Source organism: Actinomyces oris, from assembly GCF_001937665.1.
GTDB lineage: Bacteria > Actinomycetota > Actinomycetes > Actinomycetales > Actinomycetaceae > Actinomyces > Actinomyces stomatis.
The window spans coordinates 1-226,810 of the sequence record NZ_MSKL01000006.1 but is presented as its reverse complement, the minus strand read 5'-3'; the positions used below and the strand labels follow the sequence as shown (position 1 = coordinate 226,810).

The window sequence follows — 226,810 nt, the reverse complement described above, 5'->3', positions numbered from 1 at the left end:
GGGGCCGGCCGGCCCCGAGCCGCGGGTGGAGGACTTCTTGGAGGAGGGCTTGCGGGTGGAGATCATGGCTCCTGGGCTCCTACGTGTCGTGAGGTCGAACTGATGAGGCTGTACGGGGCCGGTCGGCGTTGACCGGGGTGCCGGACCGGGTGCAGGCCGAGTCCCGACTTCCGGTGCCGGGGCCCGCTGCGTTCCGTCGCGCTCGCACGGCCCTACTGTGGTGGCGGACACCACTGTCCGTCGTGGGTGGGAGAATGCGCAAGGTGCGTGCACCAATGTGCAGATGGCTTTCGAGGTATCCACAAGAATGTCCGCTTATCCGTGCGGACAGTCCTCCTCGCCAGGACATCCGATGTCGCACGCGGGAGGATCGTGCCCCCGCTGTGTGGAACAGCCCCGTCGTCGACGGGAGGAGAAGGAGGATGACGTGACTGGCAGAACCGCTTCTGACGCGGCCGGGAGCGCGGCGAGCGCCGCCGCCCCCGGCGGCCTCCTGCGTGCCTATGAGGCGGCCTCCATGTACTACGTCCAGGGCGAGACGATGGAGGTGATCGCCCACCACCTGGGGGTGTCGCGCTCGACCGTCTCCCGGCTCCTGGCACGTGCCCGCCAGGAGGGCGTCGTGCGGGTCAGTCTCGTCCAGCCCGGTGGCGCCGGCTCCCTGGAGGGGCGGATGGCGCAGGTCTTCGGGGTTCGCACGCATATCGTCCCGGTGCGTGAGGGCACCACGGAGATCCACCGTCTCCAGCAGGTCGCCTCCGTCGCCGCCGCGCACATGGTCGACCTCATCGAGACCCTGGCCGAGCAGAGCGGGTCCGCTGCGGCCGATGCGGCCGGCCAGGACGTTGGTGCCGGGGGAGTCGTCGTCGGTGTCGCCTGGGGCACCACCATGTCGGAGGTCAGTGCCGCCCTGCCCTCGCGCTCGGTCCCGGGACTGACCGTCGTCCAGCTCAACGGCGCCTCGGATCCCGTGCGTGAGGGGCCCAGCGCCGGTGAGGTGCTCTCCCGGATGCGCCTGTCGCTGGGGGCGCGCACGATCTCCTTCCCGGTGCCGGCCTTCTTCGACCATGTGGCCACCCGTGAGGCCATGTGGTCGGAGCGCTCGGTCAAGCGGGTCCTGTCGGTGGCGCGGCGCGCGAGCCTGGCCGTCTTCGGCGTCGGCGCCCTCGATGCCCTCAATGGGGCACTGCCCTCCCAGGTCTACGAGGGCGGCCACCTCACCTCCCGGGACCAGACCGTCCTGCGCCGCCAGAACGTGGTGGGGGACGTGTGCACCGTCCTGCTGCGCTCCGACGGCTCCTGGCGCGACATCACTCTCAACGCCCGGGCCACCGGACCGACTCCCGCCCAGCTCGCCCGGATACCACGACGCCTGTGCGTGGCCGCAGGGACCGGGAAGGCCCGCGCCCTGCTGGCCGCGCTGCGCGCCCGGACCGCCACCGATCTCATCGTCGACGACGCCACCGCCCGCGCCGTCCTGGAGCTCGCCGAGGCCCGCGGCCAGACCGGGGGCGGTTCTCGATGAGCCGCGAACGTGGCAGGATGTGGGCCCGGATCGCGCTGCGGTCTGCTCACGGCTCCGACGTCGCCGGTGGTGCACCGGCTCGTGGGGCGTAAGACCAGAACTGAGCCCTACTGAATGCGGACGACGATGAACAGCACTGCTGTCATGACAAATGAACACCTGCCCGCCGGCCGGGCGACACACCGGGCCGAGGTCTACGGGGTTGACGGCTCGCACCGCATTCTGCGGCCGGCGCGCCCGGCGGACGTGCGCGCCATCGCCGAGCTGGTGCGCCCCTATGCCGAACGCCGCGTCCTGGTCTCCAAGGACCTCATCTCCTACTTCGAGGACATTCAGGAGTTCATCGTCGCCGAGGAGATCCCCGGCGTCGTCGGGCATGGTGGAGGAGATGACGGAGAGGCCTCGGCCACACCCAGGATCGTGGGCTGTGGGGCGCTGCACGTCATGTGGGACGACCTCGCCGAGGTGCGCACCCTGGCCGTCCACCCCGACGCCGTGGGGACCGGTCTCGGCTCGGCCATTCTGCGCGAGCTCATTGCGCAGGCCCGGGAGATGGGACTCAAGCGGGTGTTCTGCCTGACCTTCGAGGAGCCCTTCTTCGGATCCCACGGTTTCGAGCCGATCGAGGGCACCCCGGTGGGCGCGGACGTCTTCTCCGAGATGCTGTGCTCTCACGACGACGGCCTGGCCGCGTTCCTCGACCTGGCCCGGGTCAAGCCCAACACCCTGGGCAACGCCCGCATGCTCCTGCACCTGTGAGCAGATCAGGCTGAGTGGCCGGGCCGAGCGGGCCGGTTGCGTTGCGACTGGGTGCGCAACGGGCGCGATCCTTCGGACGAGCAACCGACAATCGTGTGACAGCCATGCGACAACCGTGGAGGAGCACCCATGATCCGCAACGTTCACGAACGCGTCATCAACGCCCCACTCGAGCCCCTGGGCGTCCTGCTCGACGGGCTCGGGCAGAAGGATGATCGCCTCTGGCCCTCTCGGTACTGGCCACCGATGGTCCTGGACCGGCCTCTGGCGCTGGGAGCTGATGGAGGGCATGACGACATCTACTACTACGTCAGCGAGTACGAGCCCGGCCGGCGAGTGCGGTTCACCTTCCGTCCCCGCACGGGGATCATCGGTGCCCACGAGCTGAGTCTCGACGCCCTGGACGAAAGGCGCACGCGTATCCGCCACGTCCTCATCGGCCGTACCCGCGGAGCCATGCGTCTCCTGTTCCCGGCCGTGGTCGAGCCTCTGCATGACGCCGTCGTCGAGGACCTCTTCGACAACGCCGAACGTGAGACCACCGGCACGGTCATCCGTCCTGCGACGTGGTCCCCGAGGGTGCGCGTGCTGCGCCGCCTCGCCCGTGGCAGGTAGCCATCACGGACTGTTCAGGGTGATGGGGAGTTCTGCCTGGGGCTGCCGCGGGGTCGAGTCGGTAGCCTGACGAGGCCTTGTCGCGTTCCCGCGCATCCGAAGCCCCCTTGAGGACAGTGCTCATGAGTCAGCCATCGGTCAACGGTCCCTACGGCCGGCCGTTCCAGCCCGACCAACCCGGCCGGTACGGCGTCACCTCCCGACAGAGCCAGTATGGCCGACCCGGTCCTCAGGTCCAGTACGGCCAGGTCGGCGCCGACCAGCCGGCCTATGGCGCTGCGGGCGGTCAGCAGCCGACGGCATCGACCCCGCAGCCCGAGTACCGGCCCTCTCAGCTCGGTCCGATCCCAGTCGAGCAGGACAAGGTCGTGCTCAAACCCACGGCGACGCTCGCCAGCCGCATTCAGCTCCTCGTCGGTGGCGGTTTCGGGCTGGTATGCCTGGCCGGAGCGGTATGGAACCTCATCTACCTCGGTGATGAGGGAACGATCACTGCATTCGTCATCCTGCTGCTGCTCGGGGTGTTCCTGGTACTCGGCGTCCTGCTTCTCATGTCGGTGCACACGGTGCTCGACGCCACTGGCATTCACGTGGGGGCTGGCGGCAGGGGCCGCGACATCCCCTGGCCCCGGTCGCGCACGGGCCTGTTCGTCAAGGTCTCCGGTGCGCCTGCGGCCCTGAGTGCCACCGCCGGCAGACCCCAGATCCGCCATGCCGAGGCCTATGTCGTCGACAATGACGGCAAGGCCATCGCCCTGACCGGCCTGAGCTGGTCCGGGTTCAGCGGCGAGGCGCTGGAGCGCAAGGGGGCCGCCGAGCTGGACCGCATCTGGTCCTGGGCTCTTGCCCGTGGATACGCCCAGGAGACGGGGGAGTACGTCGAGCTGAGCGGCGTCCTCGGCATCCAGCAGGGACTCCGGGCGAGGCAGGAGCGCCGTCAGGGCCTGGGGCGTCCCTGAAGAAGGAGGTTGTCACAATGCCCGAGAGCTCCGGGCGTCGTGGCACCTGACGACACCGGTACGGTGCTGATGTCCGCTGGGCGGACGCCTGCGACCTGCCGTCCGCCCTCATCGGAGCCTCCAAGCCGTTGCCGCTACGGTGTCCCCCGTGCCCGACCGCCCCTCCTCTGATGACACGATTACTGCCGCGTTGTCGGCATCGCCCTTGCCACCCGCTGATCCGGCTGAGCCCTCGGCGCAGGACGTCATGGCCTGGTATGACGCCCACGCCCGCGATCTGCCGTGGCGCCGGCCCGGTACGACGCCGTGGGAGGTCCTGGTCTCGGAGGTCATGAGCCAGCAGACCCCGGTGGCCCGCGTCATCCCCGCCTGGCAGGAGTGGATGACGCGCTGGCCCGGCCCCACCGAGCTCGCCCAGGCCCCCACCGCCGAGGTGCTGCGGGTCTGGGGACGCCTGGGCTACCCACGCCGGGCCCTGCGGCTCATCGAGTGCGCCCGCAGCGTCGTCGAGCAGCACGGCGGCGTCCTGCCCGACGATCTCGACGCCCTCCTGGCCCTGCCCGGGGTGGGGGAGTACACGGCCGGCGCTGTCATGGCCTTCGCCCACGGTCGCCGCGCCCTCGTGCTGGACACGAATGTCAGGCGGGTCCTGGCCCGCGCCGTCGGAGGCCAGGCCCTTCCCGCCCCCAGCCTCAACCGGGCCGAGCGCGAGCGGGCACTGAACCTGCTGCCCGACGACGACCCCACCGCCGCTCACTGGTCGGTGGCCGTCATGGAGCTCGGCGCCCTGGTGTGCACCGCCCGCGAACCGGACTGCGGCGCCTGCCCGTGGCAGGCGGGCTGCGCCTGGCTGGCTGCCGGCCGCCCCGCGGACATCCACGCGGGCCGACGTCGCACCCAGGCCTGGCACGGCACCGACCGCCAGGCCCGGGGGCTGGTCATGGCCCGCCTGCGGGAGGCCGCCGACGGGCGGCCCGTCGACGCCGGTGAGCTCATGGCCTGCGCCGCCAGGGCGGGTGTGCGAGCCTCCGGCGGCGCTCCCGACCCCGATCAGCCCACACGCGCCCTGGCCACGCTCCTGACCGACGGGCTCATCGCCACCGACGACGACGGCGCCAGCTACCGGCTTCCCTAGCCGCCTGCCCAGTCCGCGTATCGATCCGCGCACCGCCGGGGCGGGGCGCTCACGGTCCTGAGGCCGTCACGCCGGTAGAGTCGTGACCATGGCCAAAGGACGCGGACGCAACCATGGGGAAAGCGCAGGACGACGAGGCTCGGCCCGTCGCGGCGCGGGCTCCTCATCAGGGCGCTCGTCCTCGGGCTCCCAGTCCCGGCCCCTCCGGCAGGGCGGATCGGGTGGGCCGCGGTCGGGCGGACAGTCCTCCTCCTCCCGCTCCGGCGGGGCGGCCAGGTCCTCCCAGGCCAAGGGGCGCGGGGGCCGTGCTTCGGGAGTCAAGTCGACCGGACATCCCCTGCACTCGGGTCAGACGGGCAGGCCCGCCGGCGGGCACTCGGGCAAGTCCTCCCAGGCCGGCAAGAACCGCCGCCCCTCCCAGGGCGCCCAGGGATCCTCGACGGCTCGCTCACGGCAGGCCGCTCCGGGAACCGCTCGCTCCGCCCGGACGAGCTCGACTCAGGCCGCTCGCTCCGATCGTCGTCGAAACAGCTGGGGCAAGGGCATTCAGTGGGCCCACATCGGCGGCGGGCGGCTCACCGGCTCCCCCGACTCGGTCCCACAAGGCCCGGACCAGCCCCGCAGCGGACGCCTGCGCAAGCCGATCCCGCCCCAGCCCCGCTACGGTCTGCGCCGTGCCCTGGTGCTGGGCGGAGTCCTGCTGATCCTCCTGATCCTCGTCGTGACCATCGTCGTCGGCTACCTCTGGGTTCGTCACACCATCCGCAGCCAGGATGAGGAGCGGGCCGCCGCTCAGGTGCACACCGTCTACCCCACGCCGGGAACCTGCGACCCCTCGACCCTGTCGAACACGGTGCAGGGGCCCGAGACCGTCGGTGTGGGCGCCGGGGCGACCTTCTCCATCTCCCTGGTCAACAACGGCTCGGTGCCCTGCCTGCTCGACGTCGGAAGCCAGGCGCTGGGGGTACGGGTCTCCTCGGGCTCTCAGCAGGTGTGGGACTCCGTCACATGCCCCGTGGGCCAGACTGAGAAGGCCCTTCTGCTGCCTGCCGGGAAGGCCGCGGAGGTCAGCGTGACCTGGAACGGAAATGCGGCCACCTCCGACTGCGCTGTCGCCAACGCCGCACCGGCCTCCCCGGCCAGCGCGTCGGCCTCCTCCACCCCGAGTGCCACCGGCGGCTCCTCTGCGAGCCCCTCGGCGGACCAGGCGCAGACCGCCCCCGGCAGCACCGCGGGCGCGGGGACCTACCGTTTCCACTTCGTCATGGGGGGCAAGGACCTGACGGAGGACCGGGTCTTCGTCGTCGGCTGACGGCCATCTGCGGCCGGGACGCTCTCCCCGGGGCGGCCGGCGAGCCTCGCAGCGGTGCAGAGGAGCTCAGGAGTAGCGCTCGACGACGGAGATCTCCGCCAGTCGTGACAGCCCGTCGCGCAGGGTCCGGGCCCGCTGTGCGCCAACCCCCTCGACGGCCTCGAGCTCCTCAATGGTGGCGCCGAGGACCCCCTGCAGGGACCCCCACTGCTCGACGACGGCGCGCGCCGTCACCACGGGCAGGCGCGGGATCTTGGACAGGATCCGCAGGCCGCGCGGGGAGACCTGAGCGTCCAGGTCCTGGCCGTCGATGCCGCCCAGGCCCATGGAGCGCGCCACCATCGCCAGGTCCAGGAGGGCGGGGGAGCCCACCCACTTCAGGCGCGCATCCACGGTGGCCGTGTCCAGCCCCTCGGGCAGGTAGTCCTCCAGGAGGAAGCCGTGCTCGGCGAGCAGGCCCCGGGTGAGTTCCTCGACCTGAAGGGCCAGGAGACGCCCGTCGGTGCCGAGCTCCAGGACGTAGGAGTCGATGTCGGCGGAGATGCGGCGAACCATCTCCATGAGCTGGAGTACTGAGGTGACGTCACGGACGGTGACGAGGTCCTCGATCTCCAGGGAGTCCAGGCCGGCGGAGGTCTGGTCGAGGCGGGCCTTGTAGCGCTCGAGGGCCGACAGGGCCTGGTTGGCGCTGGCCAGGATCGACTCGCTGGGCTCCAGGACGTGGCGCTTGCCGTCGACGTACAGGGAGATGATCCGCATCGACTGGCTCACGGAGATGACCGGGTACCCGGTCTGGCGGGCCACGCGCTCAGCGGTGCGGTGACGCATGCCCGTCTCCGAGGTCTGGATCGAGGCGTTGGGCAGCAGCTGGACGTTGGCGCGCCGGATCCGGGCGGTGTCCATGTCGACGACGACGCCGCCGTCCATCTTGGCCAGCTCACGCAGGCGGGCGGCGGAGAGCTCGACGTCCAGGTGGAAGCCGCCTGAGGAGATGGCCTCCACGACCGGGTCGAAGCCCAGCACGATGATCGCTCCGGTACGTCCGCGCAGGATCCGCTCCAGGCCGTCACGAAGGACGGTGCCGGGAGCGACGAGCGCAAGCGTCTCGCGCAGCTGGCCAGCGGCCTCGATCATCATCTCTCCTGATCTCGCGGTGTCCTGGGGAAGGGATCGCACAGTGTGCTTGCCGGGGTGTGGACGGTGCTCCGACCCTTCGGGTTTCACGGCATCTGGTTGAGCCCGCACACCCCGGTGCTCACGGCCCCATGGTATCGGCAGGCGGGCCGACCTTCGGAGAGGGCCTTCCCACACTGGACCACTCGGTCTGTTGGCGGCGCAAGGCGGATCCATGGCGGAAACGTTGCCTGCTCGGCTTCGGCATCCGTCCCTCACCTCTGTGCTGCTGTGCCGTCCTGTCAGCCGCGCGGGAGTGCCGCCCCCATGGCCTCACCCACGTGCGCGACCGGCAGGACCTGCATCCCGGCGACCTCGCGCAGCTCGGCTGAGCCCGCCAGCGGCACGATTGCCCGGTCGAAGCCGAGACGGGAGGCCTCCGCCAGGCGCCGCTGAATACCGACGGTGGCGCGCACCTCACCGGTGAGCCCCACCTCGCCGAAGGCCACGAGGCCTGCGGGCGTGGGCAGGTTGCGCGCGGCCGAGACCACGGAGACGGCCACCGCCAGGTCCGTGGCCGGCTCGACGGCGCGAGCCCCACCCACGGTGGAGACGTAGACGTCCGCGCTGGAGGTGTCCACCCGCAGTCGGGCGCTGAGAACCGCCAGCGCCATAGCCGTGCGCGAATGGTCCACACCGGAGGTGGTGCGCCGTGGGGAGCCGGCGTTCGTGGGGGCCACGAGCGCCTGGATCTCCACCGGCATGGGACGGCGCCCCTCCAGGGTCACGGTGGCGCATGTGCCCGGCACCTCAGAGCGGGCGGAGGACAGGAACAGGCCCGAGGGGTCCGCCAGTCCTACGATGCCCCGCTCGCCCAGGTCGAAGCAGCCGACCTCATCGGTGGGGCCGTAGCGGTTCTTGACGGCCCGCAGCAGCCGCAGGCGCGCGTGGCGGTCTCCCTCGAACTGGGTGACGACGTCGACCAGGTGCTCCAGGACCCGGGGGCCGGCGATCCCGCCGTCCTTGGTCACGTGCCCCACGAGCAGCACCGGGATATTGCGCTCCTTGGCCACCGCGATGAGTGCGCCGGCCACGGCCCGGACCTGGGTGACGCCCCCGGCACTGCCCTCGACCTGAGCCGAGGCGATGGTCTGGACCGAGTCCACCACCAGCAGGGAGGGGCCGGCCGCCTCCACGTGCCCCAGCAGGGCCCCCAGCTCGGTCTCCGCGGCCAGGAGCAGCCCGGGATCCAGGGCGTCGATGCGCTCGGCCCGCAGCCTCACCTGCGAGGCCGACTCCTCCCCGGTGACATAGAGGACCGGCCCGTCCCCGCGCTCGCGAGCCACGGCGGCGGCCTTCGCGGCGACGTCGAGCAGCAGCGTGGACTTGCCGACACCGGGCTCGCCGGCCAGCAGCACGACGGCGCCCGGCACGATCCCGCCACCCAGGACCCGGTCCAGCTCGCCCACCCCGGTGGGGCGGGCCCTGGCCTCCGTGGCGCTGACCTCCCCGATGGGGCGGGCGGCCACCGTCGGCCGCACGGCGCCGGCGGTCAGGGAGCCACCAGCACCCCCACCCGAGGCGCCGAGGGCCTGAGTCTCCTCCAGGGTTCCCCACTCACGGCACTCCCGGCACTGGCCCATCCACTTGGGACTGGACCAACCGCACTCGGTGCAGCAGTAGGAGACCTTGGGGGCCTTGGGACTCTTCGATGCGGGCATGACGGGAGAGTATCGGGCCCCACCGACATCTATTCAGGCATCTGCTGGGCGCCTTCCGGGCCTCAGTATCCGACCGAACCGGTCTGACCCGGCTGCCCGCCGTGACCGTGGGGACGCTGAATCCGGGGATCCTGGTCGGTGGGCGGCACCTGGCCCGGCTGCTGTGGCTGACCGTGCGGGGCCTGCTGCGGAGCGCCCTGAGTCGCCTGCTGACCGGGCACCTGGCCGTAGCCGGTGCTCTGCGGCGCCATCGGCTGGGCGGTCGGCTGCCGGTACTGGGGCTGACCGTCGCTCTGCTGCACAGGGGCCGTACCCGGGTAGGGCTGGTACTGCGGGGCAGCCTGCGCCTGCACCGGGTTCCCGGGCATCTGGGGGTATCCCTGCTGCTGGGATGCCCCAGCGGCCTTCGCCGCCTCGGCGGCCGCCAGCTGTCGGCGCAGTTCCTCGGGAACCAGATTGGGGAAGCGCTTGGCCAGGACATCGTCGACGAAGGAGACGAGGAATACGAGGATCGCGATGGGGATGATGAAGATCCAGAAGGGAGTCCTCGCTCTGCCCGGCACGTAGGTGTTGAGGAGGATGAGGATGAAGACGTCCAGAATGACGCCGATGATCACCGCTATCCCGAACAGCGGGTAGAACAGGCGGGTACGGATCGTGATCTCATCCTCGGCGGACTCGTTGTCGCCGGTGCCTCCGGCGTTCTGGGGGACGTGAGCTGTGCTCATGAGGTAAGTCCTCTCTGAGGTGCTGGAAGGATGTTCCAACGTGAAGTCGGGTGTGTGGGACTGACTGTCGAAGGTCAGCTCGTGTATCCGTTCTGACCGTAGGGCTGCTGGTTCCGGGGATCCTGGTCGGTGGGGGCCTGTCCGTACTGCGGCTGCTGCGGTGCGCTCTGAGTCGCCTGCTGACCGGGCACCTGGCCGTAGCCGGAGTTCTGCGGCGCCATCGGCTGGGCGGCCGGCTGGCCGTACTGCGCCTGGCCGTACTGGCCTTGTTGAGGGGCGTGCCCGCCCTGGAAGTGCGGAGCCACGTAGCCGGGTACCAGGTGGGGAGACTTCCTGGCCAGGGCGGCGTCGGCGAATCGTCCGATTCCCAGGGCCACGACGACTGGGAGAATGAAGACCAGGTAGGGGATGCGTACTGTGCCCTCGGCATTCGTGATGATTCCGATGAAGATCGCGATATCGATAACGATGCCGATCACGACCATGGCGGTCATGATGAGCAGGTAGTAGCGCGTGCGCAGGGGCTGCTCCTCGCCGGAGTCATTGGTGCCGGGGGTCTGGGGAGTGTTCTGGGCGGGTGGCTGTGCGCTCATGAGAGAGGCCTCTTCTGTGTCTGGGATCGTTGTGGCGGGATGCGCCAGGTGGCGCGGCCGGTTCCCAGCGTGCCCAAAATCGGCCGGTAGGTCACTCTCTCGTGATGGGGAGGGGTACCCCCGTGACATTTGTTGCTCTCATGTCGAGCCGGGCATCCCTCGCGTAGCCCTACAGAAAAGTAGGACGACGCGAGAGATGCCCGGCTCGGTGGTGGTGAGTGGGGTGGGCGTCAGCCGCGGGTGCGGGCCAGGGCCTGACGTGCCCGCTCAGCGACGTTCTGCCCGGTGAAGCCGTACTCCTCGAACAGGGTGGTGCCGGCGGCGGAGGTGCCGTAGTGGTCCAGGGAGATGATCTCGCCGGCGTCGCCGACGATCTCTCGCCAGCCCAGGGCGATGCCCGCCTCGACGGCGACCTTGGCGGTGCCGGCCGGCAGCACCTGGTCCCGGTAGGCGGCGTCCTGCTGGGCGAACCACTCCAGGCAGGGGGCGGAGACCACCCGGGTGGGGGTGCCCTGCTCCTGGAGGATGTCTCGGGCGGCCACGGCCACCCCGACCTCGGAGCCGGTGGCGACCAGGACGACCTCTGGGGCCGTGTGCCGGCCATCGGCGTCGGTGGCCTCGGCCAGGATGTAGGCGCCGCGGCGCACGCCCTCGGCGGCGGCGGTGGCTGAGGCGCTCACGGTGAGGTTCTGACGCGACAGGGCGATGCCGGCCGGCTCGTCGTGACGGCGCAGGATCTCGGCCCAGGCCGCGGCGGTCTCGTTGGCGTCCCCGGGGCGCACCACGGCCAGACCCGGGATCGCGCGCAGCGCCGCCAGGTGCTCGACGGGCTGATGGGTGGGACCGTCCTCGCCGACCCCGATGGAGTCGTGGGACCACACGAAGACCGGCCCGATCCCCATGAGCGCCGCCAGGCGCACGGCCGGACGCATGTAGTCGGAGAACACCATGAAGGTGCCCCCGTAGGGCCGGGTGAGCCCGTCCAGGGCGATCCCGTTGAGGATCGAGCCCATGGCGTGCTCGCGCACACCGAAGTGGAGGGTGCGCCCGAAGGGCCCATCGCCCTCGGACTGCGCCAGGGCACTGGGAAGGAAGGAGGGCTCGCCGGCCATGGTCGTGTTGTTCGAGCCGGCCAGGTCCGCCGACCCGCCCCACAGCTCGGGCACCACACCGGCCAAGGCGGAGAGCACCTTGCCCGACGCCGCACGGGTGGCCAGCGACTCACCCACCTCCCAGGTCGGCAGGGCCGCCTCCAGGCCCTCGGGCAGGCGGTGGGCCTCAAGGCGCTCCAGCAGTGCGGCGCCGGCGGGGTTGGCCCGCTGCCAGGCCGAGAAGCGCTCGTCCCAGCCCGCTCGTGCGGCCCGGGCGTTCTCGGCGGCCCGATTGCGGGCGTGGGAGACGACGTCGTCGGGCAGGATGAAGCTCTGCTCGGGGTCCAGGCCCAGGGCCCGCTTGAGCCCGGCGATCTCCTCGGCCCCGAGCTTGGCGCCGTGGGAGGATGCCTGACCCTGCTTGGTCGGGGAAGGCCAGGCGATGATCGTGTGCAGACGGATCAGCGACGGACGCGTGCTCTCGGCGCGGGCCGCCACGATGGCCTCGTGCAGTGCCTCAAGGTCCTCCGCGTAACCGTCGGGACCGGTGCGCCAGTCGACGTCGAGCACCTGCCAGCCGTAGGCCTCGAATCGGGCCGAGACGTCCTCGGTGAAGGCGATGTCCGTGTCGCCCTCGATGGAGATGTCGTTGTCGTCGTAGACGGCGATGAGGTTGCCCAGCTGCTGGGAGCCGGCCAGGGAGGCGGCCTCCGAGGTCACGCCCTCCTGCATGCAGCCGTCGCCGAGGATCGTGTAGACGAAGTGGTCGAAGACCGACTCGCCCAGCGGGGTGGCGGCATCGAGCAGCCCGTGCTCGCGGCGCGCCGCCATCGCCAGGCCCACCGCGTTGGCGAAGCCCGCCCCCAGCGGACCGGTGGTGGTCTCCACCCCGGCGACCTCGCCGAACTCGGGGTGGCCCGGCAGTCCTGCCGGGGAGCGGAAGGCCGTGAAGCCCTCCGGGGCGATGTCGTAGCCGGCCAGGAACAGCTGGATGTACTGCACCAGTGAGGCGTGCCCGATGGACAGGACGAACCGGTCCCGTCCCAGCCAGCCCGGATCCGCCGGGTCGTGGACCATCTCACGCTGGTAGAGCAGCCACGCCACCCCCGCCAGCGAGATCGGCGTACCGGGGTGCCCCGACCCCGCCTTCTCCACGGCGTCGGCGGCCAGGGCCTTGGACACCGCGATGGTCTGACGGTCGAGGTCGGTGAGCAGCGGCTCAGCGCTCATAACTGAGGACTCCTTGTGCATGAGGGTGCATATTGCTCGCGGCCACGGGCGCCGTGACGCTGTGCATCGCGGTGCATCCGTGGGCGGGCATCAGGGATGATCCTTCCCGCTTCCGTGGGGGCGGGCAAGTACACGGATGGACGCGTGTGTCTTTCACCCCGGTGGTTGTTCCCGGGTGCAGCCGCCCTTCACCGTAGATTGGGCCGCATATGGGTACAGCAACGAGACACGCGGCACCGGCAGCGGCTTGCGGGAGCGCTTTGGAGCAGATCGACTCCCGGCCCCTGACGGGTCACCAGCGAAGCGTCATCGCTCTGGCGATCGTCGCCAACGTCTCTGAGTTCTTCGACATGTTCCTCATCGGCTTCGCCGTCGTCCAGCTCCAGAAGGAGTGGAGCCTGGGCGGTTTCGAGACCGGTGTCATCCTGGCCTGCTCCGGGCTCGGGACGGTGCTCGGCTCGGTCCTGTGGGGCCGGGCCGCCGACCGGATGGGCCGACGACGCACCTTCTTCTGGTGCGTCCTGCTCTTCACCGTCTTCACCCTGGCCTCGGTGTTCACCCCCACCGGCTGGTGGATGATGCTGGCCCTCCTGCGGGTGCTGGTCGGTGTGGGCGTCGGGGGCCTCAACATCGTCTCCATTCCTTACGTCCAGGAGTTCGTGCCCACCAGGCAGCGCGGTCTGCTGGCCGGACTGGGATCGGCGTTCATCCCGCTGGGGCTCTTCCTGGGCTCCCTGGCGCAGCGGATCCTGCATGACAACTGGCGCGGTCTCATCGCGCTGGGGGTCCTTCCGATCATCCTGCTGGCCTGGATCCGAGTCGTCCCGGAGTCTCCCCGCTTCCTGCTGTCCCAGGGCCGCGAGCGCGAGGCCCGCGAGTCCATCGCCTGGGCCCTGGAGCTGAGCCCCGACGCCGTCGGTGCCCTGCCGCCTGTGGAGGCCGGGCCGCGTATCGCCTACCTCGAGCTGCTGCGCAAGCACCTCAGGCCCCTGCTCATCGTCTCGGTCGGCTCCTTCTGCTTCATCCTGGGCTCATTCACCGTGCAGTCCTGGGGGCAGACGCTTCTGGAGGTCGGCTTCACCGACATCGGCTCCGACGCCGTGGGGACGCTCTTCATGGGGGTCTCCCTGGTGGATCTGCTCGGGCGCCTGGCCTCGGCCTGGCTCGCCGACCGGATCGGGCGGCGCTGGACGATGTTCTCCTTCGGGATCATCGGTGCGCTGGGTGCGGTCATCGTGGCCATCTCCGCCCACTGGGAGACCTCGTGGATCGTCTTCTTCACCGGTATCTGCATCACGATGGGCTTCGGTGACGGGGCCTTCGGGATCCTCAACGCCTTCGGCGGGGAGCAGTTCCCCAACGATGCCCGGGGGACGGGGCTGGGTCTGGGCTACGGGATCGGCGCGACCGCCAAAATCATCGGCCCCCTGCTCATGGGGGCGATGATCGGTTCCGGCAGCCTTCAGGAGCTGGCGCACCCGCTGGCGGCCGTCTTCCCGGCCTTCCTCTTCTTCGCGGCCATGCTGGCCCTGGGCGGCTGCATCTACCTGCTGGCCCGTGAGACCAAGGGTGAGATTCTCGAGGACATCTGAGTGCCCGAGCGGCCCGAGGGCATGATCGGCCGCGGGCTCAGGACTTCCAGGCGGTGGCCGGGTAGAAGCCGGCCACGTTGCAGAATCCGTAGGGCGTCACCGTCACCATCTCGTGCTGGCCTCCGGTCGGGGACTCCAGGATCACCTTGCCGGTGTCCAGGTTGATGAGGCGCAGACGGCCGCCATTGAGAGCGAGATAGAGGATGGAGCCGTAGATCGCCGCACTCTTGTAGGACTCCTGCTCCGTGGACTTCCGGGTGAGCAGCGCGGTCGCGGAGCCGTTCTTGCGGACCTGGATGTAGTTGGTCATCCTGATGACGTACCCGTTGCTCGCGGTGAGGGTCGCGTGCTTGTCCTCCCCTTCTGCCGGCAGGTCCGTCAGATCGGTGCGTTCACCGGTGGCGAGATTGATGCTGAACTCGGGGTAGGGCGGCTCATGCGTGTGGCTGTCGACGGCGTAGAGGTAGCCCTGGTGCACGAGCCGGGCACTGACGTTCTCGATGGGGTGGGTGACACCGTCGGTGAGGGTGACGATGGCCGTCTGTACCTTCTCGTCGTCACTGAGCAGGGCCACCGCCTCGCCGCCCTCCAGCGCACAAAAGTTCTGGGACGTGGTCGAGGCCAGGTCAAACTGCACGGACAGGTCCTTCGCCGACAGTCGAAGCGCTCGGTGCGGGATGCTGCTGGTGACCAGGAGACCGGTGCCGTCGGAGGTCATCTTGATCGAGGATCCGGCGCGATACGTCGACTCCCGCGTCTTGAGGGCAAGATTCTCCCCGAGCACCGTGCTGGCGACGATGCGGCGGTCGGCCAGACGGATCTTGAGCAGACTGACTCGTCCCCGGTTCTCGGGGCGCTGGTCGGCGACGTCCTCGCGGCCGGTGATGAGGTAGGCGAACTCGTCGTCGCACGTAGCGGCGCTGGTGAACTGCTCGGTGATGAGCGTGCCACGGCTGGGGTCGACGCGGTTTGCTGTGGGCATGCCGCCGACCTGGGGAACGGTCATCGGCTCGATGCGATACCCGTGCTCGGAGTCGTCCGGCACGAGGGTGTAGGTCTTCGGGCCCTTCAGGTCCACGATGATGGGGCGGTCGCCGGACAGGGCAGCGGTGTCGTCGTCGCTGTTCACGTCATAGGCGATGAGGAAGGAGCCGTGGGTGGTCTCGATCATCGCGTTGGTCGGCCACGGATGATTCTGGTTCTCCTTGATGCGCAGGGGCCACACCGCCTCACTGCCGAAGTTGGTCGGGACGGCGGTCGCTTTCGGGGGTGTGGACAGTGACGCGTGAAGGACAGTGGGGGGCTGGGGGATCAACGTGCGTGCGATGCGTTGCCTGATGGTCGCGCAGCCGCTCAAGGACAGGGCACTGGCGCTCATGGTGGCGCCGAGTGCGGCGGTGAGGAAGATGCGACGACGCATGGTGACCTGCCCGGTACTGACTCTGCTGGGTATGACGGGGGACATGCTACGTGACCGGGTGCGGTCGAGTGGAGAAATTCCGCACCCGGCCACGTCGGGGATCCCGATTTGTTGCGGACCGGCCGGATGTCAGTCCGCCGGGTGCTCGACGACGTCGGCCCTGGTCCTGCCGTCGCTGTCATTGTGGTCGACGGAGGCGCCGGAGTCCGGCAGGTGGCCGCCCACCATGTCGGTCAGGCCGGTGCCCACGAGGCTGCGCAGGATGACATCGAGCTGCTCGACGTTGCTGGCCACGGCCTTGGGCAGGGCGGAGGCGCCCTCGGTGGAGATGATCGACAGGTCGCGCACGCTGGCCAGCGGCTCGCTCAGGGCCCGGGCGATCTCGGGGGCCTTGTCCAGCAGCATCTGGCGGGTGGCGGCCTCACCGTACTTGGCCAGGGCATCGGCCTTGTCGCTCATGGCCTTGGCCTCGGCCTCACCGGCGGCGCGGATCGTGTCGGCCTCGGCCTGACCGCGGGCCGCGATGGCCTCGGCCTCGGCGCGGGCCCGGGCTGCGGTGGCCTTGGCCTCGGCCTCGGCGCGGGCCACGGTGGCCTGAGCCTGGGCCTCGGCATCCAGGCGGGTGCGCTCGGCCTCGGCCTGGGCGCGCAGCAGCGCCTCGGTCTTGGATGCCTGAGCCTCCTGCTCACGCTGGTAGCGGGCGGCGTCGGCGGGTTTGCGTACCGTGGAGTCCAGCTCGCGCTCGGTCAGGGCGGCCTTGGCCTCGGCTGCCTCCTGCCCGATGATGGCGATCTCCCGCTCCTTGGCGGCGCGGGCGATCGGGCCGGCGGAGTCGGCGTCGGCCTGGGCCTTGTCCGTCTCGGCCTTGAGCTGGGCCTGACGCAGGGACAGGTCGCGCTCGCGCTCGGCGATCTGCTGACGGGAGGTGACCTCGGCGTCGCGGGCCTCGCGCTCGGCGTTGGCCCGCGCGATGCGGGCGTCCTTCTCGACGCGCTGCTGCTCGGGCACGCCCAGGGACTCGATGTAACCGCCGGCGTCGGTGATCTCGGAGACCTGGAGCATGTCGATCTCCAGGCCCATGTTGGCCATGATGCTCTTGGCGTCGTCGAAGACGTTGCGCTGAAGGGCATCGCGGTCGGAGATGAGGTCGGTGACCGTCATGTGGCCGATGATCGAGCGCAGGGAGCCGATGAGCGCCTCCCGTGCGGAGTCGGCGATGGCCTGGTCCGTGTTGGGCTTGCCCAGGAAGCGCTTGGCGGCTGCACGCACCTGCTCGTCGGAGTCACCCACCTTGACGGCGGCCACGGCGGCGACGTTGACATGGATCTTGTTCTCGTCCTCGGCGGTGACCTTGAAACCGATTGTGGTCTGGGTGAAGGGCAGGTACTGGATGGACTGGATGACCGGCAGGACGAAGTCGCGCCCACCGGGGTGGATGATCTTGACCGTGCCCCGGTTCGACCCGGAGATCAGGCCGGTGAGGTTGGAGGGGACGACGACGATTCGGCTGAACAGGTAGGCGACTGCCGACAGCACGATGATGGCGACGACGGCGATAACGCCGATGACTGGTATACCCATGCGATGTTCCTTTTCTATGTGGGGAGATGGGATGAGGGAGGATGAGGGAAGGAAGCGACGCGAGCAACGGGTGTGAGCCTGGGGTCCGTCATCGGCCCCCAGTGGGCTCAGCCGCCGATCTGCTCCCAGGGGGCGATGGCGAGGGTGGAGTCGACGGCGTCGAGCACCCAGGCGCTCTGGCCCGAGCGCAGCGGTTCCTCGGAGCGCGCCGGCAAGGTGAGCTGATGACCTCGCGTGATGGCGCGGACCTCGCCGCCGCCGTCCTTCCACCACAGGACGGTGACCTTCTCGCCGACCAGCTCCGCGGCGGTGGGCGGAGCCGTGTTCAACGGCATGGAGCGCCTGAGACGGTTCCACAACCAGCGCATGGCCGCGCCGGATGCGAGAGCCGCTGCTGCGGGAACGCCCCACAGCACGGCCGCCGGCACCTGTGCGGCCGCCGATCCCGTCACCGTCACCCCCATGCCGATGGCGCCGAACACGGCCACCGGCAGAGCGAGGATCGGCACGAGCCCATCGGGGAGGAAGGCGTCCAGCAGCCCGTCGAACAGGATGCCGATCACCAGGGTGGTGCAGCCGATGATCGCGCACCAGGCGAAGATGCCCACACCAGTCCCTTTCCGTGGAGGCCCCTTGGTCTCCAACACCTGGATTCTGCCACGCAGGTCGGGGCGTCAAGCCGTGACGGGATGGGGAGAAGTACCCGAGGCCGGGCTCAGGCGCCGCGTGCTCGAGGGATTCGACCGGAGTCCTGCAGGGACGGCGGAGCCGAGGACCAGGACGCCGTCGTCGGGATGGCCGTCGCAGCAGAGGGGGTGGTAGGAACCGTGATGGTCTCCTGCGCATCCGAATCGACCACTTGTGCCGGGCCGGTTGGGGAGGCCGCGCGGGCTGTCGTGGCCATGACTGCTGCCGCCCGGTGGGCTCCGACGGCGTCGGCGGGGACGGCGCCGGCAGCGGCCACAGCGGAGGACTGCTCAGCCTGTTGGGATGTGGAGGGGACGGGTACGGGATGGCTGATGCCCCCCGGCACCTGGGCGGGCGCCTGGGATGCGCCCTGAGGTGGGAGGAAACCGTAGCCGGTCGTCCCCGTCGGACCGGCGGCCGTGATCGGGGAGGGCTGAGGGCCTGTGGGCACGGTGACGGTCTGCGCGGATACTGCCGCAGCCCTCGTGGGTGACACGTCCTGGCGCGTGGACGGTGGGGTCGCGTGGGTGCCGGTGTGCTCGGAGCCCGGCTGCGCCGGCTGGAGCCCCGCCTGCGCAGCGGTGGCGGACGCAGCCGGGGCGGCCAGTGACGCGGGCGCCTCGGGGGCGCCTGGTGCGGCCGAGAAGCGCGAATCGGTGACGTGGCGCCCGGTCGTCGGCGTCCCGGGGAGAGTCGGGGCCAGGACGGGTTCGGTCTCCTCGGTGTTGGCCGACGCCGTCGACGCCCCCGAGGACTGAGTCGCTGAGGATGCCGGGGGCGATGCCGGCGCCGTCCCCGAGACCGTGACCGCATCCGGAACAGCGGCCGCCTGCATGGATGCACCGGTCAGGGCGGCCTGAGTGCGTCGACGGCGGGAGATGCGACTGGGGGTCGGGTCCTCGAAGACGGGCCTGTGAGTCTCGGGCGCCCGGTGACTCGTCGGGCCCGCGGGGGGCTGCTGGGAGTAACCGCTACTCGGTGTGGGCTGCGCGGGCGGTGCCTGCTGGGCCCCGACTGCCTGCGACTCGATGTCGGCCAGTGGGGCGGTGAGCGGTCCGGAGGGCGCGTCGGACGGCAGCGCCTCGGGGGGCACGGCCGCCGCCGTGGGTGACGGCTCCACGCCGCTGGGCCGGTCGCCCAGGGCAGGGGTCGAAGGGGGCGGTCCGGCCGCAGGCTCATGCGAGAGGGGGGCGGCCATCGTTGTCGCAGGCTCCGGCCCCGGTACCGCCGGTCGAGTCGGCTCAGGAACAGTCGTGGAGCCCGCCTGGGGCGTTGCGCGCCCGCCTCGACGTCCGGGGGTGAGTGGAGGCCACACGACATCGGAGTCGGGCAGCGCGGTGGTGGCCGGCCCGGACGTCGCCGCCGAGGCCTCCCGTGCCACTCGGCTCTGCGCCCGCCGCGAGCGCCGTCGGGAGCCGGAGGCGCCGGCGCCTCCCGCAGCGGGTACGGCTCTCGTGGACCCGGCGGTGCCGGTGGAGGCGACGGGACTCGGGTAGTCGGCGAACTTGACGATGTGGTCGAGGTCGTAGTGGGTCGGATCCTGCCCGGCGTTGCGCAGCACGTCCTCCAGGGGACTGAGCAGGGCCAGCCGGAAGGCGGGGTCGACACAGCGGGCGTTGACGGCGCCCCAGATCTGGTCGGCGGTCAAGGACTCCTCGGAGGAGCCCAGGTCGTTGCGGATCGCGGTGACCAGGTCCGACTCCAGGCGCGCGTAGGCCATGGCGTAGGCGCTGGGCCACGGGGCCTCGGGGCGCTGGGAGCGCAGGAGGGCGAAGTTCCGCATGGCGCGCAGCACCTCGTCCGAGCCGCCCACGAGCGCCCCCACCCGCAGGCGGTCCAGCGCCTCGTTCTTCATCGTCCCGGTGCCCTCAGGGCCCAGCAGGTGCTTGGAGTCCTCGACGACCTCACGCAGGAAGACCCGGTAGGCGGCGACGCTGTCCGGTGTCGTGCGCTCCTTGGTCATCGAGCGCAGCCGCTCGGCGGCGTGACGTGCCGCCAGGCGGGCCGAGCTGGCCTCGGACTGGACCTCGTTGATCCGCGAGATGCTCGCCCGGGAGATCCGTGAGGCCTCCTTGAGGGCCAGGTCCGCATGCGCCGTCGAGCGCCGTGCGGCGAAGACGGCGGCAACGGCGACCAGGACGGAGACACCGGCTGCGATAGTGGCCACGACGGCGACAACGGACAGATCCATACCCCTATCCTGCCCGTAATCGACCCGGTGGTGCCGCGAAAAAAGGACCTCCCCAGATAGTCCCCAGAATCTCTGCGGGTGACGCTCAGGCGAGGTGGTGGCTGCGCTCACGTTAAGGGGTGAGGGGTGCGGTGCGTCGGGGCCGCCCCTGGCCGCCCGGGCGCGTACCCGTTCCTGCATGGACACGGTGACCTGCACCGATGTGCACGGGGTGACATCCTCGGAGCCCGAGGCGCCACATGCGGGCTCGTGGCGCGGTAGCGTCAGCGCCATGAAGAAACTCATCAACACCGTTGACAACGTGGTCACGGACGCCCTGCGGGGCATGGCCGCGGCCCACCCCCACGAGCTCGACGTCGACCTCGACCAGCACATCGTCTACCGCCGTCAGCCCAAGGAGAAGGGCAAGGTCGCCATCATCTCCGGGGGAGGCAGCGGGCACGAGCCCCTCCACGGCGGCTTCGTGGGCACCGGCATGCTCGACGCCGCCTGCGCCGGCCAGATCTTCACCTCCCCGGTCCCCGATCAGATGGTGGCCGCCACCAGCACCGTCGACCGCGGTGCCGGCGTGCTGCACATCGTCAAGAACTACACCGGCGACGTCATGAACTTCGAGATGGCAGCCGAGATCGTCGACGCCGAGTCCGGCATCCAGGTCGCCAGCGTCGTCACCAACGACGACGTCGCCGTCGAGGACTCCCTCTACACCGCCGGACGCCGCGGTGTGGGCGTGACCGTCATCGTGGAGAAGATCGCCGGCGCCGCCGCCGAGCAGGGGCGCCCGCTGGATGAGGTCGCCGGCATCGCCGCACGCGTCAACGCTGCCGGGCGCTCCATGGGTATGGCCCTGACCTCCTGCACCGTCCCGGCCAACGGCAAGCCCTCTTTCGACCTGCCCGACGACGAGATGGAGATCGGCATCGGCATCCACGGCGAGCCCGGACGCCACCGCGAGAAGGTCGCCCCCGCCGCCGAGATCGCCGAGCGCCTCGTCAGCCCGCTCCTGGCTGAGCTGCCCGACGCGGCCGGCCCCGACGAGGGCGTCATCGCCATGGTCAACGGCATGGGCGCCACCCCGCTGCTCGAGCTCTACCTCATGTACGGCGAGATCGCCCGTCTCCTCCAAGGATCCGGGATCACCGTGGCCCGCAACCTCGTGGGCAACTACATCACCAGCCTCGACATGGCCGGCTGCTCCCTGACCCTGGTGCGCGCCGACACCGAGCTGCTGAGCCTGTGGGACGCCCCGGTCAACACGCCCGGCCTGCGCTGGGGCGTGTGAGGACCTGACACAATCGGGGTGCCCGGATCACGTGCGGGCACCCTAAGGAGACTGAAGGAGAAGCGACATGACCGCAGACGCGGGAGCCCTGAGCCACTCGCTGAGCGTGACGGATCTGGCGACCTGGGTGCGCCGCAGCGCAGCACTCATCGCCGAGCACGCCGAGGAGCTCACCGACCTGGACGCCGCCATCGGCGACGCCGACCACGGCACCAACATGAAGCGCGGCCTGGCCGCCGCCGCCGAGACGGTGCAGACCGGCAGCTTCGCCAGTGCCGACGCCCTCCTCAAGAAGGTCGGCACGACCCTGGTCTCCACCATCGGGGGCGCCTCCGGGCCCCTGTACGGCACCTTCTTCCTGCGCGCCGGGGGAGCCGTGGTCGGCCTGGAGGCGCTCGACGCCCAGGCGCTCGCGGGCGCCCTGGAGGCGGGGGTCGGTGGTATCGCCGCGCGGGGGCGGGCCACCACGGGGGAGAAGACCATGCTCGACGCCTGGAGCCCGGCCCTGGAGGCCCTGCGCGCCCATCCCGGCGACCTCGCCGCCGGCGTCGCGGCCGCCGTACGGGCCGCCACCGAGGGGCGCGAGGCCACCAAGCCCATGGTGGCCACCAAGGGGCGGGCCTCCTACCTGGGGGAGCGCTCGGTGGGGCACATCGACCCCGGCGCCGCCTCCACCGTCCTGCTGCTGACGGCCCTCGACGACGTCGTGGCCGGAAGGGTGTCGTGAGTCCTGTGAGTCCCGCAAACCCCTCCGAGCCCGCATCGGTCCCTGAGCCGACGCGGTCGAACGGTGCCGCAGTGCGTGTCGGCATCGTCCTGGTCTCCCACTCCCGCGCCCTGGCCGAGGCCGCCCTGGACCTGGCGCGTCGGCTCATCGTGTCCGTCGACGTCCCCGTCGAGCCGGCTGCGGGCCTTGCTGACGGCGGGCTGGGCACCGACCCCGGTGCCGTCGTCGACGCCGTCGAGCGTCTCGCCGACCGCTGCGACGGCGTCCTGGTCCTGGCCGACCTGGGCAGCGGGATCATGAGCGCCGAGATGGCCCTGGAGATGCTCGAGCCGGCCCTCGCCGAGCGGGCGCGCCTGTCGGCGGCGCCCTTCGTCGAAGGTCTGCTCGGTGCCTACGGCGCCGCCGGGATCGGTAAGGATCTTGAGGCCGTGGCCGCTGAGGCCAACGGTGCCGCCGAGGCCAAGCGCTCCCAGGTGGCCGCCTTCTGACGCACTGAGAGGCGCGCGTGAGGGTCGCCTGGCCGGCTCACGCGCGGTTGGCGAAGCGCTCCAGGAGGGCGGCATCCCCGCCGACGACGAGCACGTCCTCGGCTGAGACCAGGGTGTCCGGGGTGGCGTACTCGAAGGGCTCACCCGGGCTCATGAGGCCGAAGACGGTGATCCCGTAGCGGGAGCGCACCTTGGACTGGCCGATGGTGAAGCCGTGCAGCTCCGTGGGTGGGCGCATCTTGACGATGGTGAAGCCGCCCTTCTCCATCTCAATGTAGTCGAGCATGCGGCCCGAGACGAGGTGTGCGGCGCGCTGGCCGGCGTCGAACTCGGGGTAGACGACGTGCTGGGCGCCGATGCGGCGCAGGATGCGGCCGTGGGCGCGTGAGATGGCCTTGGCCCAGATCTGGGGGGTCTCCAGGTCCACGAGGTTACCGGTGATGAGGACGGAGGCCTCCAGGGAGGTCGCCACCCCCACGACCGCGGTACCGAACTCGGTGGCGCCCAACTGCTCCAGGGCCTCCACGTCCGTGGCATCGGCCTCCACCAGGGGGATCCGGCCGGTCCACTGGCGCACGGTCGCGGGATTGGCCTCCACTGCCAGCACCTCGCGCCCCAACCGGTCCAGGGTGGCGGCCACGGCCGAGCCGAAGCGTCCCAGCCCGATGACGAGCGTGGAGTCGGTGCGTGAGAGCGGGGCAGGCATGAGGTCTCCTGAGGTCGGCCGTGAGGCAGTGGCCCCTACGCTACCGCCTGCGACGTCGGCGGAGGCTCAGGCCGATCCCGCAGACCACCAGGATGACAACGGCGCCGGCCAGGAGCCAGGCCATCATCGTGAAGCCACCGGCGTAGGCCTCGATCTGCGCCCGGTCGACGAGCTGGGCCTTGAGGGTCTCGATGATCTGCTTGCCCGCGGGCGACTGCGGCAGGGTCTGAGCCCGCATCATCGCCTCCATGGCGGCCGCCTTGACCTCCTCGGTGTGGTCAGTCACGTAGTCCTCGGCGTGCTGGGTGGCGTAGGAGGTCATGAGCGCCACCCCGAAGGAGCCGCCGATCTGCTGGGCGGCGCTCAGGATCGCTGAGGCCAGCCCGGTCCGCTTCGCGTCCACCCCGCGCGTGCCGGAGTTGAAGGTCACCGGCATCGTCAGCCCCAGACCGATCCCGAAGACGATGAGGCCGGGCAGTGCCACCTGGGAGTAGGTCGAATCCGTCGTCATGCGCGAGAGAATGAGGAAGGAACCGGCCAGTACCGCCACCCCCAGTGGCAGGGTGCCGCGCGCTCCGAGCCTGGGCACGATGATGCGTCCGGCCGGGATCGCGGTCGCGATCAGGGCGAAGACCATCGGGAGGAAGACGACTCCGCTCTTGAAGGGCGAGTAGCCGAGGTGGTTCTGCATGTAGTAGGTCAGGTAGATGATCGCCCCCATCTGGGCGGCGCCGGCGATGAACTGGGTGGCGTAGGAGGCCGCCCGCACGGGCAGTGCCATCATCGACAGGGGCAGCACCGGGCGGCTTGCGAAGTGCTCGCGGACCACGAACAGTATTGCGGCGATACCGCCGAGGGCCAGCCAGCTGACGGTCGACGTCGAGGTCCAGGAGGTCTGCTGGGCCCGGTCGAGCCCGTAGACGGCGCTGAAGCAGGCTCCACAGCCCAGGACCAGGCCGCTCAGGTCATCAGTGATGCGCGAGTCGCGGTCGCGCTGATCGGCCGGCGGAAGGCTGCGCTGCCCGATGAGCAGAGCGGCAGCGGCGATGAGGATGTTGATGTAGAGGGCCCAGCGCCAGCTGAACCAGTCGGTCAGGGCTCCGCCGACGAGTAGTCCGATGGCCGCGCCCAGTCCGGCAGTGGCACCGAAGATGGCGAAGACCCGCTCGCGCTCGGTGCGCTCGGTGAAGGTGACGTTCAGCAGCGCCTGCGAGGTGGGGGCCAGCAGGGCGCCGAAGCAGCCCTGGGCCACGCGGGCCGCCAGCAGGACGGGGAAAGAGGTCGCCATCCCGGCTGCGAGGCTGGCGATCCCGAAGCCGATCAGTCCCACCTGGTAGGAGCGGCGGATGCCCGCCACGGCGCAGAGCCTTCCCCCGAAGAGCACCAGGCCACCGAAGGCCAGGCTGTAGCCGGTGACCGTCCACGGGCTCTGGGATACGGTCATTCCCAGGTCGTCCTGCATCCGAGGCAGGGCGATGGCGATGATCGTCAGGTCCAGGACGATCATCAGCTGGGTGAGGACGGCGCTGACCATGACCGCGCGGCGATTGGGCTGCCGCGTTGTCATGGTGGTCGTCTCCTCCTGTGCCGACTCGGTCCGCTCCTTGAGAGCGGATGTCACTGAGGATGTCATGGCGAACCTCCATATCAAAATAGTCGTTTTCGTTTGTGCTCGAGAGTTTAGAGAGTGTGTTGCAGTCAGTCAACAACGATCGTTTTGATTTGGAGTGTGCTCTGAGTCGCTTATCCTGAACTCATGCCACGAGTGACTGCCGCCTACCGGGAGCGTCAGACCGACCGGATCCTGCGGGCCGCCGAGGAGTGCTTCGCGCGCAGCGGCTTCCAGGCCACCTCCATGGATGAGGTCATCGCAGCGGCCGGGATGTCGTCGTCGACCGTCTACCGCTACTTCCCTGAGGGCAAGGGCTCCCTCATCCGGACGGTCCTGACCAGGCGCATGGGGCCGCTCGTCGAGCGGATCAAGCGGATCGCCGAGTCCGAGGAGCCTCTCGACTTCGAGCGGGACTTCATTGAGGCTCTCACCCTGCTCAACTACCGGCGGCGCGGTGCGGCAACCGGCTCAGGGGCAGGCCGGCAGGATGACTCTTTCGAGGATCCTGACGACGTCGGGCTGAGCTCCTGGGCACCTCTGGCCTACCATGCCTGGGGGGAGCTGACCCGTGATCCCGAGATGAGCGTCCTGGTCCAGGAGAGCTACCGTGATATCCACGGAGGCCTTACCCGCCTGTGTCGCAACGGGCAGAGGGCAGGGACGATCTCTGACCGTCTGAGTCCCGAGCAGCTGGCGTCCCTCATCCAGAGCGTCTCCTTCGGTCTCATCGTCGAGCAGCTCATCACCGATCAGGCCGATGTGGAGGGAGCGGCCAGCACTCTGAGACAGCTGCTAGCCCCGGAAGGGGCTCGGTCCTGACTGCTTCCGAGAGCCTCCGCCGGTTCCCGGGAATCGGGGTTCCGGCACGTGGGTGGGACTGCTGCCCTGGTCAGCCGATCATCGGGCTGGCCTCGGGCATCCGGATGACGCGGCGCCGCTCGCGCAGAGCCAGGGCGCTGGCCGCCGTCATCGTGCCCACACGGCCGATGAACATGAGTGCCACGACGACGTACTTGGCCCCGTCCGGCAGGGAGGGGGTGATGCCCGTGGACAGGCCCACGGTCGCGAAGGCGCTGATAACCTCGAAGAGAATCCGGTCCAGGGGCAGGTTGGTCATCTGCAGGAGCAGAAGCGTGGCCAGTCCGATGACGCTGGAGCCGATGAAGGCCACTGCCACGCTCAGGCGCACCGTCGAGGGGGTGATGCGGCGTCCGAAGGCCTCGATGTCCTGGTCGCCGCGGGCCTCGGCGAGGATTGCCAGCAGCAGGACCGCGAAGGTCGTCACCTTGATGCCGCCGGCCGTCGAGGCCGAGCCGCCTCCGACGAACATGAGGGCGTCCTGGAGGAACCAGGTCGCCTCGTGCATGTGCTCGGGCGGGATCGTGGACAGCCCTGAGGAGCGGGCGTTGACGCCGTTGACGAGCGCGGTCATGATCTTCCCGCTCGTGGGCAGGGAGCCGTAGGTGAGCGGGTTGCTCCACTCGAAGGTGGCGATGGCGAGGGTCGAGGCGGCCGTGAGGGCCAGGTAGGTCGTCAGGGTCAGCTTGGTGTGCAGGCTCCACGTTCGGGGGCGGCGTCGTCGGCCCATGATGTCCAGGATGACGGGGAAGCCGACGGCGCCCATGAAGGTCCCCAGGATGATCGGCAGGCCGATCCACCAGTCGGTGGAGTAGGCCTCCAGGCCCTCGGGCATGATGACGAAGCCGGCGTTGTTGAAGATCGACAGCGCCATGAAGGCCGCGTACCACAGGGCGTGGCCCACATCGAGGCCGTGGCTGAGGAAGGGCGGAAGCAGCATGAGCGTCAGGAGGAGCTCGCAGCCGGTGGCCGTGTAGATGACGGCGCGCAGCAGCCGGCCCACCTCGCCCAGGCGCGACTGGTTCTCCGAGGCCGCCAGCATCCGCTGAGTCAGACCCACGTGCCGGGACACCGCCAGGGACAGCAGTGAGGCCAGGGTCATGACGCCCAGGCCGCCCACGGCCGCGGCCAGAATGATGACGACGTGCCCGAAGGTGGACCAGTAGGTCGCCGTGTCCACCGTGCTCAGACCGGTGACGCACACGGCCGAGGTGGCGGTGAACAGGGCGTCGAGAAAGTTGGCGCGCTCCCCGCTGGTCGTGGCGACGGGAAGACTGAGGAGGGCGGTCACCGCCACGATGATGGCGGCGAAGACGATGACGGCCAGCCGGGCCGGGTAGAAGCGGGCCGCTCGCGCGATCTGGCCGAGTGGCTCGATGTGCCTGAGCAGGCGGCGCACCCCGGTGGGCTCCGTGCCCGGCAGAGGGGGGCGGGCCGGCGGCCCCTCGAGGGTGTCGGCTCCGATGCCGGCGGCCGGGTGCTTCTTGCGCCGCTTCCATGGGTGGCCGACGACGCCCACGAGCGGGGCGTGCCAGTGGGCCTGGCGGCGCCCGCCGGCCTGCGGGGCGCCGCGCCTCCCGGCCGGCGCCTCGCCTCGGGAGCCGCGGTCGGGCTCCGGCTCCTGTGCGGTGTCTGTCTGGGGCACGGTCGCCATTGTGGTCCTGCTGGCATGACTTCGTCACGTTTCCCGGCGTCATGGGCCGGGTGTGTTCGGTGGAGTCGGCGCCCGCGGCTCGATGCGGGCAGCGGTGGGGACCGAGGACGTCGGGCGGATCGCAGAGGATGCGGCAGCGACAGTTGGTGCCCGAGTGTGAGATGCGACGCCTGTGGCGAATGGTGCCCGAGAAATCCTGTGCGAAGGCTGGTGCGGAGATATATTGGCGTTGTTCCTGCCCCGATGGGGCCACCCGCGACGAACGGACCTCAAGCTCATGGCACCGGGCCTTCCCACATCCCCCAGCGCCGCCGGCGCCCCCTCGTTCCTCACCGTGGCTGAGGTGGCGGCAATGCTGCGCGTGTCCAAGATGACCGTCTACCGGATGGTGCACTCCGGCGACCTGCCCGCGATGCAGGTCGGGCGCTCCTTCCGCGTACCCGAGCGCGCCGTTCACGACTACCTGTCCGCGGGGCTGGGTGACTGGGGCCACGACGCGTCAGAGGCATCAGGGTCCTAGGAGCCGCTACACTCAGGCGGTCACCTGCGTGGTCGGCCGCTGAGCCTCACGCGCCGACCAACCGCCCCATGGCATAACCCTCGCCGGCCTGCCTCGGCCCGCAGGGAGGGTCTGCGGGCACTACGAAGCGAACTGCGAGGAGATCTCATGGGATCCGTCATCAAGAAGCGCCGCAAGCGCATGGCCAAGAAGAAGCACCGCAAGCTGCTTCGCAAGACGCGTCACCAGCGTCGCAACAAGAAGTGAGACGAGCGGCCCGTCCGCGTCTCGGGGCTCCGTGCACACTACTGGTGTGAGCGGGGCCCTGCTTGTCTCACGAGGAACCGACCAGGAAGAGCGGAGACCTTCGTTGACCACCACCCCAGATGACCGCGCCCCCGCTGACCCGTCGACCGAGCCGCAGCTGGTGGAAGGCGACTGCACCGTCCCGTTGAGCGTCGACGTCGACTCATCCGCCTGGCCCGCACCCGTCCAGGCCCTGGCGCACACGCCCGGCTCCGGCGTCCGGCCGACCAGCCTGGCCGAGCTGACCACGCTTCGCGTGGGCGGGCCGGTGGGCACCTACGTCGAGGCCACCACTCAGAGCGAGCTGACCGAGGCGATCCGCGAGGCCGACGCCGCAGGGACGCCCGTCCTCGTCATCGGCGGCGGCTCCAACATCATGGCCTCCGATGCCGGCTTCGACGGGCTCGTCATCCGTGATGCCCGCGCTGAGGTCTCACTCGTCTCGGACTCGGTGTGCGGCGGCGTCGAGGTCACCGCCACTGCCGGCACCACCTGGGACGACCTGGTGCGCGAGGCCATCGCCAGCCAGTGGGCCGGGTTCGCGCCCCTGTCCGGGATCCCCGGCACGGTGGGCGCCGCCCCCGTGCAGAACATCGGGGCCTACGGCGCCGAGGTCGCCGAGCTCATCGCCAGCGTGCGCGCCTGGGACCGCCTGCGCAACCGGGTTGTCTGGCTGGCCCTGGGTGAGCTGGGACTGGGCTACCGGGACTCGCGTCTCAAGCAGTCCCTCACCGACACCGAGGCGGGCGGCGGGCGCCTGTGGGGGCCGACCGGACGCTGGGTGGTTCTCGACGCCACCTTCGCCGTGCGGCAGGGGTCCCTGTCCTCCCGGATCGCCTACTCCCAGCTGGCCGGGACGCTCGGCGTCGAACTGGGCGACCGAGTGCCCGAGCGCGAGCTGCGCGAGGCGGTTCTCGAGCTGCGCCGCTCCAAGGGGATGGTGCTGGACGGCGCCGACCACGACACCTGGTCGGCCGGCTCCTTCTTCACCAACCCGATCCTGACCACGGCCGAGGCCGAGCACCTGCCCGAGGACGCGCCCCGCTTCCCAGTCACCGACCACTCGCAGGTGGTGCTCGGTACCAAGGAGGCCCCCGTCATCGAGGGCCTGGTCAAGACCAGCGCCGCCTGGCTCATCGACCACGCGGGCTTCACCAAGGGATTCGCCGTGGAGGCCGGAGCACCGGCCGGGCTGTCCACCAAGCACGTTCTGGCACTGACCAACCGTGGCGGCGCGACCGGGACCGACCTGGCTCGCCTGCGTGACGCGGTCGTGGCCGGGGTGCGCGAGCGCTACGGGGTCACCCTCGTGCCTGAGCCCGTTCAGGTCGGCTTCTAGAGCTTTCCGTTTCCGGCCCCCTGACCGGGTGATGCCAGCCAGGCGTCCACCTCGGCCAGCCATGCCCGCTTAGCCGTTGGTGAGGCCAGGCAGGCGCGGATCGACCCGCGGGCCAGCTCAGCCAGCTCGGCGTCGTCGCAGCCCAGGGCCCGGGCGATCTCGTACTGGTCGACGAGCCGGGACTGGAAGAGCAGAGGGTCATCGGCGCTCAGGGCGATCTGCGCCCCATGACTCATGAGCGTGCGCAGGGGGACGTCGTCCGGGCTGTGATAGACGCCCAGGCTCACGTTGGAGGCGGGGCAGACCTCGAGGCTGATACCGGAGGCGACGATCGCGTCCAACAGTGCCGGATCCTCGCCGGCGCGTACCCCGTGGCCCAGGCGTGTGGGGCCGAGTGCGGAGACGACCTCGCGCAGGTGATCGGGCCCTAAGAGCTCCCCTCCGTGCGGCATGGAGGCCAGGCCGCCCCGGCGGGCGATGGCGAAGGCCCGCTCCCAGGAGGAGGTCTGCCCGGCGCGCTCATCGTTGGACAGGCCGAAGCCGATCACCTCGCCCGGCTGGTCCCCGGCGTAGCGCACCGCCAGGCGCGCGAGCGTGCGGGCGTCCAACGGGTGACGCATCCGGGAGGCCGCAACGATGACCGCCACCTCCACTCCACTCAGGGTCGTGGCCTGCTTGGCGGCGTCGAGGATGATCTCCAGGGCGGGGGTGATCCCACCGACGAAGGGGGCGTAGCTGGTCGGGTCGACCTGGATCTCCAGGCGGCGTGAGCCCTCGGCGGCGTCGTCCAGAGCGGCCTCCAGGACGATGCGGCGCATGACCTCCTCAGTGCGAACCAGGGCCCGGGCCGTGTCGTAGGCGCGTTGGAAGCGGAACCATCCGCGTCGGTCGGCGGGTACGCGCAGAGGGTCGCCGTCCAGGAAGTTCGACGGCAGGCGCGTGCGCGCGGAGGAGGCCAGCTCGATGAGGGTCTCCAGGCGCATCGACCCCGTGAAGTGCAGGTGCAGGTGCGCCTTGGGAAGGGTGGCGAGGTCTCGCATGGGTGGATTCTTCCACGCGTTCGCATCCCACCGGCAGCCCTCCTGCGCGAGGCGGGGAGGCGCCAAGGTGTCACGATTGGCGACTTCTCCAAGTGGCGTCGACAGTCTGTGGCGTGAGGGAAAGGCGCGGACCTGCGCAGACAGGGGACAGGAGTCCGGTGAGCCCTCTCGACTCGATCTAAAAGCCGACCGGAGTGACAGATCGGTGCTCGTGTGCGGAACCCGCCTTCGGCGCCCCTGTCGTTCGTCTCCTGGCGCGGGAGGTGACCGCCGCTTCCGCTGTTGCCGAACACCAGGGGCCGTTTTAGAGGCGAACCACCAGGTGGGTGGGGCACACTAACTGCCATGAACCACTCGTCGGCGTCCCAGGAGCCCGAGGAGGTGGCCCTGCTGACGGGGCCGCGCGCCGCGTCCGTGCTCTCCGCCGCCCTCGCCCCGGCCGGCCAGCGTCTGGCCAGCTGGGAGGTCCACTCAGTCCACCACCGGCCCGGAGCGGGTGTGTCCGTGGGGTACACGGCTGTTGTCGTCGCGCCCAACGGGCGTTCCACCACCGAGTACCTGTGCGCAACGACGGCTCGCCTGTCCAACCCGCATGCGCCGGGACTGACCCGGGTGGCCCCCACCGGTGGGGACGGTCCCGCGGTCCACGTGTGGCGCCACCCGGCCGATCCCGAGCTGCCCGGTCTGGTAGTGGCCTGCACGCCCTCGCTGCTCTCAGCCCGAATCGGCACGCAGGTCAAGGCCACGATGGTGGCCTACCGGCCCACGCGTCGAGCGGTCGTGCGCGCCACCTTCCCGGATGAGACCACCGCCTACGCCAAGGTCCTGCGCCCGAGCCAGGCTCCGTCCTTCGCTCAGCGGCACCGCCTGCTGACCGCCTCAGGCGTGCCCGCGCCCGAGGTTCTGCGAGAGGACCCCGATGGGCTCGTCCTGCTGTCCACCGGTCGAGGGGTGGCCCTGTCCGGTCTGCTGTCCCAGGGCATGAGCGTCTCGCGCAGCGAACGTGTCTTCAACGGTCTCATCTCATTGCTGGACGCCCTGCCGGCCAGTGCCATGCAGCTGCCGGCACACGCCGCATGGTCGGAGCGGGCCCGACACTACGCGCATGCAGCCGCCACGGTCCTGCCCGAGCACGCCGCCCGCGCCCGGGCCGTGGCCGAGGGTGTCGAGCAGCTCATGGCCGCCTCCGACGCAGGCCGGCCGGTCCCGGTCCACGGCGACTTCTATGAGGCCAATGTCCTCATGGAGGGCGAGGCCGTCACCAGCCTGCTCGACGTGGACTCCCTGGGGCCCGGTTACCGGGTTGATGACCTGGCCTGTCTGTTAGGGCACGTCAGCGTGCTGGACCATCTGGCACCCGCCTCCTACCCGAAGCTGCGCCCCATCCTGGAGACCTGGACCCGTATGGCCGAGCGGCAGGTGGACCCGGTCTCCCTGCGTGCTCGCTGCGCCGGCGTGGTCCTGTCCCTAGTGGCCGGTGCTCGCCGCGAGGACGGCGGTCCGTGGCGCCCCGACGCCGAGGGGCGCCTGGCCCGGGCCGAGACCTGGTTGGCTCAAGGCCGTGAGATCCAGGCCCGCCGCGGGGCCCACTGACAGCCCCGCCGGGTGCCCGGCTCGAGGCCGTCAGAAGCGGATGAGTGACTTCCTGGAGATGGTGAATCCTCGTCCGGTGGTCGTGTTCCAGCAGGTCATCCCCCTGGTCTGCGAGGTGCACGCGTAGTCGGAGAAGGTCGTGGTCTGCTCGTACTGGAGTGTGTGGAAGGTGTCCCCCGGCTTTCCCAGGTACTCCTCTCCGCAGCGGACCTCGGTTCGGTTGGCGAGCACCACGATGGAGAACTCTCGGTCGGAGCAGTCCTGCATCCCGGAGGAGGCGTAGTCCCGCTCCAGGATCGAGCAACCGACTCCCTCGTTGGAGAGGACGCAGGAGATGTTCTTCGAAGGGGCTTCCACGTACTGGTAGGAGTACGTCGTTGTGGACGTGGGAAGGGCGGGGTCGCTGGGGAGTACCGGTCCGGCGGTGGGAGGTACGGCCTGCTCTGCCGCAGTACCCGCGCTTGAGGAGGGGGCCGCAGTGGCGGACGAGGCGGATGTCGTATCGGACTGTCGTCCACGGTTCGCCAGCAGCATGCCGCCGAGGACTCCGGCCGCAGCGACCACCAGGATCAGAGCGACAACCAGTGCGGTCATCAGCCTGACAGGAGAGCCGGAACGAGGCGCAGGACGGTCGAGGGACGGTGCCGGTGCCGCCGAGGCTGCTGGGGCAGTGCCGGATGCGGGCGGCGCCGCGGGCAGTGCCATGGTCGCTGGAGCCGGTGCGGTCCCCGGGGCTGAGGCCGTCGCTGGTGCCGCTGACGCGGCTCCCAGCATCATCGCCTGAGGAGCTGTCTCCACGGGGATCGCGGCGTACGTCGAGATGCTGCTGTAGTCCGCGGTCGATGCCGTGGGCAGGCACGCGGTTTCCGCGGTCCTCAGACGGTTCGTGTCCGATGCGGCCGCAGCACTGGTGGGGGACGCGGGTGACACGTGGGGGAGATCGTCCGCGCCCATCTGGAGAACCTGCTCGCGCAGCACCGCGGGGATGGCGGGATTGGCGGCGACAACCGGCCGTAGGTCGGGAAAAGCCCTGGCGAGGTACTCCAGCACCTCAGGCTCGGTACTGGGATCGGCGGCGCGACGTTCATCGTCGGGAGTGTGGGCGGGCACGAATCGCATGATAGGTCCCGCGAGGACGAGGAGGCCCCGCCTGAAACCACATTGGTACGAAGCCTCGAGCCGGGCACCGCGAGGAGTGCCCGGCTCGAGGGGAGTGGCGACCGCGTCTAGTCGACCTCGGCCAGCAGCTTCTGGACCCGGCCCACGCCCTCGACCAGGTCGTCGTCGCCCAGTGCGTAGGACAGCCGCACGAAGCCCGAGGGGCCGAAGGCCTCGCCGGGGACAATGGCGACCTCGGCGTGCTCAAGGACGAGCGCGGCCAGCGTGGCCGAGCTGTCGATCGTGGTGCCGCGCAGCGTGCGCCCGACGAGCCCCTCGATGCTGGGGTAGGCGTAGAAGGCGCCGCGGGGCACGGGCACGGTCAGTCCCTCGATCTGCGAGAGCATCTCCACCATGGTGCGCCGGCGCCGGTCGAAGGCGGTGCGCATCTGCTCGACGGCGGCCAGGTCGCCGCTGACGGCCGCCAGGGCCGCGCGCTGCGAGACGTTGGCGACGTTGGAGGTCAGGTGGGACTGGAAGTTCGTGGCCGCCTTGATGACATCGCTGGGGGCGATCATCCAGCCCACACGCCATCCGGTCATGGCGTAGGTCTTGGCCACCCCGTTGAGGACGATCGTCTGCTCGGCGAGCTCGGGAACCAGCTTGACGACGTGCGCGGTCTGGGCGCCGTCGTAGAGGAGGTGCTCGTAGATCTCGTCGGTGATGACCCAGACCCCGTGCTCCAGGGCCCACTGGCCGATGGCGGTCAGTTCCTCGGGCGTGTAGACCGAGCCGGTCGGGTTCGACGGCGAGCACAGCAGCAGCACCTTGGTGCGCTCGGTGCGGGCGGCCTCGAGCTGGTCGACGCTGACCTTGTAGTCCTGGTCGGCCCCGGCGAAGACCTCGACCGTGGTGCCCCCGGCCAGGGCGATGGCCTCGGGGTAGGTGGTCCAGTACGGCGCGGGCAGCAGGACCTCGTCACCGGGGTCGACGATCGCGGCGAAGGCCTGGAAGACGGCCTGCTTGCCGCCGTTGGTGACCAGGATGTCGTCGGGGGAGACCTCGTAGCCGGAGTCGCGCAGCGTTTTGGCGGCGATGGCCTCGCGCAGGACCGGCAGGCCCTTGGCGGGCGAGTACTTGTGGTTGGCCGGGTCCTTCGCGGCGGCGACGGCGGCCTCAACGATGTAGTCGGGGGTCGGGAAGTCGGGCTCTCCGGCGCCGAAGCCGATGACGGGGCGGCCGGCGGCCTTGAGGGCCTTGGCCTTGGCATCGACGGCCAGGGTGGCGGAGGGGGCGATGGCGGACAGTCGGGCGGAAACGCGGTGCGTGGGTGCAGGTGTCACCCGACTATGGTCCCACGACCTGCGAGGCCCGCACGTCTAAAACACGTCCGATCTGCCGGTGATGACACAGCGACGGCACCTGGGGCGCCTCCTGGGCCGCGGCGAGGCGGATTCTCCTCCGGTCAGCCTCGGCGTGGCGCACCCCACGGCCAGCGGTTACCGCAAAGGCCTGCTCGTATGGCAAACTAGAGCACCGCTGAAGGGCAGTGGCGCAATTGGTAGCGCACCGGTCTCCAAAACCGGCGGTTGTGGGTTCGAGTCCCGCCTGCCCTGCTGAGAACGGCGGATCTGTCGGGAGATCCCGTCGGTTTCGTCTTCTCCCCGCTGTGCGGGAACTGACCTGACCGTCGACCCTGAGGACCCAGATTCATGAGCGAGAGCGCACGCGCCGCGGCAGGCAAGTCGGGCAGGAAGCGCGGCTTCTTCGGGCGCATCGCCCTGTTCATCCGCCAGGTCATTGACGAGCTGCGCAAGGTTGTCTGGCCCACCATGAACGAGCTGTGGACCTACTTCACCGTGGTGGTCGTCTTCATCATCGCCATCATGGCCTTCACCGGGGTGCTGGACTTCGCCTTCAACCGGGCCGTCATGTGGCTCTTCGCCTGACGTCCCGGTTTCTGCGGTCGCGCCCTCATCGGGGGTGCTCGGTTCCGCTCCCGACCATGTCTACTCCCGACGGCGCCGCTGCTCGCGCAGCCCGTCGCATCCGCTCGTCTCACGCCACTGGAAAGCAGGTACACCATGTCTGAGGATGTCTCCTCGCAGACCGCCGCCGACGACCTCGAGGTCCTCGCCTCGCTCGCGGCCGACGACGCCGGTGACGCCGTCGAATCGGTTGAGGTCGCCGAGACCGATGAGACCGCCGAGGTGGCCGAGGCGCAGCCCGACGCCGCCGCTGAGCCGGTTGAGCCGGCTGAGGAGGCGCCCGTCGTCGACCCGCTGGCCGAGTTCCGCCGCCAGATGTCGGCCCTGCCGGGGCAGTGGTACGTGCTGCACACCTACTCCGGCTACGAGCGCCGCGTGGCCGCCGACATCATGGCCCGCGCCGAGAACTTCGAGGTCGAGGACTACATCTTCGACGCCACCGTCCCCATGGAGACGGTCATCGAGATCAAGAACGGCAACAAGAAGAAGGAAGTCTCCCGGGTACGCATCCCCGGCTACGTGTTCGTGCGCATGGACCTCGATGACCCGGAGACCTCGGACAAGGTGTGGCGCACCATCAAGGACACCCCGGCCGTCACCGGCTTCGTGGGGGACCGCTACAACCCGGTGCCGCTGACCTTCGAGGAGGCCGTCGCCCAGCTCGGCCCCACGCCCGAGGAGATCGCCGCCAAGGAGGCCGCCGCGGCGGAGGCCACTGCCCCCGAGTCCGGCTCCGGCACCCAGATCGCCACTGGTGGTCAGGTCTTCGAGGTCGCCTTCGAGGTCGGCGAGTCCGTCATCGTCACCGACGGCCCCTTCGAGTCCCTCCCGGCCACGATCTCCGAGATCCACCCCGACACTCAGAAGCTCCAGGTGCTCATCTCCCTGTTCGGCCGTGACACCCCGGCCGAGCTCTCCTTCACCCAGGTCGCCAAGATCTAAGGCGGACCTGAAGAAAGGCCCCGACATCGGCTGTGGCCCGACGACGCAGAACAGGCGTTGTCGGGCCACAGCCGCCCGGGCCGCGCGAGCGGCCACGGCACGGGAGCCATGAATCACAGGCAGATGTCCTGTGATACCGCGCACCGGGCGCCCTGCTCGGCCCGGCGGCGGGCTACGATGAGCGCTTGTGTGTGCGCATGCACCCACGGCTGCACGGCAGGCGTGCAGCACATCCGGACAAGTAAGAAGGACCCATTCCTATGGCCCCCAAGAAGAAGGTCGCCGGGCTGATCAAGCTCCAGATCCAGGCCGGCCAGGCCAACCCCGCTCCGCCGATCGGCCCCGCCCTGGGTGCCCACGGCGTCAACATCATGGAGTTCTGCAAGGCGTACAACGCGGCGACCGAGTCGCAGCGCGGCAACGTCATCCCCGTGGAGATCACCGTCTACGAGGATCGCTCCTTCACCTTCATCACCAAGACCCCTCCGGCCGCCGAGCTCATCAAGAAGGCCGCGGGCGTCCCCAAGGGATCCGCCACCCCCCACACCGTGAAGGTGGCCTCCCTGACCCAGGCCCAGGTGCGTGAGATCGCCGAGTCCAAGATGCCCGACCTCAACGCCAACGACGTCGAGGCCGCCGCCAAGATCATCGCCGGCACCGCCCGCTCCATGGGCATCACCGTCGAGGCCTGAGGCACTCGCCGGTCCGCCGGTTCTCTCAACTCAACCCCCATACGAAACCGTGGAAGGGCCTCGCGCGGCCCGAACACCACGACTGCAAGGAGAAGCAGATGACCAAGCGCTCCAAGGCCTACCGCGCCGCGGCTGAGAAGATCCAGTCCGGAGTCCTCTACACCCCGGCCGAGGCCGTCCACCTGGCCAAGTCCACCTCCATCACCAAGTTCGACGCCACCGTGGATGTCGTCTTCCGCCTGGGAGTCGACCCCCGTAAGGCGGACCAGATGGTCCGCGGCACCGTGTCCCTGCCGCACGGTACCGGTAAGACCGCCCGCGTCGTCGTCTTCGCCCAGGGTGAGCGTGCCGAGCAGGCCCTCGCCGCCGGCGCGGACGAGGTCGGTGGCGACGAGCTCATCGAGAAGGTCGCCAAGGGCTACACGGACTTCGACGCCGCTGTGGCCACCCCGGACCTCATGGGCAAGGTCGGCCGCCTGGGCCGCGTCCTGGGTCCCCGTGGCCTCATGCCCAACCCCCGCACCGGTACCGTGACGATGGACGTGGCCAAGGCCGTCTCCGACATCAAGGGCGGCCGTATCGAGTTCCGCGTGGACCGCGCCTCCAACCTCCACTTCATCATCGGCAAGGCATCCTTCTCCGAGGAGCAGCTGACGGAGAACTTCCAGGCCGCCCTGGAGGAGGTCCTGCGCCTCAAGCCCTCGACCTCGAAGGGCCGCTACATCCTCAAGGCCACCATGACCACCACCATGGGCCCCGGCATCCCGATGGATGTCACCAAGGCCTGAGGCCCTTTCTCTTCACGACGGCGTCGGCCGCCTCCTCATCCGGGAGGCGGCCGACGCCGTTCTTCGCCTTCCGGGTTGTCCGGGCGGTCCCCGGGTCCTGCCCGGGGACCGCCCGAGTCCTCCACGGGGGCATCTGCCCATGGTCCGAGGGGTGCCGGGCTGGCTACGGTGAAGCCGTCGGTGGAGCACCGGGTGGGGGAGGGGAGTGGAGAAACCGGTTGTCCCCGTCCTTGTCTCTCCCTCTCGCAAGGACGGGGACAACCTCTCCGCCTTGAGGTAGGTCCCGATACGCCTCAGCTGTTCTTGACGGGGATGTCAGTGAGGCGGAAGGCAGTGGTCGAGTAGCTGTCCTCAGATTGGGGATGGTCGAGCGTGACTGTGTCGCCGCCGGGGTCGGGCCAGACAACGCCAACGGTGGTGACAGTTCCACCTTGGAGCTCATCACCGACATACAGCTCGGTCAGCGGGATATGAGCTTTGATGTCGGCCTGCTCGTAGTCGGCGGGGAAGACTCGTTCGGTGCCTGAGATGAGAGTCAGCCCGTCGGTGGCCATGAAGGTTGCGGTACTTCCAGTGTCCTCATCTCGCTGGTTTCCGGATCTGCTCTCCAGGTCGGTGAGTAGCACGGTGAGATTTGCGCTGTGAGAACTGGGCTTGACGGTGCAGGTCAAGGTACCCAGAAGGTAGCCGCCTTGGCGAGTGACATGGTCGAGGACAATGGTGACCTCACCGTTGCTGTTAGCACTCTTAGCCGTCACAGTGACGCCGTCGGAGCCCTTGGCGCTGGGGCCTTCCGAGGCCGGCAGGGTGCCGGGATTGCTTCTGTTGGGGGTGGGGGATGAGCCCTTCTTGGTAGTACCGCTGGTGGGGGTGAGGGTGATCTCGACGCGTCGGTTAGCGGCGCGGGCCTCGTCGGTGGTGTCCTTGATACGGGGTTCGGACTTGCCCTTGCCGGAGACGGATGTCTGCCACTTGTCCAGGCTGGTGATCTGCTCAAGCCTGGTTTTGACGGCGTTGGCGCGCTTCTCGGACAGGGTCTGGTTGTAGGCGTCGTCCTGGACGTCGTCGGTGTGGCCCACGATGGTGAGTGTCCCGCCGTCGGGGTACTGCCCCAGCTGGCCGGCTACGCTCTGGAGCTGCGCCTCGGCACCCGACGCCAAATCAGCTGAGTCGGAGGCGAAGGTGACATCGCTGGCCAGGGTGACGGTGACGTCCTTGCCGCCCGTGTGGGTGCTGGTGGAGTCGTCCAGAGAGCGCGTGTATCGCTCAATGGGTGCCGGGGTGGCGAGCGTAGTATTAGGGTGCGTATCCAGTTCGGTTTGAGCTGCAGATAGGTCGATGTTTGCCTGTTGGGCGGATCCTGCCCCGAGGACCGAGACAGTCACGAACCCGGCCATAGGAACGAAGACAGTCACTTGCTCGGAGTCGACCTTGCCGAAGGCAACGTAGTAGGTGGCCTTTTCTCCCGGTGCGATCCCGGGGTCGGCATTACTTCCATCGATGGAGTTCCATACGCGTCCGGTCTGCAAGTCCATGATTCTGACAGCCGAGGCGACGTTCCCTGGTTGAAGGTTTGCTCGGCTTCTCCAGTAGTCAACAATGGTGAACTTGTTTTCCGGCGTAGAAGACGTTGGCTTGTTTTCTGTGCGGTTTTTGTCATCGGATGCTCGAACTAGCTCCAAGGCCAGAATCGAGGTGGTTTCATCCTTGCGAATAATTGGGGAGACGTTCACGATGATGTGGTGACCGGCGATGTGGCCGTCGAGCTGCTGCCATCCCTGCGGCGCTGCAGGCGCCCTGCCTGCCGAGGTCGAACCGGTCTGATGCTTCGACTGCCAGGGGAGCTTGCAGCCGGCCAGCAGCGGCAAGCCCGCACCGGTCAGGATCGATCCAAAAAGAAATACACGGCGACGCATTTGGGTAGGTCCTTTCAGCTGTTCTTGACGGAGATGTCGGTGAGGCGGAAGGCGAAGTCGGTGATCTGTTTGGTGGGTGCTGCGTGGTCGAGGGTGACGGCGTCGGGCCAGATGACGCAGACGGTGGTGGTGCCGGCCTTGATAGGGGGAGTGAGTTCGAGCTCGGTGAGGGGGACGTGGGTCTTCAAGCCGGTGTCGAGGTAGTCGGCGGGGTAGATGCGCTCGCCTCCCGCCAGGAGGGTCAACCCGTTGGAGGAGTATGCTACGGCGTCGCGGCTGCGGTCCTCGCCTCGGTAGTTGGTGAAGAAGGTTTCTTCGTCATCAAACCAGGCTTCGAAAGTGGGGTTGGTGCTGTTCGTGGTGCTGAGGGTGGTGTGGAGCTGCCCGAGGAGGCATCCGCTGGTGCGGGTGACGTGGTCCAGGGGGATGGTGAGCTGAGCGCCACTGTCATGCTTGCCGGTGACGCCTTCAGAGCCCTTGGCGACGCGGCCCTTCGGGTTGAGCGGCTTGCCACCACTGCTGCTGAGGGTGGGGGTGGTGTTGTTCTTGGGGGCGGTGCCGTTGGTGGGGGTCAGGGTGATCTCGACGCGTCGGTTGACGGCGCGGGCCTCGTCGGTGGTGTCCTTGATACGGGGCTCGGACTCGCCTTTTCTGGAGACGGATATCTGCCACATGTCGAGCTTGGTGAGCTGCTCGAGGCGGGTTTTGACGGCGTTGGCGCGTTTCTCGGACAGGGTCTGGTTGTAGGCGTCGTCCTGGATGTCGTCGATGTGGCCCACGATGGTGAGTGTTCCGCCGTCGGGATACTGGGCCAGCTGGCCGGCGACGGTCCTGAGTTGGGCCTCGGCTCCGGGTGCCAGGTCGGCTGAGTCGGAGGCGAAGGTGACGTCGCTGGCGAGGGTGACGGTGATGTCCTTGCCGCCGGCGTGGGTGCTGGTGGAGTCGTCCAGGCCCCGGGCGTAGCGCTCGATGTCGACGGGGTCGGCGAGGTCCGGGGCGGCGTGGGAGGACTGCTTGAGCGCGGCCTGGGCGATGGACAGGTCGATCTTGGCCTTCTTAGTGGCGTTGGCGTCCAGGACGGAGACGGTGGTGAAGCCAGCCATGGGGACCATGACGGTGACAGTGTCGGTGTCGACCTTGCCGAAGGGCAGGTAGGAGGTCATGTCCTCGCCAGGGGCGAGCTCGAGGAGCAAACCGCTGCCGTCGATGGCGTTCCACGCGCGCCCCGAGGCGGTGCCGAACAGCTCGACCAGGGAGGCTCCGGTACTAGGACGGTAGATTGATGGCACGTCCAGGTAGTTGGAGACGCTGAGCTTGTCGCCCCTGGAGGTGGAGGCATGGGCGTTGACGGCGTCGATGCAGGCGTCGTCGGATGCGCGGGTTAGCTTCAGAGCGATGTACGAGATCTTGTTGTCCTGGCGGACGATGGGGAAGACCTCCACGCTCACCTTGTGGCCTATGACGTGACCGTCGAGCTTCTGCCAGTCGGTGCTACCGGTCTTAGCCGGGCTGGCCGAGGCTGTGGCTGACCCACCGGCCGAGGCAGACCCGCTGGCCATGGAACCCGACGGCGATGCCGCCCCTCCCTTGTCCTTGGAGACTCCCGGCAGGTCACAGCCTGCCAGCACCAGCGACCCCTGCCCCACCAGGGCGGAGAGAGCCACAAAAGATCGACGAGACGTCCCTCGAGCAGAGGCACAGAGTGAACGGGAGGATGCAGAGGACACAACAACTCCTTCATGGGCCCGCCGGAATTTCTCAAAGACAGAGCGTAATCGTAACGTAATCTCCCTAGCAAGCAGGGCTCCCCAGGTACTCCCCATCACTCCCCAGGTACTCCCCATCACTGCACGGAGAGCCCGCGGGTACCCTGGAGTATCCGCGGGCATCATGGGTAATTCACAGTATTTTCCCGTGAGAGTCTCCCCATTTCTCGAATGATGGGTGCTGCATAGAGTCTCGGTATTCCTCAGGTCGATGTGGCCCGATCGAGAGCAATGGAGGTTCCATCATGATGACTGCTTCGAAGCGAATCCTGGCTGCTATGAGCGCCATTGGCATGGTGGCAACCCTGGCGTCCTGCCAACTGCCGGGAGGTTCGGGGGCGAATGGGGAGAGGGCGTCGGCGTCCGCATCGAAATCGGCGCAGGCCGAGGGGGGGGGGAGGTCAGGGTGCGTCCATGTGAGTCACATCCCGCGACCATTGACAGTAAACCCGGGACCGTTTCCCTGAACTCCGTGTCCGGTGCGGGAACCGCGGTCATCGTCATGTTCTTCGTGACGAATAATGACAAAAAGAATGACATGTGGATCTCCAACTTATTCTCCGACGGGGACGACTCGGTGCCTCAGTCCGGTGGAAAGGCGAGCCCGGGAGGGAATATGAACAACGCAGACGGGCTGACGCTCATTGAGCCGTCGTCCTCAAGCATCTACCACGTCTCCTACGACTCCCAGGGCGGCTGCCTGTGCTCCAGTGAGCTCACGGAGTTCGTCTAACCCGGTCTGACGATCGCGCTCCAGACGAACTTCACCGGTGTACCGGCTGAGGTGAAGGACGTCACTATCAGCATCCCGAACGGAGGCACCTTTAGCAACGTGGTGGTGGCCCGATGAGACGGCAGATGAATGGAGGAGGGGCAAGAGGCGCCAAGCCTCGGCCTCGGTCTGGGGTGCTTGCCGCCGCGGCCGTCGTCATGTGGACAACATCGTGGTCAGTGTCCGCCTCGGCTGCCGCCTTACCCGCGGCACCGCAAGCGGGCCATCCGTTGGCAGCTACGAGCAACAACGCCTCAGCCGATCCGACGACGATCACCAAGCAACCTGAGAGCGCAGGGCCGGGCAACCCTCGGGTGGCTCAGACCGTGGACCGCGTCGTCACGCCTGTGTCGCGTTCGAGCAGTTCGGACAGCGCGGTCTCCTACTCCTAGGACGGCCAGGCCACGGTGGCCTCACTGTCCGGAAGTGTCACCTTCGACGTCGACTCCGCGACCCTGACCGACCGGGCTAAACAGGTGCTCGACGAGATCGTCAAGCGCTGGAACGGCAAGCCACCGGCCACGGTCACCGTGGTGGGGCACACGGACTCCGTAGCCGATGACGCTCACAACCAGACGCTCTCCGAGCAGCGGGCGAAGGCGGTCGCGGACTACCTGACCTCCAAGGTCCCATCTCTGAACGTCCAGTCCTCCGGCAAGGGGGAGAGCGAACCTGTGGCCTCCGAGACCAATGCGGACGGCAGTGTCAATGCGGCCGGCAAGGCCGCCAACCGTCACGTCGACGTGCGCTGGGGGTAGGCGAAGGGATGGTGCGTTGTCCCCATATGACCACCACAAAGATTGTGGCATTTTACGAAGGGTCAGTTGAAATCGTGGTCGCTCCGAGGGTGTCCCACGGAGCCCTTCAAAGGGGCGCACGTGGGGCGCTGGCCCCTGGGGCCTTGCCTCGGTTGTCCGTAACCTCCACCGAAGGCGGTGTGCTCATGGAGAGTGTCTCCCAAGGGAATGCCTTGGTACTCCCACGGTCTGGCCGCTGGGAGTGGAAGGTGTGGAAGCAGATGGCTGACGGCTTGCCCCTACGTGTTGGGAACCTTGTCATTATCACGGTAGTTGGGGCGGCCGGCGTCATCGCGGTGCCTCGGTGGCATCCACTGATTGACCGTTCGATCCACCTGGTGTCATCAGTGGACCTCCCCCTGGTCTACGTAGCCGATCTGGTGTGCGGACTCGTGGTCAGCTGTGTAGGCGTCCTGCTGCTTGGACGACTGCACCGAGTGGCCGACCGCGAACTCAAGGCGGCTCACGTCGTGGCCTACGCCGCCCTGATCCCCGCCGGGGCTGCCGGCACCTGCGTCTTCGCAGGTCTTGATGTCGATACCACCCTCCTTCAGAACATGACAGTTGTGAGTCTCGGTGTACTGCTATCCGTGCCCCTGCTTCGACGTCCTGCTACTGCTCGTGGAGGGCGCGCATGGCTGGATCGTGGAGGGCGCCTCGACGACGGTGCTGGATACTGACCGGTAAGCAAGTGTGAGAACCCTCTCGACATCCCAGTCGGCACTCAGATAACGGTTCAGTTACGCTGAGTTCGTTGTCTAGGCAACAAGTAGGCCTTGCGACCTACGCCGTTGGTTCCTCTTCAAACGCACCCTGCAAGGAGAGATCAGATGATTCTAGTCTCGGGCATGGAAGTGGGCGATCCTGCACCGCAGGGCTGCTGGACGGTGTCCTCGCTTGATGAAGCCGTTGAACTGGTGTCCTCTATTAGAGGCGACTCGCTCCTTGTCTGCACAAAAGACGACGCCGCACGCCCCTCAATCATGACCCGGGAAGTGATTGCCCGTGGTGATTTGGCATTGATTGTGAGTCAAGGACCGCGTACAAGACAAGCGCTCGTTCTGAGAGCGTTGAGCATGCTTCCTCCGACGTCATACGGACTAGCTCAACATGTCGCGGAAATAGTTGGTAATCGATGCTGGACACGGGTTGCCTTGTCGTCGGTTTCAAAACTATCACAGGCAAGTCCAGGGCTTGGCCAGCACTTAAGAAGTTTCTTCCCGGGGGCATCGTTTGATGTTGATCTCAACTCGGGTAAAGTCCGGTCGTCGTCATCTATCGTATGGGGCACCAATGGAGCAAGAGCGATCTGTTGGGCATCTGGCACTGAAAAATCGGCAATGAAGGTGACGATAAATGGAGGGCAACCGCATATAATTTTGCCGCCGTCTGAAGCATATCCCTACGGTGCACGTCGATGGGCTGAAATGTCAGTAGTCGAAGATCTTCGTGCATCTGTAGGTTTCGCTTTGAGCTCAGTGCAAGTAGTGACTTGCCGGAGTTGCGGGAGGCTAATTCCTCCAATTGGATGCCCTTTCTGTGGAACGCGTAGTTCGAGCGCATCTACCTCCCATCCGTATTCTATTACTGAAAGGCACGTTTCATGAATCCGAGACAGCGACGCGGCGTTCTCCTGCTTCTAGTCACGATTCTCGGGGCAGCACTAACGTTCGTCGGTGTTGTAACCTATGTGAATTCGGTTTCCTCCCAGGTTGGGCCGATGGTGAAGGTACTGCAGTTGACGGCGAACATCGAGCCAATGCACAAAATCGACGAAAAGGATGTTGAAGTAGTCGAACTTCCCAAACGATGGGCTCCATCCAATGCGGTGTCATCATTCGGACAAATTGAAGGACTTGTCAGTGTCGGATCTTATGGCGCCGGATCTGTTATACAAAAAGGAATGCTTACGAATCCTCCGGGTCTAGCTGAAGGAAATCGAGAAGTGGCAATTATGGTCGATGCAGAAACGGGAGTTGCTGGTCGAGTGTCGGCAGGCGACTACGTAGATATCGTCGCCACAGTAGAAGATGAAAACACCAAAGAAAGAAAGGCGAAGGTCATAGTGCAGAACGCCTTGATTATTAATGTAGGTGTTGAGAAAACAATTGAACAAGAGAACTCTTCTGGTTCATTTTCGGAGGATAAAGCAGTTCCTGTCACCTTCTCGCTTTCAACCGCCGATACCTTGAAGGTTGCATATGCGGAAAGTTTTGCTGTCAAACTTCGTCTCGCACTGAGAGGTACGGGAGACTCACAACCTCTCACTGATGATCAGTCTAACTACAGTGACTCTTCTACAACTGGCTCCTCCGGCCAATCTGATCCGAGTGGCAGCGATCCTAATAATAACAATGGCAACCAGCCCGGCGTTGCACCGAACGACAAGAATGGAGTGCAGCGATGACCAAAGTTCTCCTGTTAACTTCGAACAGAGAGACGTTAAGCTCTGTTTCCGCAGTCCTTTCCGAGTTGAATGGTTTTAATACGCCGCTCGTGCTCACCTCCGCGTCACAGGCACGTGTAGAACTTCAACGTCAAGATATTGATATTATTCTAGTGGATGAAGGCGTGGAAGGCGAACAGGGTCTTACGGTCCTGCGAGAAATTTCTGTACTCGCACCGCTTACCCCAGCATGCCTTTTGTCAGTACGAACCGACAGTGAACTCATGATTCGGGCCATCGATGCTGGAGCTCGTGCGATCCTGCCTCTTCCTCCGTCTGTCGAAAGGTATGCCGAACGCTTACGTTCCCTTACCGCATGGGCGCAGGCTGCAGGAGGGCAAATCGAAAGCGAACGGCAGTCTCTGAATCGACAAGCCGTCGGTCGTACGGTGGCCGTATTTGGTGCAAAAGGTGGCGTAGGCACTTCGATGATTGCACTTGCTGCAGCAAGAAGTGTTTCGCTTAAAAGTGCTACTGCCGTATTGGATTTCGATCTACGTAAAGGTGATTTAGCTTCATACTGTGGTGTTCGTGCACGTCATTCGTTAGTTGATCTAGTTTCGGTTGCTTCGGAACTAGGTAGCCGAGAACTCGCCGAAGTTGCATATCCTGTGCGTTCCGGCATGGATCTGTTCCCTGCTCCTGAGCACACGGAGAACGGTGAAGAAATGACCGAGGCAGAGTCTAATCAGATTCTTCAAGCAATGCGATACAACTACAACCACATCATCGTAGACTGCGGTTCGCGTATCGATGGAGCAACAGCGGCAGTTCTAGATCTTGCTGATGTAATAGTTGTTGTTTCAACACCCGAAGTGCCATCTTTGCGAGCAGTACGCAGATTCAAGGAAACCTTAGTTCGTCTCGAACTAGCGCGTAACACGCCAGTGTACGTGGTCCTTAACCGTATATCTCGCTACAACGAAATTCAGCCGTCTAGCGCATCCAAACTAATAGACAGCGCTTTAATTTCAACAATGCCGGATAGTTCTTCTCGCATAGAGTCGGCCATAAACTCTGGTGATCTCCTTAATCTCGACTTCGCTCCAATGATGAATGTTGGGCGAGATATTGCGGGTCTTCTGGGTTCCGAAGCTGATTTATCGCATCAAGCAGACGATGGATACGCAGAAAAGGATAAACACTCTTCGGAAAACGTACCTGGTCGTCGATGGTTTAGAAGGAAAAGAAAAAAAAGTAAGCGGCCTTCCGAAAGTTTCCCTCCGGCAAGGATGCAAGCGCATCAAACGCAAGCCAAGATGGTAGGGCACCTAGCCGGAAAGTCAATCGATTCGAACTTTGAAACAAACTTTGAAGGGCGTCAATCCGAGCTACAGCAAGGCAAACGTGTCATATTAACTGAAGCAACCAGCCGTTCATCTGGGCCTTCTCTACCGCCCCGTGTACCTCCTTCTTCTCGTCCGCAAGCTCATGACGTGAGAAGCGTCCGCAACGAAGAGTGGCTGCGGGACGGACGCAGCCTTGCTTCGTCGAATGAAGCCCGAAGCGAGCAACGGCGCTCTAAACGACGAGAAGAAGGCGCTACGGCAGTAGAGTTCGCCGGAACCTTTATCATCGCAACTGGACTATTCGTTTTGTTTGTTGAACTTCTCTTGTTTGCCGGTGCCTCATTGATAGCACATAACACGGCGCAAGAAGCCGCACGGGACTATTCCATTGGAATGTCCGATAGGCAAGTAATGAAGTCGGTCTCAAGGAACGTTCCACAATCTCTGGTTTCAGGATTGAAAGTAACTCCGATTAGCGGCGATAAAGTAAAGGTCACCATAGATGCGCCGGCTTTACCTCCCGGAATGAGAACGGCGGAGTCAACTGCTCAAATCCAATGGGAAAGGTAAAATGGCGTGCTGCGCGTAAACCAGGCTCAAGTGAAAAATTTAATAAATAAACACAAAGGCCAGGCGGCGGTGGAGTTGGCTGCGTTAGTTCCTGTAATTATCGCGATAGTTCTGGTGATGCTGCAAGGGATTAGTATCATGTTCGCAGCATCACATGTGCGTGACGCAGCTCGGGATGGAGCGCGTGCCCTAGAAAGGGGAGACTCAGTAGCAAGAGCGGTTAGCACATCATTGCCGGAATCGGTTACGTTGCGTGAAATTGACAGGTGCGGAAAGGAATGCGTTGAAGTGACGGCTCAAGTTCCTATTGGTGTACCTGGTTTCTTCGAATTTGGTCGGTTTACGCTCAAAGATAAAGCAACCTTTCGGCTGAGGAGAGATGCCTGATGTCGTTGAAGGATAGAAAAGCGCAAACTAAAACAACAGATGAAGCGACTGCCCTCATTAAACGTTTTCGCAGTCGACTTCTCGAGGAAATCAATATTGAGGAAGTATCCGATTTAGCGCCGGCTCAAAAACGAGCTCGTCTCGAAAGAGTTCTCGCTCGTATCCTCTCTTTTGAGGGCCCTGTGATGTCAAGCCGAAGCCGTGCACTTCTGATTCAACGAATAGTCGATGACACGGTTGGACTGGGTGTACTTGAGCCGTTAATTGCGGATCAAAGCATTACGGAGATAATGGTAAACGGAGTTAATGACCTATTCGTCGAACGTAAAGGCCGTATTGAAAAAATTCCTTCCGCATTTACTTCTGAGGATGAACTATATCAAACTATTGATCGTATCGTATCGACAGTCAATCGTAGGGTTGATGAGTCGAGTCCCATGGTCGACGCAAGACTTGTGGGTGGAGAACGTGTTAACGTCATCATTCCACCGTTGGCGCTCGATGGTCCAACAATGACCATCCGACGGTTTCCTCAACCCTATCGAATGCATGATCTTGTTGCCAAAGCATCGCTACCGAGTGAAGTTGCAGAATTGCTGGCTGCTATGGTCCAATCGAAGTTCAGTATGCTGGTATCCGGCGGTACTGGTACAGGAAAGACCACTTTTTTGAACGCACTTTCCGGACTGATTCCAGACCACGAACGCATCATCACTATTGAAGATTCTGCCGAACTATCACTACAACAATCGCATGTTGTCCGGTTGGAGTCTCGTCCCGCTAACTCTGAAGGAAAAGGCGAAGTGACCATTCGTGATCTAGTCCGAAATTCTCTGAGAATGAGACCGGATCGCATTGTGGTAGGCGAGGTAAGAGGGGGAGAAACTATGGATATGCTACAAGCGATGAATACAGGGCACGAAGGTTCTCTAACGACAGTGCACGCTAATTCGGCACAAGCCGCATTAGGGCGGCTCGAGACGCTTGCTAGTATGTCAGATCTGGAATTGCCAGTTGATACTATTCGCGATCAAATAAATAGCGCGATCGACGTCGTCATTCAGCTAGAAAGAGATTCCTCTGGTATCCGGCGCGTTAAACAAATTGAAGCCGTAGTTTCAGAGCGGCGGGAGGGATACGTGACTGCGCCAATAATGAGATACGAAAAGGCAACAAAGGGGGATGGAAATTTTCGTCTGTTCGAGCTTCCCCAGGCGGTTTCATCCAAACTTAACTGATTCTGTTAATGTTGTTTGAATAACCTGAACAGATAGGCACACAAAGCATGAATCCTTTTATACGGGTAGTACTTGGAATACTCTTAGTGACGCTAGTATTTGGTGTATGGGCGACGTCGGTGCTTGTCGACGAAGCATCCCGAAGGCGTGCTTTAAAGTCCGAGGCTTTTGGAGGACAACAAACAAACCGTGAATACTTCAGAATGGTTGAATCTCGAATGACATCGCGTGGGCCTCTTGCTAAGCTGAAACGAATGATGAGAGCTGCGGATGTGAACTGGTCTCCGTTAATTACCGTTGCGTCTCTTTCGTGTCTGATGGTGTTTCTCGCGTTTACTACGAGCGCCTTCTTCGGTAAAATCGGTAGTTCTGTGCTCGCATTGTCTCTCCCCTTGGTATTTGGACAGTGGCTTAAGCGAAAAAGCATCAAAAGGACGGAGTACTTTGTTGCACAACTACCTGAACTAGCGCGCGTTGTAGCTAACGGCAACTCAGCCGGCCTATCAATAGCTCGCTGTATAGCCATGGCGGGGCGTGAAATGCCAGATCCGGCAGGTCAGGAAATGCGCCATATGTCTCGACAGCTAAACTTGGGATGGTCGTTAGACAACGTTCTGAATGAACTTACCGACCGAATGCCGTCTAGGGAAATTAATGTTCTTATGCGGACTATAATTATCCAGTCTAAGACTGGAGGAGCATTGAGCGCAGCGCTTAGTGAAATGTCACAGACATTAGAAGATCGGAAAGAACTTCGTCGAGAAGTAAGCACTGTAATTCTTGGTGCAGCAGTGGCAGGGTACGCTGTAATCGGAATAGGCGTAGGTGCGGTAATTCTACTAAATCTATTCAAACCGGGCTTGCTTGATCAGATGGCAACGAGTCTACTTGGCAGAGTGACAATGGGCGCTTCTGCTGTACTGTTCATAGGTGGAACTTTGCTGATGCGGCTTGTTTCTCGAGTGGAGGTATAGCGTTTTATGGTATCCCTCGGTTTTGGTGGGTTAGCGGCGCTGATCGTGCTAGTAGCTGCTCGAGGCGTTCAGTTACTTCGTTCTTCTTCTTTTGAAGATGTTATAGATACGGATTTGATTGACTCGTCGGACCAGACTAAAGTTGGTCCCGTCACACGGATTATTGACTCATTAGGTCGTGCCACTCAACGAATAATAAGTGGTATGTACTCCAAAAACTACCTAAGCCTGCTTTCCAAACAGTTAAGAGCCGCAGGGCAGTCCTCGAACCTGACTACACAAATGTTCATTCAGCGTCAGTCAGGTTTTGTGTGTGTTGGGCTATTGCTTCTAGTCCTTTTTTCAGCAAGTAATCAAATACTTGCTGGAATAGTCGCGTTCGTGTTGATGAGTTCATGGATGCACGCTTGGCTCATGCTTTCGATTAGAACGAGGCAAGAAAGTATCGAAAAAGACCTTCCCGATTTTCTTGATGTACTGGCGGTCACTGTAGCTGCAGGACTCCCATTCAGAACGGCGTTGGATCGTGTATCGGATCAGCATTCTGGTCCACTCGCTGAAGAAATGCGGCTGATGCGCCGCGAAATGCAACTGGGCGTCCCAAGGCGCACGGCTATGGAGGGACTGCGGGAACGTAATGGTTCAGAAAGTGTTGCGACATTTGTTACCGCTATTTTACAGTCTGAAGAACTAGGCACGCCGCTAGAAGATGCCCTTAGACAAATTGCTCAGGAGGTCAGACGACAGCACGGTCAGCAAGTTAGAAGGAACGCTGCAAAGGCACAGCCGAAAGTGTCGCTTGTCGTCACAATGATGATTGTTCCAGGTGCTCTAATTCTTTTGATCGGGGGAATGCTTGTGAGTAACTGGGAGTCTATTATGGGGCTTTTCGATGTTTAGCAGAAGTTTCGCGGAGGCGACCATCACGCCAATGATTAAAATGCTGCGCAATCTTAGGCTGTGCTTCGTTCTCATGCTTACCGTCGAGGGCCTAAACGGCTCGGATGTTTCGAAATTTTTACCAGCTGTGATACTGGGCGTCGTCAGCAACTCTTTGCTGTTCTCTCGTAGGTTCTATCAGAAAATGCCACTTTATGACACGAGTCTTTTGGTATCCATGACCGCCTTTGACGCTATGGCCATTCTTGCGACAGCCAGCCTTGGTATCACGCGAAATCTGTCGTTGCTAGTATTCTGCACGGGATACTTACTGATTTCTGCGTTGCTAATGGGAATACTTCTTAGTATTCGAACTTCGCTAGTCTGGGGAGTGTTCACGGGAACGGGATTCGCGATCTATGTCAGTATGAAATATTATCTCTCCCTTGATCTAGCTACCCTAATTGCAGTCGGCTCGTTTGTCATGATTATATTGGGGCAAAGGCTGAGTGCACAGATGCTTAACATAGAGAAACTAGCATCTGAACTAGTACAAGCGAATTCATTTAAAGCAGCCGCTGAAGAAAGATTGGTGCTCGCTAGAGACATCCACGATACTGTAGCAAAGTCGGCGGCTGGCGCTCGGATGCTTGCTGAGGTGCTCCATGATGGACTCGCAGGTACGCACTACGCTGACGACGCACTTACGCTGTTTCAGGCATTAGATGAGTTGAGCAAAGAGTCACGTGATGTTCTTCATAGTCTGCGTTCTGTACCGAGCCACGATTTAAAAGAACGTTTGTCTAGTGATGTTAAGGAATGGGGCCATAGAACCGGTATTGAAGTACGTGTAGTATGTTCTGGTACTCAAGTTTCGGTCGACGGAAATTGTGCATGGCAAGCTCAGAGGGTGGTCGGTGAAATATTGTCTAACGTTGAAAAGCATGCTAATGCCGACCGCGTTTGTGCGACCTTTTTAGGAACACAGGAATGCCTGTACGTACGTATTGAGGACGACGGCACTGGTATCGACGAAAAATCGTTGGAATTAATGTCACAGTCTAATCTTTCCGGTCACTACGGAATCCAAGGGATGAAGGAGCGTATGCTTTCGATGGGGGGAATCATACGCATTTCGAGCAGTCCGAACGGTGGAACAATCGCACGACTCTCTATTCCGACTTCGACTAGCATTACACTCCCGTCGATTCCGAAAACGAAGAGTCTTTTGAGAAGTAGTTAAGGAGCACTATTGTGATTGTACTAGTTGCTGACGATAACGCAGTGGTAAGGATAGGTCTGGGACGTATACTCAGTCGGATGAATGATGTCGAGCACGTACTCGAGGCCTCTAATGGGAAAGAAGCGATAGCAACTGCACGTGAAACGCAACCTGATGTCGTGCTTTTGGATGTCCGCATGCCGGTAATGGGTGGACTGGAAGCGCTACCGATACTTGCGGAGACTGCTAAGGTCATTATGCTTACGTCGGACGATGACACCGAAACAATCACGTCAGCTATTGGTAACGGCGCGTCGGGTTATTTGGTTCATGGTAGCCTTGACGCTGAGCAGATAACAGGAGCTATCACGACATGTATTCAAGGCGGCTTGGTTCTAGGACCTGAAGCGGCAGGTCAATTGGCATTACAACCGCTAACTACATGCACAACCTCCACAAATCCCCTATTGGAAGTTCTGACTGCGAGGGAAGCCGATGTGTTGGAGGCTGCATCACGCGGACAAAGTAATGCGCAAATAGCCAAAGAACAGTTTCTTTCTCCTCGTACTGTTAAGAACTACTTGAACTCGGCGTACGTTAAGTTAGGTGTTCATAATCGTGCCGAAGCCATTGTTAGGTGGCGGGAGGCGATCGGCCCACAACAACGATGACATCGAGGGCACTTCTAGGGGCGATCGCCCCTAGAGGCAACTAAACCAACTGGCCTAATCTTATTGGTGTCAGCGGAACTGATCCCTGATAACGACACTAGCTGTCTTAACTCTGACAGCACATACAGGAGGATATGTCATGTCGAACAGCATTCTTTCAGCCCAGGTCCGTGCTATCACCTGGACCAGGAGTCTGGTTGAGCGGGTCCGTTCTTCAGAGAAGGGACAGGGCGCTACAGAGTATGCAGGTGTCGTCATTGTCTCGATCATTATCGTTTTCGCGATTATTACCGCCGTGAGGGGGCTCAATATCGGAACAAGCCTGACTGACAAGATTAAGGAGCTTCTGAACGAGAAGACAAAGTAGTTCACCGGACTCGGCATTGAAATGAATTGAGTTGGGGCGCAGAGAATGCTTTCTCTCGCCCCTAACTCAGTTTTATCAATGCGTATAAGAGCGCCGAATGGAATGCGACTTACATTGGCGGCAAAAATGGCTACATTCGCTCATTGAGCGTTGAAGTTAGCGGGCGGCATCCGAATTATTCGGGTTCTCGCTCATTTATAATCAGCATGACAAAAATTAAAAAAGGAGTGACATCAATACGCTATAAGAAATCTCGTAGGCGTACTGACACAGTCGAAATAGTTGCAACGTCGCGAGTGCCTTAGTTGCAGCGATAGTGATTCACTCTCTGGCATGCGATGAGTTATTATTCTCTTCTATTCTATCGTTAACGTGCGGGGATCATGTGCAGCGTTAAACGGGTGCCAACTATATTCTTGTTTGTCGTCCTATCGTGTTGCTATCTTACTATTCTGCCGCTGAATCTAGTTTCACGCAAAAATTTGATTGATAGAAGATTGGCTTTCTTTTGATTCGTGGTGATTACGGTGACTTCTAGTAGTAGTTTTTCCCTTGCTCTGTCTCGACTTCGAATTATTAGAAGGAATGAGCGCGGCTCCATCGCTGTATATTCTGTAGGTATCATAATATTCATCGTCGTCCTGTCGCTTGTTCTGATGTTCCCTTTGGGAGACGCCATCGCGGATCGACGTAACGCGAATACAGCAGCAGATTCGGCTGCTTTGGCGGGGGCAGGTGCTTGTGCTGATCGAATTGAGTCGGTATATAGAAAGGCTCGTTCCCTTCCAGACATGAAAAGCTTCTGGGCGCAGTTTGGTAAGCCCGTGTCGAGTTACTGCCAGGGCGTGTCTCGAGAAGCGTATGAGTATGCTAAAAACAACAATGCTACTTTAGTATCGTTCAAGACTACTGGAAGCCTCCGGTATCGTGCTGCGGTTAGGCTTGATACCTACATAGCTGGTACAGACCAACGCTCGTCATCAGTTGCTACCGCTCAACTCACGTTGTCAAAAGGAGTGTGCGTAAAGAATGGTAGTCTAGGTGTAAAGGTGAGCGGACACTGCATGCTGTCGTCAGATGATTTTCATACTCAGCAAACCGACGGGCATAACGACAAGCCGAATCCAAAGAGCGAAGTCAAGCCAAAGGACCTTGAGGCAGAGGCCATGGTTGAGGTAAGATTAGTCGCATGAACATACTTCGGTCGCACGTTTTAAAACGTGGTAGGCGGCGCGCGGAAGGTGGTCTATATGGGTATCGTTCGATTATAACAGTTATCGTTCTTATCGGGCTTGTCGGAGTTCTTGCATTTACTGGGGTGGTTCGAAAAGGTCTATGTTTTATCGATGCAGCGGCTTGTAGTGACGCTAGTAGAATCAGGTCATCGACGAGTGGTCTCGAACCTGTATCGCTACCTGCGCCCAGTGAAGAACGTATTGTCCGTACAGTCGCAGGAAACAATGTTGTTCCGCCGGGGCGCCCGTCTTTAGTGTACGGAAAAAAGTCTGCAATCTCTCCGGGTGCGCCACCTCAGCTTCAGCGACTTTGGGATGGAAATGAGATTGATTCTAATGACGCTGCGAGTGTTCCAAGTACTACGTGGAAGTCATCTATGTTTTTGCCATTAAGCAGTCTGCCTTGCGGTGTTGAAATTTCTTGCGACGACGCTAGCTTAGCCGGAAAAGTTTCTTCGGATTCAAAGGCAAATCAAACCAAAGGAATATCTAAGTTTTCTTTATTAGGACTTGATCCGCTTGTCGGTAAAGAAGGAATTTCAACTGTCGTAGATCTTAATCTTCCGTTAGAGGGAAAAAGTGGGCAGCCGCACGAACTGCATGACTGGAACGAAAGGTCAGGCCTTCTTTACCGAAATACTCGATATCTTCGAGATGAGACTAGCACGGAAACTTGGACATGGCAGGGTAGGAACGATCACGATGGTGGTCAACAGGTCGTTGTTGTACGCGGACGGGGAGGACAACTTGTTTCGGTAGCTTTTTACAAAATTCACTCGGAATCGAGCGGAGAGTTTAAAAGAAGTTCGGTTCGTTTATCGGTATCGGATAACAACAGAGATGCGGTTGAAGTTTGGCTCGATAAGTTTGGCATCGATGGTCCTGATCTGCCCCAACAAGTTTTTGAGCCACTTAGTCCGATTTCGGCAGATGGCAATATGCTTGTTCGTATTATTCACGAATCCGGAGAGGTTGCTCGCGAAACGGTTAAGTCTGTCAGTGATATGAAGGCGATTACACCAGAAATGATGAGAGACGACCCTGGACTAATGAGGGCAGGTGTGTCTGTCACTAAGGAAACTTTAGGAAGAAGTGACAGCACGGGAGAACGAACTTTCTCCTCGTCTGACAGTTCCTAAGCAAGGCGACCATAGCTACATGGTATCTGGAGGATTCATTGTCAGTTGCGAATCGTGGGATACTTTCAAAGAAGCGGATCCTGCTACTCTCTGTGAGTACAGTAGTCGTGGTGATTGCTACCGTTCTCACTTATATTGTAGTAACGCGTGATTTCGGTCGTGACGTATCAATTACGGCCACGTCTTCGCCACTTGCACTTCGGAGTTATAAACTGAATGGAATCACGCTTAGTATTCCTGCTACTTGGAAGAATAGTGGTGATGCTAGCGAACCCTACACCAACGGATCGCAAAGTTCTGAAAATCAGACCCCAGAATCCAAAAACGGTAATGCAACTTGGCAGTTAGCTATGACTGATTCTAGCGGAGATGGCACCGCTGTTCTGCTTGTTAGCGTTCCGTTATCGGCGGGATCTCCTGATCAAGCTTCAGAAGCGGCTTCAGCTCTTTTGAAATCGTCGTTCTCAGAATATGAAGCTATTGGTGCGTTTTCGTTTCCATCTGCGTCTAGTAACTCAGCCGTGAATCCTAATGCTACAGCTACAGATAGCGAAAATGCAGAAGATGCGCGTAGTTATGTTCTTAGAACAACATTTAACTTCAAGTCAGATGCAGTTATCGAACAGGGAATGTGCTGGATTGTTCCGACTGCTGAAGGCTATGTTCTAGTTGTATTATTGAAGAATGATGATTTTGTGGTACAACAATTGGAGACGTCAATTTTGGAAAGTTCACAATGACTGGCATTAATTGGTCTAGGCGCATGTTTTTTACCGTAGCGACTAGTTCACTTTGTACATATGTGATGTCTGGTTGTGCTGCTGCACGTCCCACTCTGCCAAAAGGGTGGAGTACTGTTCTGGTTTCAGACGCATACGTTCCTGTTCGAGAAGAGTGGAAACACTTCCCTGCACCAAAGGAAATGCCGCTATTTTCAGATATGTGGGTCACTCCGTCAGGCAATTCACATCATCTCGTTATAGGTGTACCTCAAAAGAAATCTGACTTGGCGGCAGCGCTATTGGAAACGGAGACGAGTTTGCGTTCAGTTTTGCCGGGATATCGATCACTGGGCAGTGATATCAAAGAGGAACGGAACGGACTGACGCTGAATTTTAAAGACTTTGAGTCGCATGCCGAATTCGCAAAGTCCGGTCGATTCTGGATATTTCGTAACGATGGTACCACTGTAGTTGGGGCACTTATGGCTGGTAGCCTTAACGAGGAATATCAAAATACAGTGCAAACGGGGATGAGACTGACGTCGTCAAACGGAGTAGATGTTCCCGAGGGATGGGGTAAAGTGGGACGAGACGGAGTGAGTTTTGCGATCCCGAGAAGTTGGGCAATAACAGGCACGCCCGTGGGATCGAAACGGTGGCGGGAGAGCTGGGCTGATTGCGACCCAGATGGTACTGCCCGTATTAGAGTTTTGCTATGTCCGGCTACCGGACATAACTCTACAGATGACGCCCTTGCTCAAATCGAATCTGATTCGATAGCAGGCTCGGTTAATGGATACAAAAGACGGAAAGCACCAATGTCGTTGAAGTACGGAAGTGAGGACACATCTGGCGTTCGTGTTGACTATTCATACGATAAAGGCTCATCACAGGGCGTGTTATGGATAGTTCAGAAAAAGGAGAGTGTCGCCGCAATTCAGATGTCGTTTTCCGGAATCGTAGATGACAACGTAGTAGGCGTCACACAGAGTAGCATACGGATGGAAAAATGATGTAGTACTTTTCGGAGCGTCCGTAATTCCGAAACTGATATGCTGGCTTTCAGAATAGGTACGGTGTATTTACGATAGGAGGGCACTGTCATCTTTTGTCTAGCGCTCGCCAGGCTTTTTGCTTGAGTGCCACGCATTTCGAATGGATAAAATGCATCATGCGTTGCGGAGAAGATTTTGTCATGAACAGTTGCCGAGTTCTGCAGAGACGTCAGATATCACGTCGCGTTTCGTTGACGTTTTCGGCTATGTTGATTTCCTCAATACTGACGTCGTGCTCCAACTACGATGTCCAGACAGGTGGAACAGCTAGCGACGTTCCTTCCACTGCTAGCAGTGTAAGCCCCGATAGGGCTCCTAAAGTTAAAGCAGTGCAACTTAAGGTCTCAGGTGATACTGTTAAACCCATCTCGGGAATTACAGTTTCTCTAGCAGAAGGAACTGTTGGCCTTTCTCCTGAACGTCTGTCTGAAAATCACGTTGCAGTAACGTACGTTTGGCCTAACGAGAAAAACTGGGGATATCTCGCCGTTGAGGGCCCAATGGCGTTCGATTCTTCTCCGGACGAAGCAGTTAAAGCGGCGATAGCTGCTGATCGAGACCTGCTCGCGAAGCAAGGTGTTGCGACAAACGTCGAAGACAGCATTCCATGGAAGGGCTTCTCTCATTGCGGTCAGTTGACTTGGAGGCAACTATCTATTCCTCCCGGCTGGAATGAAAGAACTTTGGTAGATGCGCTTTCTTTGTATGTTATTGACGGACAGAACAGAACGAATATTTTGACTGCGTACGTCCCGCAAAACGGCTTCACTGAAGGCAATCCTGCATTTACGACGCTGTGCTCACTTGCCGCAAGCTAATGTTCTGCGTATAGACAGTATCAAGTACATCATTAATTGGTTTTATAATCCAGTTTTACTACGGAGGATTTTTTGGTAATGAATGGCACTTCAAGACGAGTATTCATTTATGGCGTTTCGTCGGCTCTTGCACTTGGAGGAATCACTTCTTGTAGCCGAAGCAAAGGGAGTTCGATAGAATGGAGTAAATCAACAATGGAGCCACTTAGTATGCCAGTTCCTTCTGGTGGCGCCGTTACAGTTCAAGACTCTGGACAGAATATTCTTTACTGGGATCGCATTTGGTCGACAGTGCCCAATGAACCAGCTAAGTCGACTATTGTAGCGGCTCGTCTTTGGGGAGAAGGCGCGACTAATAGTATTGAGGTGTCGCAATGCATTTCCAGTATCCAGCAAATGACCGGAGTTCATTTCAAATTAGGGGAAGTAAAGAACATTGGCAACGGGTCTTGGCAGCAAATTCTATCTAGTGACTCTATTCAAGGGGCGCTGTGGAGTATTACAAACGGCGTATCGAAGGCGGTGCTGATTCTGACTGGACCAGGTATCGATTCTAGCGCTGTTGCCTCGGCACAGAAGATGATTTCGATTGCTAAGGAAGATCCAAGTGAATCGCTTTTGACCGGTTGGCAGCGACGGCAGGCTAACGGCGTGTATGTTCATGTAGGCGCGACTTGGAACGACGTTGGCGCTCCAGAACAGAATGATGGTAGTAACAAACTTGGATGGGAACGTGCATGGGTGTCGCGAGGAACCGAAGAACCGCCAGCTTCTATCATGGTAGGGGATGATCTATCAGGAAAGTCTCTTGAAGAGGCGTCGCTGTTGTTACAAGATAGTTCTGGGATAACGGAGGTTCGAGAAGAAACTGTCAGCGCGTTTTCAAATCAGCATGTTTCTGGTCATCGTATTGACTTTAAGTGGGGACTTGATGTTGCTAATATTGGTGCCGCATGGTTGTTTCGCAGCAACGACGTAGTTAAGACGATCGCCTATCTCAATTGGTCGCAGGAGTCTTCCATCAGTCAAGAGTCTCGGTCGATCGTAGAGAAGTCCGTTAGACCCGTTAGTGTAAGTTAGGTGCTCATGAAAGCATTTTTTTGGTAACCAGACTTTGAGATTCTATGTTCTGCTGCGTTATGCACGTCCACGTGACATGTCTAATTGCAAAGCAGAATTCTTATTGCAGTTCACCACCTCGTTCGCGACATAAATAGAGATCAACATCAGGCGCTTCGGAACTATCCACCAGAGATTTGTTGGTGACCGGCGGTTATTTGTTGATCTAGTATGTTGGCAATTAAAAGTCGTAGCGCAATAACAAGTGTACTGCCTGCGGTTGTTTAAGTAGCATATGAGTTGAGTCACTACATTCCCGTCTCACCGAAGTGTGAACAACCAATGTGTCGTACTCACGTTTTGTTTTGTAGAAGGTAAAACGCTCCTCATAACTTGACTAGGTTCACAGCAGCGGGAGCGACTGAGCGTTGTTCTACCAGACTCATTTAAGCGCTCTAGATGCAAATCAAGATTGGGGCGTTTGGCCCTACCGTTCTGTCTTGGAAGTCGGATAAGGTTCGTTGCAAGTTCCATACAAGGAGACTCTGTTCGGAGGAGATAATGTCGAATATTGTTTGCAGGCGTGAATCTGAGAAAGGTGCCGGCAGTACGGAGTACGCGGGAGTGGTGCTCGTTAGCATCATTCTTGTATTAGCTATCATAATTTCAGTGTACGCTTTAGGTATCGGTACAAAGCTAACATGTCAAATTAGCAAAATTTTTGGCGGCACCTGCTCAACGGATACATCTAAAGAAAAATCTTGGAAACCTGATGCTAAAGAGAACGTAGTGTCTAATAGGGAAGAAAAGTACTCTGCCAAAGGCGCGGCCCACATTCCAGCACCCGTTAAAGGTGTTGAAGCAAAAGTGAATGTCGGACTAGAAGACGGAGCTGGTGTCACGACTGAAAAGTATCAGGATGGTTCAGGATCCATCAAATTGTCCGACTCTAAAGAGCTGACGGTCGGAGCTAGCGTCGAGGCGGAGGCCGGAAAGGGTGCGGCTGAGGCATCAGCTGAGTTGAACCTTGCTGGCGGCGCCAACTATACGCGTTCAGAAAATCGTAAATGCGACACTAAATCAGGAGAGGGATCGTCGAGGTCATGTTCCGGGTTCAAGGAGAAGTATCAGAAACAACTTGAGAATAGAAAGAAACAAGGAGTTAGTCAGGCATTTGCTGGAGATACTAACATCGATGATCGTCCAGATGAGATTGAGGAAAGCGTAGCTGGTAAAATTGAACTTAAGGGCTCTGCGAAAGGGAAAGCTTCAAAAGGTGATGCAGAGATTAGTTTAGCAGCTGAAGGCAACTTGAGCGGAACTGCCAATAGAACATGGACGCATAATACTAACGACAAAGGAGAGAAGAAGGATCTACAGAAGACAACCACGTCCTTTAAGTACGCCGGCGAAGCATCTGGTAGTGTTGTCGTAGATCTTAGCGAACAGGAGCTGAAAGAGACTGGCTTCAGCCCAAAGCTAGGCGCGTCTGGCGCTCTCGGCTGGGGGCTTGAAATGTCATATGAGGAAGATGCTAAAGGTAACGTCACTAAGATGACTTTTAAAACGAATACATACGAAGAGGGAGGCGGTAAAGCTAAGGCCGGGAATGATAGAGCTAACGGCGATGCAACGTCGAGGGCTGGCCATGAGTACGAGACTACCGTGTCAATTGATCTAAATAGTTTGAGTCCGGCTGATAGAAAGGTCATGGAAGACTACGCCCATTCTGCGAACTCAGCGTCACCTGTGTTTCCAAGTTCGGTTTGGAATCCGTCTAAACCGGTTGATTCCAAGGACCGACTTAATTCAGTCATCCATGATAATGCTCAGGTAACAACTACGTCTTATTCGACGCAACGAACGAGTGCTGAGGGGACACTCGATCTCTGGGTTGCTTCATATACTCAGAGTGCAAGTACTGCCGAACGTAAGATGGAACATCAGTCGTATCTGGGTGCACCTGGGGCTGATGGGACTCGAAAGTACTCCAGGAACGACACATCTAAGTGAACAATCATCTTGCCGGCTTGAGTTCGCTGATTATTCTTAGCAGTTTATGTGTCTCATCAATTGTAGTCATGTAGTGCTCTATATAAGTTTGCGACATTTTGTATGACGGCTCGGGATATTGCTTGTTTCCTGATTGCGGGATGCCTATCGTAAAGATCTAATTCAACGGCTTTGCGGTATGTGGCGTGGCGCTCTTGACTAGCTGGGCCGGGAAGTTATAATCTGCGATGAGAGGTGTTGGCGAACTGAAAGTGAAGGAGCGTGTGAGCAGAATTTGTCGAATTGCGAGGTGTGGCGTTTTGTGTGAACGTTGGCGTCACATGGTGATTGGTGATTTTTTTAAAAGTGGCATCGGTGATGGAGTTAGGTGATATTGTTGGCTGGCTTTGTTGATTTTACGTCCCGGAGGCTTGCGGTGAAGTGTCTCACTGTCGCAGGTGCTGCAGTGGCACTGCAGGCGTGTTCGTCTAGTGAAAAACGTACCTCTTCGTCATCGAAAGGTAGTTTAGCGGCTTCGCATCCACATTCTGAGGCATCTGATTCGGGCAAGTTTCCAGGTCATGCGTTGAAGGTGACACCTAAACCCAAAGAGGCTCAAGGAGCTTCGAGACAGTTAACTGACGGGGTTACAATTACGCTTCCTGGGGAACTGTCAATTGTCAAGACTTACGGCCCTAAGCGACTAAAAGCGTACTATTTTCATTCCCAAGATGATGTTGGGTTGTTGGATGTTAATTGGGCAGATTTCGCGCACGGAGATACTGGAGTAGAAGCCTCGTCTCAGTGGCAAGCATACCGTGACGATACGAACACTACTTCTACGCTGGTTCAGGTCGATTGGCCTAACGCAGAAGAGGCCTGGGCGTGGACGTGGGATCAGGTGGCGGATTTTTCTGAATTGGATTCCAGTCTTGGTAAGGGTGCTTCGAATCTTTCGGCAGTTTCTATGGTTTTGAGGACTGCGCGAGAGCAAGACATCTACATTGCCGCATACTCTCCTGAAGGTTCGTTGGCTGACTCGCCCGCTTTTATGGCTTTGAACTCATTGTCGTTTTCTTAACTTGGCAGGAGTTCGCTTTTCTATGATTGCGCACGCTCATTTTATGAGTTGGTTGCGCAGTGGGTGAGGTTTGCCTCTAAGAGCGGCTGCAAAGTTTGCGTAGCGGTCTGGTTAGATCAGCGGGCTGATGGCTTCTATGCGGTGAGGGCGTGGGATTGTCTTAGATATCGTAGATCTGTCGGATGAGTTTAATAGTTCGGTGATGTAAACTGGCTATGATTCGGGGTCGTTAGCGGTATACGGCTAGCGGTAATCCTTTTGATGAGTATGTCTTGGACGCCGCGGAACTGGTTGTTGGCTCTCTAACCTTATTTATGACGTTTAGTGTGCTGGGGTCGGGTGCTCAGGGCGGTGAGAATTTGTTCGGCCTTGGGGGTTAGTCGTAGGGCGGCGTTGATGTTGATGACGACCTCCTGCAGGCCGTGCAGCTCACGTACGATCCTGGCGATGCTTATCCCGGTGGTGTCGTAGAGGTATTGGGCTACCGTTAGGGCGGCCATCACCATCGTCAGGTGGGCCTCGATGGCATCGCGGGTGTGGTGGAAGACGGTGCGGGCTGGCAGGTCGTGCTTGCTCATCGGCGAATGACTGCTTGACGTGCCATAGTTCGTGTTGGCAGGAGACGACCTCGGCGGCGGCCATCAGGCGGTTAGGCATGTTGATGACGTAGTCCTTGAGCCCAGCCAGGCGCCGGGCCCTGGCCCTCTTCTCCTGGGCGTCCAGTGTGTGGTTGTCCAGGGTCAAGCGCTTGGATGAGTAGACCAAGATGGCCCTCCACGAGCCGGGATGGGTGCCCAGATTCCACACCGGCTTATGACGCTTGCTGACGTCGCGCTCGGTGTTCGAGCCTCTTTTGGGGGTGATGGTGTCGATGACCTGGCCGTCGGTGAAGGCGTCCCCGTGCCAGTGGAAGTGCGTCTCCAGGTGGGTGGTGCGTGAACCGACGATGAAGCCGACTCCGGCCTCATCCAGGGCGTTCAGGTTGGCGGCCAAGAGCATGCCTGCGTCAGTGACTACGACCAGGGGCTCGACTTTGGCGGCCTGGTGGAGATGTTCAACGACACCGACAATCGTGGTGGTCTCAGTCCAGTTGCTCTCCCAGCAACCAATTCTCAGGGGGGACGCCGGCCCGGTCGACCAGCAGCCCGACGATGATCTGGGGGTGGACCCTTCTCTCCTTGGAATAGCCGACCTTGCGCAGCTCGTCCTCCTTCTCGGTCTCGAAGTAGAGCGTGGTGACGCCCGTAGACACAGTGACACGTCGCCGGCGGCTATGGCGTGCTTTAGAGGCTTAGCCACTGATGGCCTAGCGGTAGCCGCGCTCGATGCAGCGGCCCAGGGATCGGGAACAAAGGCCTGTCCAGTTCTCTGTGTAAGCGTTTTACAGGTAGGGGTTGATTCGGTCGGGGTGGGCGGTGGTGAGCTGGGCCAGGGCCCTGTATCTGGTCGGTGGTGATCTGTCCTTCGACGAGTCTGCCCTTGGCCTTGCGCTTGGATGGTGGCAGTCCTTTCTCCTTGTCGCGTTCTCGGGCTCGTTTGTCCACGGGTGTCGCAGATCGCCAGCTTTCGGCAGCTTGATCACCGCCTCATCGAAAGGGGAAATGGCCGCGGTTCATCGGTGATCCTTGCGCAGCTGGTAGTTCAGCGACTCGATACTGTTGGTGGAGGGGGTACCTCCCACAAAGTGGGGGAGAGATGACACGCCTGAGCATCGGAGGCCTGTCCAGGAAGGGAGTGAACCGCTCCCAGGCCCGCTCCCAGGTCGCCACCGTCTCGGGGTGCTTGACCCCCGTGTCGGACTCGGAGAAGTCGGTCAGGGCCTGCCAGGCGGCCTCCTGGTTCGGGGCGGTGCAGATCGGCCTTGAGAGCGGCCGCGACCTTCCGGCGGTCCCCGTAGGAGACGAACCGCATCCAGGGGCGCGGAACCGGGTGGACCACACAGGTGGGGACCGTGGCCTGGGGCCAGGACTGCCTGTGTTCGCCTCGGAAAGGCCGGTGAGCCCGTCACATTCCCCCACGCGCTTCGCTCCCGTGCGGGAGGTGCCCCCTCTACGATCAGCACGTCCTTGACGCCCCTGTTGGCCAGCTCAGCGCACACGAGCCACCCTTCAAGGAGGCTCCCTCCCCGGGTCCGGGGCCCAGATACTTAAGCCACGTGCTTGATACCGTCCATGCCCCGCCCCGACCGCGATGTGGGCCGAGCGGGAGGCGACCCGATGATCAACGCGGACCTTGACCCGAATCGCGTCGAGGTAGACCACCGGGTAGAACTCCTCCAGCGGGCGGCGCTGCTACTCCAGGACAGCATCGGCTACCGCGTCGGTGATCCTCGAAATGGTCCCCGTGCTGAGCGCCCGCGCTGAGCGTGGAGGCCAGGTGGTGCTGGATGCCCCTGACGTCTCAATTCCACCGGCGCATCAGGCCTGGTGATTCACACGCATCGGGGCCGTCCAGACGGCGCTGACCTTTGGCGCTACCCGGGCGCGGGGTGAAGGTTCCGACCCGGTCCCGGGGCACCACAGGTCTCAAAAGGGCCCCACCTCAGAGTCCACCGTCTTGGACGTGGTCCCGTTCCTGGCGTTACCACGCGCCTGGGAGGTCGGCTCGCCCCTGTCGTAACCCAGGTGCTCGCTCAAGCCAAGCGGCCAGGCCCCTCTTCAGGGCCTCCTTGACCAGTGCCGGCAGCAGACCATCAACCCCAGTCATGTTCACCCGCCCGGCACCAGCTCTGCTCAAACAAGCCATCCAGAGCCCCAGCCGAGCGCAACTGGTCGACCACATCCCGACCACCAGCAGGCGCCCTGTTGTCATCATCAGTAGCAGTCATCAGTATCAGTCCTTCCACAAAAGCTTACACAAACCATTGAACAGGCTCCGGAACAAGGCCCGTACGCTGACCGACTCCAGGCCCAGAACTGTCAGGACGCGGGGCACCTGGGCCTTGCAGGTGGTCGGCTCGATCAAGCGTGCCAGAACTATCTGCTCAAAGGCCCGATCATCCCCGCCGCTTCACCCAGTCCCAGGCGGGTATACGCCCCGTGCAGAACGTCCCACAACAGGGCCGAGCGCTTGGAGGCCACCACCGCGCCGACGTTGGCTGGCCCTGAGGAGGCTGGCTGTGCCGTTGGTGACAAAGGGGGACGGGTTCAGGGCCAGCTGGTCCAGAGCATGCGGCACCGGCCGATCTCCATCACGGCCGCCAGCTCTGCCTGGGTGTGGGCTGAGCCTAGGTGCTCGATGATCTTGTCCCGGCGCCCTTCCTTGACCGCGATCTGCTCCGCCATCGCTCCTGAAGCAGTCTTGACCCTACGCAGAAACGGGCTCACCACCCCCCATCTTACCGGCCGCGTTAGTGTGCCAGCGCACCCCCAACATGACGGAATGCCAACGAAAAATCAGCCCCAAACTCCCAAACCCACCAAACTGCCATGAATCAGGTTCAACTCCCCAGTGACGTGAGTTCGGGGCTATGTCGCAGAGAACTAATCGTGTTTTGTTGCTCTGCAGGTGCTTCCCTCACGTATACCGGCCAGTGCTGCGTGACCAGCCTCCATCTCGATCACTGAGTGTGCGCTGAAGCGTGGTGCCCCAAGGCGTCTCCGGGCAGCGGTGGTCACAGCTACTACGAGCCCGCGACGATTGATGTAGACGACGTCAATGTCGTACCGCATGCCGAAGGTGTGGATCCAGTTGCAGCTCTCGATCCACAGGGCGCCATGCAGACCGTCGGTGCCCAGGAGCCCGGTGTTGCGCTCTTTGCGTTTCCGGGCTCGCCACAACGGAACGTCCGTTACCCGACCATCGACAACCAGAACTTCAGGCGGTGCGCCGGTCGGTGCCCAGGTCGGAGTCTTGACCGATGGCGAGCCGCCGTTGCCGGCGCCGTCCTTCTGTGCACTCATGCCACCGCGAGCATCCATGACAGCCAACCCCCCATCGCTAGATAGGGACCGAAGGCGATGAGCGTCTTGCGGCCAGCAAGCCGACTGATCATCAGCACGATCGCGATGACACCGCCGATAAAGAACCCCAGAATGATGCCCATCGCGGCCTCGCCCGCCCCGAAGTAGCCGAGCCACAACCCGAGGACCGCGCAGAGCTTCGCATCCCCCAGCCCCATCCCGGATCCGGGAATCAGAACCATTGCTCCCACAATGACGCCTGCGCACACCGCACACAGAGCGGCCCGGAGGGCAATCCACGCCGCATCGGCCAGTAGCAACCCCGTTGCGACGTTGAGAGCGAGAAGCGCCAATGTCGCCGTGCCGGCCCACAGTGCCGCAGGGCCGAGAATGCGATTGGGGAGCCGGTGGCACACGGCGTCAACGCTGCACGCGGCGCCCAGCAGCGCCACGATCGGAAGCGCCACGATCACCTCGGCCCATGCAGCGCTGCGTGCCCCCCATGCGAGCGTCAGTCCGCACAGGACCACTGCGAGGACGGCCTGTGAGGCGGGTGTCAGCAACCACCGCGCGCGGAAGGTGGTCGGCTCGAAGGCGGTGCCACTGCTGGGGGAGAGCTTCGCGTCTGCTGAAGTCGCTTCGTTCGTGGGCCCCGCTCCCAGCGTGGGCGTGGTAGCTGCCGCGTTATCAGATGAAGTCGCCGCCTCTGCCTCGTCCTGCTCAAGATCGGACACGTACTGTCGCGCGAAGGCGGAGACTCGGCGGGCTACGACCGTGACGGTCGCGCCACCAACGGCAATGGTGGCCAGTAATGCAGGGACGTTCACCGCCACACTCTCGCACGCTTGCCGCATTCTCGGCATGGGGCGAGCGCCCCAATCTGCGGCCCCGACACCCTTATCCCGCAGAGTGCTCACCATCCTTACGTGTCCAGCACCACGCCTCCTCCGTCGGTCCTACCCTGGCGCCCTGATGTGACAGGCGGGTAGCCTGGCCGGCGGTGCCCGCAGACGGGTCACCGCATCTCCATTCCGTTCCCAGCGACGTCGGCTCCGGCTCGGGCCCTCACGGCCTGCCGGCTCCGCTCGACATCGTGACGCGGGTCTGCCGCGGCGGGAACCGACGGGCCCCATACTGCGGGGCTCCGGACGTCGTCATCGGGTCATCCCGATCCCGGCGGGCCGGCCCTCTCCGCGGTGGCGTGCGCCGTCGAGCCACCGATGGGGGAGCGGCCCGGCACGCAGGCAGCAGCCAGATACAGACTCACGTCCCAATGGAGAATCAGTAGTGCCTACCATTCAGCAGCTGGTCCGCAAGGGCCGCTCGACGAAGCGCTCTGCGTCCAAGACGCCGGCGCTCAAGGCCAGTCCGCAGCGCCGTGGCGTGTGCACCCGCGTGTACACCACGACCCCCAAGAAGCCGAACTCCGCCCTCCGTAAGGTCGCCCGTGTGCGCCTGTCCACCGGTATCGAGGTCACGGCCTACATCCCCGGTGAGGGCCACAACCTCCAGGAGCACTCCATCGTGCTCGTGCGCGGTGGTCGTGTGAAGGACCTTCCCGGTGTCCGCTACCACATCGTGCGCGGCGCCCTCGACACCCAGGGTGTCAAGGGCCGCCAGCAGGCACGTTCCAAGTACGGCGCCAAGAAGGAGAAGAAGTAATGCCTCGTAAGGGTCCCGCACCCAAGCGCCCGCTCGTCGTCGACCCCGTCTACGGCTCGCCGGTCGTCACCCAGCTCGTCAACCGTGTCCTGCTGGACGGCAAGAAGTCCACCGCTGAGCGGATCGTCTACGGCGCCCTCGAGGGCGTGCGCTCCAAGACGGACCAGGACCCGGTCTCGGTCCTCAAGCGTGCTCTGGACAACATCCGCCCCGCCCTGGAGGTCCGCTCCCGTCGCGTCGGTGGCGCCACCTACCAGGTGCCCGTCGAGGTCCGCCCGGGCCGCGCCACTACCCTGGCTCTGCGCTGGCTCGTGGACTTCTCCCGCCAGCGCCGCGAGAACACCATGACCGAGCGTCTCATGAACGAGATTCTCGACGCCTCCAACGGCCTGGGCGCCGCGGTCAAGCGCCGCGAGGACATGCACCGCATGGCCGAGTCCAACAAGGCCTTCGCCCACTACCGCTGGTAGTGCCGGTAGCAGCTCCGTACCCCACTCGAACGAAGGACACCACCAGTGGCACTTGACGTGCTGACAGACCTCACCAAGGTCCGCAACATCGGCATCATGGCCCACATCGATGCCGGTAAGACCACCGTGACAGAGCGCATCCTGTTCTACACGGGCATCAACTACAAGATCGGCGAGACGCACGACGGCGCCTCGACGATGGACTGGATGGAGCAGGAGCAGGAGCGCGGTATCACCATCACCTCCGCGGCCACCACCTGCTTCTGGAAGAACAACCAGATCAACATCATCGACACCCCCGGCCACGTGGACTTCACGGTCGAGGTCGAGCGCTCCCTGCGCGTGCTCGACGGCGCCGTCGCGGTCTTCGACGGCAAGGAGGGCGTCGAGCCGCAGTCCGAGACGGTGTGGCGCCAGGCGGACAAGTACAACGTCCCGCGCATCTGCTACATCAACAAGATGGACAAGCTGGGCGCCGACTTCGACTTCTCCGTCCAGACCATCCGTGACCGCCTCCACGCCACCCCGATCGTCCTCAACTTCCCGATCGGCGCCGAGAACGAGTTCTCCGGCCTCGTCGACGTCCTGGAGATGCGGGCCATCCGCTTCCCCGAGAAGGACGCCGACGGCAAGGACACCCGCGGCTCCGTCGTCGAGTACGAGGAGATCCCCTCCGAGCTGGTCGCCAAGGCCGAGGAGCTGCGCGGTCAGCTGGTCGAGACGGTCGCCGAGGCCGACGACACCCTCATGGAGAAGTACCTGGAGGGCGAGGAGCTCAGCGTCGCCGAGCTCAAGGCCGGTATCCGCAAGCTCACCGTGGCCGGTGAGGCCTTCCCGGTCCTGGCCGGGTCCGCCTTCAAGAACAAGGGCATCCAGCCCGTGCTCGACGCCGTCCTCGACTACCTGCCCTCCCCGCTCGATGTCCCCGACGTCGAGGGCCACGCCGTCGGTAACGAGGAGGAGGTGCTCACCCGTCCGGCCGATGAGAAGGCCCCCTTCGCCGCCCTGGCCTCCAAGGTGGCCACCCACCCCTTCTACGGCAAGCTCGTCTACGTGCGCGTCTACTCCGGCAAGGTCTCCCAGGGCGACATGGTCCTCAACGCCACCAAGGGCAAGAAGGAGCGCATCGGGAAGCTCTTCCAGATGCACTCCAACAAGGAGAACCCGGTGGAGGAGGCCCACGCCGGCCACATCTACGCCCTCATCGGCCTCAAGGACGTCACCACCGGCGACACCCTGTGCGCCCAGGACTCCCCGATCATCCTGGAGTCCATGACATTCCCGGACCCGGTCATCCACGTGGCCATCGAGCCCAAGACCAAGGGTGACCAGGAGAAGCTGAGCGTCGCCATCCAGAAGCTCTCCGAGGAGGACCCCACCTTCACCGTCTCCCTCGACGAGGAGACCGGCCAGACCGTCATCGGCGGTATGGGCGAGCTCCACCTGGACGTGTTCGTGGACCGCATGCGCCGCGAGTTCAAGGTCGAGGCCAACGTGGGCGCCCCGCAGGTCGCCTACCGCGAGACCATCCGCAAGAAGGTGGACAAGGTCGAGTACACCCACAAGAAGCAGACGGGTGGTTCCGGCCAGTTCGCCAAGGTGCAGATGAGCTTCGAGCCCCTCGTGGTCGACGAGGCAGCCGAGGCCGCCGACGGCGAGAAGGCGCACTACGAGTTCGCCAACGCCGTCACCGGTGGTCGCGTGCCCCGTGAGTACATCCCCAGCGTGGACGCCGGGGTCCAGGACGCCATGCTCACCGGTGTCCTGGCCGGCTACCCGATGGTGGACATCAAGGCCACCCTCATCGACGGCGCCTACCACGAGGTCGACTCCTCCGAGATGGCCTTCAAGATCGCCGGCTCCATGGCGTTCAAGGAGGGTGCCAAGAAGGCCTCGCCGGTCCTCCTCGAGCCCGTCATGGCCGTCGAGGTCCGTACTCCCGAGGAGTACATGGGCGACGTCATCGGTGACCTCAACTCCCGTCGCGGCATGATCGCCTCGATGGAGGACGCCGTCGGCGTCAAGGTCATCCGCGCCAACGTGCCCCTGTCGGAGATGTTCGGCTACGTCGGTGACCTGCGTTCCAAGACGCAGGGACGTGCCGTGTACTCCATGACCTTCGACTCGTACGCCGAGGTTCCCAAGAACGTCGCCGACGAGATCATCGCCAAGGTCAAGGGCGCCTGACGCCCTCGCACCGGGGTCCGCGGCGGCTGCACGCAACCGTGGCGGGCCCCGGCCCGGCGGTGCCCCTCGGGCGCCGACCGGGACCCAGTTCAGTAAGATTTCCAACATCCACCAGTAGAGACTCTCGACGCCCGGGCGGCTAGCATGTGTGCTAGTCGAATCCCGACGAAGAGAACTACCCGAGTCCCAGGAGGACACCAGTGGCCAAGGCCAAGTTCGAGCGGACCAAGCCGCACGTCAACATCGGAACGATCGGTCACGTCGACCACGGTAAGACGACGCTGACCGCTGCGATCTCCAAGGTTCTGCACGACGAGTACCCCGAGCTGAACCCCTTCACCCCCTTCGACGAGATCGACAAGGCTCCTGAGGAGCGTCAGCGCGGTATCACCATCAACATCGCGCACGTCGAGTACGAGACCGACAAGCGCCACTATGCGCACGTCGACGCCCCCGGGCACGCCGACTACATCAAGAACATGATCACCGGTGCCGCCCAGATGGATGGCGCGATCCTCGTGGTCGCCGCCACCGACGGCCCGATGGCCCAGACCCGCGAGCACGTCCTGCTCGCCCGCCAGGTGGGCGTCCCCGCCCTCCTCGTGGCCCTCAACAAGTCCGACATGGTGGACGACGAGGAGCTCCTCGACCTGGTTGAGATGGAGGTGCGCGAGCTCCTGTCCTCCCAGGACTACGACGGCGACGAGGCTCCCGTCATCCGTGTCTCCGCTCTCAAGGCCCTCGAGGGCGACGCCGAGTGGGCCGCCAAGATCAAGGAGCTCATGGACGCGGTGGATGACTTCATCCCCACCCCCGAGCGTGACATGGACAAGCCCTTCCTCATGCCCATCGAGGACGTCTTCACCATCACCGGTCGCGGCACCGTCGTCACCGGTCGTGTGGAGCGCGGCAAGCTCCCGATCAACTCCGAGGTCGAGATCCTCGGTATCCGCGAGGCCCAGAAGACCACGGTCACCGGTATCGAGATGTTCCACAAGCAGATGGACGAGGCCTGGGCCGGCGAGAACTGCGGTCTGCTCCTGCGCGGCACCCGCCGCGAGGACGTCGAGCGCGGTCAGGTCATCTGCAAGCCCGGCTCCATCACCCCGCACACCGAGTTCGAGGGCCACGTCTACATCCTCACCAAGGACGAGGGCGGCCGCCACAACCCCTTCTACTCGAACTACCGTCCGCAGTTCTACTTCCGGACCACGGACGTCACCGGTGTCATCACCCTGCCCGAGGGCACCGAGATGGTCATGCCCGGTGACACCACCGAGATGAGCGTCCAGCTCATCCAGCCCATCGCCATGGAGGAGGGCCTCGGCTTCGCCATCCGTGAGGGTGGCCGCACCGTCGGCTCCGGCCGCGTCACCAAGGTCATCAAGTGACCCACTGACGCTCCGCGCCTCCGCGTAGCACCAGACCTCCCCGGTCAGAGCAGTTGCTCTGACCGGGGAGGTCTTTTGTGTCCTTGAACCGAGGGGTGACGCCCTACCGACGGCACGAATAGTAGTAATAGTGACATCAATAATGCGTGGGTGTGATGCCGCCGTAATAAAAGGCATCGCAATGCAGTAACGGACGATTTCAGATCTATTACCGGCACGGTTTCTCTCGGTTTCTTGGGCTAGTTTATCGACGGTGCCCAGGTGTGGGTGTCAACGCTTGTGAACAGGCGGTTGCAACGTTGTTCCGTTGGTGCCGTCGGACGAGACGGACGTGTTTGCTGGAGAACACGCTCCCGATTTAACCCTGTCATGCGCAGCCTTCCCCGGCGGCGCACAGTGAAAGGAAATCCCAACCCATGAAGTACAACGCCAGCAAGCTGGGGCGTCGGGCTGCAGCCACAGCCGGTGTCCTCACCCTGGCCGTGCTTGGTCTGGCCCCCATGGCTCAGGCCGAGAACGCCAACCACGGAGACATCAACACCGAGGCGTTAGGCTCCCTCACCATCCACAAGCACCTCACCGGAGACGGCAACCCCATCGGTGCTCCTGACGGCACTGCTTCCAACGACGATGGCAAAGGTGCACCGGTCTCCGGAGTGCAGTTCACGGCCTACGAGATCAATGGGATCGACCTGAAGACCTCAGAGGGATGGACCAAGGTCAACGCCCTGACCAACACCGGAGCGATCCCTGACAACGCCTGCGCCACCCCTGGGCAGCCGACGCTCCCCAACTACACCTTCGGCCCGAGCAGGGTCTCGGGCGACACTGATCGCGACGGACAGGCCAAGATCGAGAGCCTGCCGGTCAAGGCCTATCTCGTGTGCGAGACCAAGACTCCTGGCAACATCGTCCAGAAGGCCAAGCCCTTCGTGGTGACGATTCCTCACCCGAACACTGCCGCGAAGGCGGATGGAACGTGGCTCTACGACGTCCACGTCTACCCCAAGAACGAGAAGATCGAGGTCGCCAAGACCATCGAGAACCAGAGGAACAACGGCTACGTCGTCGGGTCCAAGGTCCGCTTCCCGGTCTCCTCGACGCTGCCGAAGCTGGGTAACAATTCCTACTACAAGTACTACCAGTTCAAGGACACCCTGGACAATCGTCTGAAGCAGGTAACGGCGACAGACGTCACCCTCGGCGAGACGCGGCTGAATGAGGGCACCGACTACGGCCTGGGCACCGCCGGGCAGACCGTGACCGTGACCTTCACCCAGAATGGTCTGAACAAGCTCAAGGGCAATCCGGGTCAGAAGCTTCAGGCGGTCTTTGAGGGAGTCGTCTCCGAAATCGGCGACGGCAGCATCAACAACACGGCCCAGCTCATCTCCGACACGACCTACGACGAGCAGCCCCCGACACCTGAGACGCCTCCCGCCGACCCCGACAACCCTCCGACGACCGAACAGGTGACCTCGAAGTGGGGCGACCTGACGATCAAGAAGGTTGACGGCAACGACCGGTCGGGCGACAAGGAAGGCCTCAAGGGCGCTGAGTTCCAGATCTACAAGGCCAAGGAGGCCTACGCGGACACATGCTCCCCGGAGGCCGATGGGCAGCCCCTCACCATTAACGGTGAGAACACCTTCACGACTGGTGAGGGCGGCACTATCAACTTCAAGGCCCTGTTCGTCTCCGACTCCGTCCAGGATGCCGGTCGTGACAACCAGGTGGATGCGGCCCACCGTTGCTACGTTCTGGTGGAGACCAAGGCTCCTGCCGGCTACGTGCTTCCCGCAAACGCCAGTCGGGCCATCACCGTGGAGCCTGGAGCTGGTGTGACGCAGCAGGTCGTGATCGACAACGTCAAGCAGACGGTTCCGGGTCTGCCCCTGACCGGTGCCAACGGCATGCTCATCCTGACCGCCTCCGGCGCGGCCCTGCTGATGATCGCCGTCGGCTCCGTCCTCGTGGCCCGCTACCGCGAGCGCAAGCGGAACGCGGAGCTCTCCGCCTGATGACAATCGCTGCCTGCTGAGGCTCACGGGCCTCAGCAGGCAGCTGCGACCGCGCAGGCCTCACTTCGACCGCGTCATGACCGTGTTCTGAACATGTCTCGATCGTCAGGTCTCGGCCTGAGCGGAAACGGTGCAGGCACTCGGCGATCCTCGATCCGTCGAGCGCCTGCACCGTCATGTGCAACCCCGCACCATCTCCACCCCGGATACCCGACCCTGGAAGCGCACGAGGCCCCATGATCTCCCGCAACCCACGCAAACCCCGCACCGCCCGGACTCCGCGCACCCGCGCTTCGATCACCCAGAAGCACCGCCGTCCCCGTGCCTGGCGCCTGTCGATCTCAGCCCTGGTCACCTCCATCATGGCGGTCGTGGGCATGGGTCTGCTGACCTATCCGACGGCGGCCTCCTGGGTGGCTCAGTACAACCAGTCGAAGGTGACCGCCGACTACTCGGCTCAGGTCGACGGCGCCCGGCCGGACGCCAAGACCCAGATCGCCCAGGCCCACGCGTACAACGAGGCGCTCTCCGCCGGCGCGGTCCTGGAGGCCAACAACCACGTACCCACCGGTGCCGGCTCCAGCAAGGACAGCTCCCTGAAGTACGCCAATATCCTCAAGGCCAATAACGAGGGCCTCATGGCCCGTCTCAAGATCCCCTCCATCTCCCTGGACCTGCCCGTCTACCACGGCACGGCCGAGGACACTCTGCTCAAGGGCCTGGGGCACCTGGAGGGCACTTCCCTGCCGGTCGGGGGAGAGGGGACCCGGTCGGTCATCACCGGGCACCGCGGCCTGGCTGAGGCCACCATGTTCACCCACCTGGACAAGGTGAAGAGCGGTGACAGTCTCATCGTCGAGGTCTTCGGGGAGGTCCTCACCTATCGGGTCACCAGCACCAAGGTCGTGGAGCCAGAGGAGACCGAGGCCCTGCGCGTTGAGGAGGGTAAGGACCTTCTCACCCTGGTGACCTGCACGCCCCTGGGCATCAACACCCACCGCATCCTGCTGACCGGCGAGCGCGTCTACCCGACCCCATCCAAGGACGTCGCGGCGGCGGGCAAGCGCCCTGACATCCCGCACTTCCCCTGGTGGGCCGTCGCGCTGGTGGCGGGGCTCATCATCGTCGGGCTGTACCTGTGGCGCTCGGGCTACGTGGCGGCGCGGGCCACGGAGCGCGCCCTGGCCAGGACGCGCGACAAGGAGCAGGAGCCGCGTCCGCAGACCTGGGCCGAGCAGATGCAGATCTGGATGGACGAGGATGCCGGTGTCGAGCCTCGGAGGTGGTTCACCGACCTGCCGGTCCCACAGGAGCCCTCCGAGGCGGAGAACCAGGCGCTTCTGGAGGAGATCGCGTCACTGTCGGCGTCCTCTGGCCGATGGGATGATCAGGAGCTCATCGACACCGCGGAAATCCCGGCGCTGGACGCGACACGCCCGAGCGCGGGGGCCAGTGGGCGGACTCACAGCCTCTAGGCCCCATCCTGGGTTCCGCTGCCCGTGCGAGCCCTGATAACGTAATCCGGCCGGCCAAGGGCATGCACGTGCGTGCCCCTGGTTGTGCCGACCCGGGTCTCCCCGGGATTCATTCTGACGGACCCGTTCCTCCTGAACGGGTTTCCGTGTGTCCAGACCGGTTCACCACCTCCCATCACGGGAGTGGCGTGCGTCCCGAAGCGACACGCCCGAGCGCGTGGACCGGCCAGAAGCAAGTACAAGAGAGGTTAGGCGCCATGGCGGGACAGAAGATCCGCATCCGGCTCAAGTCCTACGACCACGAGGTCATCGATTCCTCGGCGCGCAAGATCGTCGACGTCGTGACCCGCGCTGGCGCGACGGTCGTGGGCCCGGTGCCGCTGCCGACCGAGAAGAACGTGTTCTGCGTGATCCGGTCGCCGCACAAGTACAAGGACAGCCGCGAGCACTTCGAGATGCGCACGCACAAGCGGCTGATCGACATCGTCGACCCGACGCCCAAGGCCGTCGACTCGCTCATGCGTCTCGACCTGCCCGCTGACGTCAACATCGAGATCAAGCTCTGAGGACTGCCATGACAACGCTTAACACGCCGGCTGCCGCCGCGCCTGCCAAGGCGCTGCTCGGCACCAAGCTCGGCATGACGCAGATCTGGGACGAGAACGGGGTTCTGCGCCCCGTGACCGTCGTCCGGGTCGACACCAACGTCGTGACCCAGGTCCGCACCATCGAGACCGATGGCTACGAGGCCGTTCAGCTCGCCTTCGGCGACATCGACGCCCGCAAGGTCACCAAGCCGCTCGCCGGCCACTTCGCCAAGGCCGGGGTCGAGCCCCGCCGCCACGTGGCGGAGATCCGCACCTCCCTGGCGCCGGAGTTCACCCCCGGCCAGGAGCTGGCCGCCGACACCTTCGAGGTCGGTCAGCTGGTCGACGTCACCGGGACCTCCAAGGGTAAGGGTTTCGCCGGTGTCATGAAGCGCCACGGCTTCGCCGGTGTGGGCGCCTCCCACGGTGCTCACCGCAACCACCGCAAGCCCGGCTCCATCGGTGCCTGCGCCACCCCCGGACGCATCTTCAAGGGCCTGCGCATGGCCGGCCGTATGGGCCACGCGCGCCGCACCGTCCAGAACCTCAAGATCCGCGGCGTCGACGTTGACAAGGGCGTTCTGCTCGTCAACGGCGCGATCCCCGGCCCCAAGGGCTCGGTCGTCGTCGTCCGCACCGCCGTGAAGGGAGCCTGAGACCATGACTGAGGCACTCACCGTCGACGTCGTCGACTCCGCGGGCAAGAAGACCGGCAGCGTCGAGCTGCCCGCCGAGGTCTTCGACGCCCCCCTCAACATTCCGCTCATGCACCAGGTGGTCGTCGGCCAGCTGGCCGCGGCCCGCCAGGGCACCCACGCCACCAAGACCCGCGGCGACGTCCGCGGTGGTGGCCGCAAGCCCTACCGCCAGAAGGGCACCGGCCGCGCCCGCCAGGGCTCGACCCGCGCCCCGCAGTTCGTCGGCGGTGGCACCGTCCACGGTCCCCAGCCGCGCGACTACACCCAGCGGACCCCCAAGAAGATGAAGGCCGCCGCCCTGCGCAGCGCCCTGTCCGACCGCGCCCGCAACGGCCGCGTCCACGTCATCACCGAGTTCGTCACCACCACGGTGCCCTCCACCAAGAACGCCCTGGTCGCGCTGCGCAACCTCACCGACCGCAAGGCCCTGGTGATCGTGGACCGTCAGGACGACCTGTCCAGGCTCAGCCTGCGCAACGCCCCCGAGGCGCACGTCCTGTGGGCAGACCAGCTCAACACCTACGACGTCCTCAAGTCCGACGACGTCGTCTTCACGGCCTCTGGCCTGGACGCGTTCCTGGGCAAGGGTGAGGAGGAGTCCAAGTGAGCCTCGAGAAGTCCAAGAACCCCCGCGACGTCATCATCGCGCCGGTGGTCTCCGAGAAGTCCTACGCCTGCATGGACCGTGGCCAGTACACGTTCATCGTGGCTCCGGGATCCAACAAGACCGAGATCAAGCAGGCCGTCGAGGCCATCTTCGATGTCAAGGTCTCCTCGGTGAACACCATCAACCGCAAGGGCAAGACGCACCGCACCCGCACCGGGATCGGCAAGTCCAAGGACACCCGCCGTGCGATCGTCACCCTGCGCGAGGGGACCATCGACATCTTCGGTGATGTGGCCTAGTGCGCCACGGAAGGTAAAGGATCGATATGGGAATCCGTAAGTACAAGCCCACGACCCCGGGTCGTCGCGGCTCCTCCGTGGCCGACTTCGTGGAGATCACGCGCAGCACGCCCGAGAAGTCGTTGGTGCGCCCGCTGAGCAAGTCCGGTGGACGTAACTCCTCCGGCCGTATCACCACCCGCCACAAGGGTGGCGGTCACAAGCGCGCCTACCGTCTCATCGACTTCCGTCGTCACGACAAGGACGGCGTGCCCGCCAAGGTCGCTCACATCGAGTACGACCCCAACCGCACCGCGCGCATCGCCCTGCTGCACTACGTGGACGGCGAGAAGCGCTACATCATCGCCCCGAACAAGCTCCGTCAGGGCGACGTCGTCGAGGCCGGCCCCAGCGCCGACATCAAGCCCGGCAACAACCTGCAGCTGCGTCACATCCCCACCGGTACGGTCGTCCACGCGGTCGAGCTGCGTCCCGGTGGCGGGGCCAAGATCGCTCGCAGCGCCGGCACCTCCGTCCAGCTGGTCGCCAAGGAGGGCAAGTACGCGCAGCTGCGCATGCCCTCGGGGGAGATCCGCAACGTGGAGGCCGCCTGCCGCGCCACCATCGGCGAGGTCGGCAACGCCGAGCAGTCCAACATCAACTGGGGCAAGGCCGGCCGTATGCGCTGGAAGGGCGTGCGCCCGACCGTCCGCGGTGTTGTCATGAACCCGGTGGACCACCCGCACGGTGGTGGTGAGGGCAAGACCTCCGGTGGTCGTCACCCCGTCTCGCCGTGGGGCAAGCCCGAGGGCCGCACCCGCCGTCCCAACAAGTCCAGCGACCGCCTCATCGTGCGTCGTCGTCGGACCGGCAAGAAGCGCTGATAGGAGCCTGAATCATGCCGCGTAGTCTGAAGAAGGGTCCCTTCGTCGACGACCACCTCCTCAAGAAGGTGGACGCTCAGAACGAGAAGGGCACTAAGAACGTCATTAAGACCTGGTCCCGCCGTTCGGTCATCACTCCGGACTTCCTGGGGCACACCTTCGCCGTCCACGACGGTCGCAAGCACGTGCCGGTCTTCGTTACCGAGTCCATGGTGGGCCACAAGCTCGGTGAGTTCGCTCCGACCCGCACCTTCCGCGGGCACGTCAAGGACGACCGCAAGTCGCGTCGCTGACGGACGTCGGAAAGTTTGAGAGGCAGAGAACATGGAAGCCAAGGCGCAGGCCAAGTACGTGCGCTGCACGCCGATGAAGGCGCGCCGGGTCGTGGACGTCGTCCGCGGCAAGCGCGCCGTCGAGGCCGTCAACGTGCTCCGATTCGCCCCGCAGGCCGCTGCGGTGCCGGTGCGCAAGGTCCTCGAGTCCGCAATCGCCAACGCCCGGTTCAAGGCTGAGCGTGACGGTGAGCGTTTCGACGAGAACGACCTGTTCATCATCGAGGCGTTCGCCGACGAGGGTCCCACCCTGAAGCGGTTCCGTCCCCGTGCGCAGGGCCGGGCCAGCAGGATCCTCAAGCGGACCAGCCACATCACCGTCATCGTCGGGGACAAGTCCGACGCCGCAACGAAGGAAGGAGCCCGGTAATGGGGCAGAAGGTCAACCCGACCGGGTTCCGCCTGGGCATCACCACGGACCACCGCTCGCGCTGGTTCGCCGACTCCACCAAGCCCGGTCAGCGTTACCGCGACTTCGTGGAGGAGGATGTCAAGATCCGCCGTCTCATGGAGGACGGCATGGAGCGGGCAGGTATCTCCAAGGTCGACATCGAGCGCACCCGTGACCGCGTGCGTGTCGACCTGCACACCGCCCGTCCCGGCATTGTCATCGGTCGCCGCGGAGCCGAGGCCGAGCGCCTGCGCGGTCAGCTCGAGAAGCTGACCGGCAAGCAGGTCCAGCTCAACATCCTCGAGGTCAAGAGCCCCGACCTGGACGCCCAGCTGGTCGCCCAGGGCATCGCCGAGCAGCTCGCCTCCCGCGTGTCCTTCCGTCGCGCCATGCGCAAGGGCATGCAGTCCGCGATGCGAGCCGGCGCCAAGGGCATCCGGGTGCAGTGCTCCGGCCGCCTGGGCGGCGCCGAGATGAGCCGCAGCGAGTTCTACCGCGAGGGGCGCGTGCCGCTGCACACCCTGCGCGCGAACATCGACTACGGCTTCTACGAGGCCAAGACCACCTTCGGCCGCCTCGGCGTCAAGGTGTGGATCTACAAGGGCGACATCACCGAGCGTGAGTTCGCCCGTCAGCAGGCCGAGTCCGGCTCCCGTGGCCGGGGCCGGGGCGAGCGTCGCGGCGGCCGTCGTGGCGACCGCGGTGAGCGCGGTTCGCGTCAGAACACCGAGCAGCAGCAGGCCGCCGAGCAGACGCCGGCCGCCGAGACCGCTGCCGCAGACCAGGGAACGGAGGCCTGAGCCGTGCTCATCCCCCGCCGGACCAAGTTCCGCAAGCAGCACCGCCCGCACCGCACGGGCCTTTCCAAGGGCGGCAACCAGATCGCCTTCGGTGAGTACGGCATTCAGGCCCTCGAGCCCGCCTACATCACCAACCGCCAGATCGAGGCGGCCCGTATCGCCATGACCCGTCACATCAAGCGTGGCGGCAAGGTGTGGATCAACATCTTCCCGGACCGCCCCCTGACCAAGAAGCCCGCCGAGACCCGTATGGGTTCCGGTAAGGGTGCACCCGAGTGGTGGATCGCCAACGTCAAGCCCGGACGCATCCTGTTCGAGCTCGGCGGTGTCGACGAGGCCCTCGCCCGCGAGGCCATGCGCCGCGCACAGCACAAGCTTCCGATGAAGACCCGTTTCGTGACTCGTGAGGGTGGTGACGTCTGATGGCAATCGGTTCCAAGGGCCTGACCCCCGCCGACCTCGACGGCATGGACAACGAGCGCCTCTCCGAGGAGCTCTCCAAGGCCAAGGCCGAGCTGTTCAACCTCCGGTTCGCCTCGGCGACCGGCCAGCTCGAGGACCACGGACGTCTCAAGGCTGTGCGTCGCGACATCGCCCGTATCTACACGATCGTGCGCGAGCGTGAGCTCGGTATTCGCACCGCCCCGAGCACGGAGGAGTCCAAGTGAGCGAGCAGACCAGCACCGAGAACGTCGAGCAGTCCACCGAGCGCCCTCAGCGCAAGGTGCGTCGTGGCTACGTCGTCTCCGACAAGATGGACAAGACGGTTGTCGTCCTCGTCGAGGAGCGCTACAAGCACTCCCTGTACGGCAAGGTCCTCCGTCGCTCCAAGAAGGTCAAGGTCCACGACGAGAACAACGAGGCCGGTGTCGGCGATCTCGTCTCCATCATGGAGACCCGCCCGCTGAGCGCCACCAAGCACTTCCGCCTCCTGGAGATCCTCGAGCGCGCCAAGTGACCCTCGGCTGATCGCCGCCCTCGACGACGTCGAGACGGCCCCCGACGCCGCAGCATCCCACCCGGGAGGCTGCGGCGTCGGCGTCGTTGGACCACGGCTCTTCGCGTGACTGCGAAGACTGCTCACAGAAGACCTTGTGTCAAACCTACGGCTGCGGCCCACAGTGCGTTGCCGGCTGCGCCTCCGAGAGCATTCACGAGGGTGTCTTGCCCGAGTTCCCGTATGCCTCTGGCAGCGCCATGCTTGTCCTTCTGGTCAACAGCTGTACGGATCTGTTCGACGATTGCACGGTCCGCCAACTGACTGACCTTTTCCTCAAGTTGATCAATGAGAACGGCAAGCTGTTCGTTCTGTCCGTCGTTTTGCAGCATAAGATCGCCGTTGACTACTACGATGACTGAAGCGGTTTGAGTGAGAGCGTCCTGTTGCGATTCGGTGTGCTCAGCTCTGACCGCATTGGCGTATGATCTTGCCGCTTTGGACCATCTTTCGCCCGCTCGTAGAGGCTTCTTCTCGACAAGGCCGAGTCGCCGTGCTACTCGCTGTTCGTCATCTGTAGCGATATGAAACCAGCTGTCGTCCAACTGTGCGGCAGCTGCAAGCACCTGGTTGACCAGTCCGGCCTCTTCTGAGGAGTATGAGCGTAACTTGAGACCGATAGGCTGAATCGTGTCCACTTTTCCTTCGCAACTGTAGATCAGTGGGTGGCTACGTCCTGCTAGGACTACTTCTACCTGAGGGGAAGCGTCAAGGATGGTGTTCCTGCTGAGAACTGGGGTGGCTGATGTGAGAAACCCTCCCTCGTTTGGAGGGACCACAAGATCGTTGGGTAAGAGATCCACAACCCGTCTGCGTTCAACCTCAGCCGGTGCGAGCCAGACCTTGATCGCCAGCGCAGCTAGCGGTACGGAGACTGCTGTGACAAGCCATGACAGCCAAGGGGAGGCAGAGCTAGTCCAGTACCGTGCAGTGACGGCCACCAGAAACGGTGCAGTAGCTATTGTGATCCTGAAGAATGTTAGTGGGGTGAACAGTCTGTGTGTTGGTGATGCGAGAGCGATGTCATTGAATGTTGGATGATATTTTTGCATCGGTTACCCCTTTGATGGTGGTCGATCTGATTGTGACCACGGTATGATGCGGCTCTGACATCTATTTGAGGGCCTTAATGAGGTGGTTGTTCCTGTACCGCGGAGTTCCAGGTCTATAACTGCGCCTTGTGAACGTTAGTCATGCAGAGAGGTCCCCCAGGCAGTGGCGCGTCCAAGTGTGTTTGGTGAGTCGGCTGTCAATGCCGTCCTCGCGTATGTCGATTAATGCAGTGGATGTTGGAACCTAGTGGTTTGGGGGTGATCTTCCTTGCCGCGTGCCGTCGATGTCGGACCAGGTGGTACTGCGCGAGGCATGGGCGCTATCGCTACTGGGAGAGGGGCGGGTGTACTCCGGGTGGGTGGGGACTTCGTGCAGTAGGCACAACCCCTGGGCAGTAGATCCCGATCTTCGTGGAATAGCGGACCGGGCTCAGAGCGGGCGGCCCGTCAGGCTAGGAGGCTGCCCGATCGGGCGTCCCAGGTGGCGGTGTCGTCGTGCGCTTACCGCGGGAACCGAGTCTGGTGCAGGTCGCTCCTGGCCAGCGCCGGCTGCGGACCACGGATGACAGTCAGGCGGATCGGGGACTGCGCTTTCCGACGGGGACGTCCTTGACCTCTAAAGGACGACGGTCGCGCCCCCAGTCGTCTGGAGGACAACGCAGTCCTCGGCCGGCAGGTACGTCGTCGAACAGGGGCCGGCGGCGTGCCTCGGGACGTCGGAGCAGGAAGTCCGGGAAAAGCCGGTGAGCAAAGGCACAGGCCCTGGTGGTCATCTCAGGTTCCGCGTGATACGGCGGCTGGACTAGGCTAATGGAGTTGCGCGCGCCCTCGGTGCGCCCGGCAGAGACCTCGTGCAGTCTGCGCCTGTGTCTGTCGGGAGAGCGTATCGCGGGCATCCCCTATCCCTGGGTCGGCCTCGTGCGGCCTGCGGCCGGGGGAGACGTGTGCAAGACCAGAAGAACGTTCGGCCAGGCTCAGGAGCTTCCTGAGAACCGGCTCGACGACAGGAGAACACTCAATGATCCAGCAGGAGTCGCGACTGAAGGTCGCCGACAACACCGGTGCCAAGGAGATCCTTTGCATCCGTGTTCTCGGTGGATCGGGTCGGCGCTATGCGGGTATCGGCGACACGATCGTCGCCACCGTCAAGGACGCCATTCCCGGCGGCAACGTGAAGAAGGGCGAGGTCGTCAAGGCCGTCGTCGTGCGTGCCCGCAAGGAGCGTCGTCGTCCCGACGGCTCATACATCCGCTTCGACGAGAACGCCGCCGTCATCCTCAAGAACGATGGGGAGCCGCGCGGTACGCGCATCTTCGGCCCCGTCGGCCGTGAGCTTCGCGAGAAGAAGTTCATGCGCATCGTCTCGCTCGCCCCGGAGGTGATCTGAACATGGCACGCATTAAGAAGGGCGACCAGGTCATCGTCATCGCCGGTAAGGACAAGGGCAAGACCGGTCGCGTTCTGGAGGTCCTCAAGGGCACTGACCGTGTCATCGTCGAGGGCGTCCAGCGCGTAACCAAGCACACCAAGGTGGGGCAGTCCCAGCAGGGCGCCCGCACCGGCGGCATCGAGACCGTTGAGGCACCCATCCACGCCTCCAACGTCATGCTCGTCGACCCCAAGACCAAGAAGCGCACCCGCGTGGGCTTCCGTGTCGAGGAGGGCGTGCGTCCCGATGGCCGCAAGCGCACCGTTCGCGTGCGTTACGCCAAGAAGAGCGGGGAGGACCTGTGACCATGGCTGAGAAGACCACCCCCCGTCTCAAGACGAAGTACACCGAGGAGGTGCGCCCCGCCCTGCTCAAGGAGTTCCAGCACGGCAACGTGATGGAGGTCGGGCGCGTCGTCAAGGTCGTCGTCAACATGGGTGTGGGCGAGGCCGCCCACGACTCCAAGATGATCGAGGGCGCCGTGCGCGACCTCGCTGCCATCACCGGCCAGAAGCCTCAGGTCACCCGGGCCCGCAAGTCCATCGCGCAGTTCAAGCTGCGCGAGGGCATGCCGATCGGCGCGCACTCCACGCTGCGCGGCGACCGCATGTGGGAGTTCCTGGACCGTCTGGTCTCGATCTCCCTGCCCCGTATCCGCGACTTCCGCGGTCTGAGCCCCAAGCAGTTCGACGGGAACGGCAACTACACCTTCGGTCTGACCGAGCAGGCTGTCTTCCACGAGATCGACCAGGACCAGATCGACCGCGTCCGCGGCATGGACATCACCGTGGTGACCACGGCCAAGACCGACGAGGAGGCCCGTTCGCTGCTCAAGCAGCTCGGCTTCCCCTTCAAGGAGAAGTGAGATGGCGAAGACCGCACTGATTGAGAAGGCGAACCGCAAGCCCAAGTTCGGTGTCCGTGCCTACACGCGCTGCCAGCGCTGCGGCCGCCCGCACTCGGTCTACCGCAAGTTCGGCCTGTGCCGTATCTGCCTGCGTGAGATGGCCCTTCGCGGCGAGCTCCCGGGCGTGAGCAAGTCCAGCTGGTAAGAACTTACGTCGCAGGTCCGCTGAGGAAACCACGACGAGGAAGGGCCAAGGCCCACTCATGACAATGACAGACCCCATCGCAGACATGCTGACCCGTCTGCGCAACGCAAACAGCGCCTACCACGACACCGTGTCGATGCCGTCGAGCAAGCTCAAGGTGAACATCGCTGAGATGCTCAAGTCCGAGGGCTACATCGCCGGCTACGAGGTCACGGACGCCGAGGTCGGCAAGACGCTCACGCTGAGCCTCAAGTACGGAGCCAACCGTCAGCGGGCCATCCAGGGCCTGCGCCGGATCTCCAAGCCCGGCCTGCGCGTCTACGCCAAGTCCACCAACCTGCCCAAGGTCCTCGGCGGCCTGGGAGTGGCGATCCTGTCCACCTCCTCCGGCCTCCTGACCGACAAGCAGGCCGAGTCGCGTGGCGTGGGCGGCGAAGTCCTCGCCTACGTCTGGTAAGAGAAGGAACGGAGGAAAACCATGTCTCGTATTGGACGGCTCCCCGTTCCGGTCCCTGCCGGAGTGGACGTCACTATCGACGGCCAGGACGTGACGGTCAAGGGCCCCAAGGGCACCCTGTCCCGCACGATCAGCGAGCCCCTGAGCGTCACCCGCCAGGAGGACGGCTCCATCCTGGTCACGCGCCCCGACGACGAGCGCCGCTCGCGCTCGCTGCACGGACTGTCGCGCACCCTCATCAACAACATGGTGATCGGCGTCACCGAGGGCTACAGTAAGCAGCTCGAGATCGTCGGCACCGGTTACCGCGTCGCCGCCAAGGGTCAGGGCATCGAGCTCTCCCTCGGCTTCTCCCACACCGTGACCGTCGAGCCCCCCGAGGGCATCACCTTCACGGTCGACGGCAACCTGAAGATCACCGTCTCCGGTATCTCCAAGGAGCAGGTCGGCGAGGTCGCGGCGAACATCCGCAAGATCCGTCCGCCGGAGCCCTACAAGGGCAAGGGCGTGCGCTACGCCGGCGAGAACGTGCGCCGCAAGGTCGGAAAGGCTGGTAAGTGACCATGGCTTACTCGATCAAGAGGGGCAAGGGCAACCCCCGCGCCATCGCCCGCAAGATCCGTCACCAGCGCGTGCGCAAGCACATTTCCGGCACGCCCGAGCGTCCCCGCCTGGTGGTCACCCGCTCCAACCGCCACATGGTGGCTCAGGTCGTGGACGACACCATCGGTCACACCCTGTGCGCCGCCTCCACCCTGGAGGAGGCCGCCAAGGGCGTCGAGGGCCACAAGGTGGGCGCCGCCCACAAGGTCGGCGAGCTCATCGCCGAGCGTGCCAAGGCGCTGGGCATCGAGGCAGTCGTGTTCGACCGCGGCGGCAACAAGTACCACGGCCGTGTCGCGGCCGTCGCCGAGGGCGCCCGCGAGGGCGGCCTGAAGCTGTGAGCACTAAGACGACGAGAAAGCAGAGGAACATCTGATGGCTGCACCGCAGCGAGACAGGTCCGCGTCGTCCGACGGCTCGGCCCAGCGCGAGAACGACGAGCGCCGGGGCGAGGGCCGCGGCCGCCGCGACCGCAACAACGACCGCCGCGACCGTGGTCGCGGCAACGACGACAAGTACATCGAGCGCGTCGTCACCATCAACCGCGTGTCCAAGGTCGTCAAGGGCGGCCGCCGCTTCACCTTCACGGCTCTCGTGGTCGTCGGTGACGGCGAGGGCACCGTCGGCGTGGGCTACGGCAAGGCGAAGGAAGTTCCCGCCGCCATCGCCAAGGCCGTCGAGATCGCGAAGAAGAACTTCTTCCACGTCCCGATGATCCGCCGCACCATCCCGCACCTGGTCCAGGGTGAGGACTCCGCCGGAGTCGTTCTCCTGCGCCCGGCGTCCCCCGGTACCGGTGTTATCGCCGGTGGCCCGGTGCGCGCCGTGCTGGACTGCGCCGGCGTCCACGACATCCTGTCCAAGTCGCTGGGCTCCTCCAACGCGATCAACATCGTGCACGCCACGGTGGACGCCCTCAAGCAGCTTGAGCAGCCCGAGGCCGTCGCGGCCCGCCGTGGCCTGCCCCTGGAGGACGTCGCCCCGCAGTCCATGCTGCGGGCCCGCGCCGAGGGTGAGGCCGACAAGCGCGCTCAGGCCGAGAAGCAGGAGGCCGAGAAGGCCGCTGAAGGAGTGGGTGCGTGATGGCTGAGTCCGCATCGAAGCAGATGACCAAGCAGCTCAAGGTCACTCAGGTCCGCTCTGGCATCGGGGGTACCCACCGCCAGCGCGAGTCCCTCAAGACCCTGGGTCTGCGCAAGATCCGCCAGTCCGTCGTGCGTGAGGACAGCCCCAGCGTGCGCGGCCTGATTGCCACGGTGCACCACCTGGTCACCGTTGAGGAGGTCTGAGATGGCTGACACCGAGAACACGCAGGAGGAGAAGGTGCGCGTCGTCAAGCTGCACCACCTGCGTCCCGCCCCCGGCGCCAAGAAGGCCAAGACCCGCGTGGGTCGTGGTGAGGCGTCCAAGGGTAAGACCGCCGGTCGCGGTACCAAGGGCACCAAGGCTCGTTACCAGGTCCGTCCTGGTTTCGAGGGTGGCCAGATGCCGCTGCACATGCGTCTGCCCAAGCTGCGCGGCTTCCGCAACCCCAACCGGGTCGAGTTCCAGCCCGTGAACGTCGGCCGCATCGCCGAGCTGTTCCCCGAGGGCGGCACGGTGACCGTGGAGGACCTCGTCGCCAAGGGTGCGGTTCGCAAGAACCAGCTCGTCAAGGTTCTCGGCGGCGGCGACGTCACCGTGGCCCTGACGCTCACGGTCGACGCCTGGTCCGGCTCCGCCAAGGAGAAGATCGAGGCCGCCGGCGGCACCATCGCCACGCGCTGAACGCCGGTCAGGCCGTGTCCGGCAGGGGAGTGACTCCCTGACGGGGCGGCCCTGACGAATCGCGAGAACACAGACCCCGGCGGTCCAGGGAAACCTGGGCCGCCGGGGTCTGTCGTGCCCCGACGTCGAACACCGAAACGACCACTGCGCACCGACGGTGAGGTGCCTTGGATCACCCCGCACTACCTCACCGGGACGAGACGTGAGAAAACCCGCACCTCATCGACGTTGCAACCCCGTCTCGGCGCCCAGGTGGCGAGCTGGGCGGGGTAGTCTGGGCCGGGCGCAGTTCCCCTGCGCTCCGCCTTGCTGCCCGCAAGGCCGAACCCACCCCCGAGTCCACAGGAGTTCGAGTGCTCAGCGCGTTCACCCAGGCGTTCAGAACGCCAGACCTCAGGGCGAAGCTGCTCTTCACCCTCGGCATCATGGCCCTGTTCCGGCTCGGGTCGATCCTGCCGGCCCCAGGCGTCAACCTGGCCAACGCCAAGCAATGCATCGCTGCTGCTGAGGATCAGAATCTTCTCAGCCTTGTCAACGTCTTCTCCGGTGGTGCGCTGCTTCAGCTGAGCGTCTTCGCGCTGGGCATCATGCCCTACATCACCGCCTCCATCATCATCCAGCTCCTGAAGGTCGTCATCCCCCGCTTCGAGGAGCTCCACAAGGAGGGGCAGGCGGGCACTGCCAAGCTCACCGAGTACACCCGCTACCTCACCATCGGCCTGGGCCTGCTCCAGTCCAGCACCATCGTGGCCACCGCCAGGAGCGGCGCGCTCTTCCCGACCTGCAACAAGCCGGTCCTGCCCGACGGCTCAGTCATCAACCTGCTGCTCATCATCATCACCATGACCGCCGGCACCGGCCTCATCATGTGGCTGGGCGAGCTCATCACCGAGCGCGGCATCGGCAACGGCATGTCGCTGCTCATCTTCACCTCCATCGTGGCCCAGTTCCCCTCCAACATGTTCTCCATCGCCGGAGGCAACAACGGGGCGGCCAACTTCGCCATCATCGTGGCCGTCGTCCTCCTGGCCACCCTGGCGGTCGTCTACATCGAGCAGGCCCAGCGGCGCATCCCCGTGCAGTACGCCAAGCGGATGATCGGGCGCCGCCAGTACGGCGGATCCACCACCTACATCCCGGTCAAGATCAACACCGCCGGCGTCATCCCGGTCATCTTCGCCTCATCGATCCTGGCCATGCCCCAGCTCGTCGCCGGCTTCGGCAATCAAACGAGCAAGTGGGTGCAGTGGATCATGACGCACCTGCACCAGACGCACCCGATCTACCTGACCGCCTACGGCGTCCTCATCCTGTTCTTCGCCTTCTTCTACACGGCCATCACCTTCGACGCCGAGGAGATCGCGGACAACATGAAGCGCTACGGCGGCTTCATCCCCGGCATCCGCGCCGGCGAGCCCACCGTGCGCTACCTGTCCTACGTCATCAACCGCATCACGACGGCGGGCTCCATCTACCTGGTGGTCCTCGCCCTCATCCCGACGCTCGCGGTCATCTGGCTGGACCTGGCTCAGCACCTGCCCTTCGGTGGAACCACTATCCTCATCATGGTGGGCGTGGGCCTCCAGACCGTCAAGGAAGTCAACTCCCAGCTGCAGCAGCGTCACTACGAAGGGTTCTTGTCATGAGCGCACGCATGGTTCTTCTCGGTCCCCCTGGAGCGGGCAAGGGCACCCAGGCCGCCCGGATCGCCGAGCGCCTGGGCATCCCGGCCATCTCCACCGGAGACATCTTCCGAGCCAACGTCGCCGGCGCCACCGAGCTCGGCACCCAGGCCAAGGCCTACATGGACAAGGGCGAGTACGTGCCCGACTCCATCACCAACGCCATGGTCGCCGACCGCATCGCCCAGGCCGACTGCGAGGCCGGATTCCTCCTGGACGGCTACCCGCGCACCACCGCGCAGGTCGGCGAGCTCGACTCCATGCTGAAGGACTCGGGCCTGGCACTCGACGTCGTTGTCGAGATCACCGCCGACGCCGAGGCCGTCATCGCCCGCCTGCTCAAGCGGGCCGGCGAGCAGGGGCGCGCTGACGACACCGAGCCCGTCATCCGCCGCCGCCTCGAGGTCTACGCCGAGTCCACGGCCCCGCTGGCCGACCTCTACGCCGAGCGCGACCTGCTCGTCCAGGTCGACGGCATGGGCGAGATCGACGTCGTCACCGGCCGCATCATGGAAGCCCTCGCCTCCCGCGGCATCACAGGCTCCTGAAGCCCAACCACACCGGCGGGTCGTCTGCTCACGCGGACGACCCGCCTGCGCATGCTCCGGCCCGTCCCCGTACCTGACGGGGCGCTCGTCGGAACGCCCAGGCCCACCCCGCTCCACACGACCACAGGAGGCACCCGTGCTCTCACGCGAACAGATCCAGATCAAGACGCCTGAGCAGGTCCGTCTCATGCGCCGGGCCGGGCTCGTCGTCGCCGACATCCACGCGGCCCTGCGCAAGGCGGTGCGCGCTGGGATCACCACCGCCGAGCTCGACGCCGTCTCGGCCGGCGTCATCGAGGCCGCCGGTGCCCGCTCGAACTTCCTGGGCTACTACGACTACCCGGCCACCGTGTGCATCTCGGTCAACGATGAGGTCGTCCACGGCATCCCCGGCGAGCGGGTCCTGAAGGACGGGGACCTGGTCACCTTCGACTGCGGCGCCTACATCATCGACGACAACGGCACCCAGTGGCACGGCGACGCCGCCTTCACCGCCGTCGTCGGCGGGACGTACCTGAGTGAGACCGACCGGCTCGTGGACACCACCACCCGGCGGGCCCTGTGGGAGGCCATCGCCGCCGTCGCCCGCGCCGCAGCGGGGGAGGGGAGCGGACGCGAGCTGCGCCTCAACGCGATCGGCGACGCCGTCGAGGCCGTTGTCGCGGACGTGGCCGCGCGGGAGGGCCACGAACTGGGCATCCTCCAGGAGTACGTAGGCCACGGCATCGGCACGAGCATGCACATGGCCCCCGACGTCCTCAACTACTCCGTCAAGCGGCGCGGTCCCCGCCTGCGCCCCGGCATGGTGCTGGCCATCGAGCCCATGCTCACCGCTGGCAGCCCGGCCACACGCGAGCTCGACGACGGCTGGACAGTCGTCACCCAGGACGGCTCCCACGCCGCCCAGTGGGAGCACACCGTGGCCATCGTCCCCGGCGGCGTGTGGGTCCTCACCGCGCCCGACGGCGGAGCCGAGGGCCTGGCCCCGTACGGCATCGAGCCCAAGGCACTGGGCTGAGACGCTGAGCCGGGAGCGGTTGCGAGGGCCCGTCGGGTTCAGGGCGCCCAGAGGTCGAGGACACACCTCAGGCCTCACGGACTGTGACCGGGGCGTGCGCCGTCAAGGGCGTGGGCGCGTCCTCGACGACACACGTGCCTGCGGTGTGTCAGGAAACACCGCGTGATCGCGCCATCTGGCATGGTGGAGCCCAGGCCGTCTGCCGTAAAGTTATCCGCTGGACGCGCGTCCGTCGATGACGCATGCCCTCATGTCGCATTCAAGACCCTGGTCACAGGGGATTGCCTGTGGTAGGGCCTCTGCAACGGCGACCGCGGCTGCCCGGCGGCGACGTCGTCGGGGTGAACTCGAGCGAGAAAGCACCGATGGAGGAACATGGCTAAGAAGGACGGAGTCATCGAGGTCGAGGGATCGGTCGTCGAGGCCCTTCCGAACGCGATGTTCCGGGTGGAGCTGAGCAACGGGCACGTCGTGCTCGCGCACATCTCCGGAAAGATGCGGCAGCACTACATCCGCATCCTCCCCGAGGACCGGGTGGTCGTGGAGCTGAGCCCCTACGACCTGTCCCGCGGCCGAATCGTCTACCGGTACAAGTGACATGTCGGCTCCCAGAGCCGGCGGAGGAACATCATGAAGGTCAAGCCGAGCGTCAAGAAGATCTGTGACAGCTGCAAGGTGATTCGTCGCCACGGCCGCGTCATGGTCATCTGCGAGAACCCGCGGCACAAGCAGCGTCAGGGCTGAGTCCCCGGCGCCGGGCCGCCCAGAGACCTGGACGGCCCTTTCCAGCACCCATCCCAGCGCACCCGCACCGCGGGTCCGCAACCCCCGGTTCTCGGAGGCCGGGGCCACCATGCGAGGTGGGGGAGGTGGGTGACGACCTCCGGGAGCACACAGGAGAACCACACCGTGGCACGCATTTCCGGTGTCGACCTGCCTCGCGAGAAGCGAGTCGAGATCGCACTCACCTACATCTTCGGGATCGGACGCACCCGCGCGGACGAGACCCTGAAGGCGACGGGCGTCAACCCCGACACCCGCGTCAAGGACCTCACCGAGGAGGAGCTGGTCAAGCTCCGCACCCACATCGACGGCAACTACCAGGTTGAGGGTGACCTGCGCCGTGAGGTCCAGGCGGACATCCGCCGCAAGATCGAGATCGGCTGCTATCAGGGCCTGCGCCACCGCCGCCACCTGCCGGTGCACGGTCAGCGCACCAAGACCAACGCGCGTACCCGCAAGGGCCCCAAGCGCACCGTGGCCGGTAAGAAGAAGGCCAAGTAAGCAGCAGCTCGCGCCCCGCCCAGCGGAGAGCGCAGTGACGACCTCATCACGAAGAAGGAAGAATGCCTCCCAAGACCCGCGCCGCCGCGCGCAAGACGCGCCGCAAGGACCGCAAGAACGTTACCCACGGTCACGCCTACATCAAGTCCACCTTCAACAACACCATCGTCTCGCTGACGGACCCGCAGGGCGCCGTCATCGCCTGGTGCTCCTCCGGCCAGGTCGGCTTCAAGGGCTCGCGCAAGTCGACGCCCTACGCCGCCCAGCTCGCCGCCGAGGCCGCCGCCCGGCGCGCCCAGGAGCACGGCATGAAGAAGGTTGACGTCTTCGTCAAGGGTCCCGGCTCCGGCCGCGAGACCGCGATCCGCTCCCTCCAGGCCGCCGGCCTCGAGGTCGGCTCGATCACCGACGTCACCCCCCAGGCCTTCAACGGCTGCCGCCCGCCCAAGCGCCGTCGCGTCTGAGCTTCACGGGACGACGGCGCAGCCGGTGCTGCGTCGTCGTCTCACCACGTTCCGCCCCAACGGCGGGACGCGGAGTAGGGCCGGCCCGGTCGGGCCGGCGGCTCCACCCATGAGGAACGGCGTCATATAGCGGGCGCCGCGACGAAAGGAAACCACGTGCTCATTGCACAGCGACCCACGCTCACCGAGGAGGTCTTGGTCGAGGACCGCCGCTCGCGCTTCGTGCTCGAGCCCCTCGAGCCCGGCTTCGGCTACACGCTCGGCAACTCCCTGCGCCGCACGCTGCTGTCCTCCATCCCGGGGGCGGCCGTGACCAGCGTCCGCATCGACGGGGTGCCCCACGAGTTCCGCACGATCCCCGGGGTCAAGGAGGATGTCGCCCAGATCATCCTCAACATCAAGGAGATCGTCCTGTCCTCGGAGAATGACGAGCCGGTCGTCATGTACCTGCGCAAGTCCGGTCCGAGCGAGGTCACCGCCGGTGACATCACCCCGCCGGCCGGCGTCGAGATCCACAACCCCGAGCTGGTCATCGCCACTCTCAACGAGAAGGGCAAGCTGGAGATCGAGCTGACGGTCGAGCGCGGCCGCGGCTACGTCTCCGCCAACCAGAACAAGGACCCCAACGCGGAGATCTCCCGCATCCCGGTGGACTCGATCTACTCGCCGGTCAAGAAGGTCTCTTACTCCGTCGAGGCCACCCGTGTGGAGCAGCGCACCGACTTCGACCGTCTCATCGTCGACGTTGAGACCAAGTCCTCCATCACCCCGCGTGACGCCCTGGCCTCCGCCGGTAAGACGCTCGTGGAGCTCTTCGGCCTGGCCCGTGAGCTCAACGTCGAGGCCGAGGGCATCGAGGTCGGCCCCTCGCCGATCGACGAGGCCTTCCAGCAGGACCTGGCCCTCATGATCGACGAGCTCGACCTGCAGGCCCGCTCCTCCAACGCTCTCAAGCGCGAGGGCATCCACACCGTCGGTGAGCTCGTCTCGCGCAGCGAGGCCGACCTGCTCGACATCCGTAACTTCGGCGCCAAGTCCATCTCCGAGATCAAGGACAAGCTGGCCGAGCTGGGACTCTCCCTCAAGGGCTCCCCGGTCGACTACGTCTCGGACGACGACTACGCCAACCCCACTTTCAGCGACGAGACCCAGGCCTGAGCCGGCTCGTTATTCACCTAGGAGACAACCATGCCTCGCCCCACTAAGGGTCCCCGTCTGGGCGGCAGCGCCCAGCACGAGCGTCACCTGCTCGCCAACCTGGCCACGCAGCTCATCGTCCACGAGTCGATCAAGACCACGGAGGCTCGCGCCCGTCGCCTGCGTCCCTACGTCGAGAAGCTCATTACCAAGGGCAAGCGCGGCGACCTGCACGCCCGCCGCACCGTGCTGAAGAAGGTGACGGACAAGTACGCCGTCTACCGCCTCTTCGAGGAGCTCGCCCCCAAGTTCGAGGGCCGCGAGGGCGGATACACCCGCATCATCAAGACGACCCCCCGCAAGGGTGACAACGCCCCCATGGCGGTCATCTCCCTGGTGCTGGAGCCGGTTGCCCGCAAGGAGATCGTGGAGGACGCGGTCGCCACCGCCAAGAAGGCCGCCCAGAAGGCCGTCGCCGACGAGGACAAGGCCGAGAAGGCCACGACCGAGAAGGCTGAGGAGAAGGCCGACAAGGCGGAGAAGGCTGACAAGGCCGAGTACGCCGGCGCGGTTCGCCTCGAGGAGGGCGCCACGGACGCTCCCGACGACGATCACCTGGTCAAGGGCAACGAGGACTCCATGAAGTACCACGTTCCCGGCTCGCGCTGGTATGACGCCACGGTCGCCGAGGTCTGGTTCGCCAGCGCCGAGGACGCCGAGGCCGCGGGCTTCGCCCCCGCCGGCGGCGCCGCCGCCCAGAAGGTCGAGAAGTGAGTCAGAGCTGACGCTCTGAGCGAGAACTCCGGGGAGGGCCGGTCACCCAATGGTGGCCGGCCCTCCCCGCGTGTTGTGCAGATGGCGACTGACGGCGTTGTCACTGACCGGATTCTGGAACGCCCCTTCCTCGCGCCAGCACCGCCGGGCCGGCAGCGGCCTTCAGAGGCTTCCGACGGAGGCCTCCAAGGCTCTTTGCTCCGTCATGGTCTCGCTCTCCTGGCGGATGCGGGCGGCGTCGGCCTCCCTGCCCGCCCACTCGAGGACTGACGCATAGGTTCCCAGGGCGTCGGCGAGCCCCTGGCTGAAGGCCTCCGGGTGCCTGCGGGCCAGACTCCGGTAGGCGGCGACCGCCTCCCGCGCAGTCTCCAGGGCCTCGCTGCGGTGACCGGCCTCGGCCAGGCGCTTGGCGAGCCGGTGCAGGCACGGGGCCAGCGCCGGGGCATGAGTCGCCGGGTCGCGCTCGGCCAGCTCCCGGCGGATCACCGCCGTCTCCCGGATCGCAGCCAGGGCGGCGGAACGGTCCCCGACATCCCCCAGGCACGTGGCCAGATTGTGCAGGCAGGCGGCCAGGTCCGGCCTGTAGGCAACCGGATCGATCTGCGTCAGGCTCCGGTAGAACGTCACCGCCTCCTGCACCGCGGCCAGCGCTTCATGCGCACGCCCCGCCCGGCTGAGGTTCAAGGTGAGGATATTGAGCGCCCGAGCCAGATCGGCGGTATGAGGGGCCGGGTCGGCGCGGACCAGCCGCCGGTAGATGTCAATGGCCTCCCAGGCCACCGCGAAGGACTCCTGCAGCTGCCCGGCCGTGTACAGGTCGACGGCGAGCACGTACAGGGACTCGGCCAGAGCCGGGGTGTCAGCGCCGGAGCTGCTGTGCACCAGGGCGCGCCGGATGCTGACCACCTCCCGCGCCGCAGCCAGCGCTCGGTCCAGCTTGTCGGCGTCACGCAGGCAGGCGGCCCGGACCGTGAGGGCGTCGGCCAGGTCGGGCAGGTGGGTCTCGGGGGCGCTGTGGGCCAGAGCGCGAGCGACGCCGACCGCCTCCTCAGTCGCGGCGAGCGCGTCACGGTGCCGACCCGCGTCGCTCAGGCGTCGAGCCAGAGTCCCCAGGGCGTGAGCGACCTTGGGCGAGTAGAGCGCCGGTGTGCGGCGAGACAGCCCTCGGTAGAGCGCGGCGGCCTCCTCGGCCGCCTCCAGGGCCTCGTCCCGGCGCCCGACGGCGGCCCCACAGGCGGCCAGGGCCTCCATGGCACCGGCAAGATCACCGGTGCAGGAACCGATCTCATCCTCATCGAGGCGGCGGAAGAGAGCCACGGCCTCCCGGGCCTGCTCGAGGGCCTCATCGACATAGCCCACCGTGCGTAGCCTGGGTGCCAGACGTACCAGGTCCGCCGCGAGCCGGCGGACCTGTGCATCCGGATCGACCCGGGCCAGACGCCGTCGGACAGTGAGGGACTGCTGGGCGGTGACGAAGGTGCCGCTCGGCCGACCGGACTCGCTCAGACAGCAGGTGAGCGTGGTCAGCGCCTCCGCCAAACCGGTCTCGTCGCCGGAGGGATCACTCCGGTTCAGGCTCCGGTAGAGGTCGACGGACTCCTGCGCGCTGGCCAGGGCGTCACGCAGGTCTCCGGAAGCGCTCAGGTCGATGGCGAGCCGGCACAGAGCCCTAGCCAGGCCGGGGGCATGGGCGTCGTAGTCGTGTCGGGTCAGGCGCCGTCGGAGCCGGGCCGTTTCTCGCGAGACCGCGACCCCCTCACGGATGCGGCGGGCCTCGCGCAGGCGGGCCGCCATGATGGACAGCCCCTCAGCGAGGTCGGCCAGGTAGGTGTCCGGGGCGAGGCGGGCCAGGCCCCGGAGAACCTCGCAGGCCTTCCGTGCGGCATCCAGCGCCTCCCCCCGACGGCCCGACTCGGCCAGGCGCTCACTGAGCTCCAGCAGCCGACCGGCGCGAGCGGCCCCCTCGGGGGTGGTGCAGGGGGAGGTCGACACGTCTGACAAGCCTCAGGAACTGGGGGACCGGTGGTGGGCTCACGCTAAACGGTGCGTGAGAGCCGCCGCGATGGGGAGATGTCACCGGGGACGCGCCCCGCCAGCTGCTCCTTTAGAATCGGCGCAGTGCCGGCGGGGTGCCGGCGGGACAGGCACAGTGATCGCAGGGAAGGGAGTCGGTGTGAACACGCTGTTCAGCCTGAACCACGTGGGGGTTCAGGTCGTCGCGATGCTCGCCACCTTCCTCCTGTGCCTGACCCTGGGCGCTGAGCGCCACCTGCGCCACAAGGACGCCGGCGTCAAGACGCACGTCCTGGTGGGGCTGGGTTCGTGCCTGTTCACCCTTGTGTCCGCCTACGGCTTCGCCCCGATCACCGGCGCGGATGTCGCGGTGGACCCCAGCCGTGTGGCCGCGCAGATCGTCTCCGGTATCGGCTTCCTGGGAGCCGGGGTCATCTTCGTCAACAACGACACCGTCCGGGGCCTGACCACCGCCGCGACCGTCTGGCTCAGCGCCGCCATTGGCATGGCCTGCGGGGCGGGCATGATCCCCCTGGCGGCCACGGCGGTCGCGCTCGACTACATCGTCGTCCTGTTCCTGGGTCCCCTCACCTCGCGCCTGCAGCGCCGCCGCGGCGAGGTGACCGTGCGCATCGACTACGAGATCGGCAGCGCCATCATGCCCGAGATCCTCCAGGTCGCCACCGCATCGGGCTTCACCGCCACCTTGGAGGAGACCGAGGTGACCCGCGGCGAGCACGGTCGCACCATGAACGCCGTCATGCGCTTCCACGGGCAGCGGCCCGCCGCCAACCTCATTGAGGCCCTCTCCGGGCTCGACGGCGTCGACGGCGTCGAGCGCCTCGAGGGAGGCCGGCTCGACTGAGCCCGGCCCCTCCTACTCCAGGGCGCGGATGATGGCCTCGACCGTGTCCTTGGCGTCGCCGAAGAGCATCGAGCTGTTCTCCCGGAAGAAGAGCGGGTTGTTGACCCCGGCGTAGCCGGTCGCCATGGAGCGCTTGAAGACGATGACCCGGCTCGCCTCCCACACGTGCAGCACCGGCATGCCCGCGATCGGGGAGCCCGGCTCCTTGGCGGCCGGGTTCACGGTGTCGTTGGCGCCGATGATGAGGACGACATCGACCTCGTCGAAGGAGTCGTTGACCTCATCCATCTCCAGGACGATGTCGTAGGGGACCTTCGCCTCGGCCAGCAGCACGTTCATGTGCCCGGGCAGGCGCCCCGCCACCGGGTGGATGCCGAAGGTGACCTCCACGCCTTCCGAGCGCAGCATCTCGGTCAGCGTGGCCACCGGGTACTGGGCCTGGGCGACGGCCATCCCGTAGCCGGGGGTGATGACCACGCGCCGGGCGGACTGCAGCAGGTGAGCCACCTCGCCGGCACTGGTCTCATGCACCGTGCCCTCCTGCCCCGAACCACCCGTGGCGGCGCTGGTGGAGTCGGTTCCGTAGCCGCCCAGCAGCACCGAGACGAAGGATCGGTTCATGGCCTGGCACATGAGGTAGGACAGGTAGGCCCCCGAGGAGCCCACCAGCGCCCCGGTGATGATGAGCAGGTCGTTGTCCACCATGAAACCGGTGAAGGCGGAGGCCCACCCCGAGTAGGAGTTCATGATCGAGACGACCACCGGCATGTCGCCGCCACCGATGGCCAGCACCAGGTGCGCACCCAGCGCCAGCGCGATGAGCGTCATCACCGCCAGGAAGGCCCAGCCCGCGCCGGAGCCGGCCGGCGCCATCATGAAACCGACCATGAGAACCAGGGAGCCGATGAGCGCCCCCAGGTTGAGCAGGTTGCGGCCCGGCAGCGTCAGGGGTCTGCCCGGCACACGGCCGGCCAGCTTGAGGGCCGCCAGGACCGACCCGGTGAAGGTCACACCGCCGACGAACACTCCTAGGAAGACCTCGCCCAGGTGGAAGGCCCCCAGCGGGGCGGACAGGGCGTCGGGGGAGACGTAGGAGTTGTAGCCCACCAGGACGGCCGCCAGTCCCACCAGCCCGTTGAGCACGGCGATGAGCTGGGGCATCCCGGTCATGGCCACGCGCTTGGCCACCACCAGCCCGATGACCGAGCCCAGGGCCAGCCCCATGGCGATGAGCAGCAGCGTGGGCAGCACGCCCCGCGCCGGGTGGTTGCTCAGGGCCAGGCCGATCGCGGCGAGCACCGCCACCGCCATGCCGACGGCTCCTGCCACGTTGCCGGCCACGGCCGTCTCATGGCGGGACAGGCCGGCCGCGGCCAGGATGAACAGGATCGCGGCGGCGATGTAGGCCAGGACCACCGGCGAGGGCAGCGACGGCACGGCGGCGATCAACGTGCTCGACGACGTGGCCGGCATCAGGATGTGAGTCATCATCTGCTCCTCACCTCAGTCCTTCGTGAACATGGCGAGCATGCGGTGGGTGACCGCGAAGCCGCCGACGATATTGATCGTGGCCAGGACCACCGCCGCCAGGCTGATGGCGCTGATGAGCGGATGGGGGTGGCCGACCTGCGAGATCGCCCCGACCAGGATGATTCCCGAGATCGCGTTGGTCACCGACATCAGCGGCGTGTGCAGGGCAGGGGTCACGTTGGAGATGACGTGGAATCCCAGGATCACCGAGAGCATGAGAACGATGTAGTGGCTCGTGGCGGCCGACGGCGTCACCAGCACCAGGGCGGCGGCCACGAGGGTCGCGGCGGCCAGCCCCAGCCACTGCCGGGAGCGCGAGCGCGCCTGGGCCGCGCGAGCGGCCTCCTGAGCGGCCGCGTCGTCGGCGGTCGTCTGCTCCGGTTGGCTCGGGGCGGGGGTGGCCGAGACCTGGATCGGGGGAGGGGGCCACAGCAGCTCGCCGTCGTGGGTGACCGTGATGGCCCGGACCACCTCGTCATCCAGGTCCAGGGTGAGGGCCCCGTCCTTGTCGGGGGTGATCAGGCCCAGCAGGTTGACGATGTTGCGCCCGTAGAGCTGGGTCGCCTGCGCGGGCAGCATCCCCGCCAGGTCCGTGTGCCCCACGATCGTGACGCCGCCGTCGGTGGTGACCACCTGCCCGGGCACCGTCAGCTCGGTGTTGCCGCCGGTGGCCGCCGCCATGTCGATGATGACCGTTCCGGGGCGCATGGCCTCGATCGCGGAGCGGTCCAGGAGTACCGGTGCCCGACGCCCCGGGATGCTCGCCGTGGTGATGACGACGTCGGACTCGGCGGCCTGCTGGGCGTAGAGCGCGTTGGCCGCACTCGCCTGATCGGCGCTCAGCTCCTTGGCGTAGCCGTCGGAGGACACCTCCTGGGCGCTGGGCAGCGGCACGAACTGCGCCCCCATGGAGCGCACCTGGTCGGCGACCTCCGGACGCACGTCGGAGCCGCGCACCTGCGCGCCCAAGGAGCAGGCGGTCCCGATCGCGGACAGGCCGGCCACGCCCGCACCGATGACGTAGACGGTGGCGGGCGGGAACTTGCCGGCGGCGGTCACCTGCCCGCTGAACAGCCTGCCCAGGTGGGAGGCCGCCTCGATGACGGCGCGGTAGCCGGCCAGGTTCGCCTGCGAGGAGAGCACGTCCAGCGACTGCGCCCGCGAGATCCTCGGGACCACGTCCAGGGCCAGACCGGTGATGCCGCGTTCCCGCAGCGACTCAAGGATCTCGGGATGGCGCGCCGGGTCCAGCCGGCAGATGAGGACCGCGCCCCGGCTCATGAGCGCCAGGTGCTCCTCACCGGGGGCCGAGGCGCTCACCACGACGTCGCTGCCCCAGACCTGGGCCCCGCCGGCCACCTGGGCCCCGGCGGTCTCGTAGGCCTCGTCGGGGAACTGCGCCCGCGCCCCGGCGCCGCGCTCGACCAGGACCTCGTAGCCCAGACGGATCATCCGCTCCACCGTCTGCGGGCTCGCAGCGGCGCGCGGCTGATCGGCCGGCTCACAGGGGACTCCGATACGCATAGTGCCTCCTTGCACGATCTGGGTGCCGTCGTCGGCATGTCACAACAAACTATCGGCAAGATAGAAGGTGATGAAGCCCTCGGCAAGGGACTGTTGGTGCCGGACCGAGGAGATGGGCGACGGTGCGTGTCGGAGAGGAAGCCAGTGCTCCGTGGGAGAGGGGGCCGGCGACGGACGGAGTAACGAGAATTAGGGACGGGCCATGTCCCAGCAGCGGGCGCCCCCGGTCATACCGGCCTCGTTGGGGACCACGACGACGTCGTCGCCGATCTTGGCCAGCTGGGTCGCCGTGATCCGCCGCGAGTTGCCGCCGCCCAGGTAGAGGCGGTCCCACAGGTACATGGGGCGCAGGGCGTCGACGACGCGGCGCACCCGGCGAGACCAGTGGGCGTCGCCCAGACGCAGACGCTCGTGCTCGCCGATGTAGTCGTCATAGGTCAGCCCCCAGCGCACCGGCCCCTGGGAGACCTCCACGTGCGGGGCCAGGAGGCCGTTGTCGAAGACGGCGTTGCCCAGGCCCGTGCCCAGGGTCACGATCATCTCCAGCCCGTGGCCCGTGACGACGCCGGCCCCGGCGACCTCGGCGTCGTTGAGGACCAGGGAGGGGATCCCCAGGGCCTTCGAGACGCCGGCACCCATGTCGAAGCGGGCCCAGGCCTCCACCAGCTCGGGCAGCACCTTGGAGCGCGGGCCGTCCTTGGTGATGTAGTGAGGTGTGGCGATGACGACCCCGTGGCGGATCATGCCCGGCATCCCCACCGTCACCCGGTCCGCGCCCGGCAGCTGGGAGGCCAGTGAGGCGATGGTCTCCACCAGCTTCGTCGGCGGCAGCGGGTAGGGGGTCGGGGTGCGCACGGCGCGGGAGATGATGTTGCCCTCGGAATCCAGCACCGAGGCCTTGATGCCGCCGCCTCCGCAGTCCACGGACAGGGTCGTTGTGCTCACGGCCGCGAGCCTAGTGGAAGCGCGAGGCCGGTGCGGTTCAATGAGGGCATGCCACGCATCCGCCTCGACCTGGCCTACGACGGCACCTTCTTCTCCGGGTGGGCCGCCCAGCCCGGGCTGCGCACCGTCGAAGGGGTCCTCACCTCCGCCCTGGCCACCGTTGTGCGTGAGCCCGTCAGCCTCACCGTGGCCGGACGCACCGACGCCGGCGTCCACGCCGCCGGCCAGGTGGCCCACCTCGATACAAGCCCCGAGGCCTGGGCCGCGCTGCCCGGACGCTCCGAGCGCCTCCCCGAGGAGGCCCTGCTCACCCGGATGGCGGGCGTCCTGGCCCGCGAGGCCCAGGAGAGCCTGGCGCGCACGCCGCGTGGGGCCGGCGACGTCGTCGTCACCGGGGCGCGTACCGTGCCGGAGGTCTTCGACGCCCGCTTCGGCGCCCTGAGCCGCCGCTACAGCTACCGGATTGCCGACGCCGGCGCCCCGCGTGACCCCGCCCGGCGCACCACCGTCCTGTGGCTGCCCGATGCGCTCGACGTCGAGGCCATGGCCGCTTCCGCCCGCACTCTGCTCGGTGAGCACGACTTCCTGTCCTACTGCAAGCCCCGCGACGGCGCCACGACGATCCGCACCCTGCGCGCACTGGAGTGGCGACGGTCCGAGGCCGGACCGGATGCCGGGCTCGTGACTCTGACCGTCGTCGCCGACGCCTTCTGCCACTCCATGGTCCGATCCCTGGTGGGGGCCGGCCTCGCCGTCGGTCAGGGACGCAAACCCGTCACCTGGCCCGGCGAGCTCCTGGCCGCCCGCACGCGCCAGAGCGCCGCCCCCGTCGCCCCGCCGCACGGGCTGACCCTGGAGGAGGTCACCTACCCGGCCGACGACGAGCTCGCCGCACAGGCCGAGCGCGCCCGCACCACCCGGCGTCTGAGCTGCTGATCCGCGGCCAGGAGCCCACTAAGTCGCGTGGTGCGATTCACGGAACTGGAAAGCCACACCTTTTGACCCCTCCGCAGGCCGCCCGGTACTGTTGGCAATCGTCGTGCAGCACGCGTGTGCGTGTCCGCGGTGCCGTCCCACTCGCCCCGGATCGCCTGTGCTCCGACCACTCACCTGACCATGGTGGTCTCGCCGAACCGCGAACGCTTCACCGCGCTTCGGCGTGCCCACTCGCCAAGAGAAACGAAGGCAACGCCCGTGCGCACGTATACACCGAAGCCCGGCGACGTCGAGAAGAACTGGTACGTCATTGACGCCACCGACGTCATCCTGGGTCGACTCGCGGCCCAGGCCGCCACCCTGCTCCGTGGGAAGCACAAGCCCCAGTTCGCTCCCAATGAGGACTGCGGCGACTACGTCGTCATCATCAACGCCGACAAGGTGGCCCTCACCAACGGCAAGGCCGACAAGAAGTTCGCCTACCGGCACTCCGGCCACCCGGGTGGTCTGACCGCCGTCTCCTACCGAGAGCTGCTGGCCACCCGCCCCGAGCGCGCCGTCGAGAAGGCCATCAAGGGCATGGTTCCCCACACCAAGCTCGGTCGCGCCCAGCTCAAGAAGCTCAAGGTCTACGCGGGTGCCGAGCACCCGCACGCCTCCCAGAGCCCGAAGACGTTCGAGATCACCCAGGTCGCCCAGTAAGCGCTCCAGCGCTCGGCACCCCGCGACAAGCAAAGGACATATCGTGGCTGAGACCACTGTCGACATTGACGCGCTGGACGAGGAGAACGCCCCCTCCAGCTACACCACCGAGACCGAGGAGTCCGCTCCGGGTCGCGGCCAGTCCATCACCGCCCCCGGCTCCGGCCTGGGTCGCCGCAAGGAGGCCGTCGCCCGCGTGCGCCTCGTTCCCGGCACCGGCCAGTGGACGCTGAACGGCCGCTCCCTGGAGGACTACTTCCCCAACAAGCTGCACCAGCAGCTCGTGCGCGCCCCCTTCACCATCCTGGACCTCGAGGGCCGCTTCGACGTCGTCGCCCGCATCAACGGCGGTGGCGTTTCCGGCCAGGCCGGCGCCCTGCGCCTGGGCATCGCCCGCGCGCTCAACGAGATCGACCGTGAGGCCAACCGCGCCACCCTGAAGAAGGCCGGTTTCCTCACTCGCGACTCGCGCATCGTGGAGCGCAAGAAGGCCGGTCTGCACAAGGCCCGCCGCGCCCCCCAGTACTCCAAGCGCTGATTGGGAGAGGCTCCGGCCCAACCGGCCGGACCTCCCTCCGCTCGCTGACGACGGCGGCCGTCCCCTTCCGGGGCGGCCGCCGTCGTCATGTGTCAGGGGCGGCGGAGACTCACTCAGGCCGCACCGGCCGTGTCGATACGCAGCCGATACGCCGACGATATGCTGCGGTGAGGGGCACGATCTCAGGCGGAATCCGCAGTGCCGGGGCCACCGCAGGACATCAGACCTTTTGCGTTGGCCGAAGGTTGGGCCCCGATGCCCGGCGCCCCGTGGCAGGATGGTGCTGTTTCGTCACCCTTTCAGGAGGATTTCCATGGCTCGTCTCTTCGGAACCGACGGCGTACGCGGCCTGGCCAACGACCTGCTCACGCCCACCCTGGCCGTGCAGCTCGGTGAGGCCGCGGCCCGCGTCCTGACCAAGGACACTTCCGCCGCACGGAGTTCACGCAGCGGCCGGCCCCGCGCCATCGTGGGCCGTGACACCCGCGCCTCCGGAGAGTTCCTCGACCACGCCATCAGCGCGGGCCTGGCCTCCTCCGGCATCGACGTCACCCGTGTGGGCGTCCTGCCCACCCCGGCGATCGCCCACCTGACGGCCACCCAGGACATCGAGCTGGGCGTCATGATCTCCGCCTCCCACAATCCCTTCCCGGACAACGGCATCAAGTTCATCGCCCGCGGCGGCTACAAGCTCGCCGACGCCGTCGAGGACGAGATCGAGTCCCTCCTGGGCAAGGTCAACGACCGCCCCACCGGCGCCGACGTCGGCCGCGTCATCAAGGGGGAGACCGTCGCGGATCAGAACTACATCAACCACCTCGTCGACTCCGTCGCCACTGACCTGTCCGGCCTGCGCATCGTCGTCGACGCCTCCAACGGCGCCGCCTCCGTCGTCGGCCCGGCCGCGCTGCGGGCCGCCGGCGCCGAGGTCATCGTCATCAACGCCTCCCCGGACGGCCTCAACATCAACGACAACTGCGGCTCCACCCACCCCGAGCAGCTGCAGAACTACGTCACGGCGGTCGGGGCGGACATGGGTGTGGCCTACGACGGCGACGCCGACCGCTGCCTGGCCGTGGACGCCGACGGCAAGCTCGTCGACGGTGACCAGATCATGGGCATGCTCGCCATCGGCATGAAGGCCGACGGCACTCTCGGCTCCGACACGCTCGTCGTGACCGTCATGAGCAACCTCGGCCTCATCCTGGCCATGCGCGAGCACGGCATCCGCACCGTCCAGACCGGCGTGGGCGACCGCTACGTGCTCGAGCGGATGCTCCAGGGCGGTTACACCCTGGGCGGCGAGCAGTCCGGGCACGTCATCGACACCGTCCACGCCACCACCGGTGACGGCGTGCTCACCTCCCTGCACGTGGCCGCGCGCGTCAAGCGCACCGGCAAGACACTGGCCGAGCTCGCCAGCGTCGTCACCCGCCTGCCCCAGACCCTCATCAACGTCAAGAACGTCGACAAGGGCGCCGCCAGCACCAACAAGGCCGTGCAGGACGCCGTGGCCTCCGCGGAGAAGGAGCTGGGCGAGACCGGCCGGGTCCTGCTGCGCCCCTCGGGCACCGAGCCGCTCGTGCGTGTCATGGTCGAGGCCGCCACCCAGGAGGAGGCCGACCGCGTCGCCCGCTCCCTGGCCGACACCGTCAAGAACAACCTCAGCCTGTGAGCTGACGACGGGTTCCTCCCCGGGGCCGGTCGCGGACGCCGCCACCAGTACGGTGGCGGGCGTCGCGACCGGCCCCGGCCTGTGGAACACCGCCTCACGGCGATGGGGGAGAATAGGCCCGTGACCTCCCCGTACCGCCTGGCTCTCCTGACGGAGCCGCCGACCTGGCAAGGCCGGCCCCTGAGCGGGAGGAGTCTTGACCTGCTCACCGTGCTCGCCGGCAGCCAGGACGCCAGGGTGAGCGACGGCGCCCTCATTGAGGCCCTGTGGCCCGACGACGCCCCGGCCCGCCCCCTGCGGGCGCTGCACGTCGTCGTCTCCCGGGTGCGCGCCGTCGTGGGGGAGGGGGTCGTCGAGCGCAGCGGCGACGGGTACAGGCTGGTGCTGCCGAAGACGGATGTCGACGTCCGAGACCTGTCGGACAGGGCGGAGCGGGCCCGAGCCTGCGCCGTCGCAGGCCAGTGGGAGCAGGTCCTCGACCTCAGCGACTCCCTGCCGCGGGTGCCGGTTCCCGACGAGGCCGATGACGGTGTTGGAGCAGGGGCCGGCTCTCTGACCCTTCTGCGGGAGCGGGCTGCCCGGCTCACCGAGGAGCTCCGCCGCGATCGGGGGCTTGCCCTGGAGGCCACCGGTGAGCACGAGCGGGCCGCGGACCTGCTGCGTGAGGCCGCCCGGCGAGACACCGGCGACGAGACCGTCCTGGCCGCCCTCATGCGCGCCGAGTCCTGGGTGCGTTCGCCCGCTGCGGCCCTGGAGCTCTACGAGCAGTACCGTCGTCGGCTGCGTCAGCGGGGAGCCGTGCCCGGACCGGCCATGCGCGCCGCCCACGAGGCCGTCCTGGCCGCTGAGAGCCCCGTGCGCCACGGCCTGGAGCCCGAGCCCGAGCACTTCCTGGGGCGCGAGGCGGATGTGACCGGTGTTCTCAAGGCCTTGAGCACCCGCCATCTGGTGACGCTCACCGGCCCCGGCGGGGTTGGCAAGACGACCCTGGCCCAGGTGGTGGCGGCCCGCAGCCGCCGCCCCGCCGTCTACGTCGTCGCTCTGGCCGAGGTATCACCCGGAGCCGATCTGGCCAGGGTCCTGCTCGACGCCGTCGCAGTCCCCGGAGCGGTCGACGGCGACCCGCGCCGCGATCTGGCCGCCGCCCTCTCCCAACCCGGAACCATCCTGGTTCTGGATAACTGCGAGCACCTGGCCGACGAGACGGCCGACCTCATCGGGCCGCTCCTGGGCGCCTGCCCCGACCTGCGCGTCCTGGCGACCTCGCGACGCCCCCTCGACCTGGCCGCGGAGCACGTCCACCGTCTGGAACCCCTCGATACCGCATCGTCGGCCGAGCTGTTCCGCGCCCGCGCTCTGGCCGCTCGCCCCGGCCAGGTCATCGACGATGACGACTTAGGCGAGCTCCTGAGCCGGTTGGAGGGCATCCCCCTGGCCATCGAGCTGGCCGCCGCGCGCACCCGCAGCCTGTCGGTCGGCCAGATCGCCGAGCGACTGCCCGGCAGGCCCGATCTGCTCACCGCCACGCGTGACGCCCCGACCCGTCAGCGCACTCTGAGAGCGGTCATCGAGTGGTCCTGGAACCTGCTCGACGCCTCCGAGCGCCGTGCCCTGGCCCGGCTGGCCCTGCTCCCCGACGGCTTCACCCTCCTGCCCGCGGAGGCGCTCATCGGCGCGCAGGCCGCCGACCTCCTCGACGCCCTGGTCTCCCACTCCCTGCTCGTGGTGCGCGACCACGGCCTGCCCCGCTTCCACATGCTCGTCACCGTCCGCGACTTCGCCCTGGAGCAGCTGGCCGCCTCCGGAGACGAGGCCGAGGCCCGCGCGGCCCTGCGCCGCTGGGCGGTGGACCTGTGCTCCCAGATCCGCTTCCCCATCGATGCCGGCGACTTCGGCGACGCCCGTCACCCCGAGGCGCGCCACCACGACCGCCTCTTCCAGCAGGTCTCCCACGATGAAGCCGTCATCCTTCAACAGCTCGACCGGCTCCTGGCACAGGCCGATGACCACGGCTCGGAGCTCCTGCCGACGGGCCTGCGTGACGCGATCTGTCTCATCGGCGCCGCGCTCATGCGCCTGTGGAGCGTCACCTGGAGCTATGAGCGCATCGCTGACTACGGTGCGCGGCTCATCGGTCACGCCGTGCAACCGGCCCAGGACTCGCGTGGAAACGAGGCGGGTCTGAGCGTCCTGGCCCTGTGCGTCACCCTCTTCGGGCTCCTGAGCCACGTGCCCGAACAGGTCCGCTCCCTGCTGCCGGCCTCCTTCGACGGCGAGGGACCGTTCAGCCGGGTCAGGCGCTTCCTGCGTGCGAGCGACGAGCAGTGGCCCGAGCTGACCGGCGACGCCGACCCCTGGGTCGCCTGGGCGGCGACCCGCTGCCTGGCCGCCCAACAGGAGGACGACGGCGATCCCCAGGCCGCACTGAGAACCATCGAGACCCTCCTGGGGAGGCTCCACGGTCACGACCTGGCCGGTATTCACCTGCTCGAGCTGCACCTCCACCGGCTGCAAGTCCTCATGTCCCTGGGACGCTACAGCCAGGTCGTTGACGCCTGCTCGCGCGCCCGGGTGCTCCTGGACCGGGTTCTGCCCAGCTGGGGCGAGTTCTTCCGTACGACACTGCACTTGGAGGGGGCCTACTGCGCCGTCTACCTCGATCCGCGTCCCGAGACGGCGGACAGGCTGTTGGAGAGCCTGGAGCCCGTCGACCTGCCGGGAACCATGCGCTTCATCGCCCGTTCCGTGCGCGGCGAGCTGGAGCTCACCCGCGGCAACGCGCGCACTGCCGCCCTCATCCAGCGCGTGAGCCTGCGCTATGCCGGGAACTGGCGCTCCATCCTGGGATCCGGCTCCCAGTGGGAGCTCTACATCCTGAGCATGTGCCTGATCACCGACGTCGAGCTCAGCCCCGACGACGCCGTCGAGCTCGACGCCGATGCCGTCCGGGTCCGAGCCACCTCGCTGCTGCGTGACATCCTGTCCGACCCCGCCCCACGGCAGCGTGACATTCCCACGATCATGGCCTTCGTCGCGGCCGTCGGCCTGTCCGTCGTGGCTGCCGAGGACGCGGACCCCGACCGGCGGGCAGTGGGTGCCGAGCTGGTCGCCACCGCCCTGGCCGTGGGCACCAACCAGACCTGCCGTCTGCTCTCCCACGACTACCTGCACAGCCGTACCGAGCGGTTCGACGCGCGGGCGCTGGCGCAGGCCGAGGAGAGGATCCGGCCCCTGGACCGCGGCGCGCTCGTGGCTCACGCCGCCGACCTCGCCGGCCGTCTGGCAGGCGAGGTCGGCTGAGTCCCTGAGGTGCGGCTCAGGCGTTGCGCCGCTGGTAGCGCACGACCGTCAGAGGGGCCATGACGGCCAGGATCAGCAGCGAGCCGATGATCGCGGCCCGCACGTCCCCGGCCGAGCCCGCTGTTCCGTCCAGCAGGTACCGGCCGCCGTCGACGATGTGCGAGACCGGGTTGTGGCGCACGAAGGCCTTGAGCCAACTCGGCAGCGTCGAGGTGGGCACCATGGCGTTGGACAGGAAGGTCAGCGGGAACAGGACGATCACCGTGAAGGAGGTGACCGCTTGGGCCGAGGAGAACACCGTCCCCAGGAAGAGGAAGATCCAGGCGATGGCCCAGGCGCAGCCCGCCGCCAGGGCGATGGCGCCAATCGTTCCCGACCAGCCGTTGGCAGGCCGGTAGCCCAGGATGTAGCCGGTGAGTACGGTCAGTGAGGTGCAGATGAGGTAGCGCAGCACGTCGGAGACCATGGGCCCCAGGACCGGCGCGATACGGGACATCGGCATGGTGCGGAAGCGGTCGAAGACGCCCTTGTCCATGTCCTCGCGCAGGTCCACGCCCACGCTCTGGCTCGTGGTCAGGGCGTTCATGATGATGAGCCCCGGGACGATCGTGGGCAGGTAGGCCTTGACGTCGCCGGCGATGGCGCCGCCGAAGAGCTCTCCGAACAGGACAGTGAACATGACCGGCTGGATGAGGATGTCGTAGAACTCCCCGGGGTTGCGCATCATGGTGATGAGTGAGCGCCATGCCATGGTCAGGGTGTCCGGGACGAGCCGGGCCTCGCTGAAACGCCGGACGCCGGGGGAGAGCGCGGTACTGGTCGGTGCGGTCGCGGTGGTGGGGACGGTCATGACTGCTCCTGAGAGTCTGCGGGACGGGCGGACGGGGAGGCGGGCGAGGACGCCGACGGCGCGGCGGCATCGGGCGAGGCATCGTCGTGCTTCGTGGGTTGCCCGGTCAGGGCCATGAAGACCGAGTCCATGCTGGGGCGGTCCACCGAGACGGTTCTGGGCGACAATCCGGCGTCGCGTAGGGCCACGAGCACCTCGGTGGCCACCGAGGCCTCGCTCAGCGGCGCCTGCAGGTGGGTGCCCTGGTCGACGGTCGCCGGGGCGTGACCGGTCACCCGCTCGATGATGGCGGCGGTGGCCGCCTGGTCCTCGGGGGTCGCCGGCGTCAGCACCAGAGAGCTGCTGCCCACCCGGTCCTTGAGCTCATCGGGGGTGCCCTCGGCGATGAGCCGTCCGGCATCGATGATGCCGACCCGGTGAGCCAGACGGTCGGCCTCCTCCAGGTACTGAGTGGTCAGCAGGATCGTCGAGCCGCCCTCCACCAGGGAACGGATGACGTCCCACATCTGCTCACGCGTGCGCGGGTCCAGGCCGGTGGTGGGCTCGTCGAGGAAGATGAGCGGGGGCCGGGAGATGAGCGAGACCGCCAGGTCCAGTCGCCGCCGCATCCCACCGGAATAGCCGCTGACCCGCTTGCCGCCGGCCTCAGTGAGGCTGAAGGCGGCCAGCAGCTCCTCGGCCCGCTCCCGCGCCCGACGCCGGCCAAGGCCCAGAAGACGCCCGAAGAGGCGCAGGTTCTCCGAGCCGGTGAGCGTCTCATCGACGCTGGCGTACTGTCCCGTCACCCCGATGAGGCTGCGTACCGCGTGGCGCTCGCGGACGACGTCGTGCCCCAGGACCATCGCCCGGCCCCGGGTGGGGGCCAACAGGGTGGTGATCATGCGCAGCGCCGTCGACTTGCCGGCTCCGTTGGGGCCGAGCAGGCCGTAGACGATGCCGGTGGGGATCTCCAGGTCGAGGCCGTCAACGGCGGTGAAGGAGCCGAAGGTCCGTGTCAGGCCATCGGTCCGGATGGCTGGTGCCTCGCTCGGTGAGGGCGATTCGGTTGCTGTTCGTGTTGTCATGCCGGCAAGACTGATCCCCGGCGGTTTCACAGCGGCTTCACCGCGACGCTGCCCGGTTTCACGTCGTTTCTTTCCGTTCGTGGCCCATGCCAGGTAGGTGTTGATCGTGGCGAGCGGCCTTGCTGCGGGCCTCCTCGTAGCTCTTGTAGAAGATGGGCGCAGAGATCCCGTTGGTCCGGCCCTGCTCGTAGACGGTCCGGCACACGAACAGCAGGTCAGCGGTGTTGCCGTGCAGCGTCATGATCCGTCGGGTGAGGAGATTCCTGGCGAACATCCGTTTCATGAGGGGCGCGGACACGGCGGTCGGCAGCCGGTAGGCGAGCAGTTCGCCGCGGTAGCGCCTCAGATCAACGCCGCGCGAGGCCACGATCCTCGATGTCTCCCGGATCGCCCTGACCACCTGGGCGAGCATCCTGGAAGATCTCATGAGCTGCTCGGCGGCGCGCGGATCGAGGCGACCTAGTAGGCCCGCCGCACCGGACTCTTCGGGGGAATCGGTCTGTTGGTGTCCAAATCGGTGACAAAGGGACCTCCAGTCCCTAGGCGGCATGAACGAGAACCTTGGAATCGTGCGGTTTTGCTTCGTCTATGTGAGAACGATCCAGGCCTTTGTCACCGATTTGGACATCCTTGGTTCCTCTTCGGACTCCTGGCGGCACTCGCTTGACGCTGGCGTGGGTACGCCCCTCCTCGGGAGTGGTGTACTCCACGAGGGTGGGGATCTACTGGCCAGGGGTTGTGCGCACTGTACGAAGGTCCTACCTACCTGGAGTACACCCAACCCTCCCGCAGTAGCACCGGACCCTCGTGCAGTGCACGCCCAAGGCTGGCAAGGCGGCTACGGGCGACCGCGTCCGCTATGTCCGGTGAACCGGCTGATGACTTCACCCCAGGCAGCTCACCCCACTGGAGTCTCAGCGCGAGGAGGAATCAGGACTTGCGCAGCAGGACCCGGCTCATGCGGTGCTCGGCGTCCTTGGTCAGGACCAGGGTGGCCCGCCCCCGGGTGGGGGCGATGTTCTCGCGCAGGTTGACCAGGTTGACGCTCTCCCAGATCTCGTTTGCTCCAGCTAGGGCCACGTCGTCGGGGATCTCGGCGAAGCGCCGGAAGTAGGAGCCCGGCTGGGTAAAGGCCGTGTGCTTGAGGGTGAGGAACCGGTCCAGGTACCAGCGGCGGATGTCGTCGGGGTCGGCGTCGACGTAGATCGAGAAGTCGATGAAGTCGCTCACCGCGAGGGCCGAGGCCCCCGGCCGAGACCCCCGCGGGGCGGGCTGGAGCACGTTGAGCCCCTCCAGCACGAGGATGTCGGGACGCTCCACCGTCACGTGCCGGTCCGGGACGATGTCGTAGACCGTGTGCGAGTAGACGGGCGCCCGGACGCGTTCGCTGCCGGACTTCACCGCCGCCACGAACTCCAGCAGCGCGCGACGGTCGTAGGACTCGGGGAATCCTTTGCGGGCCATGAGTCCGCGCTCCTCAAGGACCCGGTTGGGCAGGAGGAAGCCGTCGGTGGTCACCAGGTCCACCCGGGGCGTGTCCGGGAAGCGGGCGAGCAGGTGGGCGATGAGGCGCGCCGTCGTCGACTTGCCCACGGCGACCGACCCGGCCACCGCGACGACGAAAGGCGTGGGCGGCTCGCTCACCCCCAGGAAGGCGCCGGTGCGGTGCGCCCGCTCGCGCGAGGTGGCGATGTAGTCCTCCAGCAGAGCGGTCAGGGGCCGGTAGACGGCGTCGACCTCGGCCAGGTCGATGGGGTCGCCCAGTCCCCGCAGCTTCTCGACATCGGCCTGGGTCAGCGGCAGCGGCGCCGAGGACGCCAGGGCGGACCACTGGTCCCGGTCCAGCTCGATGTAGGGCGAGGCGCCCGGAATACCCAGGTCACTCGGGTCGCTCAGCTCGGATGTCACCGACACAGTGTCGCAAATGAAGACGCCCGGCGGACAATCCCCGAGGAACGAATGGGGCCCGTCGGGGTGTCGGTGGGGCGCCGACGGGGAACGGGATCACGCAGAGATCACGCCGAGATCACACCGACGTGTGCCTGCGCTCGTTGTCAACGCCGCGCCGGCATGATTCGATCAGAGTATGTGTGGAATCGTCGGCCACGTCGGCCCTTTGACTGAAACTGGTTCTTCCCGTTCCCTCACTGTTCTCATGGACGGCCTCGGTCGCTTGGAGTACCGCGGCTATGACTCCGCGGGCGTCGCCCTGGTGGGCCCCTCGGGACTGGACGTCGTCAAGGAGGCCGGTAAGCTCTCCGGCCTGCGCGAGCTGCTGGAGGCGACCCCGCCGGCCCCTGCCACCGCAGGTATCGGTCACACCCGTTGGGCCACTCACGGCGGCCCGACGACGGTCAACGCCCACCCGCACCGCGCCGGCCACCTCGCCGTGGTCCACAACGGCATCATCGAGAACTTCCGCCCGCTGCGCGAGGAGGTCGAGGCCGCCGGGCGCGAGCTCCTCTCCGACACCGACACCGAGGTCGTCGCCCACGTCCTGGACATCGACTTCACCGAGCGCCTGCGCCAGGACCCGGCCGCCGCCTCCGACTCGGCCAAGGTCGCCGAGATCCTGGTCGCCTCGATGCGGGCCGTCACTGCTCGCCTCGAAGGAACCTTCGCACTCCTGGCCGTCACCGACCTGGCCCCCGCGGCCATCGTCGCGGCCCGCCGCTCCAGCCCGCTGGTCATCGGGCTGGGCGAGGGCGAGAACTTCCTGGGCAGCGACGTCGCGGCTTTCGTCGCCTTCACCAAGAAGGCCGCCGAGGTCGACGACGACCAGGTCCTTCTCCTGACCGCCGATGCCGTCCACGTCTGGGACAAGGACGGTCACGACGTCGAGCCCAAGACCTGGGAGGTCACCTGGGACGCCTCGGCCGCCGTCAAGGGCGGCTACGACACCTTCATGGACAAGGAGATCCACGAGCAGCCCACCGCCGTGGCCGACACCCTGCGCGGCCGCGTTGACGAGCGCGGTGAGCTCCAGCTCGACGAGATGCGTATCGACCCCGCCGTCCTGCGCAGCGTCGACAAGATCATTGTCATCGCCTGCGGCACCGCCGCCTACGCCGGGCACGTCGCCAAGTACGCCATCGAGCACTGGTGCCGCATCCCCGTGGAGGTCGAACTCGCCCACGAGTTCCGCTACCGCGACCCGGTTGTCAGCGAGAAGACCCTCACCGTCGCCATCTCCCAGTCCGGCGAGACCATGGACACCATCCAGGCCGTGCGCCACGCCCGCGAGCAGGGCAGCAAGGTCCTGGCCATCGTCAACACCTACGGCTCGACGATTGCCCGCGAGGCCGACGCCGTCCTCTACACCCACGCCGGCCCCGAGGTGGCCGTGGCCTCCACCAAGGCCTTCCTCGCCCAGATCACCGCCTGCTACCTGCTGGGCCTCTACCTGGCCCAGCTGCGCGGCAACAAGTGGCCCGACGAGGTCGCCGAGTACCTGGACAACCTGGAGGCCATGCCCGAGCGGATCCAGCACGTCCTGGACAGCCAGGAGGCGCGGGTGCGTGAGCTGGGTACCGAGCTGGCGGACAAGTCCTCCTTCCTGTTCCTGGGCCGCCACGTCGGCTTCCCGGTGGCGCTGGAGGGCGCGCTCAAGCTCAAGGAGCTCGCCTACGTCCACGCCGAGGGCTTCGCCGCCGGCGAGCTCAAGCACGGCCCGATCGCGCTCATCGAGGAGGGGCTGCCGGTCTTCGTCATCGTGCCCACCCCGCGCCGACCCGTCCTGCATGACAAGGTCATCTCCAACATCCAGGAGATCCGGGCCCGTGGTGCGCGCACCATCGTCATCGCCGAGGAGGGGGACGCCGACGTCGAGCCCTTCGCCGACCACATCATCAGGGTGCCCGCCACTCCCACGATCCTGTGGCCGCTGCTCACCGTGGTCCCGCTGCAGGTCTTCGCCGCTGCCCTGGCCGGGGCCAAGGGCCTGGACATCGACCAGCCGCGCAACCTGGCCAAGTCCGTCACCGTCGAGTAGGACCGACGGCGACACGTCGACTCGCCCCTCAACGGCGCCGAGCCCGGATTCCGGGCTCGGCGCCGTCGTCTACAGGGCGGGGCGCAGAGACTTGATCTGCCGCTTCGTGCGGGCCTCCGAGCGTTGGGAGGACAGGGTCAGGTCGTCGTCGTTGTCGACGTGGTCGGCCTGGGCAACGACGAAGGCCTGGGCCATGCCGCCGTCGTGGGCCAAGGAGAGGTGCCAGTGGCCGATGCCGGCCTGGCGCGCGGCCATCGCGGCCGCCCCGGTCAGGCGCAGGCGTGGCGGGGTACCGGGCGTGGAGGTCACCTCGATGTCCTTGTACTCCCACCCCTGGGGTGCGTTCAGCCCGAGCTCGGCGTAGGCCGACCCCAGGGCCTTGAGAACCGCCTCCTTGGCGGCCAGGCGTGCCCCGAGAGAGGCGGCGCGCCCCTGGCAGACGGCCAGCTCGGCGGGGGTGAAGAGGCGTTCGCGCAGGCCGGGTACCCGGTCCATGTAGCCTTCGAGGCGGGGGATGTCGACCAGGTCAGTCCCTACAGCGCGGATCACTTGGCCATTGTGCCGGGTGAGCGGGAGCCGTGAGGGGTGAACGCGCCACCCAATTCTGGAACGGACAACTTCTTGCCGAGTGCCCGAAGGCGGCCGAAACGGACCGGAGGCCACCCTGCGAGTCCCGTTTGGTGAAACGTCCTGTCTCAAAGTTGTGCTGGAGGGGCGAGGAATGGTGAGTGGAGGACAATGGGATGGATGAGTGACCTCAACGACCTCCCGCGTTCCGACGACGTCACCGACCCCACCACCTGTGCTTGGCCCGCCCGGGAGATAGCGGCCGCGGAGGCCCCTGTCACCGCGGGCACCGACCGCTACATGAGAGCCGCCGCCCACGCGGTGGCCCGGGCGGCGCTGCGCGAGCTGCGCCAAGGCCCCAAAGCTCCGGGCTCCGCGGCGGCCCCCGCCAGGCCGGCCCCCAACCCGTTGTCCGTGACGAGCCCCATGGGGGCGGTCGCGACCCCCGTCTCACCGCAGTCCCCGGCGACGCCGATGGCAGGAGCGGGCGATGGGACGGGAGCGCACGCGGGCCCCGGATGGATCTCAGGGGCGCCGGTACTCCTCTTGGTCGGCGGCGGCCACAACGGGGCCGACACCCTCCTGGCGGGAGGTCTGCTCTCACACAGCGGCTGCGCGGTCAGTGCCGTGCTCGTCACCGAGCACCCGCATCCCGTCGCCCTGGAGGAGGCCCGCAGCCATGGCGTCACCGTCTACGGAGCCGGCTACCGCAACGCCGACGGAACCGACCAGGACTCCGTTGAGGCCATGGCCGCCGTCGAGGCATTCCTCGTCCACGGCGGGCTCGTCCTGGATGGGCTCACCGGCATCGGCGCCACCGGACCACTGCGACCCGACGCCGCCGCCCTCATCGCCCCGCTCATCGCCGCCGGAGAACCGGGGCGCCGTCCGCTGCGCGTCATCGCCGTCGATCTGCCCAGCGGAACCGGCGTCGACGACGGCACGGTGAGCGGTCCGGTCCTGGCCGCCGACCGCACCGTCACCTTCACCTGCCTCAAGGGATGCCAGTGCCTCCCCCCGGCCCGGCACCTGTGCGGCGTCGTCGAGGTCGTTCCCCTCGGGCTGCCCGCGCCCACCAGCCGGCCCCTCGCCCGCCGCCCCGTCGACGGCGCGCTGGGCGACTACCTGACGCGAGCCGTTCCCGAGCCGGGCCCCGACGACCACAAGTACACCCGTGGCGTGGTCGGCGTGTGGGCCGGCAGCGAGTCCTATCCCGGAGCCGCCGTTCTGACTGCCAGTGGCGCGGTGCGAGCCGGTGCCGGCATGGTGCGCCTGGCCGCCCCCAGGCGCGTGGAGGACCTCGTCCTGGCGGCCAGACCCGAGGTCGTCCCCACCGCCGGACGCGCTCAGGCGCTCGTCCTGGGGCCGGGCATCGACCCCGCCGACACCACCAGGGCCGATGAGGTGCGGGCCGTCCTGCGCTCCACCCTGGCCCCCTCCGACGGAGGCCGTCAGAGCCCCACCGTCGTCGACGCCGGCGCCCTGAGCGTCCTGGCCGAGCTCCTCACCGAGGAGCTGAGCTGCACACCGCTGCACGTGCTGACCCCGCACGCCGGAGAGGCCGCCGCGCTGCTGACCGCGCTGGAGGGCAAGAAGACGCCGGCGGGGACCGCCCACGGATGGAGCCGTGACCGCGTCGAGGCCCACCCGGGGCTCGCCGCCCGCGAGATCTGTCGCCTCACCGGCGCCACCGTCCTGCTCAAGGGAGCCACCACGCTCATCGCCGCACCGCAGCGCCCCGTGGTCAGTGCGGACGGCGGACCCGGCTGGATGGCGACCGCAGGAAGCGGGGACGTGCTCGCAGGGGTCCTCGGAGCGGTCCTGGCCGGCGCTGCGGCCCACTGGGAGCAGGGGACGGCGCTCGCCGCCTCGGGCCCGGACCCGGTACTGGACTCCCTGGTCGAGTCGGTGGCCGCCGGTGTCAGGCTGCACGCGCTCGCGGGGGCCTACGCCGCTGCGATCCCGCAGGGCGGCGGGAGCACGGGGGCCGGTGGGCACCCGGTCGCCGCACTCGACATCGCCGCGGCCCTCGGCCCGGCCCGCCTCGAGCTCAACTGGCTTCAGGCAGTGCCCCACCACTGAGACGTGTCAGCCACGTGGTGCCCGTCAGGCCTTTCAACCGGAGGCGTGCCTCAGGAAACAGGGGCGGTCCCAGCCGCCCAGTGCGACAATCGCGCCGTGACCACCTCCATGGACTCAGCCGCAATGACCCCGTCCGCCGCTCCGCGATCCGCGGTCGCCCACTCCGCTCCGCCGGCGGCCACCTCGCGGGCCGTCATCGATCTGGAGGCCGTGGCCCACAACGGGCGGCGCCTGGCACAGGTGGCGGGCGTGCCGTGGATGGCCGTGGTCAAGGCCGATGCCTACGGTCACGGGCTGGGGCCGATCGCCGTGACGGCCCTGTCAGCGGGGGCCTCCTGGCTGGGGGTGGCCCAGCTCGCCGAGGCCCTGACCCTGCGCTCCCTTCTGGATGAGGCCGGCGTGAGCCGCCCGACGGGGGAGCCCTCCGCCCAGGCCCCCCGGGTCCTCACCTGGCTCCTGCCCGTCATGGATCCTTCCCGGGCGGCCGCCGAGGACTCGCCCCTGCGCGCCGCCCTGGCGGCCGACCTGGACCTGTCGGTCTCCACCCTGCCCCAGCTCGAGGCCCTGTCGGCGGCGGCCCGGGCGCAGGGGAGGGCGGCGCGTCTCCACCTCAAGGTCGACACCGGCATGTCCCGCGGCGGCGCCGCCCCTGAGGAGCTGCCCGCCCTGGCCGCCGCGCTGAGGCGGGCCGTGGATGAGGGGACGGTCGACGTCGTCGGCCTGTGGTCCCACCTGTCGCGAGCCGACGAGCCCGCCAGCGGATCCACTGAGGAGCACCTGGAGCGATACCAGCAGGCCGAGGAGGTCGTCCGAGCCTCCGGCCTCAACCCGGCCATCCGCCACCTCGCCGCCACCGGAGGGCTCCTGTGGCACCCGCAGGTCCGCATGGACCTGGTGCGCGCCGGGATCGGCCTGTACGGACTGAGCCCCGACCCCTCCGTGGCCACCAGCGCCGAGCTCGGGCTGCGGCCCGCCATGCGTCTGGAGTCCCCTCTGGTGCAGGTCAAGCGCATCGAGGCCGGGCAGGCCGTCTCCTACGGGGGAACCTGGAGCGCCCCCACCGACCGCTGGGTGGGGCTCGTGCCCCTGGGGTACTCCGACGGGATCCCCCGCGCCGCCAGTTCCGCCGGGCCCGTGGGGGTCGGCAGCATCATGACCTCCATCGTGGGGCGGGTGTGCATGGATCAGGCGGTCGTCGACCTCGGCCCGGCCGTGGACGAGACCGGCGCGTCGCTGCCGGCACCGGCCCAGGTCGGAGATATCGCCGTGCTCTGGGGCGCTCCTGAGGTTGCAGACCGGGAGGCCGTCCCCACCGCGGACGAGTGGGCGCAGGTCTGCGGCACCATCAACTACGAGATCGTGACCCGGTTGGGTGCTCGTGTCCCGCGCTGCTACGTCGGGAGCCGCGGCACGGGCGACTACTCTCGACCCTAGACAACAGCAGACGTCGGATATCGCCGGTCCCGCTGGGCCGACCGGTTCCACCAACGGATCCATGCACGGATGAGGAGGGCATATGAGCGCAGCGCCGCACACACCTGAGACGGCCCCCGGGATCACCGTTGCCACCGGCAACGCCGATGAGACCCGGGCACTCGGGGCTCGGCTGGGCCGCCTGCTGCGCGCCGGCGACCTCGTCATGCTCTCCGGTGGGCTGGGGGCCGGTAAGACCACGCTCGCTCAGGGCATCGGCTCGGCCCTGGAGGTGCGTGGCCGGGTCTCCTCGCCCACCTTCATCATCGCCCGTGTGCACCCCTCCTTGTCCGACGGCCCTGACCTCATCCACGTCGACGCCTATCGGATCACCTCCCTGGAGGAGATCGACGCCCTCGACCTGGACTCCTCCCTGGACCGTGCGGTCACCCTGGTCGAGTGGGGTGAGGAGAAGGTAGAGGCCCTGAGCCCCAACCGTCTGGAGATCCAGGTGCTCCGCCCCCACGGAGCCGTCCATGCCGAGCCCCCGCAGGGCGACGATGTCCCCGCCGGTGCCGAGTACGCTGCCGGCTCGGTGACGGGGGAGCCTGTCGTGGACCTCGGCGAGGTCGACGACGGCAACCGGACCATCATCGTGAGCGCCGTCGGTCCGCGCTGGGCCGACGTCGATCTGAGCCCACTGGCCGCAGACGCCTCATCCCAGCCTGGAGTACCGCTGTGAACACTCCCACCACCGTGGCTCCGGTCCGCAACGCCATCCCCATCCGGCCGTCCCGACGCTCCCAGGGCCCCAGAGGCCTCATCCTTCCCGCGCTGGCGGCGACGCTTCTGAGCGTCTGCCTCCTGACCCTGGGGGAGGCCCGGGCCGTTGCCGATACCAGTCCCCACCTCTCGCCGATCACGTCCGCCGGCGGCCTCACGGGTGTCTCAACCGACGCCGAGTCACGTGACGAGGCCAAGGCACTCATGGAGAGCGAGTGCGTCGCGCAGGTGCGTCAGAGCACCGGCGAGCAGGGCGAGATCACGGTGGGTGAGCCGCGGAGCGTCTACACCTGGGCATCCGGATTCCTCAACGGCTCCCAGCCCTCCGCGCAACCCGTCGACACCGGCGACTGGGCCGCGACCGTCTCCGCCGGCGGCAAGCCAGTCGGTCTTCTCGAAGTGGTCCATGACAAGGGGCACGCCACCTGCACCCCAGTGTTCGACGACGACCTGGCCACCGACGTCGACCAGATGGGTGAGGCCCACCTCGTCCACGACCGCAACGCCAACGCCTGGTACTCGCTGCGCGGCACCACGGTGACGGCGATGGGGGAGGCCGCCACCCGGCGCCTGGCCGGCCCCATCGAGCTCCGTGCCTATGGAGAGATCCTGCGTGAACGCGCCGGTTCCAAGCCCAAGACCTCCGCCGGTCAGAGCGAGGAGCGCTCCACCACGGGCGGCTGGGCGATCTGGGGGCCGGTCCTGGCGGTCGTCGTCGTCGGGCTCGTCACCGTCATCATCACGGTCCGTCACGAGCGCAAGGTGACCGCCCCCCTGCGTCAGGCCCGCAACCGCGCCGACATGGCCGAGCGCGCCGACCGGCGCTGCCGGGACGAGTCCGACACTCAGGGCGCCGCAGTGCGGCGGGGCATCCCCCGCGCTGCCATCGACCTGTCCCTTCTCGGGGACGAGGGCGAGGGCGATGCCGATGCGACCGCCGGCGAGACCCTGGGGGACACGATCCCCGAGAGCCGCATCAACTCACCGCGAGACCCGAGGGCATAGGCTGGTCCGGTGCGAATCCTCTCCATCGACTCCTCCCTGGGGACACAGCTCGCGGTCGTCGACGCCGCTCCCACGGCCGCCGGCGCACGCGCCCTGCAGGTACTGAGCCAGGACGAACAGGCCGATACCCGCCGTCACGCCGAGTCCCTGGGACAGATGCTCTCTCAGGCCCTGTCGGCCCCCGAGGTGGCCGAGCGCCCGCTGGACGCCGTGGTCGCCGCCACCGGTCCAGCCCCCTTCACCGGGCTGCGGGCCGGACTGGTGACGGCCGGGGTCATCGGACGCACCCGGGGCGTCCCCGTTCACGGAGTCTCCAGTCTCGACGCCGTCGCCCGCCTCGCCCTCGACGGACTCGGAGCCCCCGAGGGGTGGAAGGAACCTGTCGTCCTGGTCGCCACCGATGCCCGTAGACGCGAGGTCTATGCGGCACTCTTCCGCGCCAACGGGCCCGACGACGTCACCCGCCTGACCGAGATCAGCGTCTGCCCCCCGGCTCAGGTCGCCGAGCAGACACTGGGGCAGGGCGGCGGAGTCGACACCATCGACGTCGTGGCCGGTTCCGGCGCCGCCCTCTACCCCGAGCTGGCGGAGGCGGCCTCCTGCCACGAGGCCCTGGCCCCCGTCTCCGGTGACGCCCTGACCCAGGTGCGCATCGCCCTGGCCCGCCTCGAGCGCGGCGAGGAGCTGAGCACGCAGCCGCTCTACCTGCGCCACGCCGACGTGCAGATGCCCGCCGCGCGCAAGCGCGTGCGCTGACCCCGGGGCTGACCACGAAGGCGACTGAGATGCCTGAGGTAAAGGCAAGGGGCCGGGCCCCCGGATTGCGGGAGATGGCAGCGGGGGACCTGGAGACCATCGCCCGCCTCGAGAGCGAGCTGTTCGGGGCCGAGGCCTGGAGCCGCGACCTGCTGGCAGCCGAGCTGAAGGCCTCCCGCGGGCCTCGGGCGGACCGCCGCTACGTCGTCGTCGAGTCTGATGATGCCGATGACGCCGCGGATCATGACGCCGGAGGCGGACTGAATGGGTCGCGGCTCCTGGGCTACGCCGGTCTCTACCACGCCGGCGGCCTGTCCAGCGCGGACCTGTTGACCATCGCCACCGTCCCGTCCGCGCGCGGACGGGGGATCGCCTCCCTCATGCTCAGCGAGCTCATCTCCACCGCCCGAGGGATGAGCTGCCTTGATGTCCTGCTGGAGGTGCGCCAGTCCAACGAGGCCGCCCAGCGGCTCTACGCCAGGCACGGGTTCGTCCCCATCGGCCGGCGCCGTCGCTACTACCAGGCTCCGCCTGAGGACGCCGTGGTCATGCGGTTGACACTGCGCCCGCGCCCGGGGCCGGTAGGGGCAGAGGTCGGTGAGTCGAGCCCGGTGTGAGCCTGAGGGGCAGCTTTTCCGGGTTCACGCCATGGTGCCCGACTGGCCGGATTGCGCCGGGATCGAAGAAGCAGATAGGTGCCGTATCGGCCGGAAATAAACACGGTCCATGGAGAGGGAGCGGCGAGTGTCGGCGACTTCACAGATTTGTCTGACGCCCCTGTGACGAAAAGGTGGCTTCGGGTGACAGTCTCAACATATTCCGCGGCGTTGAATGAGGAACCGAGATTCGGAGAGAATCCCATGATTCTGCGGATCGCAGCGCTAACTGTACTGGTAGGGGCCCAGATGGGACCTACGGGACCTCGTGCCCGGCTAGCCTTCTGCTGTGGCCAAAACATCTGCTCCTTCCCTGAAGAGGCGGACCGCCTTCTCCACGACCGTCTTCATGAAGCGCATGATGGCGATCTCGGGACTGGTGTTCCTGTTCTTCGTCCTCTTCCACGCCTACGGCAACCTGCACTACTTCGAGGGTGAGGTCGCCTACGATCACTACGCCGTGTTCCTGCGAGCACTGCTGGTGCCGATCCTGCCTTACGGCGGTGTCCTGTGGATCCTCCGCCTGGCTCTCATGGCCTGCCTCCTGGCTCACGCCGGCAGCGCCTTCCACCTGTGGGTGCGCAACAAGCGGGCCCGCGGTAATGACAAGTACGCCGTCAAGAAGCCCGGCGCCGAGTACTTCGCCTCCCGCTACGCCATGCGCACCATGCGCTGGGGCGGTGTCATCCTCCTGCTGTTCATCATCTGGCACATCCTGCAGTACACCACCCTGTCACTGACGCCGGGAGGGAAGTACGTGCACGGACGGGCCTACCTCAACATGTACTACGGCTTCCAGCTGTGGTGGGTGTGGCTCATCTACGCGGTCGCGCTGGCCGCCCTGTGCCTGCACGTGTGGCACGGCGTGTGGTCCGCCCTGCAGACGCTGGGTGCGGTGCGAGGAAACACCATCCCCTTCATCCGACTGATCGCCTTCGTGCTGGCCTTCGCGCTGTTCGCCGCCTTCATGGCTGTTCCGACGGCGATCCTCTTCGGCTATGTCGATGCCCCCATGGCCACTGGCGACTACTACCCGCAGTTCTGTGACGCGATCGGCTCCTCCGCCGAGCACTTCGCCGAGTGTGCTGCGGCGACCCACTGAGAGTGAACGACTATGACTGAACTCATCGACGGCCTGTACTACGAGGGCGAGAAGATCGCCGACACCAAGGCCCCCCACTCCGTCCCGATCGACAGGCGCTGGGAGCAGCGCAAGTTCGAGGCCAAGCTGGTCAACCCCGCCAATCGCCGCAAGCTGGACATCATCGTCGTCGGCTCCGGCCTGGCGGGCGGCGCCGCGGCCGCCTCCCTGGGCGAGCAGGGCTACAACGTCAAGGTCTTCTTCTACCAGGACTCTGCCCGCCGGGCGCACTCCATCGCCGCCCAGGGCGGTATCAACGCCGCGAAGAACTACCGCAACGATGGAGACTCCACCTACCGGCTCTTCTACGACACGGTCAAGGGCGGTGACTACCGCGCCCGTGAGGACAACGTCTACCGCCTGGCGGAGGTCTCGGCCAACATCATCGACCAGTGCGTGGCCCAGGGTGTCCCCTTCGCCCGTGAGTACGGCGGCCTGCTGGACAACCGCTCCTTCGGTGGTGTGCAGGTCTCCCGTACCTTCTACGCCCGCGGCCAGACCGGCCAGCAGCTCCTCATCGGCGCCTACCAGGCCCTCGAGCGCCAGGTACACGCCGGCACGGTCAAGGAGTTCCGCCGCCACGAGATGGTCGAGCTCATCATCGTCGACGGCCGTGCCCGCGGCATCGTCACCCGCGACATGGTCTCCGGGAAGATCGAGACCCACCTGGCCGACGCCGTCGTGCTGGCCAGCGGCGGCTACGGCAACGTGTTCTTCCTGTCCACCAACGCGATGGGATGCAACGCCACCGCCATCTGGCGCGCGCACCGCAAGGGCGCCTACTTCGCCAACCCCTGCTACACGCAGATCCACCCCACCTGCATCCCGCAGTCCGGTGACTTCCAGTCCAAGCTCACCCTCATGAGTGAGTCCCTGCGCAACGACGGACGCATCTGGGTGCCCAAGAAGGCCGAGGACTGCGACAAGGACCCGCGCGACATCCCCGAGGAGGCGCGAGACTACTACCTCGAGCGCATCTACCCGGCCTTCGGGAACCTCGTGCCGCGTGACATCGCCTCCCGCCAGGCCAAGAACATGTGCGACGAGGGGCGCGGCGTGGGACCGGCCATCAAGGAGCGTGACGCCAACGGCAACGAGCGGATGATGCGTCGCGGCGTCTACCTGGACTTCTCCGAGGCCATCGACCGCCTGGGCAAGGATGCCGTCTCCGCCCGTTACGGCAACCTGTTCGAGATGTACCAGCGCATCACCGGGGACGACCCCTACGAGGTCCCCATGCGCATCTACCCCGCCGTGCACTACACGATGGGTGGCCTGTGGGTGGACTACGACCTGGAGTCCAACGTCCCAGGCCTCTACATCGCCGGAGAGGCCAACTTCTCCGACCACGGCGCCAACCGCCTGGGCGCCTCCGCCCTCATGCAGGGGCTGGCCGATGGCTACTTCGTCCTGCCCGACACCATGAACGACTACCTGGCGGACATGCTGCGCCTGGGCAAGGTCGACCCCAACGCCCCGGAGATCGCCGAGGCCCAACGCTCCGTCGAGGAGCGCGTCGCCCGCCTCATGGCCCTGCGCGGCACCCGAAGCGTGGACGACTTCCACATGGCCCTGGGCCGCATCATGTGGGAGTACTGCGGAATGGAACGGCGCGATGCCGGACTGCGCGACGCCATCGAGCAGATCCGGGCACTCAAGGAGGAGTTCTGGCGCGACGCCCGTATCACGGGCCAGGCCGACGAGCTCAACCAGGCCCTGGAGAAGGCCGGCCGACTGCTGGACTTCTTCGAGCTGGCCGAGCTCATGTGCATCGACGCCCTGCACCGGCGTGAGTCCTGCGGTGGCCACTTCCGGGCGGAGTCCCAGACTCCCGAGGGTGAGGCCCTGCGGCACGATGACGAGTTCCTCTACGTCGCCGCCTGGGAGTGGGGCGGGGAGAACCAGCCGCCGATCCTCCACAAGGAGGACCTCGTCTACAAGGACATCGAGCTCAAGCAGCGGAGTTACAAGTGAACATCAAGCTCAAGATCTGGCGCCAGAAGAACAAGGACTCGAAGGGCCACTTCGAGGAGTACGCCATGAGCGGGATCGAGGAGCACATGAGCTTCCTCGAGGTCCTCGACCTGCTCAACGAGCAGCTCTTCGCCGAGGGCAAGGAGCCGGTGGCCTTCGACTCCGACTGCCGCGAGGGCATCTGCGGTCAGTGCGGTGTGGTCATCAACGGGCAGGCCCACGGGCCCATCCGCTCGACCACCTGCCAGCTGCACATGCGCCACCTGGCGGAGGACCCCTCCTTCAAGGACGGCTCCACCATCACGATCGAACCGTGGCGCTCCACCGGCTTCCCGGTGCTGCGTGACCTCATCGTGGACCGCTCCGCCCTGGACCGCATCGTCCAGGCCGGTGGCTACATCTCGGTCAACACCGGTGGGGCCCCGGAGGCCCACTCGGTGCCCGTGCAGAAGGAGAAGGCCGACGCAGCCTTCGAGGCTGCCGCCTGCATCGGCTGCGGCGCCTGCGTGGCGGCCTGCCCCAACGCCTCGGCCATGCTGTTCACCGGTGCGAAGATCTCGCACCTGGGCCTGCTGCCGCAGGGCCAGCCCGAGCGCCTCGCTCGCGTGGTGAGCATGCTCAACCAGCACGACGACGAGGGCTTCGGCGGCTGCACGAACATCGGAGAGTGTGCGGCCGTGTGCCCCAAGTCGGTTCCGCTCGAGGTCATCTCGCGCCTCAACCGGGATCTCGGCCACGCTGTGTGGAAGGGCCAGCACGCCCACTGACCTCCCTGCCTCACTCAATACCGAGCCGGGTACTTCTCGCGGCCCCAACAGTATTTCTGTCGGGCTGCGCGAGAAGTACCCGGCTCGGTGCTAGTGGACGGTGAAGGTGATCCCGGCGAAGTCCGCGATCCGGGGGACATTCGAGTCGGCCTCGGGAACACCGTCGCCCACAAGAAGGACCTGTGCACCGGCGCGCCGGGCGGCGGTGTAGCCGGAGGCGGCATCCTCCAGCACCAGGCAGGAGGAGATCGGTACGTCCAGGAGCTCGGCGGCCTTGAGGTAGGGGGCAGGATCGGGCTTTCCTCGGTCGATGTCGTCGGCGGAGACGACCACAGGGGGAATGGGGACACCGGCCTCCTCCATGCGCGCCCGCATGAGCTCGATCGGCGCGGAGGTCACCAGGGCCAGTGGAATGCCGGCGTCGATCAAGGCAGTCATGAAAGCTGCGGCGCCGAGAATCTCCGTCATCCGTCCAGCGGTGAGCACGATCTCCTCACGAGCGAAGCGCTTGTGGATGGCATCCTGCTCCTCGGCTGTCAGCTCCGGCAGGAACCGACGGATCGTGTCGAGGCCGGTGCGGCCGGGGGAGTAGGCCATGATCTCATCGAAGCGCTCACTCATGCCGTAATCACGGGCGAAGGAGTCCCACATCGACTCCACGACCGCCGAGGAGTCCACCAGGGTGCCATCCACGTGCACATGCCTGCGCCGTCATGTCTAGCTGGAGGCCTCGACGAACTCTCCGTTCTTCAGAGCGTACTCCTTGCAGTGCTGGGCACTGTTCTTGGGGTATTCGGTGCAAAGACTGACTCTGGAGACGCTGGGGTACTTCTTGATCGTTGACAGGAGGGAGTCCGTGGTGTCCTGGCTGGGGCCATCGGGGTTGTCGGGGCCAAGGCCTCCGACGAGCGCCCGGAATCCCTCTTTCTCGTCCGAGATGAGAGTATTGGCAGTGATGACGATCCTGGGTTCCTTCACCTCGGGAATGGGGAGGTTGACGATGTCTGAGATCAACGAGGTGGGTAGCGTCTCCGTTGTTTCCTCTCTGCTCGTGCTGGTGCGGATGGACCAGTCGCCGATCGTAAAACTGTCCTCCGCGCTGAGGTATTGACCATCCTTGGCCTGGATGGGATGAGTGGATATATCAGACGGAATTGAGTTCTGGGTGCCGCGATCGATTGTCAGGGACTCGTATTCCTGGGTGATTTTTTCGGCGGTCCCGCCCGAATGCTCTGCTGCTGTCTCCATGAAGGCGCAGGCTTTTTCCAGGGCTTGTTCCTGGTCGTTGGAGCTAGAAGAATCCTTCTCTTCGCTGAGGTCGATGGGGACTTTTGTGAATGCAAGGACGGTGTTGTGGTACTTCCAGGTGAGCTCAATATATGCCATACCCGCCTTGATCTTGTCATGGCCGGGAAGCTCGGTGGCTACCCGGTTCAGAAAGGCGCAGGCCTGGTCCGGCTCCGTGTCCTCGGAGAGCGTCGTCGTAGCGATGGCGTGACACCCGGTCTCGGCGTACGTCTCGCAGGAGGTCTTGACCTTCTCAACACCGTCCTGCTTCAAGAGCCAGGAGCGGATGACGCTTCCTCCGCCGTCGGAGCACGCAGTCAGCGGGAGAACCGCTAGGGCCGCAGTCGCGACGGCCATGAAGTGCCTGGCCGTCGGCCGCCGGTTCCACGTGCGCAGGGTGCGCCTCGAGTGGCCGTGCTGACGGGGAGGAACGTACTGCCTGAGCCTGTTCATGACAGGAGCGTAAGGGGGGATGCAGATGTCAGACAGGGGTGTTGATCCCCATCGCGGGCTCAGTGGAACCGTGCCGTGGCGGCTCGGTGGGCGTCAGTGAGCATCAGTGGGCAGCTGTTCTGCCTCCATCTCCGTAGGCGATAGGCTGGGCTGGTGAGCGATCCCCTCATTCTCGGTATCGAGTCCACCTGCGACGAGACCGGCGTAGCCATTGTGCGTGGCCGCGAGCTCCTCGCCGACGTCACCGCCACCTCCATGGACCAGTACGCGCGCTTCGGCGGCATCATTCCCGAGATCGCCTCACGCGCCCACCTGGAGTCCTTCCTGCCGACCCTCGACGCCGCGCTGGAGAAGTCCGGTGTCGATCTGGGCGAGGTCGATGCCGTCGCCGTGTGCGCCGGCCCCGGACTCATCGGCTCCCTGACCGTTGGCATCTCCGCCGCCAAGGCGCTGGCCGCGAGCCTGAACCGGCCGATCTACGGCGTCAACCACGTCATCGGCCACCTGGCGGTCGATGAGCTGGTCGACGGCCCCCTGCCGGAGCGCTTCGTCGGACTCATCGTCTCCGGCGGCCACTCGAACCTCCTGAGCATCCGGGACGTCGCCACCGACGTCGTCGAGCTCGGTGGCACTCTCGACGACGCCGCCGGCGAGGCCTTCGACAAGGTCGGCCGGCTCCTCGGCCTGCCTTACCCCGGCGGCCCACACGTGGACCGGCTCTCTCAGGAGGGTGACCGCAGCGCCATCCGCTTCCCTCGAGGTCTGGCCGCGGGCAAGGACAAGGAGCGCCACCGCTACGACTTCTCCTTCTCCGGCCTCAAGACCGCTGTGGCCCGCTACGTCGAGTCCCTGGAGGACTCCGGCCAGGAGGTGCCCACTGCCGACGTCTGCGCCGCGTTCTCGGAGGCCGTCAATGACTCCCTGACGGCCAAGGCGGTCCAGGCCTGCCTGGACACCGGCTGCGACACGCTTGTCGTTGGGGGCGGATACTCGGCCAACTCCCGCCTGCGGTCCCTGGCCGCCGAGCGCTGCGAGGAGGCCGGCATCACCCTGCGCCTGCCGCCACTGCGCTTCTGCACCGACAACGGCGCCCAGATCGCCGCCCTGGGGTCAGCGGCCGTGCGAGCCGGCGTCGCCCCCAGCCCCATGGACTTCGCTCCGGACTCGGGAATGCCGCTGGACGTCAGCGTCGCTCACTGAGGCTTGCTGCCCTCCGGCATCCGTCGCGCTCGGGGCAAGACCCGCGGCCACTCCCCGGATAATGATCTCGATCTTGCGGTCTAGCCCGCCTCGGTCCAGCCAGCTCTCGTTGGGTGTCAGCGCTTCGGGCAGGGCCGGTGCCTTGCTGTCCTTCGCGAACCGACTCGCCTCCTCCAGCCCCGTGGCGCCACCCCTCCCGGCGTCCGAGGCGCTCTGTCCTGGTTCGTGTCCCAGGAATGGCGCAGGCGGCTCGGGGCGACCGGCGGGGGAGCGCATGACCTCGATCTGTGCGTGCGTGGAGATGACGGTGTCGCCGACGAAGTCCAGGACCACCCCGGCCTCCTCGGCCTCCAGGCCGCCGTCGACCAGAACCTGACATGCATGGGCCACCCGAGTGGCGAAGAGCTGATGGGCCCACGGCACGCCCATGATGACTCCGGCCAGTCCGGGATAGCGCTCCAGCATCCCCCAGATGGCCTCGGCGTGCGCCCTGACCGCATCGGGCCAGCGCCTCCCGGCCGCTGGGACATCGACCTCGGCGGCGATCCTCTCCAGGCAGGCGGCCAGCAGGTCCTCGCGCGAGGAGATCGTGCGGTACAGCCCGGAGACCGCCACGCCCAGCCGCTTGGCCACCGCCGTGAGCGTGAAGTCCGCGATGCCGATCCCGAGCGCGGCGTCGACGACGTCATCGCGTGAGAAACCGGGTCTCGGTCCGGTCGGTCGGCCCAGTAGCGCAGGTGGTGTCATGGCAGCACCGTAGTGGTCCTTGAGATCGGTTGCTCGAGGTTCAGCAGCAAGAGTAAGGTGACCCTTATCGAGTTCTGAAAGCCATTCAGAATTAGGTCGACGGAAGGTTGGGACACCGGATGAGCACGCAGACACAACCGTCGGCTCCGGAAGCCTCGCCGCACTCATCGCCGGCGTCCCCACCGGCGGCGCCGCCCTCGGTCGGCGCCGCGGCGCCTGACGAGGCAGGTGAACAGGCCCCGCAGAGCAATGCTCAGCGTTCGCGCGAGGGACAGGCCGCCATCGCCCGGCTCGGTGCCCCCGTGCGCACCCGCCTGCGAATCGGTCAGATCCTCGTGCTGCTCTCCGCGGTCCTGGCGGTGGCGCCCTACGTCGCACTGGTCCAGCTCGGCGACATCCTGCTGCGCGCCCACCGGGCAGGCCTGAGCCCGAACCCCCAGCAGGTATCAGGCGCGGTCATGGTGCTCGTGAGCGCCTACTCCGCCCGCCTGCTGCTGTACTTCCTGGCGCTGCTCATCACCCACCTGGCCGACCTGTCCCTGCGCGACCGCCTGCGCCGCGACATCGTCGAGCGCATCTCTCACGCCCCGCTGTCCTGGTTCACCGCCTCCACCTCCGGGCACCTGCGCAAGGCCGTTCAGGACGACACGACCCTCGTCCACACCGTCATCGCCCACGGCCCCGTCGAGCGACTCAACGCCATCGTCACTCCGCTGGCCCTGCTGGGGTGCGCCTTCTGGATCGACTGGCGCCTGGCCCTGCTGGCCGTCTCCACGCTCGTCCTCTACGTGCTCACCTACTCGGTGTCCATGCGCGGGATGAACGAGAAGACCGTGGAGATGGACCGCAAGCTGGCCGCCATCTCCTCCACCATGGTCGAGTTCGTCTCCGGGATCGGTGTGGTCAAGGCCTTCGGCCGCGTCGGACGCGCCCACTCTGCCTACCTCACCGCCGCGGACGAGTTCTCCGCCTTCTACCGCGCCTGGGCGATGCCCCTGGTCACCGTCACCTGCCTGGCCTTCACCTGGGTCTCCATCCCCGTGCTGCTCCTGGTCAATCTCGGTGGCGGGGCGCTGCTCATCCACGCCGGGGCCGTCACCCTGCCCCAGGTCCTGGCCACGACCCTCGTCGCCCTGGTCCTTCCCGCCGCCCTCATCACCATCGCCTCGATCTCCTGGTCCTACCAGCTGGCCGGAGCGGCGGCCCTGCGGCTGTGCGAGGTCCTCGATACCCCCGTCCTGCCCGCCACTGACCGGCCCGGGCGACCCCAGGCGACGCGCGTTGAGATCGACCATGTCTCCTTCTCCTACGGGGACGTCCTCGCCGTCGACGACGCCTCCCTGACCCTGGAACCGGGAACCGTGACCGCGCTGCTCGGTCCCTCCGGCTCGGGCAAGTCGACACTGGCCACTCTCATCGCCCGCTTCGCCGACCCCGATGCCGGTGCCATACGCATCGGCGGGGTGGACTTGCGGGACATGGATGAGACCACCCTGTACTCCACCGTCTCCTTCGTTCTCCAGGACGCCCAGCTGCTCGCCACCACCGTGCGGGAGAACATAGCCCTCGGGCGCCCCGAGGCCGACCTGCAGCAGGTGCGCGCCGCCGCCCGTGTGGCCCGTATCCACGACGACATCATGGCGCTGCCGGAGGGCTACGACACCGTCCTGGGGCAGGACACGTCACTGTCCGGCGGGCAGGAGCAACGCATCGCCATCGCCCGCGCCATCCTGCTGGACACCCCCGTCATCGTGCTCGACGAGGCCACTGCCATGGCCGACCCCGAGTCCGAGGCCGAGATCCAGCAGGCACTGAGCACCCTGGTCAAGGATCGCACCGTCCTGGTCATCGCCCACCGGCCGGCCGCCGTGCGCGGCGCCGACCGCATCGTCGTCATGGAAGGCGGGCGTGTCGCCGCCGTCGGCACCCACCGGGACCTGGTGGACGAGCCCCACTACCGGGCACTGCTGCGCCAGGTCGGCGAGCTCGAGGACGCCACGGGGGCGGACGGTAACGACGCGACCGGGGCGGGCATCCCCGTACCCGTCGACGACGGAGCCGATAGTGAGGACCTTGCGGCGTCCTGGACCGGCGATCGGGGCGAGCGGTCAGGGCCCGCGCTCCCGGTCCCGTCCTCTCCCACCGGGTCCTCCAGGCCGGTGGGCTCCCTGCTGTCCCGCTTCCGCCGGCTCATGGCCGACTCCTCCTGGAAGCAGACCCGAGGGTGCCTCATCCTGGCGGGAGCCAACGGTTTCCTGGTGGGGCTCGCGCTTCTGGCGCTGCTGCCAGCCTCGGTCGCTCTGGCGACCGGTGCCCCCCGGTGGGGGCTGTCCTTCGGTGGTTGGCTCATCGTGCTAGCCGTTGTCGGCATCGGCGCGGCCGTCTCCGACTTCCTGGGACGGCGCAGGGGCATGTCAGGCGCGCTGGGCTTCATGCACGACGTCCACCACGCGGTGGGCGACCGGATCGCGCGCCTGCCTCTGCGCTGGTTCACCGCCGACTCCGCCGGCACCCTGTCGCGGGCCGTGAGCCAGGAAATGGTAGCACTGGGGGAGTCCGCCGCCCACTTCATGTACACGCTCGCCTCCACGACAGCCGCATGCGTGGTCATCGGGGTCGGCTCCTGGGCCTGGGACTGGCGCCTGGGACTTCTGCTGACGGCGGCCGCACCCCTGTTCGCCGGACTCGTGCGCCTCTCGCGCCGTCTGCTGGACCGGGGCAAGTCCATCTCCGAGCCCGCCGAGCGTGAGCTCGCCGCCCGCATCGTCGAGTTCGCCCGCTGTCAGGGGGCCCTGCGCTCCTGCCGGGCCGCCTCCGGCTACAGCCGCCTCACAGCCGCCTTCGACGCCGGAGCCCGCGCCTTCAGACGCGCCCTGTGGTGGGAGTCCGCCGGCAACCTTGTCAACGGTGCGCTGAGCCAGATCATCGTCGTCACCATGATCGTCCTGGCCTCCGCACTGGCCGCCTCCGGCGCCATGGAGACGCTGGCGTCCATCGCCGTCATCGGCATGTGCCTGCGCTTCACCACTATGCTCGACGACATCGGGGCCTCCGTGATGGGCATGGAGGAGCGGCGCCAGATGATGAACCACCTCGACGCCGTCATGGACGCCGAGCTCATGACCGAGCCGCAGGACCCCCTTGCGTTGCCCGAGCCCGGGACCGTCGAGCTCGACGACGTCGTCTTCGGCTACCGCGCCGATGCTCCCGTCCTGCCCGGAGTATCGATGAGTGTGCCCGCGCGCACCATGTGCGCGATCGTGGGTCCCTCCGGCAGCGGCAAGACGACCATCGCCCGCCTCGTCGCCCGTTTCTGGGACGTGGGCTCGGGAGCCGTGAGAGTCGGCGGCGCCGACGTGCGTGACATGCCGACCGCCCAGCTCATGGAGCAGCTCTCCATGGTCTTCCAGGACGTCTATCTCTTCGACGACACCCTGGCCGCCAACATCCGCATCGGCGACCCCGCGGCCGACGACGCCCAGGTGCGGTGGGCCGCGGGGCTCGCCGGTGTCACGGAGATCGTCGACCGTCTGCCCCACGGTTGGGACACGCGCGTGGGAGAGGGCGGACGGGCCCTGTCCGGCGGTGAGCGCCAGCGCGTCTCCATCGCCCGCGCCCTGCTCAAGCGCGCACCGATCGTCCTGCTCGATGAGGCCACCAGTGCGCTGGACGCTGAGAACGAGGCCAACATCGTCGCCGCGATGCAGGAGCTGCGACGCGCCTCGACCCTCATCGTCATCGCTCACAAGCTCGAGACGATCGCCGCCGCCGACCAGGTCGTCGTCCTCGACGACGCCGGGCACGTCGCCCAGCACGGGCACCACGATGAGCTCGTGTCCCTCGAGGGGCCCTACCGCAGCTTCTGGGAGCAGCGCACCCGGGCGCGCGGTTGGTCCCTCGTCTAGAGGAGAAACACGCGGGAGGGGCGGGTCAGGATTTGGCCGCCAGCGAGAGCACCTCGGTGGGGCGCAGGGGCCTGCCTGCACGGGCCTCTGCCAGCAGCAGCCTGACGGCCGCCTCCCTCTGCCCGTCGTAGGCTCTGACCGCGGCGATCTGACGCTGGTAGGAGGCCCCCGACTCCAACGTGGCGCGCACGGATTCCAGCTCGGCGGCGCAGCCGAGGTCCTCGGCGACGGGAGCGAGCTCGGTGAGCATCCGCTCAACAGTGTCACCCACGAGCTCCTCCTCGCCGTCTGAGTTGACGATGAGGATCGCGTCCATGCCGTAACGGGCCGAGCGCCACTTGTTCTCGGCGACGTACCAGTCCGGCATCGCATCGAGCTCCTCGCCCCGGTCCAGGGTGCGGGAGAAGGACTCCACAAGGCACTGGGTCAGCGCCGCGATCCCGGCCAGCTCGGTCAGGTTCGTGGCGGCATCGCAGGCCCGCACCTCGATAGTCCCCAGTCGAGGGGAGGGGCGCACATCCCAACGGATCTCGGTGAAGTCCTCGATGACGCCGGTGTGGACCAGGTCCCCGGTGTAGCTCTCCAGCTGCTCCCAGGTGCTGAACTGCTCGGGTGCACCGGCGGTGGGCAGCTGCTGGAACATCATGGCCCGGTTGTCCGCATAGCCCGTGTCCGCCCCCGCCCAGAAGGGTGAGGAGGCGCTCAGGCACTGCAGATGGGCGGTGCGCGTGAGCAGGGCCTTGAGGATCGGAAGGACCTTGGCCCGGTCCTCGACGCCGACGTGCACGTGGGTGCCGAAGATGAGCATCTGGTGGCCCCACAGCCGGGTGCGGTCCACCAGGCGGGCGTAGCGCTCGGCGTTGGTCACCTTCTGCACCAACGGGTCCGCGAAGGGATGGGTTCCGGCTGAGGCCAGATCCACGCGCAGCGGGTCGGTGACCGGAAGGACGCGGTCGAAGGCGAGAGCGATGTCCTCCATGCACTCGGCCACGGTCCTGCGTGCCCCGGAGACCAGCTCGATGGTGTTGAGCATCATCTCGCCATGCACGTGCGGGTCCGGGCCCACCTTCTGGAGGATCTCCTCGGCGCACTGGCGCAGGTCGAGACTGTCTCGGTCGATGAGCGCCAGCTCCCACTCCACCCCCAGCGTGGAGCGGGCCGAGCTGGCGAAGGGGAGGGACTGGGGGCGGCGGGCCGGCGGCAGCTGAGCGTCGGCGGACGCGGCGCTCGGGCTCGTCATGTCAGTCGTGTCCTGCATGTCCTGGTCTCCTCGGGTTCCTCAGGTCCCTCGTGGGCGCTGACGGGGATGGTCTCTCGTCGCTGGAAGGGGTCTGTCACGTCGGCGAGTGCGCCGATGAGGCGCCGGCGATCGGTTCGACGACGAGAACAGCGCCCTTCGCCTTGTCTCCCACCCGGGTCAGGATCCAGGTCTCCGACTCCTGACCGCTGAGCCTCAGCGAGGCGCGCAGCGCGTCGGGGGAGACATCGACTCCGCGCTTGAGGATCTCCAGGCGTCCGATACCGAGCTCGCGGCCACGGGCCCGCAGGGCCTTGAGCCGTAGCGGCAGGACCTCGGTGAGCCGGAAGGAGCGCACGAAGGGGGCGGTCGACTCATCGGGGAGACGCTCTCCCGTGAGGTAGCCGATCCGGGGCCCCACAGGCCTGGCGTCCAGGGTCTCACAGAGGTGGGCGACGAGTCCGGCGCGCACGGCGGCGCCGTCGGGAACGTGGATGATGCTGCCCAGGTCGTCGGGCGAGCCGATCGGGTCGACCTGGACCGGCGGCTGCGAGGGATCGGTGGTGCTCGGATCGACCAACGTGCAGGCGCTCGCACCATCCGTCCCTGAGCGCAGGATCAGGGCGGAGCGCCCGGGCCCCTCCGGTGCCAACGGTCCGCACCAGATGGCCGCCTCGACGACGTCGCCGTCCACGCTCACCCACTGGGTGTGGGCATCCGGCGGCAGCACGGCGTGGTCGATGCCGGGAGCGACCTTGACACCGAGGGCGGGCACGAACTCACGCAGCGCGAGTACCTGCGACAGGGCCGGTGACCACTGCTCCGGGTCGGTGATGCGCCGCCCGTCGGCGCGGCGGGCGGGGTCGGCGAAGACGGCGTCGACCCCGCGCTCGACCAGGTCGATCTCCAGGGCGTCGGCGCACTCGACGCTCGCGTGGGGGAAGGGCATGAGGTTGATGGTGGCCAGAGCGGCCGCGGCCTCATCGCGGTCGACGGCGAGCACTGGCAGGTCGAGCCCGGCCAGGGCGACGGCGTCGCCACCGATCCCGCAGCCCAGGTCCGCGACCTTCGACACGCCCGCGGCCGCGTAACGGGCTGCATGATGAGCCGCGACCGCCAGCCGGGTGGCCTGCTCCAGGCCGTCGGCGGTGAAGAGCATCTGCTGGGCGAAGGGCCCGAACTTCGCCGCGGCCCGCTCGCGCAGGCGCTGCTGCGTCAGTGCGGCCGCCACCAGGGCGGGGGAGTGGCCCTCCTCGCGCAGGGAGCGTCCCAGGGACAGGGCCTCGGACGGGTCGTAGGGGGGCAGGGAGGACAGAAGCTCCCAGCCCTCGGGGGTCAGAAGGAGCGCGACGTGGTTCTCAGCCATCACCCCGAATCATTCCATGGAGAACCTGCCAGTGGGCGTGATGTTCACTGGGTGGAGCGGGAAGGGTCTGAGAGGGGCGGAGGGATTCTGTCGGGCAGCCGGGTGGGTAGGGTTGTGGGTCGAGGTCCTGTACGCCTACGGGGCCGGATAGCGCTGGACGGGAAGGCGGGCGGGTGCCTGATGACTGAGGAGGAGCCTCGACTCTCCGCCCCTCATGGGGGCGACGCCGTCACAGAGCACAAGGACGACGAGGTGAACGCATCGCAGAGTCCTGGCGCTGCGGTCCGTCCCCGGCTGCTTGTGCGACGACTGGTGCGGATCTCGCTGGCAGTCATGGGTGCTGCGGCCCTTCTGACAGCCGGGGCCAGTGTCTGGGCATGGACCGTCAGCGCCGGGCATATCGAGATCACCGGTGGGAGCGACGGTGACGGTGAGGCCGCCAGGGCGCCGGTGGCGATCGTCCTGGGGGCGGCCGTTCACGCCGACGGGCAGCCCTCTCCCTGGCTGGCCCACCGCCTCGACGCCGCCGCCGACCTCTACACCGGCGGTCGCGTCGAGGCGATCCTGGTCTCCGGGGACAACCGGCGTGCCGGCTATGACGAACCCACTGTCATGCGCAGGTACCTCCTCTCCAAGGGGATCCCCGATCAGGCGATCGCCGTGGACTACGCGGGCTTCGACACTTACGACACCTGCGTGCGGGCGCGCAGGATCTTCGGGATCGAGCGGGCGCTGCTCGTGACCCAGGACTTCCATGAGCCGCGCGCGGTCGCCATCTGCCGTTCGGTCGGCGTCGACGTCGACGGTGTCGGAGACTCGCGGGCCCGCAGCGACCGCATCGGGTGGACGGTCAGCTGGATACGCGAGCGCCCGGCGGCGATCAAGGCCGTCATCGATGTCGTCTCCCGACGAGACCCGACTCTGGGGCGCCGAGAGACGAGCGTCGGGGAGGCCATCGTCTGGACCCGGGAGCACCGACGCTGACGAGGGCTGACGCCCATGGCGAAACCACCGCAACGTTTTGGCACTCGCGTTGACTGAGTGCTAACGCCGTCGTAGATTCTCCGTCAGGCGCAGCGGGGTGCTCGCCCGGTCCTGGGACGCAGGCGGGCACCTTCTGCGACTCGCACTCCTGCATCGTGCCGGACCGACCCCCGCGACGGCGGTCGGGCACGCCTGGGGAGGGCGAACAAGCCGTTCTACTGCACGTTGAAGAGAAGGAGGAGGTCTCCGATGTCGATCTCCATCAAGCCGCTCGAGGACCGCATCGTCGTTCAGACCGCTGAGGCCGAGCAGACCACCGCATCCGGCCTGGTCATCCCCGACACCGCCAAGGAGAAGCCCCAGGAGGGCAAGGTCGTGGCCGTGGGCCCGGGCCGCGTCGATGACTCCGGCAACCGCGTGCCCGTTGACGTCGCCGAGGGTGACGTCGTCATCTACTCCAAGTACGGGGGCACCGAGGTCAGCTACGCCGGTGAGGACTACCTCATCCTGTCGGCGCGCGACGTCCTGGCGGTCGTCACCAAGTGACCCGTTGAGGTCGTGTGCGTCGCCCGGCGCCACGGCACGCTGAAAGGGGAGGCACTCCAGAGTGCCTCCCCTTTCAGTATGCGCGCGCAGTACCTGCTGCATGTGTGCGCCGTGTCCGGACGATTGTCTGGATGTTGAGTTGGGAACGTCCGTGCTGTCGATTCCCTGACACAGGGCGGAGCGTCAGGCCGGTTCGTTGGCGAAACGGCGTGCCTGCTGCTCGTAGTAAGCGCGCCGCTCCTCCTCGCTCATGCCTCCCCAGACGCCATAGGGCTCGCGAGTGCTCAGGGCGTGGTCCCGGCACTCCTCCAGGACGGGGCAGTCCTGACAAATGGCCTTTGCTCGTTCGTCCCGTCGTCGACGGGAACCGCCTCTCTCTCCTTCGGGATGGAAGAAAACCGAGGAGTCCATGCCGAGGCAGGCCCCCCGGTACTGCCACTCCCAGAGGGTGGAGATCGGGCCGGGCAGACGTGATGAGTCGTGCATTGTCTCCCTCCCCTCCTTTGGGTATGGCGGTCGGGCACACCGAACTTGATGCGCTATACCTAACGATAAGATCGCGCGGTGCGTTAATCAAGAAGAATCATTCTATCTCACAATGAAATTTTCTCCAGATTTGCTGAGTGAACGCATTCCGGCTGTCTGAAAACGTGCGCCAGAATATGACGCTCGAATAGCAGAAACGTTTTGTGAATGATGTATGCATGAAGAGCATCTTTTTTCTGAAACGTTCCGCATTCATTGTCGCTTTGTTTTGGGGCGCGCGTCACCTTGCCGCGATGGTCTCGCCGTCCGGCCGGGTGCTGTGTCGGGTGTCGGGTCGGCCGCTCGGCCTCACCCCTCCGGACGCTTCAGTGCCGGACGGCTCGATGGCACGAGTGGGCCGGTGGTGCGGACAGGCCGGTACCGGCGGATATGCACAGGGCGGTCAGGTCGTCCTACGATGTTCCCGTGAGCGACTCGATCACCAGCCCTGACGTCTTTGCCCCCACCGGACTCACTTACGACGACGTGCTCCTGCTGCCCAGGCTGACCGACGTCATCCCCTCCGAGGTCGATACGATCTCCAGACTGACCCCGAGGATCAGCCTGGCCACCCCGCTGCTCTCGGCCGCGATGGACACGGTCACCGAGTCGGACATGGCTATTGCCATGGCTCGTCAGGGTGGTATCGGCATCCTCCACCGAAACCTGTCCATCGAGGACCAGGCTCAGCAGGTGCGACGCGTCAAGCGCTCGGAGTCCGGAATGGTCACCGACCCGGTGACCGTTGGCCCGGACGCCACCATCGCCCAGCTCGACGAGCTCTGCGGCCACTACAAGGTCTCCGGCCTTCCTGTCGTCGACGCGGGAGGCAACCTTCAGGGGATCATCACCAACCGCGATCTGCGCTTCGTCCCCCCGGAGCGCTGGGCGAGCCTGACCGTGCGCGAGTGCATGACGCCGCGTGATCGCCTCATCACCGGCGCGACCGGCATCTCCCGGGAGGACGCCAAGGCGCTCCTGGCTGAGCACCGCATCGAGAAGCTGCCCCTCGTCGATGCCGAGGGGCGCCTCACCGGTCTCATCACCGTCAAGGACTTCGTCAAGACCGAGCAGTACCCCCACGCCACCAAGGACGCCGAGGGGCGTCTCGTGGTGGGGGCCGCCGTCGGCTACTGGGGAGACACGTGGGAGCGCGCCGGGGCCCTGGCCGACGCCGGCGTGGACGTCCTCATCGTCGACACCGCCAACGGCGGCGCCAAGCTGGCGCTGGAGATGATCTCGCGCCTCAAGTCCGATTCCGCCTTCCAGGGCATCGAGGTCATCGGCGGCAACGTCGCCACCCGTGAGGGCGCCCAGGCACTCATCGACGCCGGTGCCGACGCCGTCAAGGTGGGAGTGGGACCGGGGTCCATCTGCACCACGCGCGTCGTCGCAGGCGTGGGGGTGCCCCAGGTGACGGCCATCTACGAGGCCGCCCGCGCCTGTAAGCCCGCCGGGGTCCCCCTCATCGCCGACGGTGGTCTGCAGTACTCCGGTGACATCGCCAAGGCCCTGGTGGCCGGTGCGGAGACGGTCATGCTCGGCTCCCTGCTGGCAGGCTGCACGGAGTCGCCCGGTGACCTCGTCTTCGTCAACGGCAAGCAGTGGAAGCGCTACCGCGGCATGGGCTCGCTGGGCGCCATGAGCTCGCGTGGACGCACCTCCTACTCCAAGGACCGCTACTTCCAGGCCGATGTCTCCTCCGACTCCAAGATCGTCCCCGAGGGCATCGAGGGACAGGTCCCCTACTCCGGAGCACTGGGCGACGTCGTCTACCAGCTCATGGGCGGGCTGCACCAGTCCATGTTCTACGTGGGTGCGCGCACGATCCCCGAGCTCAAGGAGCGCGGGCAGTTCGTGCGGATCACGAGTGCCGGCCTCAAGGAGTCCCACCCCCACGACGTCAAGATGACCGTCGAGGCCCCCAACTACACCGGGCGAGACGGGGCCTGAGACGCCAGCAGCCCCAGCTGTCCCGGCAGACTCAGCACGCACTGCCGCGCGGGGAGCCGGCCGGAGTGATCCGGCCGGCTCCCCGCGTTGAACGCCCCTCGCCGGTTGTGCGGCGGGTGAGTTCGGAGGGACTCAGTACGTGGGGGAGTCCGGCAGGGGCCAGGCGGTCTGGGCCGGCGTCCGTGAAGGATTCTGGCGCGCCAGCCACTTGTTGAAGGACTCCGCCCAGGTGCGGTGGGCTCGGGCCTGGAAGGCCACGAGCTCACCGGGGTCGAGCTCCGGGATCTGTGGGTGGACCCCGGCCAGGGCCTCGAGCACATCGAGAGTGGCGGCCACATCCACCTCCGCGGTGTGCAGGGCCTCGTCGACGCGCACGCCGTAGACCTCGCAGAGGTCCCCCAGGCGGCGCTTGCCCCGGCGGTAGCGATCCACGGCCCGGTCCAGGACCAGCGGGTCGGCGATGGGCCCCAGCTCGCGGCCGAGGCGCGAGCGCATCGTGGGCAGTCCGTGGCGAGCGAGCTCGGCCTCCATGAGAGTCAGGTCGTAGGAGGCGTTGAAGGCGACAACCGGGGTGCCGGCCGTCATCGCAGCCACCAGATGCTCACTGACCTCCGCCAGCACCTCGGTCACCGGCCGCCCCTCGGTTCGTGCCCTCTCGGTGGTCACACCGTGGACCGCGGAGGCGGCCTCGGGGATCTCCACGCCGGGATCAGCGAGCCACGTGGTCACGGACTGCGGCCGGTCTCCATCGGCCCGGGGCGCCGCCCTCCAGACCAGCGCCGCCGTGACCAGGCGGTCCCCGGAGGGATCCACTCCGGTGGTCTCGGTATCGAATCCGAGCAGGGGACCGAAGGGCCAGGCGGAAGGGCCGGTGGCGGCGTCGTCGGGCACGGAGGAGGAGTGCGGGGTGCTCATGGGGACAGCATGCCACCGGGCTACGACATCAATACGCCAGCACCAGTGCGCCTCGGCCGGCGTCCGGTGCCCCCGTGCGCGTGGCCGCCCCGCCGGTCGGTCCGGTGGATACCGGGCTGGGCCCACTAGGATCGGGCCATGAGCACAGAGGTCGAGATCGGACGCTCCAAGCGCGCCCTGCGCGCCTACTCCTTCGACGACATCGCCCTGGTGCCGGCACGCCGTACTCGAGACACCTCCGAGGTGCGCGTGGGCTGGCAGATCGACGCCTACCACGTGGACCTGCCGGTCATGGCCTCCCCCATGGACTCGGTGATGAGCCCCGAGACCGCCATCATGGTGGGGCGTCTGGGCGGGATCGGCGTGCTCGACCTGGAGGGGCTGTGGACCCGCTACGAGGACCCCACCGAAGCCCTCGAGCGCATCCGCCAGGCCGATCCGTCCCGGGCCACCAGCGTCCTGCAGGAGGTCTACCGCGCTCCGGTCAGACCTGAGCTCATCACCGAGCGGCTCACCCAGATCCGTGCCTCCGGCGTCGTCGTCGCCGGGCGACTCAGCCCCGCCCAGACGCAGCGTCACTGGCGTACCGTGGTCGAGGCGGGCGTGGACCTCATGGTCATCCGCGGCTCCTTCGTGTCGGCCGAGCACGTCTCCGGAGCCGTTGAGCCCCTCAACCTCAAGCGCTTCATCTACGAGCTCGACGTGCCCGTGGTCGTCGGCGGGGTGACCACCTACACCGCCGCCCTCCACCTCATGCGCACCGGCGCGGCCGGAGTCCTCGTGGGGCAGGGCGGCGGCGCCTCCTCCTCCGTACGCCAGGTCCTGGGGCTGCACATGCCCATGGCCACCGCCGTGGCCGACGTCGCCGGGGCTCGGCGCGACTACCTCGACGAGTCCGGGGGCCGCTACGTCCACGTCATCGCCGACGGTTCGGTGGGCAACTCCGGCGACGTCGTCAAGGCCATCGCCTGCGGCGCGGACGCCGTCATGCTCGGGGCCGCCCTGGCCAGGGCCGAGGAGGCTCCCGGCGGCGGCTACCACTGGGGCGCCGAGGCCCGTCATGAGCGCCTGCCGCGGGGCTTCCGCAGCCATGTGGGCACGGTCGGCACCATGGCCGAGATCCTCAACGGCCCCTCCGACCGCGCCGACGGCACGCTCAACCTCATGGGAGCCCTGCGCCGCACTCTGGCCACCACCGGATATGCGGACGTCAAGGAGCTCCAGCGGGTCGAGGTCGTCCTGGCGCCCTACACCGGCTCCACCGGTTCTTGAGCGAGTGCCGCCACGACAAACCTCGTTTTTGAAGGGGTGGAACAGTGCAACAGAGCCGTGATCTCGGGTAGTCTCAGCCGGGACGGCAGCCGCTGCGCTGCTTATACCGGGGCGGGGGCATGATCCGGTTCCCGCTCCGTTAGCCCCCACATGTCACAAGGAGCTTCACATGGCCCAGGTCACCGCCACTATCGCTTCCAAGGTCGGTCTGCACGCCCGTCCCGCTGCCACCTTCGTCAAGGCCGTCGCTGAGAAGGGCGTCCCGGTCACCATCGCCAAGGAGGGCGGCGCTGCGGTTGACGCCTCCTCCATCCTCGGTGTGATGACCCTGGGCGCCGGCTTCGGTGACGTCGTCACCCTGGCCTCCGACGCCGACGGCGCCGAGGCCGCTCTCGAGGACCTCAAGGCCCTCCTGGAGACCGACCTGGACGCCTGAGAACAGGCCCAGCCGGCGGGGCGCGCTCCACTGCGGAGCGCGCCCCGTTCGCGTTGGGACACTGACCAAGCACCTGTGACGAAGAGCACCGAGGACCCGCCATGAGTATCGCTATCGCCCTCGTGCCCTCCCTGCTGTTCGGGGCACTCTCCCTTCTTCTCGGAGCCTTCCCCACCGACATCCGCCGCCAGAACACCGCGGTCATGGTGGGAGCCGGAGCCGTCTCGCTCGGGTGCGCCGCCATGCTCGGCTCGCCCTGGTCCCTGAGCGCCACCATGTGGGGTGCGGCCTGCGGACTCATGTGGACCGGCGGGCAGGTCTTCGTCCTGTGGGCCTTCCGCGCCTGGGGCGTCAGCCGCACCATGCCACTGACCACGGCCCTCCAGCTCCTGCTCAACGCCACCCTGGGCGTGAGCCTCTTCGGTGAGTGGCGTGCTCCCGGGGCCCTGGTCCTGGGAATGGTGGCGCTCGCACTCATCATGCTCGGCGCCGCCGCCTGCTCCTGGCAGGAGCGCACCGGCCCCGGTCCCACGGCTGCACAGCGACGCGACGGTCTACTGGCAACCGCCGCCTCAGCCGTCCTCTACGGCTCCTACCCCTCGCTGCTGCGCGCCGTGGAGGTGCCCTCGGCCCACGCCGTCGGGCCCATGGGGCTGGGACTGCTGGCCGGTGCTGGCCTGTGCGCCCTCATCCTGCCGCGGCGCGCGCCCCTACGGGGCCCGCGGATCGTGCCGGCCGCGCTCGCCGGGGGCCTGTGGGCGGTTGGTAACGCCCTCATGCTGCGCTCGACGGCGGCCGTGGGTGTCGCCTCCGGCTTCACCCTCTCCCAGCTCGGCTTCGTCCTGGCCACCCTCGGCGGCCTGACCATCTTGGGGGAGAAGCGCACCGGCCGGGAACGTACGGTGGTGGTCGCGGGCGTGGTGGCCGCCGTCGTCGGCCTGGTCCTCATGGGGCTGGCGACCGGCATGGACACCGGCGCGTCCCCTTCGCGGTAGCCGGTGCTCTGGAGGCGGATCTTCTGAAGCCCGTGCGCGGCCACGCCGACGGCGCCGTCGCAGCGGGAGGCTGCGGCGACGCCGTCGATCCGATTGGCCGTGATGGGGCAGGCGGCCCTCACTGGTGCGGGCTCAGTGCGGCCCCGCCAGTCTCAGTCCTGCTCGCCCCCGGAGGGGTTCGGCTTGATCCACCACCACAGGCCCATGCCCGCTGCGATGGCCAGCAGACCCAGGCCCGACCACAGGTTGGCGTTGATACCGCCGGTCTTGCTCATCTCCTCGGCGCTGTTGAACAGGACCGAGCACACCACCAGGTAGAGGCCGATGAGTCCCAGAGCACCGGTGATGACCGCTCGGATGTCCGTGAGTGAACGATTGCTCATGAGTGTTCTCCTTCGTGTGTCCGAGCGGGTCTAGTGGAAGATGCTGTTGAGCGTGATGACCAGGGCCCCGGCGATGATCCCCAGCGGGATTGGACGGCGGTACCAGGGCAGCTCGTGCAGGTGCGGGTCGGTGCGCTCGCTCTTGGGGGTCAGGGCGTACACGAAGCCCTTGAGCTCGGAGTCGGGCTTCGGCTCAGTGACCAGGGAGACCAGCACCGTGATGACGACGTCGACCGTGAAGGCCACGCCCGCCGCTAGGAAGGCGCCGCCCTGCCCCGGCAGGACCAGGACCTCCGACTTGATGAGGGCGTAGATTGCCAGGGAGCCCAGGGTCCCGCCGACGAGGCCGATCCAACCGGCCTGCGAGGTGGCCCGCTTCCAGAACATCCCGATGATGAAGGTCGCGAACAGCGGCGCGTTGAACATCGAGAACAGTATCTGGAGGTAGTCCATGAGGTTGGGATAGCTCGCGGCGATGTTCGCGGTGAGGATCGCGACCACGGAGGCGGTCAGGGTCGAGAGCTTGCCGACCTTGAGGTAGTGGGCGTCGTCGGCGTCCTTCTTGAGGTAGTGCTGGTAGATGTCCACACCCCACACGGTATTGAAGGCGGAGATGTTCGCCGCCATGCCCGCCATGAAGGAGGCCAGCAGACCCGTGATCGCCAGACCCAGCAGACCGTTGGGCAGCAGGTCGCGCATGAGGTAGAGGACCGCGTCGTTGTACTGGTAGCTCGTGTTGGCTCCGGACTTGAGCTGCTGGACCTCCGTGACTAGGACGCCTGCGATCATGCCCGGGACGATGACGAGGAAGGGCACGAACATCTTGACGAAGGTGCCGATGATCGGGGTCGACTGGGCCGCGGAGATCGAGTCCGAGGCCATGGCCCGCTGCACCTCGACGAAGTTCGTCGTCCAGTAGCCGAAGGACAGCACGAAGCCCAGGCCGAAGACCAGGCCGATCACCGACATGAGGTTGGAGTCGAAGCCGGAGATCGAGTTGCCGGGCCAGGAGTGCAGCTGCTGAGCCGGGTCTGTGCCGGCAAGCTCGGCGGCGTCGGTGATCCTGTCGGTCAGACCGTGCCATCCGCCCACGCGGTGCAGTCCGATGAGGGTCAGGGGCAGCAGGGCCGCCACGATGACGAAGAACTGGAGGACCTCGTTGTAGATCGCCGCGGAGAGCCCTCCCATGGTGATGTAGGAGAAGACGATGACGGCGGCCACGATGAGCCCCACCCACAGGGGCCAGCCCAGCAGCCAGTTCATGATCTTGCCCAGCAGGTACAGGTTGATGCCGGCGATGAGCAGCTGGGCCAGGGCGAAGCTGATCGCGTTGACCAGGTGCGCGGCGGTGCCGTAGCGCTTGAGCATGAACTCGGGCACTGAGCGCACCTTGGAGCCGTAGTAGAAGGGCATCATGACCAGACCCAGGAAGATCATGGCCGGGACCGCGCCGATCCAGAAGTAGTGGAAGGTCGGCATGCCGTACTCGGCGCCGTTGGCGGACATTCCCATGATCTCGACGGCACCGAGGTTCGCCGAGACGAAGGCGATACCGGTCACCCAGGCCGGCAGGGACCGGCCCGAGGTGAGGAAACCATCGGCCGTGGCCGTCTTAGCGCGGGCGATGAGTCCGACGCCGATGACGAAGGCGAAGTAGATCGCGATGGGGATGTAGTCGTACCAGCGTGCGGCGATGAGTGTGCCGGAAGCCGCTGACAAGGCTGATAGAGCATGCAGCGTGGAGGACATCGGTGTACCTCTCGGGGGATATGTTTCAGGTGGCAAGATCATTCTTGCTGTCTGGCAGGTTAGCATGGCACCGATCACGGCACGGGTGGTTGAGCCTGTCCGGGGCGCACCGGGGAGGCTGGGTAGAGTGCCCTCCATGACGCTGACTGCTGCTGCCGACGGCTCCTCCCTGGGCAACCCGGGACCGGCCGGCTGGGCCTGGTACGTGGACGATGACTGCTGGGCCGCCGGAGGCTGGGAGAGCTCGACCAACAACCGCGGTGAGCTCACCGCCGTCCTCGAGCTCCTGCGAGCCACCGAGGCCGCCGGCCTCGCCGGCGAGGAGCTCCTCATCCAGTGCGACTCCCAGTACGTCATCAACTCTCTGACGAAGTGGCGCCACGGCTGGAAGAAGCGCGGCTGGCGCAAGGCCGACGGCAAGCCCGTCCTCAACGCCGACCTCGTCAAGGACCTCGACGCCGCGCTCGCGGGTCGCACCGTGCGCTTCGAGTGGGTGCGCGGACACGTCGGCCACCCCATGAACGAGGCCGCCGACTCCCGGGCCCGGGGCGCCGCCACCGCCTTCCAGCAGGGTCGTCCGGTGCCCTCGGGGCCGGGCTGGACCCGCGGCGGCCGGGCACCTGGGAGCCTGGGGACGGCGCAGTCGCCGAGTGCGGCGTCGTCGAGCACCCCCGCCGCGCCGCAGACCGACGCCCTGTTCTGAGGCGGAGGAGCCGGACGCGGTGTCCGCAGGACCCCGGTGACCGTCTCTCACAGAAACGGCACAGGTCCATCAAACACGTGGCATAAGCCCTCCGGCGAGGCTTGCTGCCATGACGACGAGCCCCGCCCTCCCCGCTGCCCGCCCGACGATCCTGAGCCGCCTGGCCCGCCTGCGCCGCCGCATCCCCACGGTCGTCCTCTTCGCCGCCGTGTCCTTCACCGGCTGGAGCGTTGACTACGCGCTGGTCCTCATCCTCAACTCGCTGACCGACTCGGTCCTCTACGCCGTCGTCGGAGCCAGGATCGTCTCCTGCACCCTGGGTTTCCTGCTCAATCGGCGCCTGTTCGGAGCGGGCCCGGAGAACTTCTGGCGCTCGGCCGGCGGCTACGCGGCGGTCCAGGGCGGGGTCGCGGCGACGTCCTACGCCGGCATCGCGGTCCTCACCGGCGCCGGCGCGCCCCTGTGGCTGGCCAAGGTACTTGTGGACTCCACGCTCTTCGTCGTCAACTACCTGGCCCAGTCCCGCCTCATCTACCGGGCTCCGGCGCAGCAGCCGGCTCTGGCCCCGGCCCTTGCCACCGTGGCCTGAGGGGACGGGGGCGGAGGCTCAGGACTGGGCGTCGCGCATGAGGATGACGAGCTGGACCCGGTCGCGCAGGTCCAGCTTGGTCAGGATCCGGGTGACGTTCTTCTTGACCGAGTCCGGGGCCAGGACGAGGCGCTGAGCGATCTCCGCGTTCGTCAGCCCCTGGGCCACCAGGTCGGCCACCTCGCGTTCACGGGGGCTGAGATCGTCGAGACGTTGTCGTGCCGCGCGTTGCCGGGGTGAGGTGACGGGACTGAGCATGTGCCGGTTGAGCAGCTCGCGGGTAATGCGCGGAGTGAGGATCGCGTCCCCGGAGCTGACCGCCCGCAGCGCCTGGTGGAGGTCGGCCGTGCGGGTGTCCTTGAGCAGGAAGCCGGAGGCGCCGGCTGACAGCGCCCCGAAGGCGAACTCGTCCTGGTCGTAGGTGGTCAGCACCAGGACCCGGATCGAGGGGTAGAGCTGGGAGATGCGCGCCGTGGCATCGATCCCGTTGAGCACGGGCATGCGCACGTCCATGAGGACGACGTCGGGTAGTGTCCGGCGCTCCTGAAGCAGGGCTGCGAGCTGGTCGAGGGCGTCCTGGCCGTGGGCGGCCTGGGCCGTGACCCGCAGGTCGTCGGCCCGGTTGATGATGAGGGACAAACCCATGCGGGTGGCTCGCTGGTCATCGACGATCATCACCGTGATCGGGGTGCGGCTGCTTGATGAGCCCCCGGTGCCAGGCCCGGAGGGGGCGGATGGACTCATCGCGGCGCACCTTCCGGGAAGGGGACGAGGGCGTGCAGCACCCAGCCGGATGCGCCCTGATCGGTCGTGGGGCCGGCGGACATCGTGCCACCGTGCTCACCGACCACGGCCGCCAGGTTGGCCAGTCCGTGGCCGGCCACGGGCGACGCCTGCGTCGAGCCGGGACCGTCGTCTCCTGAGCCGGTCTGAGCGCCACGACCGTCGTCGGACACGGTGATCCGTGTGGAGGCCTGGTCGTGGTCCAGGGAGATGACGACGCGTGTGGCGCCCTTAGCGTGGCGCATGACGTTGGTCAGAGCCTCCCGGACGACGACATAGACGACCTCCCCGAGGACCTGACTGCCCGCGGTGCCGCGGGGACGCCTCCCGGTCTCGGTGAGAGCCGCACTGATACCGGTGGCTCTCACCGTGGTCAGCAGGTCGGTGAGCCGATCCCAGCCGGGTGAGCCCCCGGGGGCCTGCTGGTGTTCCGCGACTTGGCCGGTTGGGTCCCAGGCGGTGACGACGTCGTGGGAAGGAGCCGGTGCGGTCTGGAGTGAGGAGACAGCGCGTCTGGTGTCCGCCAGGCCCTCGCGGGCCAGGGCGTTCATCATGTCGATGGCCTCGTCGGTCTCCGGGCTGCCGCCGACCCCCTGCATCCCCTCGGACAGGGCGATGATCGCGGTGAGGGCGTGGCCCACGGAGTCGTGGAGCTCGGCCGCCACCCGGGTCTGGTGACGAGCGGCGTCACGTTGAGCGACCAGCCGCTGCTCGGCGGACTGCGCCGCGAGCTGGGCGTCCCCGTGCTCCAGGGCATCCCGGCGTGAGCGGGAGATCGAGGCCACCGCGAGCACGAGCACCAGGGTGAAGATCCCAGGGCTCAAGGCACCCACCTGTGGCCACTTGGCCAGCGCCGTGGGGACGAGGGTGCACAGCGCGCTGATGCTGAAGCCGACGATTCGGTCGCGGGTGGAGGCGGTGACGAGCAGGGCGTAGAGGGCCAGCATGGACAGCAGGTTGAGTCCGCCGCGCGGCCCCCACAGGTCGACGGCGCCCGAGGCCAGGCTCGTGACAATGACGACGGCGAGGGGCCAGCGGCGTCGGGCCACCAGTGAAGCGGCGAGCAGCAGGGCGACGAGCACCCAGCCTCGCAGGGGCAGGTGCGGGTAGGTGTACGAGGCCACGTTCAGCACCATCAGCTGGAAGAGGCCCACGGCGCCGGCCACCACCCACAGGGTCAGGGTGCTGGTGCGCCACCACTGAGCCACCCGGTCCAGGAGGGTCCGCGGGACCCGGGAGACGCCTTCCGAGTGAGGCGCTGCGGGAACGTGGTTCATGACTGTCGCCTCACTGCGCGGCGCAGAGCCAGGGCCAGCAGGACCACCCACACCAGGCAGACGACGCCCTCGAATGCTGCGGCGCCCAGTGAGGTCACGTAGCCCGGGCTCATGGCCGACGTGGTTCGGGTCAGTGAGGCTGCGGGGTTGAGGATGCTCAGCGGTCGAGCCACGAGAAGCATCGCCATCCCCGCAATGATGCTCAGGAGCACCGTGGACATCGTGGTGGCGAAGGACGTCATGACTGCGCCCAGCCAGGTGACGAAGGTGAGGATGACCCACATTCCCAGCGCGACGACGGCGAAGCGCGGCAGGTAGGCGACCAGGCCCACCAGGTTGAAGCCCAGGGCGAGGCCCATCACCGCGGTGGTCAGGGCCAGGACCGTGGTGGTGAGAGCCGCGACCTGGAGCCCGTGCAACAGCTTGCCCGCAACCATGGCGGTCTCCAGCCCGGTGGCGCTCATCCTCTGCCAGTTCCTTCCCTGGTGCTCATTGCTGGCGATCTGCGCGGCGAAGGCACCCAGCGCGAGCGGCAGGAACAGCATTGAGAGCAGGAGCGTGGACTGGGACCACGTGATCTCCCAGGTGACGCCCTGGGCCTCGAACTGGCTGCGGTAGGTGCGGTACTGCAGGTAGCCGGACAGGGAGCCCAGGGAGCACAGGATGGTGACGGCGACCCAGTACCACCGGTTGGGGGCCTTGCGGTTCTCCCAGTACCAGGCGGCTCGCACCGACGGGCGGGACTGGGGAGCGGGTGGAGCAGACCGGCTCAGGTTAGTTGGTTGCGGCGTCGTGGACGGGCCGGAGGGACTAGGGAGCGTTGACGGGTGCTGAGCGGGCCGGAGGGGCCGGCCTGCCGTGGAACGTGTGACTGGTGCGGTGGTGCTCATCGGTGATTCTCCTGGTGGACGATAACGAGGTGGGCGGCGACGGTCCACCCGACCGCGACCAGCGCGGCGAGCGCCGCCAGGGTCCACGGCTGGGACGCGAGCGTCATGTCGCCGATTTCCCGCATGGACTTGTAGGAGGCGACCGTGTCAATGGGGGTGGCGGCCGGAACGATGCCCCAGGGCAGCAGCCATGAGAACTTCCCGAGGTAGGCGTAGGGCAGGCTCTCGGCGATAAGGCCGCCGATGGCCGCCACCCCCAGGCCGATGCCCTGCTTGTCGAAGCAGGTGGACAGCGTCAGCTGGACCGCGGAGATGGCCAGCGTTGAGCACGCCACCACCACCAGGGCAGGAGGCAGCGTGCGCCAGTAGGAGCCGGTGACGGTCAGCCCGATCGGGCCGGCCAGCACGGTGACTAGTGTGAAGAGGGCCGTCTCCATGCACAGGACCGTGAGGATCACGATGACCAGCTTGCCCCGGTAGCGGGTCAGGGGGCTCTGCCCCAGCGCCGTCAACAGCTGCCCCATGCGCTCCTCGGTGTCCACGGTGACGACGCGCGAGGCCAGGACCGCGGTGATGATGGGCATGAGGAAGGCGATGATCTGGATGAACTCATCCAGGGCGAGCGTGGCGTGGCGTGCGGCAACCGGGCCGCTCGCCCGATGGGTGATGAGCATGCTGCACCATGCCAGGCACACGGCGGTGGCGCTGGCGGCGATGAGCCAGTAGCGCTTGCGGCGCAGCTTGCCCAGCTCGAGGGCCAGGGTGGTCCACGCCCTGCTCAGCGGGGAGAAGGGGAGTGCGCGCGGCGCTGCCGGCAGTGTCGGGGGCTGTGTCAGGTGCTGTGTCGGTGGTGTTGGCTGTGCGGCCATGGTGGCCGCCGGGCCCGCTGTACTCACTGGGGTGCTCATCGGTTCATCTCCTGAGAGGCGAGGGACGGCTGAGTGGCCAGGACCGGCTCGGTCAGCTCCAGGAAGGCCTGCTCGAGGGTCTTGCGCACGGTCTGGACCCGGTAGACGGTCGTCCCGGAGGAGACGATGCGGGTGATGAGCTCGCCGACGACGTCGTCGGGCATCATGGGGGTGCGCACGGCACCGTCCCGGACCTCGTGGGTCACGCCGAGGGAGGTCAGGAGTGCGGCGACGGTTGTGGGCTCGGAGACGAGTAGCTCGATGACCCCTTCGTCGCGTAGTCCGGCCAGGGTGCCCTGGTAGCGCAGGCGTCCGGCGCAGATGATGCCGACGGTGTCGGCCATCTGCTCGATCTCGGACAGGATGTGGGAGGAGACGATGATCGTCACGCCCTCCTGACGGGCCAGGGTGACGATGAGCTGGCGGATCTCGGCCACCCCGGCGGGGTCGAGCCCGTTGGTCGGCTCGTCCAGGAGCATGAGGGCCGGGTTCGACAGCAGTGCCATGGCCAGGCCCAGGCGCTGTTTCATTCCCATGGAGTAGTGCTTGACCTGCTTGTTCTCCTGCCCGATGAGGTTGACGGTGGCCAGGGCGTGCTGGATGCGGTTGGAGGCCAGCCCCAGGTAGGAGGCCACCATGGCCAGGTTCTCCTTGCCGGTCAGGCTCGGGTAGTAGGAGGGGCCCTCGATGAGGGAGCCGATGGTTCCCGGCGGCAGGGGGTGGCGCTGGCTGACCGGGCGTCCCAGGACACTCATGCTGCCCGACGTCGGGCGGGTCAGACCCAGCAGGAGCTTCATCGTGGTGGACTTGCCGGCGCCGTTGGGGCCCAGGAAGCCGTAGATGCCGCCCGCGGGCACTGACAGGTTCAACCCGTCGACGGCGTTGACGCCGTTGTAGGTGCGGGTCAGTCCCTCCGTGGTCACCACGAGTCCCTTCGATGGAGGGAGGGCGGCCGGGGCGGGCGCGGCGCCGGGTGCGGCCGGGGCCGCGACGAAGGGGGCGGCAGGTTGCCGAACCGGGGCAGGAACCGGCGTGTTCCCGTTCGTGGCCGCGGTCCGGGGGAGGGGTGTTGCTGGAGGGGCAGGGGGGCGTGGCGTGCGGTTGATGATCGGTGCGGTGATAGGTGCGTTGTTCATGACTCCATGGAAGCCTCCGGGAGGAGGCGCGCGCACCGCCGACGGCCTGTTTGTCACCCCTGGGGGACGATGACGGTGCCGCAGCCTTCCCCGATGGGGGTGGCTGCGGCACCTAATGATGTTCGGGCCCGGGACGGCTCGACGTCAGTCCCTTGTACGCGCTCTAGGAGCGGCTCAGATGAGGGTGAGCGACTGTCGGGCGATGGCGAGCTCCTCGTTGGTGGGCACCACGAGCACCGTGACCTTCGAGTCAGGCGTGGAGATGACCCGCGGCTCGTCGGAGCGGGTCTCATTGACCTCCTGGTCGATCTTCACGCCCATGTAGGCCAGGCGCTCGCCGAGCTCACGGCGCAGGTTCGCGTCGTTCTCGCCGATACCGGCGGTGAAGGTCAGGGCATCCAGACCACCCATGACGGCGGAGTAGGCGCCCACGTACTTCACGAGGCGGTGCAGGTAGATGTCTATGGCCTCGCGGGCCTCCTGCTCACCGGCGCCGATACGCTTCCACACCTCGCGCATGTCGTTGTCCCCGGCCAGACCCTTCATGCCCGAGCCGCGGTTGAACAGGTGGTCGATCTCGTCGATCGACATGCCGGCCACCCGCGCCAGGTGGAAGACGGCGGCCGGGTCGATGTCACCGGTGCGCCCACCCATGACCAGGCCCTCCAGCGGGGTCAGGCCCATGGAGGTGTCCACGGCGTGTCCGGCCACGACCGCCGAGGCCGAGGCCCCGTTGCCCAGGTGCAGGACGACCTGCTTGAGGTCGTCGCGCCCCAGGAGCTCGGAGACCGCCCCGGAGACGAACTGGTGGCTGGTGCCGTGAGCCCCGTAGCGGCGGATGGAGTAGGTGTCGGCGACCTCGCGGTCCAGCGCGTAGCGGGCGGCCTCCTCAGGCAGGTCCTGGAAGAAGGCGGTGTCGAAGACGGCCACGTGCGGCACGTCGGACAGGAGCCGGCGCCCCACCTCGATGCCCTTGAGGTGGGCGGGGTTGTGCAGCGGGCCCAGCGGCACGAGCTGCTCGATACGGGCCACGACCTCGTCGTCGATGAGGGCCGGGCCGGAGAAGTAGCGCCCGCCCTGGACGACCCGGTGGCCCACGGCCACGATGTTGGCGTCGGCCAGCGAGGGGCCCTGCTCCTCGAACAGGCGCAGCACCTCGGACAGGCCGAAACCGTGGTCGGGGACCGGCTCGGTGATCTCAGTGCGCTCCTCGCCGTGCTTGTGGGTGATGGCGCCGGTCTCCTCACCGATGCGCTCCACCAGGCCGGAGGCGAGCGAGGCGCCCGAGTCGGGGTCGACCAGCTGGTACTTGATGGAGGAGGAGCCGGAGTTGATAACGAGGACGGTGCGCTGAGTCACGAGGTGCCTTTCAAGAACGGTCGGGGATGAACGCGGGGATGACTGGATGACTGGTGAGGGGCCCGGGCGAGTCTCGGCGGTGTGGGACTGGGACCCGGTCCCACACCGCCGAAGGGTTCAGCCCTGGGCCTGGACGGCGGTGATGGCGACGGTGTTGATGATGTCCTCCACCAGGGCGCCGCGCGAGAGGTCGTTGACCGGCTTGTTGAGACCCTGAAGGACCGGGCCGATGGCGATGGCGCCCGAGGATCGCTGGACCGCCTTGTAGCCGATGTTGCCGCTGGACAGGTCCGGGAAGATGAAGACGTTGGCCCGCCCGGCCACGAGCGAGTCCGGGGCCTTCTTGGCGGCCACGGTCGGGTCGATGGCGGCGTCGTACTGGATGGGGCCCTCGACGGCGAGGTCGGGCTCCTTGGCCCGCACCAGCTCGGTGGCCTCACGGACCTTGTCCACGTCCGCGCCCTTACCGGAGGTCCCGGTGGAGAAGGACAGCATCGCCACGCGCGGCTCGACACCGAACTGGCGGGCCGTGGCGGCCGAGGAGATGGCGATGTCGGCCAGCTCGGCGGCGTTGGGCTCGGGGTTGACGGCGCAGTCGCCGTAGACGAGCACGCGGTCCTGCAGGAGCATGAGGAAGACCGAGGAGACGATCGAGGTCCCCGGCTTGGTCTTGATGATCTGGAAGGAGGGGACGATCGTGTGGGCGGTGGTGTGGGCGGCGCCCGAGACCATGCCGTCGGCGTCTCCCATGTGGACCATCATCGTGCCGAAGTAGGACACGTCCTGGACCTTCTCGCGGGCCTGCTCCAGAGTGACGCCCTTCTTGGCCCGCAGGCGGGCGAACTCCTCGGCGTACTTCTCCAGCAGCTCGGGGTCGTTCGTGGCGATGACCCGGGCGGCGGCGATGTCCAGACCCAGCTCGGTGGCACGGGCCCGGACCGTGGTCTCGTCGCCCAGCAGCACCAGGTCGGCGATGCCGCGGCGCAGGATGGCGTCGGCGGCCCGCAGGACCCGGTCATCGTCGGGCTCGGGCAGGACGATCGTCTTACGGTTGGCGCGCGAGCGCTCCACCAGCTCGGCCTGGAACATGATGGGGGTGACGACCTCGGAGGGCTCGACCTCCAGGGCCGACAGGAGGGCGTCGACGTCGGCCTCCTGCTCGAAGGTGGTCACGGCGACGTCGATCTTGCGCTCGGAGCCGTGGGCGAGCAGGCCCTGCAGGGAGCCGGCTGCGGAGGCGGCGGTGAAGGTGTCCAGCGGGGAGGTGATGACCGGGATGTTGACATCCAGTCCCTCCAGGAGGCGCAGCGCGTGGGGGGCCACCTCGAAGCCGCCGTTGAGGATGAGACCGGACAGGATCGGGAAGCTCGAGGAGGCCTGGGCCGCCATGAGGGAGATGAGCATGGCGGAGCGGTCGGCCGGAACGATGGCGAGCTGGCCCGCGGTCAGGCGCTCCAGGACGTGGGCGACGTCCATGGCGCACACGAGGACGGACTCGGCCTCGCGGTCGAGCAGCGTCTCGTCGCCGGCGATGAGAGTGCCCTCGACGGCGTCGAGCACCTCGCGCACCACCGGAGCCGCCAGCAGCGGCACCTCGGGCAGCGTGGTGGAGGTGATGCCCTCAATGGCGGTCAGGGCCTCGCCGACGGCCTGGCGGGTCTCGGGGAGGCACTTGTTGGCCACGACCGCGACGGTGCGGGCGTGATTGTCGGCGATCTCGGCCATGGAGACCTCCACGGAGGCGACGACGTCCTCCACGTCGTGCTGTCCGGAGACCACCAGCAGCACCGGGACACCGATGTTGGCCGCCACCCGGGCGTTGAGGGCCAGCTCGGGGTTGCCGGCGACGTCGGTGAAGTCCGAGCCGTCGATGATGACGACGTCGTGCTCGCGCGCCAGGGCCCGGTAGGCGTCGACGATACGTGCCAGGGCCTCCTCGGGGTCGGTGTGGAACTCGTCCCAGGTCGCGCCGACGCACTGCTCGGCGGGCGTGGTGGAGCCGGCACGGTTCAGCAGGAGGCTGAGGAAGGCATCGCCCTCACGGCTCTCCACGAAGGGGCGGAAGACGCCGACCTTGGCGACCACCTTGGTCAGGCAGGAGACCAGCCCGAGGGCCACCGTTGACTTCCCGGTTCCGGCGTTGGGTGAGGCGATGTAGATACTGCGCGCCACGTTAGGTCCTTCTCGCGTTGTCTTGGAGTCAGGGGCGCCGGCTCATTCCGGTGCCGTACGGGTCCGATTGTGCCCCCACCCGCGGGTCATCTGCGACCAAAGGCCCGCTCTCCGTCCGTCTTGTGATGTGGGAACGGGCACATACTAAGGGGCTGGTAACAGGTGTCATAGGCGCTAGCCCGCCCGATCGGTCGGCTGGCGGCCGGGCGCGGAGGGGGCCGTGGCCCGCCCGGTCCCGGGGTCGACGTTCACTGCGACGTTGCCGTGGGACTGCCGGGGGGTGATCCGCTCTCCTCGTGAGACCCAGATCGTATAGGTCGACGACGGGTCGCCCGGTTCGGGGAGGAACAGGGCGACCGCCTGTCCACCGCCTGCTTCTTGTGCCGCGGCGACGGCTCGCTGCGGCCCGATGTCCTGGGGCCGGTCTGTGCTGGTCGGTCCCGTCGGGGACTGGTATCCGGACATGGGGACGGGTGAGGCCGGTTGGGTGGGGCGGATGCTGAACGCGCTGGCGTAATAGCCCCACAGGAACAGCAGGGGAAGGAGAACCAGCCCGGCCGCCTTGAGGAGGTCGGTGTCCCTCGATAGGCGCTGGGTGCGCCAGCGGTCGGACAGGACGGCGCGTCGATAGCGCTGCAGCGGCCACCACGTGCGCAGCCCACTGACTGTCAGGACCGCGAGGACCACGCCCGAGGTGGCCACGACCAGTCCCCCGATGGTCAGGCCCCGGTGACTGTCCCACCATCCGGTGTGGGGGATCTCCTGGGACAGCCAGTGCACATGACCGGGGCCCTGGCAGGACAGCAGGCAGCGGTGCAGGTTGTCCAGGGCGGCGACCCAGTCCGGGGCCGCCGACACCCTGCTGATCTCGCGCCCGGTGGAGGGATCGACCGTGTAGGTGGCCTGCTCGGTCCTGACCTCGACGACGTCGGTGTCCCACGTCGCTGACAGGACGGGCTCGTCAGGATGGCCGTTCTTGATCGTCTCGACCGCCTGAGGCAACGAGACCTGAGCGGGGCCGATGTCGTGGGTGTAGGCAGTCGGGTTCAACGAACGCAGGATCTCTCCCTGGTGCGGCAGGAGCGCGCCGCTGAGAGTAATGATCAGCATCCCCAGGCCGGCTGCTGCTGACAGCCAGCGGCACAGGAGTGCCACCGCCCGGCAGATGCGGGAGGGCGGAGAGGGGAGAGGAGGGGCCGTGGGGTCCATGGCGGTCTCGATACGGGAGGACTAGGACCCGGCGGGGGTCAGTAGGGCGGCCACGGCGCACAGGCAGGCGAGGGTCGCGATGAGGGCGTAGCCGCAGTAGCCGCGCTCGTGCCGTCGCCACAGGGAGTAGGCGCCACTGACACTGACGGCGGCGCCGGCGACCTGGATGACCAGGGCGGCTCCGATGACCAGGGGGCCGGCGGTGCCGATGGCAGGAGCCAGGGCGTAGACAATGACGCACCTGAGGCCCGAGGCCCACAGTCCCAGCATGACGGCATGGATGTCGGCGCTGACCAGGATGGGTGCCGCCGCGTCGTCCTGAGCGTCGGGGGAGGGCGTCAGGGGTGTGACGGCGTCGACGTCGTCCCTGTCGGACGAAACGTCAACATAATCAATACCGGCCGTACTCTTCATACTGATGAATACGGTAACGGTCAGGATAAATCGCGTCAACGCTCCGTTGTGAGCGAGGGATGTGATGTCAGACAGGCATGTTTGAGGGAAATAACCGCAGGTAGCGCCCTGATTTGTAGACCGGAGAAATAACTGCTCATCGAGTCGCGTCCCGGACTTGGTCCGGGCTAGCTCAGCAGAGGCAGCGCGGAGATGATGGTCAGCACGACGATGATCGGCTCGAAGACCCTCTGATCCATGCGCTCGGCAAGGCGGCGACCGGCCAGGGCTGAGGCGATGACGACCGGGGCTGCGATCACTGCCAGTGACAGGGTCGTGGGGTTGACCAGTCCGGCTGAGACGGAGAAGGGCAGCTTGACGAGGTTGACCAGGAAGAAGAACCAGGCCGTCGTCCCCAGGAAGGCCTTGACCGGGTAGCGGCAGGCGAGGAAGTACATGGACGTCACCGGTCCTCCGGCGTTGGCGACCATCGTGGTGAAGCCGGCCAGGCTGCCATAGACCAGGCGGGCGAGGCGGCTGGCGGCCGGGGCCGGACGTGCCGCCTCGGATGCGTCGTCGGGCCTGTTCCTGGCGGCCGAGCGGCGCTGGAACAGTGTGACGACGACCAGGATCAGCAGGATGGCGCCGATGAGGCGGCGAGTGGAGTCGTTGGAGGCCAGATGCAGGAACAGGGCGCCGGCTCCGACGCCGGTCAGGACCGCGGGGACGAGCCTGCGCAGCATGCGGAAGTCCGCGTCGCCGCGATAGCTCCACACGGCCAGCAGGTCGCCGGTCATGAGCATGAGCAGGATGGCGCCAGTGGACTCCTTGGCCGGCAGTGCCGCGGTGTACAGGGCCACGGCGATGGTGGCCGCTCCGGGCAGGGCGGTCTTGGCGATGCCGCACAGGGCCGCCACGACCGCGAGCAGGATCCAGGCGGTTGCGGTCAAGGTGGGGAGCACGGGACCTCTCAGCGATGAGAAGAGTCGGGGTGTGGTCTGAACTTTGTCCAGACTAATACATGCCCGTCGACGGCGATGCCCGATGGGAGGGGGCCTCGCCGTCGACGGTGGCCGGCGTGAGGTCCGCTGGGGCTCCGTCACCGGGGTGTCGCAGCGGTGCGCAGCAGTGCGGCGATCCCGGAGATGCCCAGGAAGATGAGTGCTGTCGCGGGGAGGGTCGCGCTGAGCAGGTAGTCCCAAAGAGTAGTGTGCTGGGTCGCCAGCCCGATCCCGTGAAGCAGGCCGAGAGCCGCTGCTCCTGCGCCGAGCGAGAGGATTGAGACTGCGGCTCGTAGCGCCCGTCTGGCAGCCGGCCAGGGGGTGATGAGCTGCAGCGGGGGCAGAGCCGCCCAGGCCGTGATCCCGGTAATGCCGCAGACAAGTGCGCTCGAGACGGGCGAGTCGCCCTCGAGCAGTTTCGCAAGCATCCCCTGGCCCGCGATGACCCAGAAGAGGACGCAGTAGGCGACCAGCAGACCGTCGCTCCAGGTGAGGCGGGGATTCTCGCGCTCCCAGCGGCGGACGTCGGAGAAGAACCCCTGAACCGTTCCCGATGCCTCTGTAGAAGGCATGCTCTCCTTTCCCGTGCGTCATCGCGATGAAGAACCTTCCTTCTACAGTATGACTGTCGCCGGTCCCGTGTGAAGGGTGACGGTCGTCGGGCCCCAGCGGGGTGGGCCGATCGCTCTGGTCGACGTCCTCGGGCCGCCTGGGAACGACGACGCTCCCGACCATCACTGGTCGGGAGCGTCGAGGTGAGGCGTCAGCCGGTGGGGCTCGCCCGGAGGGGGAGTCCGTGCGAACCCCGTGACGTCTCAGGCCTTGAAGAGGGTTCCCTCAAGGTAGGCTCGTGCCTTACGGGCGTACTCCAGGGGGTTGGCGATGGCCGGGTCCTGCTCGGCCTCCACCAGGATCCACTCGGAGTAGCTGTGGTCCACGAGGAACTTGTAGGGGACGGTGAAGTCGATCGTGCCGTCTCCGGGGACGGTGAACATGCCGGCTAGGAAGGAGTCGAGGAAGGAGCGCTCGGCGGCCTTGGACTCCGCCATCTTCTCGGGGCGCACGTCCTTGAAGTGGACGTGCTTGACGCGGTCGATGGTGGCCTCCAACAGGCCCATGACGTCGCCGTCGCCCACGTAGGCGTGGCCGGTGTCGAACAGGAGGGAGACCTTGGCCGGGTCGGTCAGCTCCATGAGGCGGATGGTCTCCTCCTTGGTCTGGATGACCGTGCCCAGGTGGTGGTGGTAGACGAGCTCGAGGCCGTGGGCGTGGGCGACGTCGCCCAGGCGGTTGAGGCCCTCAGCCAGGACCGGCCACTGCTCCTCGGTGAGCACCGGCTTGTTGGTGAAGATGCAGACGTCGCGGATGCCCTGGACCGAGCCGGTCTGCTCGGAGACGACGACGCGGGTGGCTCCCAGGTACTCCAGGTAGGCGCAGGTGGCCTCGAAGTCGGGGATGACGGCCTCGACGCCGTCGCGCAGGATGAAGGAGGAGAACCACTGGGCGACGATCTTGATGCCGCGGGCCTCGGCGGAGGCCTTGACCTCCTCCTTGGGCGGGAAGAAGCCGGCGCACTCGGTGCCCGCATAGCCGGTGTCGGCCAGGTCGAGGAGCATGTCCTCCAGGGTGTTGAAGGCGCCGACCTCGGGGATATCGTCATTGCGCCAGGTGATCGGGTGCATGCCCCAGGAGATGCCGTGGGGGTCGGAGATGGCGGTTGCAGGGTCGAGGGTGAAGGACATCGTTGCTCCGTGTTCTCGCTCGTGTGGTGATGGCGGTGGTGAGTGGTTGGGTGGCGGTGATGCGCGGGTGGCTGGTGCGCCGTCGGCTCATGTCCGCCAATGGTGCGCTCCCGGGAGGAGGGGCCGGCGTCGGTGCCGGGCGGTGGGCCCGTGCCTCGAACCTAGCAACAGGACTTTGTCCTGACAAGCCCTTTTCGGGTCCTCCCGGGAGCGCGTGTGCTGGGGCGGGGTCAGGAGTAGAGCTTCTCCATCTCGACCTCGATCTCCTCCAGGGACTTGTCCTTGGTCTCCGGCATGATCTTGAACAGGATGACGGCGACGACCAGGTTGAGCACGCCGTAGATGGTGTAGGTGATGCCGCCACCCAGCGTCTCCATCATGGGCGGGAAGGTCCAGGTGATGATGGCGTTGGCGGTCCACATGCAGAAGATCGCCGTGCCGTTCATGATGCCGCGGACGTTGGCCGGGAAGATCTCACCCATCATCGTCCACACGATCGTGCCGTTGGAGGACTGCACGATGAGCATGAAGACGGACATGAGTCCCAGGATGAGGTAGGCGGCCCAGGTGGGCGGAGCGGTGTGGCTGGCCATGTGCGGGGCGATGAAGAACTGGAAGGTCGCCGCGATGCCCAGCAGTGTGACGCCCACGCCGATGACGTCACCGATGAGCACCTGGCGGCGCCGGAACTTCAGGATGAGCCAGATACCGATGGCGGAGCCGATGACCGACATGACGCCGTTGGCCACCTGTGCGGTGATGGATGCCGAGGTGGACATGCCGGCGTACTCCAGCACCTTGGGGGCGTAGTACATGACGGTGTTGACGCCGGTGGTCTGGTTGACCACGGCCAGGAAGATGCCGACCAGCAGCAGCTTGCGCAGCCAGGGCGTGGCTATGACGTGGCTGAAGCCCTTGCGCTGGGACTCCTCTTCCTTCTCGTGCTGGCGGGCCTCGACCATCTCCATGATCTCGTCCTCGATGGAGCCGTCCTTCTCCGGGACGCGCACGCGCTTGAGGGAGCCGATGGCGTCGTAGAGGCGCTCCTTGGCCAGGTACCAGCGAGAGGACTCGGGCATGAGGCGGATGCCGATCCACAGGGCCACGGCCGGGATGGAGCACAGGACCAGCATGTAGCGCCAGGCCTCGCCGTTACCGGCGCTGATGGTGAGCTGGTCGAGGAAGGCGTGGTACTCGTCCGCGCCCATCGGGCCGCCCTTGGAGGCCTGGAGCTTGGCGATCTCGTCGAAGACGTAGTGGCCCGGGGCGAAGTGCCCGCTGGGGTCCTCGGCGATGGTGATCCTCGGGCCGCCCTGGAGGGAGTTGATGATGGCGTTCATCGAGAAGGCGAGCAGCTGGCCGGTGACGATCATGAGCTGGTCGATGGCCACGATGGAGCCACGGATGCGTTTGGGTGCCGTCTCCGCCAGGTAGACGGGGACCGTCGCAGAAGCGGCTCCGACGGCGAAGCCCAGGACGACGCGGAAGGGGTACATGACCCAGACGTTGGGGGCGACGGTGGTACCGATCGCGCCGGCGAAGAACAGGAAGGCCAGGACGGTGATGTTGTGGCGCCGGCCCCAGCGGTCCGACATGAGACCGCCCAGCAGCGCGCCCAGCGCCGCGCCGACCAGCAGGGTGCCGCCGATGGCGCCCTCCTCGAAGGAGGTCAGCTGGAGGCCCTTGGCGTCGAAGGGCATGTACATGTACGGCAGGGCACCGGAGATGACGCCGGTGTCGTAGCCGAAGAGCAGTGAGCCGAGTGTGGCCACGGCGGCGATGGCGACGACGCCGCGGTGCTTGCCCGAAGGCGGCGTCTCTGCCACCGCCTTGTTGAGCTCTTCCCTGGTGAGTCCACGCAGGGACGTCGTGACTCCCTGAGACATAGGGGGTCTCCTCTCAGTCCTGCGGCGACAGTGCCGCAGGGGTCGTTGTGATGGTGGGTGATGGTGGAGTGAAGAGAAAGGTGCGGCTCGGCGCGGTTCAGGCGTCGAAGGTGGTGCGCCCCTCGACGCGGGGGACCTCGTGCCACTGGCCGTCGGCCGCTGAGGCGACGACGGCTTCGTCGACCTCCGCGGCGCACCAGGCGTCGGCGGTCGAGGGGGCTACCTGCTTGCCGGTGACGATGGACTCGATGAACTGCGCGGCCTCGATGGCCTTCATGTCGTCAAAGCCCATGGAGGTGCCGATGGCGGGCTGGAAGCGCTGCCACTGGCCCCACTGGGGGCCGGCCATGGCTCGGGTGTAGCCGTGGGAGGCGCCGCCGTCGAGCACGGGGCAGATCTCCAGCTCATTGAGGCGCTCGAAGTTCCAGCGGGCCGAGCCCTTCGTGCCGTAGACCTCGACGACGTACTCGGCGCGCGGTCCCACGCTGACGCGGGAGGACTCCATGGTTCCCACGGTGCCGTTCTCGAAGCGCACGAGCATGGAGACGTAGTCCTCGTTCTCCACCGGGCCCACCTCGTCACCGATCTCGAAGCCCGAGTGGCCGATGCCCATCTTGGTGGGGATGGGGCGCTCAGTGATGAAGGTGTCGGTGACCGCGGTGACCGAGGCGATGCGACCCACGATGTACTGGGCCAGGTCTGCCCCGTGGCTCATGAGGTCGGGCACGACGCCGGCCCCGGCCTTCTCCTTCGAGGCTCGCCAGGTCAGTGGGCCCATGGGGGAGGAGTTGTAGTCGGCGATGAACCACACGCGCACGTTCGTGATCCGCCCCAGCTCGCCGCCGCGCACCAGGGAGCGCAGGTACTCAATGGCCGGGGTGTGACGGTAGTTGAAGCCGACGGCCGTCATCAGCCCCGCCTTCTCGGCGGCCTGGGCGATCTCCCGGGACTGTTCGGCGCTGACCCCCATGGGCTTCTCGATCCAGAAGGGCTTGCCGGCCTCAACGGCCGCCAGGGCCATCTCGTGGTGGAGGAAGTTGGGGGCGCAGATGGAGACGGCCTCCACCTCGGGGTCGGCCAGCAGATCTCGGTAGTCGGCGTAGGCCCGCTCGAAGCCCAGGTTGTCCACCGCCTCCTGGCGCACCTCGTCCACCGGGTCCGCGGCGGCGACCAGCCGTGGAGTCACCCCCAGCTCGGGGAAGCGTTCGGTGATGGCGCGGTAGCTGCGGGAGTGAAGCCGTCCCATCCAGCCCAAGGAGATGACTCCGATGCCCAGTATTGACTTATTGGCCATAACGGTCCTTCCCGACAACATTGTCGGCTGCTGCGTGTGTGGAAGTGCGTCCGGAAGACCCGGGAAGCACTCGTCGTTAATGACGTCACAGGAAGATATCAGAGCACCTTTGTCCTGACAAGAGGGGAGTGTGAGGTCTGATGACCTGCTCTGAGCAGGGCCTACGTGCTCACCGGTGTTGTCGGATAGGATGTGCTCAACTGGTGTCCAAGGATGGACTCCGGATCCCGCGGATCATGCAGGTTCGTGAGGCACAACGGCGTGGAAAGGGAGACGTCTGCCGTGAAAGGACCTCGAGGACGAGGTGGGCGAGTCACGATCAGGACCGTCGCCGAACGCGCCGGCCGCTCCATCTCCACCGTCTCGGCGGCTCTCAACGGCTCCGACGGTGTCGCCGAGAAGACCCGTGGCGAGATCCTGCGCATCGCCGCCGATCTCGGTTACCAGGCGGACCCGCGCGCCCAGTTCCTGCGCCGCAGCCACACCGGGCTCATCGGCGCCAGCTTCGCCGTCGGGCAGGCATACCAGGGGCTCATTGTGGACGGGCTCTTCCAGGCGGCCTCCGCTCTGGATCACGCGCTGGTGCTGGCCACCTCCACCCCGCACCGTGATGTGGCCGACGGACTGCGCTCGCTGCTGCTCCAGCGCTGCGAGGGCCTCATCCTCATCGACCCCGACCTCTCCGTTGACGCCCTGGCCTGCATCGGGGACCGCACCCCGACGGTCCTCATCGGCACCAGCACCGAGCTGGGGGACGTCGACGAGGTCCACTCCCGTGACGACGTCGGCATCCAGCTGCTCGTCGATCATCTGGTCGACACCGGGCGCCGCCGCATCACCCACGTGGACGGTGGGCAGGAGACTGCCGCAGGGCGACGGATCGAGAGATTCGGCCAGGCCATGGAGCTGCGAGGCCTGGGGCGAGGCGCGCGGGTGGTTCCCGGGGGCGGCGATGAGGACAGCGGGGCCAGGGCCGTCCACCACCTCATCCAGACCGGTGAGCTCCCCGAGGCGCTCCTGTGCTTCAACGACCACTGCGCCGTCGGGGCCCTCATGGAGCTGCGCCGTCAGGGGGTGCGGGTGCCGGAGGATCTGGCCGTCACCGGCTACGACGGCATCCCGGTCACGGCGGCCTCGGCCTTCTCCCTGACCACGGTGCGCCAGGATGCCGGCCTCATCGCCGAGGTCGCGGTGCGGGCGCTGCTGGCCCGGATGCACCCGGACCAGGACGGCCACATCCCGGCGGAGGTGGCCGGTGAGGACCGGCCTCTGGGCGGGCGCCTCTACCGGGTGGTCCCTGAGCTTGTTGTCCGCGACACAACGGCCCCGCCACGTGAACGCCGGGACAAGGCCCGTGCCTGATGCGGCGCGCGGCGTACGGTGAACCTCGCCGAGGAAGCCACAACCGAGGGGCTCGCGCCCCGCACACTGGGACAGGAGCCATGATCAACCATGATTAACGGAGAACTCATCGACCTGGTCGCCGGCGACTACGAAGCGCGTATCGCCTCGTCGGGAGCCATGCTCGTCCACCTGCGTCGCCAGGGGCGCGACCTCATCATGCCCTTCGACGCCGAGGCCACGCTCCCCGCCGGCTGGCAGGGCAAGACCCTGCTGCCGTGGGCCAACCGCATCGCCGGCGCCCGCTACGACTACGTCGGCACCGAGTTCCTCGTGGGCTGCAATGAACCGGCCAGCGGCTCGGCCCTCCACGGCCTGGCCGGCTGGATGGACTGGCAGGTCGCCGACGACGACCCCTCCGGCCCCGACGACGGCGCCCCCCGCAGCCGGGTCGTCCTGGAACTGAGCCTGCTGGCCTCCTACGGCTACCCCTGGAGCCTGGAGGCCAGTGCCTGCTTCGCGCTCGACGCCGAGCGCGGACTGAGCGTCACGGTGACCGCCACCAACGTCGGCGCGGCCCGACCCGCCTGGCCGGTCCCCGGTGCGCCGGAGGTCGAGGGCGAGCCCGCCCCCGCTCCCTACGGCGTCTCCTGCCACCCCTACCTCACGCGCTCGGTCCCCTTGGACGACTGCGTCCTGACCATCCCGGCGGCCGAGGTCCTCGACGTCGACGACCGCATGGCGCCCACGTGCCGGCGCAGCGTGGAGGGCACCGACTGGGACTGGCGCGAGGGCCGGCTCGTCGGGGCCGTCCAGACGGACAACGCCTACACCGCCCTGCCCGAGGGAGCGTGGGAGGTGAGCCTGCGCGGCGGGCAGGGCGATCGCGCCGTCGTCATGAGCTCGGACACCCCCTGGGTGCAGGCATACTCCGCCGACGAGCTCGGCCGCCCCGGCGTGGCCGTTGAGCCCATGACCTGCCCGCCCAACGCCTTCAACAGCGGGGAGGACCTCATCTTCCTGGCGGTGGGGCATTCCCACTCCTTCACCTACCGCCTGTACGAGGAGGACTGAGCGCGCAAGCGTTCTGTGTCGAGTGTCTTATCTCCTCACTTCTGAGGCGCGCGGTGGGGCGAGTTGCTGGCCCTGGAACCGACGGCGGGGACGAAGGGAAGGGGGCTGGTGGGGCGTCGGTGTCCATGGTGCTGACATCAATCCGGCTCCGGCGCTGCACGCCGGAGAGAAATCGCATTATTCCAAGGATCTCTATTGGGCACTTCGACGTCGGGCTCATTGATGTCAGCGCTGTGGACACTGGGCTGCCGGTGGGGTCGACGCCGCGGGACCTTGGCGCTGGGGTCGGGCGTTCTCACCCTGGGGCCGGCCTCACCGTCCCCTGCCTGGCCCTGGCTCCTGCTCAGGTGCCCGGAGGTCGTGGTCCAGCGTCGGCTCCGGCCCGAGTCCCGCCCTGAGCCGGTCTACTCCACGAGGGTGGGGATCTACTGGTCGGGGGTTGTGCATACTGCACGAAGGCCCCACCTACCTGGAGTGCGCCCGACCCTCTTCCAATAGATTCCCACCCTCGTGCAGCTCAGGTCAGGCACCACTCGACCGGCTGTGAGCAGCTGAGCCGGCCCCGGCCTGCCCGGCCAGCATAGCGAGCAACGACCATCGGGCCCGCTGCGTTGGTGTCTTGAGGCGCCATGGCTTCGAAGCTCTCGGAGGTTATGGGGCAGCACAGCGGAGTGGCTCGGCTGAGCCCGTAACGGCCCCGCAGGCGCTGAGAACACGAGGTGGGCGTCGTCGAGACGGATTGCTCGACGACGCCCACCTCGCGTCAGAAGGGGTGAACCGGAGCTCAGCTCAGGCGCACCGGCTGCCCGGAGTGGGCCGACTCCGTGGCGGCCTCGGCCAGGCGCAGGGCCTTGATGGCGTCCTCGATGCCGGTGGGAGGCGTGGTGCCGGCCTCGACGGCCTCGATGAAGGCGCTCAGCTCGATGCGGTAGGCGTCGGCGTAGCGCTCCAGGAAGAAGTCGAGGTAGGGCTCCTGGGCGTCGGTGACCTCGCCGTTGGACAGGCGCACCGTGGTGGCGCGGATGTTCTCGGCGAACAGGGCGCCCTCGCGGCCCGAGGCCTCGAGGCGCTGGTCGTAGCCGGAGGAGCAGTGGCGGTTGTTGATGATCGTGGCCACGGCGCCCGAGGCGGCCTTGAGGGTGACGACGGCGGCGTCGAAGTCGCCGGTGTCCTTCAGAGCCGGGTCGAGGTTCTGTCCGGCGGCGTAGACCTCCTCGATCTCACCCAGGAAGAAGCGGGCGGTGTCGAAGTCGTGGATGGTCATGTCGCGGAAGATGCCGCCGGAGACCTTGATGTACTCCGCCGGCGGGGCCGCCGGGTCGCGGCTGATGATGGTCAGCTGCTCGATGTCTCCGATCCTGCCGGCCTCGACCGCGGCGCGGGCGGCGGCGAAGCTGGGGTCGAAGCGGCGGTTGAAGCCGAACATGACGGGGACCTTGACGGCGTCGAGCTCGGCCTGGGCGGCCTCGACGTCCTTCATGTCCAGGGCGATCGGCTTCTCGCACAGCACCGCCTTGCCCGCCTTGGCGGCTGCCAGCAGGTGGGGGATGTGCAGCGGCGTGGGGGAGCCGACGATGACGGCGTCGATCTCGGGGTCGGCGAAGACCTCCTCGGCGTCCTTACAGGACCGGGCCCCGTAGGTGGCGGCGAGCTTCTCCGCTGCGTCCTCGAAGGGGTCGCAGACCAGTGCGAGCTGGGCCTGGGGGTGGGCGGCGATGGTCTTGGCGTGGACGTGGCCGATGCGGCCGGCGCCGATGACGGCGATGGAGAGCATCCTTGCTCCTTCTGCGTGTGAGTGGGTGTGTGGGTTGGTGTCTGAACTGCGGTCGGTGGTGGGTGGGCGGGTCGACGACGCGGAACGTGTCTGAACGTGTCGTCGACCCGCCCGGTGCGGCGGGTGCCGCTCTGGCCGCCCGGGCCCCCACCAGGACCCGGACGACCCTGACTGGAGCCGATCAGGGCTGGGGCATGATGACGTCGCGCACCAGGGTGTCCAGGTCGGCGTCGGCCTGGAGGAACCCGCGCAGGGTGCGGCGGGTCGCGCCGAAGGAGTCGAACTCCTCGGGCGTCATGCCGTCGGGCTCGTAGGCGCGCACGAACTCCGGGATCGACAGGAGCGTCTCCATGATCTCGGGGGCAACGGGCTCGTTGATGCGCTCAACGGCCTTGTAGCCGGAGTCGTTGATGAGCTTCTGCCAGGCGAAGGGCGGGGAGACGACCAGGTCGCCGCCGACCAGCTCGGACCACTGCAGCACGTTCCGGAAGGCGGCCGACAGCACGCGGGCGCGCAGGCCGCGGGCCTGGAACTCCTGGTAGGCGCGCTTGAGCGCGGCCACGCCACCCCACTCCAGGTGGCCGGGGTCGAGGAAGAGCTTGTCCCGCTTGGCCACGATCTTGAGCCAGTCGTCCAGGCGACCGCCCATGAGGGTGACGACCGGGCCCATGGTGGAGACGTCCTTGCCCTCGGCCTCGCGGCGCTTGAGACCGCGCTCGATGGCCTCACCGGTGGCCACGGCCTGGGGCACGGAGAAGGAGACGGTGACGTTGACCGACACGCCCCGGTAGGTGGCGTCCTCGATCGCCTTGACGCCCACGGAGGTGGCGGGGATCTTGACGATGATGTTCTTGGCCAGGTTGGAGAACTCCTCGGCCTGGTCGGCCAGGGCCTTGGCGCTGCGGGCCAGGCGCGGGTCGGTCTGCATGGACAGGCGGCCGTTGCGTCCCTTGTGCTCCTCGAAGATGGGCTCGAGCAGCTTGGCGGCCTCGATGCTCATCTCGCGCACGACCTGCCAGCCGATCTCTGACTCGGTGGCCTCGGGCATCTCCTCGGCCAGCTCGGCGATGCGGGGGAGCCACACGTCCTTGCGCTGGTTGATGCAGGTGTAGGCGATGGTGGGGTTGCAGGTGGCGCCCACGCCTCCGAAGGAGATGGACTGGCGCAGCTCGTCGGGGTCGGCCGAGTCGTTCCACAGTGCGGTGGGCGTGTTGCGGGCGGCGTCGAGAAGGGGTCCGGGGGTGTAGTCGATGCTCATCGGTTCTGTGCTCTCTTTCGGGTTCATCCGCGCAGGCGTCCTTGCAGCCGCGGTCCGGTAGGCCCTATTGAAGTGTGCTCGACGACATCTGTCAACAAATTGTCAGGACAAAGATTCCTGGGAACGGTGGTGGCCCTGGAGTCGGGGGAGGGCTAGCTGGAGAACAGGGAGGTCTCGAAGGTGTAGCGCGAGGCGCGATAGATGTGCTGCCCGTACTCGATGACGCGGCCCGACTGGTCGTAGGTGATGCGGGTGGCGGTCATCAGGGCGGCGCGGCGTCGCTCGTGGAGGAGGTCGGCCTCGCGGGTGGTGGCGTTGCGGGCCCCGATGGTCTGCTTGGCCGTGGTGGGGACGGCGTCCTGGGCGCGCAGCAGGTCGTAGAGGCCCCCCGTCTCCAGCTCCTCGCGGGTGGGGGCGATGGCCGCCGGCATGAGGTTGGACAGCACCGCGATCGGCTCGCCGTCGGCGCAGCGAATGCGGGTGCAGGTCACGACGGCGGTGCCCTCCTCGACCTCGAGGTGCTCGGCGTCGTCGGCGTCGGCCTCGTGCTCGACGTAGTCCAGCACGCTCGTGGAGGTCGTGTGGCCGGCTGCGGACAGGTCCGACAGCAGGCTGGTCAGCTGCATCGGCCGGTGGACGTGCATGGGGGAGACGATCGTGCCCACGCCCCGACGGCGCTTGACCAGGCCGCGGTCCACCAGGTGCTGAAGGGCCTGGCGTGCTGTGGGGCGGGAGACCTTCAGTCGCTTGGCCATCGAGAGCTCGTCCTCCAGACGGCTGCCGGCCGGCAGTGTGCCGTCGAGGATGAGTGAGGCCAACGGCTCGGAAATTTGTGTGTGCAGCGGCGTCTTGGAATCGCGGTCGATCGTGATGTCGAGGGCGAAAGGAGGTGTTGAATCGGGCATGAGATGGGCCTGTGCGTCAGACGTGATAATGCCTTGAGCATACGGATGCTGTGTGCTGATGTCACGCACTGTCGTCATCCCGGCGCCGATCCGCGGGAAAGTGGACCCTCAAATGTTCTGACAAATGCTTGACCTGAGGTGGTCCTGTGGGGCAGGCTTCGCAGTGACGCCCGACGCAGACCTCATTCCCGCAGGCCTGCAGGCCCCAAGGATGTGGAGACGCGATCACCGTGACGACAGCAACGACGGCAACGACCAAGGTGGCTGAGGCAGTCGCCCCCGAGAGCCTGCCCGGAGGCCCCGACCGACTCGACGTGCTCACCATCGGGCGCTGCGGTATCGACATCTACCCCCTCCAGGTCGGCGTCGGGCTGGAGGACGTGGAGAGCTTCGGCAAGTTCCTGGGCGGAAGCCCCACCAACGTAGCGGTGGCCGCCGCCCGCTACGGGCACCGCTCCGCCGTCGTCACCGGAGTGGGCAATGACCCCTTCGGGCGCTTCGTGCACACCGAGATGCGCCGCCTGGGGGTCGACGACCGCCACGTCGTCACCAAGGCCGCCTACAACACCCCGGTCACCTTCTGCGAGATCTTCCCTCCGGACGACTTCCCCCTCTACTTCTATCGCGAGCCCTCGGCCCCGGACCTGGAGCTGACGTGGGAGGACCTGCCGCTCGATGCCATTCGTGACGCCTCCATCTTCTGGATCTCGGTGACCGGACTGAGCAAGGAGCCCTCGCGCTCTGCCCACCACGCGGCCTTGGGCACCCGTGACCGGCGGCGCTTCACGATCGCCGATCTCGACTACCGCCCCATGTTCTGGAAGGACAAGGAGACCGCCCACCGGGAGGTCTCGAGGATCCTGCCGAAGGTCACCGTCGCCATCGGCAACCGGGAGGAGTGCGAGGTCGCCGTCGGTGAGCGCGACCCCGAGCGGGCGGCCGACGCCCTCCTGGAGGCCGGTGTCGAGCTGGCCATCGTCAAGCAGGGACTGGAGGGGACGCTGGCCAAGACCCGCACCGAGCGGGTGGAGATGCCCGTGACCTCGGTGGAAACGAAGAACGGTCTGGGCGCCGGGGACGCCTTCGGCGGGGCCATCTGTCATGGCCTGCTGTCGGGCTGGTCCTTGGAGAAGACCATCTTCGCCGCCTCCACCGCCGGAGCGATCGTCTCCTCGCGACTGGAGTGCTCCACTGCCATGCCCACCGAGCCCGAGCTGCTCGAGCTCATGCGCGCCCGCCGCGACGAGGTCGCCCCGGGGCTGACGGACCTGTGAGGAGTCCCCGATGAGCGCATCACCCACGCCTCCCGCCTCCGCCTCAGGGGCGCGGCCACTGACGGACGCCGTCACCGAGATCCGGGCCACCGACCCCGGCCGTATCGGCCAGGCCCTGGCCCAGCGCCCCCGCGCCGATCTGGCTGGGGCCGGGCGCCTCATGGTCATCGCCTGCGACCACCCGGCCCGCGGGGCCCTCGGCGCGGGCGAGCGGCCCCTGGCAATGGCCGACCGTGAGGACCTCCTCCAGCGCTGCGTGACGGCCCTGTCGCGCCCCGGTGTCAACGGGTTCCTGGGTACCGCCGAGATCATCGAGGACCTGACGCTCCTGGGAGCCCTGGACGGCAAGCTCGTGTGGGGCTCCATGAACCGGATCGGCCTCCAGGGGGCCTCCTTCGAGATGGACGACCGCTTCGGCGCCTACGACGCCGAGGGCATCGAGACCTCCCACCTCGACGGCGGCAAGATGCTCACCCGCATCAACTACGCCGACCCCGCCAGCGCCACCACCCTCGAGGCCAGCGCCAAGGCCATCGACTCCCTGTCCGAGCGCGGGCTGAACGCGATGATCGAGCCCTTCATCTCGCGGTGGGAGGGCGGCCGGATCGTCAACGACCTCAGCGAGGAGGCCGTCATCCGCTCGATCTGCATCGCCCAGGCGCTGGGGCGCAGCTCGGCGCACACCTGGCTCAAGCTGCCCTGCGTCAGCGATCCCGTCTCGATGCGGCGCGTCATGGCCTCCACCTCTCTGCCCAGCCTCATTCTGGGCGGCGAGGTCTCGGCCGACCCCGAGGCCACCCGCGCCTCCTGGGCGGCGGCCCTGGAGCTTCCCAATGTCAGAGGGCTGGTCGTGGGCCGCTCCCTGCTCTACCCGGGCAATGACGACGTCGAGGCCGCCGTCGACGCCGCCGTCGCCCTGCTGTGAGGACCTGACACGTCCCGCCACCGGAACCGCCGCAACCGCTGCAACCCCCGTCAATTGGCCCCGGCCGGGCCACCCCATACGAGACAATCCCCACGAGTACCCCCAGGAGCCGAAGGAGCACCACCATGGGCCACACCGACCGCACCGCCCCGTCCGAGACGTCGGACCAGTCCCGCTACGTCATCCGCGCCGGCGAGCTTGCCCACGACAGCTACGAGCTGGACCTCACCCCGGAGCGGGCCGGCTGGGAGTGGTCCTCCCTGCGCGTGGTGGCGCTCGCCCCCGGAAAGCCCCTGACCGTGCCCGGCGGTGAGCACGAGTACCTCGTCCTGCCCCTGTCGGGGGGCTGCACCGTCCAGGCCGGCAGCGAGCGCCTCGAGGTGGCCGGGCGCGAGTCGGTCTTCACCGACATCACCGACTACGTCTACGTCCCCCGCCACACCGAGGTGACGCTCATCAGCGCTGACGGCGCCCGCATCGCCCTGCCCGGCTCCAAGGCCACTACCGACAAGCCGCTGCGCTACTGCCCGCGCTCCGAGGTCGGCACCGGCTTGCGGGGGGCCGGCCCCTCCTCGCGCCAGGTCAACAACTACGCCCTGGGCAACGACGTCGAGACCTCCCACCTGCTGGCCTGCGAGGTCCTCACCCCCGGAGGCAACTGGTCCTCCTACCCGCCCCACAAGCACGACGAGCACACCGAGGTCGAGCGGGTCCTGGAGGAGATCTACTACTACCAGGTCCGCGCCGGCGAGGGTGACGCCGAGGGCTTCGCGCTCCAGCGCATCTACCCCTCGCCCGGCCACGACATCGACGTGTGCACCGAGGTACGCGGCGGCGACGTCGTCGTCATGCCCTACGGCTACCACGGCCCCTCCGTGGCCGCCCCCGGCTACGACCTCTACTACCTCAACGTCATGGCAGGCCCCGCCGAGGACTCCGTGTGGCTCATGACCGACGACCCCCACCACACCTGGGTGCGCCAGACCTGGGAGGGGCAGGAGGTCGACCCGCGCCTGCCCATGACCCCCATGAACGACTAGCCGATCCGCCTTTCGACCGCCCCACCACCTGAGAAGAGCAGAGAAGAACCACGATGAGCAACGAAGCCTACGCCGGCACGATCCGCCTGACGGTCGCCCAGGCCACCATCCGTTTCCTGTCCAACCAGTACTCCGAGCGCGACGGCGTCGAGCAGCGTCTCATCGCCGGCGCCTTCGGGATCTTCGGCCACGGCAACGTGGCCGGCATCGGCCAGGCCCTCCTGCAGAACGAGATCGCCCGCGCCGACGGCGAGCAGGAGATGCCCTACATCATGCCCCGCAACGAGCAGGGGCAGGTGCACGCGGCCGCCGCCTTCGCCAAGACCACCAACCGCCTCCAGACCTACATGTGCACGGCCTCCATCGGCCCGGGCTCCCTCAACATGGTCACCGGGGCCGCCCTGGCCACCACCAACCGTCTGCCGGTGCTGCTGCTCCCCTCCGACCAGTTCGCCACCCGCGTCCCCGACCCCGTGCTCCAGCAGCTGGAGGACCCCACCAGCCTGGACGTCTCGGTCAACGACGCCTTCCGCCCCGTCTCGCGCTTCTTCGACCGCATCAACCGGCCCGAGCAGCTCATCCCCTCGCTGCTGAACGCCATGCGCGTGCTCACCGACCCCGCCGAGACCGGTGCGGTCACCATCGCCATGCCCCAGGACGTCCAGGCCGAGGTCTTCGACTGGCCCGTGGAGCTGTTCCGCAAGCGCGTGTGGCACGTGCGCCGCCCGGTGCCCGAACCCGCCGCCCTGGAGCGCGCCGTCGCCCTCATCAAGGCCGCCAAGCGCCCCCTCATCATCGCCGGCGGAGGCACCATCTACGCCGGTGCCAGCGAGGAGCTGCGCGCCCTGGCCACCGCCACCGGCATCCCGGTGGGCGACACCCAGGCCGGCAAGGGCGCCATCAACTTCGACCACCCCAGCGCCGTGGGCGGCGTGGGCTCCACCGGATGCGACTCCGGCAACCACATCGCTGACAAGGCCGACCTCATCATCGGCGTGGGCACCCGCTACTCCGACTTCACCACGGCCTCCAAGACCCAGTTCAAGAACCCCGACGTGAAGTTCGTGAACATCAACGTCACCCCCTTCGACGCCGCCAAGGAGAGCGCGGAGATGGTGGTGGCCGACGCCCGCGAGGCCCTGGCGGCCCTGGCCGAGGCGCTCGCGGACTACCGTGTCGAGGCGGCCTACTCCGAAGAGATCACCGCGGAGAAGGAGGCCTGGCTCAAGGCCACCGAGCGCTGCTACCACCTGGACCACGGGCCCCTGCCCGCCCAGACCGAGGTCTTCGGCGCCCTCAACGAGCTCATGGGGGAGGAGGACGTGGTCATCAACGCCGCCGGCTCCATGCCCGGTGACCTTCAGGCCCTGTGGCAGGCCCGCAGCCCGCTGCAGTACCACGTGGAGTACGCCTTCTCCTGCATGGGCTACGAGGTGCCCGCCGCCATGGGCGTCAAGCTCGCCCGCCCCGAGGCCGAGGTGGTCTCCATCGTGGGTGACGGCACCTACCAGATGCTCCCCATGGAGCTGGCCACCGTGGTCCAGGAGAACATCAAGGTCATCTACGTCCTGCTGCAGAACTACGGCTTCTGCTCCATCGGCGCCCTGTCGGAGTCCCGCGGCTCCCAGCGCTTCGGCACCAAGTACCGCCGCCGCGGCGAGGGCAGTCACCTGGCCGACGAGCAGGTCATCGACGGTGTCGACATCGCCGCCAACGCCCGCTCCTGGGGACTGGACGTCCTCGAGGTCCACACCATTTCGGAGTTCAAGGTGGCCTACCGCAAGGCCGAGGCCTCCGACCGTCCCACGATGATCCACATCGAGACCGACCTCTACGGCCCCAACCCGCCCGGGTCGAGCTGGTGGGACGTCCCGGTCTCGGGCGTCTCCGAGCTGGAGTCCACGCAGCGCGCCTACGAGGAGTACCTGCGTGACCGCAAGCCTCAGCGTCACTACCTGTAAGGCCACTACCTGGAGGGTTCGCAGGTAGAACGCGGAGAACGGCGCGCTTCTGCGCCAACCGCGACGGCGGGGGTCCACGGCGGATAGTGCCGTGGACCCCCGCCGTGTGCGTGCTCTCTTCCGGGGAGGGCGCCCCTCGGCCGCAGTGCCGACGGGGCGTCGAGATCACGATGTGGTCAACGCCCTCATTATGTTCTGACAAAATGGCGCCATTCGCCGTCTAGGACGTTAGGCTTGAGGCACATGCAAGGCGCTGGGCGCCCGACCGATCCGTCACTGAGACCTTGGTCGGAGTCCGGCCCTGCCCACCCCATAGGCGGGGCGGGTCCGTGAAACCGACAATCAGGAGTCGATAACGATGAGAACCATTGCGCACTGGGTTGACGGAAAGTACTACGAGGGAAACCCGATCGGCCGCTTCGCCGTCGAGAACCCGGGAACAGGTGAGGTCGAGGCCGAGCTGCTCCAGGCCTCCGACGCCGACCTCGACCACACCGTCGAGGTGGCCCGCCGAGCCCAGAAGGAGTGGGCGAAGGTCTCGCTGGCCAAGCGCACCGCCATCATGTTCCGCATGCGCCAGCTGGTCCTGGACCACCAGGACGAGATGGCCAAGATGATCGTGGCCGAGCACGGCAAGAACTACTCCGACGCCGTCGGCGAGATTCAGCGTGGGCGCGAGACCCTCGATTTCGCCACCGCCATCAACCTGGCCCTCAAGGGCGAGCACTCCTTCGACATCTCCACCGGCGTGGACATCCACACCCTGCGTCAGCCGGTCGGCGTCGTCGCCGGCATCTGCCCCTTCAACTTCCCGGCCATGGTGCCCATGTGGATGCACCCCATCGCCATCGCCACCGGCAACGCCTTCGTCCTCAAGCCGGCCTCGGCCACGCCGTCTGCGGCCCTGCTGACGGCCGAGCTCTACAAGGAGGCCGGCCTGCCCGACGGCGTCTTCAACGTCGTCTCCGGCAACCGCACCATGGTCTCCAAGGTCCTCGAGCACCCCGGCATCGACGCGATCTCCTTCGTGGGCTCCACCCCGGTGGCCCACATCGTCCAGAACACCGGCGTCACCCACGGCAAGCGCGTCCAGGCCCTGGGCGGGGCGAACAACCACGCCATCGTCATGCCCGACTCCGACCTGGACTTCGCCGCCCAGCACATCTCCGCCGCCGCCTTCGGGGCCGCCGGCGAGCGCTGCATGGCCCTGCCCGTCGTTGTGGCCGTGGGTGGCTGCGGACCGGACCTGGCCCGCCGCGTCAAGGCTCACGCCGAGAAGATCAAGGTCGGCTACGGCATGGACGAGGGCGTCGAGATGGGCCCGGTCATCGACGCCAAGTCCAAGGAGTTCATCACCGGGCTCATCGATGACGCCGAGGCCAAGGGCGCAGAGGTCGTCCTCGACGGCCGCCCGCTGGTCATCCCTGGACACGAGAAGGGTCACTTCCTCGGCCCGACCATCGTGGACAACGTCTCCCTGGAGTCCTCGCTCTACACCGAGGAGGTCTTCGGGCCGGTGCTCGCGATCGTCCACGCCGATACCTACGAGGAGGCCATCAAGCAGGTCAATTCCTCGCCCTTCGGCAACGGCGCGGCCATCTTCACCAACGACGGCGGCGTGGCCCGTCGCTTCGAGCTCGACGTCGAGGCCGGCATGGTGGGCATCAACGTGCCGATCCCGACGCCGGTGGCCTACTACTCCTTCGGCGGCTGGAAGGAGTCGCTCCTGGGCGACACCCACATCCACGGCCCCGAGGGCGTGCGGTTCTACACCCGCGCCAAGGCAGTGACCACCCGCTGGCCCTCGGAGAAGACCTACGCCGCGACCATGTCCTTCCAGCGCGAGGAGTAGGCCCGGCTGCTCCGTCATCCATCACCGCGGACGCACCATAGATCTCAAGGACTGATCCTGCAGGATGAGTCCGCGAGCCCTATGGTGCGTCCGCGCCTTGTTGGAGCAGGAGGCGCCCCCTACTTCCAGAGCTCCGCCACCGGGCGCCGGCGGAGCGTGCACGTCTGCCGGGGTCTTGAGGCTGCTGGGTGCTGGCAGGCGTTCAGGCGGTGCCATCGGGAGAGCGGCGACTGAAGCCGCCCGCCATATTCGTCCTGGTGGGCCTGCGTCTCGCCCCCGGGGACGCTGACTTTTCGTTGGCAGATCAGCATATTTTCGCGGTGTCGTCCAAGGATCTGAAAATGCCTGACGTCACCACTTCCCCAGAGGCTATTGTCATGACATTATGGGTGTGTCGACGTGGATGTCGGCGCCGCTCCTGCGCTGCGGTGCGGTGACCGGCGGGCCGGGTCGACCGGTCCACCCAGCAGCGCTCTCTTTCGCCTCCGCCGACGATGGCGGACGACCCAAGGAGTTCCTCACATGTCCACATCACCCAGTTCTGCGGCGCACTACACGCCGGAGAAGATCCAGGAGCTGGTCGACCAGACCCCCGCCTCAGGGCCGAAGCGCTCGCTGGGACTCATCGCCCTGGTCGCCACCCTCGGCTCGCTGCTCTTCGGCTACGACACCGGTGTCATCTCCGGCGCCCTGCCCTACATGTACCTGCCGCACGGCGCCGACGGTCTGCAGATCACCTCCTGGGAGGAGGGCTGGATCGGCGGCCTGCTCTGCATCGGCGCTGCGCTCGGCGCCTCGGTGGGAGGCAAGCTCTCCGACAAGTACGGGCGCCGGCACAACATCATGCTCCTGGCTATCGTCTTCTTCATTGGGGCGCTGGGCTGCACGATCTCGCCCAACATCTGGGTCCTCTACTTCTTCCGGATCGTGCTGGGCTTCGCCGTCGGTGGCGCCTCGGCGATCGTTCCCGTCTTCCTCGGTGAGACCGCCCCCAAGCGCATCCGCGGAACCCTGGTGGCCGTGGACCAGATGATGATCGTCTTCGGCCAGTTCCTCGCCTTCTCCATGAACGCCGTCCTCGCCCGCATGCACGGCGGCCCGGAGGTCACCCTCGCCAACGACGTCGTCAACAAGTCCGGCGAGGTCGTCGCCAAGGCCGGCGACAAAGTCGCCTGGGAGAGCGTGCAGCACTTCAACAACGTCATGATCGAGTCCGGCAACGGCATGACCTGGCGCTACATGCTCGTGCTGGCCACCCTGCCGGCCGTGGCCCTGTGGTTCGGAATCCGCCTCATGCCGGAGTCCTCTCGCTGGTACGTCGCCAACCTGCGCATCGCCGAGGCCATCGGCTCCCTCAAGCGGGTGCGCGACGAGTCCAAGGACGACTCCATCGCCGAAGAGGTCGACGAGATGCTTGAGATCCAGCGTAAGGAGGCCAACCAGGAGAAGTGGGGCCTGGCGCAGATCATGGGCGTCAAGTGGACCCGCCACCTGCTGTTCATCGGCATCATCCTGGGCCTGGCCGACCAGGTCACCGGCATCAACACGGCCATGTACTACACGCCCAAGGTACTCTCCGCGGCCGGCCTGCCCATGAGCGACGCGATCTCCCTCAACGTCGTCTCCGGATTCGTCTCCTTCGTGGGCTCCGCCGTCGGCCTGTGGCTGGTCACCAAGTTCGCCCGCCGGCACGTGGGCATCTACCAGGAGGCCAGCATCGTGGTCTCCCTCGGCCTCCTGGCAGCGGTCTTCTACTTCCTCATCCAGCCCTACCAGGACGCCGACGGCAACATCAAGGGAGCTCCCACCTTCGCCCCCTACCTGGTGCTGCTCATCGTCTCGCTGTTCGTGTTCGCCAAGCAGTCCGGAACAGTCACCTGGGTCCTCATCGCTGAGATCTACCCCGCCAAGGTCCGCGGCACGGCCATGGGGCTGGCCGTGGGCACCCTGTGGATCGGCAACGCGATCGTCGCCGCGGTCTTCCCCGTCATGATGGAGAAGCTCGGAGGGTCGGGGACCTACCTCATCTTCTGTCTGCTTAACGTCCTGTCACTCATCTTCTACATGAAGTTCGTGCCCGAGACGAAGTACCACTCCTTGGAGGAGCTCGAGGTTCGCTTCGAGAAGGAGTACAGCTCAGGTCAAGGGGTGAGGGACTGCGGCAGTGGCCAGCGGAGCTGAGTCGAGTCGAGCCGATTGAATCGACCGTGAGGCTCTGAGACACTGTCGCAGTTCCCCTCCCGACCTCTCCTCGTTCAGACAACTCCCCTTCCCAACTGAGCCCAACACATATCTGCCGCCCATGACGTACACGGTGACTGGTCCATGAACCCGCATCCGCCGCGCAGCGCGCCGCCCGCCCCGGATCGCCTCCGCCTGTACGCATGGGCGGCAGGTCTGTTCCTCGGCGCCCTGGAAGGGGGGCTGGCTATCGAGGTCGCCGGCGCGCGCGGCGCCGCTCTGCCCCTGCTCGGTACTGTCGCTGCGGCGATGGTGCTGGGAACCTTCACCAGCCGTCCCCTCGCCCGGTACCTGGGGCGACGGAGAATGGGCATGCTCGTGGGGGCTCTGGCGCTGCTGGGTGCCGGGGTCGCGGCCGGGCTCGACGGCGTCGTCGGCCTGATTGGCGCGGGCCTGGTGGGTCTTGCTGCGGGCGGAGTGCTCGTTGTGGCGCCACTGGTCTGCCACGAGCTCTCCCTGCGCGGGCACAGGCGGCTCATGCCGCAGGCCATGGCCTTCGGTCCGGCCGGGGCCGGCGTCGTGGTTCTGGCGGCCTGGTGGAGTCCCTCGAGGCTCCTCATCGCCTGGGCGATGGTCGCCGTCGCCGCGCTGGCGTACCTGGTCTGGGCCCTGCTCCTGCCCGAGAGTCCGGTGTGGCTGGTGCGGCAGGGCCGCGACGTCGAGGCCTTCGAGGCGCTGCGCCGCCTGCACGGGACCCTGGAGGCCTCCGTGGCCATCGACTGGACCCGTCTGGACGCGGAGATGATGGCCGAGCAGCAGGCCATGTCTCCCGCTGAGCTGCGGGTGCCCGAGGTGCGTGCCGCCGTGCTGACCGGTGCGGTCCTCATCATCGCCCAGGAGGCGCCCCTGGGGGCGGGGGCCCTGGTCCTGGCCCCGCTGATCGCATCCGAGCTCGGCCTCGCATCCGCCGCGATCGCCATGACCGCCGCGACCTGGACGGGGCTGGCGCTCCTCGCTCTGGCGCTGGTGACCCGGGTCGAGCAGCTGCGCTTCCTGCGAGTGGTGCTGGGCACCGTCGTCGCCGTCATGGGGGCGACCTTCCTGGTGGCCGGCATGACCCTGGGGGGTGTGGGCGGCGCCTGGACGATCATCGTCTCCCTGACAGTCCTTGTTGCCAGCCAGTCGCTCCTGGTCCTGCCCGCCTGCCAGGGGGCGATCGACCCGCGGATCCCGCCCTGGCTGGTTGAGGCGCAGCGGCGCGCCTCGGCGACCGGAGGCGTCCTGGCGCGTGCCGGTGTCCTCCTGGCCTCGCTGCTCGTCGTGAGGTACCTCGGGATGTCCGCCCTGTTCTGGGCAGCCTTCACGCTGTCGGTGCTCAGCGTCGCCGTCGTGCTCCTGCGGCTGCCGCGCGAGCTCAAGGTCTAGGGGAGTGACGCGCGGGGCGGTTCTGAGGACAGCGGCCGCGCATCCGACTTCAGACCTATGATTTGTCAGGACAAATATCGTATGGTGGGGTGTGGCCGCAAGAAGCCACTCGGCGGCCCGACGTCGTCGACACCTGACAGAGAGGCACCTGAGCATGACGAGCAACGAGGCAGTCCAGGCCTCAGAGACGACCGTGTCCATCCCCGAGACCATGAAGGCCGCCGTCCTGCGGGACCACGAGGTTGGCCTGCAGATCGAGACCCTGCGCACCCCCCGGCCCAAGAGCGGCGAGGTCCTCATCAAGGTGGCCGCCTGCGGGCTGTGCCACTCCGACCTCCACGTCATCGGCGGCGCCATCGCCTTCCCACTGCCGGCGGTGCTCGGCCACGAGGTCTCCGGCACCATCGTGGAGCTCGGCCCCGGCAACGAGCACACCGGTCTGACGATCGGGCAGAAGGTGGCCGGCGGCTTCCTCATGCCCTGCGGCCAGTGCGATGCCTGCGCCTCGGGGCGCGACGAGCTGTGCGGCCCCTTCTTCGACCTCAACCGCCTCAAGGGCGTCCTCTACGACGGCACCACCCGCCTGGCCACCCCCGACGGTGAGCCGGTGGCCATGTACTCCATGGGCGGCCTGGCCGAGTACGCGGTCGTCCCCTCCACCGCGGTGGCTCCCGTGCCGGACACCATCGACATGGTGCCAGCGGCCATCCTGGGCTGCGCCGCCATGACCGGTTACGGGGCTGTGCGCCGAGGTGCCGACCTGCGCTATGGGGAGACCGTCGCCGTGGTCGCCACCGGCGGCGTGGGCACCAACATCGTCCAGATCGCCCGGGCCTTCGGCGCCAGCCAGATCATCGCCATCGACGTCGACGACGACAAGCTCGCCCCCATGCTCGACTACGGGGCCACGGCCGTGGTCAACTCCGTCACCCAGGACGCCCGCGAGGAGGTCTTCCGACTCACCGGCGGCAAGGGTGTCGACGTCTCCTTCGAGGCGCTGGGCATCCCCGCCACCTGGACCACAGCCCTGGACGTCCTGGCCGACGGCGGCCGCATGGTGCCGATCGGTCTGGGGGCCGGTGTGCAGACCGCCGGGGTGGAGATCAACCGCACCGTGCGCCGCTCGCAGTCGATCCTCGGCTCCTACGGGGCGCGTACCCGCCAGGACCTGCCGGCCGTCGTCGACCTGGCCGACAAGGGCGTCATCAACTACCGAGATGTCGTCTCGCGCCGCCTGCCGCTGGAGGAGGCCGGCGCCGGCTACACCGCCCTGCGCAACCGCGAGATTCAGGGACGCGCCGTCGTCGACATGTCGCTGTGAGCCCAGGCGGTGAAGTCCCGGTCGCCGGGGCTTCACCGCAACCTCCCGTCCTTGCGCCTCCTGCCCGGGCCCTGCTGCTCTGAGTGGGAGGCGCGATGCGTGATCCGAAATCGGGGCGGAGGACGCGTCGTGTCCAAATCGGTGACAAAGGAACCTGTGGCTTGATCAGGCCGCTGATGGAACCGCGGAATCACGCGGTTTCTTATCGGTGGTGTGAGCCTGGATTCCGCCTTTGTATCCGATTTGGACATCTCGGGTGTCGCGGCGGTGTGCCGTCGGCCGCGGAGGGCCTCTGACTGACTGTCGTGACCATTGCTAAGAGGAGGAGTCCCGTATGTCCACTGATCTGGAGCGCAACAAGGAGAACGTCAAGGCCTTCTACGACCTCATGTTCAACCAGTGCCGGCCGAGGGAGGCGCTGGAGCGATACGCCGGTGACGAGTACCGGCAGCACAACACCCATGTGGCCGACGGCAAGGAGGCCTTCGTCGAGTACTTCGAGCGGATGGCCCGTGACTACCCCGGCAAGAGCGTGGAGTTCGTGCGTGCCTTCGCGGAGGGGATCATGTCATCCTGCACTGCCACCAGCGGTGGCCGGGGTCGGAGGACTATGCAGGCATCGACATCTTCCGTCTCGATGAGCACGGCAGGATCGTGGAGCACTGGGACGTGCTCCAGGTGATCCCGGAGACCTCCGCCAACGACAACGGCATGTTCTGACTCCGGCGTGGGTGCCGGTGCATTGGTCCGGCGCCGCTCTGCTTTCCGCTCCTGATGCTGGTTTGAGTATGAGAAGAGGGGCGCCGCCTGTGCGGTGCCCCTCGGGTTGCCATGGCTGCGCGGGCTTCCTTGGCCGCGCAGCCTCGTTGTTCTGTGCCCTTGCTGGGCTGGGTCCGGGGCCTGCGTTGCTTGTGGTGCGTGGTCCGGATCCGGTGGTGAGCTCAGACGAGCTCGTTGGAGTCGCCTACGCTCAGCGGGCCTCGAGGAGGTTGATGCCGGTGTAGATGCCCACGCCCATGGTGATCGCGGCCAGGACGGCGGAGGCGAACATGAGGGTCGGGATGCCGGTGACGGCGCCGACGACGGCCATGACCATGACGGCGGCCATGACGGCGATCATGGCGACGGCGAAGGTGAGGCGGTTGGCGTCGGTCTGCGTGCTGGTGGTGCTCGCCTGGGTGGTGGCGGCAGCGGTGGTCTCGACGGTCTGGGTGGGGCGCTCGGTGGTGGTGGCGGTCATGTGAGTGTTCCTCTCGGTGTGTGTCGAGCAGGTCCGCCTGACCATGAGTCGTGCGTCCCTGCACGACTGTGTGCGGCCCGTGGGCCGGACGGAGGTTTTTCCGTCACGTAGAACTCTAGGAACGCTCCACCCAATTGTCTAGACAAAGGATCGTGACGTGTGTTGCGTCGATAGTCCGTGGATCACAAGGAGACGCTGGGAGGGGTGTGGTCCGAGCGCGGAAGCGTGTGCTCAGATGTGGCGATATTGAGGGGATTCCTGGCGCTGGCGGGGCTTTGAGGGTGTCGGCGGTGTGGTGGTTTTGATCCGGGGACGTGACCTGTGCTGCGGGAGTGCGACGTCAACCACTGGTCTAGTCATCCTGTGGTGGTGGTTAACGCTGAGAAGTGGCGCCGTCGTCGGCCGGCAGTGCGGAAGGCGGTGGGGTTGCCGCCCCGGCTATTCTGTTCCGGTGACGACCAGCCAGACTTCTCCCAGCGCCGTCGGCCCTGTCCTCGTGGTGGACTTCGGCGCCCAGTACGCCCAGCTCATCGCCCGCCGCGTGCGCGAGGCCGGTGTCTACTCCGAGATCGTGCCCCACTCCATGAATGCCGCCGCCATGCTGGACAAGCAGCCGTCGGCCATCATCCTCTCCGGCGGCCCCTCGTCGGTCTACGCCGACGGCGCCCCGTCCGTCGATCCGGCCCTTTTCGACGCAGGAGTGCCAGTCCTGGGTATCTGCTACGGCTTCCAGGCCATGGCCCAGGCTCTCGGCGGAACGGTCGGACGCACCGGCACCCGCGAGTACGGGCACACCCCCGCACGTGTGGAGGAGGGCTCCTGCCTGTTCGACGGCACCCCGGACGACCAGGTGGTGTGGATGAGCCACGGTGACGCGGTCCAGGCCGCCCCTGAGGGTTTCACTGTCACCGCCTCCACCTCCCAGACGCCGGTGGCGGCCTTCGAGAACCCGGGCCGTCGCCTCTACGGGCTGCAGTGGCACCCTGAGGTCCTTCACTCCGAGCACGGGCAGGCCGCCCTGGTCAACTTCCTGCACAAGGAGGCGGGACTGCCGGCCACCTGGACGCCGGACAACATCATCGACGAGCAGGTGGCCCGCATCCGCGAGCAGGTGGGCGACGCCCACGTCATCTGTGGCCTGAGCGGGGGAGTGGACTCATCCGTGGCCGCCGCCCTCGTCCACCGCGCCATCGGCGACCAGCTCACCTGCATCTTCGTCGACCACGGCCTGCTGCGCGCCGGCGAGCGCGACCAGGTCGAGCACGACTACGCCGAGGGCATGGGCATCCGCGTCATCACGGTCGACGAGACCGAGCGCTTCCTGAGCGCCCTGGCCGGCGTCACCGAGCCGGAGGCCAAGCGCAAGATCATCGGCCGGGAGTTCATCCGCTCCTTCGAGGCTGCCCAGCGCCGGGTGGTCGAGGCCGTGGGGGCCGAGGGTGGCGAGATCCGTTTCCTGGTCCAGGGGACTCTCTACCCCGACGTCGTCGAGTCCGGCGGGGGAGAGGGCGCCGCCAACATCAAGAGCCACCACAACGTGGGTGGCCTGCCCGAGGACCTCGACTTCGAGCTCATCGAGCCACTGCGCGAGCTGTTCAAGGACGAGGTGCGCGCCATCGGCCGCGAGCTGGGTGTGCCGGAGAAGATCGTCGCCCGCCAGCCCTTCCCCGGACCGGGGCTGGGCATCCGCGTCATCGGCGAGGTGACGGCCGAGAACCTGCGTGTGCTGCGGGCCGCCGACGCCATCGCCCGCGAGGAGCTCACCGCCGCCGGGCTCGACGACGAGATCTGGCAGTGCCCGGTGGTGCTGCTGGCCGATGTGCGCTCCGTGGGGGTGCAGGGCGACGGGCGCACCTACGGCCATCCCATTGTTCTGCGGCCGGTCAGCAGTGAGGATGCCATGACCGCGGACTGGACCCGCCTGCCCTACGACGTCCTTGCGCGCATCTCCAACCGGATCACCAACTCTGTGCCGGAGGTCAACCGAGTGGTGCTCGACTGCACGAGCAAGCCCCCGGGCACCATCGAGTGGGAGTGACCGGCGAGTCGGGACGACTGCTCGCCGCTGCTGGGCCCCGCCGGTGGGGCCTTGCCGTGTTCGTCGACGAGCGTGATCGAAGGCGTCTGCCGACCTGGCTGGGGTGGGGCCTGCAATCGGGAACGGTGACTGAGTGGGCTGCGGGGGTCATGGGCGCTCGTCTCTAGACTGGTGGAGGCTTTGAAGAATCCTCGACAGATCGATGATGTTGTGCGACTTCTGCGTTTTGATGGAGGATGACATTGGGGGGGATGATCGTTGGAGCCTGCTTCAATCGGGGGTGATGGCAGCTCCGTGATCGCACCGTTCAAGCCCATCGGTGGATCTCTAGGAATATCCGTCCCGGCGGATTGTTGTGACGATGTCGATGGTCACGCTGAGGCTGAGTTTCATTCGGAAGATTAGTGGCTGTTTTGGAATGTAAAAATTCTAAATTCTGTGCCTTTGGGAGCGCATTGCGGATGTTGTTCTGACTACGATGAGCGGTGCAGCGGGTGTCGCTGCATTCGTTTGTCTCGTTTCGGCATACCGTCGAATATCAGGAGCCACAATGTCGTACCCTCCTCAGTCCGCCCCTCCGCAGCAGTACCCGCCTCAAGACCAGGTTCCTACGCCGATGCAGCAAGCGCCTGCGCCGATGAAGAAGGGGCGCAACACCGTGGGCATCGTTGCTCTGGTGATGGCGGTCATCGGGTTCATCTTCGCCTGCCTCCCCGGCGCACTCATCGTCGGCTGGATCCTGCTGCCAATCTCCTTCATCGTCGGTTTGGTGGGCCTCTTCCGGAGAGGGGAGGCCGTTTGGCCCGCAGTCACCGCAGTGATCGTCTCGGTTGTCGGAACCATCATCGGCGTTTTCGTCTTCCTGGTGGTTGTAGGCAATGCTGTCGATGAGGCCATGTCCTCCACGAGCGCTGTCTCTGCGGCGCCGGCTCCCGATGGGGCAATGTCGAACTCAGGAGGATCGGCTGCTGCGGACTCCGCGCAGGGAAAGAGTCGGGAGAACCCCTACCCGCTCCGTACCGAGATCTCCAGCAAGGACTGGAAAGTGGTGATCAACTCGGTCACCTTCAACGCTAATGATGCGGTGGCCGCGGCCAACCAGTTCAATGAGCCTCCCGCTGAAGGGAAGGAATACGTTCTCATCAACTACACCGCCACCTACATCGGCAATGACCCGGCCGGAGAAACGCCTGCTTTTGTGCTGGTCGACTTCGTGACGGCGGATGGCGTCACCATTGACGGGGCCGACTCCATCGCTGCCGCCCCGGATGCTATCGACTCTCTGACGGTGCTGTACAAGGGGGCCAGTGTCTCAGGCAACGTTGTGCGAGCGGTGCCATCGGCCAACGCCCAGGACGGTGTTCTCGCGGTGAGCCCCGGTCTTCTGGCGGACAAGGTCTTCGTCGCCGTGAAGTGACGACAGCGGCGCGAAGCCGCAGGGCCTGACAATGGGGCCGACCACCACCTGGTGGCCGGCCCCATTGTCATGTCGGACGGGTTCGCATGCGCCTGCGTCCTACAGGGTCGACCGGGCCCGGGCGCGACCCACGGCCACGGCGACGGAGAAGACCGCGATGGCGAACAGGGCGCAGATGCCGCAGTCCACAAGCAACGGGCGAATGACGGCGGCGGACATGGAGGTCGCGTTGTACGCCCCGGAGATCGCCTGGTCCGCCCAGTAGCCGGGCGTGAGCCTCGCTGCCCGGGCGAGGGCGTCGGGCAGCCACTCGGTGGGCACCCACGCACCGCCCAGGAAGGACAGGGCCATGCCGCCGATGTTGGCGACGGCGTTGGCCGCGTGCTGACCCAGACCGATCTGCCCCATGAGGAATCCGAGCGAGACCGCCACGAGCGTGTAGCTGCCCAGGGCCGCTGCGACCACGCCCAGGAGCGGAGCTGATGTCGTCACGGTGGCGGCCTCGAAGACCGTGACCCCCAGCCCGAAGACCCAGAGCCACCCGGCGAGCCCCACGACGAGGCACGCGCCCAGCAGCCCGAGGCTGCGGACAGTACCGCTCACCGGGGTGGCCTCGAGGCGTGCGCGCACCGCTCGGCGCCCCAGTGCCGCCATCAGCGTGGAGATCGTGACGACCGCGAAGGTCATGAGCGGGTAGAAGGAGAACCTGGCGTAGGTGATGAAGCCGTGTGACAGAGGCGTGGCGTCCGGGGTGACCCGCTTCGCGGGGGCGGAGTGGTTCATCGTCTCCTTGGCCAGTGCCACGGCCCGGGCCGGGTCGTCCGTGGTGGTCGACAGGTAGTCGCTGACCTGCCCCACGTAGGAGTCGGTGCGCACATTCATGAGCGCGCCGGACGCCGACTCGTACCCGATGACCGTGTCCATACGGGGCGGCTCGGTGCCCTCGCGAGCCGCCTGCTGCAGCCTCTGCCCGTAACCGGCGGGAATGATGAGGATGTAGCTGATGCGGTTCTGCGCGGTGGCGTCCTGGAGGGCCCTCCTGGAGTCCTCGAGCGGCTGAGCCTCACCGACGGACTCGACATAGTCCTTGACCCCGCGGGAGATCATGGAGCCATCGCGGTCGATGACGGCCACACTCGCCGTGGCGGTCGTAACCTGGCTGGAGTAGTCCTCGGACTTGGCCATCCCGGTGAACAGGCCGAACAGGCTCAGCACCACCAGGTAGATGAGGATGTACAGCCGGTGAGCGGCCACAACTCTCACACACGTCTTAAAGGTGCTCATGGGTCATCCTCCTTGCACGGATCAGGGCGATGGTCAGGAACAGGCACGTCATGCCCAGCAGGACTGCGCAGCTGTGGGCGAAAGGTGCCAGGGAGTCGTAGTACAGGAGCCCGTAGAAGCAGCGGGCCGTCTGCCACAGGGGATTGGCCTGCGCCAGCAGCGGGGCGTGCTGCTCGACGGAGCTGGCCAGTGACTGGGACGCGGGCCCGTACAGGCCGGTGAACAAGGACAGCAGGGAGGTGAAGCCGGAGATCATCCCGATCTCCAGGCGGGCCAGCGTCCCCAGGGCGGCTCCCGCTGCGCTCGCCATGAGACTGCAGACCCCGATCGCCACGAGGCACAGGAGCACATGGGGCCCGAAGTCCACGTCCACGACCGAGGCCATGAAGGTGAAAGCGATGAGCAGACAGGCAAACACGCACACCCAGGAGGCCGCGAGCGTGGCCGTGAGAACCTTCCAGCGGGGCAGGCCCGCCAGCGTCTGCCTGGCGCCCACCGGTGAGACGGCCATGATTCCCTTCACGGCCACCAAGGCCACGGTCGTCCCCATGCCGCAGGCGAAGGCCAGCAGCGCGAAGTAGTAGTGGGTCTCCGGCTTGACGGGGGAGGGCGTCACTGAGATCGAGTGGGTGAAGGACTGGTCGGTCTCAAGCGCGGCCAGCTCGTCGGGAGCCGCCCCCGCCTTGACCAGGGCCTCGTACTCGGCCTGCCTCTGGGTGTAGGAGTCCATGACCACTCGCAGTACCCGAGTCGTCTCGGCCTCGTTGCCCTTCTGAGTCACGTGCAGCACGGGCTGACCGCCCTCGACGGCCAGATAGCCGTTGGTCTCTCCCTGTTTCGCGGCGGTCTCGGCCTCCGAGGCGGTGGAGTGGGTGACCTTCGTGAGGAGGTGAGGATCGGCGTCGTCGGCGGAGATGCGCTCCACGACGGCGTCCAGCCCCGGAGCCGCCCGGTAGGCCTCGTCCTGGACGACGCCGAAGCTCATGGGGGTGGCCTCAAAGGCCTTGTCCAGGCTGGAGAACTGCGCCATGAAGATCAGGGACAGGACGATGGGGAAGCCGAGCGTCCACATGAGCAGGACTCGGTCACGCAGGAGCCTGAGTACTTGGTACAGGAAAACGGTCAACATCTCAGGCCGCCTCGTCGCGCAGGGCCCGCCCGGTGATCTCCAGGAAGACGTCGTTGAGGGTCGGGGGCTCGGAGGTCACCCGGCCGCAGGTCGCCCCCGCCGCATCCAGTGCCCTCATGACATCGGTGAGATTGTGGGCCCCGGGGGAGCACTCGATGAGTGCCTCACCGTCCTGGTAGGCGGCCGTGCGCACATGCTCCAGGCGGCGCAGGCCCTCCAGGGCCTCCTCGCCCAGCGGGGCGGGGTCGATGACCTCCACCCGGATGCGCTCACCGGTGCCGATCATGGCCTTGAGCTCGTCGGAGGTGCCGGAGGCCACCTGCCGGCCGCGGTCCATGATGACGATCCGGTCGCACAGCTGCTCCACCTCCTCCATGTAGTGGCTCGTGTAGATGACGGTGGCGCCGCGCTCGTTGAGACGCTTGATGCCGTCGAGAATGGCGCCCCGGCTCTGCGGGTCGACGGCGACCGTGGGCTCATCGAGGAAGATGAGATCGGGTCCGTGGGCGATGCCGCAGGCGATGTTGAGGCGGCGCAGCAGACCGCCGGAGAGCTTCGTGGGCTTGAACTTCACGAACTTCTCCAGGCCGACGAAGGCGATCGCCTCGGCCACCAGGCGGCGCCTCTCGGCACGGTCGCGCACGTAGAGGGCGCAGAAGGCATTGACGTTCTCCGCCACCGTGAGCTCATCGAAGACGGCGACCTCCTGAGGCACCACACCGATGCGGCGCTTGAGGTCGTAGGAGGTGGGCGTCATCGGTTCGCCGAAGACGAGGATCGAGCCCTTGTCGTAGGTGAGCAGCTGAAGGACGCAGCTGATCGTCGTCGTCTTGCCCGAGCCGTTCGGGCCGAGCAGCCCCAGGACCTGGCCGCGCGGGATCATCAGTGACAGGCCATCAACCGCGACCAGCTCCCCATAGCGCTTGACCAGGGAGTCGACCTCCACCGCCAGGCCCGCGTCGTGGTCCTCATCCTTGATGTCCATCTCGACTCCTTCCTTTGTTCCGCCGGTGGTCCCCGGCTCATGGCATCCATGGTCGCGGGGCGCGGTGGCGCTCAGAAGTGCCTGTTGTCATGACTGCGGCCGGCCCCCATGACTTCTGTCATGAGATGCCGGAACGAGTCCACTCACGGCATGCCGGGCCCACGAGCGCCGGCCACCGACCGATAATCGAGGGGTGAAGGTTCTGGCCGACAAAGGCGTGCTGCTGTGCGGTTGCCTCCTGCTGGTCCTGCTCGTGGGGCAGGTGAAGACGGCCGCCGTGATCTGGCTGATCGCGGCCGTGACCGTCGCCGGCCTGAGCATGACCGTCGATCAGCGACGGTGGGGCATCGCCGTCCCGGCTGCCTACCTCCTGGTGGGAGCCCTCTCGGCGGACTCCGTGGCTGGGGTTCCGCTGGTCGTCTACGCCCTGGCCCGCCTCGGCGCGCTCGGGACCCGGCACGAGCGAATGGCGGCCATGGCCGTCTGCATCCCCTTCGCGGCCGTCATGGTCACGCGGGTTCGGGACATGCCCGTGCTGGCCCTCGCTCTGGCGGTCTGCGCTCTCGCGGCCCTCCTCGCGCTGCGCACCGTCCAGGAGGAGGTGGCGCGAAGGAGCCTGCACGTGGTGCGCGATGACCTGCGCGAGAAGGTCCTCACCCTGCAGGACACGAACGCCCGGCTGCTCCAGGCCCAGGACTACGAGCTGCGCGCCGCCGCCCTGGCCGAACGCACCCGCATCGCCCGCGAGATCCACGACGGCGTCGGCCATCTCCTCACTCGCCTCCTGCTGCAGGTCAAGGCCCTCCAGGTCGTCCACCGCGACGAGCCGGGCGTCGTTGCCGACCTGACCACCCTGGATGGAGGCCTCGACGAGGCCCTGGACTCCATGCGCCGCTCCGTCCACGCCCTGTCCGACGACGGCGAGGAGCTGGCCACCTCCCTCAACATGCTGGGCTCGCGCTGCGGCATCGACTCCGTGAGCGTCGACTGCTCCACTGACGTCGAGCCCCCGTCGGCGGTGGCGCGCTGCGTCGTGGCCGTCGTGCGTGAGGCCCTGACCAACGCCGCCCGCCACGGCAGAGCCCGCTCGGCCCGCGTGGCCGTCACCGACTACCCTGCGTTCTGGCAGGTGACCGTTGACAATGACGGCGTCGTCCCCGCCGAGGACGAGCCGGCCGTGGACGGCCACGGGGGCGCGGGCCTGGGGCTGCGCTCCATGACTGAGCGGGTCGAGGCCCTGGGCGGCCGGGTGCGGATCACCCCGCGACCCCGGTTCACGGTCTTCGCCACGATCCCCAAGAACGGACAGGGGAGAGAAGGAGCATCATGAGAGTCCTCATCGTCGACGACGACGCGCTCGTCGCCCAGTCCCTGTCCACGATCCTGTCGGTCGAGGATGACGTCGAGGTCGTCGGCCTGGGCTGCTCAGGCCCCGAGGCCATGGAGCGCTATCGGGAGCTGGCTCCCGACATCCTCCTCATGGACATCCAGATGCCCGGCGGCGACGGACTCAGCGCGGCCGAGCGGATCCTGGCCGAGGATGCCGGGGCGCGCATCGTCTTCCTGACCACCTTCTCCGACGACGAGTACATCGTGCGGGCCCTCAAGATGGGGGCGCGCGGCTACCTCATCAAGCAGGACGTCGCCCAGGTCGCCCCGGCGTTGCGCTCCGTCATGGCCGGGGTCTGCGTCCTGGAGGGGGAGGTGCTCGAGCGCAGTACCACCATGGGGCTCAGCGGGCGCCCCGGAGGGCGGGAGCAGGCAGAGGAGGCCCCGGGACCGTCCGCCAAGGACCTGCGGAGCACCGCCTTCGCGGCCCTGACCGACCGCGAGTACGAGGTGGTCGAGGCCGTGGCCGAGGGACTGGACAACGCCGAGGCCGCGGCACGGCTGTTCATGAGTGAGGGCACGGTGCGCAACCACATCAGCGCGATCCTGGCCAAGCTCGGCCTGCGCAACCGCACCCAGGTCGCAGTCATGTACTACCGCTGCGCACAGGCCGGGTGAGCCGGGGCATGACTGCCGAGGTGCGACGGGCTGACGAGGAGGCTGATGCGGGGATCACCGCAGGAACGGCCAAGCGCTATCGGAGTGCGGCTGACCTGCTCAACGACCTGGGCCTGTGATGCTCCAGATCGTCATCTCGAACAAGTGCACGAAGGATCTCAAGCGGGCCAAGACGCGCGGTCTTGCCCTGGATGAGTTCTTCGCCGTCGATGACGTGTCTCCGGTGAGCGAGCCAGTTCGTGTTCACCTGGTCAATAAACGCCACGTGTCGGATCGAAATGGCGCCACATGCCGGGCTGGATAGACGCCATATGGGGGATTAGAATGGCGCCAACATCCGGATCGAGGCCGGATCCTGCAAGAGAGGCTGAAGAACTGGTGGGTCAGAACGGCTATCTGCCGCGGGTTGTCGACCACGTCGTCCAGGACTCGCTCGGCTACTCGGGAGGCGTCCTCCTCGAGGGAGTGCGGGCCTGTGGCAAGACCATGACCGGCCGCCGGCACGCCTCCTCCGAGGTGGCCCTCGACTCAGGGCTGCCGCAGCTGCGCGCGGCCCTGGAGGTCGACCCGTCCCTGATTCTGGCCGGGGAGGCCCCGCGTCTTATTGACGAGTGGCAGATCGAGCCCTCCCTGTGGAATCTGGTGCGTCGAGAGATCGACTCACGTCAGCGTCCGGGGCAGTTCCTCCTGACTGGATCCTCCGTCCCGGCTGAGGACGCTGCTCGCCACTCAGGCGCACATCGGGTATCGCGAATCCGCATGCGTCCGATGACCCTGTTTGAGCGTGGTCTCGGCGATGGAAGCGTCTCACTTGCGGGACTGTTCGATGGTCAGGCTCCCGAACCTGTGCTGGTCTCGGGAACGAGCGTGGCCGAGGTCCTTGACGAGCTGGTCCACGGAGGGTGGCCCGGGGATCGTGATCTGACGACTTCTCAGGCACAACGTCATCTGCGGGACTATATCGATGACATCATCAGTATCGACATCGGCCGTCTCGATGGTGAGCCGCGCCGGGACCCCTTGAGGATGCGTGCCCTCATACGGTCTCTCGCCCGGCATATTTCGACGGAAGCCTCTTTCGCCACCATCGCGAAGGATGTCTCCGGACAATCGTTGTCCGGAGAGACGGCGATCGCTTACGTGAACGCCCTCAAGCGCCTGTTCGTCGTCGAGGAGCAGCCGGCCTGGGCTCCTCATTTGAGGTCTCGCTATGCGGTGCGGACGTCGTCGAAACTGCACTTCGTTGATCCCGCGCTGGCTGCGGCAGTGACCGCGACCTCGCCGGGGCGGTTGATGCAGGACCTGGAGACGGCCGGGTTCTGGTTCGAGTCGCTGGTCGTGCAGCACCTGAGGGTCTTCGCTGAGGTACTGGGTGGTCACATCTATCATTTCCGGGACAAGTCGGGCAGAGAAGCGGACGTTATTGTCGAGCTCGATGACGGACGGTGGGCCGCCTTCGAGGTCAAGCTGGGACAGAGGCAGATTCCTGCGGCTCAGTCCTCGCTGGCGGCGTTCGTCGGAGATATCGACACGACGCGGACACCTCTCCCACAGTTCAGGGCTGTTGTTACTGCGGACGGTTCCACGATGATGCTTCCCGATGGCGCTGTGACCTTCCCCCTGAAGGCTTTGAGTCCCTGATCCTCGCACTGTTATGTGACGACGATTGCCTCCACACTTGACGGCCAGTGGCGGTCATCGAACGTGGCTAGGCGAGCTCCCCGGTGACCAGGCGAACGAGGTCGCGCCGCGCCCGATGCCCCTCAGGAGTGGGGAACATCGGGTAGACGTGGTTGAGGCCCTCGCCGACGTGCAGCGTCGAGTCGACCCCGGCCTCCAGGAGCTTGGCGTGGAAGAGCGCATTGTCCGGCAGGAAGATCTCCCGGGTCCCCACGAAGGTTGTCACCTTCTTCAAGCCCGACAGGTCGCCGTAGATGGGGGAAAGGTGCCAGTCGATCGGAGGAGTGTCTCCCGCCCAGCACCGCCCGATCTCGGCGAGGGGCTCGGGAGCCATGAGCGGGTCGGTGTCGACGTAATCGGCGATCTCCGGGTTGGTGTTGGTGATGTCGACCCAGGGCGAGATGAGGGCGAGCTCGTCGGGCTGAGCGTCGCCGGCCTCGGCCAGGGACAGGGCGATGACCGCCGCCAGGCCTCCGCCCGAGCTATCACCCATGAGGACGATCCGCTTACCCGGGTTCTCGGCGACCGCGCGCCGGTAGAGGTCCAGCACCAGCCGGTGCGCCTCCTGCCAGGTGTGATGGGGTGCCAACGGATAGAGCGGCATGATGAAACCGGCCCCCGTGCTGCGGGCGAGGTGGTCGACCAGCCAGGCATGAGCCGAGACCGCCGTCGAGATGTATCCGCCGCCGTGGAGGTAGATGACGATCGTGTTCGACGGCGTATGCGGGCGGACGTAGTAGACGGGCATGCCCGAGTTTTCGCGCCGCTCCAGGTCGTAGAAGAAGCGCCCCCAGGCCGGGAAGACGACGGTGCGGGCAGGTTCGGGGCGGCTGGCCAGGCGGGCGATCCGGTTGGTGATCGACATGCGGGCGTGCGCCATCTTGACCGGTCGGGTGCTGTACTCCGCCAGGCTCGCTGCGGCCGAGCGCCTGTAGCGCTTACGGGAGTAAAGGCTGAAGGCCCCCACCGTCAGGCCGACACTGGCCACGCCGACGGCGATTCTGCTCCCGCTGACTCTCCTGGGTGCCTTCATGATTCCTCCACTCCGCAGAGCACCGAGCGCTCTCCGGCAACATCTCCGGATCCGGTGTCTGCTCCGTTATCGTAGGCATCACAGCACCGCGATGATGGGGTGAATCCAGTTCGTTCACTCAGTGCGGAGGCCTGCACGTGGCGCTGCCGTCGGCATGACAAGAGGAGATCGCGATATGGAAGCCTACGAGACCGACCACCTCGCCGCCGTCCGTGCCCTGGCCCCCGAGTGCATGGTGCTGCTGCGCTCCGACGGCGCCCTTCCCCTGACTGAGCCGGGCGAGATCGCCCTGTTCGGCTCTGGCGCCCGCAGCACCATCAAGGGCGGAACAGGGAGCGGCGACGTCAACTCCCGCCACGTCACCACCATCGAGGAGGGGCTGGAGACGGCCGGCTTCACCATCGTCACCCGGCCCTGGCTGGATGCCTACGACCGTATCCGTCTCCAGGCCCATGAGGACTTCATCGCCGGCATCAGGGCCGAGGCGGCTGAGCGACGCGTCCCCGCCATCATGGTCGGAATGGGCTCGGTCATGCCTGAGCCGGAGTACACGATCCCCCTTGACGTCGAGACCGGCACCGACCCGGAGGCGGCCGTCTACGTCCTGTCCCGAACCTCCGGGGAAGGCAGTGACCGCAGCCCCGAGGCCGGAGACCTCAAGCTCACCCACACCGAGATCCGCGACATCCTCGCCCTCAATGCGCGCTTCGAGCGCTTCCTCCTCGTACTCAACGTGGGCGGCGTCGTCGACCTCAGCCCACTCGATGACGTTGCCAACATCCTCCTGCTCTCCCAGCTCGGCGCCTGCATCGGCGACGCCTTCGCCGACGTTCTCCTGGGGCTGACCTACCCCTCCGGCAAGCTCGCCACCACCTGGAGCGCCTGGGACGAGGATGACCAGATCGGTGACTTCGGTGACCCGGATGACACCCACTACCGTGAGGGAGTCTACGTCGGCTACCGCTTCTACGACTCGGTCGGCAAGGAACCCCTCTTCCCCTTCGGATTCGGACTGGGCTATACGACCTTCGACATCCAGACCCGCCAGGTGAGCCTCGACGGCGCCCGCGTGAGCATCGACGTCGACGTCACCAACACCGGCGATTACCCGGGCAAGGAGATCGTCCAGGTCTACGCCGGAGTCCCGGCCGGACGCCTCGACCAGCCGCTCCAGGTACTCGCAGGCTTCACCAAGACCGACGAAATCGCCCCCGGCGCCACGGCACAGGTCACTATCGGCCTCGACCTGACCGACCTGGCCTCCTACGACGAGGCCGCCCGCGCCACGATCCTGGAGGCCGGCCGCTACCTGCTGCGGGCGGGAACCTCCAGCCGGCACCTGAGCCCTGTCGCCGTCGTCGAGCTCGCCCAGGACGCAACCGTCCGATGCCTGACCGGCGACCTGGGGCAACCCGGCTTCACGGACTGGAAGCCCGATGCCCCGGCGATCCTCGACATCCCGACCGGCCTGCCGGTGCTCGACGTCGACCCGGCCCACCTGCGCCGGTCGGACGTCGCCGAGCCCGATGAGCAGGCCGCGCCGGAGGGCTTCAGCCAGGCCCTCACCCAGGCCCGGGGGCTCTGCGACGACGAGCTCATCCATACCGTCCTGGGGGACTACCGCAGCGGCGAGGAGTCCCGCTCCGTCATCGGGGCCGCCTCCACCACCGTCTTCGGTGCGGCGGGCCAGACCACCACCCGGATCCCCGGACTGCCCAGCATCATCATGGCCGACGGCCCCGCCGGCCTGCGCCTGGCCCCCACCTACGGTGTCGACGCCGAGGGCCCCTTCTCCCTGGGCGACTCCAGCCTGCCCGCCACCTTCCTCGAGCTCATGGACGACGCCGGACGCGAGGCCCTCGGCATCGCCGACGATCCCGAGCCCCGTGAACCCACCGAGATCCGCGAGCAGTACACCACCGCCATCCCCATCGGCACCGCGCTCGCCCAGTCCTGGAGCCCGGCACTCGTCGAGCGCCTCGGTGACGTCGTCGGAACCGAGATGGAGCGCTTCGGCATCCACCTCTGGCTCGCCCCCGCCTTCAACCTGCACCGCTCCGTCCTGTGCGGACGCAACTTCGAGTACCTCTCCGAGGACCCGCTGCTGGCCGGACGCATCGCCGCCGCCATCACCCGCGGCGTCCAGTCCCACCCGGGGCGGGGCGTGACCATGAAGCACTTGGCTTGCAACAACCAGGAGACCAACCGCCTCAACTCCAACAGCCTGGTCAGCCCCCGAGCCCTGCGCGACCTCTACCTGCGGGCCTTCGAGATCTGCGTGCGCCAGGCCCGACCCGCCGCCGTCATGACCTCCTACAACCTCATCAACGGCGTCCACACCTCCGAGTCGGCCCAGCTGCTCGAGGTGATCCTGCGCCGGGAGTGGGGCTTCGACGGCCTGGTCATGACCGATTGGGTCGTCGACGGCATGACCCGCAGCGACATGAAGCACCCGCGTGCCACCGCGGCCGCCACCGTCAAGGCCGGCAACGAGCTCTTCATGCCCGGAGGTGAGACGGACCTGGAGGACCTCCTGGCAGCACTTGAACGAGGGAGCGCAGGCCGTGGACCGGGTGGATGGACCAAGCCGGAAGGCGGAGCCGTGAGCCTGACTCGTGACGAGCTCGAGAAACAGGCCGCCCGCGTCATCCGCACGGCCCGGAGACTCGCAGGCTCCGAACGCCGACTGCTCGCGGATGCCGAGGCCGGCCGTAGCTCCGGTGAGGAGCATGGGTGAACCAGGGCAGCCGACGTGCGCGCGCACGTCGCACGGAAAGCCGAGGCAGGGGCGTCGAAGAACCTATCGCTCGGAGGAGGGACGTGACATGCTCGGGTTGAGCCGCTCGCACTTCATAAGGAGCCCTCCATGGCGCTGACACCGCAGGCACGTGAGACCTTCACCAGGCTGTTCGGGGTGGAGCCCCAACCCCACCCCACGGACCCCGAGCTGTTCGACATCCTCCAGAACGGAATCTTCGACGAGGCCTTCTCCACGGGAGTCCTCACCGACGTCGAGCGAGAGCTGCTCACCATCACCGTCCTGACCGCCATGCAGACCCTCCCGCAGCTGCGGGCGCATGTGGGCGCCGCCCTCAACATAGGCGCCAGCCCGCTCCAGCTGCGCGAGACCATCTACCAGTGCGCCCCCTACATCGGCTTCCCCAAGACCCTCAACGCCATCGACATCGCCAACGGGGTCTTTGAGGCCAACGGCATCTCCCTGCCCCTGGAGAACGCCGGCACCGTCGACGCCACCGACCCCAGTGCCCGCGAGCAGGCCGGCGCCGCCATCCAGGCCCCGCTGTACGGCAACGAGGTCAAGGAGGTCTTCTCCGCCCTGCCCGAGCCCTTCGACGAGTTCGTGCCCCACCTGCTGACCTCCTCCGCCTTCGGCGACTTCGCCACCCGCGGCGGGCTCGACGTCGCCCAGCGCGAACTCATCAGCCTCGTGGCCATCGCCGCCATCGGCGCCACCACCCAGCTGCGCCCGCACGTGGCCGGCGCGATCAGGGCCGGCTCCTCCCGCCAGAAGGTGGCCGCCGCCCTGGTTCGGGTCATGCCCTACATCGGTGGCCCTTACGCCCTGTCCGGCCTGGTTCTCGTGGCCCGCTACGACGAGAGCGCCTCCGCAGAGGCCTACCGCTGAGAAGAAGGTCCATGTGGGCCGGCATCCTCCGCGGTTGTTGTGGGGTGAGTGTTAATCAGCGAGATGAGTCTCGCGTAGGGCAGCGATGCGCTTGGCGAGGTCGTCGGGATTTGTGCTGAGTTTGGGGGCGTTGTGGGCGGTCGACGGGTCGATGCGTGCACCGAGTCTGCCGAGTTCGATCAGCAGCGGCACTGTTGCCAGGCCCTGCTCGGTCAGCGAGTACCTCCCCTGCTTGCCGCGGGCGACCTCATTCTTGGTGAGGAAACCCGCCTCCACCAGGTCGGCCAGTCTGCGGGACAGCACGGGGGCGCTGATGCCCTCCTCGCTGCCGGTGAGCAGCTCGCGGAAGGAGCGCCGGTCATGCAGGACGATGTCTCGCAGGATCAGCAGACTCCACCTGTCGCCGAGCATCTCGAGGCTGCGGTTGATCGGGCAGGCGGAGCGGGGCCGGGGGATCATCGCGCCCTCCTTCCGAGGTAGTTGCATTCTGTTACCGGATAGCATACCGTCTACTTCGAGTGGTAACACAATGCAACTAGATGTCTGGTGCTGCGGCACAGGAAGGACACCACGTGAAGGCTTTCGTCCTGAAGAAGTACGGCCACCCTCTGAGCGCCGTCGACATGCCCGTTCCCGATCCCGGCCCGCGCCAGGTCCTGGTGCGGATGGTCGCCTCCGGCGTCAATCACGCCGATGAGCGCACCCGTACCGGTGAGTTCAAGGCCGTCTTCCGGCTCGACCTGCCCAAGGTGATGGGAGGAGAGCTGAGCGGCGAGGTGATCGCCGTCGGCTCTCAGGTCACAGAACTCGCCGTTGGCGATCAGGTCTACGGCTACACCGGCGTGGTGGCCATGGGGACCTGGGCCGAGTTCGTCGTGGTCGGTGCCGACGCCCTCGCCCCTGCGCCCCGGAGCATCTCATTGGCTCAAGCGGCTGCTTTGCCGGTTGTCGCTCTGACCGCGTGGCAGTCTCTGGTGACGATCGGCCGCCTCCAGCCGGGCCAGACGGTCCTGGTGCACGGTGGCGCTGGCGGAGTGGGGTCGGCCGTCATCCAGCTCGCCAAGCACCTGGGGGCCACTATCGCCACCACGGCCTCGGCCTCCAGCGCCGAGACGGTCCGGCAGCTCGGTGCGGACATCGTCATCGACTACCGCAGTGAGGACTTCGTCCAGCGCCTGGCCGAGACCCCGGTGGACATCGTCGTCGACACCCAGGGCGGCGAGATCACCTCACGATCCTTCCAGGTCCTGCGTCCCGGTGGGATCGTGGTGGGCATCGCCGGCACCCCCGACCCGTCACTGGCCGACCAGGCCGGCGCCGGTCCGGTGGTCAAGGCCGCTCTGTCCGTCCTCAGCCTCAAGGTGCGCCGCCAGGCCCGCAAACTCGGCGTGCGCTACCGGTTCCTGTTCATCGAACCCGACGGAGAGGCCTTGCGCACCATCGCCGGTCTCGTGGACGACGGCGTCATCCAGCCCGTCGTCGACCGGATTCTGCCCTTCGAGCAGACCCTCGCCGCGCTCGACCAGCTGCTGGCCGGCGGGACCCGCGGCAAGGTCCTCGTGGCCACCAGCGAGCAGGAGGTCACCGCTCATGCCTGAGACAGACGGCACCACCATGATCGCCGGGCCCATCACCAGGTGGACCTCCGCTCCCACCCGGCACCTGCGGGTGAGAGGAGAGTCCTTCGCCTACCGGGACCTCGGGGTCGACTCCGGAAGGCCGCCCGTTGTGCTGCTCGCCCACCTCGGGGCCACCCTCGACGAGTGGGACCCCCGCGTCGTTGAGGCGCTCGCCGAGGGCCGCCGCGTCATTGCGGTCGACCTGCCGGGCGTCGGCTCCTCCACCGGGAACGTCCCACGAACCATCAAAGGGATGGCCGGTGCCGCACGGGCCTTCATCTCTGAGCTCGGTCTGACCCGGATCGACCTCATGGGCTTCTCGCTGGGAGGGTTCGTCGCCCAGCAGGTCACTCTCGACGCCCCGAGCCTGGTCCGACGGCTCGTCCTGGCCGGAACCGGTCCTGCAGGGGGCAAGGGGATCGACCGGCCAACCGGAGCCGCCTACGTCTACCTCGACATGCTGCGCGGAGCGCTCGCCCGCACCGACGCCAAGGAGTTCCTCTTCTTCCCGCGCACACCCGACGGCAAGGCCGCAGCGCGCGACTACCTCGCCCGGATTCATGAACGAGTCATGGAGCGAGACTCCCCGATCACCTTGAAGGCCTTCCGTACTCAGATTGCCGCCATCAAGGCATGGGGACGCCAGCAGCCGCAGGATCTGTCCAGGATCACGGCCCCCACGCTGATCGCCAACGGGGATCACGATCGTATGGTCCCCACCCCGTTGTCCCAGGACATGCACCGGCGGATTCCCGGCAGCACCCTGGTCATCTACCCCGGGGCGGGCCACGGTGGGGTCTTCCAGTACTACCGGGAGTTCATCCCCACGCTGCTGGACCACCTCGACTCCTGAGGCCGGGCAGCCCGATTCGGCAGCCAGGCCCGGCGGCCCGTCTACGATGGCCGCCGGGCCGGACTCCCGTTGCCGGTCCCGTACAGCAAGGAGAGCACGTGACGATGACTCAGCCCTACCTCTCACGGCAGGTCACCTTCACCGCCCAGGGGCAGAGGATCGGAGGACTGGCCTACGTCCCGCGCTCGGCGTCGTCGGCCCCCGCACCCCTGGTCATCTGCTGCCACGGCATGGAGGGCTCCCACACCCGCGTCGCACCCATGGCACGCCGCTTCGCCGCCGCCGGAGCCGTGGCCGTCTGCTTCGACTTCCGCGGGGGCGGCGGCAGCGCCAGCCAGGGCGAGACCACCGCGATGTCGGCCCTCACCGAGCTGGCCGACCTCGAAGCCGTCCTTACCGCCACGTGCGCCTGGCCGGAGGTCGACGCCTCCCGGGTCGCCCTGTTCGGGCTGAGCCTGGGCGGAGCGGTCGCGGCGCTCGCGGCCGCCCGCCACTCGCAACGGATCACGGCTTTGGCCCTGTGGTACCCGGCACTGAAACTGGGGGAGAACCTGCGCGCCGCCTTCCGCACCCTGGCGGCAGTGCCCGAGGAGTTCGACTGGGCGGGCACCCGCCTGGGGCGCACCTACGCCGTCGACGGCTGGAACCTGGAGGTCGGGGCCGAGCTGGCCACCTACCGCCGCCCCGTCCTCATCGTCCACGGGGACCAGGACCGTTCCGTGCCCATCGAGGTCTCCCGGGCCGCTGTGAGCGCCACGCCCGATGCCGAGCTCGTCACCATCCCCGGCGCCGCCCACGGCTTCGGCGACGCCAGCTGGGAGGAGGCCATGCGCCGCACCACCGACTTCCTGGCCTGGAACGGTGTCCTGGAGGAGGACTGAGCCGCGCGGCTGGGCGTGGGGCTCGGAGACGTATTCCGTTTTCTGACGGCACTGGTGCCCGAATCGCCGGCACCGCAGAATTGACCGCATGAGCGCACACGGGACCGCGGACCTGACCAGTGTCAGCAAGACGATGCTGCTGACCCTCCACGCCAGGGCGGAGCACACGCTCTCCGACCGCCCGCGCTTCACGGACCCCGCCGCCGTCGAGCTCGTCTCTCGGCTCGACTACGACTTCACCTTGGCCGCCCAGGACCGGCTCATGGCCGACGGCGTCGTGCTGCGCACCCTCACACTCGACCCGCTCGTAGCCGGGTACCTGCACACCCACCCCGGCTGCACGGTGGTCAACATCGCCTGCGGGCTCGACACCCGCTTCCAGCGCCTCGACGACGGGCACGTCACCTGGTACGACCTCGACCTGCCCGACGTCATCGCGCTGCGACGTCGGCTGCTCGGGGACGGTGAGCGTCACCGCACGATCGCGGCCTCCGCCCTCGACCCCGCCTGGCCCGACCAGCTGGGGGACGTGAGCCGCGACGTGCTCGTCATCATCGAGGGGCTGAGCATGTATCTAGAGCAGGAGGAGGTGTGCACGCTCCTGGACATCATCGCCGCGCGCCTGCCCGGCGCGACCGTCCTCATCGAGGTCATGCCCCGACTGTTCCAGAAGTACGGCCGGGAGCGCTCAGTGGAGGACGCGGGGGCGCGCTACACCTACGGCTGCTCCAGCGCCTCGGAGTTCCGCCGGACGGTGGCCCCCGGTTACACACTGCTCCACGACGTCCCCTTCACCCAAACCATCGCGCGCTATCACCCCCTGCTCGCGCCTCTGATGCGGCTGCCGCTGGTGGACAAGCTCGCCGAGCGCATCGTGGTGCTGCGAGCCTCGGCCTGAGCGCTGGATGGACGCTGGTCCGGTGCTGGGCCGGGCGTTGGGTAAGGACCTGGCTTGGTGCCGGTCTGGCACTGCTCGGCGCTGGACCGGTGCTGGCTTGGCACTGGTCGGCACGGTACCGACACTAGGCCTGGGCGGCCGATCTCGACGGGGACATTCTGCGCGTGGGGGTGCATTCTCTCCTGGCCGGGGACACCCTGCGCGTAGGGGGACAGGAATCCGGTCCCCGACGGCGTCGAATGCCCCCAGCCGGAACGACATGCCTCCGGCCGCGTGGAATGTCCCCGACGGCGTCGGATGTCCAGGCCCGGAGGGGCGCGTCTCCAAGCCGAGAGATCGACGCCTTGCCCCACAGTGCTGCTCTATTCCGAGCCGTGGCCGTGCCATCGCGATAGGGCCTCAGCGATCTCCTTGAGTGAGAGCTCCCCAGCGGCGACGTCCATCACCAGCCGGTAGGCGTCGTCGTCGGGCGCCTCGACCCAGTGGTCGTTGACGTCCAGGAAGACCAGCGTGGCCAACCACCCCAGGCGCTTGTTGCCATCCACCAGCGGATGATTGCGGACCAGGGAATCGAGCAGAGCCGCCGCCTTCTCATCGATCGTGGCGTAAGCGTCGCGTCCCCAGAGCATGGTTGCAGGTCGGTGCAACGCCGCGTCGAGCAGGCCGAGATCCCGGACCGGTCCCACAGCGAGGTCCCCAATGAGTGACAACGCGTCCTCGAGCGTCAGGTACTCAACCATTTCTGCGCCCGATCAGCGACCAAGGCGTTCCAGGACCTCGGCGTATCGGCTGCGGATGCGGGCGGAGGCGTCCGCGACTCGCTGCTCATGTCCGCGGCGCGCGGCCGCCTCGTGGATCGCCCGGATCGTCGCCTCCTGGCGGCTGACTCCGTCCTCCTCCGCAAGGAGCGCGAGCAGCCGCTCATCCTCTTTGCTCAAACGCAATGTCATCGCCATACGTCCACAGTAGCAGGTGGTACCAGACTGGTATCAGGTGGGGTGTGTTCTCAGGATCGACAAGAGTCTGCGGCTCACCATCGGGGACATTTGGCGCGTGGGGGTGCATTCTCTTCCGGCCGGGGACGCCCTGCGCGTAGGGGGACAGGATTCCGGTCCCCGACGGCGTCGAATGCCCCCGGCCGGAACGACATGCCCCCGGCCGGAACGACCTGTCCCCGGCCGCGTGGAATGTCCCCGGCCGTCGAGACATGTGGGGCACCGGGAGGAACCCTGCGGGGAGGCGCAGAACAACCTGGCATGGGGCAGGCGGACACACACGGGCTTTTCGAACGCGCATTCTGCTGCCGCCTACGGGGAGGACTGGCAGCATCGGATCCGTGACCGAGAACCGCGCCCAGCCCAGCCCCGCCAACCCGGACGACGTCGTCAATCCCCTCCTGCTCCAGGCCTTCGCCTGGGACCTGCCCGCCGACTCGACCCACTGGCGCGTCCTGGCGGACAACGCCTCCCTCCTGGCCGACTGCGGGGTGAGCTCGGTGTGGCTCCCGCCCGCCTACAAGGGACAGGCCGGAGTGGAGGACGTCGGCTACGGCGTCTACGACACCTACGACCTGGGCGAGTTCGACCAGAAGGGCACCGTCCCCACCAAGTACGGCACCAAGGAGGACTACCTCGCCGCCATCGAGGCCCTGCACGCGGCCGGCATCAGCGTCGTGGCCGACATCGTCCTCAACCACCGCATGGGCGGCGATGACACCGAGGTCGTGCGCGCCATCCCGGTCGACCCCCACGACCGCATGCGCCCCATCGGCGATACCGAGGAGATCACCGCCTGGACCCGCTACACCTTCCCGGGGCGCAACGGTGCCCACTCGGACTTCACCTGGGACTGGACCTGCTTCCACGGCACCGACTGGGACGAGGCCCGCCACCAGCAGGGCGTGTGGCTCTTCGAGGGCAAGCAGTGGAACGAGAACGTCAACGATGAGCTCGGCAACTACGACTACCTCATGGGCTCCGACGTCCACGTCACCGACCCCGCCGTCAGCGCCGAGATGGATCGCTGGGGGCGCTGGTACGTGGAGACCACCGGCGTCGACGGCCTGCGCCTGGACGCTCTCAAGCACGTCGGCGCCGACTTCTTCGCCCGCTGGCTGCCCGAGCTGCGACGCGCCACCGGGCGCGCCCTGCCAGCCGTGGGCGAGTACTGGACCCGCGACGTCGCCGAGCTGGAGGGCTACCTGGAGGCCGTTCCCTTCATGAGCCTGTTCGACGTCCCCCTCCACTTCCACCTGCACGCCGCCTCCACCTCCAACGGCGACGTCGACCTGTCCCGCCTCTTCGAGGGCACTCTCGTGGCATCCGATCCCGCCCGCGCCGTGACCTTCGTGGAGAACCACGACACCCAGCCGGGTCAGTCGCTGGCCTCCACCATCGAGTCGTGGTTCAAGCCCTCGGCCTACGCCCTCATCCTGCTGCGCGAGGCCGGGACCCCCTGCGTCTTCTGGGGCGACCTGTTCGGCACCCCCGAGACCGGTGACCTGCCGGCCGTCACCGAGCTGCCGCTGCTCATGACCATGCGGCGCGCACTGGCCCACGGCCCCCAGCACGATTACCTCGACGGGCCCGACCTCATCGGCTTCGCGCGCGAGGGCGACGATGCCCACCCCGGCTCCGGGCTCGCCGTCGTCCTGTCCGACCGCAGGGCCGCCACCAAGCGTCTCCACGTCGGGGCTCGGCACGCCGGCGAGCAGTGGATCTGCGTCCTGGGCGGGCACGAGCCGGTCACTGTCGCCGACGACGGCGACGTCGAGCTTGCCGTATCCGACGGCGGCCTGAGCGTCTACGCGCCCGAGACCGCCAAGCCGATCCTGGACAACGCCGAGCAGCACCTCCTGCGCCAGCGCTGAGTCATGGTGCCGGCGCCTGCCTTCCCGGCCGATGCTGCGGGCGCGTAGGGTGACGGTGGCAGCCACACGCATCTGAGCCGACCTTCCTGGAGGAGACATGCCCGCTTTCCACGCGCCCACCGACCAGAGGACCGATAAGGCCGTCGCCGTCTTCATCGCGCCGGGACTGGAGGAGGTCGAGGCGCTGGCGACCGTGGACATCCTCTTCCGCGCCGGAATCCCGACGACGATGATCTCAGTGACCCCTGAGCGGACCGTCACCTCCTCCCACAACATCGTCGTCACCTGCGACCTCACCCTGGCCGAGGCGAACCTGGCCGACTACGACATGCTCGTCCTGCCCGGTGGCATCCCCGGCACCCCCAACCTCAAGGCCGTCGAGCCGCTCATGGCCGCGGTCACCGAGCGCGTGCGCGCCGGCCGGCCGGTGGCCGCCATCTGCGCCGCCCCCTCGATCCTGGCCGAGCTGGGTCTGCTCGAGGGCCGCCAGGCGACGTCGAACCCGGGCTTCATCAGCGTGCTCGCCGAGCACGGGGCGCAGGTCAGCCAGGCCGCCGTCGTAACCGACGGCCCTGTCATCACCTCCCGCGGCATGGGCACCGCCATCGACTTCGGCCTGGAGATCGTGCGCCACTACCTCGGTGAGGAGGCCGTCGACGACGTCAAGGCCAAGATCGTCTACCAGGGCTGATATCCACTCTTGTCGTTGTCTGGTCCCGGTGAGTTTTCCCTGACGTAATACGCCGCGAGGACGCACGTTCGGGCTTGCGGCCTCACCTTGGAGGTGCAGTCGGCGAGTTCCGAGGTGCGTCCTCGCGGTTCTACGGGGTGGATGCCGGGCGGATCAGGGTTTGCTGCTGCGGTGCTTCTTGGGGATGAGGGCCGCGACGACGAGCAGGCCCCCCAGCCCGGCCAGGCAGGCGATGGCCGTCGTCGTGAAGTCGAAGCGCAGCCCCAGGCCCGCCGCGATGAGCAGCCCACCTATGAGGAGCAGGAAGGCCCCCCACAGGAGCGTGGACCCCTTGATGTCCTGGGGTGCCTGAGGTCGCTGGTCATGACCGGCCACCGTCCCGGCGCTCCACACCGGGCCCGGCGTCGACGACGCGGGTGCCGGGTCCGCGGACGTGACGCGGCCCTTGCCGTTCTTACCTTCCCGTCCGAAGGGATCGGTATCGAAGGCGGTGGAGAATCCGTTCTGGTTCTGGGCTGAGCTCGCGGCCGGAGAGGTGGGTGCATCGGTTGGCGCTTCCGCCTTGCTCTTAGCGTCGGCATCGTCGGTACGGGCGACCTGATCGGTACCGCCCGGTGCGCCTTCGGTGCTCAGGACATCAGTAGCGACACCGTCGGAGGTGGGAAGCGGCATGGTGAGTGGTCGGGTGTCGCCGGAAGCCGGAAAGGGCCTCGTGGCGTCCTCGCCGATCGTCTCGGTGCTGTTCTTGCCGGCGTCGTCGGGCGACGTCGTGGACGAGGTACTGCTCATTGGGGGTCTCCTTGGATAGGGGCCGGGACGTGCCCGGGGACGAGTTCTGGTGGCTGAAACGAGTGCGGAGGCGCGGGTGCGATCAGCCGGCATCCGCCGGGGTGGCCGTGGCGGACTGCTTGGTGGGCGCCGGGGACGGTGTCGGAGCGTCCGATCCGGAGGGGCTCGGGGTCGCACCGGGCTGTGCGGCGCCCTGCCCGGACAGGGTCTTGTGCACGCAGGAGTCGTAGGAGGGGCGCTCCGCGGAGGTCAGGTCGGACAGGTTGCTCCAGCTGACATCCTCGCTGCGGTCGTCCCCGCCCACGCTCTCGTGGGCCGTGCGGATGCAGGCCTCGGCGTCCTTGGCCGTGATGGCCTGGTGGTTCATACCCGGAACCGGCAGAGCATCACCGTGGGCATCGCCCTTCTCGTCGTACCAGGAGCTGACGATCCACACGGGCTCGTCGGTGCTGCCGTACCAGGAGACGGTGTTGCTGTACTCCTCGACGTTGATCGTCCCGGTGTCCACCGAGGCGTTGATCGTGATCTCCGGCCGCCCGTCACTACTACTGGGGGAGGCCAGGGTGCGTTTGACGTCCAGCCCGCCGTTGGAGCTGCTGTAGGTGGAGATGCTCTTGCCGGTCACGTCATAGCGACGTGTGTCGTCTTCCTGATCCATCTGTCGGCCGTTGACGGTCCAGGCCCGGGCGACCTGTGAGTCGACCGCCCCCATATCGACGTCGGCCTTGACCGTCACCCGCTGGTTGGTGTCGGTCTTGATACGCAGGGTTCCGACGTCGAGGTGGGTGGTGATGGTGGAGAGCTTGCCTGCCTCTGCAGCGGGCATGTCGCGCAGATCCAGGGTGAGGTCGCCGATGCTCTTGCTGTAGGTGACGCTGCCACTGCTGGCCGACGCCGTCAGCTCCTTCCAGGTCACCGTGGTCGAGGCGGCGGTGGTCGAGTCCTTGAGGGTCTCGAAGGGCATGCGGGCCAGGCTCGTGGGGACGATCGAGGCTGTGGCCAGAGCGGGGATCGCAACGACGAACAGGACCGGCCAGCCCAGTACCGTCATCCAGCCGCCGTGCCGACGGCGCAGGCCACTGGCGACGATGCCCGCTCCCAGGATGGCGACCAGGGTGCCGATGAGGATGAACTGGCCCTGGATGAGGCCGACGCGATGGGTTGCCGTGGCGTACCAGATGCCCGCTCCGGTCAGGAGTCCCAGGCCCAGGACCGCCAGCGACAGCGAGGAACCGGGGCCGGGACGGCGCGGGCGCGGTGGACGGGCCGGCATGGGCGCCGGCTGGTAGGGCGGGTACTGCCGGTAGGAGCGGCTCTGCCAGCTCTGGCCGCCGGCCGGCTGGTTGAAGGCCGGGGCGCCGGAGCCGGGCGTCGAGGAGGCCCAGGCCGGCATGGAGCCCGCTGCGGAGCTCGCGGTCGGAGCGAAGTCCCCGGCCTGACTGGCCTGACCGTCCTGGCTACCGGGGTGGGCGCCGGGGGCCTGAGCGGCGCCGGGAGCGCCGGTCTGCCAGGGCTGGGGTCCCTGAGGGCCTCGAGCGGCCTGTCGGTTCGCGCGCCGGTTCTGGGCGCTGCGGATGAGGAAGACTGCGCCCAGGACGATCAACCCCAACCAGAACAGGGTCCACAGGGCGGCGGCGATCCCCGCGGCACCCGCATCATGGGCGTACCAGCTGGGGATGAAACCGCTGCCGATTGTCGCCATACCGACGATCAGCATCCCGATGGCCCCTGCCAGGCCCGCGTTGAAACGGCCGGAGAGGGCCTCCTCCAGGTGGATGCGCCCATCGGACTCCTCGGGCAGGAGGGCCCAGCCCAGGACGTAGAGGACCAGTCCGACACCGGTGAAGAGTGAGAGCACCACCCACACGCAACGCACCAGGGTGGGATCCAGGCCGAAGCGGTACGCCACGCCTCCGGCCACGCCCGCGATCCAGCGCTCGTTGGTGCGCATGAGGCCCGAGCCGCGCAGGGAGTCGAAGAAGCGGTGGGTCGAGCCACCCTGAGGCCCGGGCCGCGGTCCGCCGTACTGCTGGAAGGAGGGCGGGGGGCCCGCCTGCGGACCGTACTGCGGGCCCTGCTGGGAATCGCGCTGGGCGCCAGCGGCGCCGTGGGGGGTGGAAGGAGCGGAGGTCTCGGAGGAAGTGGAGGAATCGGAGCCGGTGGGAGAGTCACCGTCAGACGGGGAAGCGGGCATGTCGTTCATGTCAACAATTCTTCGCGTCAAGGACCTGCGGCACGATCAGGGGAACCCCTGAATGATCCCGGATTGTCCCCCGAATCCCCCGGGGGACAATCGGATCGGCGACCCTGACGTGCCACGATGGTGCCATGACGACAGCTCAGCAGCGGGGTGCGCAGCCCGGGCCGACCGCAGGCGGGCGGGCGTACTCCTGGAGCCCTCCGCAGCAGTTGCAGCGACGCCCCCCTCTGCGTCGTCTGCCCCATCACCTGGGGCCGGCTCCGGCTGACTTGTCCATGGAGACCGCCCGAATGCGCCGGCCCGCGCGCATCGCCGGTGTCTGCGCGGGACTGGGCCTCCATCTGGGCGTCCCCGTGCGATACATCCGTGCGGTCATGGTCGTCCTCGCCCTCGGCGGCGGTGCGGGCGCCCTGCTCTATGCCCTGCTGTGGGCGACCCTCCCCGGGGAGAACGGTCCGGCAGGCGATGACCCCGCCTCGGCGGTCTCCCGTGCCCGCCTGGCGGCCCGTCTCAGGGGTGGGAGAGGCGCTGCAGACCGCCGAACCGACGGCGGAGCCGCCCTGGGCCTGTCGCAGACGGTCATCGACGGCGGCGCACTCCTCCTGGCGGCCCTCTTCCTGGCCTCCTGGCGCTTCGGGCTGCTGGACCGGATCGGGGCGGTGGGGATCATCATCGTCGTCATCACGGGGGCGGCCCTGGCATGGTCGCAGATGGACAACCTCGTCGGCCCGGACCGCAACCTGGGTGCTGTCCTGCGGGTCGCGGGCGGGGTGTGTCTGGCCGTCGTCGGCATCCTGGTGTGGGTGGCCGCGGACAGCACCCCCTACAAGCTCATTTCCGGGCTCATCACCGGAGGGGCGCTCGTGGCGGCCATCGGCGTGGTCCTGGCGCCCCTGTGGCTGCGGACCAACCGGGCCCTGGCCGACACCCGCACCGCCGAGATCCGCGAGGCCGAGCGCGCTGACATCGCCGCCCACCTGCACGACTCCGTCCTCCAGACCCTCACCCTCATCCGCAAGCGCGCCGACGAGCCCGAGACGGTGGCCCGCCTGGCCCGCTCCCAGGAGCGCGAGCTGCGCGCCTGGCTCTACACCGACCGTCCGGCGCCGGGCACCTCCGTGGCCGACGCCTTCACCGACCTGGCCGGTGAGATCGAGGACCGCTACGGCGTGGCCGTCGATGCCGTGTGCGTCGGCGACCGGGTCCCCGACCGCGACACCGAGGTCATCGTCGCCGCCGCCCGGGAGGCCCTGTCCAATGCGGTGCGCCACGGCGCCCCACCGGTCTCCCTCTACGTCGAGGCCGGCGACCAGGGCCTGGAGGTGTTCGTGCGAGATCACGGCCCCGGCTTCGACCTCGACACCATCGCCGAGGACCGTCACGGCGTGCGCGAGTCCATCATCGCCCGCATGGAGCGCCACGGCGGCAGCGCCCGAGTGCGCCGCATGTCCAGCGGCACCGAAGTGGTGCTGGCTCTGCCTGAGCGAACCCACTGAGCCCGTCTATCGTTGAGCCCGTCCCACTCGGCCTCACTCGACCCCTTGATCCTTCATCACCCCACGTCACCACCAGGAAGACCCCCATGGCTGACACGCCCGCCGGTACCACAACAGACCACCACCAGCCCGCCGAGGCGAGCGCGCCCCTGCGGGTCCTGGTCGTCGACGATCACGCCCTGGTCCGCTCCGGGGTGCGCTCCGAGCTGACCGCCCACGCTCCCGACCTGGACGTCATTGCCGAGGCCGACGACGTCGAGGGCGCCATCGCGGCCGTCCACGCCCTGCGGCCCGACGTCGTCCTGCTCGACGTCCACCTGCCCGGCGGCAACGGTGGGGGAGGGGCCGAGGTCGTCGCCTCCTGCCACGACGTCCCCGAGACGCGCTTGCTGGCCCTGAGCGTCTCAGACGCCAGCGACGACGTCGTCGGTGTCATCCGGGCCGGTGCCCGCGGCTACGTCACCAAGGCGATCTCCACCGAGGATCTGGCCCAGGCCGTGCGGCGAGTGGCCGCCGGAGACGCCGCCTTCTCCCCGCGCCTGGCCGGATTCGTCCTGGACGCCTTCGGCGCCGGAGCGGGTGAGGTGGCCGTGGCCGACACCGAGCTCGACCGCCTCTCGGCGCGTGAGCGGGAGGTCATGCGACTCATCGCCCGCGGCTACACCTACAAGGAGTGCGCCTCCGAGCTGTTCATCTCGGTCAAGACCGTCGAGACCCACGTCTCCGCGGTCCTGCGCAAGCTCCAGCTGTCCAACCGCAACGAGCTCACCCGCTGGGCCGTGGCCCGCCGCATCGTGTAGGAATCGGGCTCGTCCCAGGAACGAACCGGGGATACGCGGGTGAGGGAGGCCCGGTGCGTGACGGTCTGACATCGCGTCTGGGCCCACACTGCCGCACTGTCCCGTCGACGGCCCGATCCGTGGCAGGATGCGGGGCGTGAGCCACCCCCCGCAGCCCTCCGCGAGCACCGCTCATCCCCACCCCGACCCTCTCCAACCGGCCTGCGAGCACCTGCGCGCAGGCGGGCTCGTCATCCTGCCCACGGACACCGTCTACGGCATCGGGTGCGACGCCGCCGACGCCGGGGCGGTCGAGCGGCTGCTGGCCGCCAAGGGGCGCGGACGCCAGATGCCCCCGCCGGTCCTCGTGGCCGACCCCACCGATCTGACGGGGCTCGTCGCCCAGGTTCCCGACGCCGCCCGCGCCCTCATGGAGGCCTTCTGGCCGGGGGCGCTGACCCTCATCCTCGACGCCGATGAGACCCTGACCTGGGACCTGGGGGAGACCCGTGGCACCCTCGCCGTGCGCATGCCCGCCCATGAGCTCGCCCTGAATCTCCTGCGCCGCAGCGGCCCGCTGGCCGTCACTTCCGCCAACCTCACCGGCGCACCGCCCGCCACCGACGCCGCCTCCGCCCGGGCCGCCTTCCCCGGGCGGGTCCGGTGCGTCGAAGAGATCGCGCCGGGTGCTGAAGGCGCCGGCGCCACCCGGCCAGAGGACATCCTGCTGCTCGATGGCGGAGCCACCCCCGGACCGGTTCCCTCCACCATCGTCACGCTCGCCGGGGAGCACGCCCGTGCCCCCCGGATCCTGCGCCAGGGTGCCTTGGCGCTGGATGACCTGGAGCGAGTGGCCGGCGTCGCCCTGTCCGAACGAATGGCAGAGGCGGCGCAGGACAGGAAGGAGGCGGGTGCGTGAAGGTCTACCTCCTGGTCATGGCCATTGCCACTGCGACCACCTACGTGGCCGTGCCGATCGTCCGGCACATCGCCCTGGTGGGTAACGCGCTCACCCCCGTGCGGGCCCGTGACGTCCACTCCACGCCCATCCCGCGCCTGGGCGGCGTGGCCATGTTCTTCGGCCTGTTCTCCGCGATCTCCGTGGCCTCCACGATCCCCTACCTCTCCGACGTCATCGACTCCAGCGCCTGGGCGGTGGTCCTGGGGGCGGGACTGGTGTGCCTGCTCGGCGTCGTCGACGACCTGTGGGAGCTGGACTGGATGACCAAGCTCGCCGGTCAGATCCTGGCCGCCGGCGTCATGGCCTGGCAGGGTGTCCAGCTCCTCACCTTCCCCGTGGCGGGGCTGACGATCGGCTCCTCACGACTGTCCCTCGTCTCCACCGTCATCGTCGTGGTGGCCGCCATCAATGCCGTCAACTTCGTCGACGGGCTCGACGGGCTGGCGGCCGGCATCATCGGGATCGGCTCGACCGCCTTCTTCCTGTACACCTACGTCCTCACCCGCGCCACGAGCCCGGGCTCCTACAGCTCCTTGGCCGCCACCATCGTGGCCGCGCTCATCGGCGTGTGCGTGGGCTTCCTGCCCCACAACTTCAATCCCGCCACCATCTTCATGGGAGACTCCGGGGCGATGCAGCTGGGACTGGTCTCGGCCGCCTCCACCATCATCGTCACCGGGCAGATCGACCCGGGCAGCTTCGACGGCTCACGCGCCCTGCCCGCCTTCATGCCGATCCTCCTGCCGCTGGCGGTGCTCCTGCTGCCCCTGACCGACATGATCATGGCGATCGTGCGCCGCACCCGAAAGGGGCTGAGTCCCACCCACCCCGATCGCATGCACATGCACCATCGGCTCCTGGCCGCCGGGCACTCCCACCGCCGTGCGGTGCTGGTGATGTACCTGTGGGCGGCGGTCGCCTCCTTCCCCGTGGCCGCCATGGCCTTCTTCCCCCTGCCCTGGGTGCTGGCGGGGCTCGCCATTGCGGTCCTGTTGGCCTTCGTCGTCACCGTCGACCTCATGCCCGGGGTGCGCCACGGCCTGAGCTCAGCGCTGCGCCGTCGCCAGGACCGTCAGGAGCAGCGGATCGTCATCTCCCGCAACGTCTCGGGGACCGGTGAGGTGACGCGCCCGGCCGAGGGGCAGGCGCCGCAGGGGATCGCCCTGTCGGCGCCGTCCGGCCCCTCTGAAAGGACACGCCAGTGAGCGAGACGACTCCCACGAACGCCCACGCACTGCGTGAGGCCTCAGCCCGGCTGCGCCGAATCCTCTCCGTGGCCGCCGTGATCCTGGTGGCCGGCGAGGCCCTGTGGTGCCTCATCGGCGGAGCCCGCGGCGCCGTGGCCCAGCCGCTGGGCACGCTGCTGGCCGCAGTGGGGGCCACGACGCTGCTCCTGGCCGCGACCTGGTGGTTCCTGGACCGCATGGTCCACTCCGACACGGGAACCCTGGTGGCCTGGATGGCAGGCGGATATCTGGGAAAGGTCGCGCTCCTGGCGGTGGGGCTCCTGGGAGGCAGGGCCCTGGGATGTGACACCAGAGTGATTGGGGTCTCACTCATTGTGGCGATCCTGGTGGGCATGTTCGCAGAGTCGACCGTGCTGGCGCAGGCGCGAATCCTTGCGGTGGAGCCGAAGAAGGGTGATTCTGAGGGTCGCCCCTGACCGGTGGGTGGGGCTGGTTGTCGGGGCGGGTGGCTGCAACGGGCCGCAACGAGGTGTCCCGTTTGCTTCGTGAGAACCCTGTGAGGCGCTAGCATGGCCCGTGATTAGCGTGCCTGTCAGGACAGGCCCCGAAGCGTGAGAGACATTGGGAGGAACTCCTGTCCACCAACACCGTCACCGAGAACGGCGTGGCAGCCGACGACGTCGCCGTGCCGCGGACGGCTGACGCCAAGCCGTTCACTAAACCGCTGTGGTACTGGGTGCTCCTGATCGTCCTGGTCGCTGTCATCGCACTGACCGCGGTGCCCGCCTTCACTCAGCACCCGCACTCGCCCAGCGTCGAGGACTTCTTCCCTGAGGCGCTCTTTGGTGAGGGCACTTTCATGGAGTTCAACCGCCTCACCTTCGTCCGCCTGGTCATGGGGGGACTCCTGTGCCTGACCCTGGGACTGGCTGCCGCCCGCCGCTTCAGGCTGGTTCCCGGACGCGGCCAGGCCCTGCTGGAGATCATCGCCGACTTCGTGCGCAGCAACGTGGCCTTCATGCTCCTGGGCAACAAGAACGGCCGCCGTTTCGCCCCGCTGCTGGGCACCCTCTTCCTGGGCGTGCTCGCCATGAACCTCTCCGGCGTCATTCCGGGCCTCAACATCGCCGCCTCCTCGGTGGTCGCCGTGCCCATGGTGTTCGCGGCCCTGACCTACATCACCTTCATCGGCGCCGGCATCAAGGAGCAGGGGGCCGGGCACTTCTTCGCCGCCCAGCTCTTCCCTCCCGGGCTGCCCAAGGCGATGTACCTGCTCATCACCCCCATTGAGTTCCTCTCGAACTTCATCGTGCGGCCGGTGACGCTCACCCTGCGTCTGCTGTGCAACATGGTCTCCGGGCACCTGCTGCTCGGCATGACATTCTTCGGCACCACCAGCCTGCTTCTTCACCTCCAGGCATCCTCGACGATCAGCGTCCTCACCGGTACCGCCATGATCGTGGTGACATTGTTCGAGGTCTTCGTGGCGATTCTGCAGGCGTACATCTTCACCATCCTCAGCGCCGTCTACATCAAGCTCTCCATCGAGGCCCATTAGACGCCACGGTGCGTCGACCCTAGCCTCTTCCACCGACCCCACCTGCGCCACCCGGCGCCAGAAAGAAGGAACCGCATATGTCCCTCACCGCGCTCGCATACGTCGGCTACGGCCTGGCCACGCTCGGCCCGGGCATCGGCATCGGCCTGCTCGTCGGCAAGACCCAGGAGGCCACGGCTCGTCAGCCCGAGGTGGCCGGACGCCTGTTCACCAACATGATCATCGGCGCGGGCATGGTCGAGGCCCTCGGCCTCATCGGCTTCGTCCTGCCGCTCGTCGTCAAGTGATGCTTCCCCTGGCTGCCGAGGGCGGGCAGGGCGGAGGCACGGCCTTCATCCTTCCCCCGGCCTATGAGATCTTCTGGGCGGCGATCGTCCTCCTGCTCATCCTCCTGGTGGTGGGCCGCTACGCCCTGCCCCGGCTCTACGCCGTCCTGGACGAGCGCGCCCGGCGCATCCAGGAGGGCCTCGACCTGGCCGACAAGGCAAAGCAGGACCAGGCCGACGCCGAGAAGCGCGCCACCCGGCTCGTGGACGAGGCCCGCCGAGAGGCCGCCCGCATCCGCGACAACGCCCAGAGCGAGGCCAAGGAGATCGTCGCCAAGGCCCGCACCGACGCCCAGGCGGAGGCCGCCGGCATCATCGAGGGCGCCCAGCGTCAGATCCTGGCCGAGAAGCAGGCCGCGCAGATCTCGCTGCGCACCGACGTCGGCATGCTCGCCTCCACCCTGGCCGAGCGCATCGTCGGTGAGCACCTGAGCGACACCGCCCTGTCCGAGCGGGTCATCGACCGCTTCCTCGACGAGCTCGAGACCATGGAGCCGGTTGAGGGACTCGACGCCGGCGTCGACTCCTCTGCGGAGGCGACGCGGTGAGAACAGGAACTGCCGCCACCCGTGAGACCGTGAGCCAGGCCTGGAGCCCGGTGCTCACGGCCGCGGGCGTCGAGGGCCAGGAGCTGGGTCGCCAGATCCTCGCCCTGGCCCACCAGGTCGCCGTCCACTCGCTGTCCGCGCCGCTGACCGACCCGGGCCGGGATGCCGAGGACAAGGTGGCCCTTGCCCGCCGGCTCTTCACCGGCACCGTGGACGAGCGCGTCGTCGACCTGCTCAGCGCCATGGTCCGCGGCCGCTGGTCCAAGGCAGTCGACCTGGTCTCCGCCCTCCACGACCTGGGCATCGAGGCGATCCTCGCCGGTGCTCACGCGGGCGGCTCGGCGGAGGAGATCGAGCAGCAGCTCTTCGAGGTCCACGAGCAGATCGCCGACAACCGCGAGCTGCGCGAGGCCCTGACCCCCTCACGCCGCACCGGCACCGAGGCCCGGGTCCGCTTGGCAGAGGGCGTCTTCGCGCCCCACATCAGCGCCCCCGCCATGAGCCTGGTGGACTGGTGCGTGCGGCACCACGCCGAGGGCGGGCCGCTGCGCAACCTGCGCCGCGTCGTCGAGCTGGCCGCCGAGATGCGTCAGCGCACCATCGTCGACGTCGTCACCGCCATCCCCATGACCTCGGCCCAGGAGGAGCGCCTGCGCACCATCCTGGAGCGCCGCCTGGGCACCAGGATCGACCTCAACTGCGAGGTCGACTCCGCGGTCATCGGCGGAGCCCGCATCTCGACGCGGAACTACGTCATGGACCGCACCGTGCGCAGCGCCGTCGCCGAGCTGCGCACCCGGCTGGCGGGCTAGCCCGCTCATCGCACGCCGACCCACAACTTCACCACCCCACCCCACCCCGCGCCGTCGTCGCTCACGCCCAGCGCCGCCGGCCCCCAGAACGCAACCAGCAAGGAGACGAGATGGCAGAGCTGACCATCAGGCCCGAGGAGATCCGCTCGGCCCTGAACGAGTTCGCCGAGTCCTACAAGCCCGCCGAGGTCGCGGCCGAGGAGGTCGGGCACGTCGTCTTCGCCGCTGACGGCATCGCGCACGTCGAGGGCCTACCCGGCGTCATGGCCAACGAGCTGCTCACCTTCGAGGACGGCACCGCCGGCCTGGCCATGAACCTCGAGGAGCGCAGGATCGGCGTCGTCGTCCTGGGATCCTTCGACGGCATCGACGAGGGCCAGGTCGTGCGCCGTACCGGAGAGGTCCTTTCCGTGCCCGTGGGCGACGCCTACCTGGGCCGCGTCGTCGACCCGCTGGGCCGGCCCATCGACGGCCTGGGCGAGATCGAGGCCGAGGGACGCCGTGCCCTGGAGCTCCAGGCCCCCGGCGTCATGTCCCGCAAGTCCGTCCACGAGCCCCTCCAGACCGGGCTCAAGGCCATCGACTCGATGATCCCGATCGGCCGCGGCCAGCGTCAGCTCATCATCGGCGACCGCCAGACCGGCAAGACCGCCATCGCCCTGGACACGATCCTCAACCAGAAGGACGCCTGGGAGTCCGGAGACCCGAACAAGCAGGTGCGTTGCATCTACGTGGCCACCGGACAGAAGGGCTCCACCATCGCCGCCGTGCGCGCCACTCTGGAGGAGCGCGGCGCCCTGGAGTACACCACCATCGTGGCCTCCCCGGCCTCCGACCCGGCCGGCTTCAAGTACCTGTCGCCCTACACGGGCTCGGCCATCGGTCAGCACTGGATGTACCAGGGCAAGCACGTCCTCATCGTCTTCGACGACCTGTCCAAGCAGGCCGAGGCCTACCGCGCCGTCTCCCTGCTGCTGCGCCGTCCGCCGGGCCGTGAGGCCTACCCCGGTGACGTCTTCTACCTCCACTCGCGCCTGCTGGAGCGCTGCTCCAAGCTCTCCGACGACCTGGGGGCGGGCTCCATGACCGGGCTGCCGATCATCGAGACCAAGGCCAATGACGTCTCGGCCTACATCCCCACCAACGTCATCTCCATCACCGACGGGCAGATCTTCCTCCAGTCCGACCTGTTCAACGCCGACCAGCGCCCCGCCGTCGACGTCGGCATCTCCGTGTCCCGAGTGGGCGGCGCCGCCCAGGTCAAGGCCATGAAGAAGGTCGCCGGAACTCTCAAGATCACTCTGGCCCAGTACCGCTCCATGCAGGCCTTCGCGATGTTCGCCTCCGACCTGGACGCCGCTACCCGCGCCCAGCTCACCCGCGGTGAGCGCCTCATGGAGCTGCTCAAGCAGCCCCAGTACACGCCGTACCCGGTGGCCGAGCAGGTCGCCAGCGTCTGGGCCGGCACCAAGGGATACCTCGACGACATCGACGTCTCCGACGTCCTGCCCTTCGAGGCCGCCTTCCTGGACCACCTGCGACGCAACACCGACATCCTGGACACCATCGAGTCCACCGGGCAGCTCACTGACGAGACCGAGGAGGCCCTGGTCAAGGCCGTCGAGGACTTCCGGCGCACCTTCGCCTCCGGTGAGCAGATGCTGGGCGCCCAGGTCGCCGAGCCCGAGGAGGAGCCCGCCGCCGAGAGGACCACCGAGCAGCTCGTGGTCAAGAGGGGCTGACGTGGCAGGAAACCAGCGCGTCTACAAGCAGCGCATTCGATCGACCCAGACCCTCCAGAAGGTGTTCCGGGCGATGGAGCTCATCGCCTCGTCCCGGATCGGGCAGGCGCGCCGCAACGCGCAGGAGGCCTCACCCTACGATCACGCCCTGAGCCAGGCGGTGGCCGCGCTGGGGACCTACTCCCGCTTCGAGCACCCCATCACCCAGAAGCGCACCGACACCAAGCGCGTGGCGATCCTCGTGGTCACCTCCGACCGCGGTATGGCCGGCGCCTACTCGGCCACCATCCTGCGCGAGACCGGCCGCCTCATCGAGGAGCTGGTCAAGGACGGCAAGGAGCCGGTGATCTTCACCTTCGGCCGGCGCGCCCAGAGCTACTTCAGCTTCCGCGGCACGCCCATCGAGTTCTCCTGGACGGGGCAGTCGGACCGTCCCAGCGACGAGGCCATTGAGGAGGTGGCCACCACCCTGCTGGACTACTTCCTCCAGCCGGCCGAGGCCGGCGGCGTGGCCGAGGTCCACATCGTCTTCACCCGCTACGTCTCGATGGTCTCCCAGGTCCCCGAGGTGCGTCGCATGCTGCCGCTCAAGGTGGTCGACGTCGAGGGGGCCGGTGAGCTCGACGACGCCGGCAACGAGGCCCTGGAGAAGGAGCTGGCGGCCAAGCGCGGCAGCTCCATGCCGCTCTACGAGTTCGAGCCCGGGGCCTCCGAGGTGCTCGACGCCCTCCTGACCCGCTACATGGGCTCCCGCATCCGCAACGCCCTGCTGCAGTCGGCCGCCTCCGAGCTGGCCAGCCGCCAGCAGGCCATGCACACGGCCACGGACAACGCCGAGGACCTCATCATCACCTACACCCGCCTGGCCAACGCGGCACGCCAGGGCGACATCACCCAGGAGATCACTGAGATCGTCTCGGGTGCCGACGCCCTGGGGACCGAATAGGCCGGGCCGCCCCGACGTCGTCGAGAACCCACACAGACTCACCTCACCGAGCAGGACCCCTCTCAGCTCTGGAAGATACGGAAGAACGCACATGGCTGACACCACCACCCCCGGGACGGGACGCATCACCCGCATCATCGGCGCCGTCGTCGACGTCGAGTTCCCGCCTGATGCGATCCCGGCGATGTACAACGCCCTCAAGGTGACCGTCCAGGCCACCAGTGCCGGCGAGGAGCCCCACGAGATCACCCTCGAGGTCGCCCAGCACCTGGGTGACAACATCGTGCGCACGATCTCCCTCAAGCCCACCGACGGCCTCGTGCGCGGCTCGCAGGTGCGCGACACCGGCGCGCCGATCTCCGTGCCCGTGGGCGACGTGACCAAGGGGCACGTCTTCAACGTCACCGGCGACGTCCTCAACCTCGGTCCCGGCGAGCAGCTGGAGATCACCGAGCGCTGGCCCATCCACCGCCAGCCCCCGGCCTTCGACCAGCTCGAGTCCAAGGAGCAGATGTTCGAGACCGGCATCAAGGTCATCGACCTGCTCACCCCCTACGTGCAGGGCGGCAAGATCGGCCTGTTCGGCGGCGCCGGCGTGGGCAAGACCGTCCTCATCCAGGAGATGATCCAGCGCGTGGCCCAGAACCATGGCGGTGTCTCCGTGTTCGCCGGCGTGGGGGAGCGCACCCGTGAGGGCAACGACCTCATCGTCGAGATGGACGAGGCCGGCGTGTTCGACAAGACCGCCCTGGTCTTCGGCCAGATGGATGAGCCGCCGGGCACGCGTCTGCGCGTGGCCCTGTCCGCCCTGACGATGGCCGAGTACTTCCGTGACGTCCAGCACCAGGACGTGCTGCTGTTCATCGACAACATCTTCCGCTTCACCCAGGCCGGCTCCGAGGTGTCCACGCTGCTGGGCCGCATGCCCTCGGCCGTGGGCTACCAGCCCAACCTGGCCGACGAGATGGGCCAGCTCCAGGAGCGCATCACCTCCGCCGGCGGTCACTCCATCACCTCCCTGCAGGCGATCTACGTGCCCGCCGACGACTACACCGACCCGGCGCCGGCCACGACCTTCGCCCACCTGGACGCCACCACCGAGCTCAGCCGTGAGATCGCCTCGCGAGGCATCTACCCGGCCGTGGACCCGCTGACCTCCACCTCGCGTCTCCTGGCCCCCGGCTACGTGGGCCAGGAGCACTACGACGTCGCCACCCGCGTGAAGTCCATCCTCCAGAAGAACAAGGAGCTCCAGGACATCATCGCGATCCTCGGTGTCGACGAGCTCGGCGAGGAGGACAAGGTGACGGTGGCCCGTGCCCGCCGTATCGAGCAGTTCCTGTCCCAGAACACCTACATGGCGGAGAAGTTCACCGGCGTGGCCGGCTCCACCGTGCCGCTGTCGGAGACCATCGAGGCGTTCCGCCGCATCTGCGACGGTGAGTACGATGACCTGCCGGAGCAGGCATTCTTCAACATCGGTGGCATCGAGGACCTGGAGCGTCGCGCCGCCGAGCTCAAGGCCTGAGTCGTTAGGATCCGGATACAGCCGGGCGCAGGAAAGGAGGGGGACATGGCCTTACATGTTGAGGTGGTCTCGCCGGCGGGTGAGGCCTGGACCGGTGAGGCGACGCAGGTCTCCGTGCCCCTGATCAACGGGGAGCTGGGGGTCCTGCCGGGCCGTCAGCCCCTCCTGGCGGTCCTGGGGTCCGGTCCGGTGCGACTGAGTCCCATCGACGGCGAGATGTGCAGTATCGAGGTGTCCGGCGGCTTCTGCTCCGTGGACCACGATGTCATCACGATCGCCGCCGACCATGTGAAGCAGGGCGCGGAGGCCTGAGGCATGGGGCAGCACGTGTGGATGATCGTGGCGCTCGTCGTCATCGTCCTCGTGCTGCTGGCAGGCGGGTTCCTGGCACGCCTGCGCTACCTGGCCGGGCAGGTCGGCTCCTTCGAGTGCGCCCTGCGTCCACGCGGGGCGCAGCGCTGGCTGAGCGGGGTCGCCTCCTTCCGGCTCGACTCCCTGGAGTGGTACCGCCTCGTGTCCTTCTCCACCAGGCCGTCACGCTCATGGAGCCGCTTGAACCTGGAGCTCTCCGAGGCCCGGCGCCGCCGGGAGCAGGGACGCGTCGTCGAGGTCCACTGCGTGGACGCCACCCGCAGCCCCGAGGGCTTCGACCTGGCCATGATGGAGGAGTCGCACTCGGCGCTGATCGCCTGGGTGGAGTCCGCCTCGCCCGAGCAACCCAGGCTCTTCTGAGACCCGACGCCGGGGCTCATCGGCCGGATCGGCGACGTACTTTTCAGCCGAGGACTGCGTTTTCCTCCAGGCCACTGGGGTCCGCCCCCAGTCATCTGGAGGAGAACGCAGTCCTCGATCGCGAAGTACGTTCTCGACGGTGGAGCAGGGGAGGTGAGGCCGGCGGGTGACACGATGCTCAGGCCCGCCGGCCCCGGCATCGCTCCGGGCCTAGGCCCGCCCCGCTAGGGTGGACGGGTGCGCCTCGTTATTGCCTCCTGCTCCGTCGACTACTCCGGCCGCCTGGACGCTCACCTGCCCCGGGCCACCCGCGTGCTCATGCTCAAGGCCGACGGCTCGGTCCTCATCCACTCCGACGGCGGCTCCTACAAGCCCCTGAACTGGATGAGCGCCCCGGCCCGCCTGGCCGTCACCGAGCCGGACGAGGAGGCCGCCGCCGACGGCGTGCGCGAGGTCTGGGAGGTGAGTGCCGCCAAAACCGACGACCGCCTCGTCATCCGCGTCTTCGAGACCATCTCCGACGTCAGCCACGAGCTGGGCGTGGACCCCGGGCTCACCAAGGACGGCGTCGAGGCCCACCTCCAGGAGCTCCTGGCCGAGCAGATCGAGGTCCTGGGTGCCGGCTACCGCCTGGTACGCCGCGAGTTCCCCACCGCTATCGGCCCGGTCGACATCATGGCCAAGGACGCCGAGGGCCGCTCCGTGGCCGTGGAGATCAAGCGCGTTGGCGGGATCGACGGCGTCGAGCAGCTCACCCGCTACCTCGAGCTGCTCGACCGCGACCCGCTGCTGACCCCCGTCCAGGGCGTCTTCGCCGCCCAGACGATCAAGCCGCAGGCGCGCGTCCTGGCCGAGGACCGCGGCATCCGCTGCGTCACCCTCGACTACGACGCCATGCGCGGCATGGACGACCCGACCTCCCGCCTGTTCTAAGGAGTCAGCCGTGCCCGCCGCCCGCGCCTCCTCCGCAACGCTGCCGACCGAGGTGAGCCTGGCCCGCATTATCTCCCAGGGCCTCATCCCGGCCACCGCCGCGCCCGACGTCGTCGCGGCAGTGAGTCGCCAGCTCGCCATCCAGGGACAGCAGGTCTCCGCCGTCCCCCACGCCCTGCTCGTGCGTGCCCCGCAGGCCACTCCGGCCGACGTCGAGTCCGCCTTCGCGCGAGGCGACCTCGTGCGCTCCTGGCCCATGCGCGGCACCGTCCACATCACTACTTCCGCCGACCACCACTGGCTGCGGGCCGCCCTCATGCACCGCACCGAGGCCTGGGTCCGGCGCAGCGAGGCCGACTACGGCGTCGATACCGCCCTGTGCGAGCGCGCCGCCGAGGTGGCCCTGGACCTCATCGATGACCAGGGCCCGCTGACGCGCTCGGTGCTGCTTGCGGCCTGGCAGGAGGCCGGCCTCATGGAGGCCTTCCGCGGCGAGGACGTCTCCTCCTACCGGCGTCGTCACCTCCTGGTGCGACTCCAGCGCGAGGGGATCCTCGTTCAGGGGCCGCGGGCCGGCAACGAGCACCTCGTCGTGGACGCGCGTACCCTGCCCGACGCCGACTCCGGGCCCGCCGGCGCAGGCGTCGCCCACGGAGGGGCCGGCCACCGCGCCGCCTGCGCGCACATCGCCTACCGCTACGCGGCCGGCCACGGTCCGGTCAGCGCCGAGGACCTGGCTCGCTGGACCACGCTGCCCAAGACGCAGGCCGCCCGCGCCCTGGAGGATGTCGTCGAGCTGGGGGAGGAGCATGTCTCAGCCGAGGGCGCCGGTGATCCGGACGAGCACCGCGTCCCGCTCGTGCGGGCGGTCGCCGAGGGCGGGGCGCGCGGAAGCCTGCGGGCGCTCGGCCCCGGCGAGTCGGCCCCGAAGGCCGGCCTGCTCTACATGCGCGCTGACCTGCCCGACCTCCTGTCCGCCCACCGCGGCACCGCGCAGGCCACGCACTTCCTGGGCTCCTTCGACGAGCTGCACGTGGGTTACAAGGACCGCTCCTGCCTCACCGATGACGACGGCGAACGCCTCATCTGCCCGGCGAGCAACGGCATGTTCCGCCCGATCCTGGTGGACCGCGGCCGTCTCGTCGCCGTGCGGCCGGTCGGCGAGGGCCTGCTGTGGAAGGGCGGGGCGGCGCCGTCGGCCCGCGTGGAGCGCGACGTCAACCGGGCCGTCACCCGCATGGAGCAGCGCCTGGCCGGGTGACTGAAGCGGAACCGGCTTTTCGCCCGCGCAGTGTGGGGGAGAAGACGTCCTGAAGGAGGTTGTCTGATGTCTGGAGTAGTGACAGAATCCGACTCATGAGCAACGAAGCCATGCAGGTCCGCGCACTTCGGGGGCGCGTCGTCACCCCCGACCACATCATCGACGACGGTGTGGTCGTCCTGTCCGGATCCCATATCGCGTGGGTCGGGCCCGCTGACCAGGCCGCCCGGGCCGGCTTCGGAGACGTCGTCGAGCAGGCGCAGGCCGCCCCCGAGGGCGGCTACCTCCTGCCGGGACTGGTGGACGTCCACTGCCACGGTGGGGGCGGTGAGTCCTTCCCCAACGCCGAGTCCGCCGAGCAGGCGATGGTCTCTGTGCTCGAGCACCGCCGCTTCGGCACCACCTCGCTCGTGGCCTCCTGCGTGACGGCCGCCCCCGACGTCCTGCGCGCGCGCACCCGGGTCCTGGCCGGGCTGTGCGAGGACGGCGAGCTCGCCGGCATCCACTTCGAGGGGCCCTTCGTCTCGGTGGAGCGCTGCGGCGCCCAGGACCCCACCTACATCATCGACCCTGACGCCGCCCTGACCCGTGAGCTCATCGAGCTCGGCGGCGGGCACGTCGTCACCATGACGATCGCCCCGGAGAAGCCCGGAATCACCGGTGACGACGGCGTCAACGCGGCCCTCATCGAGGGCGGGGCGCTGCCCTCCTTCGGGCACACCGACTCCGAGGCCGCCCCCGTACGCGCCGCCCTGGCCGACGCCGCCGCCCGCATCGCCGAGCGCCTCGAGACCGGTCAGCCGGTCCGTGCCCCGCGCTCGACCGCCACCCACCTGTTCAACGGCATGCGCCCCATGCACCACCGCAAGCCCGGGCCCGTGCCCGAGTTCCTGGCGGCCGCCCAGCGCGGCGAGTGCGTCCTGGAGATGATCGGCGACGGCGTGCACTTGAACCCCGCCATCGTCCTGGACATGTTCGAGACCCTGGGGCGTGACAACGTCGTCCTGGTCACCGACGCCATGGCCGCGGCCGGCATGGCCGATGGCGACTACGTGCTGGGCTCCCAGCCGGTCACCGTGGCCGACGGCGTCGCCCGCCTCACCGAGGGCGGTGCGATCGCCGGGGGGACCGCCCACCTCATCGACGTCGTGCGCACCACCTGGCGCGGGGGAGTCGACCTGGTCGACGCCGTCTACGCCGCCAGCGTCCAGGGCGCGCAGGTCCTCGGCGACTCGTCCGTGGGAGCGCTGCGGGCGGGTCTGTGGGCCGACGTCGTCGTCACTGACGCGGACCTGCGGCCCGTGGCCGTGCTGCGCCGTGGCGAGGTGGTGGAGCCCGCCGCCTGATCCTCCCGCACCACCGGCCCACGCGGGCCCCAGCAGTCTCTTGTCATGTGGGAGCCGTTCGCCCCGACCTGAACCGCCAGGTCGGGGCGAACGTGTGGTGCTGCCTCAGCGCGGCTCGAAGCTGAGCGCCTGGCCGTCGTCGGGGATGAGTAGCCTTTCGGAGAAGCCCTGCTCGGTGGCGGTCTTCCTGAGCTGCTCCTTCGAGGTGCCCCAGTGGTTGACCGCCTCCATGTGGACCGCCACGATGGTCGCCTCGGGGGCGGCCCGGCTGATCCGCACCACTTCGGCGTCGTCGAGAAGGAGTCGTCCCAGCGGGGTGCTGTTGCCGCCGGTGTTGGCCACGATGACCTGCGGGGCGAAGTTCCTCAGTGCGGTCTCCAGCCCCTCGAACCAGACCGTGTCTCCAGTGAAGTAGACGGTCGGTTCGCCGTCGGTCCTGAGGACGACACCCATGGTGGCCGCGGTCCCGGTGACTTCCTCGAGAAGTGGAACCAGACCGGGGCTGTCGTAGTGCTGGCCCTCCGCCCGGTTCAGCGTCACCTGGCCGATGCGTGCCTCACCGTCCAGAATCCGCACGTCCTTGAAACCTGAGGCGGTGACGACGTCGGCATCGAACTGGTCCTGGACAATGATCGGCATGTCCTTGGGAACGGCCTGGGCGGCCGCGTCGTCCCAGTGGTCGATGTGAGAGTGGGTGACGATGACGACGTCGACGCCGTTGAGGATCTCCTCGACCGGGATCGGCAGGTCGTTGAGGGGGTTGCGCTCGTCGCCGCGTAGCGAGGGGAAGGGGTCGAGGGTGCCCTTCTTCGAGAGCATGGGGTCGATGAGGAACGTGGTGCCGCCGTAGGACAGTTTGACGGTGGCGTTGCGGAGCTGAAGGAGTTCCATCGAGGTCCTTTCCAGATTTGGTGAGTGTAAATACGAGCGTTTGCCTCGCAAGGGGCCGCGGGCGGCGAGACGCTACGTGGTGTTGCTGAGTGAATCCGGGGACGGGCTGAGCCCTCCCGAAGGCCTGTGTGTGATCCGGGTCGGTTTCGTGGGTGTCGGGCTCAGCCGGGCAGGCCCAGGAGCCGGCGGGTGTAGACGGCCTGGCCGGAGTGCTGGGCGGCGTCGTCGATGATCGAGGCCAGGCGCACGGCGCGGGTGACGGGCGGGTCCCAGGAGTCGTCGATGACGTCGTCGAGCGTTACGGGCGCCAGGGAGCGCAGGTAGCTGGTGGCCAGCGCGTAGGCGTCATCGAGGTAGGCTGTCAGGACGGAGAGGTCGCCGACGACGACCTGGGCGGCCTCCTCGGGCGTGTGGCGCCAGTCCTGGGTGTTGTCGGGCAGGGGCAGGGCGAAGCGCTCGCGGTGGCCGGCGGTGATCCAGACGGGCTCGACGCCCGCCAAGGGTGCGATCTGGGTGTCGAGCTCGCGGGCCGTGTGCCAGGCCAGCCAGGTCAGGGAGTCGATGCGGGGTGCCAGCTCCGGGGTGGGTTGCGTGTTGGCCTGCTCGAGCGTGACGCCATCGAAGGCGCGGTCGAAGCGCTCGCGGGACCGGGACAAGATGTCGATGAGCATCTCAAGAGTCGTCATGATGTCAGGTTATGTGTTGGACCTGGGTGGCGGTGGGGCCGATGAGGAACTGAGAGCCGTGAGCGGGGGACCCACCTCTGGGAGATGGTGTTTTGGCGCCAGGATGTTGGCTCGCATCGCGTGAGCTGAGACGGTGGGATGTGAGGTTCGGTGGATGAGCCGGCTGCCGCATCCGCTGATGGACTCCGGGAGCCCGGTGAGGTTGCGTGGGGGCCGGTCTGCTTTGGGACACGGTGTGTACCACCAGTGGATGACGGTGTCCGTTGGGCCTCGGCGGTGCGTTGTGAGGCCTTGGTGTCACGATTGGCGACTTTTGGGGCGTTGATCGGTTGCCGTGCCCGATCCTGTACGTCTCTGACCCGCGCATACGTACCAGAGCGCGACGGTTATCGGCCAGGTTCGCGTCTAAGAGTCGCCCACAGTGACACCACTCGTAGAGCGAGCTGGCGGCCTACCCTCCGGCCGCGTGCGCTGGTGTCTGGGGTGGGGAGTTAGTGGCCTTGGGCTTCTTCGGCGTCGTCGGTGAGGTAGGTGATGATGCGGACGAGGTCGTAGGGGGTGGAGGTTTCGGTGGTGGTGATGGTGCCGTCGATGGGGCGCCAGGTGGTGTCGCCTTGGGGGCGGTAGCGGGTGGTCCAGGTGGTGGTCAGGGTGGTGGTGACGGCGGTGGCGGTGTGCTGGTAGTGGTGGGTGACGGTCTGGTTGGGGTAGGGGGCTCCGGGGTCGGTGGTGGTTGTGGTGGTGCCGTCTCCCCAGTTCCAGGTGTAGGAGGTGGGGGTGAACTCGACCTCGATGGGGGTGCCCAGGATGGTGGTGGTCTGGTAGCGCACGGCGGGGTTGGTGTAGACGATGAAGGGCATGGAGATGACGACCTGCGGCCCTGGGGGCTGACGGGTGATGCCCGAGCC

Annotated in this window: 208 protein-coding genes, 1 tRNA gene and 4 pseudogenes; 142 read left to right on the top strand and 71 right to left on the bottom strand. The window is 67.0% G+C overall.

The window, feature by feature from the left end; all coding sequences use genetic code 11:
- Nucleotides 1-427 precede the first annotated feature (427 nt).
- The 6 genes from BKH28_RS02965 (at nt 428) to BKH28_RS13685 (ending at nt 6,305) form a co-directional block, all read left to right on the top strand.
- Nucleotides 428-1,525 (top strand): sugar-binding transcriptional regulator, encoded by a 1,098-nt coding sequence (locus BKH28_RS02965; protein WP_075417395.1) that lies wholly within the window; start codon nt 428-430, stop codon nt 1,523-1,525.
- A gap of 126 nt (nt 1,526-1,651) precedes the next feature.
- On the top strand, nt 1,652-2,284 hold the full coding sequence (locus BKH28_RS02960; protein ID WP_075417413.1) for an amino-acid N-acetyltransferase: 633 nt from the start codon (nt 1,652-1,654) through the stop codon (nt 2,282-2,284).
- Nucleotides 2,285-2,413: 129 nt separating this feature from the next.
- Complete coding sequence (locus BKH28_RS02955; RefSeq protein ID WP_075417394.1) at nt 2,414-2,899, top strand: hypothetical protein; 486 nt, start codon at nt 2,414-2,416, stop codon at nt 2,897-2,899.
- A gap of 122 nt (nt 2,900-3,021) precedes the next feature.
- The gene (locus BKH28_RS02950; RefSeq protein ID WP_081380007.1) at nt 3,022-3,858 is read left to right on the top strand and encodes a hypothetical protein; all 837 of its coding nucleotides are present in this window, start codon (nt 3,022-3,024) and stop codon (nt 3,856-3,858) included.
- A gap of 148 nt (nt 3,859-4,006) precedes the next feature.
- Entirely contained in the window at nt 4,007-4,993 is a 987-nt protein-coding gene (locus BKH28_RS02945; RefSeq protein ID WP_081380006.1) for an A/G-specific adenine glycosylase, read from the top strand.
- Nucleotides 4,994-5,081: 88 nt separating this feature from the next.
- A complete protein-coding gene (locus BKH28_RS13685; RefSeq protein WP_256695448.1) occupies nt 5,082-6,305 on the top strand; it encodes a hypothetical protein in 1,224 nt (407 codons plus the stop codon).
- A 66-nt stretch (nt 6,306-6,371) separates the two neighbouring features.
- Here BKH28_RS13685 and disA read toward each other — a convergent pair whose 3' ends face one another.
- From disA to tkt, 5 genes are all read right to left on the bottom strand, one after another.
- Nucleotides 6,372-7,442: a DNA integrity scanning diadenylate cyclase DisA gene (disA, locus tag BKH28_RS02935; protein ID WP_009393164.1), complete on the bottom strand. Its 1,071-nt coding sequence runs from the start codon at nt 7,440-7,442 to the stop codon at nt 6,372-6,374.
- Nucleotides 7,443-7,720: 278 nt separating this feature from the next.
- Nucleotides 7,721-9,139: a DNA repair protein RadA gene (gene radA / locus BKH28_RS02930; RefSeq protein ID WP_075417392.1), complete on the bottom strand. Its 1,419-nt coding sequence runs from the start codon at nt 9,137-9,139 to the stop codon at nt 7,721-7,723.
- Nucleotides 9,140-9,201: 62 nt separating this feature from the next.
- A complete protein-coding gene (locus BKH28_RS02925) occupies nt 9,202-9,867 on the bottom strand; it encodes a hypothetical protein (protein ID WP_075417391.1) in 666 nt (221 codons plus the stop codon).
- Nucleotides 9,868-9,941: 74 nt separating this feature from the next.
- Entirely contained in the window at nt 9,942-10,460 is a 519-nt protein-coding gene (locus BKH28_RS02920; protein ID WP_075417390.1) for a hypothetical protein, read from the bottom strand.
- A 230-nt stretch (nt 10,461-10,690) separates the two neighbouring features.
- Nucleotides 10,691-12,781: a transketolase gene (gene tkt / locus BKH28_RS02915; RefSeq protein WP_075417389.1), complete on the bottom strand. Its 2,091-nt coding sequence runs from the start codon at nt 12,779-12,781 to the stop codon at nt 10,691-10,693.
- Nucleotides 12,782-12,990: 209 nt separating this feature from the next.
- On the opposite strand from tkt, the gene BKH28_RS02910 reads away from it, so the two are divergent.
- Entirely contained in the window at nt 12,991-14,373 is a 1,383-nt protein-coding gene (locus BKH28_RS02910) for an MFS transporter (protein ID WP_075417388.1), read from the top strand.
- A gap of 37 nt (nt 14,374-14,410) precedes the next feature.
- Here BKH28_RS02910 and BKH28_RS02905 read toward each other — a convergent pair whose 3' ends face one another.
- The 4 genes from BKH28_RS02905 to BKH28_RS13680 form a co-directional block, all read right to left on the bottom strand.
- The gene (locus BKH28_RS02905) at nt 14,411-15,838 is read right to left on the bottom strand and encodes a hypothetical protein (RefSeq protein ID WP_081380005.1); all 1,428 of its coding nucleotides are present in this window, start codon (nt 15,836-15,838) and stop codon (nt 14,411-14,413) included.
- A gap of 84 nt (nt 15,839-15,922) precedes the next feature.
- The gene (locus BKH28_RS02900; protein WP_075417387.1) at nt 15,923-17,374 is read right to left on the bottom strand and encodes a flotillin family protein; all 1,452 of its coding nucleotides are present in this window, start codon (nt 17,372-17,374) and stop codon (nt 15,923-15,925) included.
- A 107-nt stretch (nt 17,375-17,481) separates the two neighbouring features.
- A complete protein-coding gene (locus BKH28_RS02895; RefSeq protein WP_075417386.1) occupies nt 17,482-17,982 on the bottom strand; it encodes a nodulation protein NfeD in 501 nt (166 codons plus the stop codon).
- A 107-nt stretch (nt 17,983-18,089) separates the two neighbouring features.
- Complete coding sequence (locus tag BKH28_RS13680) at nt 18,090-20,252, bottom strand: hypothetical protein (RefSeq protein WP_256695445.1); 2,163 nt, start codon at nt 20,250-20,252, stop codon at nt 18,090-18,092.
- 271 nt (nt 20,253-20,523) lie between these two features.
- Here BKH28_RS13680 and dhaK point away from each other — a divergent pair, with 271 nt between their 5' ends.
- From dhaK to dhaM, 3 genes are all read left to right on the top strand, one after another.
- Nucleotides 20,524-21,534, top strand: a complete 1,011-nt coding sequence (gene dhaK / locus BKH28_RS02885; protein ID WP_075417408.1) for a dihydroxyacetone kinase subunit DhaK — start codon at nt 20,524-20,526, stop codon at nt 21,532-21,534.
- Nucleotides 21,535-21,601: 67 nt separating this feature from the next.
- Nucleotides 21,602-22,261, top strand: coding sequence for a dihydroxyacetone kinase subunit DhaL (gene dhaL / locus BKH28_RS02880; protein ID WP_081380004.1), 660 nt, complete (start codon nt 21,602-21,604; stop codon nt 22,259-22,261).
- A 71-nt stretch (nt 22,262-22,332) separates the two neighbouring features.
- On the top strand, nt 22,333-22,749 hold the full coding sequence (dhaM, locus tag BKH28_RS02875; RefSeq protein WP_075417385.1) for a dihydroxyacetone kinase phosphoryl donor subunit DhaM: 417 nt from the start codon (nt 22,333-22,335) through the stop codon (nt 22,747-22,749).
- 37 nt (nt 22,750-22,786) lie between these two features.
- Here dhaM and BKH28_RS02870 read toward each other — a convergent pair whose 3' ends face one another.
- On the bottom strand, nt 22,787-23,455 hold the full coding sequence (locus BKH28_RS02870) for a potassium channel family protein (protein WP_003789240.1): 669 nt from the start codon (nt 23,453-23,455) through the stop codon (nt 22,787-22,789).
- 40 nt (nt 23,456-23,495) lie between these two features.
- Nucleotides 23,496-25,088 carry an MFS transporter gene (locus tag BKH28_RS02865; protein ID WP_075417384.1) on the bottom strand — a complete coding sequence of 531 codons (1,593 nt, stop codon included), beginning with the start codon at nt 25,086-25,088 and terminating at the stop codon, nt 23,496-23,498.
- Between the two features lie 123 nt (nt 25,089-25,211).
- Here BKH28_RS02865 and BKH28_RS02860 point away from each other — a divergent pair, with 123 nt between their 5' ends.
- Nucleotides 25,212-25,886, top strand: coding sequence for a TetR/AcrR family transcriptional regulator (locus tag BKH28_RS02860; RefSeq protein ID WP_075417383.1), 675 nt, complete (start codon nt 25,212-25,214; stop codon nt 25,884-25,886).
- A 70-nt stretch (nt 25,887-25,956) separates the two neighbouring features.
- On the opposite strand, the gene BKH28_RS02855 is transcribed toward BKH28_RS02860, so the two are convergent.
- Nucleotides 25,957-27,579: a TrkH family potassium uptake protein gene (locus BKH28_RS02855; protein ID WP_075417382.1), complete on the bottom strand. Its 1,623-nt coding sequence runs from the start codon at nt 27,577-27,579 to the stop codon at nt 25,957-25,959.
- Between the two features lie 277 nt (nt 27,580-27,856).
- Between BKH28_RS02855 and BKH28_RS02850 the strand changes: the two genes are divergently transcribed.
- The 3 genes from BKH28_RS02850 to BKH28_RS02840 all read left to right on the top strand — a co-directional run bounded on the left by BKH28_RS02850 (nt 27,857) and on the right by BKH28_RS02840 (nt 29,723).
- Nucleotides 27,857-28,099, top strand: a complete 243-nt coding sequence (locus BKH28_RS02850) for a helix-turn-helix domain-containing protein (RefSeq protein ID WP_075417381.1) — start codon at nt 27,857-27,859, stop codon at nt 28,097-28,099.
- A 147-nt stretch (nt 28,100-28,246) separates the two neighbouring features.
- Nucleotides 28,247-28,345, top strand: a complete 99-nt coding sequence (locus tag BKH28_RS02845) for a 30S ribosomal protein bS22 (RefSeq protein ID WP_003792170.1) — start codon at nt 28,247-28,249, stop codon at nt 28,343-28,345.
- A 103-nt stretch (nt 28,346-28,448) separates the two neighbouring features.
- Complete coding sequence (locus BKH28_RS02840; RefSeq protein ID WP_075417380.1) at nt 28,449-29,723, top strand: UDP-N-acetylmuramate dehydrogenase; 1,275 nt, start codon at nt 28,449-28,451, stop codon at nt 29,721-29,723.
- Here the strand turns inward: BKH28_RS02840 and BKH28_RS02835 are convergent.
- The gene (locus tag BKH28_RS02835; RefSeq protein ID WP_075417379.1) at nt 29,720-30,763 is read right to left on the bottom strand and encodes an adenosine deaminase; all 1,044 of its coding nucleotides are present in this window, start codon (nt 30,761-30,763) and stop codon (nt 29,720-29,722) included. The two genes, BKH28_RS02840 and BKH28_RS02835, sit on opposite strands and share 4 nt — an antisense overlap.
- Before the next feature lie 345 nt (nt 30,764-31,108).
- Here BKH28_RS02835 and BKH28_RS02830 point away from each other — a divergent pair, with 345 nt between their 5' ends.
- Nucleotides 31,109-32,356 carry a phosphotransferase gene (locus BKH28_RS02830; protein WP_075250038.1) on the top strand — a complete coding sequence of 416 codons (1,248 nt, stop codon included), beginning with the start codon at nt 31,109-31,111 and terminating at the stop codon, nt 32,354-32,356.
- Between the two features lie 30 nt (nt 32,357-32,386).
- Here the strand turns inward: BKH28_RS02830 and BKH28_RS13140 are convergent, their stop codons facing one another.
- Nucleotides 32,387-33,475 carry a serine/arginine repetitive matrix protein 1 gene (locus tag BKH28_RS13140; protein WP_256695444.1) on the bottom strand — a complete coding sequence of 363 codons (1,089 nt, stop codon included), beginning with the start codon at nt 33,473-33,475 and terminating at the stop codon, nt 32,387-32,389.
- Between the two features lie 107 nt (nt 33,476-33,582).
- Complete coding sequence (locus tag BKH28_RS02820) at nt 33,583-34,797, bottom strand: pyridoxal phosphate-dependent aminotransferase (protein WP_075417378.1); 1,215 nt, start codon at nt 34,795-34,797, stop codon at nt 33,583-33,585.
- A gap of 200 nt (nt 34,798-34,997) precedes the next feature.
- Between BKH28_RS02820 and BKH28_RS02815 the strand changes: the two genes are divergently transcribed.
- The 5 genes from BKH28_RS02815 to rplA all read left to right on the top strand — a co-directional run bounded on the left by BKH28_RS02815 (nt 34,998) and on the right by rplA (nt 37,864).
- A tRNA-Trp gene (locus BKH28_RS02815) sits at nt 34,998-35,070 on the top strand.
- A gap of 96 nt (nt 35,071-35,166) precedes the next feature.
- On the top strand, nt 35,167-35,403 hold the full coding sequence (secE, locus tag BKH28_RS02810) for a preprotein translocase subunit SecE (RefSeq protein ID WP_075417377.1): 237 nt from the start codon (nt 35,167-35,169) through the stop codon (nt 35,401-35,403).
- 135 nt (nt 35,404-35,538) lie between these two features.
- Nucleotides 35,539-36,384, top strand: a complete 846-nt coding sequence (gene nusG / locus BKH28_RS02805) for a transcription termination/antitermination protein NusG (protein WP_075417376.1) — start codon at nt 35,539-35,541, stop codon at nt 36,382-36,384.
- 260 nt (nt 36,385-36,644) lie between these two features.
- Nucleotides 36,645-37,076 carry a 50S ribosomal protein L11 gene (rplK, locus tag BKH28_RS02800; protein WP_009233246.1) on the top strand — a complete coding sequence of 144 codons (432 nt, stop codon included), beginning with the start codon at nt 36,645-36,647 and terminating at the stop codon, nt 37,074-37,076.
- A gap of 98 nt (nt 37,077-37,174) precedes the next feature.
- Entirely contained in the window at nt 37,175-37,864 is a 690-nt protein-coding gene (gene rplA, locus BKH28_RS02795) for a 50S ribosomal protein L1 (RefSeq protein ID WP_075250043.1), read from the top strand.
- Between the two features lie 293 nt (nt 37,865-38,157).
- Here the strand turns inward: rplA and BKH28_RS02790 are convergent, their stop codons facing one another.
- Nucleotides 38,158-39,399 (bottom strand): OmpA family protein, encoded by a 1,242-nt coding sequence (locus BKH28_RS02790; RefSeq protein WP_343283755.1) that lies wholly within the window; start codon nt 39,397-39,399, stop codon nt 38,158-38,160.
- A 395-nt stretch (nt 39,400-39,794) separates the two neighbouring features.
- The gene (locus BKH28_RS02785) at nt 39,795-41,444 is read right to left on the bottom strand and encodes an OmpA family protein (RefSeq protein ID WP_075417374.1); all 1,650 of its coding nucleotides are present in this window, start codon (nt 41,442-41,444) and stop codon (nt 39,795-39,797) included.
- Between the two features lie 1,281 nt (nt 41,445-42,725).
- Here BKH28_RS02785 and BKH28_RS13675 point away from each other — a divergent pair.
- The 19 genes from BKH28_RS13675 to BKH28_RS13255 all read left to right on the top strand — a co-directional run bounded on the left by BKH28_RS13675 (nt 42,726) and on the right by BKH28_RS13255 (nt 62,259).
- On the top strand, nt 42,726-43,076 hold the full coding sequence (locus BKH28_RS13675; RefSeq protein ID WP_256695443.1) for an OmpA family protein: 351 nt from the start codon (nt 42,726-42,728) through the stop codon (nt 43,074-43,076).
- Between the two features lie 377 nt (nt 43,077-43,453).
- Nucleotides 43,454-43,795, top strand: a complete 342-nt coding sequence (locus BKH28_RS13290; RefSeq protein WP_143224054.1) for a hypothetical protein — start codon at nt 43,454-43,456, stop codon at nt 43,793-43,795.
- Between the two features lie 923 nt (nt 43,796-44,718).
- Nucleotides 44,719-45,522: a Flp pilus assembly protein CpaB gene (gene cpaB / locus BKH28_RS02770; RefSeq protein WP_075417373.1), complete on the top strand. Its 804-nt coding sequence runs from the start codon at nt 44,719-44,721 to the stop codon at nt 45,520-45,522.
- Complete coding sequence (locus BKH28_RS13135; protein WP_143224053.1) at nt 45,519-47,420, top strand: AAA family ATPase; 1,902 nt, start codon at nt 45,519-45,521, stop codon at nt 47,418-47,420. Before cpaB ends, BKH28_RS13135 begins: the two co-directional genes overlap by 4 nt.
- Before the next feature lie 6 nt (nt 47,421-47,426).
- Complete coding sequence (locus BKH28_RS02755; protein ID WP_081380002.1) at nt 47,427-47,807, top strand: TadE family protein; 381 nt, start codon at nt 47,427-47,429, stop codon at nt 47,805-47,807.
- Nucleotides 47,807-49,045, top strand: a complete 1,239-nt coding sequence (locus BKH28_RS02750; RefSeq protein WP_075417371.1) for a CpaF family protein — start codon at nt 47,807-47,809, stop codon at nt 49,043-49,045. Before BKH28_RS02755 ends, BKH28_RS02750 begins: the two co-directional genes overlap by 1 nt.
- Before the next feature lie 47 nt (nt 49,046-49,092).
- The gene (locus tag BKH28_RS13995) at nt 49,093-50,019 is read left to right on the top strand and encodes a type II secretion system F family protein (RefSeq protein ID WP_075417370.1); all 927 of its coding nucleotides are present in this window, start codon (nt 49,093-49,095) and stop codon (nt 50,017-50,019) included.
- Nucleotides 50,020-50,025: 6 nt separating this feature from the next.
- On the top strand, nt 50,026-50,919 hold the full coding sequence (locus tag BKH28_RS02740) for a type II secretion system F family protein (RefSeq protein ID WP_075417369.1): 894 nt from the start codon (nt 50,026-50,028) through the stop codon (nt 50,917-50,919).
- Nucleotides 50,920-50,950: 31 nt separating this feature from the next.
- Nucleotides 50,951-52,141, top strand: coding sequence for a sensor histidine kinase (locus BKH28_RS02735; RefSeq protein ID WP_178388814.1), 1,191 nt, complete (start codon nt 50,951-50,953; stop codon nt 52,139-52,141).
- Nucleotides 52,142-52,152: 11 nt separating this feature from the next.
- A complete protein-coding gene (locus tag BKH28_RS02730) occupies nt 52,153-52,791 on the top strand; it encodes a response regulator transcription factor (protein WP_075417367.1) in 639 nt (212 codons plus the stop codon).
- A 139-nt stretch (nt 52,792-52,930) separates the two neighbouring features.
- Nucleotides 52,931-53,158: a hypothetical protein gene (locus BKH28_RS02725; protein WP_075417366.1), complete on the top strand. Its 228-nt coding sequence runs from the start codon at nt 52,931-52,933 to the stop codon at nt 53,156-53,158.
- Nucleotides 53,159-53,676: 518 nt separating this feature from the next.
- Nucleotides 53,677-54,351 (top strand): pilus assembly protein TadG-related protein, encoded by a 675-nt coding sequence (locus tag BKH28_RS02720; RefSeq protein ID WP_178388813.1) that lies wholly within the window; start codon nt 53,677-53,679, stop codon nt 54,349-54,351.
- On the top strand, nt 54,348-55,532 hold the full coding sequence (locus BKH28_RS13285) for a hypothetical protein (RefSeq protein WP_143224052.1): 1,185 nt from the start codon (nt 54,348-54,350) through the stop codon (nt 55,530-55,532). Before BKH28_RS02720 ends, BKH28_RS13285 begins: the two co-directional genes overlap by 4 nt.
- 110 nt (nt 55,533-55,642) lie before the next feature.
- On the top strand, nt 55,643-56,272 hold the full coding sequence (locus tag BKH28_RS13280; protein WP_143224051.1) for a hypothetical protein: 630 nt from the start codon (nt 55,643-55,645) through the stop codon (nt 56,270-56,272).
- Nucleotides 56,269-57,267, top strand: coding sequence for a hypothetical protein (locus BKH28_RS13275; RefSeq protein WP_143224050.1), 999 nt, complete (start codon nt 56,269-56,271; stop codon nt 57,265-57,267). The genes BKH28_RS13280 and BKH28_RS13275 overlap by 4 nt, the downstream gene beginning before the upstream one ends.
- Before the next feature lie 371 nt (nt 57,268-57,638).
- Nucleotides 57,639-58,127 (top strand): hypothetical protein, encoded by a 489-nt coding sequence (locus BKH28_RS13270; RefSeq protein WP_143224049.1) that lies wholly within the window; start codon nt 57,639-57,641, stop codon nt 58,125-58,127.
- 78 nt (nt 58,128-58,205) lie between these two features.
- Nucleotides 58,206-59,207, top strand: a complete 1,002-nt coding sequence (locus BKH28_RS13265; RefSeq protein ID WP_143224048.1) for a hypothetical protein — start codon at nt 58,206-58,208, stop codon at nt 59,205-59,207.
- Between the two features lie 540 nt (nt 59,208-59,747).
- On the top strand, nt 59,748-61,199 hold the full coding sequence (locus tag BKH28_RS13260; RefSeq protein WP_143224047.1) for a hypothetical protein: 1,452 nt from the start codon (nt 59,748-59,750) through the stop codon (nt 61,197-61,199).
- 445 nt (nt 61,200-61,644) lie between these two features.
- Nucleotides 61,645-62,259, top strand: a complete 615-nt coding sequence (locus tag BKH28_RS13255) for a hypothetical protein (protein ID WP_143224046.1) — start codon at nt 61,645-61,647, stop codon at nt 62,257-62,259.
- A 308-nt stretch (nt 62,260-62,567) separates the two neighbouring features.
- Here the strand turns inward: BKH28_RS13255 and BKH28_RS13990 are convergent.
- The 5 genes and pseudogenes from BKH28_RS13990 to BKH28_RS02695 form a co-directional block, all read right to left on the bottom strand.
- Nucleotides 62,568-63,604 (bottom strand): annotated as a pseudogene (locus BKH28_RS13990) (IS1634 family transposase); the annotation flags it as partial.
- 36 nt (nt 63,605-63,640) lie between these two features.
- Nucleotides 63,641-65,089: pseudogene (locus tag BKH28_RS13250) on the bottom strand (IS256 family transposase).
- Nucleotides 65,090-65,127: 38 nt separating this feature from the next.
- Nucleotides 65,128-65,585, bottom strand: a pseudogene (locus BKH28_RS13985) (hypothetical protein); the annotation flags it as partial.
- A 156-nt stretch (nt 65,586-65,741) separates the two neighbouring features.
- Nucleotides 65,742-66,161, bottom strand: coding sequence for a DUF192 domain-containing protein (locus BKH28_RS02700; RefSeq protein WP_075417363.1), 420 nt, complete (start codon nt 66,159-66,161; stop codon nt 65,742-65,744).
- Complete coding sequence (locus BKH28_RS02695) at nt 66,158-66,988, bottom strand: prepilin peptidase (RefSeq protein ID WP_256695441.1); 831 nt, start codon at nt 66,986-66,988, stop codon at nt 66,158-66,160. The genes BKH28_RS02700 and BKH28_RS02695 overlap by 4 nt, the downstream gene beginning before the upstream one ends.
- Before the next feature lie 460 nt (nt 66,989-67,448).
- Here BKH28_RS02695 and rpsL point away from each other — a divergent pair, with 460 nt between their 5' ends.
- The 17 genes from rpsL to rpsQ all read left to right on the top strand — a co-directional run bounded on the left by rpsL (nt 67,449) and on the right by rpsQ (nt 80,902).
- Nucleotides 67,449-67,823, top strand: coding sequence for a 30S ribosomal protein S12 (gene rpsL, locus BKH28_RS02690; RefSeq protein WP_003786082.1), 375 nt, complete (start codon nt 67,449-67,451; stop codon nt 67,821-67,823).
- Entirely contained in the window at nt 67,823-68,293 is a 471-nt protein-coding gene (gene rpsG / locus BKH28_RS02685) for a 30S ribosomal protein S7 (protein WP_003786052.1), read from the top strand. The genes rpsL and rpsG overlap by 1 nt, the downstream gene beginning before the upstream one ends.
- Nucleotides 68,294-68,338: 45 nt before the next feature.
- Nucleotides 68,339-70,480: an elongation factor G gene (gene fusA / locus BKH28_RS02680; RefSeq protein ID WP_075417362.1), complete on the top strand. Its 2,142-nt coding sequence runs from the start codon at nt 68,339-68,341 to the stop codon at nt 70,478-70,480.
- 200 nt (nt 70,481-70,680) lie between these two features.
- Nucleotides 70,681-71,871 carry an elongation factor Tu gene (gene tuf / locus BKH28_RS02675; protein WP_009394384.1) on the top strand — a complete coding sequence of 397 codons (1,191 nt, stop codon included), beginning with the start codon at nt 70,681-70,683 and terminating at the stop codon, nt 71,869-71,871.
- Nucleotides 71,872-72,287: 416 nt separating this feature from the next.
- Nucleotides 72,288-73,892, top strand: a complete 1,605-nt coding sequence (locus BKH28_RS02670; protein ID WP_075417361.1) for a SpaH/EbpB family LPXTG-anchored major pilin — start codon at nt 72,288-72,290, stop codon at nt 73,890-73,892.
- Nucleotides 73,893-74,128: 236 nt separating this feature from the next.
- Entirely contained in the window at nt 74,129-75,367 is a 1,239-nt protein-coding gene (locus BKH28_RS02665) for a class C sortase (RefSeq protein WP_075417360.1), read from the top strand.
- A 257-nt stretch (nt 75,368-75,624) separates the two neighbouring features.
- The gene (gene rpsJ / locus BKH28_RS02660; protein ID WP_003786051.1) at nt 75,625-75,933 is read left to right on the top strand and encodes a 30S ribosomal protein S10; all 309 of its coding nucleotides are present in this window, start codon (nt 75,625-75,627) and stop codon (nt 75,931-75,933) included.
- Nucleotides 75,934-75,941: 8 nt separating this feature from the next.
- Nucleotides 75,942-76,610, top strand: a complete 669-nt coding sequence (rplC, locus tag BKH28_RS02655) for a 50S ribosomal protein L3 (protein WP_075417359.1) — start codon at nt 75,942-75,944, stop codon at nt 76,608-76,610.
- A gap of 4 nt (nt 76,611-76,614) precedes the next feature.
- A complete protein-coding gene (gene rplD, locus BKH28_RS02650; RefSeq protein ID WP_009403568.1) occupies nt 76,615-77,259 on the top strand; it encodes a 50S ribosomal protein L4 in 645 nt (214 codons plus the stop codon).
- Nucleotides 77,256-77,558, top strand: a complete 303-nt coding sequence (rplW, locus tag BKH28_RS02645; RefSeq protein ID WP_003786064.1) for a 50S ribosomal protein L23 — start codon at nt 77,256-77,258, stop codon at nt 77,556-77,558. The genes rplD and rplW overlap by 4 nt, the downstream gene beginning before the upstream one ends.
- A gap of 26 nt (nt 77,559-77,584) precedes the next feature.
- Nucleotides 77,585-78,421, top strand: coding sequence for a 50S ribosomal protein L2 (gene rplB, locus BKH28_RS02640; protein ID WP_009397492.1), 837 nt, complete (start codon nt 77,585-77,587; stop codon nt 78,419-78,421).
- Between the two features lie 14 nt (nt 78,422-78,435).
- Nucleotides 78,436-78,714 carry a 30S ribosomal protein S19 gene (gene rpsS / locus BKH28_RS02635; protein ID WP_003786073.1) on the top strand — a complete coding sequence of 93 codons (279 nt, stop codon included), beginning with the start codon at nt 78,436-78,438 and terminating at the stop codon, nt 78,712-78,714.
- Nucleotides 78,715-78,745: 31 nt separating this feature from the next.
- On the top strand, nt 78,746-79,123 hold the full coding sequence (rplV, locus tag BKH28_RS02630) for a 50S ribosomal protein L22 (RefSeq protein WP_003789298.1): 378 nt from the start codon (nt 78,746-78,748) through the stop codon (nt 79,121-79,123).
- The gene (gene rpsC / locus BKH28_RS02625; RefSeq protein ID WP_003789299.1) at nt 79,123-79,944 is read left to right on the top strand and encodes a 30S ribosomal protein S3; all 822 of its coding nucleotides are present in this window, start codon (nt 79,123-79,125) and stop codon (nt 79,942-79,944) included. Before rplV ends, rpsC begins: the two co-directional genes overlap by 1 nt.
- 3 nt (nt 79,945-79,947) lie before the next feature.
- A complete protein-coding gene (gene rplP, locus BKH28_RS02620; RefSeq protein ID WP_003781881.1) occupies nt 79,948-80,367 on the top strand; it encodes a 50S ribosomal protein L16 in 420 nt (139 codons plus the stop codon).
- A complete protein-coding gene (rpmC, locus tag BKH28_RS02615; RefSeq protein ID WP_009403578.1) occupies nt 80,367-80,612 on the top strand; it encodes a 50S ribosomal protein L29 in 246 nt (81 codons plus the stop codon). Before rplP ends, rpmC begins: the two co-directional genes overlap by 1 nt.
- Complete coding sequence (rpsQ, locus tag BKH28_RS02610; protein ID WP_003789301.1) at nt 80,609-80,902, top strand: 30S ribosomal protein S17; 294 nt, start codon at nt 80,609-80,611, stop codon at nt 80,900-80,902. Before rpmC ends, rpsQ begins: the two co-directional genes overlap by 4 nt.
- Before the next feature lie 122 nt (nt 80,903-81,024).
- Here rpsQ and BKH28_RS13245 read toward each other — a convergent pair whose 3' ends face one another.
- Nucleotides 81,025-81,579: a hypothetical protein gene (locus tag BKH28_RS13245; RefSeq protein WP_143224045.1), complete on the bottom strand. Its 555-nt coding sequence runs from the start codon at nt 81,577-81,579 to the stop codon at nt 81,025-81,027.
- Nucleotides 81,580-83,011: 1,432 nt separating this feature from the next.
- On the opposite strand from BKH28_RS13245, the gene rplN reads away from it, so the two are divergent.
- The 19 genes from rplN (at nt 83,012) to rplQ (ending at nt 94,208) form a co-directional block, all read left to right on the top strand.
- Nucleotides 83,012-83,380 (top strand): 50S ribosomal protein L14, encoded by a 369-nt coding sequence (gene rplN / locus BKH28_RS02600; RefSeq protein ID WP_003781898.1) that lies wholly within the window; start codon nt 83,012-83,014, stop codon nt 83,378-83,380.
- A 2-nt stretch (nt 83,381-83,382) separates the two neighbouring features.
- Nucleotides 83,383-83,727 carry a 50S ribosomal protein L24 gene (gene rplX, locus BKH28_RS02595; RefSeq protein WP_003781892.1) on the top strand — a complete coding sequence of 115 codons (345 nt, stop codon included), beginning with the start codon at nt 83,383-83,385 and terminating at the stop codon, nt 83,725-83,727.
- A 2-nt stretch (nt 83,728-83,729) separates the two neighbouring features.
- Nucleotides 83,730-84,287 carry a 50S ribosomal protein L5 gene (gene rplE / locus BKH28_RS02590; protein WP_009396382.1) on the top strand — a complete coding sequence of 186 codons (558 nt, stop codon included), beginning with the start codon at nt 83,730-83,732 and terminating at the stop codon, nt 84,285-84,287.
- Between the two features lies 1 nt (nt 84,288).
- Nucleotides 84,289-84,474, top strand: coding sequence for a type Z 30S ribosomal protein S14 (locus BKH28_RS02585; RefSeq protein WP_003781856.1), 186 nt, complete (start codon nt 84,289-84,291; stop codon nt 84,472-84,474).
- A gap of 58 nt (nt 84,475-84,532) precedes the next feature.
- Nucleotides 84,533-84,931 carry a 30S ribosomal protein S8 gene (gene rpsH / locus BKH28_RS02580; protein ID WP_003781870.1) on the top strand — a complete coding sequence of 133 codons (399 nt, stop codon included), beginning with the start codon at nt 84,533-84,535 and terminating at the stop codon, nt 84,929-84,931.
- A gap of 21 nt (nt 84,932-84,952) precedes the next feature.
- Entirely contained in the window at nt 84,953-85,492 is a 540-nt protein-coding gene (rplF, locus tag BKH28_RS02575) for a 50S ribosomal protein L6 (RefSeq protein ID WP_003781878.1), read from the top strand.
- A 2-nt stretch (nt 85,493-85,494) separates the two neighbouring features.
- Nucleotides 85,495-85,875 carry a 50S ribosomal protein L18 gene (gene rplR, locus BKH28_RS02570; RefSeq protein WP_003789309.1) on the top strand — a complete coding sequence of 127 codons (381 nt, stop codon included), beginning with the start codon at nt 85,495-85,497 and terminating at the stop codon, nt 85,873-85,875.
- Between the two features lie 34 nt (nt 85,876-85,909).
- The gene (gene rpsE / locus BKH28_RS02565) at nt 85,910-86,617 is read left to right on the top strand and encodes a 30S ribosomal protein S5 (protein ID WP_003781868.1); all 708 of its coding nucleotides are present in this window, start codon (nt 85,910-85,912) and stop codon (nt 86,615-86,617) included.
- On the top strand, nt 86,617-86,823 hold the full coding sequence (rpmD, locus tag BKH28_RS02560; RefSeq protein WP_009396392.1) for a 50S ribosomal protein L30: 207 nt from the start codon (nt 86,617-86,619) through the stop codon (nt 86,821-86,823). Before rpsE ends, rpmD begins: the two co-directional genes overlap by 1 nt.
- Before the next feature lies 1 nt (nt 86,824).
- Nucleotides 86,825-87,301, top strand: a complete 477-nt coding sequence (gene rplO / locus BKH28_RS02555; RefSeq protein WP_003789315.1) for a 50S ribosomal protein L15 — start codon at nt 86,825-86,827, stop codon at nt 87,299-87,301.
- Between the two features lie 353 nt (nt 87,302-87,654).
- Entirely contained in the window at nt 87,655-88,947 is a 1,293-nt protein-coding gene (secY, locus tag BKH28_RS02550; RefSeq protein WP_075417357.1) for a preprotein translocase subunit SecY, read from the top strand.
- A complete protein-coding gene (locus tag BKH28_RS02545; RefSeq protein WP_178388811.1) occupies nt 88,944-89,531 on the top strand; it encodes an adenylate kinase in 588 nt (195 codons plus the stop codon). Before secY ends, BKH28_RS02545 begins: the two co-directional genes overlap by 4 nt.
- A 136-nt stretch (nt 89,532-89,667) precedes the next feature.
- Nucleotides 89,668-90,549: a type I methionyl aminopeptidase gene (gene map / locus BKH28_RS02540; protein WP_075417355.1), complete on the top strand. Its 882-nt coding sequence runs from the start codon at nt 89,668-89,670 to the stop codon at nt 90,547-90,549.
- A 375-nt stretch (nt 90,550-90,924) separates the two neighbouring features.
- Nucleotides 90,925-91,146: a translation initiation factor IF-1 gene (infA, locus tag BKH28_RS02535; protein ID WP_003781847.1), complete on the top strand. Its 222-nt coding sequence runs from the start codon at nt 90,925-90,927 to the stop codon at nt 91,144-91,146.
- Between the two features lie 33 nt (nt 91,147-91,179).
- Nucleotides 91,180-91,293, top strand: coding sequence for a 50S ribosomal protein L36 (gene rpmJ / locus BKH28_RS02530; RefSeq protein WP_003781903.1), 114 nt, complete (start codon nt 91,180-91,182; stop codon nt 91,291-91,293).
- Nucleotides 91,294-91,458: 165 nt separating this feature from the next.
- Nucleotides 91,459-91,833: a 30S ribosomal protein S13 gene (gene rpsM, locus BKH28_RS02525; RefSeq protein WP_010614542.1), complete on the top strand. Its 375-nt coding sequence runs from the start codon at nt 91,459-91,461 to the stop codon at nt 91,831-91,833.
- 62 nt (nt 91,834-91,895) lie between these two features.
- Nucleotides 91,896-92,297 (top strand): 30S ribosomal protein S11, encoded by a 402-nt coding sequence (gene rpsK / locus BKH28_RS02520; RefSeq protein ID WP_003781888.1) that lies wholly within the window; start codon nt 91,896-91,898, stop codon nt 92,295-92,297.
- A 156-nt stretch (nt 92,298-92,453) separates the two neighbouring features.
- Nucleotides 92,454-93,455: a DNA-directed RNA polymerase subunit alpha gene (locus BKH28_RS02515; RefSeq protein ID WP_075417354.1), complete on the top strand. Its 1,002-nt coding sequence runs from the start codon at nt 92,454-92,456 to the stop codon at nt 93,453-93,455.
- Nucleotides 93,456-93,485: 30 nt separating this feature from the next.
- Nucleotides 93,486-94,208, top strand: a complete 723-nt coding sequence (rplQ, locus tag BKH28_RS02510; protein WP_075417353.1) for a 50S ribosomal protein L17 — start codon at nt 93,486-93,488, stop codon at nt 94,206-94,208.
- A 162-nt stretch (nt 94,209-94,370) separates the two neighbouring features.
- On the opposite strand, the gene BKH28_RS02505 is transcribed toward rplQ, so the two are convergent.
- The gene (locus BKH28_RS02505; protein WP_143224044.1) at nt 94,371-96,200 is read right to left on the bottom strand and encodes a tetratricopeptide repeat protein; all 1,830 of its coding nucleotides are present in this window, start codon (nt 96,198-96,200) and stop codon (nt 94,371-94,373) included.
- 157 nt (nt 96,201-96,357) lie between these two features.
- On the opposite strand from BKH28_RS02505, the gene BKH28_RS02500 reads away from it, so the two are divergent.
- Nucleotides 96,358-97,086 (top strand): MgtC/SapB family protein, encoded by a 729-nt coding sequence (locus BKH28_RS02500; protein WP_075417351.1) that lies wholly within the window; start codon nt 96,358-96,360, stop codon nt 97,084-97,086.
- 12 nt (nt 97,087-97,098) lie between these two features.
- Here BKH28_RS02500 and BKH28_RS02495 read toward each other — a convergent pair whose 3' ends face one another.
- The 3 genes from BKH28_RS02495 to BKH28_RS02485 all read right to left on the bottom strand — a co-directional run bounded on the left by BKH28_RS02495 (nt 97,099) and on the right by BKH28_RS02485 (nt 101,085).
- A complete protein-coding gene (locus BKH28_RS02495) occupies nt 97,099-98,577 on the bottom strand; it encodes an NAD(P)(+) transhydrogenase (Re/Si-specific) subunit beta (RefSeq protein WP_075417350.1) in 1,479 nt (492 codons plus the stop codon).
- A gap of 12 nt (nt 98,578-98,589) precedes the next feature.
- On the bottom strand, nt 98,590-100,140 hold the full coding sequence (locus BKH28_RS02490) for a Re/Si-specific NAD(P)(+) transhydrogenase subunit alpha (RefSeq protein ID WP_075417349.1): 1,551 nt from the start codon (nt 100,138-100,140) through the stop codon (nt 98,590-98,592).
- Nucleotides 100,141-100,329: 189 nt separating this feature from the next.
- The gene (locus BKH28_RS02485) at nt 100,330-101,085 is read right to left on the bottom strand and encodes an ROK family protein (RefSeq protein WP_075417348.1); all 756 of its coding nucleotides are present in this window, start codon (nt 101,083-101,085) and stop codon (nt 100,330-100,332) included.
- Nucleotides 101,086-101,133: 48 nt separating this feature from the next.
- On the opposite strand from BKH28_RS02485, the gene truA reads away from it, so the two are divergent.
- The 5 genes from truA to BKH28_RS02460 all read left to right on the top strand — a co-directional run bounded on the left by truA (nt 101,134) and on the right by BKH28_RS02460 (nt 108,236).
- On the top strand, nt 101,134-102,021 hold the full coding sequence (gene truA / locus BKH28_RS02480) for a tRNA pseudouridine(38-40) synthase TruA (RefSeq protein WP_075417347.1): 888 nt from the start codon (nt 101,134-101,136) through the stop codon (nt 102,019-102,021).
- A gap of 258 nt (nt 102,022-102,279) precedes the next feature.
- On the top strand, nt 102,280-102,723 hold the full coding sequence (gene rplM, locus BKH28_RS02475) for a 50S ribosomal protein L13 (RefSeq protein WP_075390435.1): 444 nt from the start codon (nt 102,280-102,282) through the stop codon (nt 102,721-102,723).
- Between the two features lie 43 nt (nt 102,724-102,766).
- A complete protein-coding gene (rpsI, locus tag BKH28_RS02470) occupies nt 102,767-103,261 on the top strand; it encodes a 30S ribosomal protein S9 (RefSeq protein ID WP_003789348.1) in 495 nt (164 codons plus the stop codon).
- 313 nt (nt 103,262-103,574) lie between these two features.
- Nucleotides 103,575-104,936 carry a phosphoglucosamine mutase gene (gene glmM, locus BKH28_RS02465; RefSeq protein ID WP_075417346.1) on the top strand — a complete coding sequence of 454 codons (1,362 nt, stop codon included), beginning with the start codon at nt 103,575-103,577 and terminating at the stop codon, nt 104,934-104,936.
- 102 nt (nt 104,937-105,038) lie between these two features.
- Nucleotides 105,039-108,236 (top strand): ATP-binding protein, encoded by a 3,198-nt coding sequence (locus BKH28_RS02460; protein ID WP_075417345.1) that lies wholly within the window; start codon nt 105,039-105,041, stop codon nt 108,234-108,236.
- A 16-nt stretch (nt 108,237-108,252) separates the two neighbouring features.
- On the opposite strand, the gene BKH28_RS02455 is transcribed toward BKH28_RS02460, so the two are convergent.
- The 4 genes from BKH28_RS02455 to coaA all read right to left on the bottom strand — a co-directional run bounded on the left by BKH28_RS02455 (nt 108,253) and on the right by coaA (nt 112,064).
- Nucleotides 108,253-109,086 carry an ABC transporter permease gene (locus tag BKH28_RS02455; RefSeq protein WP_075417344.1) on the bottom strand — a complete coding sequence of 278 codons (834 nt, stop codon included), beginning with the start codon at nt 109,084-109,086 and terminating at the stop codon, nt 108,253-108,255.
- Nucleotides 109,083-110,150, bottom strand: coding sequence for an ATP-binding cassette domain-containing protein (locus BKH28_RS02450; protein ID WP_075417343.1), 1,068 nt, complete (start codon nt 110,148-110,150; stop codon nt 109,083-109,085). Before BKH28_RS02450 ends, BKH28_RS02455 begins: the two co-directional genes overlap by 4 nt.
- A 58-nt stretch (nt 110,151-110,208) precedes the next feature.
- Nucleotides 110,209-110,577, bottom strand: a complete 369-nt coding sequence (locus BKH28_RS02445) for a hypothetical protein (RefSeq protein WP_256695438.1) — start codon at nt 110,575-110,577, stop codon at nt 110,209-110,211.
- 503 nt (nt 110,578-111,080) lie between these two features.
- Nucleotides 111,081-112,064, bottom strand: coding sequence for a type I pantothenate kinase (gene coaA / locus BKH28_RS02440; protein ID WP_075417342.1), 984 nt, complete (start codon nt 112,062-112,064; stop codon nt 111,081-111,083).
- 172 nt (nt 112,065-112,236) lie between these two features.
- On the opposite strand from coaA, the gene glmS reads away from it, so the two are divergent.
- Complete coding sequence (glmS, locus tag BKH28_RS02435) at nt 112,237-114,141, top strand: glutamine--fructose-6-phosphate transaminase (isomerizing) (RefSeq protein WP_075417341.1); 1,905 nt, start codon at nt 112,237-112,239, stop codon at nt 114,139-114,141.
- A 69-nt stretch (nt 114,142-114,210) separates the two neighbouring features.
- Here the strand turns inward: glmS and BKH28_RS02430 are convergent, their stop codons facing one another.
- Nucleotides 114,211-114,690 (bottom strand): holo-ACP synthase, encoded by a 480-nt coding sequence (locus BKH28_RS02430; RefSeq protein WP_075417340.1) that lies wholly within the window; start codon nt 114,688-114,690, stop codon nt 114,211-114,213.
- A 198-nt stretch (nt 114,691-114,888) separates the two neighbouring features.
- Between BKH28_RS02430 and BKH28_RS02425 the strand changes: the two genes are divergently transcribed.
- The 9 genes from BKH28_RS02425 (at nt 114,889) to BKH28_RS02385 (ending at nt 125,285) form a co-directional block, all read left to right on the top strand.
- Complete coding sequence (locus BKH28_RS02425; RefSeq protein ID WP_075417339.1) at nt 114,889-116,790, top strand: bifunctional ADP-dependent NAD(P)H-hydrate dehydratase/NAD(P)H-hydrate epimerase; 1,902 nt, start codon at nt 114,889-114,891, stop codon at nt 116,788-116,790.
- Between the two features lie 123 nt (nt 116,791-116,913).
- Nucleotides 116,914-118,224, top strand: coding sequence for an alanine racemase (gene alr / locus BKH28_RS02420; protein WP_075417338.1), 1,311 nt, complete (start codon nt 116,914-116,916; stop codon nt 118,222-118,224).
- A gap of 82 nt (nt 118,225-118,306) precedes the next feature.
- Nucleotides 118,307-118,945: a tRNA (adenosine(37)-N6)-threonylcarbamoyltransferase complex ATPase subunit type 1 TsaE gene (gene tsaE, locus BKH28_RS02415; RefSeq protein ID WP_075417337.1), complete on the top strand. Its 639-nt coding sequence runs from the start codon at nt 118,307-118,309 to the stop codon at nt 118,943-118,945.
- A complete protein-coding gene (locus BKH28_RS02410; protein WP_075417336.1) occupies nt 118,942-119,991 on the top strand; it encodes a hypothetical protein in 1,050 nt (349 codons plus the stop codon). The genes tsaE and BKH28_RS02410 overlap by 4 nt, the downstream gene beginning before the upstream one ends.
- A 9-nt stretch (nt 119,992-120,000) precedes the next feature.
- Complete coding sequence (gene tsaB, locus BKH28_RS02405) at nt 120,001-120,747, top strand: tRNA (adenosine(37)-N6)-threonylcarbamoyltransferase complex dimerization subunit type 1 TsaB (protein ID WP_075417335.1); 747 nt, start codon at nt 120,001-120,003, stop codon at nt 120,745-120,747.
- Between the two features lie 29 nt (nt 120,748-120,776).
- Nucleotides 120,777-121,364, top strand: coding sequence for a GNAT family N-acetyltransferase (locus BKH28_RS02400; protein ID WP_075417334.1), 588 nt, complete (start codon nt 120,777-120,779; stop codon nt 121,362-121,364).
- A 388-nt stretch (nt 121,365-121,752) separates the two neighbouring features.
- Nucleotides 121,753-122,505 carry a succinate dehydrogenase cytochrome b subunit gene (locus BKH28_RS02395; protein WP_178388817.1) on the top strand — a complete coding sequence of 251 codons (753 nt, stop codon included), beginning with the start codon at nt 121,753-121,755 and terminating at the stop codon, nt 122,503-122,505.
- A gap of 12 nt (nt 122,506-122,517) precedes the next feature.
- Complete coding sequence (locus tag BKH28_RS02390; RefSeq protein ID WP_075417332.1) at nt 122,518-124,518, top strand: fumarate reductase/succinate dehydrogenase flavoprotein subunit; 2,001 nt, start codon at nt 122,518-122,520, stop codon at nt 124,516-124,518.
- Nucleotides 124,515-125,285 (top strand): succinate dehydrogenase/fumarate reductase iron-sulfur subunit, encoded by a 771-nt coding sequence (locus BKH28_RS02385; RefSeq protein WP_075417331.1) that lies wholly within the window; start codon nt 124,515-124,517, stop codon nt 125,283-125,285. The genes BKH28_RS02390 and BKH28_RS02385 overlap by 4 nt, the downstream gene beginning before the upstream one ends.
- A 90-nt stretch (nt 125,286-125,375) precedes the next feature.
- Here the strand turns inward: BKH28_RS02385 and BKH28_RS02380 are convergent, their stop codons facing one another.
- Together BKH28_RS02380 and BKH28_RS02375 are read right to left on the bottom strand one after the other, a co-directional pair.
- Entirely contained in the window at nt 125,376-125,978 is a 603-nt protein-coding gene (locus BKH28_RS02380; RefSeq protein WP_075417404.1) for an HAD-IA family hydrolase, read from the bottom strand.
- Between the two features lie 24 nt (nt 125,979-126,002).
- Nucleotides 126,003-127,025 (bottom strand): hypothetical protein, encoded by a 1,023-nt coding sequence (locus BKH28_RS02375; protein ID WP_075417330.1) that lies wholly within the window; start codon nt 127,023-127,025, stop codon nt 126,003-126,005.
- A 153-nt stretch (nt 127,026-127,178) separates the two neighbouring features.
- Between BKH28_RS02375 and tsaD the strand changes: the two genes are divergently transcribed.
- Nucleotides 127,179-128,225, top strand: a complete 1,047-nt coding sequence (tsaD, locus tag BKH28_RS02370; protein WP_075417329.1) for a tRNA (adenosine(37)-N6)-threonylcarbamoyltransferase complex transferase subunit TsaD — start codon at nt 127,179-127,181, stop codon at nt 128,223-128,225.
- Here tsaD and BKH28_RS02365 read toward each other — a convergent pair.
- Complete coding sequence (locus tag BKH28_RS02365) at nt 128,136-128,972, bottom strand: TetR/AcrR family transcriptional regulator (protein ID WP_075417328.1); 837 nt, start codon at nt 128,970-128,972, stop codon at nt 128,136-128,138. The two genes, tsaD and BKH28_RS02365, sit on opposite strands and share 90 nt — an antisense overlap.
- 119 nt (nt 128,973-129,091) lie before the next feature.
- On the opposite strand from BKH28_RS02365, the gene BKH28_RS02360 reads away from it, so the two are divergent.
- Nucleotides 129,092-132,877 (top strand): ABC transporter ATP-binding protein, encoded by a 3,786-nt coding sequence (locus BKH28_RS02360; RefSeq protein WP_075417327.1) that lies wholly within the window; start codon nt 129,092-129,094, stop codon nt 132,875-132,877.
- Nucleotides 132,878-132,902: 25 nt separating this feature from the next.
- Here BKH28_RS02360 and BKH28_RS02355 read toward each other — a convergent pair whose 3' ends face one another.
- Nucleotides 132,903-134,135, bottom strand: a complete 1,233-nt coding sequence (locus BKH28_RS02355; protein ID WP_178388810.1) for a glutamate--cysteine ligase — start codon at nt 134,133-134,135, stop codon at nt 132,903-132,905.
- Between the two features lie 76 nt (nt 134,136-134,211).
- The gene (locus tag BKH28_RS02350; protein WP_075417402.1) at nt 134,212-135,480 is read right to left on the bottom strand and encodes a class I SAM-dependent methyltransferase; all 1,269 of its coding nucleotides are present in this window, start codon (nt 135,478-135,480) and stop codon (nt 134,212-134,214) included.
- A 324-nt stretch (nt 135,481-135,804) separates the two neighbouring features.
- On the opposite strand from BKH28_RS02350, the gene BKH28_RS02345 reads away from it, so the two are divergent.
- Both BKH28_RS02345 and groES read left to right on the top strand, forming a co-directional pair.
- Nucleotides 135,805-136,464: a SanA/YdcF family protein gene (locus BKH28_RS02345; protein ID WP_256695447.1), complete on the top strand. Its 660-nt coding sequence runs from the start codon at nt 135,805-135,807 to the stop codon at nt 136,462-136,464.
- A gap of 249 nt (nt 136,465-136,713) precedes the next feature.
- Nucleotides 136,714-137,010, top strand: coding sequence for a co-chaperone GroES (gene groES, locus BKH28_RS02340; RefSeq protein WP_070661353.1), 297 nt, complete (start codon nt 136,714-136,716; stop codon nt 137,008-137,010).
- Between the two features lie 183 nt (nt 137,011-137,193).
- Here groES and BKH28_RS02335 read toward each other — a convergent pair whose 3' ends face one another.
- Nucleotides 137,194-137,496, bottom strand: a complete 303-nt coding sequence (locus BKH28_RS02335; protein WP_009403699.1) for a WhiB family transcriptional regulator — start codon at nt 137,494-137,496, stop codon at nt 137,194-137,196.
- 429 nt (nt 137,497-137,925) lie between these two features.
- Between BKH28_RS02335 and guaB the strand changes: the two genes are divergently transcribed.
- Nucleotides 137,926-139,488 carry an IMP dehydrogenase gene (guaB, locus tag BKH28_RS02330; protein ID WP_178388809.1) on the top strand — a complete coding sequence of 521 codons (1,563 nt, stop codon included), beginning with the start codon at nt 137,926-137,928 and terminating at the stop codon, nt 139,486-139,488.
- A gap of 132 nt (nt 139,489-139,620) precedes the next feature.
- On the opposite strand, the gene BKH28_RS02325 is transcribed toward guaB, so the two are convergent.
- A complete protein-coding gene (locus BKH28_RS02325; RefSeq protein WP_075417325.1) occupies nt 139,621-140,403 on the bottom strand; it encodes an exonuclease domain-containing protein in 783 nt (260 codons plus the stop codon).
- A gap of 138 nt (nt 140,404-140,541) precedes the next feature.
- On the opposite strand from BKH28_RS02325, the gene BKH28_RS02320 reads away from it, so the two are divergent.
- From BKH28_RS02320 to BKH28_RS02310, 3 genes are all read left to right on the top strand, one after another.
- A complete protein-coding gene (locus BKH28_RS02320; RefSeq protein WP_075417324.1) occupies nt 140,542-141,675 on the top strand; it encodes a GuaB3 family IMP dehydrogenase-related protein in 1,134 nt (377 codons plus the stop codon).
- 169 nt (nt 141,676-141,844) lie between these two features.
- Nucleotides 141,845-142,111 carry an HPr family phosphocarrier protein gene (locus BKH28_RS02315; protein ID WP_010614584.1) on the top strand — a complete coding sequence of 89 codons (267 nt, stop codon included), beginning with the start codon at nt 141,845-141,847 and terminating at the stop codon, nt 142,109-142,111.
- A 101-nt stretch (nt 142,112-142,212) separates the two neighbouring features.
- Nucleotides 142,213-143,106, top strand: a complete 894-nt coding sequence (locus tag BKH28_RS02310) for a GRP family sugar transporter (RefSeq protein WP_075417323.1) — start codon at nt 142,213-142,215, stop codon at nt 143,104-143,106.
- Nucleotides 143,107-143,258: 152 nt separating this feature from the next.
- Here BKH28_RS02310 and BKH28_RS02305 read toward each other — a convergent pair whose 3' ends face one another.
- Both BKH28_RS02305 and BKH28_RS02300 read right to left on the bottom strand, forming a co-directional pair.
- Nucleotides 143,259-143,489, bottom strand: a complete 231-nt coding sequence (locus tag BKH28_RS02305) for a hypothetical protein (protein WP_075254226.1) — start codon at nt 143,487-143,489, stop codon at nt 143,259-143,261.
- A 30-nt stretch (nt 143,490-143,519) separates the two neighbouring features.
- Entirely contained in the window at nt 143,520-145,238 is a 1,719-nt protein-coding gene (locus BKH28_RS02300) for a sodium:solute symporter family protein (protein WP_075417322.1), read from the bottom strand.
- Nucleotides 145,239-145,374: 136 nt separating this feature from the next.
- Here BKH28_RS02300 and BKH28_RS02295 point away from each other — a divergent pair, with 136 nt between their 5' ends.
- Together BKH28_RS02295 and BKH28_RS02290 are read left to right on the top strand one after the other, a co-directional pair.
- On the top strand, nt 145,375-145,941 hold the full coding sequence (locus BKH28_RS02295) for a ribonuclease H family protein (RefSeq protein WP_075417400.1): 567 nt from the start codon (nt 145,375-145,377) through the stop codon (nt 145,939-145,941).
- A 109-nt stretch (nt 145,942-146,050) separates the two neighbouring features.
- Complete coding sequence (locus BKH28_RS02290; RefSeq protein ID WP_075417321.1) at nt 146,051-146,530, top strand: GtrA family protein; 480 nt, start codon at nt 146,051-146,053, stop codon at nt 146,528-146,530.
- A gap of 18 nt (nt 146,531-146,548) precedes the next feature.
- Here BKH28_RS02290 and BKH28_RS02285 read toward each other — a convergent pair whose 3' ends face one another.
- The 14 genes from BKH28_RS02285 to BKH28_RS02220 form a co-directional block, all read right to left on the bottom strand.
- Nucleotides 146,549-147,274 (bottom strand): response regulator transcription factor, encoded by a 726-nt coding sequence (locus BKH28_RS02285; RefSeq protein ID WP_075417320.1) that lies wholly within the window; start codon nt 147,272-147,274, stop codon nt 146,549-146,551.
- The gene (locus BKH28_RS02280) at nt 147,271-148,590 is read right to left on the bottom strand and encodes a sensor histidine kinase (protein WP_075417319.1); all 1,320 of its coding nucleotides are present in this window, start codon (nt 148,588-148,590) and stop codon (nt 147,271-147,273) included. The genes BKH28_RS02285 and BKH28_RS02280 overlap by 4 nt, the downstream gene beginning before the upstream one ends.
- Nucleotides 148,587-149,480 (bottom strand): ABC transporter permease, encoded by an 894-nt coding sequence (locus BKH28_RS02275; protein WP_075417318.1) that lies wholly within the window; start codon nt 149,478-149,480, stop codon nt 148,587-148,589. The genes BKH28_RS02280 and BKH28_RS02275 overlap by 4 nt, the downstream gene beginning before the upstream one ends.
- Nucleotides 149,477-150,388 (bottom strand): ABC transporter permease, encoded by a 912-nt coding sequence (locus BKH28_RS02270; RefSeq protein ID WP_075417317.1) that lies wholly within the window; start codon nt 150,386-150,388, stop codon nt 149,477-149,479. Before BKH28_RS02270 ends, BKH28_RS02275 begins: the two co-directional genes overlap by 4 nt.
- Nucleotides 150,385-151,314: an ABC transporter ATP-binding protein gene (locus BKH28_RS02265; protein WP_075417316.1), complete on the bottom strand. Its 930-nt coding sequence runs from the start codon at nt 151,312-151,314 to the stop codon at nt 150,385-150,387. The genes BKH28_RS02270 and BKH28_RS02265 overlap by 4 nt, the downstream gene beginning before the upstream one ends.
- Nucleotides 151,315-151,698: 384 nt before the next feature.
- Nucleotides 151,699-152,883 (bottom strand): acetate/propionate family kinase, encoded by a 1,185-nt coding sequence (locus tag BKH28_RS02260; protein WP_075417315.1) that lies wholly within the window; start codon nt 152,881-152,883, stop codon nt 151,699-151,701.
- A 117-nt stretch (nt 152,884-153,000) separates the two neighbouring features.
- Entirely contained in the window at nt 153,001-155,055 is a 2,055-nt protein-coding gene (pta, locus tag BKH28_RS02255; protein ID WP_075417314.1) for a phosphate acetyltransferase, read from the bottom strand.
- Between the two features lie 174 nt (nt 155,056-155,229).
- Entirely contained in the window at nt 155,230-156,264 is a 1,035-nt protein-coding gene (locus tag BKH28_RS02250; RefSeq protein WP_075417313.1) for a PepSY-associated TM helix domain-containing protein, read from the bottom strand.
- A 21-nt stretch (nt 156,265-156,285) separates the two neighbouring features.
- Nucleotides 156,286-156,678, bottom strand: coding sequence for a hypothetical protein (locus tag BKH28_RS02245; protein ID WP_075417312.1), 393 nt, complete (start codon nt 156,676-156,678; stop codon nt 156,286-156,288).
- 167 nt (nt 156,679-156,845) lie between these two features.
- Nucleotides 156,846-157,619 (bottom strand): sulfite exporter TauE/SafE family protein, encoded by a 774-nt coding sequence (locus BKH28_RS02240; RefSeq protein ID WP_075417311.1) that lies wholly within the window; start codon nt 157,617-157,619, stop codon nt 156,846-156,848.
- Between the two features lie 137 nt (nt 157,620-157,756).
- Nucleotides 157,757-158,230: a pre-mRNA-splicing factor gene (locus BKH28_RS02235; protein ID WP_075417310.1), complete on the bottom strand. Its 474-nt coding sequence runs from the start codon at nt 158,228-158,230 to the stop codon at nt 157,757-157,759.
- 243 nt (nt 158,231-158,473) lie between these two features.
- On the bottom strand, nt 158,474-159,400 hold the full coding sequence (gene iolE / locus BKH28_RS02230; protein ID WP_075417309.1) for a myo-inosose-2 dehydratase: 927 nt from the start codon (nt 159,398-159,400) through the stop codon (nt 158,474-158,476).
- A gap of 230 nt (nt 159,401-159,630) precedes the next feature.
- A complete protein-coding gene (locus BKH28_RS02225) occupies nt 159,631-161,286 on the bottom strand; it encodes an MFS transporter (protein WP_075417308.1) in 1,656 nt (551 codons plus the stop codon).
- A gap of 97 nt (nt 161,287-161,383) precedes the next feature.
- On the bottom strand, nt 161,384-162,580 hold the full coding sequence (locus tag BKH28_RS02220; RefSeq protein ID WP_075417307.1) for a Gfo/Idh/MocA family protein: 1,197 nt from the start codon (nt 162,578-162,580) through the stop codon (nt 161,384-161,386).
- Nucleotides 162,581-162,862: 282 nt separating this feature from the next.
- On the opposite strand from BKH28_RS02220, the gene BKH28_RS02215 reads away from it, so the two are divergent.
- Nucleotides 162,863-163,942, top strand: coding sequence for a LacI family DNA-binding transcriptional regulator (locus tag BKH28_RS02215; RefSeq protein ID WP_075417306.1), 1,080 nt, complete (start codon nt 162,863-162,865; stop codon nt 163,940-163,942).
- A gap of 90 nt (nt 163,943-164,032) precedes the next feature.
- Complete coding sequence (locus BKH28_RS02210) at nt 164,033-164,995, top strand: aldose 1-epimerase family protein (protein ID WP_075417305.1); 963 nt, start codon at nt 164,033-164,035, stop codon at nt 164,993-164,995.
- A gap of 784 nt (nt 164,996-165,779) precedes the next feature.
- Here BKH28_RS02210 and iolG read toward each other — a convergent pair.
- From iolG to BKH28_RS02195, 3 genes are all read right to left on the bottom strand, one after another.
- Entirely contained in the window at nt 165,780-166,769 is a 990-nt protein-coding gene (iolG, locus tag BKH28_RS02205; protein ID WP_075417304.1) for an inositol 2-dehydrogenase, read from the bottom strand.
- Nucleotides 166,770-166,950: 181 nt separating this feature from the next.
- The gene (locus BKH28_RS02200) at nt 166,951-168,027 is read right to left on the bottom strand and encodes a transaldolase family protein (protein ID WP_075417303.1); all 1,077 of its coding nucleotides are present in this window, start codon (nt 168,025-168,027) and stop codon (nt 166,951-166,953) included.
- Between the two features lie 152 nt (nt 168,028-168,179).
- Entirely contained in the window at nt 168,180-168,932 is a 753-nt protein-coding gene (locus tag BKH28_RS02195; protein ID WP_075417302.1) for a GntR family transcriptional regulator, read from the bottom strand.
- Between the two features lie 230 nt (nt 168,933-169,162).
- Between BKH28_RS02195 and iolC the strand changes: the two genes are divergently transcribed.
- The 9 genes from iolC to BKH28_RS02150 all read left to right on the top strand — a co-directional run bounded on the left by iolC (nt 169,163) and on the right by BKH28_RS02150 (nt 181,593).
- Nucleotides 169,163-170,206 carry a 5-dehydro-2-deoxygluconokinase gene (gene iolC / locus BKH28_RS02190; RefSeq protein WP_075417301.1) on the top strand — a complete coding sequence of 348 codons (1,044 nt, stop codon included), beginning with the start codon at nt 169,163-169,165 and terminating at the stop codon, nt 170,204-170,206.
- A 10-nt stretch (nt 170,207-170,216) separates the two neighbouring features.
- Nucleotides 170,217-171,131 (top strand): Cgl0159 family (beta/alpha)8-fold protein, encoded by a 915-nt coding sequence (locus BKH28_RS02185; RefSeq protein ID WP_075417300.1) that lies wholly within the window; start codon nt 170,217-170,219, stop codon nt 171,129-171,131.
- Between the two features lie 125 nt (nt 171,132-171,256).
- Nucleotides 171,257-172,171, top strand: a complete 915-nt coding sequence (iolB, locus tag BKH28_RS02180; protein WP_075417299.1) for a 5-deoxy-glucuronate isomerase — start codon at nt 171,257-171,259, stop codon at nt 172,169-172,171.
- A gap of 53 nt (nt 172,172-172,224) precedes the next feature.
- Nucleotides 172,225-174,132 carry a 3D-(3,5/4)-trihydroxycyclohexane-1,2-dione acylhydrolase (decyclizing) gene (gene iolD / locus BKH28_RS02175; RefSeq protein ID WP_075417298.1) on the top strand — a complete coding sequence of 636 codons (1,908 nt, stop codon included), beginning with the start codon at nt 172,225-172,227 and terminating at the stop codon, nt 174,130-174,132.
- A 358-nt stretch (nt 174,133-174,490) separates the two neighbouring features.
- Nucleotides 174,491-175,984 carry a CoA-acylating methylmalonate-semialdehyde dehydrogenase gene (locus tag BKH28_RS02170; protein WP_075417297.1) on the top strand — a complete coding sequence of 498 codons (1,494 nt, stop codon included), beginning with the start codon at nt 174,491-174,493 and terminating at the stop codon, nt 175,982-175,984.
- A gap of 522 nt (nt 175,985-176,506) precedes the next feature.
- Entirely contained in the window at nt 176,507-178,165 is a 1,659-nt protein-coding gene (locus tag BKH28_RS02165) for an MFS transporter (RefSeq protein ID WP_075417296.1), read from the top strand.
- Between the two features lie 144 nt (nt 178,166-178,309).
- A complete protein-coding gene (locus BKH28_RS02160) occupies nt 178,310-179,590 on the top strand; it encodes an MFS transporter (protein WP_075417295.1) in 1,281 nt (426 codons plus the stop codon).
- A gap of 154 nt (nt 179,591-179,744) precedes the next feature.
- Complete coding sequence (locus tag BKH28_RS02155; protein ID WP_075417294.1) at nt 179,745-180,911, top strand: zinc-binding dehydrogenase; 1,167 nt, start codon at nt 179,745-179,747, stop codon at nt 180,909-180,911.
- A gap of 334 nt (nt 180,912-181,245) precedes the next feature.
- Entirely contained in the window at nt 181,246-181,593 is a 348-nt protein-coding gene (locus BKH28_RS02150; RefSeq protein WP_256695436.1) for a nuclear transport factor 2 family protein, read from the top strand.
- Between the two features lie 288 nt (nt 181,594-181,881).
- Here the strand turns inward: BKH28_RS02150 and BKH28_RS02145 are convergent, their stop codons facing one another.
- Complete coding sequence (locus tag BKH28_RS02145) at nt 181,882-182,151, bottom strand: hypothetical protein (protein ID WP_075417293.1); 270 nt, start codon at nt 182,149-182,151, stop codon at nt 181,882-181,884.
- Nucleotides 182,152-182,602: 451 nt separating this feature from the next.
- Between BKH28_RS02145 and guaA the strand changes: the two genes are divergently transcribed.
- Both guaA and BKH28_RS02135 read left to right on the top strand, forming a co-directional pair.
- A complete protein-coding gene (gene guaA / locus BKH28_RS02140) occupies nt 182,603-184,189 on the top strand; it encodes a glutamine-hydrolyzing GMP synthase (RefSeq protein WP_075417292.1) in 1,587 nt (528 codons plus the stop codon).
- Nucleotides 184,190-184,739: 550 nt separating this feature from the next.
- Entirely contained in the window at nt 184,740-185,606 is an 867-nt protein-coding gene (locus BKH28_RS02135; protein ID WP_075417291.1) for a hypothetical protein, read from the top strand.
- 99 nt (nt 185,607-185,705) lie between these two features.
- Here BKH28_RS02135 and BKH28_RS02130 read toward each other — a convergent pair whose 3' ends face one another.
- The 3 genes from BKH28_RS02130 to BKH28_RS02120 are packed head-to-tail and all read right to left on the bottom strand — an operon-like array spanning nt 185,706 to nt 189,004.
- Nucleotides 185,706-186,890, bottom strand: a complete 1,185-nt coding sequence (locus BKH28_RS02130; RefSeq protein WP_178388808.1) for an ABC transporter permease — start codon at nt 186,888-186,890, stop codon at nt 185,706-185,708.
- Entirely contained in the window at nt 186,877-188,019 is a 1,143-nt protein-coding gene (locus BKH28_RS02125) for an ABC transporter permease (protein WP_075417290.1), read from the bottom strand. Before BKH28_RS02125 ends, BKH28_RS02130 begins: the two co-directional genes overlap by 14 nt.
- A gap of 1 nt (nt 188,020) precedes the next feature.
- Nucleotides 188,021-189,004 (bottom strand): ABC transporter ATP-binding protein, encoded by a 984-nt coding sequence (locus tag BKH28_RS02120; RefSeq protein WP_075417289.1) that lies wholly within the window; start codon nt 189,002-189,004, stop codon nt 188,021-188,023.
- Nucleotides 189,005-189,197: 193 nt separating this feature from the next.
- Here BKH28_RS02120 and BKH28_RS02115 point away from each other — a divergent pair, with 193 nt between their 5' ends.
- From BKH28_RS02115 to BKH28_RS02095, 3 genes are all read left to right on the top strand, one after another.
- Nucleotides 189,198-190,334, top strand: coding sequence for a sensor histidine kinase (locus BKH28_RS02115; protein WP_075417288.1), 1,137 nt, complete (start codon nt 189,198-189,200; stop codon nt 190,332-190,334).
- Nucleotides 190,331-191,011, top strand: a complete 681-nt coding sequence (locus BKH28_RS02110) for a response regulator transcription factor (protein ID WP_075417287.1) — start codon at nt 190,331-190,333, stop codon at nt 191,009-191,011. Before BKH28_RS02115 ends, BKH28_RS02110 begins: the two co-directional genes overlap by 4 nt.
- 378 nt (nt 191,012-191,389) lie before the next feature.
- Nucleotides 191,390-192,652 carry an ATP-binding protein gene (locus tag BKH28_RS02095; RefSeq protein ID WP_075417286.1) on the top strand — a complete coding sequence of 421 codons (1,263 nt, stop codon included), beginning with the start codon at nt 191,390-191,392 and terminating at the stop codon, nt 192,650-192,652.
- Nucleotides 192,653-192,719: 67 nt separating this feature from the next.
- On the opposite strand, the gene BKH28_RS02090 is transcribed toward BKH28_RS02095, so the two are convergent.
- A complete protein-coding gene (locus BKH28_RS02090; RefSeq protein ID WP_075417285.1) occupies nt 192,720-193,724 on the bottom strand; it encodes an alpha/beta hydrolase in 1,005 nt (334 codons plus the stop codon).
- 175 nt (nt 193,725-193,899) lie between these two features.
- On the opposite strand from BKH28_RS02090, the gene BKH28_RS02085 reads away from it, so the two are divergent.
- Nucleotides 193,900-196,461, top strand: coding sequence for a glycoside hydrolase family 3 protein (locus BKH28_RS02085; RefSeq protein WP_178388807.1), 2,562 nt, complete (start codon nt 193,900-193,902; stop codon nt 196,459-196,461).
- Between the two features lie 129 nt (nt 196,462-196,590).
- Entirely contained in the window at nt 196,591-197,370 is a 780-nt protein-coding gene (locus BKH28_RS02080) for a carboxymuconolactone decarboxylase family protein (RefSeq protein ID WP_075417284.1), read from the top strand.
- 51 nt (nt 197,371-197,421) lie between these two features.
- Here BKH28_RS02080 and BKH28_RS02075 read toward each other — a convergent pair whose 3' ends face one another.
- Nucleotides 197,422-197,829, bottom strand: coding sequence for a winged helix-turn-helix transcriptional regulator (locus BKH28_RS02075; protein ID WP_075417283.1), 408 nt, complete (start codon nt 197,827-197,829; stop codon nt 197,422-197,424).
- Between the two features lie 113 nt (nt 197,830-197,942).
- Here BKH28_RS02075 and BKH28_RS02070 point away from each other — a divergent pair, with 113 nt between their 5' ends.
- The 4 genes from BKH28_RS02070 to BKH28_RS02055 all read left to right on the top strand — a co-directional run bounded on the left by BKH28_RS02070 (nt 197,943) and on the right by BKH28_RS02055 (nt 201,621).
- Nucleotides 197,943-198,968, top strand: a complete 1,026-nt coding sequence (locus BKH28_RS02070; protein WP_075417282.1) for an NADP-dependent oxidoreductase — start codon at nt 197,943-197,945, stop codon at nt 198,966-198,968.
- Nucleotides 198,961-199,842 (top strand): alpha/beta fold hydrolase, encoded by an 882-nt coding sequence (locus BKH28_RS02065; RefSeq protein ID WP_075417281.1) that lies wholly within the window; start codon nt 198,961-198,963, stop codon nt 199,840-199,842. The genes BKH28_RS02070 and BKH28_RS02065 overlap by 8 nt, the downstream gene beginning before the upstream one ends.
- 104 nt (nt 199,843-199,946) lie before the next feature.
- Entirely contained in the window at nt 199,947-200,723 is a 777-nt protein-coding gene (locus tag BKH28_RS02060; RefSeq protein ID WP_256695446.1) for an alpha/beta hydrolase family protein, read from the top strand.
- Nucleotides 200,724-200,811: 88 nt separating this feature from the next.
- Nucleotides 200,812-201,621 carry a class I SAM-dependent methyltransferase gene (locus BKH28_RS02055; RefSeq protein WP_075417279.1) on the top strand — a complete coding sequence of 270 codons (810 nt, stop codon included), beginning with the start codon at nt 200,812-200,814 and terminating at the stop codon, nt 201,619-201,621.
- 362 nt (nt 201,622-201,983) lie between these two features.
- On the opposite strand, the gene BKH28_RS02050 is transcribed toward BKH28_RS02055, so the two are convergent.
- A complete protein-coding gene (locus BKH28_RS02050) occupies nt 201,984-202,361 on the bottom strand; it encodes a type II toxin-antitoxin system death-on-curing family toxin (RefSeq protein ID WP_075417278.1) in 378 nt (125 codons plus the stop codon).
- Nucleotides 202,362-202,373: 12 nt separating this feature from the next.
- Nucleotides 202,374-202,577: a CopG family transcriptional regulator gene (locus BKH28_RS02045; protein WP_075417277.1), complete on the bottom strand. Its 204-nt coding sequence runs from the start codon at nt 202,575-202,577 to the stop codon at nt 202,374-202,376.
- Nucleotides 202,578-202,957: 380 nt separating this feature from the next.
- On the opposite strand from BKH28_RS02045, the gene BKH28_RS02040 reads away from it, so the two are divergent.
- A complete protein-coding gene (locus BKH28_RS02040) occupies nt 202,958-204,490 on the top strand; it encodes an alpha-amylase (RefSeq protein ID WP_075417276.1) in 1,533 nt (510 codons plus the stop codon).
- 97 nt (nt 204,491-204,587) lie between these two features.
- Nucleotides 204,588-205,181 carry a DJ-1 family glyoxalase III gene (locus BKH28_RS02035; RefSeq protein ID WP_075417275.1) on the top strand — a complete coding sequence of 198 codons (594 nt, stop codon included), beginning with the start codon at nt 204,588-204,590 and terminating at the stop codon, nt 205,179-205,181.
- Nucleotides 205,182-205,334: 153 nt separating this feature from the next.
- Here the strand turns inward: BKH28_RS02035 and BKH28_RS02030 are convergent, their stop codons facing one another.
- Together BKH28_RS02030 and BKH28_RS02025 are read right to left on the bottom strand one after the other, a co-directional pair.
- Complete coding sequence (locus BKH28_RS02030; protein ID WP_075417274.1) at nt 205,335-205,970, bottom strand: hypothetical protein; 636 nt, start codon at nt 205,968-205,970, stop codon at nt 205,335-205,337.
- Nucleotides 205,971-206,052: 82 nt separating this feature from the next.
- Nucleotides 206,053-208,173, bottom strand: a complete 2,121-nt coding sequence (locus BKH28_RS02025) for a PspC domain-containing protein (protein WP_075417273.1) — start codon at nt 208,171-208,173, stop codon at nt 206,053-206,055.
- Nucleotides 208,174-208,298: 125 nt separating this feature from the next.
- Between BKH28_RS02025 and BKH28_RS02020 the strand changes: the two genes are divergently transcribed.
- The 17 genes from BKH28_RS02020 (at nt 208,299) to BKH28_RS01940 (ending at nt 224,325) form a co-directional block, all read left to right on the top strand.
- Nucleotides 208,299-209,666, top strand: a complete 1,368-nt coding sequence (locus BKH28_RS02020; protein WP_256695435.1) for an ATP-binding protein — start codon at nt 208,299-208,301, stop codon at nt 209,664-209,666.
- An 86-nt stretch (nt 209,667-209,752) separates the two neighbouring features.
- Nucleotides 209,753-210,466: a response regulator gene (locus BKH28_RS02015; RefSeq protein WP_081379996.1), complete on the top strand. Its 714-nt coding sequence runs from the start codon at nt 209,753-209,755 to the stop codon at nt 210,464-210,466.
- Nucleotides 210,467-210,593: 127 nt separating this feature from the next.
- Nucleotides 210,594-211,364, top strand: a complete 771-nt coding sequence (locus BKH28_RS02010) for an L-threonylcarbamoyladenylate synthase (protein WP_075417271.1) — start codon at nt 210,594-210,596, stop codon at nt 211,362-211,364.
- Nucleotides 211,361-212,611, top strand: a complete 1,251-nt coding sequence (locus BKH28_RS02005) for an MraY family glycosyltransferase (protein WP_075417270.1) — start codon at nt 211,361-211,363, stop codon at nt 212,609-212,611. The genes BKH28_RS02010 and BKH28_RS02005 overlap by 4 nt, the downstream gene beginning before the upstream one ends.
- On the top strand, nt 212,608-213,069 hold the full coding sequence (locus BKH28_RS02000; RefSeq protein ID WP_075417269.1) for a pseudouridine synthase: 462 nt from the start codon (nt 212,608-212,610) through the stop codon (nt 213,067-213,069). The genes BKH28_RS02005 and BKH28_RS02000 overlap by 4 nt, the downstream gene beginning before the upstream one ends.
- Before the next feature lie 209 nt (nt 213,070-213,278).
- Entirely contained in the window at nt 213,279-214,151 is an 873-nt protein-coding gene (gene atpB, locus BKH28_RS01995; RefSeq protein ID WP_178388816.1) for a F0F1 ATP synthase subunit A, read from the top strand.
- A gap of 77 nt (nt 214,152-214,228) precedes the next feature.
- On the top strand, nt 214,229-214,438 hold the full coding sequence (gene atpE / locus BKH28_RS01990; protein ID WP_009233409.1) for an ATP synthase F0 subunit C: 210 nt from the start codon (nt 214,229-214,231) through the stop codon (nt 214,436-214,438).
- Nucleotides 214,438-215,025, top strand: a complete 588-nt coding sequence (locus BKH28_RS01985; protein WP_075417268.1) for a F0F1 ATP synthase subunit B — start codon at nt 214,438-214,440, stop codon at nt 215,023-215,025. The genes atpE and BKH28_RS01985 overlap by 1 nt, the downstream gene beginning before the upstream one ends.
- Complete coding sequence (locus BKH28_RS01980) at nt 215,022-215,837, top strand: F0F1 ATP synthase subunit delta (protein WP_075417267.1); 816 nt, start codon at nt 215,022-215,024, stop codon at nt 215,835-215,837. The genes BKH28_RS01985 and BKH28_RS01980 overlap by 4 nt, the downstream gene beginning before the upstream one ends.
- Nucleotides 215,838-215,947: 110 nt before the next feature.
- Nucleotides 215,948-217,579, top strand: coding sequence for a F0F1 ATP synthase subunit alpha (gene atpA, locus BKH28_RS01975; protein WP_075417266.1), 1,632 nt, complete (start codon nt 215,948-215,950; stop codon nt 217,577-217,579).
- Between the two features lies 1 nt (nt 217,580).
- Nucleotides 217,581-218,525: a F0F1 ATP synthase subunit gamma gene (locus BKH28_RS01970; RefSeq protein ID WP_075417265.1), complete on the top strand. Its 945-nt coding sequence runs from the start codon at nt 217,581-217,583 to the stop codon at nt 218,523-218,525.
- A 91-nt stretch (nt 218,526-218,616) separates the two neighbouring features.
- Nucleotides 218,617-220,053, top strand: coding sequence for a F0F1 ATP synthase subunit beta (atpD, locus tag BKH28_RS01965; RefSeq protein WP_075417264.1), 1,437 nt, complete (start codon nt 218,617-218,619; stop codon nt 220,051-220,053).
- Nucleotides 220,054-220,098: 45 nt separating this feature from the next.
- Nucleotides 220,099-220,365 (top strand): F0F1 ATP synthase subunit epsilon, encoded by a 267-nt coding sequence (locus tag BKH28_RS01960; RefSeq protein ID WP_075417263.1) that lies wholly within the window; start codon nt 220,099-220,101, stop codon nt 220,363-220,365.
- A gap of 3 nt (nt 220,366-220,368) precedes the next feature.
- Nucleotides 220,369-220,785 carry a DUF2550 family protein gene (locus tag BKH28_RS01955; protein WP_075417262.1) on the top strand — a complete coding sequence of 139 codons (417 nt, stop codon included), beginning with the start codon at nt 220,369-220,371 and terminating at the stop codon, nt 220,783-220,785.
- Nucleotides 220,786-221,022: 237 nt separating this feature from the next.
- Nucleotides 221,023-221,718 (top strand): endonuclease NucS, encoded by a 696-nt coding sequence (gene nucS / locus BKH28_RS01950; RefSeq protein WP_075417261.1) that lies wholly within the window; start codon nt 221,023-221,025, stop codon nt 221,716-221,718.
- A 10-nt stretch (nt 221,719-221,728) separates the two neighbouring features.
- Nucleotides 221,729-222,979, top strand: coding sequence for a DNA glycosylase AlkZ-like family protein (locus BKH28_RS01945; RefSeq protein WP_075417260.1), 1,251 nt, complete (start codon nt 221,729-221,731; stop codon nt 222,977-222,979).
- A 110-nt stretch (nt 222,980-223,089) separates the two neighbouring features.
- Nucleotides 223,090-224,325, top strand: coding sequence for an N-acetylglucosamine-6-phosphate deacetylase (locus BKH28_RS01940; protein ID WP_178388815.1), 1,236 nt, complete (start codon nt 223,090-223,092; stop codon nt 224,323-224,325).
- Between the two features lie 105 nt (nt 224,326-224,430).
- On the opposite strand, the gene BKH28_RS01935 is transcribed toward BKH28_RS01940, so the two are convergent.
- The 3 genes and pseudogenes from BKH28_RS01935 to BKH28_RS01925 all read right to left on the bottom strand — a co-directional run.
- The gene (locus BKH28_RS01935; RefSeq protein WP_075417258.1) at nt 224,431-225,216 is read right to left on the bottom strand and encodes an MBL fold metallo-hydrolase; all 786 of its coding nucleotides are present in this window, start codon (nt 225,214-225,216) and stop codon (nt 224,431-224,433) included.
- Nucleotides 225,217-225,377: 161 nt separating this feature from the next.
- Nucleotides 225,378-225,902: a DUF664 domain-containing protein gene (locus BKH28_RS01930; protein ID WP_075417257.1), complete on the bottom strand. Its 525-nt coding sequence runs from the start codon at nt 225,900-225,902 to the stop codon at nt 225,378-225,380.
- A 491-nt stretch (nt 225,903-226,393) separates the two neighbouring features.
- A pseudogene (locus BKH28_RS01925) lies at nt 226,394-226,810 on the bottom strand (zinc transporter); the annotation flags it as partial.

Bases quoted from the DNA above. Each gene is read 5' to 3' on its own strand.
- BKH28_RS02960 (WP_075417413.1), top strand. From the start codon at position 1,652: ATGAACAGCACTGCTGTCATGACAAATGAACACCTGCCCGCCGGCCGG.
- BKH28_RS02955 (WP_075417394.1), top strand. From the start codon at position 2,414: ATGATCCGCAACGTTCACGAACGCGTCATCAACGCCCCACTCGAGCCC.
- BKH28_RS02950 (WP_081380007.1), top strand. From the start codon at position 3,022: ATGAGTCAGCCATCGGTCAACGGTCCCTACGGCCGGCCGTTCCAGCCC.
- BKH28_RS13685 (WP_256695448.1), top strand. From the start codon at position 5,082: ATGGCCAAAGGACGCGGACGCAACCATGGGGAAAGCGCAGGACGACGA.
- disA (WP_009393164.1), bottom strand. From the start codon at position 7,442: ATGATGATCGAGGCCGCTGGCCAGCTGCGCGAGACGCTTGCGCTCGTC.
- radA (WP_075417392.1), bottom strand. From the start codon at position 9,139: ATGCCCGCATCGAAGAGTCCCAAGGCCCCCAAGGTCTCCTACTGCTGC.
- BKH28_RS02925 (WP_075417391.1), bottom strand. From the start codon at position 9,867: ATGAGCACAGCTCACGTCCCCCAGAACGCCGGAGGCACCGGCGACAAC.
- BKH28_RS02920 (WP_075417390.1), bottom strand. From the start codon at position 10,460: ATGAGCGCACAGCCACCCGCCCAGAACACTCCCCAGACCCCCGGCACC.
- tkt (WP_075417389.1), bottom strand. From the start codon at position 12,781: ATGAGCGCTGAGCCGCTGCTCACCGACCTCGACCGTCAGACCATCGCG.
- BKH28_RS02910 (WP_075417388.1), top strand. From the start codon at position 12,991: ATGGGTACAGCAACGAGACACGCGGCACCGGCAGCGGCTTGCGGGAGC.
- BKH28_RS02905 (WP_081380005.1), bottom strand. From the start codon at position 15,838: ATGTCCCCCGTCATACCCAGCAGAGTCAGTACCGGGCAGGTCACCATG.
- BKH28_RS02900 (WP_075417387.1), bottom strand. From the start codon at position 17,374: ATGGGTATACCAGTCATCGGCGTTATCGCCGTCGTCGCCATCATCGTG.
- BKH28_RS13680 (WP_256695445.1), bottom strand. From the start codon at position 20,252: ATGGATCTGTCCGTTGTCGCCGTCGTGGCCACTATCGCAGCCGGTGTC.
- dhaK (WP_075417408.1), top strand. From the start codon at position 20,524: ATGAAGAAACTCATCAACACCGTTGACAACGTGGTCACGGACGCCCTG.
- dhaL (WP_081380004.1), top strand. From the start codon at position 21,602: ATGACCGCAGACGCGGGAGCCCTGAGCCACTCGCTGAGCGTGACGGAT.
- BKH28_RS02870 (WP_003789240.1), bottom strand. From the start codon at position 23,455: ATGCCTGCCCCGCTCTCACGCACCGACTCCACGCTCGTCATCGGGCTG.
- BKH28_RS02865 (WP_075417384.1), bottom strand. From the start codon at position 25,088: ATGACATCCTCAGTGACATCCGCTCTCAAGGAGCGGACCGAGTCGGCA.
- BKH28_RS02860 (WP_075417383.1), top strand. From the start codon at position 25,212: ATGCCACGAGTGACTGCCGCCTACCGGGAGCGTCAGACCGACCGGATC.
- BKH28_RS02855 (WP_075417382.1), bottom strand. From the start codon at position 27,579: ATGGCGACCGTGCCCCAGACAGACACCGCACAGGAGCCGGAGCCCGAC.
- BKH28_RS02850 (WP_075417381.1), top strand. From the start codon at position 27,857: ATGGCACCGGGCCTTCCCACATCCCCCAGCGCCGCCGGCGCCCCCTCG.
- BKH28_RS02845 (WP_003792170.1), top strand. From the start codon at position 28,247: ATGGGATCCGTCATCAAGAAGCGCCGCAAGCGCATGGCCAAGAAGAAG.
- BKH28_RS02835 (WP_075417379.1), bottom strand. From the start codon at position 30,763: ATGCGAGACCTCGCCACCCTTCCCAAGGCGCACCTGCACCTGCACTTC.
- BKH28_RS02830 (WP_075250038.1), top strand. From the start codon at position 31,109: ATGAACCACTCGTCGGCGTCCCAGGAGCCCGAGGAGGTGGCCCTGCTG.
- BKH28_RS13140 (WP_256695444.1), bottom strand. From the start codon at position 33,475: ATGCGATTCGTGCCCGCCCACACTCCCGACGATGAACGTCGCGCCGCC.
- secE (WP_075417377.1), top strand. From the start codon at position 35,167: ATGAGCGAGAGCGCACGCGCCGCGGCAGGCAAGTCGGGCAGGAAGCGC.
- nusG (WP_075417376.1), top strand. From the start codon at position 35,539: ATGTCTGAGGATGTCTCCTCGCAGACCGCCGCCGACGACCTCGAGGTC.
- rplK (WP_009233246.1), top strand. From the start codon at position 36,645: ATGGCCCCCAAGAAGAAGGTCGCCGGGCTGATCAAGCTCCAGATCCAG.
- rplA (WP_075250043.1), top strand. From the start codon at position 37,175: ATGACCAAGCGCTCCAAGGCCTACCGCGCCGCGGCTGAGAAGATCCAG.
- BKH28_RS02790 (WP_343283755.1), bottom strand. From the start codon at position 39,399: ATGGACTTGCAGACCGGACGCGTATGGAACTCCATCGATGGAAGTAAT.
- cpaB (WP_075417373.1), top strand. From the start codon at position 44,719: ATGAATCCGAGACAGCGACGCGGCGTTCTCCTGCTTCTAGTCACGATT.
- BKH28_RS13135 (WP_143224053.1), top strand. From the start codon at position 45,519: ATGACCAAAGTTCTCCTGTTAACTTCGAACAGAGAGACGTTAAGCTCT.
- BKH28_RS02750 (WP_075417371.1), top strand. From the start codon at position 47,807: ATGTCGTTGAAGGATAGAAAAGCGCAAACTAAAACAACAGATGAAGCG.
- BKH28_RS13995 (WP_075417370.1), top strand. From the start codon at position 49,093: ATGAATCCTTTTATACGGGTAGTACTTGGAATACTCTTAGTGACGCTA.
- BKH28_RS02740 (WP_075417369.1), top strand. From the start codon at position 50,026: ATGGTATCCCTCGGTTTTGGTGGGTTAGCGGCGCTGATCGTGCTAGTA.
- BKH28_RS02735 (WP_178388814.1), top strand. From the start codon at position 50,951: ATGATTAAAATGCTGCGCAATCTTAGGCTGTGCTTCGTTCTCATGCTT.
- BKH28_RS02725 (WP_075417366.1), top strand. From the start codon at position 52,931: ATGTCGAACAGCATTCTTTCAGCCCAGGTCCGTGCTATCACCTGGACC.
- BKH28_RS13285 (WP_143224052.1), top strand. From the start codon at position 54,348: ATGAACATACTTCGGTCGCACGTTTTAAAACGTGGTAGGCGGCGCGCG.
- BKH28_RS13275 (WP_143224050.1), top strand. From the start codon at position 56,269: ATGACTGGCATTAATTGGTCTAGGCGCATGTTTTTTACCGTAGCGACT.
- BKH28_RS13265 (WP_143224048.1), top strand. From the start codon at position 58,206: ATGAATGGCACTTCAAGACGAGTATTCATTTATGGCGTTTCGTCGGCT.
- BKH28_RS13260 (WP_143224047.1), top strand. From the start codon at position 59,748: ATGTCGAATATTGTTTGCAGGCGTGAATCTGAGAAAGGTGCCGGCAGT.
- BKH28_RS02700 (WP_075417363.1), bottom strand. From the start codon at position 66,161: ATGAGTGCACAGAAGGACGGCGCCGGCAACGGCGGCTCGCCATCGGTC.
- rpsG (WP_003786052.1), top strand. From the start codon at position 67,823: ATGCCTCGTAAGGGTCCCGCACCCAAGCGCCCGCTCGTCGTCGACCCC.
- BKH28_RS02670 (WP_075417361.1), top strand. From the start codon at position 72,288: ATGAAGTACAACGCCAGCAAGCTGGGGCGTCGGGCTGCAGCCACAGCC.
- BKH28_RS02665 (WP_075417360.1), top strand. From the start codon at position 74,129: ATGATCTCCCGCAACCCACGCAAACCCCGCACCGCCCGGACTCCGCGC.
- rpsJ (WP_003786051.1), top strand. From the start codon at position 75,625: ATGGCGGGACAGAAGATCCGCATCCGGCTCAAGTCCTACGACCACGAG.
- rplC (WP_075417359.1), top strand. From the start codon at position 75,942: ATGACAACGCTTAACACGCCGGCTGCCGCCGCGCCTGCCAAGGCGCTG.
- rplD (WP_009403568.1), top strand. From the start codon at position 76,615: ATGACTGAGGCACTCACCGTCGACGTCGTCGACTCCGCGGGCAAGAAG.
- rplB (WP_009397492.1), top strand. From the start codon at position 77,585: ATGGGAATCCGTAAGTACAAGCCCACGACCCCGGGTCGTCGCGGCTCC.
- rpsS (WP_003786073.1), top strand. From the start codon at position 78,436: ATGCCGCGTAGTCTGAAGAAGGGTCCCTTCGTCGACGACCACCTCCTC.
- rplV (WP_003789298.1), top strand. From the start codon at position 78,746: ATGGAAGCCAAGGCGCAGGCCAAGTACGTGCGCTGCACGCCGATGAAG.
- rpsC (WP_003789299.1), top strand. From the start codon at position 79,123: ATGGGGCAGAAGGTCAACCCGACCGGGTTCCGCCTGGGCATCACCACG.
- rpmC (WP_009403578.1), top strand. From the start codon at position 80,367: ATGGCAATCGGTTCCAAGGGCCTGACCCCCGCCGACCTCGACGGCATG.
- rplN (WP_003781898.1), top strand. From the start codon at position 83,012: ATGATCCAGCAGGAGTCGCGACTGAAGGTCGCCGACAACACCGGTGCC.
- rplX (WP_003781892.1), top strand. From the start codon at position 83,383: ATGGCACGCATTAAGAAGGGCGACCAGGTCATCGTCATCGCCGGTAAG.
- rplE (WP_009396382.1), top strand. From the start codon at position 83,730: ATGGCTGAGAAGACCACCCCCCGTCTCAAGACGAAGTACACCGAGGAG.
- BKH28_RS02585 (WP_003781856.1), top strand. From the start codon at position 84,289: ATGGCGAAGACCGCACTGATTGAGAAGGCGAACCGCAAGCCCAAGTTC.
- rpsH (WP_003781870.1), top strand. From the start codon at position 84,533: ATGACAATGACAGACCCCATCGCAGACATGCTGACCCGTCTGCGCAAC.
- rplF (WP_003781878.1), top strand. From the start codon at position 84,953: ATGTCTCGTATTGGACGGCTCCCCGTTCCGGTCCCTGCCGGAGTGGAC.
- rplR (WP_003789309.1), top strand. From the start codon at position 85,495: ATGGCTTACTCGATCAAGAGGGGCAAGGGCAACCCCCGCGCCATCGCC.
- rpsE (WP_003781868.1), top strand. From the start codon at position 85,910: ATGGCTGCACCGCAGCGAGACAGGTCCGCGTCGTCCGACGGCTCGGCC.
- rpmD (WP_009396392.1), top strand. From the start codon at position 86,617: ATGGCTGAGTCCGCATCGAAGCAGATGACCAAGCAGCTCAAGGTCACT.
- rplO (WP_003789315.1), top strand. From the start codon at position 86,825: ATGGCTGACACCGAGAACACGCAGGAGGAGAAGGTGCGCGTCGTCAAG.
- BKH28_RS02545 (WP_178388811.1), top strand. From the start codon at position 88,944: ATGAGCGCACGCATGGTTCTTCTCGGTCCCCCTGGAGCGGGCAAGGGC.
- infA (WP_003781847.1), top strand. From the start codon at position 90,925: ATGGCTAAGAAGGACGGAGTCATCGAGGTCGAGGGATCGGTCGTCGAG.
- rpmJ (WP_003781903.1), top strand. From the start codon at position 91,180: ATGAAGGTCAAGCCGAGCGTCAAGAAGATCTGTGACAGCTGCAAGGTG.
- rpsK (WP_003781888.1), top strand. From the start codon at position 91,896: ATGCCTCCCAAGACCCGCGCCGCCGCGCGCAAGACGCGCCGCAAGGAC.
- rplQ (WP_075417353.1), top strand. From the start codon at position 93,486: ATGCCTCGCCCCACTAAGGGTCCCCGTCTGGGCGGCAGCGCCCAGCAC.
- BKH28_RS02495 (WP_075417350.1), bottom strand. From the start codon at position 98,577: ATGATGACTCACATCCTGATGCCGGCCACGTCGTCGAGCACGTTGATC.
- BKH28_RS02490 (WP_075417349.1), bottom strand. From the start codon at position 100,140: ATGCGTATCGGAGTCCCCTGTGAGCCGGCCGATCAGCCGCGCGCCGCT.
- truA (WP_075417347.1), top strand. From the start codon at position 101,134: ATGCCACGCATCCGCCTCGACCTGGCCTACGACGGCACCTTCTTCTCC.
- glmM (WP_075417346.1), top strand. From the start codon at position 103,575: ATGGCTCGTCTCTTCGGAACCGACGGCGTACGCGGCCTGGCCAACGAC.
- BKH28_RS02460 (WP_075417345.1), top strand. From the start codon at position 105,039: ATGGGGGAGAATAGGCCCGTGACCTCCCCGTACCGCCTGGCTCTCCTG.
- BKH28_RS02455 (WP_075417344.1), bottom strand. From the start codon at position 109,086: ATGACCGTCCCCACCACCGCGACCGCACCGACCAGTACCGCGCTCTCC.
- BKH28_RS02450 (WP_075417343.1), bottom strand. From the start codon at position 110,150: ATGACAACACGAACAGCAACCGAATCGCCCTCACCGAGCGAGGCACCA.
- BKH28_RS02445 (WP_256695438.1), bottom strand. From the start codon at position 110,577: ATGAGATCTTCCAGGATGCTCGCCCAGGTGGTCAGGGCGATCCGGGAG.
- glmS (WP_075417341.1), top strand. From the start codon at position 112,237: ATGTGTGGAATCGTCGGCCACGTCGGCCCTTTGACTGAAACTGGTTCT.
- BKH28_RS02425 (WP_075417339.1), top strand. From the start codon at position 114,889: ATGAGTGACCTCAACGACCTCCCGCGTTCCGACGACGTCACCGACCCC.
- alr (WP_075417338.1), top strand. From the start codon at position 116,914: ATGACCCCGTCCGCCGCTCCGCGATCCGCGGTCGCCCACTCCGCTCCG.
- tsaE (WP_075417337.1), top strand. From the start codon at position 118,307: ATGAGCGCAGCGCCGCACACACCTGAGACGGCCCCCGGGATCACCGTT.
- BKH28_RS02400 (WP_075417334.1), top strand. From the start codon at position 120,777: ATGCCTGAGGTAAAGGCAAGGGGCCGGGCCCCCGGATTGCGGGAGATG.
- BKH28_RS02395 (WP_178388817.1), top strand. From the start codon at position 121,753: ATGAAGCGCATGATGGCGATCTCGGGACTGGTGTTCCTGTTCTTCGTC.
- BKH28_RS02390 (WP_075417332.1), top strand. From the start codon at position 122,518: ATGACTGAACTCATCGACGGCCTGTACTACGAGGGCGAGAAGATCGCC.
- BKH28_RS02375 (WP_075417330.1), bottom strand. From the start codon at position 127,025: ATGAACAGGCTCAGGCAGTACGTTCCTCCCCGTCAGCACGGCCACTCG.
- BKH28_RS02365 (WP_075417328.1), bottom strand. From the start codon at position 128,972: ATGACACCACCTGCGCTACTGGGCCGACCGACCGGACCGAGACCCGGT.
- BKH28_RS02360 (WP_075417327.1), top strand. From the start codon at position 129,092: ATGAGCACGCAGACACAACCGTCGGCTCCGGAAGCCTCGCCGCACTCA.
- BKH28_RS02355 (WP_178388810.1), bottom strand. From the start codon at position 134,135: ATGCAGGACACGACTGACATGACGAGCCCGAGCGCCGCGTCCGCCGAC.
- BKH28_RS02350 (WP_075417402.1), bottom strand. From the start codon at position 135,480: ATGGCTGAGAACCACGTCGCGCTCCTTCTGACCCCCGAGGGCTGGGAG.
- groES (WP_070661353.1), top strand. From the start codon at position 136,714: ATGTCGATCTCCATCAAGCCGCTCGAGGACCGCATCGTCGTTCAGACC.
- BKH28_RS02335 (WP_009403699.1), bottom strand. From the start codon at position 137,496: ATGCACGACTCATCACGTCTGCCCGGCCCGATCTCCACCCTCTGGGAG.
- guaB (WP_178388809.1), top strand. From the start codon at position 137,926: ATGCACAGGGCGGTCAGGTCGTCCTACGATGTTCCCGTGAGCGACTCG.
- BKH28_RS02325 (WP_075417325.1), bottom strand. From the start codon at position 140,403: ATGAGCACCCCGCACTCCTCCTCCGTGCCCGACGACGCCGCCACCGGC.
- BKH28_RS02320 (WP_075417324.1), top strand. From the start codon at position 140,542: ATGAGCACAGAGGTCGAGATCGGACGCTCCAAGCGCGCCCTGCGCGCC.
- BKH28_RS02315 (WP_010614584.1), top strand. From the start codon at position 141,845: ATGGCCCAGGTCACCGCCACTATCGCTTCCAAGGTCGGTCTGCACGCC.
- BKH28_RS02310 (WP_075417323.1), top strand. From the start codon at position 142,213: ATGAGTATCGCTATCGCCCTCGTGCCCTCCCTGCTGTTCGGGGCACTC.
- BKH28_RS02305 (WP_075254226.1), bottom strand. From the start codon at position 143,489: ATGAGCAATCGTTCACTCACGGACATCCGAGCGGTCATCACCGGTGCT.
- BKH28_RS02300 (WP_075417322.1), bottom strand. From the start codon at position 145,238: ATGTCCTCCACGCTGCATGCTCTATCAGCCTTGTCAGCGGCTTCCGGC.
- BKH28_RS02295 (WP_075417400.1), top strand. From the start codon at position 145,375: ATGACGCTGACTGCTGCTGCCGACGGCTCCTCCCTGGGCAACCCGGGA.
- BKH28_RS02290 (WP_075417321.1), top strand. From the start codon at position 146,051: ATGACGACGAGCCCCGCCCTCCCCGCTGCCCGCCCGACGATCCTGAGC.
- BKH28_RS02285 (WP_075417320.1), bottom strand. From the start codon at position 147,274: ATGAGTCCATCCGCCCCCTCCGGGCCTGGCACCGGGGGCTCATCAAGC.
- BKH28_RS02280 (WP_075417319.1), bottom strand. From the start codon at position 148,590: ATGAACCACGTTCCCGCAGCGCCTCACTCGGAAGGCGTCTCCCGGGTC.
- BKH28_RS02275 (WP_075417318.1), bottom strand. From the start codon at position 149,480: ATGAGCACCACCGCACCAGTCACACGTTCCACGGCAGGCCGGCCCCTC.
- BKH28_RS02270 (WP_075417317.1), bottom strand. From the start codon at position 150,388: ATGAGCACCCCAGTGAGTACAGCGGGCCCGGCGGCCACCATGGCCGCA.
- BKH28_RS02250 (WP_075417313.1), bottom strand. From the start codon at position 156,264: ATGGACCCCACGGCCCCTCCTCTCCCCTCTCCGCCCTCCCGCATCTGC.
- BKH28_RS02245 (WP_075417312.1), bottom strand. From the start codon at position 156,678: ATGAAGAGTACGGCCGGTATTGATTATGTTGACGTTTCGTCCGACAGG.
- BKH28_RS02235 (WP_075417310.1), bottom strand. From the start codon at position 158,230: ATGCCTTCTACAGAGGCATCGGGAACGGTTCAGGGGTTCTTCTCCGAC.
- iolE (WP_075417309.1), bottom strand. From the start codon at position 159,400: ATGTCCTTCACCCTCGACCCTGCAACCGCCATCTCCGACCCCCACGGC.
- BKH28_RS02225 (WP_075417308.1), bottom strand. From the start codon at position 161,286: ATGTCTCAGGGAGTCACGACGTCCCTGCGTGGACTCACCAGGGAAGAG.
- BKH28_RS02220 (WP_075417307.1), bottom strand. From the start codon at position 162,580: ATGGCCAATAAGTCAATACTGGGCATCGGAGTCATCTCCTTGGGCTGG.
- BKH28_RS02210 (WP_075417305.1), top strand. From the start codon at position 164,033: ATGATTAACGGAGAACTCATCGACCTGGTCGCCGGCGACTACGAAGCG.
- iolG (WP_075417304.1), bottom strand. From the start codon at position 166,769: ATGCTCTCCATCGCCGTCATCGGCGCCGGCCGCATCGGCCACGTCCAC.
- BKH28_RS02200 (WP_075417303.1), bottom strand. From the start codon at position 168,027: ATGAGCATCGACTACACCCCCGGACCCCTTCTCGACGCCGCCCGCAAC.
- BKH28_RS02195 (WP_075417302.1), bottom strand. From the start codon at position 168,932: ATGCCCGATTCAACACCTCCTTTCGCCCTCGACATCACGATCGACCGC.
- BKH28_RS02185 (WP_075417300.1), top strand. From the start codon at position 170,217: ATGAGCGCATCACCCACGCCTCCCGCCTCCGCCTCAGGGGCGCGGCCA.
- iolB (WP_075417299.1), top strand. From the start codon at position 171,257: ATGGGCCACACCGACCGCACCGCCCCGTCCGAGACGTCGGACCAGTCC.
- iolD (WP_075417298.1), top strand. From the start codon at position 172,225: ATGAGCAACGAAGCCTACGCCGGCACGATCCGCCTGACGGTCGCCCAG.
- BKH28_RS02170 (WP_075417297.1), top strand. From the start codon at position 174,491: ATGAGAACCATTGCGCACTGGGTTGACGGAAAGTACTACGAGGGAAAC.
- BKH28_RS02165 (WP_075417296.1), top strand. From the start codon at position 176,507: ATGTCCACATCACCCAGTTCTGCGGCGCACTACACGCCGGAGAAGATC.
- BKH28_RS02160 (WP_075417295.1), top strand. From the start codon at position 178,310: ATGAACCCGCATCCGCCGCGCAGCGCGCCGCCCGCCCCGGATCGCCTC.
- BKH28_RS02155 (WP_075417294.1), top strand. From the start codon at position 179,745: ATGACGAGCAACGAGGCAGTCCAGGCCTCAGAGACGACCGTGTCCATC.
- BKH28_RS02150 (WP_256695436.1), top strand. From the start codon at position 181,246: ATGTCCACTGATCTGGAGCGCAACAAGGAGAACGTCAAGGCCTTCTAC.
- BKH28_RS02145 (WP_075417293.1), bottom strand. From the start codon at position 182,151: ATGACCGCCACCACCACCGAGCGCCCCACCCAGACCGTCGAGACCACC.
- BKH28_RS02135 (WP_075417291.1), top strand. From the start codon at position 184,740: ATGTCGTACCCTCCTCAGTCCGCCCCTCCGCAGCAGTACCCGCCTCAA.
- BKH28_RS02130 (WP_178388808.1), bottom strand. From the start codon at position 186,890: ATGAGCACCTTTAAGACGTGTGTGAGAGTTGTGGCCGCTCACCGGCTG.
- BKH28_RS02125 (WP_075417290.1), bottom strand. From the start codon at position 188,019: ATGTTGACCGTTTTCCTGTACCAAGTACTCAGGCTCCTGCGTGACCGA.
- BKH28_RS02120 (WP_075417289.1), bottom strand. From the start codon at position 189,004: ATGGACATCAAGGATGAGGACCACGACGCGGGCCTGGCGGTGGAGGTC.
- BKH28_RS02110 (WP_075417287.1), top strand. From the start codon at position 190,331: ATGAGAGTCCTCATCGTCGACGACGACGCGCTCGTCGCCCAGTCCCTG.
- BKH28_RS02090 (WP_075417285.1), bottom strand. From the start codon at position 193,724: ATGAAGGCACCCAGGAGAGTCAGCGGGAGCAGAATCGCCGTCGGCGTG.
- BKH28_RS02085 (WP_178388807.1), top strand. From the start codon at position 193,900: ATGGAAGCCTACGAGACCGACCACCTCGCCGCCGTCCGTGCCCTGGCC.
- BKH28_RS02080 (WP_075417284.1), top strand. From the start codon at position 196,591: ATGGCGCTGACACCGCAGGCACGTGAGACCTTCACCAGGCTGTTCGGG.
- BKH28_RS02075 (WP_075417283.1), bottom strand. From the start codon at position 197,829: ATGATCCCCCGGCCCCGCTCCGCCTGCCCGATCAACCGCAGCCTCGAG.
- BKH28_RS02065 (WP_075417281.1), top strand. From the start codon at position 198,961: ATGCCTGAGACAGACGGCACCACCATGATCGCCGGGCCCATCACCAGG.
- BKH28_RS02060 (WP_256695446.1), top strand. From the start codon at position 199,947: ATGACTCAGCCCTACCTCTCACGGCAGGTCACCTTCACCGCCCAGGGG.
- BKH28_RS02055 (WP_075417279.1), top strand. From the start codon at position 200,812: ATGAGCGCACACGGGACCGCGGACCTGACCAGTGTCAGCAAGACGATG.
- BKH28_RS02050 (WP_075417278.1), bottom strand. From the start codon at position 202,361: ATGGTTGAGTACCTGACGCTCGAGGACGCGTTGTCACTCATTGGGGAC.
- BKH28_RS02045 (WP_075417277.1), bottom strand. From the start codon at position 202,577: ATGGCGATGACATTGCGTTTGAGCAAAGAGGATGAGCGGCTGCTCGCG.
- BKH28_RS02035 (WP_075417275.1), top strand. From the start codon at position 204,588: ATGCCCGCTTTCCACGCGCCCACCGACCAGAGGACCGATAAGGCCGTC.
- BKH28_RS02030 (WP_075417274.1), bottom strand. From the start codon at position 205,970: ATGAGCAGTACCTCGTCCACGACGTCGCCCGACGACGCCGGCAAGAAC.
- BKH28_RS02025 (WP_075417273.1), bottom strand. From the start codon at position 208,173: ATGAACGACATGCCCGCTTCCCCGTCTGACGGTGACTCTCCCACCGGC.
- BKH28_RS02020 (WP_256695435.1), top strand. From the start codon at position 208,299: ATGACGACAGCTCAGCAGCGGGGTGCGCAGCCCGGGCCGACCGCAGGC.
- BKH28_RS02015 (WP_081379996.1), top strand. From the start codon at position 209,753: ATGGCTGACACGCCCGCCGGTACCACAACAGACCACCACCAGCCCGCC.
- BKH28_RS02010 (WP_075417271.1), top strand. From the start codon at position 210,594: ATGCGGGGCGTGAGCCACCCCCCGCAGCCCTCCGCGAGCACCGCTCAT.
- atpE (WP_009233409.1), top strand. From the start codon at position 214,229: ATGTCCCTCACCGCGCTCGCATACGTCGGCTACGGCCTGGCCACGCTC.
- BKH28_RS01985 (WP_075417268.1), top strand. From the start codon at position 214,438: ATGCTTCCCCTGGCTGCCGAGGGCGGGCAGGGCGGAGGCACGGCCTTC.
- atpA (WP_075417266.1), top strand. From the start codon at position 215,948: ATGGCAGAGCTGACCATCAGGCCCGAGGAGATCCGCTCGGCCCTGAAC.
- atpD (WP_075417264.1), top strand. From the start codon at position 218,617: ATGGCTGACACCACCACCCCCGGGACGGGACGCATCACCCGCATCATC.
- BKH28_RS01960 (WP_075417263.1), top strand. From the start codon at position 220,099: ATGGCCTTACATGTTGAGGTGGTCTCGCCGGCGGGTGAGGCCTGGACC.
- BKH28_RS01955 (WP_075417262.1), top strand. From the start codon at position 220,369: ATGGGGCAGCACGTGTGGATGATCGTGGCGCTCGTCGTCATCGTCCTC.
- BKH28_RS01940 (WP_178388815.1), top strand. From the start codon at position 223,090: ATGCAGGTCCGCGCACTTCGGGGGCGCGTCGTCACCCCCGACCACATC.
- BKH28_RS01935 (WP_075417258.1), bottom strand. From the start codon at position 225,216: ATGGAACTCCTTCAGCTCCGCAACGCCACCGTCAAACTGTCCTACGGC.
- BKH28_RS01930 (WP_075417257.1), bottom strand. From the start codon at position 225,902: ATGACGACTCTTGAGATGCTCATCGACATCTTGTCCCGGTCCCGCGAG.